Source organism: Betaproteobacteria bacterium (assembly GCA_016720855.1).
Classification (GTDB): Bacteria; Pseudomonadota; Gammaproteobacteria; order Burkholderiales; family Usitatibacteraceae; genus FEB-7.
On sequence record JADKJU010000003.1, the window covers coordinates 112710 to 339447 of the forward strand.

Consider the following 226738-nt stretch of genomic DNA (forward strand, 5'->3'; position numbering starts at 1 on the left):
ATGTCCCACGACTGCGGATGGATCGTCTCCATGCGCGCAAGCTCGAAGGTGACGCCGATCACCCGCGGGCGAACCGCGAGACTCGCGAGCGTGCGGTCGAAGAAGCCCGCGCCGTAGCCCAGCCGGTAGCCTTGCGCATCCCACCCGTTCATCGGCAGCAGCACCGTATCGGGAACCACCTCGCGCGAATCGACCGGATAGGGGATCTTCATCGCGCCTTCCGCGAGCAGCACGCCCGGATGCCATTCGCGGAAGGCGAGCGGCGTTCGCGGCGCCACCACCACCGGCAGCGCCGTGACTGCGCCGCGTTCACGCAGCTTCCTCGCCAGGTAGCGTCCATCGTATTCGGCAAGCACCGGCCAGCAGAGCGCGACTACGCCGCTCGCCAGATCCGCAAACGCGGACTCGAGGTGGGCATCGATGCGTGCACGCCACCCCCCGAGCGTCACGGGGTCGATCGCGGTTCGCACCGCGATGAGCCGCTTGCGTTCGGCCTTTCGCCATGCTCTGAGGTCGTCGGGGCTCATCGTGGGCGTTTTCGCGAGGCCCCATTGTAGCAGCGCCATTCGGCGCCTTTCCGCTACACTCGGCGCCGTCAGCGGTTTCACCGCCGCGCCCGCCCGGGAGTGCCGCCATGCGCAAGGTCCTGCTCATCTTCAGCGAAATGACCGACGGCGACGTCGACTGGCTCTCGAAATCCGGTGAGCGCATCCGCGTCGATGCCGGGGCCACGCTGGTGCCGCTGGGTGCGCGCGTGGACAACATCTGGTTCGTGCTCGATGGCGCCCTGTCAGTGCACACCGCGTCGGGCACCCAGCTCGCCGTGATGGGTTCGGGAGAGATCGTCGGCGAGATGTCGCTCGTGGACCCGGCGCCGACCGCGGTATCCGTGCGCGTGGCGAACGACGCGACGCTGCTCAGGATCTCGGATGACACCGTGCGCGCGAAGCTTGCCGAGGACCCCGCCTTCGCCGCCCGCTTCTACCGCGCGCTTTGCGTCTTTCTCGCCAGCCGCCTTCGCAGCACGACGCGGCGCATGGGCTACGGGACCGACGCCGAGGACGAGAACGCCAAGGACGAACTGACGGACGACCTGCTGGACAACGTCCACCTCGCGGGCGCGCGCTTCGACCGCATGCTCAAGCGCCTCGCGGGCTGAACGCGCGATGGCCGGGCCCGACAGCTCGATATTCCGGAAGGCGGCGCTCGCGCGCCTGGCCTCGCCGGAGCGTCTCGACGCGCGGCCGAGCCTGCCCTCCTATCCCCGGCGGCTGGCGGCGGCGGTCGCCCTGCTGGCCATCGCCGTGATTGCCTTCGCCGCATGGCTGCGATAGCTGCCGAGCCCGCCGGCAAGCCCGCGACCGCCTCCAGGCTCGCGGACACCGCGCTGGCCCGCGTCCCCTCCATCCTCCAGCTGGAGGCGGTGGAATGCGGCGCCGCGGCGCTCGCCATGGTGCTCGCCCATCACGGCCGCCATGTGCCCCTCGAAGTGCTGCGCTCCGAGTGCGGCGTGACACGCGATGGCAGCAAGGCGGGCGGCCTGTTGCGCGCGGCCCGCGGCTACGGCCTGGTGGCGCGCGGCTTCCGCAAGGAACCCTCCGATCTGTCCGCGCTGCCGCTCCCCGCGATCGTCTTCTGGAACTTCAACCATTTCGTCGTCCTCGAGGGATTCCGCGACGGCTGCGCGCACCTGAACGACCCGGCCATGGGAAGGCGGATCGTGGACGCTGCCGAGTTCGACGAGGCGTTCACGGGCGTGATCCTCACCTTCGAACGCGGCCCGGAGTTCGCCCCCGGCGGCCAGGCGCCCTCGGTCCTTCGCTCGCTCTCCCGCCACCTCGCCGGGCTGGGTCCCTCCGTGTCGCTGGCCGTCGTGCTCGGGCTCGTCCTCGTGGCGCCGGGGCTCGCGCTTCCGTGGCTCATGGGGCGCTTCGTCGATGAGGTGCTGACGGCGCGGCTTCCGGGCGTTGCCGAGACGCTCATTGCCGGCCTGCTCGTCGCCGCGGTGGCCCGGGGACTGCTCTCCTGGCTGCAGGCGCAGATTCTCACCGCCGCCTTCACGCGGGCGGCGATGTCCTCGGCACAGCGCTTCTTCTCGCACGCGCTCGCCTTGCCCATGGACTTCTTCGTGCAACGCTCGCCGGGCGAGATCGCCTCGCGCGTGGCGCTGAACGAGCAGGTGGCGGAGACCGTTTCCGCGGACCTCGCGCACCTCGTGCTCGATCTCGTGACGGCCGTCTTCTTCCTCATTCTCATGCTGCGGCTGGAATCCGGGCTCACCGCGATCGTGGTGAGCTGCCTCGCCTTCGAGATCGCGGCGCTGCGCGCCATCAACCGGCGCACCGAAGGCATCTCGCGGCGCCTTTCCCTGCAGGCGGGCAAGCTCTCGGGGATGGCCACGGGCGGGCTCTCCAACATCGAGAGCATCAAGGCTGGCGGCCAGGAGGGCGCCCTCTTCAACAAGTGGCTGGGCCTGCAGGTGCAGTTCGCCAATTCCGCCGTCGAATCCCAGCGCCTCACGCTCGGCCCCATGCAGGTCCCGTCGATCGCCGGCCTCGTCGCGCAATTGGGCGTCCTGGGGCTGGGCGCGGTGCGCATCATGGAGGGCGGGTTCAGCGTGGGCGACCTGGTGGCCTTCCAGGTCCTGCTCGCAGGCTTCGCGGCACCGGTGCATGCCCTGTTCGCGGCGGCGCGCCACGTGCAGACGCTGCGCGGCGACGTGGCGCGCATCGACGACGTGCTCAATCACGCCATCGAGCCCGGCGTGACGATCGCGGAAAACCCGGTGAGCGCGGTGTCCGGGGCGCGCCCGTCCTCGCTCGAATTCCGCGATGTGGTCTTCGGCTACGGCAAGGGGACGGCACCCCTCGTGGATGGCTTCAGCCTGAAGATCGAAAGCGGCCGGCGAGTGGCGCTGGTGGGCGCCTCGGGTTCGGGCAAGTCCACGCTCGCACGCCTGGCCGCGGGGCTGTATCGGCCCTGGCGCGGCGAGATCCTCTTCGACGGCCTGCCGCGCGAATCGTACTTGCGCGACGAACTTGCCCGCGCCGTGTCGTACGTGGACCAGGATGTGGTCCTTTTCGAAGGCACGGTGCGCGAGAATCTCACGATGTGGGACCCGGCGGCGGAAGACGTCGTCATTCGCGCCGCCGCCCGCCACGCCGCCATCGAGGACGAGATCGGCGTTCGGCAGGGCGGGCTGGATGCTCCCCTGCAGGAGGGCGCGCGAAACCTTTCCGGAGGTCAACGCCAGCGGATCGAGATCGCGCGCGCGCTGGCGCGCGGCCCCTCCATCCTCATCCTCGACGAGGCCACCAGCGCCCTCGACCCAGCGACCGAGGCGGTGGTCGAGAACAACCTGCGCCGGCGCGGCACGACCTGCCTGGTGATTGCGCACCGGCTTTCCACCGTGCGCGACGCCGACGAGATCCTCGTCCTCGAAGGCGGGAAGGTCGTCGAACGGGGCACGCACGACGAACTCGCCGCAGTCCCGGACGGGCGCTACGCGTTGCTGGTCGCGAGCGAGTCGAACGAGTCCGGGAAAATGTGATGGCGGATCCCGGGGTCGCGTTCCGATCAACGAACCTGCCCGGAGCGCTCTCGCTCCTGGCTAGCCGGATGGGCGTGCACGGCGAGCCCCCGATGCCCGATATCGGCGACGAAGCGCTCGCCGTGGAGGATGCCGCCGCCGCGATCGGGCTGCGCTCGCGGCGCGTGCTCCTCGACGGGCGCTGGTGGGCCGAGGGCGGCACGCCGATGCTCGCGCGCGTGGCGGAGCGGCGCCGGGTCGTTCGCGACAACGACGCCTCGCAAACGGGCGCCACAGGCTGGGTCGCCTTGATCCCGAAGGCGCTCACCGGCTATCGCATGGTGGCGCTCGACCCCAAGGGCGGCCCGCCCGTCGAATGGCCCCTCGACGAGGAAACATCCAGCCGCCTGGCCCCATTCGCCTTCGCCTTCCATCGCACCTTCGAGCCGCGGCCGCTCGGGACGAAGGACGTCCTTCGCTTTGCCATCGGCCACGCGCGCGCCGACGTGGGCGTGCTCCTGGCGACGGGCCTGCTCGCCGCGCTCGTGGGCCTGCTCACGCCGGTGGCCACGGGCCGCCTCATCGATCGCGCCATTCCCCAGGGCTCGGCTGACATGACCCTCGCGATCGTGGCGGGCCTGGCGGCCGCCGGGCTCGCAGCGATCGCGCTCGAGGTGTTGCGGTCCATCGCCGTGCTGCGCTTCGAGGCCCGCACCTCCGTCGCCATCCAGGCCGCGGTGCTCGATCGCGTCATCGGCGCACCCGCCCGATTCTTCCGCGCCTTCTCGAGCGGCGACCTGGCGCTGCGACTGGGCGCGGTGAATACCGTGCAACGCACGGTGACGGGCGCCTCCATCGGCGCGTTCGTCGCGGGCATCTTCCTCACCGCGAACTTCGCGCTGATGCTCGCCTACAGCCCGTCGCTGTCCGCAGCCGCCCTGGGCGTGATCCTCGTGGCGGCTCTCCTTTCCGCGGTGCTCGGTATCGCCAGGCTGTCAATCGGCCGGCGCATCGAGACTGCGGACGGGAAGCTCTCCGCCATGTCGTTCGAGTACTTTGCGGGCATTGCCAAGCTCCGGGCGGCGGCGGCCGAATCGCGCGCCTATTCGAACTGGCTCGCGCGCTACCGCGACTTCCGCGAACTCAACCGGAGAAGCGCCACGCTTTCCAACCTGGAGTCCGTGCTGCTCTCGATCCTGCAGCCCGCGGCGGCGACGCTCATCCTCTACCTCGCCTGGCGCCTGGCCGAGACCCCGGCCGCGCGCGCGCTGACGGTGGGCCAGTTCGTCGCCTTCCAGTCGGCGATGTTCGGGCTGCTGGCGGGCATGCACGGCATCGTCGCAACGGCCCTCGACCTGGCGGCCCTGGCCCCGGTGTGGGAGCGCGCGAAGCCCATCCTCGCCACGCCCCCCGAGGACGGCGTACGCGGCAAGATTCGCCATGAGCCGCTGGGCGCCATCGATTTCGTGGGCGTGTCGTTCGCCTATCCGGGTGGCCCGGAAGTCCTGGTCGACATCGACCTGTCGATCCGGCCGGGCGAGTTCGTCGCCATCGTGGGCGCCAGCGGATCCGGCAAGTCCACCATGCTGCGCCTGCTGCTGGGCTTCGAGTTCCCCGGCAGCGGCACGGTGCGATTCGACGGCCGCGTGCTGCCCGCGCTGGACCTGAAGAGCCTGCGTGCGCGAATCGGCACGGTGCTTCAGGGCGGGCGGCTGTGGGCCGGCGACATCCTCACCAATATCGTGGGTGCGACGAGCCTCACCGTGGACCACGCCTGGGAGGCGGCGCGCGCCTCCGGGCTCGCAGCCGACATCGAGGCCATGCCGATGGGCATGTACACGCTGGTGGGCGAAGGGATGAGCACGCTGTCCGGCGGGCAACGCCAGCGCGTGATGATCGCGCGGGCCCTCGCGGGACGGCCGCGCATCCTGCTGCTGGATGAGGCCACGAGCGCGCTCGACAACCTTTCGCAGGCGGCGGTTCTGGAAAGCCTGAAGCGGCTGGACGCGACGAGAGTGGTCATCGCGCACCGTCTTTCGACGGTGCGCCATGCCGACCGGATCGTGGTACTGGAGCAGGGCCGGATCGTCCAGCAAGGGACGTTCCGGGAACTGGCCACCGTTCCCGGCCCCTTCGCCGCGATGCTCGCGCGGCAGGTGGCCTGAAACAGGGGCAGCGCTAGTTCTTCTTCGTCGCGCCTTCCGCGGAAGCGATCTGCGTGCCCGAAAGGGGCGGCTCGCGCTTGCCGGTGACGGTGACCTTGTCGAGCTTCACCATCTGCTGCGGCTGCTCGCGCTTGGCGGTGACGGTGATCTTCTCGAGTTTCACGACCTGCTGACCTCCGGACACAGAGTCGAGCTGCTGCTCGGAAAGCTCGCCTTCGGGCTGGGCAACGGGTTTCTGTTCGATGTTCGACATGGTGCCTCCTCGACTGGGTCCGTTTTCTGGCCGGGACGGGTCCCGGAGCGAAAACACGGTATCACAAGATATCGTGGATCACAGCCTACCGAGGGGGGGGAGGCGCCGCTGCGTTCGATTCGGCGGCCCCAGTGCGGAATATTACGCAGTCCGGTCAAGGGGCAGACCCCTGACGCAGGCAGGGATCTTTCCCTTAACCCGCGGCAAGGAGGGTCACGGCCAGGGCATTGGCCGCCACGACGGCCCACCCGACCTGCTTGAGTTTCCGCGGGGACGGCGCCAGGAGGTTTACCACGACAACCCCCGCGAGCGGCAGGCACGCAGCCAAGGCAACCGTGCGCCAGCCCGGCACCCAGAACCAGGTCGCCAGGGCCGCCAGAAGGGCCACCCTTCCCATCCAGCTGGCTGCCGGCACGACCCAGACCATGGTCCCGGAGACCCGCGACTTGATGGCATGGACCGCCAGGGTGGCCGTCACCGTGATCACGAACCACATGACGGGTGGGCCCCAGAGAGGCACGCCGGTCACCCCTCCCGCCGCGGCCACCGGCAGGTGCATGGCGGAAAAGGCGGCGCCCGCAATCACTTCGCCGGGCAGGGTCTTCAGGTTTTTCGACAGGACCACCGGCGCAAGTCCCGCTGCGAAGACCGCGGGTATCAGCGCCAGCCACCGGGCCACGGGAGGGGCGAGCCAGAGCGCAGCAAGACCCGCGGCGGCGCCCAGCGCGCCCAGGACGGCGAGCTGCCGGCGCGCAGGCACGGCCAGTTCCTGCTGCAGGCGCTTTCCGCGGGCGCCCAGGAGGACCACCAACGGCTCGTTCGCGACGAACAGGAGGATGGCCGCAAGGGCGAAGAGCCACGAGGCATAGCCCGGCGAACCGAGCGCCAGCCCGGACAGGAGCGGAAAGGCGAGCTCCGCATAGGCGCCATGCTCACGGGGGATGAGGTGCTTGTTCATTGCACCTTCGACGATACGCATCCGCCGGAATCGCGCAACCGATTGCGTCAATCATGCCTCGACGGGCGACTCGGATATTGCGCCGCACCAGGGGTCATGGTCTTGCGCAGCTGCTCGCGCTGTTCCTTGGTGAGCACCGAGTCGATCCGCTTGCGCGCGTCCAGGCGCGTCTCGAACATCTGCTTGTGGATGGCGGCCATCGCATCGAAGCGCTTGCGCGCTGCCGCCTCGTCGAATTCCGCGGTCTTCGCCGCGTCCTCGGCCTGCCACTTCAACTCGTGCATCGAGCCCATGAGCGCATGGTTCTTGCGCTGCACTTCGCGGCGGATTTCCGTGACCTTGCCGCGCTGCTCGTCGGTGAGGTTGAGCGCTTCCACGCCTGCCATCACGGGGCCGCCCATCATGCCGGCGCCCATGCCCTTCCCGTGCGTCATCCCGGGGCCCATTTCACAGCCGCCGCGCCCACCCGTCATTCCGGGGCCCATGCCCTGGCCGCCCATCCTGCCCGGGCCACCCACCATGCCCTGGCCCATGCCCTGCCCCATTCCCGGGCCACCCGACATGCCGGGACCCCCCATCATTCCGGGTCCCATCTGCGCCGCGGCAATCGTGGACAGGCATGCGGCGGCAACGGCCGCGAGGGCGAATCCGGTTTTCATGTTCGTTTCCTTTCAGTAGCCATTCGGTCAGTGGTTCATGATCGCGCCGCGAAGGGCGGGATTCAACCTGCAGATGTGTCGAAAGGTAACGGGCTCGACCCGGCATCCGGATCAATGATCCCCCGCCGACTTCCCTGTTGGACGAATCGCCTTGCGTGCCGGTTGTCGTCACTCCGGCGGCGCGATCCGGGTAAGCTTTCGATACAACGTCCGTTCGCTGACACCCAGCATTCGAGCCAGTTCCTTTCGTGTTCCCCGGTGCGTGGCGACGCGGGAGCGCAGCAGGTCCGCCTCGATGGCCCGAAGCGTCGCCGTTCCGCCACCCTGCGCACCGTCACCCGACAGCGCGGATGGCATTGACGCTTGCGTGCCGGCGCTGGCGCGCACATGGTCGGGCAGGTGCTCCGCCGAGATGACCTCGCCATCGCACATCACGCTGGCGCGCTCGAGCAGGTTGCGCAACTCGCGCACGTTGCCGGGGTAGTCGTACGACATGAGCCGTGCGAGCGCCGGTTGCGACACCCTCAGGCCACGCAGCCGTGCGACCTGGCTCACGTCGTCATCGAAGGCCTGTTCGGACTCGTCTTTCCCGACCCGCACGCCCGCCTGCGACTGAGGCTGAAGGCCGTGAGCCGGGCTCCGCAGGAAGCGATGGCCTGGTACGTCTGGACGACCCATCGCCCGGGGGCACTCGAGGCGGCGCTGCTTCCCGGCAGTCCGGAGTCGGCGCCGGGCGCAGCCCTGCTGGCCCTGCGGTACTACCCGGATCCGCGTGAATTGCTGTTTTCCCGCTTCGCGCCGGCGGAGCAGGAAGCGCGCCTGTCGCCGCACTTCGACCAGACCGGCACCCCGGCCCTCGAGCGGGCCTCGGAACTCGATCCCAGCCTGTTTCACGTCGGCACCCTCATGATCGTTCCCCAGGGTCCCCACCATGTGGGCCTGCGAATGAGCGCGCAGGACCGGTGGGTCGAGCAGTCGATCGGGAAGGCCGGCAGTAGCGTGAACCGCGACGTTCCCGGGCTCGAGCTGGCCTTGTCCCTGCTCGATCCGCTTGTGTGCGGCCTGAGCTACCTCGGACGAAGGCCGCCCGCCACCGTTCGCCTCTGGCGGCGTCCCGGCGTCCTCTGGCGGATCGAATCGGACGGGCAAGTGAAAAGCACTCACGACCCCGATCTTTCCGAGTGGGAACTCGAACACCACGGCCTGGTGGTGCCTGGCCGCGCCGACTCCGCGGGCAGGGCCCCGCCGTCGCCGCCGCCCGCCGAGCGGCCCCTGTTCGAGCATTCCGCCGAGACCCCGCCACGCTACGCCCCCTGGCCGGTGAATTCGCAATGGTGGCAAGCAGCCGGCTGGCAGTTCGATCCCGTCGGCGTGTTCTGCGGCCGGTGCGCGGCGGAGGAGAACGACGAGCGCATGCCCATCCATCACCACTTCGGCCGGAGGATCGACGATGCCCTCAAGTCCTGACCTGTCCCGACGCAATTTCCTGCTGCGCGGTATCACCGCACCACCTGAACCGCAGGGCCCTTCGTGGGACGACTTCTTCGGCTCCTACGAGATGGCCTGCGCACAAGTCAACGAGGCACGCCCCTTCCTCGCGGAGGAAGCCAAGCGGCTCGGCATCGACACCAAAGGCAAGAGTGACGTGGAAATCCTGAAGGCGGTTTTCGCCACAACCGGGCGGCCGCAAGGCTGACCCTGACCAAGACTGGAGCCCTGCAATGACCACTGCATCCGAGGAACGGTACGGGGTGGGATACCTCGAGGAGCGGCGACTTGAGCCGCGATGGCCCGCGCCGGTGGCGCACCTGGTGAACATCGTCGCGCTGCTCACCGTCTTTTACGCGACCTGGTGGATCTTCCAGGATCTGCGCGGCTACTTCCGGCTGTACACGCCCTACGTGGGCTACATGTACACGCGCTGGCTCCTGATCATCCTGATCTGGATGGCCTACATCTTCCAGTTCTGGCCGATGCGGCGTTCGCAGCTCGAATCCTGGCATCCGCTGGCCAAGGCGGCGATCGCCGTGCCGGTGGCCGTGCTCATCATGATGGTGGTGATCCACGGCTTCTTCCAGGGATTCCTCGGCAAGATGGGCATCGCCTACTTCGACCCGACCCGCACCGCGGGGCTGCCGCGCATGACGCAGTTCTTCGCCGAGGAGTACGCGGCCCTCGCCATCCTGATGTTCGCCGCGCTGGCCTCGTGGCTCGCGCCGGCCTGGGTGATCGGCATGGAGCGCGCCCCCTGGCACCACGAGAAGCAGCCCGTGCAGGGCGTGACCATTCTCATCGTCACGTTCTTCCTGGCCGTGGTCCTCTACTTCGTGACGATGCACCCGCACATGGGCATCCTCTACTACCCGTGGCAGTACTTCACCGCGCTCGCCCCGCCGTACTGGGAGGACTTCGCCGGAACGGTGAGCGGCAATTTCCACATCTCGTGGATCATGTGCGCGACCGTGGTCGTGTGGCTGGTGGAGACGATCTGGGAACGCTACCCCTTCCGCCTCATCCGCAACGCGTGGCTGCGGCGCGTGACGACGTTCTTCGGAATCATCGCGATCGCGTGGGCGTTCCACCTGTTCCTGTATTTCGCACAGGAGCTCTTCCTGGGCGAACCGATCCGCGGAACGCGCAACGACAACGCCCCCGACTGGCGCTGGCTGCACGTGGGCGAGATGATGATCTTCTTCCTGCTGCCGGCCCTGTACCTGAACTTCTACTGCGGCAACTGGCCCACGAAGTTCTCGGTGCCCGTGAACCTGCTCGTCCGCACCGCCATCACGATCGTCGCGGGCCTGGCGCTCATGACGCTCTACTACAACATCAGCCACCTCGTGCTCGGCACGCAACGGGGCATCTCGCAGCCCGAGCAGTTCCCGATGATCCCGACGATCTGGCTGATCAACATCATGCTTGTCCACCACTGGTACATGGACAACTGGCCGGCGTGGCGCAAGGTCGCGCCCGTCACGGTGAATGCGACGTCGCGCGCACCGTATGCCGGCGAACCCCTCGGCTCCGCAGCCGACTGACGAGGAGACACTCATGAACAAGCAATTCAACCTGGGACTGTTCGTCGGACTCGGCACGGGCGTTGCCCTGTACTTCGTCGTGGTCTACCTGCTGCCGATCCTCGGCAAGAGCAAGTGGATCTGGACCTGACCCTGCGCCGCGCCCCCACACGGATCGAAACAAGGAGTACCGAAAATGTCTGACAACAACACCAACCAAGGTCGACGCGACTTCACCAAGGGTGTGGCCGTCGGCACGATGGCCGGCGCGCTGGCCACCATGGGCGTCTATTCGTACTCGCCCCTGCGCAAGCAGCACTTCGCGAAGACCGCCGCGCCGAAGGAGGACATCGGCGAGGTGAAGAGCGTGAAGGTCACCAACATCAGCGAAACGAGCTGGTTCGACAACAAGGTTCTGATGGGCGACATCCGCGGCGCCGGCGGACTGCTGGTGAACCAGTACACCTACAACTGGGCGCCGTTCACCCAGCCCAAGGGCAAGCTCGGCAAGGGAAGCTACGAGGACGGGATGAAGACGCTGCGCCCCCTCATCCCGAAGAAGCTCGACGATGCATGGGCCTACCAGCTCGAGAATGCCGTGAACCCGAACAACTCCGGCGGCTTTTCCGCGCTGATCGAGGTGGAGACCCTCGAAGGCGAGGTGAAGCGCATCCTTCTCGACTCGGGCTGGTCGTTCGACTGGATGGACAAGGCGTTCAAGCGCGAGGGCATCGACAAGATGCTCGCCGACAACAAGATCGACTATTTCGTGATGTCGCACGAGCACTTCGATCACTTCTGGGGCGTGCCGGTGGTCTTCAAGTACGCGCCGACCGTCCGGGCGCTTTACCCGAAGGGTTTCTATCCCGAGGGGCTGGACTACATCAAGGCGGCCGGCCACCGCGGCGAGCTCATCGAGACCAACCCCGGCCTCTACAAGCTCTTCCCGGGCGCGGCGCTCTACAATTTCCAGACCCCGATCATCTGCCGCGTGTTCGGCGAGCAGTCACTGTTCTTCAACGTGAAGGACAAGGGCCTGGTCACGGTGACGGGTTGCTGCCACCAGGGCATCCTGCAGTTCGCTTCCACGGCGCAGCGCGCCGTCAAGACGAAGAAGCTCTACGGCATCTACGGCGGGCTGCACGTCTCCCCGTTCGACGAATGGGACCCGAAATACGACGACCTCGTGGCCGTGTTCAAGAAATGGGGCTTCGAGAAGGTGGGCTGCAACCACTGCACCGGCATCCTCACCGCCAAGAAGCTCATCGAGGCGGGGATCGGCGTCGTGCAGGGCACGGCCCGCAACGGCTCGAAGGACAAGGCCTACCTGGGCAACGGCGACCAGATCGTGTTCGCGATGAACGACGCGCCCATGGTGCCCGGAGTCGTTCCGGTCGGACCGGGAGGCGCGGCGCCGGCGGCGGCGGGAGGCGGCACGAAGTACTAGCGCGCACGTCGAGCCTCGAGCGGGGAAGGCCCGTGGCGCGGGCAACGTGCCTGCGCCACGCTAGAATTCCCGCTTCCATGACCGCTCCCGGCTCCCTGCTGCTCGCGCCCGGTTCGCTCACTCCCGCCTGGGTCGAGCGCGAATACAACAACCGGGAACTCGTTCCGGAGCATCCCCAGTTCTTCACGCGCTGGGAAAAGGACTCGGAATTCGTCCGCGCAACGCTTCCGGCCCGCCTCGACCTTCCCTACGGCCCCGATCCACGCCACCGCATTGGAATTCCCCCGCTTCTCCGGACACTACGCTAAGCCCGCATGAGTACGTTCGAACTCCATCGGGCTGACCTGCCCAAGCGTCGAATGTCGGCGCCGGGAATTGTAGAACACTTCGATGTAGTCGAAGATGTCGGCGCGCGACTTCGCGCGTGGCGTACGTCCTGCGATAGACACGTTCCTTTTTGAGCGAGGCGAAGAAGCTCTCGACCGCGGAGTTGTCCCAACAGTCGCCGCGCTTGCTCATGCTGCAGGTGATGCCCTCGGCCGACAGCAGGCGCTGGAAGTCCTCGCTGGTGTATTGGCTGCCCTGGTCGGAATGGTGCAAAAGCTCCGAAGGTTTGCCGCGTCGCCACAGCGCCATTATCAACGCGTCCAGCACCAGTTGCGCGGTCATGGTGGGTTGCATAGACCAGCCGACCACGCGCCGGCTGAACAGATCCACCACAACGGCCAGGAACAACCAGCCCTCGCCCGTCCAGATGTAGGTGAAATCGGCTGCCCACTTCCGGTTCGGAGCAGCAGCGGCGAAGTCTCGCTCCAACACGTTCGGTGCGATGCTGTGTTCCGGACGCAATCCAATCGTCGGTAGGCATGCGCCGCGGCTTGGGCTGCGCGCTCATGCCAGCCCCTCGCATCAGTCGCGCCACTCGATTCTCGCTGCAGGATTGGCCTGCGACGACCATGTCCTTCCAGACCCGCGGCGAGCCGTAGGTCTGGTGACTCAAACGAAGCTTTCCCGGATCAGCACCAGCAAGCCCGCGTTGGCGATCGAGCGCACGCTCGGCGAGCGTCCAAGCCACTCGTAGAACCCACTCGACGACACCTCGAGCAAGCGGCACATCATCCGGGTCAGCCACACCGGCCGATAGCGGGCTACAAACACATACCTCACGTTGGTTCCTTCGCGAAGTAGCCCAGCGCTTTTTTTAGAATGTCGCGCTCCATTCGAACTTTCGCCAACTCTCGCCGAAGCTGCTCGTTCTCCAGCTGCTGCGCAGCCTTCAACGGCAATGCCCGGTCCTTCTCGTATCGACCTGCCGCGAAGTTGTCCACCCACCCCTTCAGGACCGAACGCTCCACGCCAAGCTCACGCGCAACCGCCGACACCGATCGTCCAGGTTGCTGTGTGAGTTTCACTCCCTCGCGCTTGAACTCGGCCGTAAACTTCCGTCTTTGCTTCGTTGCCATCGAACACCTCCAATTGCCAGTTTGGCATCATCAGATGTGTCCGGGGAAACGGGGGAATTCCACATCGACCTCTTCCCCGCGAAGGGCAGCGACCGCCTGCTCGTTTTCTTCCACGGCGGCTACTGGCGCGGCCTCGACAAGCGCATGTTCTCCTGGCTCGCGCCGGGCTGGGTGGCCGAGGGCGTGAGCGTGGCCCTCGTGAACTACAGGCTGTGCCCCGCCGTGCGCATTGCCGACATCGTCGAAGACGCGATCGCGGCGCTGGACTGGATAGCGGTAAACGCGCCCGTGCACGGGGCGGGTGCCGGACGAATCGCCCTTGCGGGCCATTCAGCGGGAGGACACCTGGTGGCGGCCCTGCTGGCCGCGGCGCGCGACCGCCTTCATTTCGACACCGGGCGAATCGCGGGCGGGGTTCCCATCAGCGGCGTCTTCGATTTCTCGCCGCTGCCGTACTCCTCCGGAAATTCGGATCTTCGGCTCGATGCGGCATCGGCGCGCGCGCTCGATCTCCACGACAGGCAGCCCACGATCGCGGCGCCGCTCGTCGTGGCGGTAGGCGGCGCCGAGAGCGGCGAGTTCATCCGCCAGTCGCGCCTCATCGCCCGGAGTTGGTCCTCGCAGGTGCGCTCGCTCCATGTCCTGCCGGGCCTGCACCACTTCAGCGTGCTGGAGGCCCTGGCCGAGCGCGGCCAGCCGCTGCACGCCGCCACCCTCGCCCTCTTCTGAAAAGGTGCCTCGAGGAGTGCCGCGTATAATCCGGGCCTGCGATTCACAAGGGTTTCGAGCGTGTCCGCCCAGGATCTTTCCAGCCTCCAGATCGACCGTAGCGCGAAGTCATTCGGGCCGAAGCGCCGCCCGCGCTGGGTCAGGTGGGCCATCGGCGCGGCCATCGTCGCCGCCCTTGCCGCGCTCCTTGCCGTCCGATCTGCCACGGCACCCGTTACCGTGGACGTGGCCGCGGTCACCAGCGCATTCCCCTCGCAGGGCTTCACCGTCCTCAATGCCACCGGCCGCGTGGTCGCGTGGCGCAAGGCCGCGGTTTCGACGAAGGCCACCGGCCGCCTCGAATGGCTGGGCGTGCAGGAAGGATCGCGCGTGAAGGCAGGCGAGGTGATTGCGCGGCTGGAAAGCCTCGACGTTGCGGCGGCCCGCGATTCCTCCGTGGCCGGCGTCGCCGCAGCCAGGGCCAATCTCGAGCAAGGCGAGGCGGAGATGCGCGATGCCGAGTCGGCCTATCACCGCGCGCAGGACCTCTTTGCGAAGAAGTTCATCTCCGAAGCCACCCTCGACTCGGCCAAGGCCCGCGCCGAGAAGGCCCGCGCGGCCGTCTCCAGCCTCAAGGCCGCCATCGGCGTCGCGGAGGCCAATGTGCGCTCCGCGAGCGTGTCGGTGGAACAGACCCTCATCCGCGCGCCCTTCGACGGCGTCGTGCTCACCAAGAACGCCAACGTGGGCGACATCATCACGCCCTTCTCGTCGGCCGCCGATTCGAAGGGCGCGGTGGTGAACATGGCCGACATGGACACGCTCGAGGTCGAGGCGGACGTCTCGGAAGCCTCCCTCTCGAAGATCAAGCTGGGCATGCCTGCCGAGATACAGCTCGACGCCTACCCGGATCTGCGCCTGCTGGGCGAGGTCTCGCGCATCGTGCCCACCGTGGACCGCAGCAAGGCAACCCTGCTCGTGAAGGTCGCGTTCAGGGAAAAGGACGCGCGCGCGCTGCCGGACATGAGCGCCAAGGTGGGCTTCCTCGAGCGCGCGCCGGAAGCCAACGAACGCAAGGCCGTGACGGCCGTGCGTCCCGAAGCGGTCGTGAAGCGCGGCGAAAGGCAGGTCGTTTTCGTCCTCGACAAGGACAGCAAGGTCAGGCAGACGCCGGTCACCGTCTCACGGAAGCTGGGCGACCTGCTAGAGATCGCCGGCGCGAAGCCGGGAGACAAGGTCGCCCTCTCGCCCCCGGAGAACCTGAAGGACGGCGCGAGCGTCGCGCTCCTCAAGAAGTGAGTGCCGTTGCGGGCGCGCCCACGCGCCCCATCGTCCAGATCACGCATCTGGCCAAGGGTTACCGGCGCGGCGGCCAGGACGTGCCGGTGCTCTTCGACATCACCCTCTGCATTCCCGAAGGGGACTTCATCGCGCTCATGGGGCCCTCGGGGTCGGGGAAATCGACGCTCCTCAACCTCATTGCCGGCATCGACAAGCCAGACGCGGGTGAACTTCTGGTGGATGGCGAGGACATAACGAAGCTCTCCGAGTCCGAGCTCGCGGATTGGCGCGCTTCCCACGTCGGGTTCATCTTCCAGTTCTACAACCTCATGCCGGTGCTCACCGCGTTCGAGAACGTGGAACTGCCGCTGCTCCTGACTTCCCTGTCCCGAAGGCAGAGGCGAGAGCGTGTCGATACGGCGCTTGCCCTGGTGGGCCTCACCGACCGCAGGGACCACTACCCGAACGAACTCTCGGGCGGCCAGCAGCAGCGCGTCGCGATCGCACGCGCCTTCATCGCCGACCCCGCGATCATCGTGGCCGACGAGCCCACGGGCGACCTCGACCGAAGAAGCGCGGGCGAGATCCTCGCGCTCCTGAGGCGCCTCAATGCCGAGATGGGCAAGACCATCATCATGGTCACCCACGACGGGCACGCCGTCGAGAGCGCGCGGCACGTGGTGCACCTGGAGAAGGGCGAACTGGTGGATGAGAAAAAGGGGTCGGACCCCTTTTCCGCGCCAATGGCGTCCACCAACGGGAAAGGGGTCTGACCCCTTTTTCCATGCATTACCTGAAACTCGTCTTCAAGAACATCTTCCGGCACAAGCTGAGGAGCCTGCTCACGCTCGTGGGGCTGGTGGTGGCGATCCTCGCCTTCGGCCTGCTGCAGACGGTCGTGAACGCGTGGTACGCGGGCTCCGAGATGGCCTCGGCGCAGCGCCTCATCGCGAGGAACGCGGTCTCGCTGGTCTTTCCCCTGCCCGTGTACTACCGCGACCGCATCCGGGCAATCGACGGCGTCACGGGGGTTGCCGTCTCCAACTGGTTCGGCGGCATCTACAAGGACATGTCGCCGACCAACTTCTTCGCCCAGTTCGCCGTCGACCACGAGAACTTCTTCGACCTCTACCCGGAGTTCAGGACCAACCCGGAAGAGCTCCTCGCGTTCAAGAAGGACCGGCGCGGCGTCATGGTCGGGCGCCACCTCGTGAACCAGCACGGCTTCAGGGTAGGCGACGTGATCACCGTGAAGGGCACGATCTACCCGGGCAACTGGGAGTTCGTGGTGCGCGGCGTGTACGAGCCGCGCGACGACACCACGATCACGCGCCAGCTCTATTTCCACTGGGACTACCTCAACGAGCAGATCAAGAAGCTCTACCCCCGCCGCGCCGAGCAGGTGGGCGTGTTCATCATCCAGATCGCCGACGGCTCGCGCGCAGCGGAGATCAGCCAGGTCGTGGACAAGGAGTTCCGCAATTCGCTGGCCGAGACGCTCACCGAGACCGAAAAGGCCTTCCAGCTGAGCTTCATCGCCCAGACCGAGACCATCATCATGGCGATTCGCGTCGTCTCGTTCGTGGTGATCGTGATCATCTTCGCCGTGGTGGCCAACACCATGGCGATGACGGCGCGCGAGCGCCTGGCGGAATACGCGACGCTCAAGGCGCTCGGATTCGGCCCGGCGTTCGTGGCGGCGCTCATCGTCGGCGAGTCGCTCATGATCACCGCGATGGGGGGGGCGCTGGGGATCCTGGCCACCTTTCCCGCGGCGGCGGGATTCAAGGCGGCGATGGGATCGATGTTCCCGGTATTCAGGGTGACGCCCGGGACGGTGACGATGCAGGTCGCCTCCGCGCTCGCCGTCGGCGTGCTCGCCGGGATACTGCCGTCCATCCGGGCGGCGCGCGTGAAGATCGTCGACGGGCTGCGCTACATTGGATAGACCCTCGCCCCAGCCCTATGCCTGCGGGAGAGGCAGCCCATTGCTCCCCTCTGCCTCCGGAAGATGGGTCGAGGGCGAGGGCGCCTGAAGAATGAGGATCCCGCTCTCCTACATCTTCCGCAACCTCTGGACGAGGAAGCTCACCACGGTCCTGACCGCCGGCGGCATGGCGCTCGTCGTCTTCGTCTTTGCCGCCGTGCTGATGCTCGATGCGGGACTCAAGAAGACACTCGTGTCCACGGGCAGCTACGAAAATGCGGTGCTTCTGCGGCCGGCGGCGCAGACGGAGATCCAGAGCGCCGTGTACCGGGACCAGGCTTCGCTCGTGGAGACGCTGCCGGAGGTCGCGCGCGGCGAGGACGGCGCGCCGCTCGTCTCCAAGGAGACGATCGTCCTCATCGCCATCCCCAAGCGCGGCAGCGACAAGCCTGCCAACCTCGTCGTGCGCGGGATGCCGGCGATGGGGATCAGGCTGCGTCCGCAAGTGAAGGTGATCGACGGCCGGATGTTCCGTCCGGGCTCGTCGGAGGTCGTGGTGGGGCGCGCGATCGGCGAGGGCTTCGACGGCACCAGCATCGGGGAGAAGCTGCGCTTCGCGGGGCGCGAGTGGACGGTCGTGGGCACTTTCGACGGGGAAAAGAGCAGCTTCGATTCCGAGATCTGGGGCGACGTGGAGCAGATGATGCAGGCCTTCCGCCGCTCGGCCTATTCCTCGGTCCTCGCACGGCTGGGCGGCGCCGACCAGTTCGAGGCCTTCAAGGCACGAGTCGCTGCCGACCAGCGTCTCATCCTCGAGGTGAAGCAGGAGCCGCTCTTCTACCAGGACCAGTCGCAATCGCTCTCCACCTTCATCAGCTACCTTGGCGTGGCCCTGTCCGTCATCTTTTCGATCGGTGCGATGATCGGGGCCATGATCACGATGTACGCGAGCGTGGCCAGCCGCACGAGCGAAATCGGGACGATGCGCGCACTGGGGTTCCGGCGTTCCAGCATCCTCGCGGCGTTTCTCGCCGAATCGCTGCTGCTCGCGCTCGCCGGGGGAGTGGCCGGCCTCGCGCTCGCGTCCTTTCTCCAGGCCTTCACCATCACGACGATGAACTTCCAGAGCTTCAGCCAGCTCGCCTTCGGCTTCTACCTCACTCCCTCGATCGTTTTCTCGACGATCGCGTTCTCCCTCTTCATGGGACTCGTGGGCGGGTTCCTGCCCAGCGTGCGCGCGGCGCGGCTGGAGATCGTCGATTCGCTGAGGGCAGCCTGACACCATGAGCGATCGCATCCTCGCCACCTATCGCGTCACCGCTTCCGCCAGCGACATCGACGCGCGCGCCACGGCGCTGGCAACCGAGCAGAGCGTGGAAATGCCCGTCGACGCCATTCGCGATCCGCGCGTTCTGGGCGAGGTGGTCGCGACCGTCGAGTCGGTCCGGTCGTGTCTTTCCGCTCCCGGGTCGGCCCAGCCCCCGCTCCCGTCTCGCTCCGGGAAAGGGGCATCGGGTGAGGACAGCTACGAAGTGACGCTCGGCATCGCCGCCGGGACCACCGGCCACGAAGCCTCTCAACTCGTGAACATGCTCTTCGGCAACTGCTCGCTCCAGCCGGAAGTGGAACTCCTCGACGTCGCCTTCCCGAACGGATACGCGCCCGCCTTTCCGGGGCCGGCTTTCGGCATCGCCGGGCTACGCGATCGCCTGCAGGCGCCGTATCGCGCCCTCACTTGCACGGCGCTCAAGCCGCAGGGCTCGACCGTGGAGCATCTCGCCAGCCTCGCCGGCGCCTTCGCGCGCGCCGGGATCGACGTCATCAAGGACGACCACGGCCTGGCCAATCAGTCCTTCTCCCCCTTCGCCGCGCGAGTGCCCGCGGTGCAGCGCGCCATCGACGCCGCCAACCGCGAAACCGGCGGACACACGATCTACGCGCCCACCTTTTCCGGCGGGCCGAAGGCGCTGGCGGAACAGGCGCGCATCGCAGGAGACTGCGGCGTCGGCATGGCGCTCGTGGCCCCGATGCTCGTGGGGCTACCCGCTTTCGTCGAGATGCGCCGCGAGTTCGGGCTGGCGCTCCTCGCGCACCCGGCCCTTGCTGGCGCCTGCCGCATGGCGCCTGCCTTGCTGCTGGGCAAGCTGTTTCGTCTCTTCGGCGCCGATGCGACCATCTTCCCGAACCACGGCGGCCGGTTCAGCTACAGCCGCGATACCTGCCTGGCGATCGCCGCCGCGGCGCGCGACCCCTGGGAGTGCCTCGCGCCGATCCTCCCCGTTCCCGCCGGCGGCATGGGCGTGGCGCGCGTCGGCGAGATGATCGCGGACTACGGACGCGATACGATGCTGCTCATCGGGGGCGGGCTGCTGACCGCGGGCGATGCGCTTGCCGAGCGCAGCCGCGAGTTCGTCGCAACGGTTCGCCAAAGTGCTTCCTCTCCCTCCGGGAGGGGGTTGGGGTGAGGACAATCATGTCTGGCAAGCTCGTCCGCAGGCACGACGGCGCCTTCCACTGGGAAGGCGTGGAGGTGCTGGAGTACAAGCAGGAAGGCTCGGCGCCCTTCCGGGACGTGACGCGCCAGGTTCTGTTCGACGACCCGTCGCTCGCCACGCAGCTTCGCTACTTCGAAGTCGCTCCGGGGGGCTGGACCACGCTCGAGCGCCACGAGCACGTGCACAACGTGATGGTGATCCGCGGCAAGGGTCGCTGCCGGGTGGGCGAGAGCGAATTCGACCTCGGCCGCAACGACCTCGTGAGCGTGCCTCCCATGACCTGGCACCAGTTCCATGCCGCATCCGACGAGCCGCTGGGATTTCTCTGCCTCGTGAACCGGGAACGGGACAGGCCGCAGCTTCCGGGCAACGGGAACGGTTCGGCCTAGTCGAGCTTGATGCCCGCTTCGCGAACGACCGCGCCCCACTTTGCGTTCTCGGTCCTGATGAAGTCCGCGAAATGTTGCGCCGTGCCGCCCAGCGGCGTGCTTCCGTCTTCCTTGAGCTTGTCGACCATCTCCGGACGACCCAGGGCCTTGTTGGCCTCGGCGTTCAGCTTGTCGATGATGGCCCTGGGCGTTCCGGCGGGCGCCACGAGTCCACTCCACGTGGCCGCCTCGAATCCGGCGTAGCCCGATTCAGCGATCGTCGGCACGTCCGGCAGGATCGCCATGCGCTTGGGCGAAGTGACGGCGACCGCCCGTATGCGTCCCCCGGCGACAAGGCCGCCCACCGCAATCGAGTTGCCGAAGTAGCAGTCCACGCTGCCGCCCATCAGGTCGGCCACGGCAGGCCCGGCCCCCTTGTAGGGCACGTGCGCCATCGCGATGCCGGAGCGCCGCTGGAACATCTCGCCGCCAATGTGGCCGATGGTCCCGTTGCCGGGCGAGGCCATGTTGAGCTTGCCGGGATTCGCCCTGGCAGCGTCCACCAATTCCTTCAGCGTCCTGTAGGGCGAGTTGGCGGCGACCACCAGGATGAGCGGCTGAGAGGAGATGAGCGCGATCGGCGCGAAGTCCTTGAGCGGGTCGAAGGGCATCTTCGTGTAGAGGGCCGGGTTCACCGCGAGGTTCGCCGTTTGCCCCATCGCGATCGTGTAGCCGTCCGCTGCCGACTTGGCGGTGGCGTCCAGGCCGATGTTGCCGCCCGCGCCGGGACGGTTGTCGATCACGATGGCCCACTTGGTCGTGCTCGTGATCGCCTGGGCGATGGCGCGCGAGAGCACGTCGGTGCCGCCCGCGGGCGGGAACGGCACGACCAGCTTGATGGACTTCGCCGGATAGTCCTGCGCAAGGGCGAACGACGGCAGGAGCGCGGCCATCAGGGTCGCGCCGGCAAGGCGGAAAAGATCACGTTTGGTCATGCGTATCTCCACGGAGGGATGGGGCGGAAGAAGCGGATACGGCAACGTCCAGCGGCGCAAGGATCTCCTCGTTGTGCTCCCCGGGCTTCGGCAGGGGCAGGCGCAACCCGAGTCTTTCGGTGCCGAACTGGATCGGCAGCGCGGGAATGCGCGTCGGCCTTCCGTCCGGCAGCGCCAGGTCGATCATGCCGCCCGCGTCGAGGTGCGGGTCGTCGAACAGGTCTGAGGGCGTCCGGATGCGCGCGAAGGGCAGGCCCGCCTTCTCGCAAAGCGCCTCGAGTTGCGCGATCGTCCGTCGGGCAAGCAGTTTCGCCACCTGCGGGATCAGCGTCTCGCGTGCCTGCGAGCGCAGGTTGTTGGTGGCGTAGGCGGGATCGGCCAGTTCGGGCTCGCCCAGTGCGGCCGTGAAGATCTCCCATTGGCGCTCGGTGACCACGCCCAGGAAGATACTCGTGCCGTCCGACGAGGTGAAGATGTCGTACACGCCCCACGCGCGCCTGCCGGCCGACATGGGCTCGAGCGCCTTGCCCGTGCTGGCATGCTGCATCATGTGCGTGGACACCAGCCACGCGGCATTCTCGAAGAGGCCGCTCTGGACGTACTGGCCCTTGCCGGTGCGGTCGCGGTCGCGCAGCGCGGCCATGATGGCGATGACGCCGAACAGGCCGCCCATCATGTCGTTCACGGGCGCGCCGGCGCGCAGCGGCCGGCCCACGGGGCCGGTCATGAATGCGAGACCGCTCATCATCTGCACCACCTCGTCGAGTGCGGTGCGGTTCTCGTAGGGGCCCGCGAGGAACCCCTTGAGCGAGCAGTAGATGAGGCGCGGGTTCACGGCGGACAGCGCCTCGTAGCCCAGGCCCTTTGCCTCCAGCGCGCCGGGACGAAAGTTTTCCAGGAAAACATCGGCCGTCCCGGCGAGCTTCCTGGCGGCCGCGATTCCTCCGGGCGAGGACAGGTCGAGGGTCACGCTCTTCTTGTTGCGGTTGAACGAGGCGAAAAAGCCAGCGCCGCTGCTCGTGAGGTAGCGCGTGGGATCACCCTTGCCAGCGGGTTCCACCTTGATCACTTCGGCGCCCAGGTCCGCCAGGACGAGCCCGCAAGTCGGGCCCATGACCATGTGCGACAACTCGACGACGCGGATGCCGTCGAGGGGAAGGTGCGGGGATTCGGACGTCATGCCGACAGTCTAGCGGACGTACTGCAGCGCCAGAGGAATCAGCACCGCCCCCAGGACGCCGTGCAATCCCATCCCCAGGCTCGCGTAGGTTCCCGCCTCGGGGTGGACGCTGAAGGCGCGGGAAGTGCCGATGCCATGCGCGGCCACCCCCAGCGCGAATCCGCGCTGCCACCACGCCCTGGAACCGACGGCATTCAGGACCACGCGCACGAGGATCGCGCCGAGGATGCCGGTCGAGACCGCGAACACGGCCGTGAGCGTCGGGGACACGTTGATCCGCTCCGCCACGCCCATCGCGATCGGCGCGGTGACCGACTTCGCGTAGAAGCCGCCGACGATCGCCGAATCCGCGCCGAGCAGCCTGGCGGTGCCCACGGCGCTCACGATCGAGGTCGCACCGCCGGCGAGCAACGCGGCGAGCAGCGGGAAGATGCGCCCGCGAAGCGCATCAAGCCCCTTGTAGATCGGCACCGCCAGCGCCACGGTCGCCGTGCCCAGGAGGAAATGCACGAATTGCGCGCCCTCGAAGTACTTTGCGTAGGGCATGTCGATCAGCGTGATCACGGCCGCCACGATGGCGATCGCGATGGCGACCGGGTTGGCAAACGGATTGCGGCCAGCGTGCTCGTAGAGCATTACGCCCGCCTGGTACGCCGAGAGCGTGAGCACGAGCGCGAGCAGCGGGCTGCCGGAGAGATAGACCCAGATCTCGTGGATGGCCGGCAGGGCGGGCGTCATTCCGGAGGTTCCTTCGCGATGGCGCGCAGCACCAGTGCCGTTACCGCCAGGGTCGCGATCACGCTCACCACGAGCGCGGCGACGACCGCGGCCGCTTGCGAGCGGATCTGCGGCCAGAACATCACGACGCCCACCGCCGCGGGAACGAACAGCAGCCCGAGGTTCTGGCTGAAGGCAGTAGCCACGAAATCGAGCGATTCCGGCACCTTGCCACGGACCCGCAGCCAGGCGACGAGGAGCACGAGCCCGATCACGGGGCCGGGGATGAGCGGCAGGAGGAACTTCGCGACCAGTTCCCCGAGGCCCTGGAAAAGGAGGATCTGGACGAGGCCGGCGATCATGCGGCGGCTGCGTCAAGTGCGGGCACGGTGGCCACGAACGCGTTCATTTCCCTTCGGCCGCGTCGGCGGGCCGCGCCTCGCAAGCCACGCCTTCGGCCAGCAGCCGCGCGTAGTCTTCGTCGCCAATGCCCGCTTCGGCCAGCAGCGCCCGGTTGTTCTCCCCGAGCCTGGGCGCCGGTGTGCGGATCGACCCCGGCGTCCCGGTCATGCGCGGCACCACGTGGTGCATGGGATAGCTCCCCATGTCGGGATCGGGATAGTCGGCGACGAGCTCGCGCGCGCGGACGTGCGGGTCCTCGACGATCTGCGCGATGTCGTAGATCGGGCCGATGGTGACCTCGGCCGTCTCGAAGAAGGCGACGTTCTCGGCCTGCGTGCGTTGCGCGACGAACGCACCGATGATCGCGTCGAGCTGCGCGGCATTCTTCACGCGGTCCGCGTTCGTGCGGTAGCGCGGGTCGTCCACGAGGTCCTCGCGGCCGATCGAGCGGAAGAGGCGTTCGGCCATCTTTTGCGTGGAGGCCGAGAGCCCCACGAAGAGCGCGTCCTTGCACCGGTAGGCATTGCGCGGCCCGGAGTTGGTGGAGCGGCTCCCCGCGCGCGGCTTCACCTTGCCCGTCAGGCGGTAATTGGCGGCATGCGGCCCCAGCACGGTGAAGAGCGGATCGAGCAGCGGCAGGTCGATCACCTGCCCCCGGCCGCCGTTCACCTCCACCTCGCGCAGCGCGATCATCGCGGCCGATGCCCCGTAGAGGCCGGCGATCGAGTCCGCGAGATACATGGGCGGCAGCACCGGCTCGCGGTCCGCGAAGCCGTTCAGCGCAGCGAATCCCGACATGCCCTCGACGAGCGTGCCGAAGCCGGGGCGCCTGGCATAGGGACCGTCCTGCCCCCAGCCGGAGACGCGCAGGATCACGAGCTTCGGGTTCAGGCGCAGCAGGTCATCCGGCGACAGTCCCATCTTTTCCAGCGTCCCGGGGCGGAAGCTCTCGACGAAGAGCTGCGCCGAGGGCACCAGCTTCAGCAGCAGCTCGCGCGCCTCGGGCTTGCGCAGGTCGAGGGCGAGGCTCTTCTTGTTCCGGGCGTAGAGCTTCCAGTTGGTGTCCACGCCCTGCGTGACCCACGCGCGCAGCGTGTCGCCGGCGGGGGGTTCCACCTTTATCACCTCGGCCCCGAAGTCGGCCAGCACCTGCGTGAGGGTGTTTCCCGCGATGAGGCGCGAGAGGTCGAGCACGCGCACGCCCGCAAGCGTTCCGCGGGCAGAGGGGTCGTAGTCGCGCCGGGGGAGCGTCACCGCCGTGACCCTACTCCCAGCCCGTTCCGGCGCTCTCGGCGACCAGGCCGAGCTTCTTCGCGATGCGAAGGATCGCCTCCGCGCGGGTCACGAACGGCGCGTCGATCATCTTGCCGTCCACGGTCCATGCGCCCACACCCTTCGCCGCCGCCTCCCTTGCCGAGGCCACGACCTTGAGCGAATGCGCGATCTCGGCCTCGGTGGGACGGAACACCTCGTTGATCACCGCGACCTGGCCGGGATGGATGGCGGACTTGCCCACGTAGCCCAGCCTTCGGGCCGTTTCGGCTTCCTGCCTGAGGAACTCCAGGTTCTTCACGTCGGCCATGGCCGAGTCGAGGGCGAACACGCCGGCTTCCGCCGCGGCGAGCTTCACACCGAGCTGGAAATGCAGCACGACGCGCGGATCATAGCGATCGATGCCGTAGGGCTCGAGGAGGTCGCCGAAGCCGAGCTGCAGGCCGGCCACGCGCGGATCGGCGCCGGCGATCTCGGCGGCGAGGCGAAAAGCCTTCGGCGTCTCGATGTTGGCGAGGATGCCGGCGGGCTTCTCCACGCCCTTCGCCTTCTCCACCCGGGCGATGACCTCGGCTGCGAAGCGCACGTCGTCCGCGCTGCCGGTCATGGGCAAGTTCACGAGGTCGAGCCCCGGGCCCGTGATGGCCTCGACGTCCTTGCCGAAGTGCGGCGTGTCGATGCCGTTCACGCGCACGATGATCGTCTTCGGCTTGCCGGCAGGCAGCGAACGCAGGAACTTCGCCACCGCCAGACGCGCCTCGTCCTTGCGGCTCTCGTCGACGGCATCCTCGAGGTCGATGGAGATTGCGTCGGCCTCGCCCGCCATCGCCTTGGCGAAGAGTTCCGGGCGCGAGCCCGGAACGAAAAGCTTGCACCTCATTGCTTCGCTTTCGACGCCTCGTAGCGCGCCTTGTTCTCGGCGTTGGGGGGATAAAGGCCGGGAAGGGACGCGCCATTCTCCACCTGCGCCATGATCCAGCTCTCGAGCCGTTCCTGCTCCGGGGCCGCGGCGACGATGTCCTCGACGAGCGCCTGCGGGATCAGCACGGCCCCGTCGTCATCCACGACCACCACGTCGTCGGGGAACACGGCCACGCCGCCGCAACCGATGGGCTCGCCCCAGTTCACGAACGTGAGGCCGGCGACCGAAGGCGGCGCTGCCCCGCCCTGGCACCACACGGGAAGTCCCGTGCCGCGAACGCCGGCCACGTCGCGCAGGACGCCGTCGGTGACGAGCGCGGCCACGCCCTTCCTCTTCATGCGCGCGCACAGGATGTCGCCGAAAATGCCCGCGTCGGTGACGCCCATCGCGTCGGCCACGGTGATGCAGCCTTCGGGCATGGCCTCGATGGCGGCGCGCGTCGAGATCGGCTTCGACCACGACTCCGGCGTGGCGAGATCCTCTCGCGCCGGCACGAAGCGCAGCGTGAACGCCGGGCCCACGAGGCGCGGCTGCCCGGGGTTGAGCGGGCGGGTGCCGCGCATCCAGACGTTGCGCAGGCCCTTCTTGAGGAGGAGGGTCGTGATGGTCGCGGTGGTGACCTTCGACAGCGTGGAAATGACTTTCGGATCGAGTGCCATCAGCCGAGTTCCTTCAAGCGGCGTTCCTGCCGCGCGATGAGCCGATCGATGTCGGCGATGTCCGCGGCCGAGAGCTTCGGCCCGGGTTTGCGTATGGCCGCCGAGGCGATCGCGCCGCGCTTGAACAGCATGTACTTGCGAACGGCGAGCCCCAGCCCCGTCTGCTGCTCGTAGCGGGCGAGCGGCAGGTACGCGTCGAACAGGTCGTGCGCGCGCTCGACCTTGCCGGCCGCATGGGCCTTCACCACATCGGCCATCATCTCGGGATAGCTGAAGCCGGTCATGGCGCCATCCGCGCCGCGCGAGAGTTCCTCGGGCAGGAAGAGCCCGCCGCCATTGCCGGCGAGGATCGAGATGCGGCGAATCTCGCCCTTGCCGCTCGCGGCGCGCATCGCGGAGAGCTTGGCAAGCCCGGGCCCGGGCCAGTCCTCGTGCTTGAGCATCACCGCCGACGGAATCGACTTGAAGATCCGCAGGAGCACCGGTACGGGAAGCTGCGCGCCGTAGGCAAGGGGGTGATCCTGCACGCAGAATGGCGTGGCCGGCCCGAGGGTCTCGGCCGCCATTTCGTAGTAGGCCACGGCCTGGTCGTCGGTCTTCACGGTGGAGGCCGGCCCCACCATCACGCCCGAGGCGCCCAGGTCCATCACGCTCTTCGCCAACTCGCCCATCGCCGCGAAGCCGGGCGAGGAGACTCCCACGATCACCGGCACCCGGCCGTTCACGCGCGCGAGCACCCGCTTCACGTAGGCGCGGGACTCGTCGGCCGTGAGCTTGGGGGCCTCGCCCATCACGCCGAGGACTGTGAGGCCCGTGGCGCCCTTGTCGAGGTAGAAGTCGGTTACGCGATCGGTGCTCTCAGAATCCAGCGCGCCGTCGTCGCCGAAGGGCGTCACCGTGATGACGTAGACGCCCTTGGCGCTTTCATCGAGTCGGGTCATGGGTCCGGGGCCTTGCAGGTTGAACGGGGAGGACGCTTCAGTCCGCCTTGATGTCGGCGGCCTTCGCCACCTTCTTCCAGCGCTCGATGTCGTTGCGGATGACTTCGGCAAAACCCTCCGGCGTCATCGGGGCCGCCTGCGCGCCTTCGCGCGCGAGGAAATCCCTCATCTCGTCCGTGGCGAGCGCCTTGTTGATCTCCGCGTTCAGCCTCGCGACGACTTCCTTCGGCGTGCCGGCCGGCGCCAGCACTCCCCACCAGAGTTCCACGTTGTAGCCGGAAGCGCCGGCGCCCGCGAGCGGCGGCAGGCCCGGGGCGATCGGCGAGGCCTTGAGCGTCGTGACGCCGATGCCCTTCACCTTGCCGCCCTTCACCTGCGCGAGCATCGACGGGGCACTGGCGATGAGGACGTCGACGTGGCCGGCCATGAGGTCGGTCGTCGCGGGCCCCATGCCCTTGTAGGGGACATGCGTCATCTGGATGCCGGCCGCGTCGTCGAGCAGTTCGGTCGCGAAATGATTGATGCTGCCGGTGCCGGAGGTCGCGTAGTTGAGTTTGCCGGGCTTCGACTTCGCCAGCGCGAAGAACTCATCGGGCGTCTTCACCGGCAGCCCGGGGGAGACCGCGAGGATCATCGGACCCTTGCCCACCATCGCCACGGGCGCAAACGCCTTCAGAGGGTCGAAGGGCAGGTTGGTCGCGATGGCGGATTTCGTGGTGTACGTCGAGGAGATCATCACGATCGTGTGGCCGTCCGGCGGCGCTTTCGCCACGAAGGCCTCACCGATCGACCCGGTGGCGCCGGGCCGGTTCTCGACGACAACGGGCTTGCCGAGCGCCTCGCCCAGCTTCTTGCCGATGGCGCGCGCGAACGTGTCGTTCGAGCCGCCGGGCGGCGAGGTCACGATGAACAGGATCTGCTTCGACGGGAAGCCCGGCGCCGGTCCCTGCGCCTGCGCCGGGAAGGCATGGACGGCGAGCACGGCCAGGGCCGCCGCGCACGATTTCACGATCATGGGATTCTCCTCGATAGTGGGGGCGCCGCCGGGGCGGCGCTCTTCCCGTTTGCGGTTACTGCACGACGACGCCGGCCGCCTTGACGACCTTGCCCCACTCCTCGATGTCGCGCTTGATCTGCGCGCCGAACGCGGCGGCCGACCCGCCCGCAGGGGCGACGCCGTCGCCTTCGAGCGTGTCGCTGGTTTCCTTGAGCTTGAGCGCCTTGGACACCTCGCCATTGATGCGCTCGACAACTTCCTTCGGCATCCCCTTGGGACCGATGAGACCGTGCCAGAGCACCGCCTCGTAGCCGGGCAGGCCGGATTCGGCGATGGTGGGCACGTCCGGCAGCGCGGGCAGGCGCTTGGTCGTGGTGACGCCGATGGCGCGCAGCTTCCCGCCCTTCACGTGCTGCAGGGAAGTCGCCGTGCTGCTGAAGAAGATGTCGGCGGTGCCCGAGATCGTGTCCGTGAGAGCCGGGCCCGTGCCCTTGTAGGGAACGTGCGTCATCTTGATGCCGGCCATGGTCGCGAACAGCGCGCCCGCCAGGTGCGTGATGCTGCCCTGCCCCGCGGAAGCGTAGTTGAGGCCGCCCGGCTTCTTCTTGGCGTATTCGATGAGTTCCTTCACGTTCTTCGCGGGAATGTTCGGGTTGGCCACGAGCAGCATCGGGCCCTGCGAGATCTGGATGACGGGCGTGATGTCGTTGATCGGGTCGAAGGTCATCTTGTAGAGCGAAGGCAGCACGGCGTAGCTCGTCGCGACGAGGCCGAGCGTATAGCCGTCGGGCTTCGCCTTGCTCATCACCTCGATGCCCAGCAGGCTTCCGGCGCCGGGCCGGTTATCGACCAGGACGGGCTGGCCGAGCGCGGTGGACAGGCGCTGCGCCATGAAGCGGCCGATGAAGTCGGAGCCGCCGCCGGGCGCGAAGGGCACGATGATCGTGATGGGCTTGGCGGGCCAGGCCTGGGCCAGCGCGGGAACGGGAATGGCGAGCACGGCGGCCAACGCAAGCGCGCCTCGAACAAAAGCCTTGGCGAACGGGGACATGGTCTTCCTCTTCGGTTGTGGATGACGCGATACCGGCGGCCGGGGCGCGGCTGCGGTCCGCCATTTTGCCGTCCCAAGCCGGGAAAGGCGAGCGAAAGCGTCCATACGGGCGGTGCGGGTGGCAGCCTGCCGTGCGCCTGTATGATCTGCGTCGAACAACCTTGGCACGGTGCCCGCCTCCCGGCTGCCCCGCGACCGCACAGGACGGAGAGGCCATGCCCCACATTCCCGCATCCCGGGCGCTCGCGCGCTTCCGGGTGATCGACCTGACCCAGGTCCGCGCCGGCCCCACGTGCGCGCGCCAGCTGGCCGACTGGGGTGCCGACGTTATCCAGGTGCAGATGCCGGAGCACATGCGCGGCGACGACACCCTCGGCGGGCAGGAGGGCTCCGACTACCAGTACACGCACCGAAACAAGCGCTCGATCACGCTCGACCTCAAGAACCCCGAGGGCATCGCGGCGCTGAAGAAGCTCGCGGCCGCCGCCGACGTCGTCATCGAGAACTTCCGTCCCGACGTGAAGGTGCGCCTGGGCATCGACTACGACTCGCTCGCGAAGGAAAACCCCCGCCTGGTGTACGCCAGCATCTCGGGCTTCGGGCAGACCGGCCCCTACGCCAGCCGCCCGGGCTTCGACCAGATCGCGCAGGGCATGGGCGGGCTCATGTCGGTCACGGGACTGCCCGGCCAGGGACCGGTGCGCGTGGGCATCCCCATCGCGGACCTGTGCGGCGGCATCTTCGCGGCCTACGGAATCACCGTGGCGCTCCTCGAGCGCGAGCAATCCGGCAAGGGCCAGTGGCTGCACACCTCGCTCCTGGAAGCGATGATCTACATGATGGATTTCCAGACCGCGCGCTGGACGGTCGACGGCGAGATCCCGAAGCAGGCCGGCAACTTCCATCCCACGAGCATCCCCACGGGCGTCTACCGCACGAAGGACGGCCACATCAACATTGCCGTCTTCGGCGGCAAGATCTGGGAGCGCTTCGCCGAAGCGATGGGCGCCCCGGAGTGGATCACCGACGATCGCTCGAAGAGCAAGGCCAACCGCTCGATGCATCGCGACTGGCTGAACGCCGAGATCGAGAAGCGCCTCCTCGCGCACACCAGCGATCACTGGATCGAGATGCTCAACCAGGCGGGCGTGGCTTGCGGGCGCATCAACGACCTGAAGGACGTCTTCGACGAGCCGCAGGTCAAGCACCTGGGGATGGTGAAGACCGTCGTCTCGAAGTACCAAGGCGAGAAGCACCTGCTCGGCCAGCCCGTGACCCTCACGCGCACGCCCTCGACGATCGCACGCGCGGCGCCGCGCCGTGGCGAGCATACCGAGGAGGTTCTTGCCGAGGCCGGCTACGATGCCGAATCCATTGCCCGAATGAAAGCCGCCGGAGTCTTCTGATGACCGACACGACCTACGCAAGCCCCACCGAGCGCGTGAAGACCTGGCGCGACGGAGCCGTCCTCCACATCCGCTTCAACAATCCCGCCAAGCACAACGCCCTCTCGGTGGACATGTGGGAGGCGTTGCCGCCTCTCCTGGCCCGGGCCGAGGCGGACGATGCCGTCCGCCTGGTCGTATTCTCGGGCGAGGGGACGAAGTCCTTCGTCTCCGGCGCGGACATCTCCCAGTTCGAGGACATGCGCGCAGCGCGCGAGGCCGTGAAGCGCTACGAGGTGATGGCGGAAGATGCCCTCATGGGCATCCACGATTTCGGCAAGCCCACGATCGCGGCCATCCGCGGGTATTGCATCGGGGGCGGCGTCAACGTCGCCATCAGCTGCGACATCCGCCTCGCGTCCGCCGACTCGGTGTTCGCCATTCCCGCCACGCGGCTGGGGCTGGGTTACCGCTTCTCCGCCCTCAAGAACCTCGTGGACCTCGTGGGCCCCGGCCACGCGAAGGACATCTTCTTCACCGCCCGCCGCCTGCCCGCGCAGGAGGCGCGCGACATCGGGCTCGTGAACCGCGTGGTGCCCGTGGAGGAGCTCGATGCCCTGGTCGCCGAGTACGCGACCATGATCTCGACCGGCGCGCCGCTCACGATGAAGGTCGGCAAGCGCATCATGCGGGAGGTCCTCAAGCCCGATTCCGGGATCGACATGGAACTGTGCCGCCGGCTCATCCTCGACTGCTTCGAGAGCGAGGATTACGCCGAGGGACGCACCGCCTTCATGGAAAAGCGCAAGCCCGTCTTCCGCGGCAAGTGACCGCGAAACCCCAACGACAGGGGAGCAAGCCGATGGCCCCGCATTTCACCCGCTTCGCAATCGCCTGCCTGGCGGTGATCCTGTGCCCCGCCCTTCCGGCCGCCGCAGCCTGGCCCGAGAGGCCCGTGAAGATCCTCATCGGGTATGCGCCCGGTGGCTCGACCGACGTGGTCGCGCGCCTCCTCGCGCCGAAGCTGGGCGAGCGCCTGGGCCAGCCCATCGTGATCGAGAACAAGCCGGGCGGCGCCGGGGATTTCGCGGCCGAGGTCATGCTGCAGGGCAATCCCGACGGCTACATGCTGCTCATGACGACCGTCGCCGTGCACGCGATCAACCCGGGGCTCTACAAGACGCGCAAGTTCCACCCGATCGACGACTTCACGCCCATCGCGATGATCGGCTCCTACCCGATGATCCTCATCGCGTCGACCCAGACCACGTTCAAGACCCCCGCGCAGCTGAAGGAGCTCGCCGCGACGACGCCGACCTTCTACGCCTCCTCCGGCGTCGGCTCGCCCGGCCACCTCGCGGGCGAACTCCTCGTGCGGGCCATCTCCGCGAACATCACGCACGTGCCGTACAAGGGAGGCTCGCCGTCGGTGCTCGCGGTGCTGACCGGCGAGGCGCAGCTTTCCTTCGCCACGCTTCCGGCGGTGGTGCCGCAGATCCGTGGCGGGAAGGTGCGCGCCATCGGCCTCGCCTCGCGCGAGCGCAACCCCGCCGTGCCGGACGTCCCCACCCTCATCGAACTGGGACTCGCGGACTTCGAGGTCGGCACCTGGACCGGCTTCGTGGGGCCGAAGGGCCTGCCGCCCGAAGTCGTGCAGAAGTTGAACGCCGCCGTCGCCGCCGTGCTCGTCGACCCGGTGATCCGCAAGCGGCTCATCGACGAGGGCGCAGAGATCCGCCCGATGAGCCCGGCCGATTTCGGCGCCTACATGCGCGCCGAGAACGTGCGCTGGTCGAAGATAATCAAGGAAGCGGGCGTCGTCCCGCAGTAGGTGCTGCCCCGCGGTCCCCGGGGACGCGGCGAGCGATCGCGGCTGCTCACGGTCAGCGCTCGCCCCACCGTATCCGCCGCTGCCAGTGCGGGGGAACGGATCATGTCTCGCCCTTCAGTCATGGGGGTCATGCGGGTATCGACAGCACGATCTTGCCGAGGTGGCGGCTCGCTTCCATGTGGTCCCGGGCCGCCTCGAGCTGCCCGAACGGAAAGACGCGGTCGATGACGGGCCTCAAGCGCCCGGCGGCGATCGCGGGCATCAGGTCGGCCAGGAAGGCGGGCACGCCCGCGGCTCGCTGCTCCGCGGTGCGCAGCTTGTTCGATACGCCGAAGAGCGTCAGGCGCTTCGCATGCAGCGCCTGGATGTCGATCTCGGCTTTGAGCACCCCGTCGACGTAGCCCACCGTCGCGAGCCGTCCCTCGAATGCCATGGAGCGCACGCACTCGGCGAAGACGGAACCGCCGACCGTGTTCACGACCAGGTCGACACCATGACCGCCGGTGGCCTGAATGACGGCGTCGTGGAAATCGCCCTTGCGGGTGCAGATCCCGAGGTCCAGCCCCAGGGGCTTCAGCCGGTCGAGCTTTCCCTGCGAGCCTGAAGTGCCGATGACCTTCGCGCCGCGTTCCTTCGCCGCTTGCAACGCGGCCACGCCAACGCCGGAGGAGATGCCGGTCACGAGCACCCACTCGCCGGGTGCCAGGCGACCCTGTGCGAAGAGCATGTCGTGCGCCACCAGGAAGGTGAGCGGGATCGACGCGGCCTCTTCCCACGAGAGGATGTCCGGCACGGCCATCGTCTCGCGCTCATCCATCAGCGCGTATTCGGAGAACGCACCGGCGCAGCGCCCCATCACGCGCTGGCCCGCCCGGAAGCGGGTCACGCCGGCGCCGGCCCTCACCACCTCCCCAGCCCCTTCCATGCCGATCGCCTTCACGGCGCCGGTCTTCATGAGGCCGTGCCCGACGATGAACTCGCCGCGGTTGAGGCCGGCCGCGCGCATGCGCACCAGGAGCTGCCGGGGGCCCGGATCGGGCACGGCGGCCTCGCGCAGCTCGATCGTGGCGCGGTCGGCGGAGGACTGCATGAAATAGGACTTCATTGGGCGACCCGGGTATGCCGGCCAAGGGTGCCGGAAGGCCGAATGGTACGGGATCGGGCCCGCTTCGCGCCGGCGGCGGGCGCAGTATCGAGGTGAGTCGGATGAAGCGGGCGCCCGCTCAGGCGACGACCTCGGAGCGCGGCCCTGAAAGCACGGCCAGCACATTGCGCGCTGCAGCGATGCCCATGTTCACGTAGGCATCCTCGCTCACCCCGCCGACATGAGGGGAAAGCACGACGTTCTGGACCGCCTTGAAGTGGTGCTCGCCGACGAGCGGCTCGACGGCAAAAGCATCCAGTCCCGCCGCGCGCAGCTTTCCGCTGGCCAGCGCCTCGAGAAGGGCGACTTCGTCGATGAGCCCTCCACGTCCGGTGTTCACGAGGATTGCGCCGTCACGCATCGTGCCGAGGGACTCACGGTTGATCAGGTGGCGATTGTCCTCGGTGAGCGGGCAGTTGAGCGACACGACGTGCGACCGTGCCAGCAATTCCCCGAGTTCGAGGAGAATCACTCCCGCAGGCGCTGCCTTGGCAAACGGATCGAAGGCCACGACCTGCATGCCGAAGGCCAAGCCCAACTCGGCGACGCGGCGCCCGATTGCGCCGATGCCCACCACGCCGAGCGTCTTGCCCTTCAGTTCCAGGCTCTTGTGCGTAGCCTTGTCCCAGAAACCCGCGCGCATGCGCCCGTCCAGGAATACCGCATTCTTGGCGCACGCGAGGATGAGGGCCCACGAGTGCTCCGCCACGGCGTCGGCATTGGCGCCCGCGGCGGCCTTCACCGCAATGCCCCGCGCTGCCGCCGCCCTGGAATCGATGGTATCGATTCCGGTGCCGTGCTTGGAGATCACGCGAAGGGATTTCGACGCATCGATCACCCGGACGGGTATCTTCCCGTAGCGCACGATGATCGCCACGGGCTGGTGCTCCTGGCACAGGGCAGTAATCGTGTCCTCGTCGGGCGTCTTGCCCGCGTAGATCACCTCGAAGTCGGTCAGGAGCGAAAGTGCCTGCGGCGCAAGATCGGCCGCCGTGACGAGAAGGGCGGGTTTCCGGCTCACAGCGTCTCGCCCTCCTTCAGCACGCCTGCCGCGCGCAGGGATGCATCGAGCCAGCCCGGCTTGAGCGCCCGTCTTGCCTTGATGTCGTCCAGGCGCTTCGTCTCGTCCGCGACTTTCCTTTCGGCCAGGGGCAGGAGCGATGCGGCCTTTTCACGCTCGACCACGACAACGCCATCGGCGTCGCCGATGATCAGGTCACCCGGGTTCACGCAGATGCCTCCCGCGGAAACGGGCCAGTTGATGCGGCCGGGGATGAACTTCGTGGGCCCGTTGGGATTCGCTCCAACCGCAAAGACGGGGAAGCCCAGCTCCCGCAGTTCATCGGTATCGCGAATGGCCCCGTCTATGACAACCCCGCCAAGCCCCAGGACCTTGCAGGCATTGATCATGAGGGCACCCATGAGGGCGCAGCTGGTGTCGCCCTTGCCGTCGATCACCAGCACGTCGCCCGGCTTCGCCATCGCCATGGCGGCGTGAATCATGAGGTTGTCACCGGGGCGCACTTCGATCGTGAATGCCGGTCCCGCGAGCCTCATGCCCGGGACCAGGGGTGCGACACGGTCCATCGTGCCGCGGCGCCCGGCGACATCGGCGAGGATCGCGGCCTGAAACGCGGCGGCGTGCGCCACGGTATCGGGGGAAACGCGCTCGAAATTGCGGCGAACGTCGGCAAGGGGGGCGTTGCTCATGGAGAATCCTTTCGTCATTGTCCTGAAGCGAATATGAAGCCGTGCCGGTTCAGCCGGCGTCGCCTTCCTCGAGCGCAAGTTCCTTGCCGCGGCGCAGCGCCGGCACAACCATGGCGAGGAGAATCAGCGCGGTGACCAGGAGGAATGCGACACTGATGGGGCGGGTGAAGAAGACCGCGAAGCTGCCGTCCGACATGAGGAGTGCGCGACGGAGGTTTTCCTCGAGCATCGGTCCGAGCACGTAGCCGAGGATGAGGGGGGCCGGCTGGCAATCGAGTTTCGCGAAGACGTAGCCCAGCACGCCGACGGCCGCGCACAGGTAGACGTCCATGGCGCTGTTGTTCAGGCTGAAGTTGCCGAGCGCGGCGAACATCAGGATGGCGGGAAACAGCCACCGGTACGGCACCTGTATGAGGCGCGCCCAGAGACCCACCAGGGGCAGGTTGAGCAGGAGGAGCAGGACGTTGCCGACGAACATGCTGGCGACGAGTCCCCAGAAGAGGTCGGGCCGGGACGTCATCACCTGCGGGCCGGGCTGGATGCCCTGCATCGTGAGGGCGCCCAGCATCAGCGCCATGACGGCGCTCGCGGGGATGCCCAGCGTCAGGGTGGGAATGAAGTGCGTCTGCGCCGCGGCATTGTTGGCGGCCTCCGGCGCGGCAACGCCTTCGATGGCGCCCTTGCCGAACCGCGAGGGATCCTTCGCGAGCTTCTTCTCCAGCATGTAGGCCGAGAAGGACGCCACGGAGGCGGTGATGCCCGGCAGCGCGCCGAAGAAGGAGCCCAGGGCCGTTCCGCGCAGGGTCGGCATCGTGGCGGTCTTGATGTCCGCCCAGGTTGGCATGAGGTTCTTCACATCCTTGGTGAAGACCTCCACCTTGTCGGTGCGGGCGAGGTTCTGGACAATTTCCGCGACGGCGAAGAGGCCGACCGCGACCACCGTGAAGCCCACGCCGTCGAGCAGTTCCGCCACGCCGAAGGAGAAGCGAGGCAGACCCGAGGTGACGTCCGTGCCCACGAGGCCGAGCATCAGCCCGATCACCACCATCGCGAGGGACTTCACGAGGTCGCCATGCGCCAGCACCGCGGAGAAGACGAGGCCCATCAGCATCAGCGAGAAATACTCGGCCGCCCCGAACTCGAGCGCCCACATGCCGACCAGCGGCCCGAAAAAGGCGACCAGCACCGTCGAGATGATTCCGGCCACGAAGGAGGAAATCGCCGCGATGGCGAGTGCCGGCCCGGCGCGCCCCTGGCGCGCCATCTGGTAGCCGTCGATGGCCGTCACGGCCGAGGAGACCTCGCCGGGCATGTTGACGAGAATGGCCGTGGTCGAGCCGCCGTATTGCGCGCCGTAGAAGATGCCGGCCAGCATGATGAGGGAACTCACCGGGTCGAGGCCGAAGGTGATCGGCAGCAGCATCGCGATGGTGACCAGCGGGCCGATGCCGGGCAGGACGCCGATGAGCGTGCCGAGGAAGACGCCGACGAAGCAGTAGGTCAGGTTCTTGAGGGTGAGCGCGACACCGAAGCCCAGCGCCAGATTCGAGAGGACGTCCAAGGGCTACTCCCCGAACTCGAAGGCGAAGAGTTCGTATGGCAGTCCCAGGCCCCAGACGAAGATGACCAGTGCCAGAAGGGTCATCGCGACGGCGAGCACCGCCACCTCGCCCCAGCGGAACTCGCGGCCGGCGTACGCACTGGAAACGATGAGCACGACCAGCGACGCTACCAGGCCCACGTGCTCCATGAGCCACCCGAAGGCAACCAGTGACGCGGTGAGCATGACGAGCGGGTACCAGCCCCACTCGCCCTGCACCGGCTCGCCGGAGCGCAGGCCGCGGACCAGCGTAACGATGCCGAAGCCGACGAGAATCCCGCCGAGGACGCGTGGAAAGAACCCCGGCCCCATGTGCTGGACGCTCCCGAAAGGGTACGACAGCGCGATGCCGAACCCGCCTGCGCCGATCGCAATGAACAGCAATCCCGCGAGGAAGTCCTGGTTGTCGAGAAATCTGGTCTTCATGGGGCGTCCGTCCAGTTCGCCGAAAGGTCGCCTACTGCAACTTGATGCCGGCTTCCTTGACCACCGACGCCCACTTGTCGTGGTCGGACTTGATCAGGGCCGCGAATTCGGCCGGACCCACGTCCACCTTCCCGTTGAGGCGTTCCTTCACGTCGGGAGCGTCCAGCACCTTGCCGACTTCGGCGTCCAGCCGGGCGATGATCGGGGCGGGCGTGCCTGCAGGCACGGCGATGCCGAACCAGGTGATGGCCTCGAAACCGGGGTAGCCCGATTCGGCGACCGTCGGCACGTCGGGCCATTGCGGGGCGCGCTTCAGGGACGTGACGGCGATGGCGCGCAACTGGCCTGCGCTGACCTGTGCCGCGGCCGATTCGATCGAGGCGACGTAGAAGGAGGCGCGCCCGCTGATCACGTCCGGCAAGGCTTGCCCGGTGCCCTTGTAGGGGACGTGCGTGTACTTGACGCCGGCAATCTTCTGGAAATACTCCCCGGTGAGGTGCGCGACGGTCGCGTTGCCGGGGGATGCGAACAGGAGCTTGCCCGGGTTCGCCTTTGCCGCTGCGATGAGATCACCCATGGACTTGATGGGCGATTTGGCGCCCACCACGATCGCGAGCGGCACGGCGGCGATCAGCCGCACCGGCGCGAAATTCTTCACCGGGTCGTAGGGCAGCCCCGACATGATTGAAGGTGCGATGGACAGGTTGCTCGTCTGGGCAATCACGAGCGTGTAGCCATCGGGTTTCGCCTTGGACGCCGCGTCCAGGCCCACCGTACCGCCGGCGCCCGCCTTGTTCTCCACGACGACCTTCCAGCCCAGCGTCGTCGACAGCTTGTCGCTCACGATGCGGCCGAGGATGTCGGTGCCGCCACCCGGCGGGAACGGGACGATGAGGCGGATCGGCTTGTCGGGATAGCCAGCCTGGGCCAGCGCTGCAGCGGAAAATCCAGCGGTAAGGATGACGGCGGCAACGGCCGCGGCCCGGGATGCCCAGCGATTCATGGTGACTCCTCCAGTTGCAATGCGGTTGGGTACGGCTTGCCCGGGTTATGTCCCGGGTCGGGTAGCAATCACGGATCATCGGTGAGACAATTCATCACGTCTATTTCATTTTTCGTTAAAAATGATAAGTACAACGAATCAATTGGACTTGCGCGACCTGCGCTATTTCGAGGCCATCGCCGAAGCCGGACACCTCGGAAAAGCCGCATTGAAGCTCCACCGTTCGCAGCCAGCCCTGACGGGCTGCGTGCGGCGCCTCGAGGCCACGCTCGGCACGGCGCTCTTCGAGCGGGTGGGGCGCGGCATCCGGCTCACGGCGGCGGGCGAGGCCCTGGCGCGCCGCGCCCGGAACCTACGCGTGGTCGCCGACGACACCGTGCGCGAGATCGGGGAGGTCGGCGCGGGCGTGGCCGGCCAGGTGCGCATCGGCGTGCTGCCGACGCTCGCGCGGTTCCTCATGCCGTCGCTGTGTCGCGTCTTCCTTCCCGAGGCGCCCGGCGTGACAGTTCGCACCATCATTGCCCAGAACGATGTTCTCGGCATGCATCTGGAGACCGGGGAGGTCGATTTCATTCTCACCATGGCCATCAGCGCGACCGAGGACCTCGTCAACCACACCATTCTCGAAGACGAAGCCGTGGTGATCGCGAGCGCAAGCCATCCGATCCTGGAGAAAAGGAAGGTGCGCCTGCAGGACCTGCTCTCCTACCGCTGGGTGCTGGCCCCACCGTCGGTGCGCACTCGGCAGTGGATCGAGGACGTCTTCCAGCGCCGGGGGCTGCCCGGGCCCGCCGTCCAGATCGAAACCAACCTGATCCTGATGATGCCCTCGCTCATTCACCAGACGGAGCTGCTCACGTTCACCTCACGCCGGCACGTAGGCAGGGACGACGCCGGCTCGCTGCTTCGGGAGGTCCGGCTGGCGGAGACCACGATGCGGCGGCGCTTCGATGTCGTGTATCGCCGCGATGGCTATCTTTCGCCGGCCGCGCGGAAACTGATCGCCCTGCTCCGCGCCCGGGGGCGGACTCACTTCTCCACCGATTGAGGGAATGGAGAAAAGGGGACAGACCCCTTTTCGGGAAAAGGGGTCTGTCCCCTTTTTCGGGTAGGCTTTCCGTCTCCTGCACTCGATCCGCCCGACCGAGCATGTCGAACGATTCCGACCCGAAGAACGCGAAGAAACCTCCCGCCACCGGCCTCGCCAAGGGCCTCACGAACTACGGCGACACCGGGTTCTCGCTGTTCCTGCGCAAGGCCTTCATCAAGGGCGCGGGCTACACCGATGACGCCCTGTCGCGTCCGGTCATCGGCATCGCCAACACCGCGAGCAGCTTCAACCCGTGTCACGGCAACATGGCGCAGCTGGTCGAGGCCGTGAAGCGCGGCGTCATGCTCGCCGGCGGATTGCCGATGGACTTCCCGACCATCTCGATCCACGAGAGCTTCGCGCATCCGACGAGCATGTTCCTGCGCAACCTCATGTCGATGGACACCGAGGAGATGATCCGCGCTCAGCCCATGGATGCGGTCGTTCTGATCGGGGGATGCGACAAGACCGTGCCCGCACAGCTCATGGGCGCGGCTTCGGCCGGCGTGCCCGCCGTGCAGCTCGTCACCGGTTCCATGCTGACCGGCTCGCACGACGGCGAGCGCGTGGGCGCCTGCACCGACTGCCGCCGCTACTGGGCGAAGTACCGCGCCGAGGAAATCGGCGAGGCCGAAATCGGCCGCGTGAACAACCAGCTCGTGGCGAGCGTCGGCACCTGCTCGGTGATGGGCACCGCGAGCACGATGGCGTGCGTGGCCGAGGCGCTGGGGATCGCACTTCCCGGCAGCGCTTCCCCGCCCGCGGTCACCGCCGACCGCATTCGCGTGGCGGAGCGTTCCGGCACCGCGGCCGTGGCGCTCGCGAAGAGCCGCCTCACTCCCGATCGCATCATCACCGCCCAGTCGGTGGAAAACGCGCTGCGCGTGCTGCTCGCCATCGGGGGATCCACCAATGGCATCGTGCATCTCACGGCCATCGCCGGGCGCCTGGGCATTCCCGTCGATCTTGCGCGCCTGGATGCGCTGGGACGCGATACGCCCGTGCTCGTGGACCTGAAGCCCTCCGGCCGGCACTACATGGAGGACTTCCATCACGCGGGCGGCGTGCCGGCGCTGCTGCGGGAATTGAAGCCGCTGCTGCACCTCGACGCCCTCACCGCCACCGGCCGCACGCTGGGCGAGGAGATCGAGGCGTCCGGGCCCGGGTTCAGTCAGCAGGTGATCCGGCCCCTGGCGAATCCGATTTTCGCGCAGGGCGGCATCGCGGTGCTGCGCGGCAACCTCGCGCCCGGCGGGGCGATCATCAAGCAGTCCGCCGCCGATGCGAAGCTCATGCAGCACGAGGGGCGCGCCGTGGTGTTCGAGGACGCCGCGGACATGGCGGACCGCATCGACCGCGACGATCTCGACGTGAAGGCGGACGACGTCCTCGTCCTCAAGAACATCGGCCCGAAGGGCGCGCCCGGCATGCCTGAAGCGGGCTACCTGCCCATCCCCCGGAAACTCGCGCGCGCCGGCGTGAAGGACATGGTGCGCATTTCCGACGGGCGCATGAGCGGCACGGCGGCCGGCACCATCGTGCTGCACGTGACTCCCGAGGCCGCGCTGGGCGGGCCGCTCGCCTGGGTGCAGTCGGGCGATCGCATCCGCCTCGACGTGGCGGGCCGCTCGATCGCGCTCCTCGTCGAGGATGCGGAGCTCGCGCGCCGCCGCGCCGTCCGCCCCGTCACGACTCCCACGGCGGAACGCGGCTACCTCAAGCTATTCCTCGACACGGTCACGCAGGCCGACCAGGGAGTGGACTTCGACTTTCTGCGCGCGCCGAAGAAGTAGTCCGCGCAGCCCGCGTTGCCTACCGTCACAGCCCGCCTTGCCTACCGTCGCATCCCGCCGCCTGGAGCCACGACTCCCCATGTCCCGGCCCCTTCGCTTCCGAGGGATCCAGGGGCAGCCGTCGCTCACGCAATTCGTCGTGCTGTCGCTCGTCCTGCACGCGCTCTTCATCCTGATGTTCGGCAGCCCTGCCGGGGGCGCGCGGGAGGGCCGGGCGATGTGGGGCTCGTTCAACGTGACGATCCGCGGCCCGCTGCTGGATCCCGGCATCGGCCTCAGGATGGACCGCGGCGTGGACGCGCGGCTGCTGCGCCCGCTGCCTGCCGAGCGACCCCGCGAAGCACGCGAAGCAAAGGTGCCTCCCGCCCCGGCGCAACCGCAACCGGATCTCGACGCGGCCCGGGCGCAGGAAAAGCCCGTCCCGCTGCCGGAGCCGGTCGTCACGCCGGCGATCAGGCCGGTAATCGCCGAGCCCATCGCGCAGCCCATCACGCCGATCACGCCTGCGACGGCCGACCTGATGTCCGCCCCGCGCGTCGATCGCATCGCCAAACCGGTGCCGATCGTGCCGACGCCCCAGATGGACTGGACGCCTCCCGCGGCGGCCGATCCGGCCATGGCGCCGGCAGTAACCGCGCCACTCCATATCCCCGCGCCCCTGTCCGAAACATTGGCGCCGGCGAGCGTGCCCCCGATGCTCGCCCCGCCCACGATCGCGCAGCCTGTCGAAGCGCCCGTCATCCCGGCGGCCATGCCGCAGCATTCCGGAACACCCGCTGCGACTCCCGCGCTTTCATCGCCGCCGGAGATTCCGGCACGCGCACCGCGGGCTGTGCCGGTCGCGCCCTCCACGACCGCTCCCGGCGCGGCAACCGAGCGGTCCTCCCCGGAGCGCGCCGTCCCACGCGCCGCGGATTCGCCAGCGCCGGCTGCCCGGTCGCCCGGGGACCCGGCGATCCTCGACAACCGCAAGCGACCGGATTCCAGTGCGCCTGCACCGGGCACGGGACCGCGAATCGATCTCGATGCGGCTCGCGCGACTGCGCGCGCGGTGGCACGCGAAGGAACCGGCAATCGCGCGCTGCTGCCTTTCCCGATGCCGCCGGCCCCGGAACGCAAGACGAAGGAGCAGGCCGCCCTCGAGAAGGTGTGGAAGCCGGACTGCAAGGACGCCTACAAGGACCTGGGGCTGCTCGCGGTCATTCCCCTGCTGGCGAACGAGGTCGGCGAGGGAAATTGCCGCTGGTAGGGCGGGCCCGGGAAATCCGACGCGGCTAACCTGTCGCGCGGCGTCCAGCCAGTCACCTGCGTCCCAATCCGCGAACGCAATCGCGCGCGGTATCCAGGAATCCACGGACGAGCGGCGATTCATTCCCGGTTCGCCAGGCCACCGCCGTGGGCACGATCGGCGGATTCGCCGCAAGCGCCCGGAAGACCACACCCCGCATCCCGATGATGCGCACGGAATCGGGCACCAGCGCCACTCCCAGGCCCGCTGACACGAGTCCGAGCACGGCGTGGGTCTGGGTCGCCTCCTGCGAGATGCGCGGGACGAACCCCGCGTCGCGGCAGAAGTTGATGATCAGGTCATGGAATATCGTCCCCGAAGTCCTCGGGAACATCACGAAGGACTCCCTGGCCAGCTTCGCGCCGGAAATCCTCTTCAGCCTGGAGAGGGGATGCCCCGCCGGAAGCGCGACGACCATGGGCTCTTCCATGATCGTCTCGAAATCAAGAGCGACATCAGTGGCCAATGGGCGCAACAGGCCGACGTCGATATCCTCGTGTCGAAACGCCTCGAATTGTTGCGACATGGTGAGTTCCCGCAGGTCGAGCCTGACCCCCGGAAAGCGCGCGACGAAGTCGCGCACGACGACGGGCAGGAGCGTGTACGCCGTCGCGGCAAGGAATCCCACCGTGATCTTTCCGACTTCGCCCCGATGGGCCGCGCGGGCCGATTCGACCGCCCTCGCGGTGCGCTCCATGATGCCGCGCGCTTCTTCGAGAAATACCACGCCCGCGGGTGTGAGCGACACCTGGCGGCGTGTCCTTTCGAGGAGCCGGACGCCGAGTTCGCGCTCGAGCGCCTGCAGGGCCATCGACAACGGCGGCTGAGTCTGCCGAAGACGCCTCGCCGCACGACCGAAATGCAGTTCCTCGGCGACAACGATGAACTGCCGCAACCGGTGCAGGTTCATTGATATAGGGAACGAATCACAGAACCTCAAATTATATATTGGACGAATTTCGTTGGGCGTCCTAGATTCGAAGAGGAGGGACTGCGCCCCGTTCCTCGCCGAGGGGACGTGCCGCCCGCACCCGCCTGAAACCACCCGTCCCTCGCCAAAGCATGGAAAAACCGATGATCCTCCAGCGACTGGCCGCGCTGGAAGAAGGTCATCGAAGCCGGGAAGATCACCCCTGACTGATACCGCAACGATGGAAAGGAGCCTGCCATGACCCTGTCCTCGACACCGCGAGTGACGGCAATGCGCGTGATTCCCGTGGCCGGCCGCGACGGCATGCTGCTGAACCTGAGCGGCGCGCACGCCCCGTTCTTCACGCGCAATCTCGCGATCCTGTCCGACAGTGCCGGCCGCACAGGTGTCGGCGAGGTGCCCGGCGGCGAGAAGATCCGCCAGACGATCGAGGATGCGGCGCCGCTGGTCGTCGGCCAGTCGATCGGCGAAGGTCGTCGCATCCTGCGCGAGATGCAGCAGCAATTCGCCGACCGCGACGCCGGCGGCCGCGGGCTGCAGACCTTCGACCTGCGCACGACGGTCCATGCGATGACGGCGATCGAGTGCGGCCTGCTCGACCTGCTCGGTCAATACCTGGACGTTCCCCTGGCGGCCCTGCTGGGCGAGGGCCAGCAACGGGCGTCGGTGCAGATGCTGGGCTACCTGTTTTTCATCGGCGACCGCGCGCGCACCGATCTGCCGTACCCCTCGCCGGCCGGCGAAGCGGCCGACGCCGACGACTGGTGCCGGCTGCGCCACGAGCCCGCGTTGACGCCCGAAGCGGTCGTGAAGCTCGCCCGGGCCGCGCACGCGCGCTACGGATTCAACGATTTCAAGCTCAAGGGCGGCGTGCTGCGCGGCGAAGAGGAGGTGGAGGCGATCCATGCGCTGCACGAGTGCTTCCCGCAGGCCCGCATCACGCTCGACCCCAATGCCGGCTGGCTGCTCGGGGACGCGGTTCGACTGCTGCGCGACCTGCGCGGCGTGCTCGCGTATGCGGAAGACCCGTGCGGCGCCGAGGATGGCTACTCCGGCCGGGAGGTGATGGCCGAGTTCCGCCGCGCCACCGACCTGCCGACGGCCACGAACATGATCGCCACCGACTGGCGGCAACTGGTGCATGCGCTCGCCCTGCAATCGGTGGACATCCCGCTGGCGGATCCGCACTTCTGGACGATGGCCGGTTCGGTGCGCGTGGCGCAGACCTGCCGCGACTGGGGCCTGACCTGGGGTTCGCATTCCAACAACCATTTCGACGTGTCACTGGCGATGTTCACCCATGTCGGCGCCGCCGCGCCGGGCAAGGTCACCGCCATCGACACGCACTGGATTTGGCAGGACGGCCAGCGCCTCACCAAGGTGCCGCTGCGGATCGTCGGCGGCCATGTGCAGGTGCCCGCGAAGCCCGGCCTGGGCATCGAACTCGACATGGTCGAGGTCGAGAAGGCGCACCAGCTCTACCGGCAGCACGGTCTCGGCGCCCGCGACGACGCGATGGCGATGCAGTACGTGATACCGGGCTGGAAGTTCGATCCCAAGCGTCCCGCGCTGGTCCGGTGACGCAGACCCCGCTTATCCATCACTCCAGGAAAAGGACAACACCATGAAGATCGGATTCATCGGCCTCGGCATCATGGGCACGCCAATGGCCATGCACCTTGTGAACGCCGGCAACCAGCTCTTCGTCAACACCATTGGTCCGGTTCCGGAAATTCTGGCCGCCACGACGGCCGTGGCCTGCGCGAGCGCACAGGCCGTCACCCGGGAGGCAGAGGTTGTCATCATCATGGTGCCGGACACGCCCGACGTCGAGGCGGTGCTTTTCGGCGAGAACGGCGTTTCGGCAGCCCTGCCCGGCCCGTCGCGCAAGGTCATCATCGACATGAGCTCGATTTCGCCGATGGCCACCAAGGCCTTCGCCAAGCGCATCAACGGGCTCGGTGCCGACTACATCGACGCACCGGTTTCCGGCGGCGAGGTCGGTGCCAAGGCGGCATCGCTCACGATCATGTGCGGCGGCGACGCGGCGGTGTTCGAGCGCATCCGGCCCTTGCTGGAGAAGATGGGCAAGAACATCACGCTGGTCGGCGGCAATGGCGACGGCCAGACCACCAAGGTGGCCAACCAGATCATCGTGGCGCTGAACATCGTGGCCGTTGGAGAGGCGCTGCTCTTCGCCAGCAAGGCCGGCGCCGATCCGGCCAAGGTTCGGCAGGCGCTGATGGGCGGTTTCGCGTCGAGCCGCATCCTGGAGGTGCATGGCGAACGGATGATCAAGCGCACTTTCGCGCCGGGCTTCCGCATCCGGCTTCACCAGAAAGACCTGAACCTGGCGCTGCAGGGAGCCCGCGAGCTGGGCGTATCGCTGCCACAGACGGCCAATGCCGCCCAGCTGATGCAGGCCTGCGCGGCCAATGGCATGGCCGACCTGGATCATTCGGCCCTCGTCCGGGCACTCGAGCTGATGGCCGGCCACACGGTGGCAGGGGCCTGAGAGGCGCCCGTCCCCTGATCGGCAGGCAGACCCCGATGGCCCTTCCCCCGCACACCATACGCATGGACGAGCGCGACAACGTCGCGATCGTGGCCAATGATGGAGGGCTCGATGCCGGCACCGTGCTGCCTTCCGGCCTCGTGCTGGCGGACCGCGTCCCGCAGGGCCACAAGGTCGCGCTCGTCGGCATCGCCACCGATGCGCCGGTGCTGCGCTACGGCGTCGCCATCGGCTACGCGTTGAAGGACATTCCCGCCGGTGGCTGGGTGCACGAGCGCCTGCTGAAGATGCCGGAAGCCCGCGAGCTCGAGGGGTTGCCCATGGCCACGGTCAAGTCCGGGCCGTCGCCTCCCCTGGAGGGTTACACCTTCGAGGGCTACCGGAATGCGGACGGCTCGGTGGGCACGCGCAACATCCTGGCGATCACGCAGACGGTGCAGTGCGTGGCCGGCGTCACGCAGTTCGCGGTGCAACGCATCAAGGAGGAGCTGCTTCCCCGCTTCCCCAACGTCGACGACGTGGTGGGGCTCGAACACGGCTACGGATGCGGCGTTGCCATCGATGCCCCCGACGCGGTCATTCCGATCCGCACGCTGCGAAACATCAGCCTGAACCCCAACTTCGGCGGCGAGGTCATGGTGGTGAGCCTGGGATGCGAGAAGCTGCAGCCCGAGCGGTTGCTGCCGCCGGGAAGCATCGCCATCGCCAACGGGCGCAGCGGGGCGGGCGCGCGGCAGGATGCGCGTGAATCCCTGGACGTCGTGTGCCTGCAGGACGATGGCCATGTCGGCTTCATGTCCATGGTCGAGTCGATCATGCGGCAGGCCGAGGTCCACCTCGGGCGCCTGGACGCCCGCCGTCGCGAGACGGTTCCGGCCAGCGAACTGGTCGTCGGCGTTCAATGCGGTGGCAGCGACGCCTTCTCCGGCGTGACGGCCAACCCGGCCGTCGGCTTCTGCACGGACCTGCTGGTACGCGCCGGCGCGAGCGTGATGTTCTCGGAGGTCACGGAAGTGCGCGACGGCATCGACCAGCTGACGTCACGAGCCGCGACGCCGGAAGTGGCCGAGGCGATGGTCCGCGAAATGGCCTGGTACGACGCCTACCTGGAGCGCGGAAGCGTCGACCGCAGCGCCAACACAACGCCCGGCAACAAGAAGGGCGGGCTGTCGAACATCGTCGAGAAGGCGATGGGGTCGATCGTCAAGTCCGGCTCCTCCCGCATATCCGGCGTGCTTGCGCCCGGCGAAAGGCTGCAGGCCAGGGGCCTGATATTCGCTGCCACGCCGGCGAGCGACTTCATCTGCGGCACGTTGCAACTCGCGGCGGGCATGAACCTGCATGTCTTCACCACCGGGCGCGGCACGCCCTACGGCCTTGCCGCGGTGCCGGTGATCAAGGTCGCCACGCGCACCGATCTCGCGCGGCGGTGGCACGACTTGATGGACGTCAACGCCGGCACCATTGCCGATGGAGAAGCCACGATTGCGGAGGTGGGCTGGGAGTTGTTCCACCTGATGCTGGAGGTGGCCAGCGGACGCAGGAAGACGTGGGCGGAACGGTGGAATCTGCACAACGCCCTGGTTCTGTTCAACCCGGCGCCCGTGACCTGATGGAGGGCTCGCGCCTCACATCTGCTTGAACAGGTGACTGAACGACCGGCTCACCTCCAGCTTCTCCCCCCGCCCCTTCACCTTCACCACCTGGTGCCCGCGGATGTCGCGGCCAACGCTCTCCACCGCGTCGACGCGAATCAGGATGGAGCGGTGGATCTGCCAGAACTCCTCCGGGTCCAGTTCCTCGAGCAGTTCCTTGATGGGCTTTCGAATGAGAGCCTCGAAGCCCTCGGTCTGCACCCGCGTGTACTTGTCCTCGGCGCGGAAGTAGAGGATGTCGGTGGCGGGAATCATGCGCAGGGTCGCACCCACGCTCGCCTGCACCCAGCGCAGGTAGTCGCGCGGCTTGACCGTACCGCCGGCAAGCCGCTGTGACAGTTCGGCCAGCAATTCACCCATCGCGTCCGGTTTCTGCTCCAGCCGCTCGCGCAGGCGTTGGCACGTGATCGCCACGCGCTCCGGGTCCGCGGGCTTCAGCAGGTAGTCGATCGCCCCTTGCTCGAAGGCATTGACCGCGTATTCGTCGTAGGCGGTGACGAAGACCACATGGACCTGGCCGGCCAGCGCCTTCGCCGCCTCGATGCCGTCCATCTCCGGCATGCGGATGTCCAGGAATACGATATCGGGCTCGCGGCTTCGCACCAGGGCTACCGCCTCGCGACCGTTGCCAGCCTCGCCCACGATCGAAAGCTCGGGCCACGCTTCCTTCAGCCGCGCGACGATCTGGTCGCGCATCAGGCGCTCATCGTCGGCAATGACCGCGGTGGGCGTACGTCCGGTGCTCATGCGTGCCTCTCGTCGTTTCAGGGCGGGGCTGCGGGGGCGAGCTCGTAGGGAACCCTGATGGTCGCACAGGTTCCCCCATCGGCCGGAACGCTGATCTCCAGTTCCGCCCGGCCCTGGTACATGGCCTTCAGCCGCTCGCGGATGTTGGCCAGCCCCACGCCGCTCCGGGAATCCGGTGCGAATCCCATGCCGGTATCGCGCACGTGCACCGCGAGGCGGCCATCGACGATTTCCGCGCCGATTTCCAGCCGGCCGCCCTCCGCCTTCGGCTCCAGGCCGTGCTTGATCGCGTTCTCCACCAGGGTCTGCAGCATCATCGACGGGAAGGTCGCCGACTTGAGGCCGTCCGGGACGCTGACCACCGCCTGCAGTCGTTCGTCCATGCGCACCGCCATGATCTCGAGGAACGCGCGGGAAAGATCCACCTGCTGGCCGAGCGTGGGCCGCACGCCGCCGCCGCGCATCTGCGGCATGGCCGAGCGCAGGTAGCGGATCAGGCTCTGCTGCATGCGCGATGCACGAGGCGGATCCGTGAGGATCAGCTGGTCGATGCTCGCCAGCGTGTTGAACAGGAAATGCGGCTCGATCTGGGCCTGCAACGCCTCCAGGTGCGCTTCCGCCGCCGTGCGCTCGAGCTGCTCCTTCTCGGCGCGCTGCAGGGCCTGGTTCGCGGTCAGTTCCGCTCTGTGCTTGCCGCCCGCCACCGCCTTGATGATGAGCGAGGCAATGATGAAGAAGAACGCCTTCTGTGGTTGCTCGAGGATGCCGCCCAGGATCAGCACCAGGACGCAGACGATCGCGAGCGTCTTCCATGGCACCACCGCCAGCCAGTCGAAGAAACTCCACCACAGCACCTTGATGGCATCCGCGATCTCGCGCAGGGTTCCTTTGGTGGTCCGGGGTGGATTCATGGTGGTCTGGGATCGGGGTGCTCGGTCGGTTTACGGCAATGGGGCCAGATTAGGGCGCGGGGCCGCAAGTCGCCAGCGCCACCGGACGGAACGACCTGCAGCGCGGCTGAAACGCAGATGGCGGTGACAGTCCGCGAATGGAAGAAGGCCGCGCAAATTGAAAACCGGCGGCCGATCCGCGCTCAGCGGTCGCCCGTCACCAGCCGGATGCGCCGGCGAATCGCCGCGGCCGCCTCCCTGTCGCCGGCGTCCTGCGCCCGCTTCTCCTGCACGCCAAGCCACGCGAGCAATGGCCGGCGCCAGCCGTTGCGCGATGCGGTGTCCACGGCGAGCGCGATGTCCGCTGGCGCGATCCGCCCCTGACGGAACAGCACGCCCGCGGCAACGAGGCGCGAGAACGGATCCTCGATGGCGGTGAGCGCGCTGCCACCCCCTGCCGCGACCGCGTGGTGCTGGGGCGGCAGCAGCGCGATATCGGCGCCCTGCGCCTTGCCCGCGAGATACGCCGCATAGGCGCGCTCCGCCGGTGGCGCATCGCCGGCCAGCGCCTGGTAGCCGGGACAGTCGTCGAAGTCGAGGCTTGCCGTGCGAGCCGCGCAGCGCACGAGCTCGGCGCGCGCCACGAGGTCGGCGCGGCCCGTGGCGGAAAGCGTCATGCGCGCGCGGGCAAATTCGCCTTCCGCGGCCTTCGAATGCCCCTCGAGGTAGGCGATCTCGAAGTTCTGAAGCGAACCATGGGCGTCCGCCCGCCAGCTGGGCTCCGGGGGGAGACCGGCGCAGGCGGCGACCGTCACGGCCGCCACGGCGAGGACCGTTCTCATGGGAGCTTCACCTCCGTATCGCGGACGAAGGGCCACTTGCGGTTGATCTCGTCGATCAGGCCGGAGACGCGGCGCAGGGTCGATTCCACTTCCTGGCGCAGGCCCGCGAGGTCCTCGGACGCCGTTCGCGTGCTGGCGGTGATTTTCTGCGCATCGACCAGGATCGCGTCGGCCTTGTGCAGGCTCTCGCGCGCTTCGGCCAGCACGGCGGTCAGTTGCGCGGCCGCCTTGCGGGTCTCGTCCATCACCCCGCCCGTGCCGAAAAGGCTCTCATCGGTGCGTTCCAGCGTGCGGTCGAGGCGTTCCGAGACTTTCTCGAGGGATGCGAGCATCGTGTTGGCGCGGTCCAGGGCGGCGATCACCTTCCTCGCGTTCTCGTCGCTGCCCAGGAGGCCGCCGAGCGCTCCCTGCGGCCCCGTCATGCGCCCGGTCAGCGTGCGCACGCTGGCAAGGCTCGCATTGAGATCCGAGTCCTGCGCCGACATGCGCTCCAGGTTTTCGAGTAGCCGCTTCATCGAGGCAATGAGGCCGGGAAGCTCTTCGGTCGCGTCCCCGCGCAGGACCTCGCGGATGGCGCCCTCGGGCAACGGCTGGTCGGCGAGGTTGCCCGTGAAGGCGCGAAGGCGCGCGGTCCCCACGAGGCTGCGCTCGAGCGTGAAGACGCTGGAAGTGCGAAGCCACTGCGTGTCCTTGCGCGGGATGTCGATCTCGATCCGCGCCCTGCCGTCCGGCGCCAGCTCGATCTTCTGCACCCGCCCCACCGGGAAGCCCGAGAAGGTGAGATCCATGCCGACGATCACGCCGGCCCCGTCATCGGCCATCAGCACGAGGCGCTGCGTGCTCTCGAACGTGCCACGGGCGTAGAGGACATAGAGGACGAAGCCCGCAATGATGGCCGCCGCGACGATCAGCACCATCGCCGCCTTCAGCTCGGCGTGGCGGATGTCGGAGGAGGGAGCGAGCGGCTGTTCCAAGGGCTTCAGGCGTAAGTGAGCGCGAGCGAGGCGGCCTCGACCAGCGCGAGACCCACGAAGAGGCGCACCAGGCCGCGCGGCGCGGCTTCCGGCACCGTGCCCGGATCCGGCGATGACCCGAGGCTCGCCGCGACCGGGATCACCGCCACCGCGAGTGCGAAGAACACGACCTTCAGTCCGAGCCCGGCCAGTTCCGCCGAGCCGAACACCTGCCCGATTGCGCGCGAATACGCGGCGTGCCCCCAGGGCGAAAAGCCGTAGAGGCCGACATAGGCCACCACCAGCGCAACCAGGATGCCGATCGCGGTGAGCGCGAGGACCGAGACGGCAACGCCGATCCCGCGAGGAAGCAGCTCGGCTCGCAGCGTGTGCGCGCCTTCGCGAAGCGAATCGAGTTCCCCGCGAACGCGCATCAACGCCACTTCGGTGCCAATGGCCGCGCCCGAGCGCAGCGCCACGAACAGCGCCACGAACACGGGGACGAGCTCCAGCACCAGCACGCGCACGAAGAGGTCGAGCGCGTAGCCCGACAGGCCGAAGTCGCGCGCGGTCGAATTGATGATCCCGATCACCAGGTAGCTCAGGAGCGAGCAGACGACGACGAAGCCCGGCAGGATCTGCCAGGCGGACGAGCAAACTTGGCGCGCCGCGAGAGCACGGGCGGGCGGCGTGTAGGTCGAGGGCGAGAGTGCCGCGACCACCGCCTCGGCGCCGAAGTGAAGCAAGCGCCAGGCACCGACCGCCCCCGAGAGCACGAGTCCGCCGGACCCGGCGATGGCGCGTCGCAATGATGTGGCCTGCATCAGCCGATGATACCTCGCAGGCGCCCACCCGCACCCCCGGGCGGTCCACGAGGGGTCCGATCCGGGAACTCCCCTTTTCCCTGTTGTTGTCCCCGGGGTGGCGCCGTGAGGCCGTCCCTCAATTCGCCTTGATGTTCGCCTCGCGGATGAGCTTGCCGTAGCGCTCGTAGTCGCTGCGGACGAGGTCGGCCAGTTGCTGCGGCGTGGAGGGCGAGACGATCGCGCCCAAGCCGGCCAGGCGTTCCTTCACCTCGGGATCCGCGAGCACCTTGTGGATCTGCGTCGCCAGCGTCTGGACGACGGCGGGAGGGGTTCCCTTCGGCGCGATGAAGGCGTGCCAGACGCTGGCCTCGAACCCCGGGAATCCGGATTCCGCGATGGTCGGCGCGTCGGGGAGCGTGGTGATGCGCTCGGCGCTCAGCGCGGCCAGCACCCGGAGCTTGCCGGACTGCACGAGCGGCAGGACCTCGACCGCGTTCACAGCCACCAGGGGAAGCTGTCCCCCGAGCACGTCGCTGATCGCGGGCTTGCCGCCCTTGTAGGGGATGTGCGTGAGCGAGATGCCGGCGGCGCGCGCAAACATTTCCGTGGCGAGGTGGGGTGTGGAGCCGCTGCCGGGCGAGCCGTAGTTCACGCTTCCGGGTTTCGCCTTCGATACCTCGATGAGCTTCCTGAGCGTCGTGAATTCCGAGGACGAGCTGGCGGCGATCACCACGGGCAGGCGCGCCACGAGCGTGATGGGAACGACGTCCGTGTTGGGATCGAACGGCTGCTGCGTGTAGAGGAACGGGTTCGCCGTGAGGCCGTTTGCCACGAGCATCACCGTGTAGCCATCGGGCGGGCTGTCGATCAGCTGCCGGATGGCGATGTTGCTTGCCGCGCCCGGCTTGTTCTCGACGATGACGGTCTGCCCGAGGTTCGGTCCCAGTTTCTGGGCCACCGTGCGCGCCACGATGTCCATCGCGCCGCCGGGGGCGAAGCCGACGAGGATCTTGACGGGTTTGGAAGGATAGGCCTGGGCCATCGCGGCGGGCGCGGCACCGAAAACCAGGGTTGCGGCCATGAACACTGCCGCGGCGCGGGTCATCGTTCGGATTGTGGAAACCATGTCTTGATCCTCCTTTGGGTTGTCCGTCGTTCCGGGTTCAGGCCGGCAACTTCAGGCGGCTGTAGACCCGCCTCGCGTTGCCTTCGAATATCTTGCGGCGGTCCTCGGCGGTGAGGCCGGGCGCCGCGTCGATGTAGCGCTTCGTGTCGTCGAAGTAGAAGCCGGACTCCGGGTCGACGCCGCGGACCGCGCCCACCATCTCCGAGGCGAAGAGGATGTTCTCGGCGGGGATGACCTTCATGAGCAGGTCGATGCCGGCCTGGTGGTAAACGCAGGTGTCGAAGTACACGTTGTTCAGCAGGTGCTCCTTGAGCAGCGGCAGCTTCATGTCCTGCGCGAGCCCGCGGTAGCGCCCCCAGTGGTAGGGAACGGCCCCCCCGCCGTGGGGAATGACGAACTTGAGCGTCGGGAAGTCCTTGAAGAGGTTCGAGGTGAGGAACTGCATGAAGGCCGTCGTGTCGGCGTTGATGTAGTGCGCGCCGACGGCGTGGAAGCACGGGTTGCAGCTCGCGCTGACATGCACCATGGCGGGCACGTCCAGCTCCACCATCTTCTCGTACAGGGGGTACCACCACCGGTCGGTGAGCGGCGGGTCCTTCCAGTGGCCACCGGACGGATCCGGATTGAGATTGCAGCCCACGAAACCCAGGTCCTTCACGCAGCGCTCGAGCTCGGGAATGCAGCTCGCGGGCGCAACGCCCGGCGACTGCGGCAGCTGGCACACCGGGACGAAATTGCGCGGATACAGACCGCAGACCCGATGGATCAGGTCGTTGCACTGGCGCGACCACTCGAGGCTCGTCTGCGCGGTCCCGATGTGATGGGCCATGGCCATCGCCCGGGGCGAGAAGAAGGTGAGGTCCGTCCCGCGTTCGCGCTGCAGGCGCAGCTGGTTCTTCTCGACGCTTTCGCGCAATTCCTCGTCGCTGATGGCGAGGTCGGTTCGCTTCGGCGGCGCCGAAGAGCCGTCCAGCGCCTTCACCTGGCTATTGCGCCATCCCTCCAGCGCGCTGGGCGCGGTGGTGTAGTGGCCGTGGCAGTCGATGATCATGGAGTTCGCACCTTGGAGGCCGGACGGGACCCACCGCGCTTCGGTCATGTAGGGCAGCTCACCCCGGCAGGGCCATGGGCGCCGGAAGCGCTCTCCCGGCATGTTCGAGCCAATCATTGCACCCTGCCAGAGTCGAGTCCAATATCCATTCCGCGCCCCAGTCATTCGAATTGCCTATAAGCATGGACATCCGCCAGCTGCGCTATTTCGTCGCCGTCGCCGAGGAGCTCAACTTCAGCCAGGCCGCGCGGCGGCTGCACATGAGCCAGCCTCCCCTGAGCCAGCAGATCAAGGCGGTCGAGGACGAACTCGGAACGGTATTGCTCGAGAGGAACCGGCGCAGGGTCCGGCTCACGGAGCCGGGGCGACTCTTCCTCGTCCAGGCCCGCTCCATCCTCGCGCAGCTCGACGGCGCGGGCGACGAAGTCAGGCGCGCGGCCCGGGGCGAGGCCGGCGAGATCCGGGTGGCGTTCACCGGCTCCGTTCCCATGTTCGAGCCGTTCCCGCGCTTCATCCAGGCGTTTCGTGAAAAGTTTCCGGGCGTTCGCGTGGAGATGGGGCACATGTCCTCCGGCGCGCAGCTTCAGGCGATCGCGGACCGCCGCATCGACGTGGGCTTCCTCCGGCCATCGCACCAGTTCGCCCCCGGTCCGGACATCGAGGTGCGAACCATCTGGGAGGACGAGCTGATGGCAGTGCTGCCGTCCGCACACCGTCTGGCCCGCGCGCGCGGCGGCGTGAGGGTCGCGGATCTCGCCGATGAACCGTTCATCCTCTTCCCGCGCGGGATCGGCTGCGGCCTCTACGATCACGTGATGGGGCTGTGCAGCCAGGCAGGGTTCGCCCCGCGCCTGGCGCAGGAGGCCCGCGAAGGCGTGACGATCCTCGCGCTGATCGCGGCGGGCACGGGGATATCGATCCTTCCGGACACCTACCGCAATGCGAACATTCCCGGCGTGGTCCATCGACCGCTCGCCACCAGGGAATCGAAGAGCCGGTTGCTCCTCGCGTGGCGCGCCAGCGACAAGACACCGCTGCTCGGTCGCTTCCTTGCGATGGCCGACGCGTGGCCGGGGTTCGCGTCTGCGTCGCGGACCGCAACCCCCCGCCGGAAGAAGCCAGTCGCGGCCTAGAGGTTGAACAGGACCAGCCGTTCCTCGGTCATGTCGCGGATCGCGTAGCGCGGGCCCTCGCGGCCGATGCCGCTGGACTTGATTCCCCCGTAGGCGAGCTGGTCGGTGCGCCAGGTGGAAGTGCCGTTCACGATGAGCCCGCCGACGCGCAGCGACCGGATGGCGTCGAACGCCACCTGGATCGATTTCGTGAAGATCCCGCAGTGCAGCCCGTACTGGTCCGCGCTGATGCTCTCGAAGAGCGGCCCCAGCTCGCGATAGCGCTGCACGGTGACGACGGGACCGAAGACCTCCTCGCAGACCACGCGCATCGAGCGTTGCACGTCGACGAGGACGGTGGGTTCGTATTGCGCGCCGCGTCGACCGCCGCCGGTGAGGATGCGGGCGCCTTGCGAGACGGCCTCGACCACCCAGCGCTCGACCCTCGTCGCCGCCGCCTCGTCGATCAGGGTGCCGACGTCCGTGGCCGGATCGAGCGGATCGCCGACGCGAAGCGTGTTCACCTCGGCCACGAGGCGCTCGACGAATGCGTCGTACACGCTTTCGTGGACAACCGCGTTCTGCACGGAAATGCAGCTCTGGCCGGCAAGGCGCATGGAGTTGCGCGCGCAAAGCGTCGCTGCCTCCAACACGTCCGCATCCGAGTGCACGATCGTCGTGCCGTTCCCGCCCAGTTCGAGGGCCACGCGCCGAAGCCCGCTGGCCGCCTTGATCTCGGCGCCCACCCGGCTCGACCCGGTGAAGGACACGAAATCCACGCGCGGGTCGCGCACCAGCGCCGGCCCCACCGTGTTGCCGTACAGCAGGTTCACGAACCCGGACGGCGTTCCTGCATCCACGAATATTTCCACGAGCTTCTCCACCGTCCCGGGGGACTGCGGTGGTGCCTTGAGAACGATGGCGTTTCCGGCCGCGATGGCCGGCGCGATCTTGTGGCAGGCGAGATTGAACGGCGCGTTGAACGGCGTGATCCCGGCCACCACGCCGACGGGGAAACGCAGCAGGAAGGCGAACTTGCCCGCTCCCATCGCGGTGCCGTCCAGCGGGACCTGCTCGCCTTCGATCCGGATCGCCTCCTCGGCGGAGAGCAGGATCGTGTCCTGGGACCGCGTAACCTCTGCGCGCGCGTCCTTGATGGCCTTCCCGGTCTCGCGCGTCATGATCTCGGCGATTCCATCCGCACGCTCGACGAGGAGCGCCGCGACCTTGCGCAGCAAGGCTGCGCGCTGGTAGCCGGGCATCGCCGCCACGACGGCCCTGGCGGCGACCGCGGCGGTCAACGCATCGTCCAGATCCTGGAGCGAGGATTCGGGAACCCGCGCGATCCGCTCCTTGCGAAAGGGGTCGATGACATCGACCTCGGTCATGCCGGTGCGCCACTCGCCGCCGATCCTCATGCGCAGGCGCGGCGCGTCTCGTGTCGGCCCCTGCCCGCCTGCCTTAGTCGATTCGGTCATGGATTCCCCCTGGAAGCCGGCGCAAGCGCCTAGGCCAGCCCCCGTTGTGCCGCCTTGCGCAGCGCCTCCAGGATCGCCCCGCGGTCCTCCGGCACCTTGCCGCCGAACGCGTCCTTCAGCTTCGCGTCTCCCGTTCGCTGCTGGCGCTCGATGGTGCCGCGTGTCATGAGCGGCTCGACCCCCATGTCCTCGAGCGTCTTCGCGACCTCGCGCATTTCCGCCGCGCGCCGGATGCCGTGGCTCGCCATGCGCTCGAGGTTGTAGTCCGCGATCCTCGCCCAGTCGAGCGTGGGAAAGGTTTGGGTGAGGGAGGCGATCAGCCGGTCCTCGACGCCGCCCGCCCGCGCGGCAAGGAAGCACTCCTGCGTGAGCGCCTCGAGCCCCTTGATCATGACACTTCGCACCATCTTCATCGCGATTGCCGAGCCGACTTCAGCGCCGGCCTCCTCGACGCTCATCGCGCAGCGACGCAGGAGCGGAAGCACTTCCGCCGCGGCCGGCCCGGATACGAGCATCGGAGTCTTGTGGCGCAGCGGCAGCACCGGCGCCATGACGGCCACGTCCACGAATCGCGCCCGGTCGCCGACGATCCGGGCCGCCTCGCGCTTGCGCTGCGGCGACACGGAGTTGACGTCGAGGTAGAACTGGCCCGGCGAGAGTCCTTCGCACGCCGACGCGGCGGCATCGAGATTCGAGGAAGCGGTCACGGCCGAGATCACGACGTCAGCCTCGCGAAGGGCATCGACGCAGTTCACGGCCTGGCGCACGCCCAGCCGCGCCGCCGCCACCCGCAACGCCGAGCCGCGATTCTCGTCGGGGAAAAGGATGTCCCATGCGGCGATCCGCGTCACGTCTTCGCGTCGCAAACCCTCGGCGAGAGCCTGGCCGGCCTCGCCGAATCCTATGAGCGCAAATGCGGGCAATTTATTTTCGTTCATGCCGACCAATGATACATTCCGGTGAGTCCTGCGAAATCCCGTGCGCCATCCTGAGCTCCGGAAGGCGAACACGGAACCCCCACGAGGAACGCGCCGATGAACGTCTCCGAGCTGATCGTCCGCTACCTGCAGGCCCTGGGCGTGCGTCATGTGTTCGGCTACCCCGGCGACCCTTCCGTCGAGGTGCTCGAGGCGTGCCGGCGCGCGGATCTTGCCTTCGTCCTGGGCCGGCGCGAGGGAACCGCGGGGCTCATGGCCGAAGCGACCGGGATGCTCACCGGCGTGCCGGGCGTGTGCCTTTCAACCCTCGGCCCGGGATCGACCAACCTCGTCAACGCGGTCGCCAACGCCTGGCTCGACCGCGTGCCGATGCTCGCCTTCTCCGGCCAGATCGAGAGCAGGCGCGAGCCGTTCTTCACGCACCAGGTGATCAACCAGGAGCGCCTGTTCGCCCCCGTGTGCAAGTGGGCGACGACGATCCAGCCGCACACCGCTGCCACGATCATGCGCAAGGCCGTGCGCACGGCCATGGCCGAGCGGCCCGGCCCCGTGCACATGACGCTTGCCGCGGACGTGGTCGGGGCGGAGGCGACCGACGCCGAGATCCGGCTGCCGCCCCTCGAAGCACGGGAGTTCCCGCTCGCCTTCGCCGCCGAGGCGGCCGCCGCCGATGTTTCGGCGAGGATACGCATCGCACGTCGCCCGGTGATCCTTGCCGGCATCGCGGCCGTTCGCGGCAATGCCTGCGCGAGCCTGGCGCGCCTGGCCGAGTCGCTAGGCTGCCCCGTCGTGGTCGCGCCGATGGCCAAGGGCGTCCTCGCCGAGGACCATCCGCTCTACGCGGGAACGCTGGACATGGCGTGCCAGGCGTTCATGTGGAAGTTCCTCTCCGGCTGCGACCTCATCATTGCCGCCGGCTTCGATGCCGTGGAGCTCATCAAGCCCTGGAGCCTCGAGGTCCCCACGATTCATGTGGACGCCACGCCGAACACCGACCAGATCTACCCGGCCGAGCTCGAGCTGGTCGGCCCGATCGCGGCAATCCTCGATGCGCTGGCCGCTTCCTGCGGCGGATCGCCGCGATGGACGGATGCCGAGGTCCGCGCGCACCGCGATGCCCTGGTGGCGAAATACTACGAGGGCCGCGTCTCCGGCCGGCTCAATCCCACGGACGTGATCGACGTCGTGCGCCGGGCGTCACCCCGGGAAGCGATCGCCACCGCGGACGTGGGCTCGCACAAGCTGCTCGTGGGACAGGGCTGGGCGACCTACGGGCCGCGCTCCACGCTCATGACGAACGGCCTGTCCTCGATGGGCTTTTCCCTTCCCGCGGCGATCGCGGCGAAGCTCGTCCACCCGAAACGGCCGGTGGTGTGCTTCACGGGCGATGGCGGGCTCGCCATGGTGCAGGGCGAGCTTCGGCTCGCCTCGAGCCTCGCAATCGATCCGCTGGTGATCGTCTTCTGCGACAACAGCCTGAACCGCATCGAACTCAAGCAGGCCCAGCGCAAGTACCCGAGCTGGGGAACGCTGATCGATTCAACCGACATCGAGAAGCTCGCGCAGTCCATGGGCTGCGAGGGAGCGAACGTGGATTCGGCCGCGGCGCTGGAGCGCGTGCTGTCGCAACCGCGGCCTTCCGATCGGCCCCTCGTCCTGGGTGTGCACATCGATCCGGCGCAGTACCTGGCGCAATTCTGAGTCGCCCGCACGGTCGGCGGCTTCCCGGGTCCTTTTCCTGCTCAGGCCGCCTTCTGCACCGGGATCGCCTCGCGCCTGTCCTTGATGGCGTTGTTGGCATCCACGTAAACGAGATCGGGGTGGTACTTCGCGATCTCCGCTTCCGTGTAGGTCGCGTAGGAGGCGATGATCAGCAGGTCGCCGCGCCGCGCCTTGTGCGCCGCTGCGCCATTTACCGAGATGGCTCCGGAGCCGCGCTGCGCCGAAATCGCATAGGTGGAGAAGCGCTCGCCGTTGTTCACGTTGTAGATCTCGATCTGCTGGTACTGCCTGATGTCGGCCGCGTCCAGGAGATCCTGATCGATGGCGCAGGAGCCCTCGTAATGAAGCTCGGACGCCGTGCAGGTGACACGGTGCAGCTTCGACTTGAGCATGGTGCGTTGCATGTTTCCGTCTCCGAAAGTACGACTGGCCTTGAGTCTATCGAGTCTTTTTAGAGGAAGGACTCGAAACTTCGGCACAGCCCCAGGTTTGTCGGCTACGCGCGGATCTCGACGTTGTCGATCAGCCGGGTCTTGCCCAGCCACGCCGCCCCGAGAACCACCAGATCGCGGTCCCGGGGGTCCGGAAATGCCAATCCGGACTGATTCCGCACTGCAACATAATCCACTTTCCATCCGGATTTCGTCAAGTCATTGATTGCGAAAGAGCAAAGTGCATCAAAATCGTGCCGGCCGCTTTCCACGAGATCCTTGATCCGCCGGAGATTGCGGTTGAGGCGCACCGCTTCGGTGCGTTCCTCAGAGGAGAGATAGCTGTTCCTCGAGGACATCGCGAGGCCGTCGGGTTCGCGCTTCGTCTCCACCCCGACGATCGCGACGGGGAAGTTCAACTGCCTCGCCAGGGCCCGGATCACGAACAATTGCTGGTAGTCCTTGCGCCCGAAGACGGCTGTGTGCGGTGCAACAATATTGAACAGTTTCGCCACGACCGTCATCACGCCCTGGAAATGGCCCGGACGGAAGTCGCCGCACAGTTGCTCCGCGGATTTGGGGGGCAAAATCAGTATCTCCTGAGCGTGCGGATAGAGTTCCCTGTCGTCCGGCGCGAACACCACGTGGCATCCGGCCTTCTCGAGCATTTCGCAATCGCGCCCGATCGTGCGCGGATAGCGGTCGAAGTCCCCGCCGGGCTCGAACTGCAGGCGGTTGACGAAGATGGACGCGACAATGCACTGGCCGTGCTTCTTCGCCTCCTCGACCAGCGCGATGTGCCCCGCGTGAAGATTGCCCATCGTCGGCACGAGGACGATCGACGCTTCGCCTTCGACTCGCTTTCTCAACTCGGGCACGGTATGGATCAGTTCCACGCCGCTTCCTCGCTCAATGAATCGCCGCGGTCATCCGTGTTCATCCGTGGACATCCGTGTTCATCCGTGTTCCACGCTTTACGCTCGCATCACGCTCAGAAGCAGTGCTCCGGCCCCGGGAAAGTCTTCGCCTTCACCGCCTTCACGTAGGCCGCGATCGCCGCCTTCACCGAAGGCGCCCCCTCCATGAAGTTCTTCACGAAGCGGGCCTTGCGTCCCGGGTAGATGTCCAGCATGTCGTAGACCACCAGCACCTGCCCCGACACGTCCGGGCCCGCCCCGATGCCGATCGTGGGGACCGTGAGCGAATCGGTGACGCGCTTGGCGACCAGCGCGGGCATGGCCTCCATCAGGACGATCGCGGCCCCCGCGGCTTCCAGCGCCTTCGCATCCGCTATCAGGTGTCCGGCAGTATCGTCGTCGCGGCCCTGCACCCGGTATCCGCCCAGCGTATGCACCGACTGCGGCGTGAGCCCGATGTGCGCGCAGACGGGGATGCCGCGCTCCACGAGGAAACGGGTCGTCTCGACCATCGTGGCGCCGCCCTCCAGCTTCACCATCTGGGCGCCGGCTGCCATCAGGCGCGCAGCATGGCGGAAGGCCTGCTCCTTCGATTCCTGGAAGCTGCCGAAGGGCATGTCCGCGAGAATGAGCGCGTTGGCGCTGCCCCGGGCGACGGCGCGGACGTGGTACTCCGTCTCCTGCATCGTCACCGGAAGCGTCGAATCGTGCCCCTGGATCACCATGCCCAGCGAATCGCCGATGAGGAGGATATCGACGCCGGCGGCGTCGGAGATCGCCGCGAAACTCGCGTCGTAGCAGGTGAGCATGACGAGCTTCTCGCCGCCTCGCGCGCGTTCCTGGAGCTTCGGTATGGTCACTCTCATGGAAATGGGAACCGGCCGAGTGGGACGAGCATTCTGCCACGGTTTCGCTGCAATGCAGCATGGCCTGAAAAAGGGGACAGACCCCCTTTTTCAGGCGCGGTTGAAGAACTCCCGCCCGCCGCGGATCGACTGCACCCTTTCGATCAGCAGGTCCAGGTGCTCCGGCACGTCCACGAAGTTGAGCCGCTCGCTGTTCACGATGAGGAGCGCACTGTCGCCGTAGTTGTAGAAGTAGCGCGTGTAGGTATCCGAGATGGCGCGCAGGTAGTCGTCCGAGATGCCCGCCTCGATCGGGTTGCCGCGGCGCCGCAACCGCTCCAGCAGCGTCTCGACTTTCGCCTGCAGGTAGATGACCAGGTCCGGTGTCGGCGCCTGCGGCTTCACGTGGTCGAAGATGCGCGAATACAGGCCGAACTCGTTGTCATCCAGCGTGAGGCGGGCGAATAGCGGGTCCTTCTGCAGGGCGAAATCCGCCACCGTGGGCTTGCCGAAGAGGTCGGGCTGGCGCAGCCCCTCGAGCTGGCGCAGGCGCTGGAAGAGGAAGAAAAGCTGGGTGGAGAGCGCGTGCCGCCGCATGTCGCGGTAGAAGAGCGGCAGGAAGGGATTCGACTCCGGCTCCTCCAGGATCACGCTCGCGTTCAGCCGCTTGGCGAGCAGCTTCGCGAGGCTGGTCTTGCCGCAGCCGATGGGCCCTTCGACCACGATGAAGCGGTGTTTCATGGCGTGTCCGGCAGCCTTTCGATGGCCTGGTCGGAAATCCCGTCGCGGAAGGCACAGGCCGGGCCGCGTCCCGGAATGATCGCATCGGGCCACACGTCCAGCAACGGCGCCAGCACGAAAGCGCGCTCGTGGGCACGCGGATGCGGGAGCGTGAGGCCGTGCTCGTGCAGCGTAAGGTCGCCATAGAGAACGATGTCGAGGTCGAGCGTGCGCGGGCCGTTGGGCACGTCGCGCACGCGGCCGTGGCGGCGCTCGATGGCGAGGAGGCTTTCGAGCAGCTCGCGGGGCGCGAGCGCCGTCTCCACCAGCGCGCAGGCGTTGATGAACGCCGGTTGGTCCCGATAGCCCACGGGTGCCGTTCGATAGAGGGCGGAGCGCGCGAGCAGCCGCGTGGAGGGCAGCGCCCCCACCTCGTCGAACGCCAGGCGAACGCGCGCCTGCGGGCCGTCGAGGTTGGAACCGAGCGCGATGACGGCGCGCGTCGCGGTCATTCGTCCGCGCCCGGCGCCACTTCCTCGGGAGAGCCGCCGTCGGCGGCACGGCGCTTGCCGCCCCGTCGGCGGCGCTTTTTCTTCGGGCCCTCGTCGGCGTGCAGCATGCGATCACGCTCGTCGCCGGAAGCATCCTGAAACTGCGCCCACCACTCGGCCGTCTCCAGCGGCGCATTGCCCGCCTGGGCGCGCAACTCGAAGAAATCGTAGGCGGCTCGGAATCGCGGGTGCTCCAGCAGCCGGAAGGGGCGCGTGCCGCCGCGCTGGGGAAAGCGCGGCTGCAGCAGCCACAGTTCCTTCATGGTGGCGTCGAACCGGCGCGGGATGGCCAGCGATTCGCGCTGCGCATCCAGCGCGTCGTGCATCGCCGAATGCAGGGAAGGCGTCGAGGGCTGGCCCTTCTCCTCGAGCTCGTGCCAGCGCCGTTCCACCCGTCCCCATAGCAGCGCCGCCAGGAGGAATGCAGGCGAGACGGGCCTGTCGTCGCGAAGCCGGTCGTCGGTCGCCTTGAGCGCGGCCATGGCGAAGGGGCCCGTGGCAGGGTCCTCCAGCGCATCGTCCAGGAGCGGCAGCAACCCATGGTGCAGGTCCAGGTCGCGAAGCCGCTGCACGCAGGCCACCGCGTTTCCGGAGAGCAGCATCTTCAGGATCTCCTCGAAGAGACGCGCCTGCGGCACGTTCTCGAGAAGGTGCTTCAGGGCGGGGATGGCGGCCGCGGTCCTCGCTTCGATCGTGAGGCCGAGCTTGGCGGAAAGGCGCGCGGCGCGCAGCATCCTCACCGGATCCTCGCGGTAGCGCGTGGCCGGGTCGCCGATCATCACCAGCTTCCTGGCGATCAGGTCCTTCACGCCGTTCTGGTAGTCCCAGACCTCCTCCTTCACCGGGTCGTAGAAGAGCGCGTTCACCGTGAAGTCGCGGCGCACGGCATCCTCGGCCTGGGAGCCGAAGACGTTGTCGGAGAGGACGCGCCCATGCACGTCCTGCTTGTCCTTCTCGTCGTCCGACTCGGGGTCCTTGGTGGTGAAGTGCGCGCGATACGTGGAGACCTCCACGGTTTCCGCGCCCCACATGACGTGCACGATCTGGAAGCGCCGCCCGATGATGCGGGAGCGACGGAAGAGGGAACGCACCTCGTCCGGGTGGGCGCTGGTGGCCACGTCGAAGTCCTTGGGCTGCATGCCGAGCAGGACATCGCGCACGGCGCCTCCGACGATGAACGCCGTGTGTCCCGCGCGCTGCAGCTCCTCGCAGGTCTTTCTCGCCCCGCGGCTGATGTGCTCCTTGCGGATGTGGTGCTTGTCGGGGCCGTAGATGACGGGGCCGGACTCGTGCGTGGCCGGCCTGGCGCCGCGGCCGAAGACCCGGGAGATGAATTTCTTGATCATGCGCGCAACCTCAGGATGGGCCAGCCGCGGTCGCGGGCATGGCTTTCGAGCGTGGGATCGGGGTCGACCGCCACCGGCTTCGATACCATCTCGAGGAGCGGCAGGTCGTTGTGCGAATCGCTGTAAAACCAAGTCTCGCCGAAATCCTCGAAGCGCCGGCCCAGCGTCGCCAGCCATTCGTGCAGCCGCGTGATTTTGCCCTCGCGGAAGGAGGGCGTTCCAGTCGGGCGGCCCGTGAGGCGGCCGTCGGGCGTTTCCTCCACCTCGCACGCGATGAGGTGCTCCACGCCGAGCTCCCTGGCGATGGGCTCCGTGATGAAGCGGTTGGTGGCCGTCACGATGGCCTTCAGGGCGTCGCCATGGGAGGCGAGAAGCGCCGGCGTCCCCGCGTGGATGATGGGCCGGATCTTCGCCTCCATGAACCCGCGGTGCCACTCGTCGATCACCTCTCGCGGGCGCCCGGCGATCGGGGCGAGCTGGAAGTCGAGGTAGTTGTGGATGTCGAGCGTGCCCTGCTTGTAGTGATGGTAGAACCAGTCGTTCTTGCGCTCGTACACCTCGCGCTCGAGGATGCCGCGCTCGATGAGGTACTGGGCCCAGCAATAGTCGCTGTCGCCGTCGAGGAGCGTGTTGTCCAGGTCAAAGAGCGCGAGCTTCACGTGAGTTCGGGTTGCAGCGCCGCCTTCAGGAGCGGCACGGTGATGGGGCGCCCGGTCTCGAGGGAGAACCTGTCGAGGGCGTCGAGGGCCTGGATCAGCGAGGGCATGTCGCGCCGCGCGTGGGTGAGGAGGTAGGACGCCACTTCCTCGGAAAGCCCGAATCCCCTCGCCCGGGCGTGCGCCGCGAGCGCGGCACGCTTTTCCTCGTCGGTAAGCGCGAGCACCCGGTAGGTGAGGCCGGTGGCGAGCCGCGTGGCGAGGTCGCGGCGCAGCGCCACGTCCTTGGGGGCGGCGTGGGCGGAGACGGCGATGAGATCGAAGGCGCGCTCGTTGAAGGCGTTGAATAGCGCCACCTGCCGCGATTCGCCCAGCCGCTCGACGTCGTCCAGCACGAGGACGCCGCCCGACTCCGTGCCAAGGTAATCCTCGCCGCGAAGGTACCGGGCGCCCGCGCGTCTTTCCGCGAAGGCCTGCAGCAGGTGGGTCTTGCCGGCACCCGTCTCGCCCCACAGGTAGAACACGCGCTCCGGAATGCCGGCCAGCGCGGTGCGAACGGCCGCCAGCGGCTCGGCATTGCGGCCGGGAACGAAGTTCTCGAAGGTGGGCGCGGGGGCTTGGGTGAAATCGAGGAGCAGCTGCCTCATCGGGACTCCCCTGGGCCGGCGCCGCGACGCAGGGTTGCGTCGCCCGGCTTGGCCCGGGCGCGCCCCGCGGAGGGCCGGCGGAACGCTTTGATTGCGAAGCGGATTCTATCACGCGCCCGGCGCGGACCACGAACGATTTCCCTATGGCAGAATCGAATGGTTACCGGAGAATCCGAATGGCCGTCGCTGCCCCCATCCAGATCCGTTTCGAGCGCTTCGATGGCGCCTTGGGCATTGCGCCCGCCCAGCCCCCGCGCGAGGTCACGCCGGAGGAAAAGCCCGCCCTCATCCGGCGGATCAGGGAGCGCCTGAACGCCCTCGATGCGGTGCTGGTCGCGCACTATTACGTCCACCCGGACCTGCAGGACCTCGCGCAGGAGTCGGGCGGCACCGTTTCGGATTCGCTCGAGATGGCGCGCTTCGGTCATGCGCACCCGGGCAAGACCATCGTGGTCGCCGGAGTGCGTTTCATGGGCGAGACGGCCAAGATCCTCAATCCGGAAAAGCGCGTCCTCATGCCGGATCTCGCGGCCGAATGCTCTCTGGATCTCGCGTGTCCCGCGGACGACTTCACGAAATTCTGCGACGCGAACCCCGACCGTGTCGTGGTGGTCTATGCCAACACCAGCGCCGCGGTGAAGGCGCGGGCCGACTGGATGGTCACCTCCTCCATCGCCGAGAAGATCGTGGCGCACCTGCATGCCCAGGGGAAGAAGGTCCTGTTCGCCCCGGACAAGCACCTGGGCGATTACATCCGGCGGGTGACAGGCGCGGACATGCTGCTGTGGAACGCCTCCTGCGTCGTACACGAGGAATTCAAGGCGCAGCAGCTCGAGGAGCTGAAGCTGAAACATCCGGGCGCCAAGATTCTCGTGCACCCGGAATCGCCGGCCAGCGTGATCGCGATGGCCGATTGCGTGGGCTCGACCACCGGCATCATCCAGGCGGCGCAGCGGCTGGGCGCGAAGGAGTACATCGTGGCCACGGACGGCGGCATCATCCACCAGATGAGGAAGCGCCTGCCGGGCGTCACCTTCATCGAGGCGCCCACCGCCGGCAAGGGCGCCACCTGCCAGAGCTGCGCGCACTGCCCATGGATGGCGATGAACGGCCTGCACAACCTGCTGGACGTGCTCGAGACGGGGAAGAACGAGATCCACGTCGATCCCGCGCTCGGCAAGCGCGCCAGCGTGTCCATCCAGCGCATGCTCGATTTCGCGAAGCTCCACCTTCCCGCCCTGAAGGGCAGCGGCGATGCGTGAGCCAACGGCCCCGGCGAGACGAGAAATTCCGATGCCGCGACTGATGACCGCGCTGCTCGTGGCTGGAGCTCCCTTCCTGCCTCTTGCCGCAGCGGAGCAGGCACCCGAAGTCCCGCTATACGTCGAGGGCAGAATGCTGATCCTGGTGTCGCCCACCTATCCCACCGACGAACTGGCGAAGGGACACGGCGCGACGGTGGACGTCTCCGGGACGATCGGCACCGATGGGCTCCTGAAGAATGTGCGCATCGAGGCGAGCCCGGCGGGAGAAGCATTCGAGGCTGCGGTCATGGACGTGGTGCCGCTCTGGCGGCTGCAGCCGCGCATCGCCTCGCCGGGCTGCGGCGCGGCCGACACCGAGGGCCACGTCACGATCTGGTTCGAGATCGCCGACGGAAAGCCGAAGGTGAGCTACGGAACGCGCCCGCCGGCCGGGGCCGTCGCGCCCGGGATCTTCACCGACCGCAAGCCTGTCCACATGGTCGCCCCGCTCTATCCGAAGAAGCTCGCGGCGGATCCGAAGACACCGAAGGCGATCCTGCAGGTGGCCTATGTGGCCGTCGGCGACGATGGAAGCGTCACCGGCGTGACCGTCGCCCCCATGCTCTATTACCGGGAGTTCGAGCCGCTGCTCTGGGCAGCCATCCGGCAATGGAAATACGCACCGCAGGACCGCCCCTGGTGCGGCGAGGTGCGCCTCCAGATGGGCCTCGACTGAAGAGGGACCCGTCCCCCTGAACGTCGCCCCGCGGAGCCGCGCTCAAGGGTATGTCCCTCAATTCCGGTAGAATTTCGGTCTGAATTCCCTCCGGAAGCGCCGCCGTGACCGCTGCCCCGACCCCCCTGACCTACCGAGATTCCGGCGTCGACATCGACGCGGGCGACGAACTGGTCGAACGCATCAAGCCGTTTGCCAGGCGCACGATGCGCCCGGAAGTCCTGGGCGGACTCGGCGGCTTCGGCGCCCTGGTCGAGGTTTCGAAGAAGTTCAAGAACCCGGTGATGGTCTCCGGCACGGATGGCGTGGGCACCAAGCTCAAGCTCGCCTTCCGCATGAAGAAGCACGACACCATCGGCATCGACCTGGTCGCCATGAGCGTGAACGACATCCTCGTCACCGGCGCCGAACCGATCTTCTTCCTCGACTACTTCGCCTGCGGACAATTGCGCGTGGACGTGGCCGCCAGCGTCGTGAAGGGCATTGCCGACGGCTGCGTGCAGGCCGGGTGCGCACTCATCGGCGGCGAGACGGCCGAGATGCCGGGCCTCTACGACCCGAACGAATACGACCTTGCCGGCTTCGCGGTGGGCCTCGTGGAGAAGGACCGCATCATCGATGGCAGCACCATCGTCCCAGGCGACACCGTCGTGGGCCTCGCCTCCAGCGGCGCGCACTCCAACGGCTATTCGCTGGTGAGGAAGATCCTCGCCGTCACGGGCACGGAGCTGGACGAGCCCTTCGACGGCCGCACCATCGGAGAGGCGCTCCTCGAACCCACGCGCATCTACGTGAAGCCGGTGCTTGCCGTGATCGAGAAGCTGCCGGTCAAGGGCGTGGCGCACATCACCGGCGGCGGGCTCACGGAGAACGTGCCGCGCATGCTTCCCGCGAACACCGCCGCGCGCCTCGACAAATCGCGCTGGCCTCGCCCCGCCGTCTTCGCCTGGCTGCAGGAGCAGGGCAACGTCCCCGAGGCCGAGATGCACCGCACGTTCAACTGCGGCATCGGCATGGTTCTGGTGGTGGCCAAGGAGCACGCAAAGGCCGCCATCGCCACGCTAGGCATCCACGGCGTGCCGGCGTGGGAAGTGGGCAGCATCGTCGCGCGCACCGGCGAGGAGCCGCAGGCCGCAGTCGTTTGAGGCAGAGGATCGGGTCAGGAAAATAGAAATTGTGGGTGCGTTTTTTTTATTTTCGGCCAGGTTGATTTGCGTCGGACATCTCGGCTCGAAGCCATGTCGAGGCGTCACCGGCATCGAAGTAGGTGGCACGTTCATCTGGCCGAAAATAAAAAAAACACACCCACAATTTCTATTTTCCTGACCCGATCCCAGCCACGCCTTCCGCCCCCGCGCCCATGAAATCAGCCGTCATCCTCATCTCCGGCCGCGGCAGCAACATGCAGGCCCTGGTCGAGGCGCAGCCCGGGCTCGACTTTCGCGCGGTGATCTCCAACCGCCCGGCCGCCGCGGGCATCGGGTGGGCTGCGGCGCGGGGAATCGAGACGCGCGTCGTGGACCACAAAGCCTACGCGTCCCGCGAAGCTTTCGATGCCGCGCTGGCGCAGGTGGTTGACGCGTTTGCTCCGGATTACCTGTTTCTCGCGGGCTTCATGCGCATCCTCACCGCCGGGTTCATCAACCGCTATCCGCGCAGCATCCTGAACATCCATCCCTCGCTCCTGCCCCTGTTCCCGGGCCTCGACACCCACCGACGCGCGATCGAGGCCGGGGTGAAGCTGCACGGCGCGACGGTGCACTTCGTCACGCCGGCGCTCGACCACGGGCCGATCCTGGTGCAGGCAGCGGTGCCGGTGCTGGACGCCGATACGCCGGAGGCGCTGGCCGGTCGGGTGCTGGCCCAGGAGCACCGCATCTACCCGCAGGCGGCCCGGTGGCTCGCCCAGGGGCGCGTGGAATTCCGGGATGCGGATGTCGTCCAGGTGCGTGGTTCGGGCGTTAGTACGGATTGGGCCATCGCCCCCCGGGATCCTTCATGAAAGCCGTCGCCGCCCTGCTCGCCAGTTGCCTCGCACTACCCACGCTCGCCATCCCGACACAGATCGAGGCGGAATACCGGATCTCGGCCGGCGGCATGCCTATCGCGCGCGTGGTTGAAACCTATGTACGCAAGGGCGACACCTATCGCATCGAAAGCACGACGCGCGCCGAGGGCGTGCTGAAGCTCTTCCGCGACGAAACCGTCGTCGTGACCAGCGAGGGGCGATTCGGGCCCGCAGGACTGGTGCCGCTGCGCTTCGAGCAGCAGCGCTCCGGGGACCGCAGCCGCGATATCCGTGCCGCCTTCGACTGGGAAAAGTCCGTGCTCCGCTCCGCCTATCGAGGCGAGGAGACGACGCATGCGCTCCCGCCCGGCACCCAGGATCGCCTGTCGATCATGTACCAGTTCATGAACGTGACGCGCAGCGGAACGGAAGTGCACATGCACATGTCCAACGGGCGGAAGGTGGAGTCCTATTCGTATCGCCTGATGGACGAGCCGCGGCTCAGCACGCCGGCGGGCGAATTCGCCACCTTGCACTACGAGCGCGTCACGGAGAGCGCCCGGGAAGCGCGAGCACAGCTCTGGCTTGCCAGCGAGCGCTTCAATCTTGCCGTGCGCGTTGTCTTCGAGGACGCCAACGGCCTCAAGCTCGACCAGACGCTCGTGAACCTCACGACCCGCTAGCCATGGACCTGCTTCGCCCCATCGCCCCCTCCTATCGCGCTGCCGCCCTGGCGATCGTGGCGTCGGTGGCGTTGCACGGCACGGCGATCGTGGGCTATCGCGCGTCGGAGGGGGACGACGTGACCCTGGACGCCCCCGCCTATACCGCAACGCTGGCACCGGGCGACGCCGGCGCCACGGTCGTCCCTGCACCGGCGCCCGGTGGCGGGCATGCACGCAAGGCGCGCGCGCGCCCGAAGAAATCCGAGCCGCGTCCCGGGGAGGCGCTGGCCTTCCTGCCAGCGGCAATTGATACGCCCGACCTGCCAGACCCCATGGGCGAATCGCCGCCCCTGCCCGAGATGCTGGCCCTCGCCCAGCCGCTGGTCCCGATCGCACCGCCGGAGCTGCCCGCCTTCCGACCCGAGGCGTTGCCCGGGGAGGTGACCATCTCGTATGCGCTCACCTCCGCATTCGCCGACGGGCAGGCCGAATACACGTGGAAACGCGACGGCGATCGCTACGAGATCACCGGCACCGCACAAGCCGTGGGCTTCTTTGCCGTGTTCCTGGAGGGGCAGGTTGAACAGTCGACCACCGGCCGCGTGACTCCCGAGGGGCTTCGTCCCGAGCGTTTCACGGAGCGTCTGGGCTCCGGGCCGGAGGAGGGCCTGGCGTTCGACTGGAATGCCAATCAGGTGCAATTCCGGTACGGCGACAACACACGCACGGGCATCCTGACCGACTCGACGGTTGACTGGCTTTCGATGATCTTCCAATTGGCCCAGATGCCACCGAAAGGCGATGCGATGGACATGCGTGTCTTCACCCAGCGCCGCCTCTACCAGTTCCACCTGCAGGTCGTCGGCTTCGAGGAACTGGAACTGCCCCTGGGCCGCGCCAACACGCTGCACTTGCGCCATATCGGGAAGAACCCCGAGGAAACGGTCGATGTCTGGCTGGGCGCGAACCAGTACTATCTTCCCGTGAAGCTTCGCTACCCCGTCGCAAGGAACCGGCTCGTCGTCGAGCAGACCGCCACTTCGGTCAAGGCGCGCTGATGTCCGCCGCCCTTGCGCGCCCGCAACTCGACGCGATCGTGCACGCCCTCGTCGCGGTATTGCCGATGCGAAGTCCCGCCGACGTCGTCCTCAAGCATTATTTCCGCGAACACCGCGCACTGGGCAGCCGCGACCGCGCCCTCGTCGCCGACACCGTGTACTCGGTGCTCCGCCGTCGCCGACTCCTCGAAGCGATGACGCCCAAGGCCTTGCCGCGCGAGCTGGCGCTCGCCTCCCTCGTGAAACTGCAGGGCGTGAGCATCGGCCAGCTCGAACCGCTCCTGAAGGGCGAAGAGCGGGACTGGCTCGTGGCCCTCAAGGCCGTGGACCTCGACACCCTGCCGTTCGAATTGAAGGCGGACCTTCCCGACTGGGTCATCTCGCGTCTTCGCAAGCGTTACTCCGACAGCGAGATCCTCACGCTCGCGCGGAGCCTGCAACATCCGGCACCGCTCGACCTGCGCGTGAACACGCTGAAGGCCCCGCGCGAGGCCGTGCTGGAACGCCTCGAGGCCGACGGCACGCCCGCAATCCCCACGCGCTACTCGCCCCTGGGCGTGCGCCTGAAGGAGAAGGTCGCCCTCAACCGGCACCCGATGTTCCTCGGCGGCGCGGTGGAGGTACAGGACGAAGGCAGCCAGATCCTGGGACTGCTGGTGGAGCCCAAGCGCACCGACATGGTGGTGGACTTCTGCGCAGGCGCCGGCGGCAAGACCCTGCAGCTAGGCGCAGCGATGGCTTCGCACGGGCGCCTCTATGCCTACGACATCTCCGACGCGCGCCTCGCCAATCTCACCCCGCGGCTTCGCCGCTCGGGCCTGTCCAACGTGCATCCGCAGCGCATCACGGGCGAGAACGACACCAAGGTGAAGCGCCTGCGCGGCAAGGTCGACCGCGTCCTCGTGGATGCGCCGTGCACCGGCCTCGGGACGCTTCGCCGCAATCCCGACCTCAAGTCGCGCCAGACGGAAGCCGGGCTCGCGGAGCTGAACGCCAAGCAGTTCGCCATCCTCGAGGCCGCCGCGGGCCTCGTGAGGCCGGGAGGCCGCCTCGTGTACGGAACGTGCAGCCTGCTCGAGGAGGAGAACGAGGCCATCGTCGAGCGGTTCCTCGCCTCGCACGCCGATTTCTCGCTCGTTCCCTGCGCCGAGGTCCTGGCGCGCCAGGGGGTGACGATCCCCGGCTGCGAGCGCTACCTGTGGCTGCTTCCCCATGTCCACGACACGGACGGCTTCTTCGCCGCGGTGATGCAGCGCGCCGCGTGAAGGCGGTCCTCTTTTCCCTGGCCCTGGCCCTCGCGCTTGCCTTCCCGGCCGCCGCGACCGGCCGCGCCTCCGGCCAGGACAAAGCGCCCTGCGCGACGCGGGTCGAGGCGTACTTCACTCCCGGCGACGACGTGGCCCGCGTGATTGCCGAACGCATCGGCAACGCGCGCCAGAGCGTGCAGGTTCTGGCGTACCTCTTCACCAGCCGGCGCATCGCGACGGCGCTGGCGAATGCCGCGAAACGCGGCGTGGAGGTCGACCTCGTCGGTGATGCGAAGCAGCATGAAGCGCGCGGACTGCCCGTGCTGAAGCAGCTCGATCGCGCCGGCGTGCGCATCTGGCTGCACGGCGACCACGCCGCCTTCCACAACAAGGTCGTCCTGATCGACGCGGGCACCCCCGCGAGCGTTATCGTCACCGGAAGCTACAACTTCACGCAGGCCGCGCAGGAGAGGAACGCGGAAAACATCGTGGTCATCACCGGCAGCCCTGCGGCCGCGGCCCGCTACGCGCGCGACTTCTATCGGCATCGGGCCGCTGCCTCGCGGTTACAATGACCGGGTCATGAGCCCGCTCGAATCCACGATTGAAACCCTGGCGGCGCAAGCGGGGTCCGGCAAGGGACTCCTGCAGCTCGCCGTCGTCGCCGTGAGCCTGGGGCTCGGCTGGCTCGTGGGCGGGGCGCTCAGGCGCCGGGTGAACGCGCAGGAATATCGCTGGAAATTCGGCGAGGGCGGCTTCGACCGCGCCGCCTTCCCGCTCGCCGCGCTCGGCTTACTCTGGGGCGCACGATTCTTCGTGCGCAAGCTGATTCCCACCCCCTTCATCGACCTCGCGATCTGGATGCTCGTCGCCTTTGCGGTGATCCGCTTCGCGGTGTACGTATTGCGTCATGTGTTGCCGAAGGGCGCGCTGCTGCGCGGCTCCGAGCGCACGGTCGTCATCGCGATGTGGCTGGGCATCGTCCTGCACGCCACGGGGATCCTGCCTGAGGTCCGGGATGCGCTCGACGCCGTCTCGTTCACGCTGGGCAAGCAGCGGATCTCCCTGTTGCTCGTCCTGCAAGGCGCCGTGTCGGTGGCCGTCACGCTGGCCATCGCGATGTGGCTGGCGAAACTCGTGGAAGGCCGGGTGCTCGCCAACGAGCACCTGGAGATGTCCACGCGGGTGGTCATCTCGAAACTCGTGCAGGCGCTCGCGCTCTTCTCCGCAATCCTCGTCGCGCTACCCCTGGTCGGCATCGACATCACGGCTCTTTCGGTCTTCGGCGGAGCGCTGGGCGTGGGGCTGGGACTGGGCCTGCAGAAGATCGCCAGCAACTACGTGAGCGGCTACATCATCCTGCTCGACCGCTCCGTGCGCATCGGCGACCTGGTCACCGTGGACAACCGGCATGGCGTGGTGAAGTCCATCGAGTCCCGCTGCACGGTGATCCGCAGCCTCGACGGCACCGAGTCGATCATCCCCAACGACACGATGGTCACGCAAAGCGTGACCAACCATTCCTACACCGACCGCAACGTGCTGGTGAAGGTGCCGTTGACGGTGGGCTATGACTCGGACGTGGACCGCGTCTTCGCGATCCTGCACGAAATCGCAAAGGCGCAGCCGCGCGTGCTGGCGGACCCGGCGCCCGGCGCTTCGATCACCGCCCTGGGCGACAATGGCATCGAATTCGTGCTCGGCGTCTGGATCGCCGACCCGGACCAGGGGCTGGCGTCGGTTCGCAGCGACATCCTGAAGGCGGCTCTGGAGAAGTTCCGGGCCGAGGGAATCGAAATACCCTTCCCGCACCGCGATGTGAGGGTCATCGGCACGCCGGCACTCCCGTCGCCCCAATAGAAACAACGGGTTGCAGGCGGCTTGCGAAATTCGCGGTCGCGCATCCCCCCGTATGGGCTAAAATCGCGCCCGACGCAAATCCCGAAAGCCCGCCGCGAGCGGGCCCCCTGAAAGGCGCGACCCCATGTTTCAAGGCCTCCTGAACCTCCCGTGGTGGGGCGACGTACTCGCTCTTCTCGTCCTCACCCAGATCACGATCGCGGGGGTGACGCTGTACCTGCACCGTTGCCAGGCGCACCGGTCGCTCGACCTGCACCCGGTCGTGTGCCATTTCTTCCGGTTCTGGATGTGGCTCACCACCGGCATGGTTACCAAGGAGTGGACGGCGATCCATCGCAAGCACCACGCCAAGTGCGAGACCGCCGAGGACCCGCACAGCCCGCAGGTCTATGGCCTCAATCGCGTCCTCTTTGCCGGCGTCTTCCTTTATGTGGCCGAATCGCGGCATCCGGAGACCATGAGCCGCTACGGCCACGGGACGCCCGACGACTGGATCGAGCGAAATGTCTATACCCCTTACCAGAAATACGGAATCCTGCTCATGGCGGCAACCGACATCGCCCTGTTCGGCGTAGTGCCGGGCCTGCTGATATTCGGCGTCCAGATGGCGTGGATCCCGTTCTGGGCCGCCGGCGTCATCAACGGCATCGGGCACTTCTGGGGCTACCGCAAATTCCAGACGGAAGACGCGAGCACCAACATCGTTCCCGTGGCCGCGTGGATCGGAGGCGAGGAGCTTCACAACAACCACCACGCCTTCCCGACGTCGGCCAAGTTTTCCGTGCAGTGGTACGAGTTCGACCTCGGCTGGCTATACATCCAGACTCTCTCGGCGCTGGGGCTCGCCAAGGCGAAAAAGATCCCGCCCAAGGTAAAGCTCCATCCGGCCAGGTCGGAAGTCGATGCGCAGACGCTGCAGGCGATCGCAATCAACCGCTACGAGGTGCTCGCCAAGTACGCGAAGTCGATGAAGCTCGCCTGGGAGGACGAGGTCGCGAAGCTGCGCGAAAAGCAGCTCTTCGCCGACAACGCCACCGCGAAGCGCCTGCGGCTGTGGGTCACGCGCGGCACCGCGCAGTCCCTGGCCGAGCGCGAGGCCGTCGCGCGCGCGCTCGCCTCCAGCCCCAGGCTCGCCACGCTGTACGCGATGCGCGAGGAACTGGCCAAGACCTGGGAGCGCTCCACGCTTTCCACCGAGCAGCTCGTGCAGCAGCTGCGCGACTGGTGCGACCGCGCCGAGGCGAGCGGCATCGAGACACTGGCGGAATTCTCGCAACGCCTGCGGCGCTACGCCGCGGCCTGACACGACATCGCCATCCTGCCCGACGCGGCGCCGGGCGCCGCACTTGTCTTCGGGGCCAGCGGCTACATCGGAAGCCATCTCGTTCCTGCGCTCGTCGCGCGCGGCGGGCGGGTGCGCGCCGTCTCGCGAAACCTGAAGGTCCTCGAGTCCCGCGGATGGAAAGGCGTCGAACTGCTCGCGGCCGATGCCCTGAAGCCGGAGACGCTCCCCGCTGTCCTCGCGGGCATCGACGTTGCGTACTACCTCGTGCACTCGATGTCGGCGGGCCGTGCCTTCGGCCGCCTGGATCTCGAGGCCGCCGATCATTTCGCGAGGGCGTGCGCGGCGGCCGGCGTGAAACGCATCGTCTATCTCGGCGGACTCGTTCCCGAGGGGGCAGACTCCGAGCACCTTCTTTCCCGGCGTGATACCGGCGAGCGGCTGCGCGCCCATCCCGTGCCCGTCACGGAAATCCGCGCGGGCATCATCGTCGGCCCGGGTTCCGCCGCCTTCGAGGTGATGCGCGACCTGGTCCTGCACCTGCCGGTGATGATCACGCCGCGCTGGGTGCGCGCAAAATCGCCGCCGATCGCCCTGGGTAACCTTCTGCACTACCTGCTGGAGGCGCCCCGTGTCCCGGCGATGGCGGGCGGGACGTACGATGCCGCCGGACCCGAAACGCTCACCTATGAGGCGATGATGCGCGCCATCTGCCGTATCGTCGGCCGGCGCGAGCCGTGGATCCTGCCCGTGCCCGTGCTCACTCCCGAGCTTTCCGCGTACTGGCTGAAATTCGTGACGGCGGTGCCCGCCAACATCGCGCGCGCGCTCATCGGCGGCCTCAAGCATGACTTCACGGCGAACGACGCCGCGATCCGGTCGATGATTCCGCAGCGGCTGCTCGGTTTCGAGGAATCCGTGCGGGCCGCCCTCGAGGCCGAGGCACGACACGCCGTGGCGGCGAGGTGGACCGAAGGCGCGTTCATGTTCCGCGACTACCGTCCCGACTATGCCTACTACGCGAAGCACGCCGGCGGCGAGGCGCGAACGGCGGCGAGTGCGCGTTCCCTCTGGCGCGTGGTCTCGGCCATCGGCGGCGACAATCGCTACTACGCCTATAACTTCCTCTGGACGCTACGCGAGATCGCGGACTGGCTGGTCGGCGGCGTCGCCATGAACCGCGGGCGCCGCGACCCCGACAACGTGCGCGTGGGTGACGTCATCGACTCCTGGCGCGTGATCGGCGTCGAGCCGGACCGGCGCCTCACGCTGGCCTTCGGCATGAAGGGGCCGGGCGCGGGCGTGCTGGAGTTCGAGATCGAGGAGATCGCCTCGGGAGAACGGCGCATCGCGGTCACCGCCTACTGGCACCCCGCGGGCGTCTGGGGTCTCGCGTACTGGTACGCGATGTTCCCGGCGCACCTCGTGCTCTTCGACGCCCTGGTCAGGGAAATCGCGCGACGGGCCACGGTGCCAGGCACGGGTGCCTGACACCACAATGAAAAACCCCGCCGAGGCGGGGTTTCGTCGAAGGCACCGCGGGAATCGAAGGCTACTTGAGCTTCGTTTCCTTGTACGTCACGTGCTTGCGGGCCTTGGGGTCGTATTTCATGATTTCCAGCTTTTCCGGCTTGGTTTTCTTGTTCTTCGTGGTCGTGTAGAAGTGGCCGGTGCCGGCGCTGGACTCGAGCTTGATCTTTTCACGCATGGTGGGCTCCTCAGATCACTTCGCCGCGCGCGCGCAGCTCGGCCAGCACCACGTCGATGCCCTTCTTGTCGATGGTGCGAAGGCCGGCGTTCGTGAGCCGCAGCTTGATGTAGCGGTTCTCGCTCTCGACCCAGAGCTTCCGGTACTGCAGGTTGGGCAGGTAGCGGCGCTTGGTCTTGTTGTTGGCATGGGACACGTGGTTGCCCACGATGGGCCCCTTGCCGGTGATTTGGCAGACTCGAGACATGCGATTTCTCCGATCCATCGCCCAGGCGAAAAGCCGAGGCGGAAAGCCGAAGATTATAGCCTAGGGTGGCCCGCCTCTTCAACCTGATTCCATTGGGTTTTCTCAGAGCAGCCCCCGCTCGGCAAACGACAGGCATGCCCCCGGCGCGACGATGAAGTGATCCAGGACCTTCACGTCAACGAGGGCCAGGGACTCCGCCAAGGATCGTGTAAGTGCTTGATCCTGAATGGAAGGTTCAGCGACGCCCGATGGGTGATTGTGGGCCAGGATCACTCCCGCCGCATTGTGGGCGAGCGCTTGCTTTACGACCTCCCGAGGGTACACGCTGGTCTGGGTGAGGGTTCCCCGGAAGAGCTCTTCGGCAGCGATGACCCGGTTCTGGGCATCGAGGAAAACCGCCCAGAAAACCTCATGGCCGAGGTGCTGCATGCGAAGGCGAAGGTAGCCGCGCACCGCCATTGGGGAAGCCAGGCTGTCGCGGGCCTGCATTTCCTCGAGCAGCGATCGTCGGGCGAGTTCGAGAGCCGCTGCAAAAAGCGCCGCCCGGGCCGGCCCCACGCCGGCAACGGCGGCCACCTCCGGCACCGGGGCGGCAAGCAGCCGCGACAGGCGCCCGAAGCGAGCGAGCAGCTCGCGTGCGATCTCGACCACGGGCCGTCCCGCCACCCCCGTGCGCAGCATGAGGGCGACGAGTTCGGCGTCGGACAGGCAAGCCGCGCCGTGGGCGGCGAGGCGTTCGCGGGGGCGCCCGGCGGCGGGCCATGGGGCAGAGGTCATGGGTCGTGACTCTCTCTAGTAGAATGATCCGATGGAAAAAAAGGGAAGGCGCCGCGTTCTGCTGGGGGTCACGGGGGGCATTGCCGCCTACAAGGTGGCGGAACTCGCGCGGGCGCTCATCCGGAATAACGTGGATGTGCAGGTCGCGATGACAGAGGCGGGCACGAAATTCGTCACGCCCGCGACTTTTCAGGCACTCACCGGCAAGCCCGTCATCACGGACCTCTGGGACACGAGCTTTCCCAATGCCATGGCTCACATCGAGCTTACGCGCGGCGCGGACGCGATCCTGATCGCGCCGGCCAGCGCCGATTTTCTCGCAAAGCTCGCGAACGGGCTCGCCGACGACCTTCTTTCCACCGCCTGCCTGGCGCGCAACTGCCCGCTGCTGGTGGCGCCCGCGATGAATCGCGAAATGTGGGACAACCCGGCCACGCAACGAAATGTGAACCTGCTGCGCGCTGACGGGGTGACGATCCTGGGTCCCGTCGCCGGCGACCAGGCATGCGGGGAGACGGGGATGGGGCGACTCCTCGAGCCCGAGGAGCTGCTGCAATCTCTCCTTGCCTTCCTGAGTCCCAGGCGCCTCGCGGGCCGCAAGGTGCTCGTCACCGCGGGCCCCACCTTCGAGGCCATCGACACCGTGCGCGGCATCACCAACCAGAGCTCGGGCAAGATGGGCTACGCCCTTGCGGAGGCAGCCGCGGCCTTTGGTGCGGATGTGACACTGGTGTCGGGCCCGACCTCGCTCGCTCCGCCATCCCACGCGCACTTCGTGTACGTGACAAGCGCCGCCGAAATGCTCAATGCCGTGAACGCGCACGCCGCGTCCGCCGACCTCTTCTTCAGCGTGGCGGCGGTTGCCGACTACACGCCCGAGGCGCCAGCCACGCGCAAGATCAAGAAATCGGGCGACGCACTGGAGATCAAGCTGAAGCCCACCGTGGACATCCTTGCGCAAGTGGCGAAGATGCGCGGCGGGCCGTTCTGCGTGGGCTTTGCGGCGGAAAGCGAAGACCTCGCGCAATACGCGCAGGCGAAACGCAAGCGCAAGGGCATCCCGATGATCGTCGCGAACCTCGTGCAGCACGCCGTCGGCCGCGAGGAGAACGAGGTGACGATCTATGACGACGCGGGGGCGCACCCCCTGGCGCGGGCGCCGAAGTCGCGCATCGCGCATGCCATCCTCGAGCACGCGCTGGTTCTCTTCGATGCCAGACGTGGCGGGGCGAGCCTCACGCCGATCAAGCAGGTTTCCTGATTCCCAGGTGAATGGGCATCATCGCCACAAGGCGAGGAGAAACCTTTTGACACGGATGAACACGGATAAGTGCGGATGAACACGGATCCACACGGGATATTAGCCAGGCTCAGCGATCAACCTCGATAGTTCGATTCCAAAGCATTATCCGTGTTCATCCGCACTTATCCGTGTTCATCCGTGTCCCAAGACCTTTCCTCAATCGTAGCCACGTTCTCCCAAAGCCCGCGATGAAACAACTCGACGTGAAGATCCTCGATGAGCGCATGCGCTCCCAGTTGCCTGCCTACGCAACGGGTGGCTCCGCGGGACTCGACCTGCGCGCCTGCCTCGACGAGCCGCTCACGCTGCGCCCCGGCGACTCGGCCCTTGTCCCCACCGGCCTTGCCATTCACGTCGGTGACCCCGGCTACGCCGCCTTGATCATTCCGCGCTCGGGCCTGGGCCACAAGCACGGCATCGTGCTCGGCAACCTCGTGGGTCTCATCGATTCCGACTACCAGGGACAGGTGTTCGTGTCGTGCTGGAATCGGGGCAGGGAAACCTTCGTGGTGAACCCGCTGGAGCGGATCGCCCAGCTCGTCGTGATCCCCGTGCTCCAGGTGCAACTCAACGTGGTGGAGTCGTTCGGCGAAAGCGCCCGCGGCGAGGGCGGCTTTGGCTCCACGGGCAAGCATTGAGCCGGGGCATGCACGGCATCGTCCTCTTCGCCCATGGCGCCCGAGACCCCGAGTGGGCCCGGCCCTTCGAGGCCATCCGCGACCGGGTGCGCGCCCGGCGTCCCGAATTCCCCGTCGAGCTCGCCTACCTCGATTTGATGACCCCGAAGCTCGAGGAGGCCGTCAACAGCCTCGCGGCGAAAGGGGTCGCGGCCATCACGATCTTCCCGCTCTTCATGGCGCCGGGCGGGCACATCAGGAACGACCTGCCGCGGATCGTGGAGGACCTGCGCAAGCGTCACCCCGGCGTGCCCATCGCCATCCAGACGGCGGTCGGCGAGGTTCCGGAGATCCTCGAGGCAATCGCAGGTTGGGTTCTCGCCGGCGTTGACTGACCAGCGGGGCAGCGCTCGTTCCTACTTGCGGGAGCAGATCGAGTAACCGTCGTTCCATCCCATGCGGTACTGGGCATCGGCCGGGAAGCGAATCTCATCCTTGCGGCCGTACGCCGATTTCCGTGCCGATTCGCACCCGTCGACGTAGCCGTCGCGCACGGCGGGCGGGTAGCCGGTGAGGTTGTAGGCCGGTGGGGGCGCCTTCGCGCGCCGATCGCGTGCCTGTTCGGGCGTTTCCCCGCCGGGCGGTGCGGGCTGCAGCACCCCGCAGGAAGCCAGCAGGAAGGCGAAAATCAGGAATGCCGGTCGGCGCATCGGAAGCCTTGTGCGTTATGCTGCATGCGCCGATTTCGTTGGGAGATTCTTCTTGGACGCCATTCTAACCGCACCCGGGTCCCGCTCCACCGCGTGGCGCGTCCTTCTCGCCGCGCTCCTGGCCTGCGCCGCGTTCGCTCGCGCAGAGGCTCCGCTGCCGGTCACCCACATCAAGGTGGCCGGCCACGCGCTTCGCGTCGAAGTCGTGTCCACGCCTGGGCAGATGGCGAAGGGGCTCATGTTCCGCGAAAAGCTCGGCCGGAACGACGGCATGCTTTTCACCTATGCCGATCCGGGCTACCACGCGATGTGGATGAAGAATACGCTCATCGCGCTTTCAGTCGCCTTCGTCGATGACGAAGGGCGCATTCTCAACATCGAGGACATGGAGCCGCAAACGCTCGACTCCCATGCCGCGGCCGGGCCTGCGCGCTACTCGATCGAGACGAACAAGGGCTGGTTTGCGGAACACAGGATCAAGGCGGGCGACAAGGTCACGGGGCTGCCGAAGCCGTCGAAGTGACTTGGGAGATTGATTCGCCGCCGCCGTTCACCCAGCCGACGTCGCACGCCAGCACCTGCCTCGACCCCATTGCCCACGAAAGGAAACGCATGAAACACATCGCTCTCGCCACCGCCATCCTGGCCGCCACCTCCGCCGGCATTTCCACCGCCCAGCAGGGCCCGAAGCCGGAAGACGAGATCCGCTACCGCCAGTCCGTGATGAACGTGATCGGACGTGCGATAGGCCCGATGGGTGCAATGGCGCAAGGCAAGGCTCCGTTCAATGCAGCCACCGTCCAGAAAAACGCAGCCCTCATCGATTCGCTCATGGGATTGCCCTGGAGCTCCTTCGGCCCAGGCACGAACAAGGGCGCGCCCACCAAGGCCGAGGCGAAGATTTGGGCCGACGCCGCCAAGTTCAAGCAGGGCGCCGAGGCGGCGCAGAAGGCCGTCACGAACCTGGCCGCCGCTTCGAAGGGCGGGAATGAGGCGCAATTCAAGACCGCGTTCGGCGAGGTCGGCAAGGCCTGCAAGGCCTGCCACGATGACTTCCGGACGAAGGAATTCCACAACTGATCAGGCAACGGCAACCAGAGCCCACACGGCCGCCGCGCTCGCAATCGCAAGCGCGACGGCCACCAGCGCCCCTCCCCCGCGGGAAATTTCCGCTTCTCTCCCCGGCTCCAGGCGCTTGCGGCCCGTGAGCATCGCCCCCACCAGGCCCTGCCGCTTTGCCACCGTGTAGTACACGACGGCCGCGAGGTGCATCGCGACCAGCACGGCAATCACGATGAAGTTCGCCTCGTGGATCGCGTTCAGGCGGTCTGAAACCGCCCGGCTCACGTGCCGCGCCAGGGGACCTTCGAAACCGTAGTCCTCCTGCACGAGGAAGAGTCCCGTCGCCGCCTGCACGGCGAGCGCCGCGAGCATCGCCACCACCGACCACCCCCCCAGCGGGTTGTGCCCCGCGGATTCGCTCGCCGTTCTCCCGGCAACCAGGCCCTTCGCGTAGCCGATCACCGCACGCGGCCCGCGCAGGAAGCTCGCAAATCGCGCGTGCGTGCCCCCAGCGAACCCCCAGGCGAGTCGAAACAACAGCAGCGCAAGAATGGCGAGCCCGGAACGCTTGTGCCACTCCAGCGTATCGGGACCGAGCACGGAATCGAACTTGCCCGTCACGACACTCGCGACCACGAGCAGCAGCAGAGTCCAGTGGAAGAGCCGCGTGGGGACATCCCATACTCGGACGGATACGCCGGCGCGATCGCTCATGGTTCTTCCAGGATCGAAAGGGATGCCATCAGCGAGGCCGGCGTCGCGATTGCGCGCCTGCACCGCGGCGTCCCGGTGACTCGCTCAGCCGCCGAATACGGCCGTGCGGAACAGTCCGCCGGAAGCGGACATGAAGAACAGCATCGGCATCGACAGCACGACGTTCAGGCGCGAGGCGAGGAACGCGACGCGCCTCGCGCGCGCCTTCTCGTCGTCGGAAGCCGGGGCGATGCCGAGGATCTTCTTCTGATTGGGCCAGATGATCGCCCATACGTTGACGAACATGATGGTGCCGAGCCACGCGCCGACGCCGATCGGGATGTAGGCGCGCTCGGTGAAGAGGAACGCCTCGTCCACCTTGTTGCCCAGCACGTACATTCCCGCGAGCCAGGTGACGACAGCGGTCCAGCGGAAGAACAGCAGCGCCCGCGGCGCGACGTGCTTCGAGATGCCCGCTGCGGTGCCATCGGCCTGCGCATCCTTCATCGCCGCCGCCTGCACGAAATTGAAGTAGTACAGCAGCCCCACCCACATCACGCCTGCCATGATGTGAAGCCACCGGCCCAGCCCGTAATGGACAAAATCCACGATCAGCCTCCCATCAGGGTGCGCACGAGGTAGTAGAGAACGCCAGTCAGGGCCAGTCCGCACAGGACGGTGCCCCACAGGGAATCGAGAGGGTTCTTCATCGGGGCTCTTCGCTTCCGCCAGTACGTGGGAAGGGATGCATTCTAGCACATCGAGGCCTGCCCCGATTCCCCGGCAGCGGGAAAAACCCATAAATAATAACAGGTTAGATGATTGTCAGGCCGCCAGTCCCCCGGGCGGGAGGGCAAGGACCGCATCGGCCTGCGTAAGATCGGTGAGGGCCCTGGCGGCATGCACACAGGCGGCAGCCAGGTTCGCCGGCGGCAGGGAATCAGGCGGTCCATGCAACGCGTCCGGCACGTCGAAGCGACGCAGGAACAGCGCAAGCAGCACCGAAGAAGCGGCTTCACCGCGTCAGCCGAATTCGCGGGCCACCAGTCCGCGCCTCGCGTGCGCAATGGTGCAACGCGTCAGCCCCGATCGGGGGCGGCCGTACAATGCCCAGGTGAACGACTTCCCCTCCGCCGCGCCTTACGCCGGCCTTACGCCGGACGTCGTGCTCAATGCCGTCGAGAGCGCTGGCTTCCTGGCAGATGGCCGCCAGTTCGCCCTCAACAGCTACGAGAACCGCGTGTACCAGGTGGGCCTCGAGGAGGATCAGGGGGGGCCCCTGGGTGAGGCGCGGTTTCTCGTCGCCAAGTTCTACCGACCGGGGCGATGGACCGACGGGCAGATCGTCGAGGAGCACCGCTTCGCCCGCGAACTGGCCGACCGCGAGATCCCCGTGGTCGCCGCCCTCGAGATCGGCGGCACGACCCTGCACCACCACGGCGGGTTTCGCTTTTCGCTGTATCCGCGCCGCGGCGGCCGCGCCCCGGAACTCGAGGATCCCTACACGCTCGAATGGCTGGGGCGATTCATCGGACGTATCCACGGCGTGGGCGCGACGAAGCCCTTCGAGCATCGCCCGACGCTCGACGTGCAGGAGTTCGGCGTGGCTTCCCGCGACTGGCTGCTCGCGCACGACTTTGTGCCGCCGGACCTGCGCGAAGCATGGGCGGGCGCGGCAGCGCTCGCGATAGAAGGGGCGCAGTGCGCTTTCGACCGCGTCACGAGCGCGGCACGCCTGCGCCTGCACGGCGACTGCCATGCGGGCAACGTGCTGTGGACGCCAGGCGGCCCGCACTTCGTCGATTTCGACGATGCGCGCATGGGACCCGCGGTGCAGGACCTGTGGATGCTGCTCTCCGGCGATCGCGCCTCGATGTCGATCCAGCTGAGCCACGTTCTGCGCGGCTACGAGGACTTCGCGGATTTCGACGACCGCGAGCTCGGCCTCGTGGAAGCGCTGCGCACGCTGCGGCTGCTGCACTACTCCGCGTGGCTCGCACGCCGCTGGGACGATCCCGCCTTTCCCATGGCCTTCCCCTGGTTCAACACACAGCGCTACTGGCAGGACCGGGTCCTCGAGCTCAAGGAGCAGGTCGCCGCGATGCAGGAGCCGGCGCTGGTGCCCGCGAGGTAAGCGACGAGTTGCGAACGCCAGGGGCGGCCAGAAGGATTTGGCGAATAAATAAATTGGCTGGGTTTGTTTTTTGGTTTTGGCCAGATGAAGGTGCCATTGACGTCGCTTCCATGGCCTATGTCGATGAAGTTTCGGACTGCGATGTCGGAAGCAAATTGACCTGGCCAAAACCAAAAAAAAATCCAGCCAATTTATTTATTCGCCAAATCCTTCATGTTTTCCCCTTCGCTTCGCTCGCTCTCGCTATGCCGTCACCGCGCGCGCCTGCGCGACTGGCCCTCGGCCTGCGCGCCGAGCCAGCGCCGGAAGGTGTTCGCCGCCGGATGGGCGATGAGCGCCTCGGGAGTGACAAGGTAGTAGGCGAACCGGGTCGGCACGGCACGTTCGATGGGGACGACGAGGCGCCCCTCCTCGATGTCGGAATCGACGAGCGGGCGCAGCGCGAGCGCCACGCCCACCCCGTCGATGGCCGCTTCGTGCACCAGGGAGGCATTCGAGAAGCGCGGGCCGCGCGAGGCATCGACGCCCTTGGCACCGGTGATCGCGAGCCATTCCTCCCAGCCGGGCCGCTCCTCGTCGCCCGGAGAGGAATCGTCGTGGATCAGCGTGTGAAGCCTGAGGTCTGCCGGCTTGCGCAGCGGCGGTCCGCGCCCGAGCAGCTTCGGGCTGCATACCGGCACGTAGTACGGGCGGAAGAGCAGATCCACAACCGCGCCGGGATACTCGCCCATGCCGTAGCGCACAGCGACCTGCGCCTCGGCGTCCTCGCGGCCGGGGTCGGTGCGCGAATCGCGCTCCGGATTGTCGATGGCCCGCAGTGTGCCGATGATGCGCAGGTCGAATTGGGGATAGGAGGAGGTGAAGGAGCGAAGCCGCGGCATCAGCCAGCGGGCGACGAAGTTGGGCGGGGCGGCGACCGCAATCCGCCCCCGCTCCTCGGCGCGGCGCGCGTGCGCGAGGCCGGCGGCGAAACAGTCGAATCCCTCCCTCACCCTGGGCAGCATGGCCTGGGCGGCCGGCGTGAGTTCGATGGCTCGCGTCAGCCGCCGGAACAGCTCCACCCCCAGGTAGTCCTCGAGGGTCTTCACCTGCTGGGAAATGGCCGCCGGCGTGACGAAAAGCTCCTCGGCCGCGCGCTTGAAGCTGAGGTGCCGGGCGGCTGCCTCGAAGGCGCGCAGGGCGTTCAGGGGAGGAAGTCGATCGCTCATAAGGCCATAGATTAGCTTCTCTATCGCAAAGCGCAAGAACATATCGTTTGTTGCATTGCATCGACACCCCTATATTCACTCCCGTAAGCCGCCGGAACTGCCCATCAGGCACCAGCGGCCCGGAACCCAAATGGAGTCAGCAATGCAAAACTACGAAGCCATCCAGAAGTACATCCAACAAGCCCGGATCGAACGCAGCGTATACCTGGCCGAGCTCGTGTCCGACATGATCGTCACGACCTGGAACGGCATCAAGCAAGGTGCCGCGGCCCTGCTCAGCATCGCCCGCGCCAAGACCCGCAACAACGTTTTCACGTTCGACTCCTGATTCGCCGCCCGGCCGGCCTCCCGCCGTCGCGGGGTACCATGCGGGTTTGGACACCCGAGCACGCATGGCCCCTCCCGTTCTCCCCGCGCTGTCGCTCCTCGAAACCCGCGTCGTCGGCGTCCTCGTCGAGAAGCAGCACACCGTCCCGGATACCTACCCGCTCACGCTGAACGCGCTTGTCGCGGGCTGCAACCAGAAGACGAGCCGCCACCCCATTCTCGAGGCAACGGAGTCCGAGGTACAGGCGGTGCTCGACCACCTCAAGTCGCTCTCGCTCGTCGTCGAATCGAGCGGCGGGCGCGTGATGCGCCATGCGCACAACGCCGGCCGCGTCCTTGGCCTGCCTGCGCAGTCCGTTGCGCTGCTCGCAACCCTCATGCTTCGCGGGCCGCAGACCTCGGGCGAGCTTCGCATCAACAGCGAGCGGCTCCACAAGTTCACCGACATCTCCTCGGTCGATGCGTTCCTCGATGAACTCGCCTCGCGGGCCGAAGGCCCGCTCGTGCGCGAACTCGCTCGCCAGCCGGGAACGCGCGAGACGCGGTGGATGCACCTGCTTTCAGGCGAGCCCGATGACGACACGGCGCAAGCCGCACCATCACCATCGGGCGCGGAGTCGGTGACGGTGAGCGAGATCGCGGCCCTGAAGGCGAACGTGGACCGGCTCGAAGGCGAGGTGGCCGAGCTTCGGGAAACGCTCGCCCGCGTGTGCCGGGAACTCGGATTGTGAACGGCGCCGCCGCCTGGCGGTAGGGAGAAAACCGATGCTCGTCAACTGCGTCGCCTACGAGGAAGGCCGGAAGCTCGCCGACATACACGTCGATGACATCAGCGAGTACGTGAGCCGGCCGGAGTGCTTCGTGTGGGTCGCCCTCAAGGATCCCTCGCCCGAGGAACTGCACGAGATGCAGGAGGAATTCAGCCTGCACCCCCTGGCAGTCGAGGACGCGCGCAAGGGGCACCAGCGTCCCAAGCTCGAGGAGTACGGCGACTCGCTCTTCGCCGTGCTGCACAACCTCGAGATGCGCGACGGCGAACTGCACCTGTCCGAGATCGATCTCTTCGTGGGCGAGAACTTCCTCCTCTCGGTGCGGCAGGGAACGGAACAGGGATTCTCCGCGGTTCGCGCGCGCACGGAGCGCGAGCCCGAACTGCTTCGCCACGGCGCGGGTTTCGTCTTCTACGCGCTCATCGACGCGGTGGTCGACCGCTACTTCCCCGTCGTGGACGCGCTGGAAGTGGAACTGGAGGCGCTCGAGGACCGCATCTTCGCGGGAAGCTCGCCGCGAGCCAACCTCGAGGCGCTCTACGGGCTCAAGCAGAAGCTCATGACTCTGAAGCACGCCGTCGATCCCCTGACCGAGGCGGTGGGCAAGCTGCACGGCGGGCGCGTGCCGCACGTGTGCCAGGGAACCCAGGATTATTTCCGCGACGTCTACGACCACCTGCTGCGGCTGGGCCAGGTCATCGACAGCCTGCGCGACATGGTGACCACCGCGATGTCGGTGAACCTCGCGATGATCTCGCTCTCCGAGAACGAGGTCACCAAGCGGCTAGCCGCCTATGCCGCGCTCGTCGCCGTGCCGACGATGGTCGCGGGGATCTACGGCATGAACTTCGAGCACATGCCGGAACTCAAGTGGGCGTTCGGCTATCCGGTCGCCATCACGGCCATGGTCGCGATCGACGTGTACCTCTTTTATCGATTCCGCAAGGCGCGCTGGCTCTGAGGAGAATGCATTGAGCAAACCCAACCTGTTGCTTGTTCCCGGCCTGCTCTGCGACCGCCGACTCTGGCAGGTGCAGATCGATGGCCTCAAGCATGCCGCCGAATGCACAGTGGCCGACATCTCGCAATCCGATTCCATCGCCGGCATGGCCTCGGCGGCCCTCGCGAAGCTGCCGCCGGGCCCGTTCGCGGTGGCCGGCCTTTCGATGGGGGGATACGTCGCCCTCGAGGTGATGAGGCAGGCGGCGTCCCGGGTGATCGGGCTGGCGCTTCTCGACACCAACGCGCGGCCCGACTCGGAGCAGGCGAGCGATGATCGCCGGCGCATGATGAAGATGGCCGAGACGGACTTCGACCGCGTCGTGAACGCGTTATTGCCGAAACTCCTGCTGCCCGCGAACATGCGCAACGCCGCCCTCGTGGCGACGGTGAAGGCGATGGCCGCGGCCACGGGCAAGGCGGCCTATTGCCGGCAGCAGGAAGCCATCATCGGACGCATCGACAGCCGGCCTCACCTGGCCCGGATCAACTGCCCCACTCTCATCCTTTGCGGCAAGGAGGACACCCTCACGCCCGTGGCGTTGCACCAGGAAATGGCCCATGCGATACCCGGTTCGCGCCTCGTGGTCGCCGGGCAGTGCGGTCACCTTTCCCCGCTGGAGCAACCCCAGCTGGTGACGATGAACCTCGTGCACTGGCTCTCGGGCCTTAAGGCCTGATCAGCCCTCGACCTCGCGCCAGCCGGGGATGAGCGGAAAGTAGAGGCCAAGCTTCGGTTGTCCGCCGAGGACGCGTGCATACCGGCGCAACGGGTCCGCATACCGGTCACGCTCGCTGTCGAGGAACGCCTCGGGGTTCGCGCCCTGGTGCCGGCCCGTCTTGTAGTCCACGATCCAGCGATCGCCCTCCGGCCCGGTGAACACGCGGTCCATCACCACGAGGCGAATGCGGCCGTCTTCGATGACATGCATGCGCACCTCGTTGGCGGCCTGCGGGTGCCGGGCAAGGATCCAGCGCCCCCGCTCGTCCGTGATCGCGGACTCGAGGGCGGTCACGACGAGTCCCGCGGCCTCGTCGCGGCCGGAGTCCGGCACGCCTCGCCTCTCGAGCTCTTCCCGCACCCGGCCGCGGATCGCACGCACCCGCGAGGCGGTCCATGAATCGAGACCGTCTTCGGCGATGCGCTGCAGCCAGCGGTGCGCCACCGTCCCCACCTGCCGCGTCGTTTCGCCCACCCAGCTGAACTCGATCCGCGATGGCGGTTCGTGGACCTCGGGCGCAAGCACGACCGCCGGCTCTGCAACCCGCACGTCAAGGGCCGCCGGAAGGATCCAACGCACATCCTCGAACGCCGGCGCAGGCGCCGCCACCAAGATGGTGGCTGGCCGGGGCAATGCCATTTGTGCAGCCTCGAAGTGGGGACGCGCCACCGACCAGGCCTTTCCGAGCAGGGAGCGCTCCGGGGGCGTGCGCACCTTCGGATCGTCCCCGTTCGTCGAGTCGAGCCCCACGCGCGCCAGCAGGTGCAGGCGATGCTCCGCCCGCGTCGCCGCCACGTAGAACAGGCGCTCCACCTCATGCGCCTCTTCGCGCGCATCGAGCCCCTTCAGGTAATCGTAGGCCGCGTCCGCGTCCTGCCCGGCCTCCTTGACGGGCGCCATGAGGAGCGCGCCGTCGGTTCGCGCCTTCCAGCGAAAGAGCGGCGTGTCGCCCGCGCGCGGGGTTCGGTCCAGTCCCGGGACGATCACGGTGGAGAACTGCAGTCCCTTCGCCTTGTGGATCGTCATCACCTGCAGCTCTTCGCCCGCGCCGAGGTCGGGGGCGCCGTACAGGTCGTCGAGATGCTCCTCGAGCCGAGCGGGGTCGGGCAGCTCCCCGGCCTCGGCGATGACGTCCAGGCGATCGAAGAAGGTCTCGGCGTCCTCGAGGTCGGTGGCGCCGGCGAGGCACGCGGGACCCCCGAGCGCCAGCCATGCACTCTCGACGCGTTCGCGCAAGGTGCCGCGCAGGCGTTCCTGCTGCGCTTCGGCGAGGATCGCGCTCGCCCGGGCCAGTCGCTCGCGCCCGTCGGAAGAGAGCCGGGAAAGCCGTGCCGCATCACCCAGGAGCTCCGGCACGGTGCGCTCGTCGCCGCGTACCAGCGCGAGCAGGTCGCCCAGCTCGAGGCCGCACCATGGCGCGCGAAGCACCGCGAGCCAGGCGACGCGATCCGCCGCGTGGGATAGCGCGCGCGTGAGGGCGACGAGATCCTGGATCGCCTGGCGCTCGCCGAGCTGCTCGATGTCCACGGCGCGAAACCGAAACCGCGCCTCACGCAGGGCGGGCACGATGCGATCCAGATGCGTGCGGTTGCGGACCAGGATTGCCACCTTGCCGCCGGGCCGCTCCGCCCGGGCCGCCTGCACGAGTTCGACCACCCTTCGGGCTTCATCGTCGCGCGCGCGGTCCTTGTCTTCGTCGACGAACGGATGCCACGTCGCCGCTTCGCCCGCGAGCGGATCGTGGAACGCCGTCGATTCCGCCAGGCTTACCGCGCCTTCGGACTCGTCGTCTCGATCCGGGAGGATGTCGCGGAAGGCGGAGTTGACCCAGTCCACGATGCCCTGCTGCGAGCGGAAATTCGTGGCGAGTCGAAGGCGCTCGAACCGCACGTTGGGCAGCCCTTCGTGCCACGCGCGCAGGAAAAGGCCCACGTCCGCCTCGCGGAAGCGGTAGATGGACTGCATCGGGTCGCCCACCGCGAAGACTGTCCGGCCATCGTCGGGCACCCAACCGGCGGTGAGGGCGGACAGCAGGCTCCACTGGCTGCGCGACGTGTCCTGGAACTCGTCCACGAGCACATGGGAAAGGTGCTCGTCGAGGGCAAGCAGGAGGTCGGTGGGCGCGGATTCGTCGCCGAGGGCCTGCACCGCGCCGGCAGCGATCTGCGCATGGTCCACCTCGCCGCGCTCGGCGAACACGACGAGCAGTTGCGCGGCCGCGACCGGGAGGACGGCGACGACAGCCGACAGGGCTTCCCACTGCCGGTCGTCGAAGGTCGCGGGGGGCAGGTGCGCGAGGTCGGCCAGCGCCTGCCTGAGTCCGGCGACTTCCTTCACGTCCTCGGCGAGCGCCGCGAAGTCCTTCTTCGCGCCTTCCCGGCCGCCATCATTCTTCGCCGGGAAGCCGAGCGCCTTGGTGACCGCCTTCCGCCAGTCGCCGTCCGTCTTGACGAAGAGCGTGCCTATGGCCTGCCAGGCCCGGCGACCGGCTTCATCGGCCGTGGGCAATGCCACGAGTCCGGCGCAGTCGAGCATGACGGACTTCGCTCCCGCCTTCTCCAGCTCCGCGACCGCTTCCGAAAGCAACGCGCACAGGCGCGGCACGGTGGCTGCCGGGAAGAGCGCCCGCGCAAGTTCCATGAGCCGTGCCCGCTCCGCCCGGAATGCAGCCTCGATCGCCTGGCGCTCGAGGCGCCCCCGCCAATCGCGTCCGAGCCACTGGTCCCGGCGCGCCAGCATGCCCGCGAGGAGGTCGACCGCCATTGCCTGGTCGCCGTCGAGATGCGCGAGCAGATGCGCGATGGCGTCCGAGCTCGGATGGCTTCGGTCCAGGAGCGCCAGCGTGCGCACCGCCGCTTCATGGAAAAGGTCGCGAGCGTCGTCCACGAGGCCCGGCTGCCAGCCGAGCCGGGCGAGCACCGGCATCTGCCGCGTGAGCGAGGCGTTGAACGAATCGATCGTCTGGATGCGCAGCCGCGCCGTGTTCTCGAGAAGGCGCCAGCCGCGCTCCTCGTCCCGCGCGAGCGCCTGCTCCGCAAGCGATCGGGTTCGGCGGACGTTGTCGGGCGCATCGTCGGCGAGCCCTCGTCGGGCGTCATGCAGCGCCTCCAGGACACGGCGCTTCATCTCCCCGGCCGCCTTGCGCGTGAACGTGATGGCGAGAATCTCCTCGGGGCGCCGCACGGTGGCGAGCAGCCGCAGGTAACGCTGGATGAGCAGACCGGTCTTTCCCGCGCCGGCGGGCGCCTGCACGATGAACGAGCGCGTCGGATCGAGCGCGCTTTCGCGCTCGGCGGCGTCGGCCGCGCGTCTTTCGCTCATTCGTCGTTCCCCGCGTCTTCGGACGCCTCGTCCGCCGCCAGCGCTCCAAGCCGTTCGCGCACGCGGCACAGCGCGGAAAGGTCGCAGTGCTTGCAAGTTGCGAATGGGCGTTTCGGGTCCACGCTCGCCTTCCCCTCCGCGAACTCCCGGGCGAGCCGCGCCGTCGAGAGCCGCCATCCTTCGATGAGCTCGCTCCACGAGGCCGCGAACTTGCCGGCGGTCCGGTGCTTGTCCACGGTCCCGACGTCGGGAAGCAGGCCGTCCTCGCGCGCGAGGCCCGCGAATCCGACCTTGCCCGCCTTGAGGCAGGCGAACGCGACGGCAGTCACCTCGTCGCCGACCGCCAGCGCATAGAGAGGAAGTTGCGGATCATCCGGCCGGTCCCCGAGCCACCCGCGCACGCGCGGAGAGCCGGTCTTGTAATCGATGACCGCGAGGCCTGCGTTTTCCAGACGGTCCAGGCGGTCGATCCTCCCGCGAAAGACGAGGCCGCCCGCTTCGATCGCGAGCTCCTCCTCCCGGTGCACGACGCAAAAGGGTGCGCGCGACCGGTCGATGTCGAGCCAGGCCAGCGCCACGCGCGCCAGCCGTTCCCGCTCGAGCGCGGCGAATCGCCCCTCCAGGCGCCCGGGACGCTCGGATCGCAGCCAGGCCACCGCGATGCGCGCGGCATCCGCGGCAAGGGCCTCGAGTCGCACCGGGTCCATCGCGGCGAGCGCAGCGTGGCTGCCGATTTCGCGCCAGAGGCGCGCCATCACTCGGTGCAGCAGTTGTCCACGCTCGGCAGCGCCGAGACCCGGTTCCGTCTTTTCGAGCCCTTCGGCGCGCAGCCGATGGCGCGCGAATGCGCGAAAGGGACAGGCCGCCTGATCGGCGAGGATCGCCGTCCCGCCGCGGGCGGCATTCGTTTCCAGCGGCGGCGCGACGCGGTCTTCGCGCCCTGCCCATGCCGCCTGATTTCGTCCCGCCGCGAAAAGCGCGTCGCGCAAGCCCTCGCAGGAAGGGATGCCGAGGGCCGCCGGATCCGCCGCTTCGTATCCGGCGATGAGGGCGCTTGCCCCGAGTGTCCGCTCGTCATCCATGAGGCCGTGCGAAAACACCACTTCATCGGCCGCCTGCGCCCACGATTCCGTGATGCGAAGGTCGAGGGCGAGCGAGGCTTCCGCGCTGGCCTGCGGCACGGCGGCCTTGCGCTGGAGCGACACCGGCAGGAAGGGGTTGGGCCGCGGCGACTGAGGCCATGAGTCGTCGGTGAGCCCCGCGACCCACAATGCGTCGAAATCGAGGCCCACCGATTCGAGCAGCCCCAGCACTTGCACGGGGGCGTCGCCGGATTCGGGCTGGAAAACGGTATCAAGACAGAACTGGCGCAGGTGACGCCGTGCGGCCTCCGAGGTGAGAGTCCCGGCGACGACACCGAGCGAGCCCAGTCGCGCCAACGCCTCGTGCCACTTGACGAGCGCCTGGTGTTCCGCGGAATCGAGGGTCCGCTCGCCGGGGAAGCCGGCGGCGAAAAGGCGCGCCGCAAAATGCGCGGCCCATGCCGGGGCAGACGCGGATCGACCCGGCGGGACGATCGAAGCAACGGCCTCCAGCCTCGCCTCGAGCGCGGGGCAGGCGGGCACGTGCCACCGCCCGCCTTCCGCGGTCGAGGCCGAAACCAGCGCGCGCAGCGACGCGAGATCCACCCGGGGCGGCGAGATCCTGCGAAGCGCCGCGTCGAGCCGGGCGCGTGAGGCAAGCTCCGAGCCCGACTCGCCGAGGAATGGCGAGCGAACGATGCGGCTCGCGCGCTCGAAGGCGACGGGCTCGTCGGCCAGCCCGAGCAGTGCCAGCGCGCAATCCACGAGCGGGTAGTCCGCGAGCGCCTTGCCCATCGAGAGGTTGTAGAGCGGCGCCCCCCGCGGCCTGCCGCCAGGCGCGAACACACGCGCAAATACCCGCGCCACCCAATCGCGCCGCTGTGCAAGATCCGGGACCACCACGCCGATTCGCGGCATGCGCTTTCCTGCGGCCGCCTCGAGCCGCGAGCGCGCCCAGCATGCGGCCAGCTCGATTTCGCGCCGCGGCGACTCGGCTGGAATCACGCGAGGCGCCGCATCATGCCGCGGCGATTCCGAGGTGGCTACCGCAATACCCGCTGCGCGGCAGGCGTCGATGACGAATCGCTGCGCGGGCGTGACGATGTGGAACGCGTAGGCGACGAGCATCTTCGGCCTGCGCACCGCCGTACGCGCCAGGAGCGCCGGCACGATCGAGGCCAGGCGCGCAGCATCGATCCCTCCCAGCTGGCGGGATTCCTCGCGCCACGAGCGGGCCCAGCCGGCGAAGGCCTGCGCATCCTCCGCGCCTTCCCAGGTGCCGATCGCGCCCTCTATTCCCCAGTCGTGCGCCAGGGACCACGCGCCCTGCGCCTCGCGCGCGAGTGCGGCGGGACCGACGAGAAGGTTGCGCGAAGCGTCGCGTGAAATGGCGGCTTCCCACCCGAGACGCTCGTGATCCGCGGTGAAGAGCGGGGGCACGGCCGCTCCCTCGTCGTCGAATCGCGCGTCCTCGTGCAGGCGCTCCAGCCAGGCGCCCCACGGAAGGATGTCCGCCGCAGGCCAGCTCGTGCGCCCGGACGCGGCGTGGATATCGCCGACGGCGCTCGCGAGGCACTGGGCCAGCCGGTTGTTCGGGGTGACGGCGGTCAACGCGCCGTGCGGCTCATGCGCGAGTCGCGCGGCGAGATCGCGGAATTCGATCGTTTCGGAGACGGCAGCCGTCATGCCGCCATCATAGTCGTGGCCGGGCTCACCACGTGAGCCCGTGCGGCGTCTAGCCGAACTTGGCGAGGAGCTCCGCGGCGTGCTCGAGACGCTTGTCGACCACCGCCCTGCCGGCCGTGCCCGCGGGGACGTCGCCACCCGACTGGATGGCGCAGGAGAGCACGTGGTAGAAGGCCTTGTCGAGGGCGCGGCGGCTGGCGGAGAGCTGCTGCGTGATCGCCTCGCAGTCGGACCCCTTCTCGATCATGGCCTGGATGCCGCGCAACTGCCCCTCGACGCGGCGCAGCCGGTGGATGAGTTCCTTCTTGTGCGTTTCGTCCCGGATCGTGGGCATGGATTCCTCCTGGATTCGCGGAAAATATACACTACTGGGTATGGCATGGCAAGCGCATCACGGCGCGGCAGACGCTTGACATACTATACCCCATACAGTATATTTCGGACACCCCTTCCCTGGAGCATTCCCGTGAACGCCGAAAGACTCGTCCGCATATTCGCCGGCACCTTCATCCTGCTCTCCCTCGGACTCGGCGTGCCCGGCAGCCCGGCCTTCGTGAGCCAGAACTTCCTGTGGCTCACCGCCTTCGTGGGTGCCAACCTGCTGCAGAGCGGCTTCTCCTGCTTCTGCCCGCTGGAGATCATCCTGAAGAAGCTCGGCGTGAAAAGCGCCGCGCAGGGCGCCTAGGAGACTTCCTTGTCCGCCGCCGGTTTCGTCCACGTCGCTTGCCCTAAGTGCCTCGCGCAGAATCGCGTCGACGCGGCGCGCGTGAACGAAGGCCCGAAATGCGGCAAGTGCGATACGCCGCTCCTCGATGATTGCGTCGTGGAGCTCGATGACGCCTCCTTCGACGCCTTCGTCTCGCGCACCGACGTGCCCGTGCTGGTGGACTTCTGGGCTCCCTGGTGCGGGCCGTGCCGGCAGATGGCTCCGGAATTCGAGCAGGCGGCCAGGCGGCTGGCCGGTCGTGCGCGGCTGGCGAAGGTGAATACTGATCTCTCGCAATCGCTTGCCGGTCGCTTCGGCATACGCTCGATTCCGACCCTGCTCCTCATGAAGGAAGGGCAGGAGGCGGGTCGCCTTACGGGCGCGCGCCCGGCCACGGAGCTTGCGCGCTGGGTCACCTCCACCTGAGCCGGACGACATGACGAATCCCGCCTTTCTCGCTTCCCTGGCCGCCGCCGGCCTCCTCGCCGCGGCATGCGGCTCCTCCGAGTCGCCCGCCGCCGCGTCAATGGCTCCCGCCGCACCTCTTCGCACGGAGACCGTGGAGTTGCGCGAGGTCGACCTCAGTACCTCCGCGGAGGCGGTGATCGAGGCGGTGCGCCAGTCCACCGTATCGGCGCAGGTCTCCGGCCGGATCGTCGATATCCGCTTCGACGTGGGCGACCGCGTGCAGAAGGGCGACGTGATCCTGCGCATCGACGAGCGCGCCGCGAGCCAGGCGGTGGCCGCGAGCCAGGCCCAGTTGCGCGAGGCGGAGGCATCCCTGGTGAACGCGCGCGCGCAGTACGAGCGCACGAAGCAGCTCCTGGCGCAGAAGTTCGTGAGCCAGGCCGCGCTCGACAAGGCCGAGGCCGACTTCAAGGCGTCCGAAGCGCGCATGAAGGCGATGCTCGCCGGCGCCGGCGCGGCGGCGACCGAGAAGAGCTTCACCACCATCGTCGCCCCCTACAGCGGCGTCGTCTCGGCGCGCCTTGTACAACTGGGAGAGATGGCCTCCCCCGGCAAGCCCCTGCTCACCGGCTTCGACCCGTCAAGCCTTCGCGTCGTGGCCACCGTCGCCTCTTCGCAGGTGGCTGCGATCCAGGCAGGCGCCAAGGCACGCATCGAAGTGCCATCGCTCGACCGATGGGTGGAGGTGAAATCCGTTACCGTCGTGCCTTCGGCGGATCCGCGCACGCACACGACGCAGGTCCGTCTCGATCTGCCCCCGGACGTCAAGGGCCTGCTCCCGGGCGTGTTCGCACGCGCGCACTTCATCACCGGCAGCGCCCCGCGCCTCATGTTGCCGCGCTCCGCGGTCCTGCGGCGCAGCGAGGTGACGGCGGTCTACGTGGTGGACGAAAAGGGCGTGCCGCGGCTTCGCCAGGTGCGCATCGGCTCGGTGGCCGACGAGAAGTCCGTCGAGGTCCTCGCCGGGCTCAGGGCGGGCGAAAAGGTGGCCGTCGAGCCGGTAAAGGCCGGCATGGCCACCGGCGCCGTCTCCTGAAAGGCTGAAGCCGAATGGAAGGCATGGGAATCTCCGGACGCATCGCGCGCTATTTCCAGGACTCGCAGCTCACTCCCCTGATCGCGTTGGTCGCGTTCCTGCTGGGCCTGTTCGCCGTGGCGGTCACGCCGCGCGAGGAGGAGCCCCAGATCAACGTCACGATGGCCAACGTGTTCATCCCGTTCCCCGGCGCCTCGGTGAAAGACGTGGAATCGCTCGTCTCCACGCCGGCCGAGCAGGTGCTCTCCCAGATTGAGGGCATCGATCACGTCTACTCGGTCTCGCGCCCCGGTATGGCGATTCTCACCGTGCAGTTCAAGGTCGGCGTGCCGCGCATCGACGCCATCGTGCGGTTGCGCGACACGATGTCGGCCAACCGCGACTGGGCGCCCCCGGAGCTGGGCATCCTCGAGCCCGTCATCAAGCCCAGGGGCATCGACGACGTGCCCGTGGTCTCGCTCACCCTCTGGAGCGACGACGGGGCCAAGGGCGCCTTCGAGCTGGAGCGCGTGGCGCACGCGATCGAGGTTGAACTCAAGCGCGTGGCCGGGACGCGCGAGGTGCAGACGCTGGGCGGGCCGGGGCGAGTGGTGCGCGTCCTGCTGGATGCCGACCGCCTTTCCTCCCACGGCGTAACGGCGCTCGACGTGAAAAACGCCCTGCAGTTGTCGAATGTGACGCTGCCGACCGGCAAGCTGGTGCGCGACAACCAGGAGATCGTCGTCGAGACCGGCAACTATCTCGAGTCGGCGGCAGACGTGCGCGCGCTCGTGGTCGGCGTGCAGGATCGCATCCCGGTATACCTCACCGACGTGGCCGACGTCGCGGACGGCCCGGACCAGCCCTCGCGATACGTCTGGATCGGCGCCGGGCCCGCGGCGTCCGCGAAGGGCATCGCCTCGCCCGGCGAGCACCCCGCGGTCACGCTGCAGCTGACGAAGAAGCCGGGCGAGAACGCCGTCGACGTGGCGAGCCGCGTGATGCAGCGCGTGGAGGAACTCAAGGGCACGCTGATCCCGGCGGACATGCACGCGACCGTGACGCGCAACTACGGCGCCACGGCCGACGACAAGGCGAAGAGCCTCATCAAGAAGCTCATCTTCGCGACCCTTTCCGTGGTGGTGCTCGTCTACGCCACTCTCGGCCGGCGCGAAGCTCTCATCGTGGGCATCGCGGTGGTGCTCACGCTCGCCTCGACGCTCTTCGCGTCGTGGGCCTGGGGCTTCACGCTGAACCGCGTCTCGCTCTTTGCCCTCATATTTTCCATCGGCATCCTCGTGGACGACGCAATCGTGGTGGTGGAGAACATCCACCGCCATCGCGGCATGGAAAGCGGGCCGCTGCACGGCATCATTCCCGGGGCGGTCGACGAGGTCGGCGGCCCGACCATCCTCGCCACTCTCACCGTGATCGCCGCGCTCCTGCCGATGGCCTTCGTCACGGGCCTCATGGGGCCCTACATGAGCCCCATCCCGATCAACGCGAGCATGGGGATGCTGCTGTCGCTGGCGATCGCCTTCACCGTGACGCCTTGGCTCGCGCTGAAGCTCCTGGGCGCGCACGGCCAGCCGCACGCCTCTGCCCTCGATGCAAGGCTCGAGCGCTTCTTCACTTCGCTCCTCGGGCCTTTCGTGGCTGCGCCCGAGTCGGCGCGCAATCGCCGCCGGCTCGGCATCGGCATCGCCGTCGCCATCGCGGTCTCGGTGAGCCTCCCCGTCGTGAAGCTCGTGGTGCTGAAGATGCTGCCCTCCGACAACAAGTCGGAGTTCCAGGTGGTGGTGGACATGCCCGCGGGCACGCCGGTGGAAGTGACCGCCGGTGCGCTGCGCGACCTCGGCGCCCATCTGGCCACCGTGCCCGAGGTGACCGACTACCAGGCCTATGCCGGCCTCGCCTCCCCCATCAACTTCAACGGCCTGGTGCGCCAGTACTACCTGCGCACGCTCTCCGAGCAGGGCGACCTGCAGGTGAACCTTCTCGACAAGTCGCAGCGGCACCGCAAGAGCCACGAGATCGCCTCTGCGTTGCGCCCCGCCCTCGAGGCGATCGGCGGGCGCTGGGGCGCGAAGGTGAAGGTGGTCGAGGTGCCGCCCGGCCCCCCGGTGCTGTCGCCCATCGTGGCCGAGGTGTACGGGCCTGACGAGTCCGGCCGCATTCGCGTGGCGAAGAAAGTGCGCGAGGCCCTGGCCGCCACGCCGGATATCGTCGGCATCGACGATTCCGTCGAGGATGTCGCGCCGCGCATCGTCCTGAAGGTCGACCAGGGGCGCGCCGCGCTGGCGGGCGTGTCGCGGCGCGACGTGGTCGAGACGATGCGCGCGGGCCTGTCGGGGATGGACGCCACGCCCCTGCACGACGGACACTCCAAGTACGAGGTGCCCGTTCGCCTCACGCTGCCGCCCGAGCAGCAGGGCGAACTCTCCGAGTTCCTCAAGCTCACGATGCGCGCGGCCGACGGCTCGCTGGTGCCGATGTCGGAACTGGTGCGCGTCGTGCACAACGACCGCGAGCGCCCGACGTACCACAAGGACCTGCTACCCGTGGTCAATGTGGTCGCCGATGAGGCAGGCAAGACCAACAGTCCGCTCTACGGCATGTTCGCCGCGCGCGGCAAGGTGGCGGGCCTGCCGCTCGAGGAGGGCGGCACCCTGGGCGAGTACTTCATTCGCCAGCCCTCCGACCCCTACCGGCAGTATTCGGTGAAGTGGGACGGCGAGTGGCAGGTGACCTACGAGACCTTCCGCGACATGGGCCTCGCCTACGCCGTCGGGCTCGTGCTCATCTACCTGCTCGTGGTCGCGCAGTTCCGCTCGTACCTCGTGCCGCTCGTGATCATGGCGCCCATTCCGCTCACGGTGATCGGCGTGATGCCGGGCCATGCGCTGCTCGGGGCCAATTTCACCGCCACCTCGATGATCGGCATGATCGCGCTGGCGGGCATCATCGTGAGGAACTCGATCCTGCTCGTGGACTTCGTGAACCTTCGGGTGGCCGAGGGCGCCTCCTTCCGCGACGCGGTCATGCAGTCCGCGGCCGCGCGGGCGAAACCCATCGCACTCACCGCGCTGGCCGCGATGCTGGGCGCCGGCTTCATCCTCGACGACCCGATCTTCAACGGGCTCGCGATCTCGCTCATCTTCGGCATCCTCGTCTCGACCGTGCTCACGCTGGTGCTGATTCCGGTGATCTACTACGCCGCCTTCCGCAAGCGATTCGAGGCGGGCTGACGAAACGCCGATCCGCGGCCCGGCATTGCAGACGGCGCTAGAATCGGACTTCCAGCGTAACCGGAGCCGGCCATCGACGATCCCCTTCTGCTTGCGCGCGCGCAGTTCGGACTGAACATCGCGTTTCACATCCTGTTTCCCTCGCTCACGATCGCGCTTGCCTGGTTCCTGCTGGGATTTCGCATCGCGTATCACCGCACCGGCGACGCGGGCTGGCTCAGGACCTACAAGCTCTGGACCAAGATCTTCGCCCTCACGTTCGCGATGGGGGTAGTGACGGGCATCGTGATGTCCTTCCAGTTCGGCACCAACTGGCCGGGCTACATGAATACGGTTGGCGCCATCGCCGGGCCACTGCTCGCCTACGAGGTGCTCACCGCGTTCTTCCTCGAAGCCACCTTCCTCGGCGTGATGCTCTTCGGGATGAATCGCGTGCCCCCCTGGGCGCACATCGCGGCCACGGCGCTCGTGGCAGCGGGCACCTCGCTCTCAGCGTTCTGGATCCTCGCGCTCAACTCCTGGATGCAGACGCCGACGGGCCACGTCCTCGACGGCCACCAGTGGATCGCCGGGGACTGGATGACCGTGATCTTCAATCCTTCCTTCCCCTATCGCCTCACGCACATGCTGATCGCCTCGGGGCTCACGGCAGCCTTCGTCGTTGCGGGCCTGTCTGCCTGGCGCCTCCTCAAGGCGCCGGCCGACGAATACGCATGGCGCACGATGCGCGTGGGTGTGCTCATCGCCGCCGTTCTCGCGCCGACTCAGGCCGTCGTCGGCGATTTCCACGGACTGAACACCCTCGAGCACCAGCCGGCAAAGATCGCCGCGATGGAGGCTATCTGGCACACGGAGAAAGGCGTGCCTCTGGTGCTCTTCGCGATCCCCAACGAGTCGACGAAGTCCAACGACTACGCGATCGAACTTCCTTACGGCGCGAGCCTCATCCTCAAGCACGACGCCAGAGCCGAACTGAAGGGGCTCGATGCGTTCGGGGCCGACGTCCCGCCGGTGGCGCCCGTGTTCTTCGCCTTCCGCCTCATGGTGGGCATCGGGGTAATGATGATCGCGGCCTCCTGGTTCACCGCGTGGATGACGAGGCGCGGCAGCGCAGTGCCGCGCTGGATCCTGTGGACGCTCGCGGCATTCACCTTCTCGGGCTGGGCGGCCACGCTGGCGGGGTGGATGGTCACGGAGATCGGGCGCCAGCCCTGGCTCGTGCATGGCGTGCTTCGCACGAGCGAGGCTGTCGGGGAGATCTCCGGCGCGCAGCTCGGCGCGAGCCTCACGGGCTACGCCCTCACGTACGCGGCCATGTTCATCGCGTACATGGTCGTGCTGACCCATCTGGCGGGCCAGGGCGCCGAGGCAGTGGAGACCAGGGCAAGGGCGGGGGCCACTTCCGCCGGTACGGCCGCGGACTGAGGAGGACGCCATGGACCTTCCCGTGATCTTCATGGTGCTGATGGGCGTTGCGATTCTCGCCTACGTGGTGCTCGACGGCTTCGACCTCGGCGTGGGAATGCTCATGCCGGCCGCGAACGCGCAGCAGCAGTCGGTGATGGTGTCCTCCATCGGCCCGTTCTGGGAGCCGAACCAAACCTGGCTCGTTCTGGGAATCGGGCTGTTGCTCGCGGCCTTTCCGCGGGCACATGGCGTCGTGCTGGGCGCGCTTTATCTTCCGGTGGTGGTGATGCTCATCGGCCTGATGTTTCGCGGCGTGGCCTTCGAGTTCCGCCTGAAGGCGCTCGGCTGGCACCGGGAACTGTGGAACTGGCTCTTCTGGGCGGGCTCCTTCCTCGCATCCTTCGCGCAGGGCTTCATGCTAGGGCGCTACATCACGGGCTTCGAGCCCGGCTTCGGCTTCCTGCTCTTCGCGATGATCGTGGGCGCGAGCCTCTGCGGTGGCTATGTGCTGCTCGGCGCGGCCTGGCTCGTGCTGAAGACAGAGGGCGACCTGCAGCGAAAGGCGTGCGCGTGGACGCGCTGGGGGCTGCTATGGGTGGCACTTGGCGTCGGGCTCGTGAGCCTCGCTACGCCGATGGTGAGCGAGACCGTTCGCGCCAAGTGGTTCGATTTCCCGCGCACGCTGGCGCTCATGGCGCTGCCGGCCGCGTGCCTCTGGGCGGGATTCATCGTGTGGCTTTCCGCAGGGCGCATCTCGCGCCGCGAGGGCGGGCGCGACTGGCAGCCGTTCGCCGGCGCCGTGGCGATCTTCGTGATCGCCTTCCTCGGCCTCGCCTACAGCCTGTTTCCGTACGTTGTGATCGACAAGCTGACGATCTGGGATGCGGCGGCTCACCCCTCGGCGCTCAAGGTGGTGCTTGCGGGCGCGCTCGTCGTGCTGCCCTTCATCGCCGGTTACACCGTAATCTCGTACCGGGTATTCCGCGGCAAGGCGAAGGGGGGGCTTTACGACTAGGGTGGCGTTGCCTGCCGGCGTTGAGCGGCAGCTTGCTGTCCGCTCGAACGACGTTCCCGCTTTCTGCCGGCGTCGCCCCCTCCCCTATTTCTCCAGCAATCCCTTCTTGTCCTTCACCGACTTCCACTCGTCCGCATCCGCCGGCGCTTCCTTGCGCTCGACGATCGGCTTCCAGACCTTGCAGAGTTCGGCGTTGATGGCGATGAACCCCTTCTGGTCGGCCGGCACGTCGTCCTCGGCGAAAATGGCCTCAACCGGGCATTCGGCCACGCACAGCGTGCAGTCGATGCATTCGTCGGGGTCGATGACCAGGAAATTCGGGCCTTCGCGAAAGCAGTCCACGGGGCACACGTCGACACAGTCGGTGTACTTGCACTTGATGCAGGACTCGGTGACCACGTACGTCATGAATCTGGACCTTTCGGGGGTGGACGGACGGGCCGCCAGAAAGCCGGGAATTTTACCAGAATTGCGCTTCCTTCCTCGAATCCGGCAACGGTACCCGCCCCGGGCTGCTTTGCCTCCCGCCCGCGGTTAGGCTACGATTTGACTCCATCCGAAGCGCCCGGCCGCCCCTGAAGGCGGCCATGCCCGGCGCGCCATCCCCGCCCAATTGAAGAGGTAACCGTGAGCGAAAACATCATCCAGGTGACGGACGATTCCTTTGACGAGGAAGTCCTCAAGAGCCCGACGCCGGTCCTGGTCGATTACTGGGCCGAGTGGTGCGGCCCCTGCAAGATGATCGCCCCGGCGCTGGAGCAGGTCGCCCAGGAATACGCCGGTCGCCTCACGGTGGCCAAGCTCAACATCGACGAGAACCAGGCCACGCCGCCGAAGTTCGGCATTCGCGGCATTCCCACGCTCATGCTGTTCAAGAACGGCAACGTCGAGGCGACCAAGGTGGGCGCGCTTTCGAAGACCCAGCTGAACGCCTTCATTGACAGCAACATCTGAAACCGGCTACCCTCAAGTCGTCCTGGCTGTTGATATTTTAGGTTGCCGGCCCGTTCCTCGACCTCGCCGCAGCCTCCCCATCCCGCAGCACCCTCCGCAGCCAGGTAACTCCCCCGCCATTGCCGGTCCGCGCCTTCCGCGCGAGCCCGTTAAACACATCCAGCCCACGCCCCCCGCATGTACCTTTCCGACCTGAAGCTCAAGCACGTCTCCGAACTCCTCGAGATGGCCACGGAGATCGAGGGCGCCAACCGCCTTCGCAAGCAGGAACTCATCTTCGCCCTCCTCAAGTTCCAGGCGAAGAAGGGCGATGCCATCTTCGGCGACGGCACGCTCGAAGTCCTGCAGGATGGATTCGGGTTCCTGCGCTCGCCCGACACGAGCTACCTCGCGGGCCCGGACGACATCTACGTCTCGCCCTCGCAGATCCGGCGCTTCAACCTGCACACGGGCGATTCCATCGAGGGCGAGATCCGGACGCCCAAGGACGGGGAGCGCTACTTCGCCCTGGTGAAGGTGGACAAGGTGAACGGCGAGCCGCCGGAAAACGCCAAGTCCAAGATCCTCTTCGAGAACCTCACGCCGCTGCACCCGGACAAGCCGCTCAAGCTCGAGCGCGAGATCAAGGCGGAGGAGAACCTCACCGGGCGCGTGATCGACATCATGGCGCCCATCGGCAAGGGCCAGCGCGGCCTCATCATCTCGCCGCCCAAGGCCGGCAAGACCGTGCTCATGCAGCACATGGCGCATGCGCTCACCACCAACCACCCCGACATCGTCCTCATCGTGCTGCTCATCGACGAGCGCCCGGAGGAAGTGACGGAAATGACGCGCTCGGTGCGGGGCGAAGTCGTCGCCTCCACCTTCGACGAGCCCGCCACGCGCCACGTGCAGGTCGCCGAAATGGTGATCGAGAAGGCCAAGCGCCTGATCGAGCACAAGAAGGACGTGGTGATTCTGCTCGACTCGATCACCCGCCTCGCGCGCGCCTACAACACCGTCGTCCCCGCCTCGGGCAAGGTACTCACGGGCGGCGTGGATTCCAACGCCCTGCAGCGCCCGAAGCGCTTCTTCGGCGCCGCCCGGAACGTCGAGGAAGGCGGCTCGCTCACGATCATCGCCACGGCCCTCATCGACACCGGCTCGCGCATGGACGACGTGATCTACGAGGAGTTCAAGGGCACCGGCAACATGGAAATCCACCTCGACCGGCGCATGGCCGAGAAGCGCGTCTATCCGGCGATCAACGTCAACCGCTCCGGGCACGCGGCGCGAGGAGCTCCTCATCGCGCCGGAAATCCTCCCCAAGGTCTGGATCCTGCGCAAGCTTCTGTTCGGGATGGACGAACTCGAGGCGACCGAATTCCTCATCGACAAGCTGCGGGCAACGAAGAGCAACGACGAATTCTTCAACAGCATGAAAAAAGGCTGAGCGCAGCGAGGCCCGGACTGCGGGAACGTCGTTGGACCGGACGGGATGGCTTCGTTCCGCCAGGTCGAACGCCCCGGTCCGCCGGTCAACGCCTGCAGGCAGGAATTCCGCGCTCGGCATCCTTGGACGGCAAATTTCTGCGCTGCATCATGAAGGCGGCTCGATTTCGGCGCATTTCCCGCCGTTTCCGGGCTGCAAACCCCTGATTGGCATAGGATTTGCCTAAATAGCCCGTTTCGGCCATAATGCTCGTTTCCCGGCAGCCGGTTCGGTAACCACCACCCGGCGCCCAGAGAGCGAGAAAGGCGCGAGAGACCATGAAAGAAGGCATCCACCCCAACTACCGCGAGGTAGTGTTCCTCGACACCAGCTGCGATTTCGGCTTTGTCACGCGCTCCACCGTCTCGACCAGCGAGACGATCAAGTGGAAGGATGGCAAGGAGTACCCGGTCTACAAGATCGAAATCTCTGCCGAGTCCCATCCGTTCTACACCGGCAAGCAGAAAATCATGGACACGGCCGGCCGCGTCGACAAGTTCAAGAAGCGCTACGCCCGCAAGTCGGCCACGCCTTCCTGACCCTCTGCGTCATTTCGCGCGAGCCAGGCACCAAGTAAGCGCCCGCTCGTCGATTCAGGAAAGGCAGCCGCGGCTGCCTTTTTTGTTGCCCCGGCTACAATAGCCCATGCCCCGTTGCCACCCCGTGGAGCGCGCGTGAACCGCGCTGCCGATCCTCTCGCCGATACCGGCGGGCGTCGCATCGCCTACGACGGCACGAGCACGCCGGTAAAGGCCGCGCTCTTCGTGCTGGTCTGCCTGGGGTGGCTCCTGCCCGGCCTCGTGGGTCATGACCCATGGAAGACCGACGAGGCGCTTGCCCTGGGCGCGGTGGCCGAGATGCTGCGCTCCGGCGACTGGGCGGTGCCTATGCTGGCCGGGGAGCCCTACCTGGATCGAGCTCCGCTCTTCTTCTGGACGGCTGCCGCATCGGCCTGGACCTTCAGCGGCTGGCTTGCGCTTCACGATGCCGCGCGGCTGGCGGCGGGGTTCTTCATGGCGATCACGATGGCCGGGGTGCACGTGGCCGCCGTCACCCTGCACGGCCCGCGCGCGGGCCGCATCGCGGTCCTGCTCCTCATCGGCTGCGTGGGGCTGCTCATCCGCGCCCACGAGATGAGCACGGACCTTGCGGGTCTCGCCGGCGTGTCGGTGGGCGTGGCGGGGCTGGCGATGGCCGTCCGGCGACCGGCTATCGGGGGCCCGCTCCTCGGCGTCGGCATGGGAATCGCGTTCCTCGGTGACGGGCTGATACCGGCCCTGCTCGTCGGCGTGCTCGCCCTGGCGCTCCCTGCGACGGGGCCAGAGTGGCGGACGCGCGCCTATTCGGTTGCAGTCGCGGTGGGCCTGGCGATCGCCATCCCCCTGGCCGGCGCATGGCCCCTGTTCCTCGCGCAGCGTGACCCGGCGCTTTCCGCGCAATGGCTGGGCGTTGCGCTCGCCACGCGCTGGTCGGAAGGTGCCTCGGGCGGAATGCTCACGGACCTGGTTTATTTCGCGAAGATCCTCCCGTGGTACGGATGGCCGGCGCTTCCCCTTGCGGCCTGGACGGTCTGGCGGGCGCGCAGGACGCTCGCCACACGCTCGGACCTGCACTTGCCCCTGGCGGGAACCCTTTTGTTCTTCCTCCTGCTTTCTCTCCTCGCCGACGCGCGGGAACTCAACGCAATGCCTTTGCTCGTGCCTCTCGTGCTCCTGGGTGTTGCGGAACTCGATTCGCTGCCGCGCGGCATCGCAAGCGCCCTGGACTGGTTCGGCGTCACGACCTTCGCGCTCCTGGCCCTGATCCTGTGGGCGGGATTCGTCGCGGCCATGACCGGCAGTCCGGCCCCGATCGCAGCCTGGTTGCAGCGCGAAATTCCCGGCTATGCCTACCCGTTCCGCTTCATCCCCTTCGCGCTGGCGGTCCTGCTCACGTGCATCTGGGTGGTGGTCGTCGCCCGGTCGCTGCGCACGACGCGCCGCGCCGTGGTGAACTGGAGCGCGGGAATCACGATGGTGTGGATGCTCACGATGATGCTGGGGCTGCCGCTCATCGATCAGGCACGGAGCTACCGCGGCGTGGCCACGAGGCTCGCGGCCGAAATCGGCCGGTCCCGGTGCACTATCGGCGCCGGTGTGGGAGACGCGCAGCGTGCCCTCCTCGACTACTTCATCGGCCTGCGCCTCGTGCATCCGGGTGGTCCCGATGCCGCCCGCTGCGATACGCTGCTTGCGCAGGTTTCGCCTGGCCACCCGTCCGCCGTGGACCGGGCCCGCTGGAAGGAGGCCTGGCGCGGTTCCCGTCCCGGGGACAAGAGCGAGGCGCTCGTTCTCTACCGGCGCGTGCGCTGAGGCCCGCTCATCGCTCCGGGTAGAGGACGCCCGCGCGGATCAGCGCCTTCTCCATCTCGACGGCCACGAACACGACGCACGACAAGGCAAGGCAGATCGCCAGTTCGTCCGCCGAAAGCGGCTTGGTGTGGAAGATACCGTTGAGCCACGGCACGTAGATCACCGCGAGCTGCAGCAGCACGGTGAAGACGATCGTCCCGGCAAGGGGCAGGTTCGAGCCGAGCCCCAGGGCAAACAGGGATTCGCGTTCGGAGCGCAAGGCCAGGGCCAGGCCGAGCTGCGAAAGCGAGAGCACGGTGAACACCATGGTCTGCCAATGTCCGTGGCCGGTGGTGAAGGCCCAGGCCTGGACGGCGATGCAGACGCCGCCCAGCAGCAATCCGACCCAGGCAATGTGCTGCCACATGCCGCGAGCGAACACGCTTTCGTTCGGCGGGCGCGGCGGGCGCCGCATGAGCCCGGGCTCGCCCGGCTCCATCGCAAGCGCCAGGCCCGGCAGCCCGTCGGTCACGAGATTCACCCAGAGGATATGGATCGGCAGCAAGGGGATCGGCAGGCCCAGGAATGGCGCCAGGAAGATCGTCCAGATCTCGCCCATGTTCCCGGTCAGCGCGTACTTGATGAACTTGCGGACGTTGTCGTAGATGCGCCGCCCTTCGCGCACGGCAGCGACGATGGTCGCGAAGTTGTCGTCCAGGAGAACGAGGTGCGAGGCCTCGCGCGCCACGTCGGTTCCCGACCGGCCCATCGAGACGCCGACATCCGCGCGGTTGAGCGCAGGCGCATCGTTCACGCCGTCCCCGGTCATCGCGACGATCTCGCCCCTGGCCTGCAACGCCTCGACGATGCGGATCTTCTGCTCCGGATTCACGCGCGCGTAGACCGCCGTCCGCCCTGCCGCATCGCGCAGCTCGTCCTGCGAGAGCCCGGAGAGCTCCACGCCGTCCATCACGGTCTCGCCCACGCCCAGGATGCCCAGCCGGGTGGCAATGGCCCGCGCGGTGACGGGGTGATCGCCGGTGATCATGACCGGCACAATGCCGGCAGACACGCACTCGGCGACCGCGGCGGCAGCCTCCTCGCGCGGCGGGTCGATGAGCCCCACGAGCCCGAGCAGCATCAGGTCGGTCTCGATCGCATCCGCGTCGTCACCACCGGGAAGGCCATGCCATCGGCGCGACGCCAGCGCGAGTACTCGCAGGCCGTCGGCCGCCATCCGGCCGGCCTGCGCCAGCACGGACGGTGCATCGATCGCCGCCTCCCCATCCGACGTCGCGATTCGCGAGCAACGGTCGACCACGGATTCGGGGGCTCCCTTCGTGAAGGCGACGTGGCCTTCCCCGACGCGGTGCACGGTGGTCATGCGCTTGCGATCGGAGTCGAAAGGCAGCTCCATGACGCGAGGCCACGCAGCCGCGAGTTGCGCCTTGACGTACCCCGCGTCGCGTGCGGCCGCGTACAGGGCGGTTTCGGTGGGATCTCCCTGCAGCTCCCCTTCGGCACCTTCCCCGGCATCGTTGCAAAGCGCGATCGCGCGCGCGAGTTGCGCCCACGGCTCGCCCTCGGGGACCTGACCGTCCGGACCCGCGTGCGCAACGCCGGACCAGAGCCTCGCCACGCACATCCGGTTCTGCGTGAGGGTTCCGGTCTTGTCCGTGCAGATGTAGGTCACGGAACCCAGCGCCTCGACCGCGGGCAGACGGCGCACCAGGGCGTTTCGCCGCGCCATCTTGCCTGCGCCCATCGCCAGCGCCACGGTGATGACCGCCGGCAACGCCTCGGGAATGGCCGCCACCGCCAGGCTCACCGCCGTGAGAAACATGAGTGCCATCGGCTCGCCGCGAAACAGCCCCGCCACGAAGACGATGGCGCAGATCCCCAGCGCGGCGATCGCAAGTCGCTTGCCGAAGTGCGCAAGCCGGCGCTGCAAGGGAGTCTGCCCTTCGCCCGCCGACTGGATGAGCGCGGCAATGCGGCCCAGCTCGGTCGCCATGCCGGTGGCCGCAACGATGCCGCGTCCACGCCCATACGTGACCACCGTGCCCTTGTAGGCCATGTTCGTGCGGTCGCCCAGGGCGGCGGCGGCCGACTCCACCGGCAGCACCTGCTTTTCCACCGGAAGGGACTCGCCCGTGAGCGCGGCCTCCTGCACCTTCAGGCGCGCCGACTCGACCAGGCGCAAGTCGGCGGGAACGATATTGCCCGCTTCCAGAAGCACGACGTCGCCGGGCACCAGCTCGCGCGCCGCAACATCCACCATCTCTCCATTGCGCAGGACGCGAGCGTGGGGCGCACCCAGCCTGCGCAGCGCCGCCATCGTCTGCTCCGCGCGGTATTCCTGGACAAAGCCGATCACCGCGTTGAGCACCACGATGACCACGATGGCGATGGAATCCTGCGGCTCGCCCACCACACCGGCCACGGCCGCCGCCGCGAGCAGCACGACGATCATGAAGTCGGTGAACTGCCCGGCGAACATCCGCCAAGGGGAGCGGCGCTCGCCCTGCGCGAGCTCGTTGGCGCCGTGCTGATCGAGCCGCTTTCCGACCTCGCCGCGCGAAAGTCCGGTCGCCGGCACCGTGGCGAGTCGGGTTGCGACTTCCGCAACGTCCAGGCGATGCCAGTCGGACGACGGGACGGCGGCAGGGCGATCACCGCTGGAGTCCATGGACCATCGTCTCCGGTGAAACGATGCCCCAGCTTGGCACCCCCGGGGGAGCGCGCCGTGACCTAGGTCAACTGCGGGGCGCCCACGACCCTAGGCCAGGCGTTTGTCGAGCAACTCGATCCAGTGCGACACCGGCTTCGAGGCGCCGGTCTCGATGTGCAGCAGGCACCCGATGTTCGAGGTGCATATCGCCGCCGGCTTCCCCGACTCGAGGGCCTTTACCTTGTTGGCGAGGAGCTGCCCGGAGAGCTCGTGCTGGAGTATCGAGTACGTGCCGGCCGAGCCGCAGCAGACGTGCGCATCGGGCACCGGGGTGAGCGTGAAGCCGGCCTCGCGCAGGATCGATTCCACGATGCCCTTCTGCTTGAGCCCGTGCTGCAGGCTGCAGGGGGCGTGGTAGGCGACGGGTTCGGCCACGGACGCCTTTCCCGCAAGGAGCCTCACAAGCGCTTCCCGCTCGGCGGCAACCACCTGCCCCACGTCCCTTGCGAGTTCGGTCACGCGCGCCGCCTTCTTCGCATAGGCCGGATCGTTCGCGAGCAGGTGGCCATAGTCCTGCACCATGGTGCCGCAACCGCTCGCGGTGACGACGATCGCTTCCGCCCCGGCTTCGAGGTGCGGCCACCACGCGTCCACTTGCCGGCGCATCCGGTCGAGCGCGGCATCCTGCGCGTTGAGGTGGAACTCGATCGCCCCGCAGCAACCCGCCTGCGGGACGCGGACGAGCGATATGCCCAGCCTGTCGAGCACCCGCGCCGTTGCGGCATTGATGTCGGGCGCAAGCGCGGGCTGCACGCAGCCGTCGAGAACGATCATCGTCCGCGAATGGCGCGCGGCCGGCCAGGCGCCCGCCTCGCGCTTCGGCGGCACTTGTTTCGCGAGCGCCAGCGGAAGCAATGGCCGGACGACGCGGCCCAGGGCCACGCCAAGGGAAAAGAGCGGCCCGGAAAGGAACGCGAAGCGGAGCAGGCGCCGGAACGCGCGGTCGGCGAGTCCGCGCGGCACCTTCTTCCCGATCACCTCGCGCCCGATGTCCACGAGCCGGCCGTACTGCACGCCCGAGGGGCACGTGGTCTCGCAGGCGCGACAGGTAAGGCAGCGGTCGAGATGCACCTGCGTGCGCATGGTGACCGGCGCGCCCTCGAAGGCCTGCTTCATGAGGTAGATGCGCCCGCGCGGACTGTCGAGCTCGTCGCCAAGCAGGTTGTAGGTGGGACACGTGGCGAGACAGAAGCCGCAGTGCACGCACTTGCGCAGGATCGCGTCGGCTTCGATGCCCTCGGGCGTGTCCTTGATCCAGTCGGCGAGGTTGGTTTGCATCGCGGTCGGTCAGAAGTTGTCCATGCGGCCGGGATTGAGAATGCCGGCGGGATCGAAAGCCTCCTTGAGGCGCCGGTGGATCTTGGCAATGGCGGGCGCCAGCGGATGGAAAACGCCGGCGCCGCGGTCGCCGCCCCGGAAGAGCGTCGCGTGCCCCTTCGCCGTCGCGGCCGCCTCGCGTGCCCGGGCCGGGTCGAGCGCGCCGCTCACCCAGCGCTCGCCACCGCCCCACTCGATGAGTTGCGGGTGGGCGAGCGCCATGGGCGCCGCGGTCTGCGCGACCGACAGGCGCCACAGGGGCCGATCGGCTGCGAAGAACGGCAGGCGCTGCTCGCGCAGGCCCTCCCACCAGGCCGAGCCCTCGGCGACCTCCGCTCCCCCCAGCTTAGCTCTCGCGGCGGACACCGCGCTTGCCGCGCCGGAGAGACGAAGGCGCAGCACGCCCGCCTCCCACGCCGTCGCGGACAGCGGCAGCGGCTGGCCGGCCCAGCGGTTCACCGTCTCGAGCATCTGCGCCTCGTCCATCTCGAAGGCGAGAGTGACTTCCGCCGGTGGCCTCGGCAGCACCTTGAAGGAAAGCTCCGTGAGGATTCCCAGCGTGCCGAGCGCGCCGGCCATGAGCCGGGAGACATCGTACCCCGCGACGTTCTTGATGACTCGCCCGCCGAACGAGAGATCCTCACCCTTCCCGTTCACGATGCGCGCGCCGAGAACGAAGTCGCGCACGGCGCCCGTGTACGGCCGGCGCGGTCCCGAGAAATTGCAGGCGACGGTGCCACCGATGGTCGCGGCCTCCCCGAAGCGAGGCGGCTCGAACGGAAGCATCTGCCCCTCGGCCGCGAGCGTCGGATCGACATCCGCGAGACGCGTCCCCGCTTTCACGGTAAGCACCAGCTCCCTCGGCTCGTAGGCGATGATTCCCGCGTAGCCCGCCACGTCCGCCGGATCGCCCTCGATCCGCGCGCCGTAGAAGTCCTTCGTGCCGCCGCCGCGAATGCGAAGCGGCGCCTTGCGCGCGGCGTGATCCTTGACCCGGTCGGCGAGGTCTCGAATGAAGTTGTCGGTCATGGGCAGGTCAGGATCAGTCCCTGTTGTTCAGAATCGGGGGATGTCGGGGCGCGGAAGGCGGCCGCCGCTCACGTGCAGGCCGCCCCATTCGGCGCAGCGCTTGAGTGTGGGGACCGCCTTGCCGGGGTTGAGGATGCCCGCGGGGTCGAAGGCGCGCTTCACGTCGTGGAAGGCGGCAATCTCCCCGTCGCGGAACTGGAGGCACATCTGCTTGAGTTTCTCGATGCCGACCCCGTGCTCGCCGGTGATGGTTCCTCCGTGGTCGATGCACAGCTCCAGGATCTTTCCACCCAGCTCCTCGCTGCGCTCGAGCTCTCCCGCCTTCGCGGAGTCGTAGAAGATGCACGGGTGCATGTTGCCGTCGCCCGCGTGAAAGACGTTGCCGATCACCAGCCCGTACTCGCGCCCCAGCGCGTAGATGCTCTCGAGCACCTCGGGCAGCGCGCGCCGCGGGATCGTGCCGTCCATCGTGTAGTAGTCCGGCATCACCGTCGCGAGCGCGGCGAAAGCCCCCTTGCGCGACTTCCACAGGTTCGCCCGCTCCTCGCTGCTCTTCGCCACCCGCACCTGCGTGGCGTGGCAGGACGCGAGAATTACCTGCACCGCCGCCAGCATCTCCGCCGTCTCCTCGGCGCCGCCGTCCACCTCCACGAGCAGCAGCGCCTCGGCCTTGGGAAGGCCGAGCGACATGTAGCGCTCGCAGGCATCGATCACGACGCGGTCCATCATCTCGATCGCCGCGGGAATCACGCCCGCCCCGATGATGGCGCCCACGGCCTCCGCGCCGGCCTTCACGGTATCGAACGCGGCCAGCATCGTCTCCGTGGCTTCGGGCTGCGGCAGCAGGCGAAGCGTGGCTTGCGTGACGATGCCGAGATTGCCTTCGCTGCCGTTCAGGAGCGCGAGAAAATCGTAGCCGGGCGCGTCCAGCGATTCACCGCCCACCTCGAGCAGCTCGCCTTCGCCGTCGATGACGCGAAGGCCCGTCACGTTGTGGACCGTGAGCCCGTACTTGAGGCAATGCACGCCGCCGGCATTCTCGGCCACGTTTCCGCCGATTGAGGAAACGACCTGGCTCGAGGGGTCGGGCGCGAAGTAGAGACCGGCGGGAGCCGCCGCCTCCGTCACCTGCGCGTTGGGCACGCCAGGCTCCACCGTGGCGAGGCGCGCGGCGGCATCGATCGCCACGATCCGGCGCATGCGCGTGAGGACGAGCATCACGCCATCCGCACGGGGCGTCGCGCCGCCGGAAATGCCCGTTCCGGCGCCGCGCGTCACCACCGGCACCCCGAGGCGCCCCAGCGCGCGGACGATCTCGCGCACCTGCCCCTCGGAATCGGGAAGCACGGCGGCCATCGGCATCTCGCGCTTCTGGATGTAGGCATCCATCTCGAAGGCGGCAAGCCGCTCTCGCTCCGCGATCACGCTGACAGGCGGGCGCACGGCCGCGAGCGCCGCAAGAGCGTCGGCACGGGCGTCGGTGCGGACGGAGGCGCTCATCAGAAGCGCGGCAGGTCGGGAAACGGAAGCTGGCCGCGGCTCACGCGCATCGCGCCGTAATCGGCGCAGCGGTTCAGCGTCGGCACGCCCTTGCCCGGGTTGAGGAGCCCCAGGGGGTCGAACGCGCCCTTTACCGCGTGGAACTGCGCCAGTTCCGTCGGCTTGAACTGGATGCACATCTGCCTGATCTTCTCGACGCCGACACCATGCTCGCCGGTGATGGTGCCGCCCACCTCGATGCTGAGCTCGAGGATGTCACCCGCGAACTCCTCCGTCTTCTCGAATTCGCCCGGCACGTTGGCGTCGTAAAGGATCAGCGGATGGAGGTTGCCGTCGCCGGCATGAAAGACGTTGGCGCAGCGAAGGCCGTAGTGCTTCGAAAGCTCCCCGATGCGCCGCAGGACCCGCCCCACGGCCCCGCGCGGGATGGAGCCGTCGATGCAGTAGTAGTCCGGCGAGATGCGGCCAACGGCGGGAAACGCGGCCTTGCGGCCGGACCAGAACTTCAGCCGCTCCTCCTCGCTCCTCGACACGGCGAAGCGCGTGCAGCCCGCCCGGCGCATCACCTCGGTGATCTTGCCGATCTCCTCGGCGACTTCCTCGGGCGTGCCGTCCGATTCGCACAGCAGGATCGCCTCGGCATCCAGGTCGTAGCCGGCGTGCACGTAATCCTCGACGGCGGCAGTGGCCAGCTTGTCCATCATCTCGAGGCCGGCCGGCACGATGCCCGCGCCGATCACCGCCGCCACCGCCTCGCCGGCCGCCTCGACATTGGCGAAGGATGCCATGACGACCTGCGCCACCTGCGGCTTCGGCAGCAGCTTGACCGTGACCTCGGTGAGCAGCGCGAGGAGCCCTTCCGAGCCGGTCATCACTGCCAGCAGGTCGTACCCCGCGGCGTCGAGGGCATCGGACCCCAGCTCGATCGCCTCGCCCTCGATGGTGAGCGCGCGCACTTTCTGGATGTTGTGCACGGTCAGGCCGTACTTCAGGCAGTGCACGCCGCCCGAGTTCTCCGCCACGTTGCCGCCGATGGAGCAGGCGATCTGACTGGAGGGATCCGGTGCGTAGTACAGGCCGAGCGGGGCCGCCGCTTCCGTGATCTGCGCATTCCTCACGCCGGGCTGGACGTGCGCCACGCGCGCAAGCGCGTCGATGCCGAGGATCCGGTTGAACTTGCCCATCGACAGGAGGATCCCGTCGGCCAGCGGCAGCGCGCCGCCGGAAAGCCCTGTCCCCGAGCCGCGCGCCACGACAGGGGTGCCTGTCTCGCGGGCGATCCTCAACACCTCGGCGGCCTCGCCCACGGTGCCCGGAAGCACCGCTACGAGCGGCGTCTGGCGGTAGGCCGAGAGTCCGTCGCATTCGTAGGGAAGCAGATCCTCGCGTGCCGTAAGCACTGCGTGGGTCGGGAGACGGGCGGACAGCGCGGCCGAAACCGCGTTACGGCGCTCCGCAAGCTCGGCAGGAGGTGGGGTCGGCGTCATGTCTGAAGGAGGGGTCCGCATACGATAGCATGGGGCATGGATCCCCTCTTTTTCCACGTCATCGCCGCCATTCTGGTCATCGTCGGGCTGGCCGGGACCGTCATGCCCATCCTGCCCGGCATCGCGTTCGTTTTCGGCGGCCTGCTGCTGTCCGCCTGGGCCGACGGCTTCCAGCGCGTCGGCACCGTGACCCTCGCGATCCTGGGGATCCTCACTGCCCTCGCGGTTCTCGCAGACTTCGCGGCATCAGCGTTTGGCGCGAAGAAGATGGGCGCCAGTCCCCGGGCCGTGATGGGGGCGACGGTCGGAGCCGTCGTGGGGATTTTCTTCGGACTGCCCGGGTTGGTGCTGGGGCCGTTCGTCGGGGCGGTGGTCGGAGAGCTTTCAGCCAACCGGCAGTTGCTGCACGCCGGCAGGGCCGGGCTGGGCACCTGGCTCGGACTGCTGCTGGGCTCCATCGCCAAGCTCACCCTCGCCTTCCTGATGGTGGGGGTCTTCGCGACCTCGTGGCTGCTTGCGGGCTAGGCCCGAAACCTCAGGACATCACCGCGAGTTGCTCGTTCGCCGCCTCGAGCCGGGCCACGAGGGTATCGAGGAAGCGTTCGTCGAAAAGCCGGCGGCACGAAAGCGAGGAGGCACGCAGATCCTCCGCTCGAATCTTCACGACGATGCAGTCGGAGGTCGCCGTCACGGTCGCCGAGCGGTGCGGCGCGTCCTTGTGCGCCAGGTAGGACATTTCGCCAAAGCAGTCGCCCGCCGTCAGCACGCTCAGGGTGCGCTTGCCGCGCGTCACGCGGACATAGCCTCCGGCCAGGATGAAGAACGAATCGCCGTGGTCGCCCTCCTTGATGAGGACGGTGTTGGGCGGGAACTTGCGCCACTTGGAAATGCGCAGCACCTCCCACAGCTCGTTCTCCGGGAATTCCTTGAAGAACGGGAGGTTGCGGCAGAGGCTGAAGCGCTCGGTATCGGACTGGTCGCGCTCGCCCGCCTGGTGCAGCTTCTTCCACACCTCCGCCAGGGCCTGCCCGAACTCTTCCCACGTCGGGTAGCGGTTGACGGGATCCTTGGCCATGGCCTTCATGACTATCGCGTCGAGTTCCATCGGGAGCCCCTGGCGATGGACGCTGGGTGCGTCAGGCTCGGTGTTCACGATCTGGTAGATGACGCTCATCGTGTTGGCGCCCGAGAACGGCAGGCGCCCCGCGAGCAGGTAGTACATCACCACGCCGAGCGCGTAGATGTCGGTCACGGCGGACGCCTGCGCGGCACCCGTGATCAGCTCCGGCGCCATGTAGGCGGGCGAGCCCACGTTCGTGATGACCGTGCGGTCCGAGACGGTGTTGATCGACGCGCCGAAGTCGGCGATCTTGATGTCCGTGCCGTCGACGTGCAGGATGTTGCCCGGCTTGAGGTCGCGGTGCGTGAGGCCCAGCCGCTGCGCGAAGGCGAGCGCGCGCACGCACTTGAAGATGATCTCCGCGACCTCTGCGGCCTCGAGCAGGGAGGTCGGCTCGCAGAACTTCTCTAGCGTGCCGCCCTCGACGAATTCCATCACGATGTAGCAGAACTCGTCTTCCACGACCGCGTCGTAGATGTGGACGATGTGCGGGTGGTTGAGCTTGCCGGCGAGCGCGGCCTCGTTGAGGAACATTTTCTTGTAGAACGCGCCGTCCTCGGTGTTCTTAAGCGCCTCGGGAAAGGCCACCTTGATGGCAACCTGCTTGTTGCCGAACGGATCCGTGGCGAGGTAGACCTTGCCGGACGCGCCCTTGCCCAGTTCGCGGACTACCTGATACTTCCCGATGGAATCCATGACCCCGATTATAGGGAAAAAGAGGGCGGGGGCCCTTGCCGGCCGGGATCGCGATCAAAAAATGGCTGCGGAACGGGGCAGGATCGCGTCCGGGGAACCGGCCCCGGCCCCTGTTCCGGGACGCGAGGCGCCCTAGAAGAGTCCCACGATCCTGCCGTCGTCGCCCACGTCGATCGAGCACGCCGACGGCACTTTGGGCAGGCCGGGCATCGTCATGATGTCGCCACAGACCATCACGACGAACTCGGCGCCCGCGGCCAGGCGCACCTCGCGAACATTCACGACGTGCCCCGACGGTGCGCCGCGCAGCTGCGGATCCGTCGAGAAGGAATACTGCGTCTTCGCCACGCACACCGGGTACTGCCCATAGCCAGACTCCTGCAAACGCTTGATCTGCGCGCGCACCTTGGAGTCTGCCGTGATGTCGGCGGCCCCGTAGATCTTCGTGGCGATCGCCTTCATCTTGTCCCAGAGCGGCATGGCTGCCTCGTACACGTACTTGAAGTCGTTGGGCTGCTCGCAAATCCTCACGACCTCGCGCGCGACGTCCACCGCGCCCTTGCCGCCTTCGGCCCAATGGCGCGCCAGCACCACCTTGGCCCCATGGTGGGCAAGCTTGTCCATGAGGAGCTTGACTTCCGCGTCCGTGTCCTCGGTGCGATGGTTGATCGCCACCACGCACGGCAAGCCGAAGTTGTTGCGGATGTTGTTCACGTGCCGCTCGATGTTGGTGATGCCCTTCTCGAGCGCGGCGAGGTTGGGCTTGCCCAGCTCCTTCACGTCGATCCCGCCGTGGTACTTGAGCGCGCGGATCGTGGCCACCAGCACCACCGCCGAGGGCCTCAGGCCCGCCTTGCGACACTTGATGTCGATGAACTTCTCGGCGCCCAGGTCCGCGCCGAATCCCGCTTCCGTCACCACGTAGTCGCCGAGCTTGAGTGCCGTCTGCGTGGCGAGCACCGAATTGCAGCCGTGCGCGATGTTGGCGAACGGCCCGCCGTGGATGAACGCGGGCGAATGCTCGAGCGTCTGCACGAGGTTGGGGGCGAGCGCGTTCTTCAGGAGCGCGGCCATGGCGCCGTGGGTCTTCAGCTCCCGGGCAAGGATCGGCTTCAGGTCCCGGGTGTAGCCGCACACGATGTTGCCCAGGCGCTCCTTCAGGTCCTTTACCGAGGTGGACAGGCAGAAGATCGCCATCACCTCGGAGGCGACCACGATGTCGAAGCCATCCTCCCGCGGGAATCCGTTGGCGGGGCCGCCCAAAGCGATGGTGATCTGGCGCAGGGCCCGGTCGTTCATGTCCATCACGCGCTTCCACGCGATGCGGCGCACGTCGAAGCCCAGCTCGTTGCCGTGGTTGATGTGGTTGTCGATCATCGCGGCCAGCAGGTTGTTCGCCAGCGCGATGGCATTGAAGTCGCCGGTGAAGTGCAGGTTGATGTCCTCCATCGGGACCACCTGGGCATAGCCGCCGCCTGCCGCGCCCCCCTTCATGCCGAACACGGGGCCCAGCGAGGGTTCGCGCAGGCAAATGACCGCCTTCTTGCCGATGTGGTTGAGCGCGTCCCCCAGGCCCACCGTGGTGGTGGTCTTTCCCTCACCCGCCGGGGTGGGGCTGATGGCCGTGACGAGGATCAGCTTGCCGTCGGGCTTTCCCTTGAGCGTCTCGATGTAGTCGAGCGAGATCTTGGCCTTGGTGCGGCCGAAGGGCTCGATCGCCTCCTCGGGGATGCCGAGCTTGGCGGCGATCTCGCCGATGGGCTTCATCTTCGCTTTCTGGGCGATCTCGATATCGGACAGCATGGGTTTCTCCTCGTTGGATGGACGGGGAAAGGTCTTGGGGACGGTTCTGCGGATCCGTCCCCAAGACCTTTCCCCGTTGGTTGCCCGGAGTATAGGAACGCCGCAAAATGCGGAGCCTTGACTCGGGTCAAGGCTTGACCACCGTCAAGGGAGTCCAGGGGCCATGCATCCGCACGAAACGCTGATCCGGGAGTTCTACGCCGCCTTCGCCCGCCGCGACGCCGAGGCCATGGCGCGCTGCTACCACGACGAGGTGTTCTTCTCCGACCCCGCCTTCCCGAAGCTGCAGGGCGAGGAGGCGCGCGACATGTGGCGGATGCTGGTCTCCCGCGCCGCCGACCTCGAGATCGTGCTGGAGGAATCGTCCGGCGATGCCGAGGGCGGGCGGGCACGCTGGACCGCGCGCTACACCTTCACGAAGACCGGGCGAAGGGTCGTGAATCACGTCGAGGCCCTATTCGCCTTCCGCGACGGGAGGATCGTCCGCCACTACGACCGGTTCTCCTTCTGGCAATGGTCCTCGCAGGCGCTGGGGCCGCTCGGCCGGGTCCTGGGCTGGTCTGCCCCCCTGAAATGGATGGTGCGCAGGCAGGCCACGCAACAGCTCGAGCGATTTCGCGAAAAGCGGGGGGCGGCGTCGATTTCGGGGCATCGCCCCTGATCCTTGGCCCCTTCAGGCCGGGCGGCGCAGGATGGTCACGTTGCCCGCCACCGAGATCGCCACGCCGGCGAGCGCAAGCACCTCCCACCGGTAGCCCTCGAAAATCGAAGAGACGACGAGCGCCACGATCGGCACCATCACGCCGACATAGCCGGCGCGCGCAGCGCCCACGCTTCCCAGCAGGTGCAGGAAACCGGAGAACGCGAGGATCGAGCCGAAGACGGCGAGGTAGGCGAGCGAGAGCACGTACGCGGGCGTCCACAGGAAGTCGAACGTCCGCCCGAGCGCCAGGGCCATCGCGAACGTTGCAGCCGACCCGTAGAGCATGCCCCAGGCCATGGTCTGCCAGATGGGCAGTCCCGCCGACTGGTTGCGATGCGCGGCCATGCTGCCGAGCGCGGAGATGACCACCGACGCCGCGGCGAACAGGATCCCGAGCCTCACGTCGCCTCCTTCCCCCAGCTTCGCGAATTCCGGCCAGAACACGAGCACGATGCCGGCGAGGCCGAGCGCCCCGCCCAGGGCCACGCGCCGCGACATCGGATTGCCGAAGAGCGCGCGCATGAGCAGGAGGTTCAGCAGAGGGCTCGCGGAATAGCCCACGGCGACGATCCCCGAGACGATGTGCTCTTCCGCGTAATACACGAAAACGTAGCTCACGCTGAACATGAGCACGCCCTGAAGCGCGATCCACGCGTGCTGGCGCGGGGAGAAACGCAGCGGCAGCCGGCGCGCCGCGCAGTAGCCGAAGAGCAGCAACGAGGCAAGCAGGAAGCGGTAGGCGACGCTCGCCTCGGCGGCCACGACTCCGAGCTGGTAGGTGATCGCGAGCCAGGTCGAGCCCCAGATCGCCACGCAGGCGGCGAATAGCCGGAAATTGCTCATCGCGGAAAGGCGATCACCTCGCCAGCCCGACCTGGTCGAGGACAAAGGAGTAAGTGAAGGCAATGTCCTTGAGCGCATCGTAACGGCCCGACGCCCCGCCGTGGCCGGCCTCGAGGATGGTCTTCAGCAGCAACACCTGCGAATCCGTCTTCAGCTCCCGCAGCTTCGCCACGTACTTGGCCGCCTCCCAATAGGGAACCTGGCTGTCGTTGAGGGAGGCCTCCACCAGCATCGCCGGATAGGCCTTGCGCTCGAGGTTGTCGTAAGGCGAGTACTTGCGGATGACCTGGTAGTCCGCCTCCTTGTTCGGGTTTCCCCACTCGATGTATTCCTGGGTCGTGAGCGGCAGGGTCGCGTCCTGCATCGTGTTGAGCACGTCCACGAACGGCACCTCGCTCACCACCGCCTTGAAGAGATCCGGCCGCAGGTTGGCCACGGCCCCCATCAGCAGTCCGCCGGCGCTCCCGCCCTGGATCACCAGTTGCTCCGGCGACGTCCAGCCCCCGGCAACCAGGTGCTCCGCCGCCGCGATGAAGTCGGTGAAGGTGTTCATCTTCTTCGCAAGCTTCCCGTCGTCGTACCAGAGCCTTCCCCGGTCCCCGCCGCCCCGGACGTGCGCGATGGCGAAGACCATGCCGCGATCGAGCAGCGAGAGCCGCGAGGAGCGGAAGTTCACGTCCATGGGGTGGCCATAGGACCCGTAGCCGTAGAGCAGCAGCGGCTGCGGTCCCGCCCTGCGCAGCGACTTCCGGTACACGAGCGACACGGGAACCTTCGTGCCGTCGCGGGCCGTCGCCATGAGCATCTCGCTCGCATAGTCGCCGGGCTCGTAGCCGCCCAGCACCGGCTGTTGCTTGAGGAGCTTCCTCTCGCGCAGCGTCACGTCGTAGTCGAACGTGGTGCGCGGCGTGACATAGCTCGTGTAGACGAAGCGGAAGGTCCCCGTGTCGAACTGCGCGTTCGTGCCGGCCCCCGTCGCATAGACGGTCTCGGGCATGCCGATGTAGTGGTGTTCGCCGCTCGCGAAATCGGTGAGGCGCAGCTTCAGGACCCCGTCATCGCGCTCCTTCGCAACCCAGAAATCCCTGAAGAGATCGACGTCCTCCAGCATCACCTGCCTGCGGTGCGGCAGGACCTGCTTCCAGTTCCTCTGCGCCGGATCCGCCAGCGGCGCGCGCACGAGGCGAAAATTCTTCCCCTTGTCGTTGGTCCGGATCCAGAACTCCGTGCCGTGATGATCCACGTAGTACTCGTGGCCGACCCTGCGCTTCGCGACGACGCGAAGCGGCGCCTCGGGCTGGATCGCCGGCAGCACGCGAACTTCCGACGTGTCCTTCGAGGAGGACGTCGCCACGATCCACTGCTCGCTTCGGGTGGCGCCCACGTTCAGGTTGAAAAGTTCGTCCTTCTCCTGCCATACGAGCGTGTCCTTCGCGCCGCCGAGCCTGTGGCGAAAGAGCCGGTCCGGGCGCTTGGCCGCGTTCTGCTGCACGTAGAGGAGCGTGGCGCTGTCCCCGGCCCAGGTCAGGTCGTCCACCCGTTCGAGCCGATCGGGGAGGAGGGCGCCCGTGCGCAGGTCCTTCACGAAGACCGTGTACTCGCGGTAGCCGGTGAAGTCGGCGCCATACGCGAGGTAGCGGCCGTCCGGGCTCACCTCCCAGAAATCGACGCCGGTGTACGCCTTGCCCTTCGCGAGCCCGTTCACGTCGAGCATCACTTCCTCGGGCGACTCCATCGAGCCCTTGCGTCGGCAGTAGAGGGGGTACTGAAGGCCCTCGACCTCGCGCGTGTAGTACCACCACCCGTGGCGCAGGTACGGGACGCTCTCGTCGGTTTCCTTGATGCGCGCGAGCATCTCCTTGTAGAGCGTGTCGCGAAATCCCTCCAGGGGCTTCATCACGGACACGGTGTAGGCGTTCTCGACCTCGCGCGTGTAGTACCACCACCCGTGGCGCAGGTACGGGACGCTCTCGTCGGTTTCCTTGATGCGCGCGAGCATCTCCTTGTAGAGCGTGTCGCGAAATCCCTCCAGGGGCTTCATCACGGACACGGTGTAGGCGTTCTCGGCCTCGAGGTGGCCGATGACCTCGGGATTCGCCTTCTCGCGCAGCCAGAAGTAATTGTCCACGCGCAAGTCGCCGAACTTCGTCATGGCCACGGGGATCTTCTTCGCGACGGGGGGCGGCGGGAGTTCTGCGGCGGGAACGGCTGGGGAGAGGACCATGGCGAGGAGGAATGCAGTGGCTTTCATGGCGATCCGAGGAACGCAAGCCTCGGGGGCAGGGGAGCGCGGATTATAGCGGGGCGGCCCCGGGGCCGATCCCCGCCGCGGCGGTGGTAACCTTGCGGCGTCTCCCGGATCGATTCCATGCTCGCCGTCAGCCCCCCTCCTTCCCTCGTGCCCAAGACCGACCTCTACGCGCAGCTCCTTGAGCAGGCAAAGTCCCTCCTCCAGGGCGAGCGGGACGCGACCGCCAACGCGGCCAATCTCGCCGCCCTCCTCTTCCACGCGCTGCCGGATCTCAACTGGGCCGGGTTCTACTGGATGAAGGACGGCGGGCTCGTGCTCGGCCCCTTCCAGGGCAAGCCCGCCTGCGTGCGCATCGCACTGGGCAAGGGGGTGTGCGGAACGGCCGCCGCCTCGCGACGAACTCTCGTCGTCCCCGACGTCCACGCGTTCCCCGGCCACATCGCCTGCGACAGCGCGTCGCGAAGCGAGGTGGTGGTGCCGGTGGTGAGCGCCGGCCGTGTGGCGGGCGTGCTGGATCTCGACAGCCCGATTCTTTCGCGCTTCGATGAAGTCGATGCGAGGGGCCTGGAGGCCGTCGTCACCGCCTTCTCCGGGGCCACCGACCTGTAACCCTGGTGCCAGGCACGCGTGCCTGGCACGCGAACCGGGCACCGATCCTCCTGTGACGCTGCGCTCGCTCCTTGTCGACTTCAACTCCTACTTCGCCTCCGTGGAGCAGCAGGTGGAACCGCGTCTGCGCGGGCGGCCGGTGGGGGTGGTCCCGATGATGGCGGACACCACCGTCTGCATCGCCGCGAGCGTGGAGGCCAAGACCTTCGGCGTGAAGACCGGCACGAAGGTGCGGGATGCGAAGAAGCTGTGCCCCGGCATCGAATTCGTGCTGGCGCGCCACGAGGTGTACATCGACTTTCATCACCGCGCCGTGGCCACGGTGGATACCGTCGTCCCCGTGCGCGAGGTGCTGTCCATCGACGAAATGGACTGCGAGCTCACCGGCCGCTGGTGCGAGCCCGCACGCGCGCTGGACCTGGCGCACAAGGTGAAGGAGGCCCTGCACGAGCGCGTGGGCGTTTGCCTGCGCACCTCCATCGGCATCGGCCCCAACACTTTCATCGCGAAGACGGCCTCCGACATGATGAAGCCCGACGGGCTGGTGCTGATCGAGAAGCGCGAGCTTCCGCAAAGGCTCTTCGCCCTTCAGCTGCGCGACCTCTCCGGCATCGGCAGCCAGATGGAGAAGCGCCTCATCGGCCACGGCATCCGCAACGTCGAGGAACTCTGCGGCCGTACGCGCGAGGAACTGCGCGCGGTCTGGGGCGGCGTCGGCGGCGACGTGATGCACGATCGCCTGCGGGGAGAGGTCGCCGCGGCCCGCGATGGCGCCACGCGATCGATCTCCCATTCGAGCGTCCTGGCGCCGGACAAGCGCAATGCCGTCGATGCCCACGCGATCCTCGACCGTCTCGTGCAGAAGGCAGCGGTGCGGCTGCGCAAGTCGGGGCACTACGCCTCGAGGCTTTCCATCGGGATCAAGTACCTCGACGGCTCCCGTTGGGACGCGGACATGCGACTCGTGGACACGCAGGACACCGTCACTTTCCTGCATACCCTGGAAAGACTGTGGACCGGACGGCCGAACGGCAGGCGCACCATCCTGCAGGTCGGCATGGCCTTTTCCGATCTGGTGACGCAGGCCGGGCACACCGGCTCGCTCTTCGCCTCCGAATCGAAATCGAAGAGCCTGTACGAGACCCTGGACAGGCTGAACGCACGGTTCGGCAGGCAGGCGGTGTACTTCGCCTCTGCACACAAGGCGCGCGACCGGGGCGGGATGCACATCGCGTTCAACCACATACCGGATCCGGAGACGGAAAAATGAAGGGCAGCGTGGTCATCATCACGGGCGCCTCGAAGGGAATCGGCGCGGAGCTGGCAAGGCAGATGGCGGGGCGGGGCGCGATGCTCGTCCTGGTCGCACGCGACCGGGAGGCACTGGTAAAGGTGGCATCCGAGTGCGTGGCGCTGGGTGCGATGGCCGAGGTGATCGTCGCCGATGTCGCGATCGAGGACGATTGCCGCAGGATGGTGGAGCGCGCGGTCGCGGTCTTCGGGCGTATCGACACGCTGGTGAACAACGCCGGGGCGACGATGTGGGCGCGCTTCGACGAGATCGACGACATGTCGATCCTCGCCCGCATCATGCAGGTGAACTACATGGGCGCCGTGTACTGCACGCACCACGCCCTGCCGCACCTGAAGGCGTCACGGGGACGCCTGGTCGGGATCTCCAGTCTCGCCGGGCGCACGGGCGTGCCCACCCGTTCGGGTTACGCGGCCAGCAAGCACGCCATGACGGGCTTCTTCGACACGCTGCGCATCGAGCTTGCCGGCTCCGGCGTGAGCGTCACGATGATCTATCCCGGCTTCGTCTCCACCGGCATTCGCGAAAACGCCTCGGGACCCGATGGCAAGCCCATCCGGGTGAGCCCGGTAAAGGAAGGCGAAGTCATGGGTGTGGAGGAGTGCGCGCGGATCACCCTCGAGGCGATCAAGGCAAGGAAGCGGGAAGTCGTCATGACGGCCCGCGGAAAGCTCGGGCTCTTTCTCAAGCTCCTGGCGCCGGGACTCGTCGATCGCATCGCCAGGCGCGCCATCGAGACGGGACGCTGAGCCGCAGCTTTCCGAACGGGTCCCGGGCAGCGGCCGGCCTGAACGAGGTGGTTGCGCAGGTTACAATGAGTCGCATTCGCCAGCTTTCCCGGCCGATCTGCTTCCCCGCCTGCCCATGGACTTTTCCGTCTGGATCACCTACCTCGCCGCCACGCTCATCCTGTCCGTATCGCCCGGGCCGGGGGTGTTCTCGAGCCTGGCTGCGGGGCTCAACCACGGCTTTCGGCGCGGGATGTGGAATGCGGTGGGCATGCAGGTGGCCAACTTCGCCCTGATGGGCTTCGTGTCGGTGGGCCTCGGGGCGATCCTCCTCGCTTCGGAATCGCTCTTCACCGTCGTGAAGTGGGGCGGCGTCGCCTACCTGGTGTGGCTGGGCATCGCCACGTGGCGCTCGGCACCCCACCGCTTCGATGCGCGGGCCGACGCCCCGCAGGGCAAGGATTCCCGCGAGGTCTTCCTGAAGGGCTTCCTGGTGAACATCAGCAACCCCAAGGGGATCATCTTCTACGCTGCCGTGCTGCCGCAATTCATCGACGTGGCGCGCCCGCAACTCCAGCAGTACGCGATCCTCGGGCTCACGACCCTCGTCGTGGACCTCGTGGTGATGGCAGGCTACATCGGGCTCGCGGCACGCGTGCTCGCCGTGATGAAGGACCCTTCGCACCTGCGCTGGGTGAACCGCATCCTCGGCGGCGCGTTCGTGGCGGCCGGCCTCGCACTGGCCGCCTTCCGCCGGTCCCACGCTGCCGCCTGATTCATCCGCACCCCCCAACAACGAGAGGAGCATCGAACATGACCATCAAAGTCGGCGACCGCCTGCCCGGTGGCACGGTCCAGGAATTCATCGAAGTCGAGGGCAATGGCTGCTCCCTCGGCCCCAACACGTTCAAGGTCGAGGACCTGGTGAAGGGCAGGAAGATCGCGATCTTCGGCCTGCCGGGCGCCTTCACCCCCACCTGCTCGGCCAAGCACGTGCCCAGCTACCTCAACAATTTCGATGCCCTCAAGGCCAGGGGCGTGGACGAGATCTGGTGCTTCGCGGTGAACGACCCGTTCGTCATGGGCGCCTGGTCGCGTGACCAGAAGGCTGGCGGCAAGATCCGTTTCCTGGCCGACGGCAGCGCCGCCTACACCAGGCAGCTCGGCCTCGAGCTCGACCTCAACGCGCGCGGCATGGGCATGCGCTGCCAGCGCTTCTCGATGCTGGTGGACGATGGCGTCGTGAAGTCGCTGAATGTCGAGGCGCCCGGCAAGTTCGAGGTCTCCGACGGCGACACGATGCTGAAGCAGGCCGGCTGATCCTGCCGGCGCGAACCACGGGGGCCGCAAGGCCCCCTTTCTATTGGTACGACAACAGGGAACACGAGCATGGACATCCAGTCGTTTTACGAATCGGCGAAACCCGCGCTGCTTGCAATAGGTTTCAAGGTCGTTGGCGCTACCGTCATCTACATCGCCGGGCGGTTGCTCATCGGCATCGCCGGCGGCCTGATCCAGAAGGCGCTGGAGCGCCAGAAGGTGGAGCCCACGGTCATCCGCTATATCGGCAACACGATTGCGGTGGCACTCAATGTCCTGCTGGTGATCGGCATCCTCGGTTACTTCGGTGTGGAGACCACCTCGTTCGCGGCATTGATCGCCGCGCTGGGCATCGCGATCGGCGCCGCCTGGTCGGGACTGCTCGCCAACTTCGCGGCGGGCGCCTTCATCCTGGTGCTGCGGCCTTTCAAGGTGGGCGACTACGTCCTGGCCGGCGACGTGGAGGGCACGGTGCGCGCCGTGGGCCTCTTCACAACGGCGATCGACACGCCCGACAACGTCCAGACCTTCGTCGGGAACGCGAAGGTCATGGGCGGCACGATCAATAATTTCTCCAACAATCCGCACCGCCGGGTGGAGCTCACCGCACAGCTCAACCACTCGGTCGATCCCCATGATGCGATCCGGCGCCGGAAGGAGGCGCTCCCCCGCATCGCGAACGTGGTCGCCGACCCCCCGCCCAGCGTCGAGATCCTCGCCTTCAACGAGCGCGGCCCGGTGCTCGCGGTGCGCCCGTTCGTCCACACCGACCACTACTGGCAGGTCTTTTTCGACACCAACAAGGCGATCCGCGACACGTTCGGCGCGGCGGGCTACCCTGTGCCCGAGGCGCACCTGACCGTACGGCAGAAGGCCGCCTGAGGCGAATTGGTCGGGGAAGAGAGGAAAAGGGGTCGGCCCCTTCCCCCCTTTTACCCTCGCCCCCCCGCGACCAGGATCACGAAGAGCACCACGAGGATCCCCAGGACGAGGAAGGCGATCTTCCACCACGACTTCGGGCTCTCCCCGGAGACTTCCCCGGTCTGACCGTTGATGAGGAAGCGGTAGGCCTTGTCTCGGTAGCGGTAGGCGGAGATCCAGACCGGCAGCAGCACGTGCTTGAACTTGACGTCGCTGTAGCGCGTGGACACCGAGTGGATTCGCTGCTGGTCGCCCCCGATGTCACCGCAGATGAGGCTACGCACCGCCTCGTCGATGGACACTTTCGCGATCGGGAAGCCGTCCCTGAGGGTCACCTGGTAGGCCTCGGCCTGGAAGCCGCTCACGAACTCCGGCTGGTAGGGCACCAGCCCCTTCAGGTTGAAGCGCATGACCGAGCCGGTGATGCCGGCCGGAAGCGTATTGGACGCCATCACGAGCACGTCGTCGTGGAAGCGCTCCACGTGCCCCGAGGCCGGCGTCCATCGCGTGTGTTTCACGCGGCGGCTCTCCGTGACCGTCTCGCCGGAGGAGTTCCGGCTGGTGAAGGTATCCGTCGTGTAGTAGTCGTCTCCCCGCTCGCCAACGTAGTCGCTGGCCGTGTTGCAGTCGTAGGTCCAGTAGGGAAGGTACATGCCGGCCAGGCCCGCGTCGCTCTGCGCGTATTTCTTCAGGTCGCCCGGGGATAGCCAGAGGCTCCTCACCCAGCGGCGAAAACTGTCGGCCGCGCGCGCCCTGTTCACCTGGAAAGGCACGATCGCCTTGGGCTTGATGCGCCGGCTGGCGTAACTCTTCGAGACGATGGCGGCGCCGCAGAAGGTGCAGGTTCCCGCGAACAGGCTCCCGCCCATCGACTGCTCCGCGCCGCACTTGTCGCACTTCACCTGCTCGACTTCCTGCACCTCCATCTTGCCCTCGAGCGCCCTGAGGTAGGTCTCGAAGTCGAGCTCCTCGATACGCGCGTCGTTCTCCGCGATCTCGTTCGCGGTGCCGCAGAACTCGCACTTGAGTTCCCGCGTCCCAGGCGAGAACGAGAGCTTTGCCCCGCACCCGGTGCAGGGAAACGTCTTGACGAACGCGTTCTCGGGGCGGGTCGGTTGGAGTTCCGACTGTTCCATCGACTACGCGGACGGCGGCACGGGCGGGGGAACGCTGGCGAAAAGCGCGGCGAGCTCGGGCACCTCGCCCGCCTTGGTCCACTGCGCCATGCCCGCCTTCCACACGAGGGACGCGCGCGTGAGCTGGCCGCCGGCCGCCTGTTGCTGGAGGGCCGTCAGCTCGAAGGGGCCGGCCTGCTGGCCACCGACCGCGACGTGGAACGCGACCGCGCCTGGAATCGGCGGCGGAACCGCTAAACCGGCGGCGGCGGTGCCTGCGCCCATGGCCCCTCCCATCGCATTCACCATCTGCGCACCCATCGCGATGCCCGCGCCGAGGCCCACGCCCGCGCCAGCCGCACCGCCGGGATTGTTGGCCGCATCGCGGATCGCGGAGGCCGTCTCGTACTGCGTGTAGGCCTGCAGGTTGCCGATGGCGGCCATGGCGCCGCGCTTGTCGATGGCCTTCTCGACCTCCTCCGGCAGGCCGATGTCCTGCACCTGGACTTCCACCAGCTCGAATCCCAATTGCTCGAACTCGGGAGAAAGGCGGTCGCGAAGGCGAGTGCCCAGCTCCGTGACCTTGGCCTCGAGCTCCACGATGGGAATACCCAGCTCCGGCATCACCTCCTTGATGCGAAGCCCGATCTTGCCGCGCAGGTTCTCCTGGATCTCGTCGGTGGTGAAGCGGTTGTCGGTGCCGACCAGGTCCTTCACGAAGGTGCCGGCATCCTTCACGCGGATCGCGTAGATGCCGAAGGCGGTCGCGCGAACGACGCCGAAATCCTTGTCGCGCATCGTCGCCGGGCCCGGCGTGCCCCACTTGAGGTTGGTGAACTTGCGCGTGGAGCAGAAGTACACCTCCGCCTTGAAGGGGCTGTTGAAGCCGAACTTCCAGCCCTTGAGGGTGGCGAGGATCGGCAGGTTCTGCGTGGTCAGCTCGTGCGTGCCGGGCGTGAACACGTCGGCGAGCTTTCCCTCGTTGATGAAGACGGCCACCTGGCCCTCGCGAACCACGAGCTTCGCGCCGTACTTGATCTCGTTCTGGTAGCGCTCGAAGCGGTAAGCGAGCGTGTTGTTCGAATCGTCGAGCCATTCGACGATATCGACCAGTTCGCCCATCAACTTGTCCCACAGTGCCATGGTGTCCCCCTTCAGGAAGCCCCGTCGCTCCCGCGCACGCGGGGACGAGGATGAAATTCGAGAGTGTAAAGTACCCTTGATCCCCCCTCAATTCAATCCTGCCTCCCCCATGACCGTCGCCATCTCCCAGCTGAACATCTATCCCGTCAAGTCCCTCAAGGGCATCGCTGTCGATTCCGCGGCAGTCACCGACCGCGGCCTGGCGCACGACCGGCGCTTCATGGTGGTCGATCCTGCGGGCGGGTTCCTCACGCAACGCGACTATCCGCGCATGGCCACGGTGTGGACCGAGATCGCCGGCGACGAGCTTCGCCTTGCCGCACCGGACGCAGCCGAGGTGGCGATCCCGCTCGAGCCCGTGGAGGGCGAATCGATGCGCGTGGAAGTCTGGGACAGCGCCTGCCTTGCCATCGCGCCTTCTCCCGAAGCTGACCGCTGGCTCACCGATTGCCTCGGCAGGCCCTGCCGCCTGGTGTACATGCCGGATTCCACGCACCGCCTCTCGAACCCTCGCCACGCCGGCAACGACAAGCAAGTCGGGTTCGCGGACGGTTACGCGTTCCTCATCGTCACCGAGGCTTCGCTTGCGGACCTCAACGCACGCCTGGCGCACCCCGTGCCGCTGGATCGCTTTCGCGCCAACATCGTCGTGCGGGGCGCGCTGCCATTCGCCGAGGATGGCTGGGGAGGGTTCGCGGCGGGAACGGCCGTGCTCCGGATGGCCAAGCCCTGCGGGCGCTGCCGCGTCACGACCACCGACCAGTCCACCGGAGAGGTGACGGGTCCGGAGCCGCTGGCCACGCTGGCGGGCTACCGGAACAGTCCCGACTACGGCGCGCGTTTCGGCATGAACGCCGTGACGGTGCGTACCGGTGCGGTCCGCCTGGGAGATGCGGTGGTGCCGTCCTAGCCGCGATTGCCGAAGAGTGCGTGGATAGCGAGGAAGATCCAGCCGGCAATGAACGAGGCGCCCCCGAGAGGCGCGAGCGGACCCGCCGAGACGGCCGTGAACGCAAGCCAGTAGAGGGACCCGCAGAAAAGCGCCACGCCCAGCAGGAACGCTGCGCCCGACAAGGCCAGCCACCGCGACTGTCCGAAACCCGCCAGGACGCCGATCAGCACGATCCCGACACCGTGCACCAGCTGGTAGAGCACCGCCGTCTGCAGGAGTCGTGCAGCGTCCGGATGCGGGGCGCGACCCGCGGCATGGGAGGCGATCGCGCCGAGGGCCACGCCCGCGGCAAGGACCAAGGCCCCCGCCGCGATGGGGAAGCGAGCCGCGCCGTGCACCGGAACCGTCAGACGGACTCGGCCGGCGGGACGGCCCGGTGCGGCTTGAGCAGGAACGCGGCCAGCGCGGGCAGCAGAAAGATCGCGCCCAGCATGTTCAGAAAGAACATGAACGCGAGGAGGATGCCCATGTCGGCCTGGAACTTGAGCGCCGACATGGCCCAGGTGCCCACGCCGAGAGTCATGGTCACCGCCGTGAACACCATCGCCGTGCCGCGTTCCTTCAGGGCCTCGAAGAACGCGTTCGCGAGCGACTTGCCCTCCTCGAGATGCACCTCGATGCGGTCGTAGAGATAAATGCCGTAGTCCACGCCCACGCCCACGCCGAGGGCGATCACCGGCAGCGTCGAGACCTTGAGCCCGATGCCCAGCAGCGGCATGAGCGCCTCGCACAGCACGGAAACGAGCGCCAGCGGGATGAGGATGCAAAGCGTGGCGCGGAGGCTGCGGAACGTGATCATGCACATCGCCATCAGGGCGCCGAAGATCGCGAAGTTCATTTCCCAGCGCGCCTGGTCGACCGCCTCGTTGGTGGCTGCCATGACGCCCACGTTGCCGGTGGCGAGCTTGAACTCGAGGTTGTCGGTATTCGCCTTCGCCGCGAAGGCCTTGACGTTGGACACGAGCGAGGCGATCGTGTCGCCCTGCTGGTCGGTGGTGAAGATGAGCACCTGCATGGCGCTGCAATCCGGGTTGAGCAGGCCCGTGGCCGTGTCGATCGGCGTCACGCCCTGCGCCAGCACCTGCGGGTCGCGCGGCAGCTGGCGCCACTTGAGGTTGCCCTCGTTGAAGCCGGCGGTGACGTTCTTCGCGAGACCCGGAAGCGAGATCACCGACTGGGTGCCCGGCGCGTTCTGCATGTACCAGTCGAATTTCTCGATGACGCTCATGATGTCGTAGTTGGTGCACGCGCCCTGCACGTTCTTCGTCTGCGCCACGACGCCGAGCGTGTTCGTGCCCATGGCGAACTTGTCGACGATCGTCGCATTGTCCCTGTTGTAGCGCGACTCCGGCCGCAACTCGGGCACGCCGATACCGTAGTCGCCCACTTTCAGCCTGTGCGCACCGACGACACCGATGGCTAGAATCACCACCGAGACGCCGATGATCACCCCGGCCTTGCGCCTCTGCACGCAACCCGAGGCGACGCGCCAGACGCGCTCCACGCGGCTTTCCTGGAAAGCATCCCTGCTGGCCGCCGCCTTCGACATGGACAGATACGACAGCAGGATGGGCAGCAGCATCTTGTTCGTGACGATCATCCAGGCCACGCCCAGCGAGGCCGTGATGCCGAGCTCGCGCACGATGTCGATGGGGATGAGCATGATCACCGCGAAACCCAGCACGTTGGTGAGCAGCGCGAAAGTGCCGGGAATGAAGAGCCTCGCGAAGGATCGCCTGGCGGCCGTGAGGCTGTCGGTGCCCGCGGCCACCTCGTGTTCCCACGCCTTCACCATCTGCACCGCGTGGGAAACGCCGATGGAGAAGATGAGGAAGGGCACGAGGATCGAGAGGGGATCGATGCCGTAGCCCAGGATCGGGAGCGTGCCCAGGAGCCAGAGCACCGGCATCATCGCGACCGCGAGCGCCACCCCGGTGAGCTTCAGGTCCTTCACGAAGAAGAACATGAGGCCTGCGGTGATCACGAAGGCGATGCCGAAGAAGGTGAGCACTCCGCGCGCGCCGTCGCGGATGTCGCCCACCGCCTTGGCGAAGCCGATGATGTGCACCGACTGCGTGGGCCCCTCGTACTTGGCGCGCAGGGACTCGAGCTTCGAGGCGACCTCGAAGTAGTTCAGGCGCTTGCCCGTCTGCGGGTCTATCTCGAGGAGTCCCGCGGTGACCAGGGCCCCGGAGAAGTCGGTGGCCACCGTGCGGCCGATCTCGCTGGATTTCTGCACGTTGGAGCGCACCTGCTTCAGGTCCTCGAAGGTGCCCTGGAAGGTGGCCGGAATCACGTTGCCGCCCGAGAAGCCCTCCTCGATCACCTCGATGAAGCGCGTGTTGGGCGTGAAGAGCGACTTGACGGAAGGCCTGTCCACGCCGTTCAGCAGGAACACGTCGTCCGTGAGGCCCTTGAGCTTCGCCATGTACTCCTTGTTGAAGATGTCGCCGTCCTTCTGGACGATGGCCACCGCGATGCGGTTCGCGCTGCCGAATACCTTCTCGTAATCGCGGTAGACCTTCATGTATGGATGATCGAGCGGCACCATCTTGCTGAATCCCGCGTCCACCACGAGACGCGAGGCGGAGGCGAGGAAGATCGCCGTGAGGATGCCGAAGAAAACGAGGAGCGCGCGTCGATGGCCGAAGACGAAACCGGAGACCGCCTGGATCACTGTGTCGAGGTTCATGGCCTGCCCCTATCGCTTTCCGAGCGGCAGCGCCGCTTCGCGCACGCCCGTCTCGCCGATCAGGATCACCGAATTGGCCGACCCGAGCACCGCCTTGGAGAAGGCCTTGATGCTGCCCGTGGCGAGTGGCACGAATGACTGGCCGTTATCGCGCGAGACGAGCGCCGTCCCGCCGGCCCCGGCAATCACGAGAGCGCCGTCCGGAAGCTTCGATCCTCCCATGAGGGTGGCGACGGAGGCATTGTCGACCGCGTTCCAGTTCTTCCCGGCGTCGGTCGAGCGGAAGATTCGCCCGCGCAGGCCGAAGGCGACCACCGCTCCGTCATCGGCCACGATCCCGCCGAAGAGCGAGCCCTTGTAGGGAGACGGCACGGCGCTCCAGGTCTTGCCCGCGTCAGGCGATAGGAGGATGGCTCCTGCTTCTCCGAGGATGATGAGGTGCCCGTCCGGGAGCTTCACGAAGGCATTGAGGTGTTTGTCGTCCTCGATCACCTTGCGCGGATTCCAGCTCTTGCCGCCATCGACCGTCTCGAGGAACGAGCCATAGGCGCCGATGGCGTAGCCGGTGTTCCCGTCGAGGAAGGCCACGTCGAGGAGCGGCCGCTGTTCGGCGGGCGCGGCGAATTGCTGCACCCAGGTCTCGCCCCCGTCGGTGGTCGCGAGGATCACGGAATCGTGGCCGACCGCCCAGCCGTGCTGCGCGTCGGTGAACTCGACCGCCGTCAGCAGCGGCGCAGCCGGGGACTTCGCGCGCCGCCAGGTCTTGCCGTTGTCATCCGAGAGCACGATGTAGCCGCGGTCGCCGACGGCGATCACGCGGGTGCCCCGATGCGTGGCGTCGATCAGGAGCAGGCGCTCCATCGTGACCTTCGGCATCGGCCCGGAGTCGGGCAGGATGTCCGCCGCCCGGGAGTGAACCGTCCCGAACGCGAGTCCCGCCGCGACGAGCGCTCCCGCAACCATGGTCTTCTTCATGTCCCTCGCTCCAATGAAAAGGGGGCAGTCCCGGCGCAGTCGGCGCCCGAAACTGCCCCCGGCCGGCCGGTGGCCGGGTCGGACGCTAGCGTGTGCCGAGGGCGCGCAGGCTGTTCGGGCTGTAGTCGGCCCCGGTGCGCTTGATCGCCTTGTAGATCACCGCTTCCTCGTTCCTCAGGCCCATGGCGATGTAGCGGCCGGACTGGAGGTCGTTGTGCACCTCGATCGTGCCGAAGAACATCGGAACGTTGTACCAGGCCTCGTTGTGCTGCTCGGAGAAGCGCCACAGTTCCCCCCGGCCGTCGTACTTGTCGGTGGCGAGCACCGCCCAGCTGTCCTCGTCGAGGAAGAACACGCGCTTGGCGTAGATGTGGCTCGTGCCCGGCTTGAGCGTGGCTTCCACCACCCACACGCGATGCAGCTCGTAGCGCGCGAGATCCTGGTTCAGGTGCCCCGGCTTCAATACGTCGGAGTACTTGAGGTTCGGCGCGGACATGCGGTTGGAGTTGTACGGCATGTACATCTCCTTCTTGCCGACCAGCCTCCAGTTGTAGCGGTCCGTGGCGCCGTTGTACATGCCGAAGTCGTCGTTCGTGCGAAGGCCGTCGGCCGCCGTGCCGGGGTTGTCGTAGGCGACGTTGGGCGCGAGGCGCACGCGGCGCTGGCCCGGGTTGTAGGTCCATGCCGAGCGCGGCTCCTTCGCCTGGTCCACCGTCTCGTGCACCAGCAGGATCTGGCCCGCCAGGCGCGCCGGGGCCGTGGTGCTCTGCAGGTAGTACAGGATCTTGTTGGGCTCGCGCTGAGCGGCGGGCTTCGAGCAGTTGCCGTACTGGAAATCGTATTCGTACTCGAACTTGACGAGCGCGTAGTCCCCGGTGCGGGTGACCGCGGCCTGCGCCCAGTTCTGCGCGAAGGTGTCCCCGCGATAGCGCAGTTCGGAATTCCAGATTGCCTCGTTGCCATCCTTGGGAATCGGGAACGGGACGCCGCCGGTGCAGTTGACCACTCCATTGCCGCCCGGAGCGAGCTGGGCCTTGGCCGCGCATTCCTTCGTCTCGTTGTAGTGGCAGGTCGGGAACGCGCCGCTGCGCCTCGTCGGGTACACGACCATCTTGTAGTCCGGGTACTTCTTAAGCATCGCCACCTGACCGGGCGTGAGCTGGTCCTTGTACTTGTCCGCGGACTTGCCGTCGATGGTGAAGAGCGGCTTGTCGTTCGGGTAGGGATCCGGGTAATGCCCGCCGAGCTTGTAGCCCGCGACCGGCTTGGTGATGCCGCCATCCCAGGCCGGGATCGTGCCGGCCGCGTTGCCGGCCTTCTCCGCGCCCATCGGCGTAAGCGTCGTGCCGAGCTTGGCAAGGTCGGCCGCGCCCAGTTCCGCGGCGGCCGGAAGGGCGAAGGCAGCACCCACGGCGAGGAGCGCGGCGGCCTTCTTCGAGATTACGTACATGGTTGTGTCTCCTCAATTCAATATTGTGATTTTCGGCGGCATGCGAGGCAGGCGCGGTGTGCGCGCCCGCCCGCTGCCATCAGAACGAGTAGCTGACGCTCAGCGAATAGAAGTCGCGGTCCTTGAGCGGGTTGGCGGCCGAGCAGAAGCTGGGACTCTGGCCCGGCGTCACGGTGGAATCCGTGCCGCAATAGGTGCGCCCGCCGAAGTACGACGTGTACTGGAGATCCACCAGCCACTGGCGCTGGTAATCCCAGGATGCGCCGATCGAGGCCGACTTCACGCCCTCGTTGAAGGTCGGGCCGACACCACTCACGTCCTGCGCCCAGGCGAGCCGCGGCGAGATGTTCCCGCCCAGCAACGCATTGTTGTATTCGAGACGGCCGATCAGGCGATAGCCCCATGAGGTCTTCGTGAGGAACCCGGTTTCCTGGACCGAGTAGGCCGAGCCCGCGGCGGCGCCCTGCGCCGTCGCCGGCAGGTACACCGCCGGGCCGTTGAACTTGACGTCCGTCGGCATGCCGTTGAACCACGTGACGCCGACCTCGCCCAGGAGAATGAGCTGGTCAGCCCCCGCGACGCTGGGCTGGCTCTTCGTCGCGGTCATCTGGAACTGGTTCATCTTCAGCCGCTGGTAGCCCTGGATGTACGTGCCATCCGGGACGAGCGCGGCGGCCGAAGCGCCGGCAGGCAGGCCGGGGATCTGCGTGTAACCGGTGATGAGGTTGGGCGCGCCCAGCGCCGCCAGCAGCAGTTCCGGCGTGGCGTACTGGACCGGCACGTTGGAGCGGTACGAGTACTCGCCCTGCAGCGCGATTCCGGCCGGCCCCGCCGTATTGAAGCTGATGCCCGTGAGGTGGATGTCTTCCGGATACTCCGCAAAGTAGGTGGCGGTACCCGTATGGCAGAGGGAGGTCAGTCCCGGCGTCGCGCAGAACGTGGAAACGAGCGGGCCGCCGGTGAGAACCGAGGTCGGCTTCCCCTTGATGCCCGAGAACATCGGGATCCGGCTGTGATAATTCAGGTAGAAGAGGCCGAACTCCGTGTTATTGAGTTCCGGAGTCAGCAGGCGAAACGCGACGCCATATTGCCCGTTGTCGCTGGGATCGTGGTCGGCGGAACGCGGGGCCCAGACGGCGGCCGCGGGATCATAGGGGCCGTAGAGCGCACTGGCGATACCGCTCAGCGCCGCCCCGGCCCCTGGAATCGGCGGAACCGGGTTGGACGGCGGGAAATTCATGTCACGGCGCCGCCCGAACCCGACAAACACCTGGGTTGCGTCGTCGGACGCGAAATCGTTGTTGGAGAAGTAGGTTCTCTTCGGATCCAGGCGGATCTTGTCGTGGTTGGTGAGGTAGAAGCCTTCCATGCTCAGGTTCTTGGTGAGTTCCTGGTTGCCCCAGATGCCCTGGGTCGGGAGGAACGCTTCCTTCAACTCCGAGCCCGGGACGCGCAGCTTCGAGATATCCACGGGGTTGATGACGTTGATGCCGTTGGGGATCAGCGTGCTCTCGCCCCAGCTGATCACCTGGCGGCCGGCGCGCAGGCGCAGGTTCTTGTCGAACGGCTCGAAGGAGGCGCTGATGAATCCGTCTAGGCCCACGAAATTCTTTCCGACGCGATCGATCGCGGTGGGCCCCAGGTTGTCCTTGTTCATGTTCGTCCAGTCGTAGAACGCCGTGCCGCGCCCGAAGAAACCCCATCGGCCGTATTTCAGCTCGAGGTCGGACGTGGCCTTGATGATGTTGGCGAACGGGCTGTTCCTCTTGTAGTTCAGGTCGCCGTCATCCTCGTTCACGGAGCGCGAAGTGCCCCCGTTCATGATGCCGATGAGGTTGGGATCCCGGTCGCTGGCGCGCACGGAAATGCCGTAGGAAACGGTGGTGTCGAAGCTGCCCTTCACGCCGAAATCCGTATCGAACTGGAAGGCGAGCGCGGGCCCCGCCCCGGCGAGCAGGACTGCCAACACGAGGGGCTTCAGCATGGGACGGAAGGCGGGTGTCATGGGGCGTTTCTCCTGAGGGTGTCGTGATTCGTGCGGCTTCTTGGGAATCGAGGGCGCGTGGAGCTATTGTCGTGAATCGGAGGTGAAAAGACAATGCGGCGATGCTGCGTTTTCTCCTCGGAAACATGAGGTTACGCGAGAGGCCTTGCGGCCCCTCGCGTCGATTGCGTCATTCGCTGATGGTGGAAGTCCGGTAGCCCGGGTCGCCGGTGATGGCCGACTCCGTGAACGGCAGCGTGATCCACTGCTTGGCGGCGAAGCGCGCCGTCTGGTCCGCGAAGTTCGGGGAAGCGGGATTGGTCGACTGCGAGTAGCTGAGGAACGCCTGTGCATTGACGCCGCCGTCCGTGAACTGCACGGTCTGGATGTAGCTCGTTCCGAAGTTCACGATATAGCCCAGACCCGGAACCAGCGTCGAATCGATCTTGTTGTAGATCCCCAGGTTGTCCCCCGCGTTGCCGTGCAGGGGGATGATCACCTGGCCACCGGTCAACGCCGCCTGGATGGAAAACTGGATCGTGCCCAGCGCGGCATCGACCTTCAGGCCCGCGTCGGTGATCTTCTTTCCCGCGGCCGCAAGGGCGTTGACCAGCGCGGTCGCCACCGTTGCGTCGTTGATGTTGAGTCCGCTCGGCGTCGCCAGGGGTGCCAGGTAATTGAAGGGAACGGCATACACGTTCGGAATCCCGGCAGCCACCGCGAAGAATTCCCTGAACAGGTGCCCCCCCTTGCTCGCCAGTTCGTACTTGCGGTCCCAGGCCGCCAGGACGTCGCACAGCGACGTGACCGACGTGGCAGCCGCAGTTCCGCAAAGCGTCAGCATGTCCGGCAGGAAGAGATCGGCGGAATAGCTGCGATTGGAAAGCGCCATCTGCTGCAGGTTCGCCAGCGTGAACTTGTTGCCGGAAACGCCGTCGGCTCCGGCAAGCCTGGCCTGAGCCTGCGCCACACCAAGGCGGGTGCGCATGCCCTGCTGCTGCGGCACGATGCCGACCACCGCCGGCACATAGAAGTTGTACAGCTGCGCGGCCGGGTTGGTCTGCCAATAATTGTCGTTCGAGTTCTGCACGAAGTCGCTGCGGTACACCCGGGGCATGCGCGGGCCGGGAAGCAGGCCGGCGCTCGGGGTGGAGGCATCCACGACCCAGTCGCAGCTCGAACGCGAACCGTCGAGAACCGGAACGCCCAGGGAGGCGAAGACCCCGCCCATGGTCAGGTCGGGCGTGCACACGGACTGCTGGAAGCGGTCCACGTTCGGCGCGGTGCTGATGTCGCCAAAGAAGGCGTTGCCATCCTTGTCGGCCGAGATCGTGTTCACCCACGGGATACCGAGGTTGCGATCGAGCGCGGATTCGATGTCCTTCGTGCCCGTGGCACGGTTGATGTCGAACCACTGGTCGCCCATGCGCCAGTTGTCCAGGTTGGCATCGCGAAGCGCGTAGGCCTTCGTCGTGGACCAGACCAGGGGCGCGCCGAGGTTCACCAGGGGACCATGGACCGACGAATAGATGGTTCTCGAGACCGGGGCCAGGGTGCCGTCGGCCTGCTTCACCTGCACCGTGACGACCTTGGCCGTGAGGTCACGGGTCTGCCCGTCAAGCACGTACTTGAGCGGATTTGCGGGATCGAGTTTCAGCTCATAAAGCGAGAAATGGTTGGCCTTGTCGACCGTGTGGCTCCAGGCGACGTCCTTGTTGAAGCCGATGTTGATGAACGGAAACCCCGACAGCGATCCGCCCATCACATCCATCTGGTTCGGAACGGTGACGTGGAACTGGAAGAAGCGAAGCGTTCCGGCCCAGGGGAAGTGCGGATTGCCCAGGAGGAGGCCGCGGCCATTGTCGGTTGCATCCGTGCCGAGCGCGAGCGCATTGCTGCCCAGGCGCGCGGTACGCTCCTGGTAATCGCGCCAGAATTCATCATCCCAGACACCGTCCCAGGCCTTGTCCAGGCCGGCCTTGGGCGGCGCCGTATTCGTCATCGCGGCGATGAAGTTGCCGCTCGACGCCTGAAGCGCGTACCGGCGCACGAGACGCATCATGTCGACCTCGTCGACCGAGCGCACCCAGGCGGCGTCCTTGCAGGCGGCGGGCAGGTTGGCAATGCCCGTATCGCGCAGGTACCGGTTGTACCCGGCCGCCCATCCCTTGAATGCGGCTTGCACCTCGGGCTTCATCTTGGCCAGACCTGCCGTGAGCACGGCGGAGTCGCCATTGAAGTAGGTGTAGAAGATATCGTTGAACAGGTTGTTGATGCTGTAGGGGGTCGACCCCGTGGCGCCAAAGTACTTCGACCGCTCGCCGCGCACGGTGACGAACTCGTCGGCCATCATGCAGAAATTGTCCTGCGCGAAGGCATAACCCACGCCATAGCCGACGCTGCCGAAATCGTTGGCCTTGATGTGCGCGATACCGTACGAAGTTCGCCGAACTTCGGAGGTGTACTTCGTTTGTGCGGCGGCATCGATGGCGCCGAGGGCAGCGGTGACGGCGAGCGCTGCCGTGGCCGCCTTGAGGGCGAAGCGAAACATGGGTGTCTCCTCCAGAAAAATGGCGCCGGTTGGTCCCGGCGGCGGTTCGTGATTCTGCAGCTGTTTTGGCTAGTGTAACGCTTCAAAGAGCCCTGCGGCACCCATTCCGGTGCCGATGCACATGGTCACCATTCCGTACCGTCCTTTCGTGCGCCGCAGGCCATGCAGCATCGTGGCGGCGCGGATGGCGCCGGTAGCGCCAAGCGGGTGTCCGAGCGCGATGGCTCCACCCTGAGGGTTTACCCTAGTCGGGTCGAGCCCGAGGTCCTTCACGACCGCCAAGGCCTGGGCTGCGAAAGCCTCGTTGAGCTCGATCCATCCCAGATCGGCCTGGCTCACGCCGGCGAGCTTCAGCACCTTCGGGATTGCCTTGATGGGGCCGATGCCCATGATCTCCGGCGGCACCCCCGCCACCGAGAAGCCCACGAATCGCGCCATGGGCTGCACGCCGTATTTCTTCATGGCCTTCTCGCTCATGAGGATGACGGCGCCGGCGCCGTCGGACATCTGAGAGCTGTTGCCGGCCGTGACCGAGCCACGCGCGGCAAAGGCGGGCCGCAGCTTGGCCAGGCTTTCCAGCGAGGAGTCGGGGCGCGGGCCCTCGTCGGTGTCGGCGACCTTCTTGCGGTGGACCACCTGGCCCGTCGCGAGGTCCGGTGAGGCGGAGTCGATCTCGTAAGGCAGGATCTCGTCCCTGAAATTCCCTGCAGCGATCGCCGCGGCGGCCTTCCGGTGGCTCGCAACCGCGAAGGCATCCTGCTCCTCGCGCGTGACCTTCCACTGCTTCGCCACGTTCTCCGCGGTGATGCCCATGCCGTAGGCGATGGCGACGTTCTCGTCCCTGGCGAAGACGGCGCTGTTGAGCGCGACCTTGTTGCCCATCATCGGCACCATGGACATCGACTCCGTCCCGGCGGCGATAACGACATCGTCGTCGCCGGTACGAATCCGGTCCGCGGCCAGCGCGATGGCCTGCACGCCGGAGGAGCAGAAGCGGTTGATCGTCATGGCCGGCACGCTGTCGGGCAGGCCCGCGAGCAGCACGCCGATGCGGGCCACGTTCATGCCCTGCTCGCCCTCGGGCATGGCGCAGCCGACGATCACGTCGGCGATGTCGTGCGGGTCGAGGCCCGGCACTTTCGCGATCACGCCCCGGAGCACGTGGGCGAGCATGTCGTCGGGGCGAACGGCCCGGAACATCCCTCGCGGGGCCTTGCCGACGGCGGTGCGAACGGCGGCGACGATATAGGCATCCTGGATCTGGCGGGTCATGTCTTCACTCCTGTCGGGTTCCGGTTGCGGTTGATCTTACGACGCGCGCCCACGCACCGCGGGCGCCGATTTCAGGTTGATGCGGCTGCGAATCGCCTTGAACGTGGTCGAAACGCATGTCCAGAGCAGCAGCAGGCCGACCAGCGGGAAGAGCAGCACGAAGAGTCCCAGCCATTCGCCGCTTTGCACCATCTCGGGAATGGCCAGGATTGCGATGGGAAAGGAAATGGCGTTCCAGAAGAAGGCGAACACCCAAAGGAATCCCAGTCCCGACTGTCCAGCCGTTGAGATTTCGGGTGATTTCGCGCCCGGGGACGCTAGGGCGCCGGGGCGGGTGCGAACAGGCTCGCGGGTATCGTTGCCCCATCCGGCCGGTGCGGATCCGCGAATGACGAAGAACATCGCAACGAGGGCGCCGACGCCCACGCCGCCAAACGCCAGCGAGAATGGCGCGAGAAAGAGCAGTTCCTTCCAGCGGATTTCGCGGTCGACCACCGCCTCGGCGGGGTTGTCCGGATTCACCCAGACCGTGATGGGAATGCCGGCAGATCTCGCGTCCTCGAGCCGGCCCGCGATCTGCTCGTGCCAGTCGTCGATATTGTCGCTGCCTCCCAGCGTGGAAATGCCCAGCCGCGTGCCGGTATAGTCCTTCCCCTCGAACCGGTACCGGTAGGCCGCCTCGGCGCGATAGGTACCGTCCCCGGACTCGAGTTTCGCGTTGTCCACCGTCGCGCGCACCTTCACCCAGTCGCGCGCCGAGCGGGCCGCGGACAGCGTCTCCACGATGCTGTGCGTCGCCCAGACCCCGACGCCCCCGAAGGGCAGTCCGAAGACCAGGCAAACGAAGATGCCGCCGACTTTTCCCATCGCGCCGCCCTGCTCAGTTCCTCAGGGGCTTCCCGGTCTTCAGCATGTGCTCGATGCGCGCCTGCGTCTTTTCCATCTTCGCGAGCTCCACGAAGTGGTGACGCTCGAGGTCCAGCAGCCACTTCTCGTCGACCAGGCTGCCGGGCTCGACTTCGCCCCCGCAGATCACCGTGGCGACGCGCGAGCCGATTTCGTAGTCGTGGTCGGAGATGAACCCGCCCTCCTTCATGTTCACGAGCATCATCTTGAGCGTGGCGATGCCCGTCGAGCCCGCCACCGCAATGCGCGTGGGCGCGAGCGGAGGGCGGTGGCCGGATTCCGCCATGGCGCGCGCCTGCTGCTTGGCCACGTACAGCAGCTCCGCCGGGTGCAGCACCACGACGTCGGAGGGCTTGAGATAGCCCAGTTCGCGCGCGTTCCCGGCGCTCTTCGATACATCCGCCATCGCCACCTGCCGGAAGAGCCGTCCCAGCTCGGGGAACGCATCTCCTCCCTTGGCCCACGCGTTGGCGCGCTGCGCGAGCTCCTTGAGCCCCGCGCCGGCGGGCAGGAGTCCCACGCCCACTTCCACGAGGCCGATGTAGCTCTCCAGCGCCGCCACGACGCGCTGCGAGTGCATCACGAATTCGCAGCCGCCGCCGAGCGCCATGCCCTCCACCGCCGCGACCGTGGGCACGAGGCTGTACTTGAGGCGCTGCGAGGTCTGCTGGAAGAGCGCGACCATTCTCTCGAACTCGTCGAACTTCCCGGCCTTGAGGGATTCGAGCGCTGCCTTGAGGTTCGCGCCGACGGCGAAGGGCGCCTCGTGCCAGATGACGAGTGCGTCGTAATTCTTCTCCGCCTCGTCGAGGGCGCGGTTGAGGCCCACGAGAACCTCGGCGCCCAGCGAGTGCATCTTGCTCTTGATGGAGACGATGGCGATGCCGTCGCCCTGGTGCCACATCCGAACGCCTTCATCCTCGAATACGGTCGTGCCCTTGTCGGCGGGCTTTTCGCCCAGCACGAGTTCGGGAAACAGCTGCCGCGCGTACACGGGCAGGTTCGAGCGCGCGTGCATCGTGCCGTCGGCGGCGGAGTACGAGCCCTGCGGGCCGTGCACGCCCTGGCGGCCATCGGTCACCCAGCCGGGCAAGGGCGCCTTTGCCATGGTTCTGCCGGCGGCGATGTCCTCGGCGATCCATCCCGCCACCTGCTGCCAGCCCGCGGCCTGCCACAGCTCGAAGGGCCCGAGCTTCCAGCCGAACCCCCAGCGGATGGCGAAGTCCACGTCGCGCGCGCAGTGCGCGATCTCGCCCAGGTGCACTGCGCAGTAATGGAAGAGGTCGCGGAAGATGGCCCAGAGAAACTGCGCCTGCGGATGTTGCGAGGCGCGAAGCTTCGCGAGTTGCTGCGCCGGCGACTTCTCCTTGAGGATGGCCTGCACTTCCTCCGCGATGGCGCCGGCGGACGGACGGTAGTCCTGCTTCGCGACGTCGAGGACGTGGATCTCCTTGCCCTTCTTCACGAAGATGCCGGCCTTGGTCTTCTGGCCCAGCGCCCCTTTCGCGATGAGCGCCGACAGCCACTCCGGTGCCTTGTAGTACGGGTGCCAAGGGTCGGCGGCGAGCGTTTCGTGCATCGTCTTCACCACGTGCGCCAGGGTGTCCAGGCCCACGACGTCGGCTGTGCGGAACGTGGCGCTCCTGGCGCGGCCGATGGCAGGCCCCGTGAGGGCGTCCACCTCGTCGAAGCCGAGCTTGAAGGCAAGCGTGTGGTGCATCGTCGCCAGCATCGAGAAGACACCGACCCGGTTGGCGACGAAGTTGGGCGTGTCCTTCGCGCGGACCACGCCCTTGCCGAGCGCGGTGGTGAGGAACACCTCCAGCGCATCCACGATGGCGGGGTCCGTCGCGGCGGTGGGGATGATCTCCACCAGGCGCATGTAGCGCGGCGGGTTGAAAAAGTGGATGCCGCAGAAGCGCGGGCGCAGCGCCTCGGGAAGGACCTTGGAGAGTTCCGTGATCGACAGCCCCGAGGTGTTGGAGGCGAAGATGGCGTGCGGGGCGAGATGCGGCGCCACCTTGTCGAAGAGCGCCTTCTTCCAGTCCATTCGCTCGCTGATGGCCTCGATGACGAGGTCGCAGTCGGCGAGAAGCGCCAGGTGCTCGTCGTAGTTGGCGGGCGTGATGTGCTCGATGATGCCCTTGGTCGCGAGCGGGCTGGGTTCCAGTTTCGCGAGGCCGTCGAGCGCCTTCTTCACGTTGGCATTCCTGTCGCGACCCTCCGCGGCGAGTTCGAACAGGACCGGCTGCACGCCGGCATTCGCGAGGTGGGCGGCGATCTGCGCGCCCATGACGCCGGCGCCGAGGACGGCAGCCTTGCGGACGATGAATTTCGACACGGGTTTCTCCTGGAGCATGCCCGGGGAGCGGGCTGGGTTATCGAAAGACGGTCAGGCCTTCTCCATGCCGCCCGGAATCGGGCGGGGATGGCGCTGGGAATCGATGGCGACGTAGGTGAGCTGGGCTTCGGTGACCTTCACGGCGTCGCTGCGGCCGAGGCGCCCGCGCTGGGCGAAGACCTCCACGTCCACCGTGATGGACGTGCGGCCCACCTTCACGACGCGCGCGTAGAAGCTCACCAGGTCGCCGACGAAGACCGGTTCCTTGAACAGGAACGAATTCACCGCCAGCGTCACGACGGGCCCCGCGGCGCGTTCGTAGGCCGGAACGCTCCCCGCCAGGTCGACCTGCGCCATGACCCACCCCCCGAATATCGTGCCATGGGCGTTCGTATCCGCCGGCATGGGGATGATGCGAAGGACGGGCTGTTCGCCCTGCGGGAGTTCGGCGTGCATGGGGGTTTCAAACGAGCGTTTGATTCTACTCCCTGGAAGGGGGCCGGCAGAAAAAAGGGGACAGACCCCTTTACCGGAAACGGAAAAGGGGTCTGTCCCCTTTTTTCTGCCGGCACCTTTATCAGCCTGCGTGGCCGCGGTAGATGTCCGCGTAGCGATCGCGGTAGCGATCGAGGATCAGGTTGCGCTTGGGCTTGAGGGTCGGCGTGAGCAGGCCGTTGTCCACCGTCCACTTGTCGGTGAGCAGGGCCACGCGCCGGACCTGCGCGTAACCGGGGAAATCGCGGACCTGCTTCGCGACGCGCGACAGGACCAGTTTCTCGGCGCGCTCCCGACCTTCGCCGTTGGGGTCGGCTCCGAGGCTGGTCGCTTCCGCCAGCCTTGACCATTCGTCCATGTTGAGTGCCACCAGCGCCCCGAGGAACGGCTTGCCTTCCCCCACGACGAGGACCTGCTCGAGCAGGGGATCGAGCTGGATCGCGAGCTCCATGTCCACCGGCGGCACCTTCTCGCCGTTGGCCAGGACGATGATCTCCTTGATGCGTCCCGTGATGTAGAGAAGCCCGTTCTCGAGCTTCGCCTGGTCGCCGGTGTCGAGCCAGCCTTCCGCATTCTTCACGCTCGCGGTGGCGTCGGGGTTGTTCCAGTAGCCCAGCATCACGCTCGGGCCCCGCACCAGCAACGCGTCGTTCGCGCCAAACGCGATCTCGATTCCCGACAAGGGCGCGCCCACGGAGGCCGGGTCGTTGTTCTCCAGCCGGTTCACCGACACCACGGGTGAGGCTTCGGTGAGCCCGTAGCCCTGGCAGATCGGAAGGCCCAGTCCGATGAAGGTCCGGGCAATCTGCGGATTCAATGCCGCACCCCCGCTCACTGCGATGCGCAGCCTGCCGCCCAGACGCGCGAGGAGCTTCGAGGCGACCAGCGCCCTGAGAACGGGCCAGAGGACGAACGAGGGCTTCCACGGTCCCCGCCCCTGTCGCCACTCGAAGAGACTCCAGCCGGTGCGCCCGGCGAAATCGAAGAGATGCCGCTTCAACCCGGAGGCGGCCTGGAGCTGGCCCTGGATGGTCGCGTGCAGGCGCTCGTAGATGCGCGGGACCGAGACGATGACCGTGGGGCGCACGCTCCTGAAGTCCTCGGCGAGCTGGGGGATCGACCGGGCGAAGGCCACCTCGGAGCCGGCGAGCATCGTGAGGTAGCAGCCGACGGTGCGCTCGAACATGTGGGAGAGCGGAAGGAAGGACAGGAAGACATCGTCCGTGTACACGTCGATCCCGCCCAGGCCCGACAGGGCGTTCTGAAGCATGTTCTGGTGCGAGAGCATCACGCCCTTGGGGCGCCCCGTGGTCCCGGACGTATAGACGATGGTGGCGAGCGCGTTGCCATCGACGGCAACCGGCGGCTCGGCCGCCGCGTCGGCGGGAAGCCAATCGGCCAGCGCCCTGACGCTCCGGTCGCCGGATTGCGCGACGGACTTGATGGTGATGATTCGCGTGACCTCCGGCATCCGGGCGCGAACCTCCGCCAGTCGCTTGAGATGCTCCTCGCCCTCGACGACCAGCAGCTTCACGCCGGCATCGTTGAGGCAATAGGCGATGTTGTCGGGGCGGTCGTTCACGTAGACGGGCACCGTGACGAGACCCCCTGCGAAGGCGCCCTGATCGAACCACACCCACTCCTTGCAGTTGCTCAGCATGATAGCCACGCGCTCGCCCGGCCCGAGGCCCTCGGCAGCAAGACCCGCGCAGACGCGCCGGGCCATGCGGGCCGTCTCCGCCCAGGAATACCTCGTCCAGTCCTGGGTGGACATGTCGAATTCCCGGTAGGCCACGGCCTCGGGCGACAACGCCACGCGTCTCGCGAAGGCGGTCGCGATCGAGTCGGCCTCGCCGACCGTGACGTACTGCTTTTCGCGTTCCGCGAGGCTCACGCCGCCGCCCTTTCCCGTAGCCACGACACGGTGTCGCGCCACACATTATCGCGGCTTTCCGGCAGGAAGTAGCCGAAGTGGCCGATGCGCTGGCGTCCCGCCTCGCCGGGCGTCACGTGCCGTCGCTCGACGCGGGCATTGCGGTAGAACCCGTGCAGCTTGTCGATGGCCGGCTTCGTGATGATGTCGTCGTCCTCGAAGGAAAATCCCAGCACGGCCGCGCGCACCGCGTCGAACCGCCGGCGCATGACCTCCCCTTCGGAAAGCAGGTATTCCGGATGCGTGCCCCAGCGGCGCCACTGCCAGGCCACGCCCGCCGGCAGGTCGCCCACCATGTGCATGCGCTTGCCGGGGAAATAGCCGAAGAGCGGCGTGAGGAGCGGAATCGCCACGAACCAGAAGAGGCGCACCTGAAGGGGCATGCGATCGTTGTGCCGGTACCAGCCCGATCCTGCCGTCACCGTGACGAAGGCCTTCAACCGTGCTCCTTCGGGTACGGCGCCAAAGAGCTGCGCGCCGAGGCTGTGCCCCAGTGCCAGCGCAGGAAGGCTCGGGTTCATCGCGCGCGCCTCGCGCAACATCGCGTCGAGATCCGCATCCGCCCAGGTCGTCACGCTGGCCTCGAAGCCGCGCAGACTCCCTTCGCGCGACGCCCCCATGCCCCGGTAATCGAAGGTGAGGACATGAATGCCGTTCTCGGCGAGGAAGCGAGCCAGCGGTTCGTAGAAATCCTGCCGCACGCCCATGGCGCCCGCCAGGAGCAGCGTGGCCCAGGCCTTTCCTTCAGCCGGGAAGCGCGTGACCGCCAGGTCGAAGCCGTCGGCGGCCTTCGCCGTGTCGCGCAGTTCCATGACGGTTCCGGACTTCCGCCCGCATCACCGTCAGGTCGTGTCCCAGCCCGTATCCGGCACGAACCGGTCCCCATGCTTCGTCCGCAGTTGCGCCATCGTCTTGAGCCAGGACTCCTTGCCCCGTTCCTTGATTGCGGAGATCGGCCCCCCGCGATGCGGCGCAAAGCCCGTCCCGAAGATCACCCCGGCGTCACACAGGTCCGCATCCGTCACGATCTTCTCGCGCAGGCACGCGACCGCCTCGTTGAGCGCCGGCAGGACGAGCCGGTCCGCGATGGGCCGCAAGTCCACCGATCCGCTCCCGGTCGCCTTCTGCGGCTTGCCTTTCACCCAGGTGTAGAAGCCCTTGCCGGACTTCTTGCCAAGATTCTTCGCCTCGATGTTTGCCTGCAGGCGCTTCGGGATCGGCGTGCCCGGCTTCGCGAGTTCCTGTCCCACGGCCCAGCAGATGTCGAGACCGACCATGTCCGCGAGTTCGATGGGACCCATGGGCATGCCGAAATCCTTCGCGGCCGCGTCGATGGTCTCGCCGGGCACGCCTTCGTCCAGCATGAGCATCGCTTCCATGAGATAGGGCGACAGCACCCGGTTCACGAGGAAGCCGGGCGCGCTCTTGCACGGCAGCGGCAGCTTGTCGATCTGCTTGGCGAAGGCCTGGCCCGCCTGCATCACTTCGGGCGAGGTCTGGGGCCCCTCGACGATCTCCACCAGCATCATCATGGCGACCGGATTGAAGAAGTGCAGGCCCACGAGGCGCTCGGGGCACTTGAGGACGCCCGAGAGTTCCTGCAGCGGGATGCTCGATGTATTCGAGGCGAGAATGGCGCCTTCCTTCATGCGCGGTTCGAGCGCGGCGAAGAGCTTCCTCTTGATCTCCGCGTTCTCGACGATCGCCTCGATGATGAGGTCCGCCTTCGGAACGCCATCGCCCTTCACGTCCGGGATGAGGCGGTCGAACGCGGCCTGGACGAGGTTCGGCTGCTTGAGGCGCTTCTTGTAGAGCGCGTGGGCGCGTTGGATGGCCGGCGCGATTCGCTCGGGCGCGAGGTCCTGCAGCGTGACCGTCATTCCCTTGAGTGCGCACCAGGCGGCGATGTCCCCACCCATGGCGCCGGCGCCGATGACGTGCAGATGGCGGATCGGCGGCAGGTCGGATTTCCCCAGGTTCTTCATCCGGTCCTGCAGCTTGAAAAGGCGGATGAGGTTTCGCGTCGTGGCGTGCGCGAAGAGGCTCGCCATGGACGCCGGGTGCTCGATGGGAATGTTGCGCACATCCCCACCGAAGCTCTTCCACAGGTCGATGATCGCGTAAGGCGCCGGATAGTGGTCCTGCCGCACCTTTTCCGCAACCTTCTTCCGGGACATCGAGGCCACCAGCGAGCGCACGACCGGCCAGTCGGTGATCGCGGCCGAAAACGAAGGCTTGTGCGGGGGCGGCGGCTTCGCGAGAAACAGGCGCACGGCGTTCTCGAAGTGGCGCTTCGGCGTGGCGTCGTCCACCAGCCCGAGCTTCTTCGCGCGGCGGCCATCCACTCCGCGGCCGGTGAGCATGAGGTCGAGCGCGGTGGCCGCGCCGATGAGCGGCGGCATGCGCTTGGCTCCCCCCCACCCGGGCACGATGCCGATCAGCACTTCGGGCAGCGCCATGCGCGTCTTCGGGCCGTCGTCGGCGATCCGGTAGCGGCAGGCTAGCGCGAGTTCGGTTCCGCCGCCCATGCAGAAGCCGTGGATCATCGCGAGCGTCGGGAAGGGCAGCGCCGCGATCTTGTCGAAGACGACGTTGCCGAGCGTGGTGAAAGCCATGGCCTGCTCGGCGCTCGAGATCGTCGTGAACTCGTCGATGTCCGCGCCGGCGGCGAACCCGTTCTCCTTGGCCGAAAGGATGGCCAGTCCCCTGGGAGGCATGGCGACGAGGTTGTCCGCGATCCGGCCCAGTTCCTCCAGGACTTCCGTGGAGAAGGTGTTGGTGGCGGTGCCGGCGCGGTCGAACCACAGCCACGCCAGGTTCTGCGCGTCCGTCTCGAGCTTCCAGTGCTTCAGGTCCATGATCTTTCTTTCTATTAAAGGGGACAGACCCCCTTTTCCGGAAAAGGGGTCTGTCCCACTTTTTCTACGGTCGTTCGAGGAGCATGGCGCCGCCCTGGCCACCACCGATGCATAGGGACGCCACGGCACGCCGTCCGCCGGTTCTTTCGAGCACCTTCAGGGCGTGCAGCACCACGCGAGCGCCCGAGGCGCCGATCGGGTGCCCGAGCGCGATGGCGCCGCCATCGACATTCAGCTTGCCGCGGTCGAGCCTGCCGAAAGCGCGGTCGAGCCCGAAATGCTGCTTGCAGTATTCGTCGCTCTCCCAGGCGCCCAGGCAGCCCAGCACCTGCGCGGCGAAAGCTTCGTTCACTTCCACGCAATCGATGTCGTCCCAGCCGAGCCGGTTTTTCTGCAGCATCGGCGTGATGGCGTGCACGGGCCCGAGCCCCATCTCCGCAGGATCGAGCGCGCCCCAGTTCGCATCGACCACGCGGCCCAGGCTCGTGAGCCCGTACTCGTCCACGACCTCCTCCGCCGCGAGGATGAGCATCGCCGCGCCATCGGTGATCTGCGAGCTGTTGCCGGGGGTTACGCTGCCGTACGTGCGGTCGAAGACGGGCTTGAGCTTCGCGAGCTTCTCGACGGCGGAATCGCGCCGCAGCCCGTCGTCCGTCGCGTATATCGTGCCGTCCGGCCCATAGATGGGCTCGATCTCGGCGAGGTGCCCGTTGTCCTGGGCGTAGGCGAGCCGGCGGTGCGACTCCACGGCGAACTCGTCCATCATCTGGCGCGTGATGCCGAAGCGCTTCGCGACGATTTCCGCCGTCGAGCCCATGGAGAGGTTCACCACCGGGTCCGTGAGGCCGCGAAGGATGGCGATCACCGGGGCCAGGTTGGCCAGCCGGAACTTCGCCGCCGTGGCCGCCTTCCGCCCGAAGGACTTCGCGCCATACCAGTCGGCCAGCCAGTTCACCATCGCCGGGCCGAAGAGGAGCGGCGCATGGCTCATGGCGTCCGTGCCGCCCGCGAGCACCAGGCTCGAGCGTCCGGCCTGGATGTTCATGCAGGCGCTGTCGATCGCCTGCATCCCAGAGGCGCAATTGCGCATCACCGTCCAGGCCGGCACCTTGTCCCCGCAACCGAGCCGTAGCGACACCACGCGGCCGATGTTGGCCTCGTCCGCCGACGGCATGGCCGCCCCCACGATCACCTCGTCGAACGCGGTGGCATCGAAGGGCTGGCGGGCGATGAGGGGGCGGCCTGCGGCGACCGCCAGGTCGGAGCCGGTGAAGGGACCGAGCCCCTTCTTCGCCTTGAGGAACGGGGTGCGGGTCCCGTCGACTACATGGACACGGCGCGCGGCCATGGGGCTTTCTCCTGGGTCGGTTGCCGGGACAGGTCGGTCGGGAAGTCGTCCACCATGATCACCTCGCGCTTCAACCGGTCGCTGCGCACGAGGTGCTCGAACTCCGCCAGCGTGATGATGCCGTTCTTCACCGCGGCGTCGCGCCGCTCGTTGGCCGTGCGCTGCGGGAGCTTGCCTTCCTTCTGCGCGGCGCGGATCTTCGCCTCGATGGGATCGGCCTTGATGACCGCTTCCATGGCGAATTCCAGCCGCCCGAGGATGTCGTCTTCCTTCCTCGGCAGGTAGATGCCGCCCGTGAGGCGATCGCGCGCCGCGCCCGGCTCGATGAGGATTCTCGCCACGCGGGAGACCCACTTGTCGTGCGGTGCGGTGAGCGTGAGCCCCTTCGGGAAAGCGAGGCGGCGAAGCACCCACGCGATCGGCCGGTTCGGGAAGTTCGCGAGCACGCCGTCCATGGCCACCTGGAGCTTGAACGAGCTGTCGTACATGGCCCAGGTGAGCAGCGGCAGGTCCTCCTTGGGGCAGCCGTCGTCATGGAAGCGCTTCACGGTGGCCGACATCATGTAGAGGTGGGAAAGGATGTCGCCCAGCCGCGCCGAGAGCATCTCCTTCCTCTTGAGGCTGCCGCCGATCACGAACATGGACATGTCCGCGAGCAGCGCGAAAGCGGACGAGAAGCGCGTGAGGATCTGCAGGTAGCGCCGCGTCTCGGGCGCGCCGGGCACCGGGATGCCCTTGCCGCCCGTCAGGCCGAGCCACAGCGCACGGGCCGCGTTCGAAACGGTGAACGACACATGCCCCCAGAACGCGTGGTCGAAGGCCGGGAGGTCGTTGGCCCCCGCGGCGCGCATTTCCTTCAGCACCCACGGATGACAGCGGATGGCCCCCTGCCCGAAGATGATGAGGGAACGCGTGAGGATGTTGGCGCCCTCCACCGTGATGGCGATCGGTACCGTCTGGTAGGCGCGGCCGAGGTAGTTGCCGGGGCCCATGCAGATGCCCTTGCCGCCGTGCACGTCCATCGCGTCGTTGATGACCGAGCGCATGCGTTCGGTCATGTGGAACTTGCAGATGGCGGATACGACGCTGGGCTTCTCGCCCATGTCGAGAGCGGTCATGGTCATGCGGCGCATGCCGTCCATGAGGTAGGTCGTGCCGCCGATTCGCGCGAGCGGCTCCTCGATGCCTTCGAACCGACCGATCGGCGTCTTGAACTGCGAGCGGATGCGCGCGTACGCGCCCGTGGCGCGCGTGCTGATCTTTCCGGCGGCCATCGACATGGACGGCAGCGAGATCGAGCGTCCCGCGGCCAGGCACTCCATGAGCATCTTCCAGCCGGTCCCGACCTGGGCCTTGCCGCCGATCACCCAGTCGAGCGGGATGAAGACGTCCTTGCCCGTCGTGGGCCCGTTCATGAACGCGCACCCCAGAGGATTGTGGCGGCGCCCCGTGTCCACGCCGTTGTGCGAGGTGGGGATCAATGCAAGCGTGATGCCGATGTCCTCCTTGCCTCCCAGGAGCTTTTCCGGGTCGTAGAGCTTGAAGGCCAGACCCAGCAGCGTCGCCACCGGCGCGAGCGTGATGTAGCGCTTCTCCCAGGTGAGGCGGATGCCCAGGGTTTCCTTGCCCTCGTGCATTGCCTTGCACACGATGCCGAAGTCCGGGATCGAGGCGGCGTCGGATCCGGCCTCCGGGCTCGTGAGCGCGAAGCAGGGTATCTCCTGCCCCTTCGCGAGCCGCGGCAGGTAGTAGTTCTTCTGCTGCTCGGTGCCGTAGTGGATCAGCAGTTCGGCCGGCCCGAGGGAATTGGGCACCATCACCGTCACCGCCGCGGCGCCGCTGCGCGTCGAGATCTTGGTGACGATTTCCGAGTGCGCGAATGCGGAGAAGCCGAGCCCGCCGAAGGACTTCGGAACGATGATTCCGAAGAATCCCTTGTCGGCAATGAACTTCCACGTTTCCGGCGTGAGGTCCATGCGCTCGTGGTTGATATCCCACTCGTCGAGCATGGCGCAGAGTTCCTCGACGGGACCGTCCATGAACGCCTGTTCCTCGGCGGTCAGCTTCGCGACCGGGTAGGCGAGCATCTTCTTCCAGTCGGGCTTGCCGGAGAACAGGTCGGCGTCCCACCAGACGCTGCCGGCGTTCAGCGCCTCCTCCTCCGTCTGCGACATCTGCGGCAGCACGCTCTTGAACAGCCCGAGGAGCGGGCTCGTCACGACCGACCGGCGTATCGGCTTCGCCACCGAAAGGATCGCGAACAGGGCGACCGCGATCCACGCGGCCCAGACCAGGACGACGGGGGCAGCCGTGAGCCAGGCAAGGCAAGCGGCACCGGCGACCAGCGCCACCGACCACACGAGGGCATTGGCCTCGTGATAGGCGAGCGCCCAGATGATGGCGATCACCGCCAGGACCGACAGGATGATGGGCAACATGGTCATTCTCCTTCCCGAAAAAACCCTCCCGCGAAGCGGTCGGGCGTGGTTTGCCTTCGCCCCGGACCGGGGTCGACTCTAGTCGCCCGAGGCCAGCTCGAGCTTCTTCGCATCTCCAAGCGGCGCCTTGAGGCCGGCCGCCAGGAACGGCGCCAGGCGCTGCAGCAGCAATTCGTCGTTGTCTTCCTCGTGCGTGAGCACCTGCATCATGAGCTTGAGGGAATCGGTGCCCGCCAGCGTGTAGGAAAGGGCGCCCATGACGAAGTGCAGGCGCCAGGTGAGTTCCTGGCGCGTGAGGTGCGGCAGCGCCTTCAGGAACGCATCCTTGAAGCGCGCGATCATCTCGGCGTACTGCGCCGAAAGGAAATTGCGGATGAAGGGGGCGGGGTCGGCATACGCGCGGCCCAGCACGCGCAGGAAGTTCTTGCCTCCGCGTTTCTCGTCGCGAGCAAGCCTGAGGGCGGGGATGAGCATCGCCGAAAGGATCTTTTCGCACGTCAGCGGCCGGTTGCCGGCCTCGCGACCATAGCGCTCGAGGAGGTCGATGCGCTCCTGGTTCATCGGGTCCAGCCGGCGGGTGAGCACGGCCTGGAAGAGCTCTTCCTTGGTGCCGAAGTGGTAGTTCACCGCCGCGAGGTTCACGCCGGCCGCCGTGGTGAGCTGCCTCAGGCTCGTCGCCTCGAAGCCGTGCTCCGTGAAAAGCGATTCCGCCGCGTCCAGGATGCGGGATTTGGTGTCCTGCGACAGGGCATCCATCGCAGGCGTTCGGCGGGCGGGGCGGGGCGAAGGCATCGGGTAAGGCTCCCGGTAACGGGGAATGCGCATCCGGACCGTGTCAAACGCACGATTCAAACGCTCGTTTGAAACCATCCTAGGGCCGCGGTCGAACCCTTGTCAAATGCCGCCACGCCCCGCCATCGGCTACACTCCCGCCGCACCATGAACCGACCCTTCGCCCTTGCCACCGCGCTAGCCGCTGTCATCGTCGCCTTTCCCGTTGGCGCGATCCTCATCCGACCCGACCGGGACGACGAGGAATACCGGGAACTGGCCACCCGCTACCCATCAGCGCTTGCCCTGTCCGCCTCGGGAGGCGCCGGTGTGCTCATCGCGCCGCGCTGGGTCCTCACGACCGCGCGCCAGGCGAAGGCGCTGGACGGAAAGAATCCCTCGCTGCGAATCGGCAGTCGCGACCACGCGATCCAGGAGATCTTCGTTCACCCCGACTGGAAACCCGGAGCCGAGGCCGACGTCGCGCTCCTCTACCTGCGCGAATCGGTCCAGGACATCGAGCCCACGCCGATCTACCGGGACAGCGACGAGGACGGACGGACGGCCCGCATCGTGGGATTCGGGGAGACCGGCCGCATCGGCACGAAGCCTGCCGCCCCCGCCGACCGCCGTGCCCGCGCGGCCGTCAACACCGTCGATCGCGTGGCGCCCCGCACGCTGGGCCTTCGCATCAAGCCGCCGGAAGACGCGTCCGACCTGCAGGGTGCGGCCGCGCCGGGGGATGGCGGTGCGCCTGCCTTTTTCGAGATCGACGGGCGCATCCTCGTGGGCGGCCTTTACTGCGCGACCGAGGACACGAACGGCGACGGCATCTTCGGCAACATCGGCGACAGTGAACGCTATACACGCGTATCCGCGTTCGCCGAATGGATCCAGGTCACGGCAGGCAAGGCGGCGGCCGACGAGGCCGCGGCGGCCGTCGGCGACACCGAACGCCGCTAGTCGGTCAGGCGCGCGAGAGCGCCTGGTCTAGGTCCCAGAGGATATCGTCGAGCGTTTCCAGGCCGATCGACAGGCGCACCATGTCCGGCGGGACGCCCGCCTTCACCTGGTCGGCTTCGGAGAGCTGGCGGTGCGTGGTCGAGGCGGGGTGGATCACGAGCGACTTCGCGTCCCCGATGTTGGCAAGGTGGCTCACGAACTGCAGCCCCTCGATGAATTTCACGCCCGCCGCGAACCCTCCGCGGATCCCGAAGGAGAGCAGCGCTCCGGCGCCCTTGGGCATGTAGCGACTGGTGAGCGCGTGGTACCTGTTGTCGGGAAGGCCGGGATAGTTCACCCACGCGACTTTCGGGTGCCCTTGCAGGAAGTTCGCGACCCCCATCGTGTTGGCGCAGTGCCGGTCCATGCGAACCGGGAGCGTCTCCAGCCCCTGCAGCAGCAGCCAGGCGTTGAAGGGTGCGATGGCGGGGCCGAAGACACGCAGGATCTCCATGCGCGCCTTCATCGTGTAGCCGAAGTCGCCGAAGGTCTCGTAGAAGCGCACGCCGTGGTAGCCGGCCGAGGGTTCCGTCATCGACGGGAACCGTCCGTTATCCCAGGGGAACTTCCCGCTCTCCACCACCACGCCGCCCATCGTCGTGCCGTGTCCGCCGATGAACTTGGTGGCCGAGTGCACGACGATATCCGCCCCGTGCTTCAGGGGCTGGCAGAGGTAGGGCGAGGCCGCGGTATTGTCCACGACGAACGGCACCCCGGCCTCGCGCGCAATGGCGCCCACCGCGGCGATGTCCACCATGTTGATGGCGGGGTTCCCCAGCGTCTCGGAGAAGATGGCCTTCGTGTTCGGACGGATCGCGCGGCGGAAGTTCTCCGGGTCGTCGGGATCGACCAGGGTCGCCTCGATGCCGAGCTTCGGGAAATTGACCACGAACATCGTGTACGTGCCGCCGTAGAGTTTCGAGGACGACACGATGTGGTCGCCCGCCTGGCAGATGTTGAGAAGCGCCACGATCCCGGCGGCCTGGCCCGAGGCGGTGGCCACCGCTGCGCGCCCGTCCTCCAGGGCCGCCATGCGCTCCTCGAACATCGCGGTCGTGGGGTTCGACAGGCGCGTATAGACGTTGCCGAACGTCTGCAGGTTGAACAGGCTCGCCGCGTGGTCGGCGCTGTCGAAGACGAAGGACGTCGTCTGGTAGATGGGCGCCGCGCGCGCCCCCGTCTGCGCGTCGGGGATCTGGCCCGCGTGCAGCGCGAGCGTCTCGAAGCCGAACTCGCGATCCGCCATCGGCTACTTCGGCGCGTCCGAGGACTTCTTCGTCCTGTCGAGCACCGTCATCGCGGTCGAGACAAAGGTGGAAATGTCGGTGAGGTTCGCAGGCACGATCAGCGTGTTGCCGGTCTTCGCGAGGCCCGCGAAGGCCTCGACGTACTTCTCCGCGACCTTGAGGTTCGCGGCCAGCATACCGCCCTCGGCATTGATGGCGACCGCCACCTGGCGCACCGCGTTCGCCGTCGCTTCCGCCACGGTCGTGAGCGCGAGTGCCTCGCCCTGCGCCTTGTTGATGGCGGCCGTCCTGTCGCCCTCGGACTGCAGCACCTTCGCCTGCTTGGCGCCGTCGGCGATGTTGATCTCCTGCTGGCGCTGGCCTTCGCTCTTGGCGATAAGGGCGCGCTTCTCGCGCTCGGCCGTGATCTGCGCCTGCATCGAGCGCAGGATCGCTTCCGGCGGCGTGAGGGTCTTTACCTCGTAGCGCAGCACCTTGATCCCCCAGGTGCGCCCCGCCTCGTCCAGCACGGAGACGACCATGTGGTTGATCTCGCTGCGGCTCTCGAAGGTCTTGTCGAGCTCCATCTTGCCCACTTCGCTGCGCAGCGCCGTCTGCGCGAGCTGCGAGATCGCGAGCACGTAGTCCGAGGAGCCATAGGAGGCGAGCTTCGGGTCCGAGACCTGGTAGTAGATGATTCCGTCCACCGCGAGCTGCGTGTTGTCCTTGGTGATGCAGACCTGCTCGGGAATGTCCAGCGGCACCTCCTTGAGCGAGTGCCGGTAGGCCACGCGGTCGATGAAAGGCACGATCACATTGAGGCCGGGAGGCAGCACCGCGTGAAACTTGCCCAGGCGCTCGATCACCCAGGCCTGCTGCTGGGGCACGACACGGATGCCCTCGACGATGAGCACCACGATCATCGCGACCAGGAAGGTGGCGACGGTGATGCCGACGCTTTGCGTGAGGAATGCGGCGGCGATCGCGACGATGGCGGCGACGAGTACCTTCCAGAACATGGTGGTCTCCCAGGTTTTCGGTTCGTTCACTTCGGAGGCGGTGCGGTGCCCACGAGGAGCGTGCTGCCGTCCTGCCCGTTGATGATGAGCGTTTCGCCCGGTTCGACGTTCGCTTCCGATGCGACCCGTGCGTCCCACGTCGTGCCACGGTACTTCACCCGGGCCGTCCTCGAACCCGCATCGACCCACGACTCCAGGACCACCGGCTGGCCGAAGTCGAGAAAGTTGTCGTTCACGCTACCCGGCCGGTGCGCGCGGTGCCAGCGGTTCACGAGCCACGTACCCACCAGCGCCACTGCGCACGCGCCGATCGCCTGCGTGAGGAAGGCCCCGCCCGCCCAGGCGACCGCGGCACCCGCGAAGGCGCCCACGCCGATCACCAGCAGGTGGAAGGTCCCGGTCAGGAGCTCGATTGTCACCAGCGCGAAGGCGGCGATGATCCAGACGAGATAGGGTTCCATGGCTTCCTCGGTCAAAGGGTCGGCAAGCGAAGGCCCATTCTACGGTTGGCGGGTGAACGCGGCGCGCAGATTCAGGCAGGGCGCTTCGCGGAAATCACCTTCGTGTTGACGCCCGCCCAGCCCAGCCCGCCGAAAAGCCGTCCGTGCTCGATCTTGAGGCAGCGATCCTCCACGACCTCCAGGCCGGCGGCCTCGGCGCTCCGGCGGGCCGCTTCGCTCTTCACGCCGAGCTGCATCCAGAGCACCTTCGCGCCGATCGCAGCCGCCTCGACGGCCAGCGCGGGGATCTCCTCGCTTCGGCGAAAGCAGTCCACGATGTCGATCTTCTCCGGGATGTCGCGAAGCGACGGGTAGCATTTCTCGCCCAGGACGCTGTCATACAGCGGGTTCACGGGGATGACGCGGTATCCGTGTTCCTGCATATACTTCGCGGCGAAATAGCTGGGCCGGTACCAGTTGGCCGAGAGCCCGACCACCGCGATGGTGCGGTTGTCGCGCAGGATGCGGCGCAGTTTGGCGATGTCGTCCATGGAAGGGCGTGCAGTCTTGATTCCAGGCAATTCTACTCGCCTGCGAATCGAATCCCGGCTCCTCGCCGCAGTCGGCCGCTGCCCTGACCGACTGAAGGGCAACGTGCTGCTCAGGAAGTCTCGGGCGCCGTTGCGGTCGCCAGCGAAGCCTCCGCGCCCCACCGCGACCACCAATCGCGCGCTTCCTCCTCGCGCCAGGGCCGCTGCCGCGCGACCTCCGCCAGCACGGCCGCCACTTCCGCGATGGAGCCCGGCCTTTCCTCTCGATCCTTGGCGAGGCATCGCGCCACGAGGGCCACGAGGACGGCCGGAGCATCCTGCACCCCGAATTCCGCGATCGAGGGCGCCGGGAGGTTCAGCACCTGGTACACGAGATCGTGATCGCTCTTCGTGTCGAACACGCGACGGCCCGTGAGGATGAAGAAGGCGACAGCGCCCAGCGCGTAGATGTCGGCCCGCGCATCGGCGTCGGCCGGGTTGCGAAGGCGCTCCGGCGCCATGTAGAGCGGCGTGCCCAGCACGCGCGCGAACTGCGTGATGTCGCGCGTATGCGCGTTCTGGAGTTCCTTCACCAGGCCGAAGTCGAGCACCTTCACCACGTCGACTTCACCGCCGTGGCGGCAGAGCATGAGGTTGTGGGGCTTCACGTCACGGTGAACCAGCCCGCGTTCGTGGGCCTCCTTGAGCGACCCGCAGACCTGCCGCAGGGCGTGCACGGTGCGTGACACCGGAAGGCGTCCTTCCTTCTGCACCAGGTCCTCGAGCGACAGGCCTTCGAGGTACTCCATGGCGTAGTAGAAGGTGCCGTCGCGCGTGCGGCCGTAGTCGTAGATCTCGATCGTGTTGGGATGCGACAGCCGGCTGCAAAGCTGCACTTCGCGCTCGAAGCGGGTGACCATCTCGTCGGTGGCGAGCGCCGTCTTGAGCACCTTCACCGCCACCGGGCGCTTCAGGAAGGAGTGACGCGCAAGATAGACATGACTGATGCCGCCCTCCCCGATCTCGCGCTCAAGCGTGTACGGGCCTACCCTTCGCGCCTCGCGCAACTTCAGGCGCACGGCCCACACCGAGGACGAGATCGCGGCGAGCAGCGCCGCGACGAAGAATCCGAGCAGCGTCCCGAACGCGATCTCGAGATATTTGAGGGGCGCGTAGGCCTCGGCCGCCTCGATCTCGACCGCGATGGCCATTTCCTTCTCCGGCAGCCATCGCCAGGCACCGATGACCTCCGCCCCGCGGTAGTCGCGGTAGGGCTCGATGACGGACCCCTCGTAGGGTCCGCCTGCGGCCGGCGCACCGATCGCTGCCTCCGCCAGGCGCGTAAGCGGCCATTCGGTCGATGGCATCGAGGGGCGGAATCCCGCCACGATATCTCCCCCGGGATCGCGCACGGGAATGCGCAGGATCCCCGACTCGTCGGCAGCGACCCTCCCGGCAAGGCGCAGGTCGCCCAGATAGCGGCTCTGCGTGAGCATCATCCCGTGGCCATCGAACGCGTACGCCTCGCGCGAGGACTGCGCCGACGTCAGGACGAGGAGCGAGCCGAAGCGCGCATCCGCCAGCCGCCCGAAGCCGAGCGCGGCAATCACCTCGCCTCCATCTCCACGGATCGGCGTCTCCACCCAGACGAGCGGCTTGTCGAACGGCATCTTGCCCGCCGTGCCCACGCGATCCAGTTCCAGGAAGGGCCGCACGAACACCGTTCGTCCCGCGAAGACAGGCGCCAGACGCCTGGCGAAATCCCCCTTCCCCACCGTGAGCCCGCAGTATTGCTCGTGCAGCGACGCGATGATCGCGCCATCCCGGCCGATGAGGTTCACGGCCACCACTTCCTCGAGGGCGACGAAGGGAGCGATCTGGGCCAGGAGCTTGCGGCGGGCGGGGGATCGGCACACGGCCGCGGCTTCCATGCCGCTTTGGGCGAGTCGCACCAGGGCCCCCGCCTCGCGTTGCACCGGCTCGTCGGCGGCCCAGCGCTCGGCGGCGCGCTTCTTCTCCTCGATCCACAGCGCGAGCGTCCCGGATTCGGCCTCGAGGAGGGCGGTCAGGCCCGCGGAGCGAACGTCGCGAAGCGAATCGCGCACCCGCCCGTAGGACCACCAGCCCATCGCCACGAGCGCCACGGAGACGATGAGCATGATGGCGACCAGGTTCCAGAACCGCTCGCGCGCCTCGTCGCCCGGCATGGCGCCGGGCGGGCGCAGGAGCACCGGCATGTTCTCCGGGATCTTGCGCAGGCCGGGGACGGGTTCGTGGGAGGACATCCGCGCATCATAACGGGGACGGGTATCGGGAACGTTCTCCGGAGCCGTGCCTCGAAGGAGGACTGTCCGGGCGGGAGAGCGCGGGCTTCAAAAAAAGAAGCAGGGCCGGAAATCCCGGCCCCGCCCTTGCTGCCTTACCCGACAGGCACGATCACGCGATCGTGCCGCGCGACGCCCTTACCACCTGTAGGTATAGGTCGCCCCGGCGAAGAACACGTTCTGGTTTTCCTTGGCGTAGACCGTCGTGTTGTCGGAATAGCGGAACGCATTGCCGTTCCACTGCCAGGTCCACTCGTTGAACTTCGACTGCTCGTAGCCGAGGAGGACGCGGACCATCGACTTCTTGTCCAGGTCGTAGTCGCCCATCAGCTTGAAGCGAAGCAGCTTGTACGACACATCAGGCACCCCACCCGTGGCGGCCAGGAAGGTGACGTTGGCGGCGGAAGCCGAATTGTCGAGTTCCTGCGGATACTCCACCTTGTCGTTCGTGTAGACCAGGTCCGCGGTAAGCCGCAGGCGATCCGAAGCCTTGCCCTTCAGGCCGAAACCCAGCGATGTGTTCGTATCCTTCGCCTTCATGATGTAGCCGGTCGAGTGGGCGACGTTGTAGCTTGAATCACCCCAGGAGGCATATCCCGTCAGGTTCCAGTCGTCCGACACGCGATAATTGCCGTCGAGGCTGTACGTGCTCATGCCCGTCTTGCTCGCACCCTTCTCGGTCGGCCCTGTGTACTTGTCCTGCCCTTCCTCGGCCAGGAACTGCACCGAGAGCTGGTCGGACGGCATCCAGTTCACCATCCCCTTGATCTTGTCGCGCTTACGATCCTCGAAGAGGGTCGGGAAGATGCCCGTGCGGTTATAGATGCAGTTGCTGATGGCAGGCGCCGCCGGCGGGACGCAAGCCGGATCGTCGTTGGCTTCGATGGTGCCGCGGCCCTGCGCGAGGGAGAGGGGTTTCTCCCAGGGAGAATCGCCTTCCCGCTTGCTGTACACGTAGGAAATGAAGCCGTTGAGCGACTCGGACATGCTCTTGCGCAGTTCGAGCCGGTAGCCCTGTTCCTTCAGGTCCTGCTTCAACCCCGAGAGACCCGCGACGCTGGACGTCTGCGTGAATTCGCCGTGGTCCACCTTGTCCCAGTCGAGTCCCAGCGTTGCGCGGTAGTCGCCCGGGAAGAGGTAGCTGCCTTCCAGCTTGAGGTTGTCCTTGCTCTTCGTGGAGGGGCTGTTCGTGAACGTGGTCGTGGCCGGGGCGCCCTCGATGTTGTAGTTCGCGACCGGCGTATTGTCTTCCCTCTTCTCGTAGCGGTAGTTGGCGAGCAACGACACCTTGGGCATCGGCCTCGAGGTGATGCCAACCTGCGCCACGGTCGTGTTCATCTCCCCGCCGAGATTGCTCACGCCGGGAGGCGTCTGGGAGAAACCCGCCGCCCCGAAGTCCTCGTTCTGCGTCGCGTGCGTGTAGGCGTACTTGAAGTTCGCGACCGTCGAGGTCGAGAACCGGTAGTTACCCAGCAGGTAGAGCTGGTTCGCCTGAGTGTCGGGGTTCAGGGCCATCGGCAGGCCCATGGTCGCGCGCAGGCCCGAATCGATGGACACCGGCGCGCCGAGCGGGTTGATGATCGTGCTCGGGACGGTATTCGTCAGGTTCGAGTTGCGGTTGATGTAGTAGTTGCCGTAATAGCCGGCGGTCAGCAGCAGGCCGCCCTTGGCGTAGGTCAGCTTGGCTTCGGCCTGGTTGATCGTCGAATCGATCGGCTCGGGCAGCAACAGCAGGGCCCATTGCGTGGTGCTGGTGGCGCAGCTGCCCGCGGTTACCCAAGTGGCGCTGCAAGCAAAGCCCCTGCCCCACGGGCGGGCGCCTTCCTTTTGCTCGCTCTTGATACTGGCCTCGAACTGCACGTCTCCGCCGAACCACTTCGAGCCGGCGAGGGTGATGCCCTTGCGGTGCTGGTCGAGGTTCACTTCCGCGCCCGTGCCGGGCGTCGCCAGGAGGACAGGGTTGGGCGTTGTCGTTCCCGCTCCTGTCATGCCCGTGTTGATGGTGTACGGCGAGTACCGGATGATCTCGTTGTAGTCCGCGACGATCTTCCAGTCGCCAAGCTTGCGCGTGGTGAAGTTCAGTTCGCGCGTGTCAAGAAAGAGGTTGCGGCCGTCGAACGACGTCCACAGCCCCGCGGCCGAGTCGCGATTGACCCAGGAAAAGTCGAGCAGGCCGTAACCGCTGTGCTCGCGAAGGTCGTTGTACAGGCCGAAGCGGGCGCGGTCAGCGCTGTCGCCGCTCACGTAGAGGCCACCGAGGCTCACCGAGCCTTGCGGAGCCGCGGCCTCCTGGGCATTTGCCTGACCGAAGGCAGACAGTACCGCGAGGGCGATAAGTGTCTGGGTGAATCCAAGACGCTGGGTAGACGTTTTCATGGTATTCGCCCTTTCAGCGGAACATGAACTGCGGCGTGGGATTGGTCGGGCTCGGGTTGTTGCCGCCATGGACCTGTGTGTGGCAGTTCGCGCAGCCGCGACCTTGCGTGTAGTTGACGCCATCCTTGCCGCCGGAAGTGGCGCTGCGGTTGTTGGCAGGTTGGCCGGGAACCCCCTGGCCGGTCACCTGGATGACGGCGCCGCCATGCGGCGTATGGCAGGAGTGGCACAGCATCGGCTGGCGCATCTTGAGCAGGCTGTCGACGACGGAGCCGTGCGGGCTGTGGCAGTTGCCGCAGTCTTCCTGGACCGGCTCGTGGTTATGCACGAAGGGCCCGCGCTTCTCGGCATGGCACTGGTAGCAGGTCTCGACCGTGGAATCCTTCTTCATGAGCTTCGGGCCGACCGAGCCGTGCGGGTTATGGCAATCGGAGCAGACCACCTTGCCTTCCTGCATGGGGTGGCGGGAGGGCCGGTTGTATTCCGCGCGCTGCGTCTTGTGGCAGGTGAAGCAGGCCTCGGGCTGGGTGAGCTTCGAGAGCATCCTGTCCTTGGCGGCGTGCACCGAGTGGCAGCTCGCGCAGGTCACGTCCCGGGTCTGGTGCGTGCTGCCATCCCAGTGGGAACGTTTGTTGTCGCTCTTGTGGCAGGCGACGCATGTCGCGACGCTGTCGGCGGCGGCCATGGTCTTCTTGCCGGGGTTCTTCATGGCGGACTTGCCACGGGTCTTGACGTGTTCCGCGGCGTCGCCGTGGCACGTCGAGCACTCGCCGGCATTGGCCGCGCCGCGCACATTGCCCTTCTGGCCGTGGATCGATTTCGCGTAGGAGGCGACCTCTTCCTCGTGACACTTCACGCAAGTGTCCGGACCGGGTCCGGCAGCCAATGCGTTGCCGATACCAAACAGGCCGATAACCAGCCCGCCGATACTGAACGCAACTAACTGTTTGATTTTAGAAGAGATTGTCACGTAAACCCCCTATTTTTTTCGTGAACTACAAGGCTTGCAGAAATCTGTTTCGTTCGGCTAATCCGTCGGGCACCGCATCTACTTACGCAACCGCCCTCCCGGTTACGGGAGTATTCGGGCAAGGTTACGCATTGACCTTTCGTCCGACTTGATTCTGATCAATCGGAAGAGACAATCCCGGCCAATCCGTCGCCAGCCACATGGCCAGCCGCCCGATCGCCTCGATACCGCGCTCGCGAGCCCAATCGATGACCGCCTGGGTGGTGACGTCGGGACGTTGTCGCCGCGGATCGCCCGGAGCTTGCCATGGATTTCAATCAGCTGGTCGAGGAATCGCGTCACGCGTGAGGCCGACCGCCACGTCGATTTCCAAGGCCCTGCGATCTGCCTCATCGATCACGTTGAGCATGCGGAAGATCCTGCCGCCGGTGAGCGCGTCTTGCATGAAGTCGAGCGCCCACATGACATTGATCCCGTTGGTCACGATCAAGGGCTGCCGCTCCCGTGTGGGAAGGCGCCTTTTGGTCAGCCGCCCGCGACAGCCGGGCCGCTTCGCAAGCGCGCGACACCGGAAGCTCCACTTCCTTGTTCATGATCCGGACTGCCCGGATGGCTCTGCGGAGTGCGAGCTTTCCTCTGCGAAGCGAAGGAAAGCGGTGGTGGGCCCGGCTGGATTCGAACCAGCGACCAAGGGATTATGGGACTGCCCCGATGGCCCTGCGGAGTGAGAGCTTTCCTCTGCGAAGCGAAGGGAAAGCGGTGGTGGGCCCGGCTGGATTCGAACCAGCGACCAAGGGATTATGGGACTGCCCCGATGGCCCTGCGGAGTGCGAGCTTTCCTCTGCGAAGCGAAGGAAAGCGGTGGTGGGCCCGGCTGGATTCGAACCAGCGACCAAGGGATTATGGGACTGCCCCGATGGCCCTGCGGAGTGCGAGCTTTCCTCTGCGAAGCGAAGGAAAGCGGTGGTGGGCCCGGCTGGATTCGAACCAGCGACCAAGGGATTATGAGTCCCCTGCTCTAACCGTCTGAGCTACAGGCCCGGGGTGACCATCTCTGGAACCCGCCTTGACGTGAAACAGGGATACCCCCCGGTGGGGTCCCTGGGCAGCGGTGTTCCGCGGGTGATTCTACCCTCGGGCAGGCGGCGCTCTCTCCCCGATGCGCGCCAGGTTGCGCGCGAGCGCGGCGGATTCGACTCGCATTGAGTCAACTTGACCTAGATCAAACGAGTGTCTCATGCATGAGTCGAAAGTCAAGCGCAATGCACCGCGCGGCAGTCCCGCCATTCCACGTGTGCCCGGTTCCCCGATGCTCCACGCAGCCAGGATCCACGATTGCAATCCGTCCCGGAGGACACATGAAGAAGATCACCCGAGCAAATGTCTTGGCTGCACTTTCGGCGGTGGCCGTCTGTTTCGCCGCTTCCGGCGAGGCGCAGGCTATCGATGCGGGCGGTGCCCAGGCACTTGCGCGGAAGAGCAACTGCTTCAAGTGCCATGCGCTCGACAAGAAGAAGGAGGCCGTTTCCTGGAAGGAAGTGGCCGCCAAGTACAAGGGCAAGCCCGAAGCCGAGGCGAAGCTGATCAAGCACATCACGACGGGGCCGAAGGTCAAGTTCGACGATGGCTCGGAAGAAGATCATCCGATCGTGAAGACCAAGGACCAGGGCGACATCAAGAACCTCATCGCCTGGATCCTGTCGATGTAGCCGCGGCACGCTGGGTTCCGGCGCCCGCATCCAGGCGCCGCGCCCCGTCTGAATCGCGCGCAATCCCCACAAATCTTCGGACGGGCCCATGAACGATCCCACGCCAATGCCATCCCGCTTGTCCCGGTTGCGCGACTTCTTCCTCCGGCCGTCGACCCTGTCGCTGACGGCAGTCGTCGCCATCGGCATGTTCTCGGGCCTGATCTTCTGGGGCGGATTCAACACCGGCATGGAGGCGACGAACACCCTGGAGTTCTGCACCGCCTGCCACGAGATGCGCGATACGGTGTATCAGGAATACAAGGAGACGGTTCACTACAAGAACCGCTCCGGCGTGCGCGCCATCTGCTCCGACTGCCACGTGCCCAAGGGCTGGGTGCACAAGTTCGTGCGCAAGATCCAGGCAAGCCAGGAGCTCTACGGCAAGTTCATCTCGGGGTCGATCGAAACGCCGGAGAAATTCGAGGCCGAGCGGATGGGGCTGGCGCAGCATGTCTGGGGTTCGATGAAGGCGAGCGATTCGCGCGAATGCCGCAACTGCCATTCCTGGGATGCCATGAATCCGAAGAAGCAGTCTCCCCGGGGACACAAGAAAATGGAGAAGGGGCTCAAGGAGGGGAAGACGTGCATCGATTGCCACAAGGGCATTGCCCACCTGCTGCCCAAGGAATACAAGGAAGAAGAGGAAGAGTGAAATTCATCCGGAGATGGTCTTGATCAAGGGGAGGGCGTGATGGCGACAGCGATCTGGACGGTACTCGCCGTCGGAGCACTGGGAGGAATTTTCGCGACCTGCGTGGTCGTCGTGGTCGCGGGCGTGCGCATGCTCGAGAACGCACTCGCAAAGCGCCGGCAGAATCCGGCGACATGAGAATCCCTTGCAGGTCCGATACCGGGAAACCAGTGAGGCCAACGTGAAATCAGCCGTGGAGCGGGGCCGGCCGGGGGCGCTGATTGCCTTGGCGCTGACGACGGGGATGCTGGCCGTTTCCCCGGACAGCGCCGCCCTCGACGTGATAGCGGCACAGAATCTCTCCCGACAGAGCGGCTGCCTGGAATGCCACAGCGTTTACCAGAAGAAGATCGGGCCGGCCTGGAAGGAGGTCGCCGCCAGGTACCACGGCGAGGCCGGCGCTTCACAGAGGCTGTACGCGCACGTCACGACGGGACGCAAGGCCAGGTTCGACGACGGTCACGAGGAGAGCCATCCGGTCGTCAAGACGAGCGACACGAAGCGGATCCAGAACCTCGTGGACTGGATACTCGCGCTGCCCGTCGCCGCCCCGGTCGACGCCAAGGCCGCTGAGACGCTCGCCCGCCAGAGTCGCTGCCTCAAGTGCCATGCGGTCGACAAGGCCAGGGAGGGCCCCGCGTGGAAAAGCGTCGCCGCCAAGTACCTCGGCAGCGTCGGCGCCGAGGACAAGCTCTACAAGCACGTCACGACGGGCCGCAAGGCGAGGTTCGCCGATGGCCACGAAGAAGACCATCCGGTCGTGAAGACACCGGACCCGGACCGCATCAACAACCTGGTCAACTGGATCCTGTCGCTCAGGTAGTTTCAAGAAGCGCAGGAAAGAAAAAAGCCCGCCGAAGCGGGCTTTTTCAACGGCGAGAGCGACTCAGCCGTCGCCTTCGAGGAAGCTGCGCAGCTTTTCCGAGCGCGACGGATGGCGAAGCTTTCTCAACGCCTTCGCCTCGATCTGGCGGATGCGCTCGCGCGTCACGTCGAACTGCTTGCCGACCTCTTCCAGCGTGTGGTCGGTATTCATCTCGATGCCGAAGCGCATGCGCAGTACCTTGGCCTCGCGAGGCGTGAGGGAATCGAGCACATCCTTGGTTGCGTCCCGCAAGCTGGCATAGAGCGCGGAGTCGGAAGGCGCGAGCCCGGCCTGGTCCTCGATGAAGTCGCCCAGGTGGGAGTCGTCGTCGTCGCCGATCGGCGTCTCCATGGAGATGGGTTCCTTGGAGATCTTGAGGATCTTGCGGATCTTCTCCTCGGGCATCTCCATCTTCACCGCCAGCGTGGCCGGGTCGGGCTCGTTGCCCGTCTCCTGGAGGATCTGGCGCGAGATGCGGTTCATCTTGTTGATCGTCTCGATCATGTGCACCGGGATGCGGATGGTGCGCGCCTGGTCGGCGATCGAGCGCGTGATGGCCTGCCGGATCCACCACGTGGCATAGGTCGAGAACTTGTAGCCGCGCCGGTATTCGAACTTGTCCACCGCCTTCATGAGGCCGATGTTGCCCTCCTGGATCAGGTCCAGGAACTGCAGGCCGCGGTTGGTGTACTTCTTGGCGATCGAGATCACCAGGCGCAGGTTGGCTTCGATCATCTCGCGCTTGGCGCGGCGGGCCTTGGCCTCGCCCGTGGACATCTGGCGGGCGATCTCCTTCAGGTCCTTGATCGGGATGCCGACTTCCTTCTGCAGGCTGATGAGCGATTCCTGCTGCTCGACGATGGCGGGCTTGAAACGCTCCAGCGCCTTGGAGAACGCCCGGCCGGCGACGATTTCCTCCGCCACCCACTTGGTGTTGGTCTCGTTGCCCGGGAAGACCTTGATGAAGTGCTGCCGCGGCATGCTGGCGTTGCGGGTGCAAAGATCCATGATCTCGCGCTCGTGGCCGCGCACGCGCTCGACCAGGTGGCGAAGCCCGCTGCACAGGTGCTCGACCTGCTTGGCGGTGAACCGGACCATGAGGAGCTCCGCGGAGATGGATTCCTGCAGGTCCTTGTAGGCGCGCGAGCGATATCCCTTCTCCGCGAGGATCTTGCGCATCTTCTTGAACAGGCGCCGGATCTTGTTGAAGTGCACCAGGGAGTCGTTCTTGAGCTGCTCGAGGTCGGCGCTCGCCATGTCGGCGTCTTCCTCGCCTTCGTCCTCCTCGATCTCCTCGAGCTCCTCTTCCTCGCTCATCTCCTCGCCGACGATGTCCGCGCCGTCGGCGTCCACCAGCCCGTCAACCAGCTCGTCGATGCGCATCTCGTCCTTCTCGACCATCTCCGCGAGGCGAAGGATCTCCTCGATCGTGGTCGGGCAGGACGAGATGGCCTGGATCATGTGCTTCAGGCCGTCCTCGATGCGCTTGGCGATCTCGATCTCGCCTTCGCGCGTGAGCAGTTCCACGGAGCCCATCTCGCGCATGTACATGCGAACGGGGTCCGTGGTCCGGCCGAATTCCGAATCAACGGTGAGGGAAAGGGCTTCCTCGGCTTCCTCGACCACATCCTCGTCCGCGACGGGGTTCGTCGCCGCCTCGGTGAGGAGCAGCGTCTCCACATCCGGGGCATGGTCGTACACGAGGATGCCCATGTCGGCGAGCATCGTGACCACGCCTTCGATCTGCTCGGCGTCGGTCATCTCGTCGGGCAGGTGGTCGTTGATCTCGGCGTACGTGAGGTAGCCGCGCTCCTTGCCCAGGACGATGAGGTTCTTCAGGCGCTTCTTCTGCGCCTCGACCTCCGCGAGCTTCACCTCGGCCCGCTGCTCCTTGCCGGCGGTCCTCAGCAGGTCTTTCGCCTTCGACGACTTGCCTTTTGCCGGAATCGTGGTCTTGGGCGCGATTGCCACTTTCGGCGGCACCGCGCCCTTCGGCGGGACTGCGGTCCCCGGCGCGGCTGAGGCCTTCGCCGGAACCGCGACCTTTGCCGGGACCGCAACCTTCGCCGGAACGGCGGCGTTCGGCAGGGCCTTGGCCTTCGAGAAAGCAGCGGCTTTCGCCGGCCCCTTCGCCTTCGACACCATGGCGGCCTTCGCCGGCCCCTTCGCCTTCGACACCATGGCGGCCTTCGCCGGCCCCTTCGCCTTCGATACCATGGCGGCCTTCGTCGGCGCCTTCGCCTTCGACAAAACGACAGCCTTCGCAGGCACTTTGGCCTTCGAGGCAACGGTGGCCTTCGCCGGGACTTTGGCCTTCGCCGCCGGGACTTTGGTCTTGTGCTGGTCTTTGCTGGAGGACTTCACGCGCATCTCCGGAAGGGGCAAGTCGTTGGAGAAAACCGCCTATTTTATCACTGTTTAGGTGGCATTTCGAGGGCAGAGTTCACCCCTTTTGCAGCAGCCTGCCGGTCCTTGAGCCCGGACAGCTCGACCTTTTCCGCCTCCGAAAGCCCGCCGGCCATGGACCGGGCCTCGAGCTCGGACTTGCGGCGCTCGGAGCGCTGCAGCCCCAGCTTGTCCTGCAAGCCGGCCAATTCGGCCGCCAGGTCCAGGTCCGCCTCCGGAACCTCGTCCAGGATGCTGGCATCCCGGATGGCTGCGTGAAGCGCCGGTCCGTGCTCGGAATTCTCGAAGTGGGCCATGGCCTGCCCCAGGGTGAGGCCCGCGTCACCCTCCCGGGCAAAGGCGAGAACTGCGTGCAAGGCACGGCCCTCCGCGGTGCTTTCGGCCACCAGATCCGGATCGACCGATCGGGCCAGGTCGGGCTTGCGCAGCACCCGCTGCAGGATCTGCGCCTCGAGGGAGTGCGCCCGGCGCACCACCCGGGCCGGCGGTGCATGTCGAATCCGACCCGACTCCCGGGGGGGTAGGTATCCCGGAATTTCGCCCGGATCCAGGCCCGCCATCTCGGCCATCCGCTTGCGGATCATCGCGCCCAGCGCCGGCGCCTCGATCTGAGAAACCAGGGGCCTGGCCTGGGCAAGGAACCGGGCCCGGCCCTCCTCGGTGCCCATGTCCACTTTCGACGCGATTTCGGAAAGGAGGAATTGCGACAGCGGCTTCGCGCCGGCCAGCGCCTCGAGGAAGGCCTCCTTGCCCACGCGCCGCACGAAGGTATCGGGGTCGTCCTCGGATGGCAGGAAGAGGAAGGCCACGGACTTGCCGTCCGCCAGCACCGGAAGCGACACCTCGAGCGCCTTCCACGCTGCCTTGCGTCCCGCGTTGTCCCCGTCGAAGCAGAACACGACGCTGTCGGCGGTCCTCAGGAGCTTGGCCAGATGCATCGGCGTGGTCGCGGTTCCCAGCGTGGCCACCGCGTTCTCCACCCCGTGCTGGGCGAGCGCCACGACATCCATGTAGCCCTCGACGACGATGACGAGGTCGTTGTCGCGGATCGCGCGCCGCGCCTGCCAGAGCCCGTAGAGCTCGCGGCCCTTCTCGAAAAGCGGCGTCTCGGGAGAGTTCAGGTACTTGGGCTCGCCTTCGCCGATGATCCTGCCGCCGAAGCCGATCACGCTGCCGCGGGAATCGAGGATCGGAAACATGACGCGCCCCCGGAAGCGATCGTAGCGCCGGCTTTTCTTCGCCGGCTCGCCGTCCTGGCCCTCGCCGCCCTCCGAGTCGATGACGAGGCCCGTGTCCTTCATCTCTACCGCCTCGTAATCCGCGAACACGCCCTTGAGCGACTGCCAGGCGTCCGGCGCGTAGCCCAATCCGAACCGGGCCGCGATCTCGCCGGTCAAACCGCGGCGCTTGAGGTACTCGACCGCTTCGGAGGATTTCCGGAGCTCGGCGCGGTAGTAATTGAGCGCCTCCATCATCCGGTCGGCGAGTCCCTTGGCCTGCGCGGCCGCGGGCCGGCCCGGGAGGCCGCCGCGAACCTCGGGAACCTCCATGCCGACCTGCTGCGCGAGTTCCCGAATGGCATCCGGATAAGGCAGACCCGAGTACTCCATCACGAAGCCGATGGCGTTCCCGTGCGCGCCGCAGCCGAAGCAGTGGTAGAACTGCTTCGAGGGGCTCACGTTGAAGGACGGCGTCTTCTCGTCGTGGAACGGGCAGCAGGCCTTGTAGTTGGCACCGGCCTTCTTCAGCCGCACGTGACGGTCGATCACATCCACGATATCGACGCGGCCGAGGAGCGACTGGATGAAATCCTGCGGGATCATGCGGGTAGGGTCGGTCCCGGTCCCTGTACGAATCGATTTCCCGCGGGCGGGCGGGAACACCGGCCTTGCGGCGGTTCAGCCTGCCAGCTTCGCCTTCACCAGCGCCGACACGCGGCCCATGTCCGCGCGGCCGGCCATCCGGGGCTTCACGATCGCCATCACCTTGCCCATGTCCGAGGGCGCCGTGGCCCCGGCGGCGGCCACCGCCGCGGCGATGATCGCGTCGATCTCGATGTCGGGCAACTGCTGGGGAAGGTACGCCTGCAGGATGGCCATCTCCCGCTTCTCGACATCGGCCAGGTCCTGGCGCCCCGCCTGCTCATACTGGGTGATGGAGTCCTTGCGCTGCTTGAGCATCCTCTCGATGACCGCAACGACGTCCGCGTCACCGAGCGTGATCCGCTCGTCCACCTCGCGCTGCTTCATGGCCGCGGTGAGCAGGCGCAGCGTGCCGAGGCGTTCGGCCTCGCGCGCCTTCATGGCCGTCTTCACGTCGTCGATGATCCTGTCGCGCAGCAGCATGGGTGCCTTTGCCGGAAACGACCGCGGCGAGCGGGGCGCTCGGGCCCGGCTCGCCGCGAAGAAATGACTGGGGCCGGTCAGTACAGCTTCGGCGGGAGCATCTGCGAGCGCATGCGCTTGTAGCGGCGCTTCACGGCGGCCGCGTGCTTGCGCTTGCGTTCGGCCGTGGGCTTCTCGTAGAACTCGCGAGCGCGCAGTTCGGTGAGGAGGCCCGTCTTCTCGATCGCGCGCTTGAAGCGGCGCAAAGCGACGTCGAAAGGCTCGTTTTCCTTGAGGCGAATGGTCGGCATGTCTGGGTTCCGGGTGGGACAGCGCTGAAAACCCTGCATAATATCAAAGTTTTGCATCCCTGAAAAGGCGCTTCTGGCGCCGCTCCGACGTGCTGACCCTCGGCATCGAAACCTCCTGCGACGAGACCGGTATCGCGCTCTATGACAGCGAGCGCGGCGTGCTGGGCGACGCCCTGCATTCCCAGGTCGATCTGCACGCCCTGTACGGCGGCGTGGTGCCTGAACTCGCCTCCCGCGACCATATCCGTCGGGTGGTGCCGCTGGCCCGCGAGGCGCTGGCGCAGGCCGGGTGCACCCTGGGGGACGTGGACCTCATCGCCTATACCGAGGGGCCGGGGCTCGCCGGCGCCCTCCTGGTGGGCGCCTCGGTGGCTGCGGGATTGGGCATCGCGCTCGGCAAGCCCGTGGTCGGCATCCATCATCTCGAGGGTCACCTCCTGTCGCCGCTCCTCGCCGATCCCGGGCCGGCGTTTCCCTTCGTCGCGCTGCTCGTCTCCGGCGGGCATACGCAACTCATGGCCGTGGAAGGCGTGGGCCGCTACGAGTTGCTGGGCGAAACGGTGGACGACGCGGCCGGCGAGGCCTTCGACAAGACCGCGAGCCTGCTGGGATTGGCGTATCCCGGGGGCCCGGCGCTTGCGAAACTGGCGCTCGAAGGCGATGCAAGGCGTTTTGCGTTCCCGCGCCCGATGATCGCAAGCGACGGGCTCGATTTCAGCTTCAGCGGCTTGAAGACAGCCGCCCTGCTCTGCGTGCGCAAGCATCCGCTCGACGACCGGACACGGGCCGACATTGCCGCCTCGTTCCAGGCCGCGGTCGTCGATGTGCTGGTCGCCAAGTGCCTTCGCGCCCTCGAGGCGACCGGCATGGGGCGCCTGGTCGTTGCCGGAGGAGTCGGCGCCAACACCGCGCTACGCGAAAGGCTCGTTCGCGAAACGGCCCGCACGGGCGCCACGGCGTTCTTCCCGCCCCCGCAACTGTGCACCGACAACGGCGCCATGATCGCGTTCGCCGCCTCGCTGCGCCATCGGAACTCTCCCGAGGGTTCGGCGAGTTTCCCGGTCCGGCCCCGGTGGGACCTGGCCGACATCACCAGGCCCTAGTCCGTTCCCCGGCGATAGGCGCGCTCGGCGAGCGCCAGTTCCTCTTCGGCCACCTTGAGTTCATCCTCGAGCTTCTTCTGGCGCTCGTAGAACGCATCGAGCGGTACCCGGGTCGGGCAATTGAGCGACGGAACGCCACTGGGGTCGTTGGCGGCGAAACAATTGGGATTGGGCGGATTCTCGCCCGCCTTGAGCGGCGGGTAGCGATGCTGGACGGTCTGGAGCTCCTCGGGCAAGGGCTCACTGCCTCCGGCCAGCGCCTTTCTCGCGGCATCCACGCGCGCCTGCGCCGCGCGCAGTTTCCTGTCCAGATCCTCCCGGGCAAGGCGGCGGGTTTCGCCGATGCCGCCGGCAGTTCCGGCGCGCGGCGGGTTTTCGCCTGGCTTGGCCCCGGGAACGATATTGGAGGCGGTATCGGGCTCGAGCCGCGTCACCGTGCCGTCGTAGTTCTTCGGCTCCTTGTCCGAGTACGTGACCCTGCCCTGCCGGTCCACCAGCTTGTAGAGGACCTGTGCCCAGGCGGGTGTGGCCAGCATCACGGCCAGCGCCAGCAGCAGCGCGCCGCGCAACGCGGAGCGCTCAATCAATGGCAGCCTGCCGGGCGGCTTTGCGGGCGCTCTCATACACGGCTTCCGCATTCTTCACCGCGTCGTCTAGCGACTTGATGCGCGCGTGATAGGCATCGGTCCGCTCCGGGCGCGCGCCGCCGCCTTTCTTGCCGAGCCACTTCAGCTCGTCCTCCAGCGGTTCCTCCCCCTCCTTGCGCGCCTTCTTCGCCGTCTCGAGGTTCTCGAGGGCGCGAGCGAGTTCCGCATCGGACTTCACCCGCTTCAACTGCGGATCGCTGAGGGGCAGCAGCACGGGAGGCGAGGATGCCCCCACGGTCGTGAGGGTGGCACGATTGGCATTGAGATCGACCTCGATCCGCGTCACCGTCCCTTCGAAATCCTTGAGCGGCGCCTTGTCGGCGTAGGTGATCTTGCCCTTCTTGTCGATGAGCTTCCAGACGACCTGCTTGTCCATGTCGGCCAAGGCGGACGTGGCCGCGAGGAGCGAGGGCAGGAGGATCGCAAGCAGGCGGGCGGGCTTCGTCATCGATATTCTCCTAGGCGGCTGCCGCGCGCGGCTCGCCGCAGACGGCGCAACGGGGATCACGGGAAAGGCGCACTTCGTGCCAGCGCGTGGCGCGCGCATCGAACAGCAGGAGCCGGCCCGCAAGCGTTTCGCCCACGCCCGCCAGGAGCTTGATCGACTCCATCGCCTGCATCGTGCCGATCACGCCGACCAGGGGCGCGAACACGCCCATCGTGGCGCAGCGCTCTTCCTCTCCCGACGTGGCCGCGGGAAAGAGGCAGTGATAGCAGGCCGAATCGGCCTGCCGGTTGTCGAAGACGGCGACCTGCCCGTCGAAACGGATTCCGGCACCCGAGACCAGCGGCACCCGCGCCCGGACGCACGCTTCGTTGATGGCGTGGCGCGTGGCGAAATTGTCGGAGCAATCGAGAACCACGTCGGACTCGCGCGCCAGGGCAAGCAGGCGATCGGGCGCGAGGCGTTCGGGCAGGGCCACCAAGGCGATGTCCGGATTGATCGTCGCAAGCGTGCCCGTCGCGGACACCGCCTTGTTCATGCCAACGGCATCGACGCGATGCACGATCTGGCGCTGCAGGTTGGTGAGGTCCACCACGTCACCGTCCGCCACGGTGATCCGCCCCACCCCGCTCGAGGCGAGGTACAGGAGCGCGCCGGAACCCAGACCCCCGGCGCCGACGACCAGCGCCCGCGAGGCGAGCAGGCGTTCCTGGGATTCTTCGCCGAACCCGTCGAGCAGGAGGTGGCGGCTGTAGCGCAACCGCTGGCGGTCGTCCACGGCGCGCCCTCCGGTGTCCGGGCCTACTTCACGGCCGCGGCGGTGATCGGCAGGCCCTTGAGGTACTTGAGCGCGGCGGCGAGCTGGAGGTCTTCCTTCTTTGCGGCGTCCACGGCGGGTTTCGCACCGGTTCCCGCTTTCGCCCCCGGCTCGGGCTTGGCATCGGGCACCGGTTTCGCGGCGGCCGGCTTCGCGGCAGCAGGCTGTTCCGCGGACTTCGCGGAATCCGCCTTTTCCTTCTCGCCGTCTCCCGTCAGGTGATGCTGCAGGTCGGCTTCGCGCATGAAGACGCGGGAGTCCGTTGCGGCATCCTCGACCACGATGTCGGGCGCGATGCCCTTGGCCTGGATGGACCTGCCATTGGGCGTGTAATAGCGTGCCGTGGTGAGTTTCACGGCCTGGTTGTTGGGCAGCGGCAGGATCGTCTGCACTGAGCCCTTGCCGAAGGTCTGGGTGCCGACGAGGGTGGCACGATGGTGGTCCTGAAGCGCGCCAGCGACGATTTCGGAAGCGGACGCCGAGGCGCCGTTCACGAGCACGACGAGCGGCACGGTCTTGACGGCGGGCGGGAGCTTCGAGAGGTAGTCCTCACGGAACGCCCCGCGCACGTAGTTCTCCCGGCTGGCGGTGAGACGCATCTTGGCATCCTCGGTGCGCCCGTCGGTATAGACCACCAGCGCGTTCTTCGGCAGGAACGCAGCGGATACGGCGACCGCCGAGTTGAGCAGCCCGCCCGGATTCATGCGCAGGTCGATCACGATCCCCTTCATGTCGCCGTTCGACTGCTTGTAGAGGTCGTTCAGGGCCGTCACGAGGTTCTCGCCGGTGTGCTCCTGGAACTGCGTGATGCGCACCATGCCGTAGCCCGGCTCGATCATCCGCGCCTTCACGCTCTTCACGCGGATCACGTCCCGCTTGAGCTTGATGTCGAAAGGAGCGGGCTCGCTCTTGCGCATGATGGAGAGCGTGACCTCGGTGTTGGGCTTGCCGCGCATCTTCTTCACGGCGTCGTTCAGGCTCATTCCCTTGAGACTCACGCCGTCGATCTTGACGATGAGGTCGCCCGCCTGCACGCCCGCGCGATGCGCAGGCGTGTCCTCGATGGGGGCGACGACCTTCACGAAGCCGTCCTCGCTGCCCACCTCGATGCCGAGGCCGCCGAATTCGCCCTGGGTACCGACCTGCAGATCCTTGTAGGCATCCTGGTCGAGGAAGGCGGAGTGCGGGTCGAGCCCCGTCAGCATCCCGTTGATCGCTTCCTTGAGCAGTTTCTTGTCCTCGACGGGCTCGACATAGTCGTTCTTGATGCGCCCGAAGACTTCGGAGAAAAGCCTGAGGTCGTCCACGGGCAACTGCGCCGAGGACGCCTGGCGATCGGCGACCGCGGAGAAATGCAGGCTGGCGGCGATGCCGAGTGCGGCGCCGAGAACCACCAATCCGACCTGCTTGAGTCTGCTGCTCATGTTCGCTACCTCAGCCGATGATCAGGACAATGCCGCAGCCGGGTTTCACGCGGCACCCCTCCGGGATGCCCTAACGCGCCACCCAGCGCAGAGGATCGAACGGTTTCCCGTCGTGCCTCAACTCGAAGTATAAACCCGATTCCTCGCCTCCCCCCGAGGCGCCGACCTGCGCCACGGGGTCGCCGCTCCTCACGCCATCGCCGACCTGGCGAAGCAGCCCCTCGTTGTAGCCGTAAAGGCTCATGTAGCCCGCGCCGTGGTCGAGAATCAGGAGGTTTCCGAAGCCTCGCAGCCAATCCGCGTAAACCACGCGTCCATCGGCCACGGCATGAACGATCTCACCCACCGCGGCCCGGATGAAGAGCCCGCGCCACGTGACGCCACCCTCTTCCCGTGGACTGCCATAGCGGCTCATGAGTTCCCCCTGCACCGGAAGTTTCAGCCGTCCCTTGAGGGTCGGGAACGCCCGGGACGAGAGCGAAGCGTCGGCCACCTGGTCAACGGGCGTGCCGCGCCGGCGCTCCGCGGCGGGCTTTCCGGCTTCGCGATCCTTCCCTGCCTTGGCTTCGCGCGCCTTCTTCGCTTCGTTCGCCGCGAGTGCGTGCGCGATCTCCTGCACCAGCCGTGTCAGCCGCTCCTCGTCGCGCTTGAGCCGGCCGATTTCGCGTTTGCCTTTCTCGACCTGCCCCGCGACCCGTCTCAAGGTTGCCGCTCGCGCCGAACGCTCCTTTTCCAGCCGCTGCGATTCGCGAGCCTGCGCCGCCTGGTTTTCCCCGATGGCCTCGCGTTTCTCCAGCGCCTGGACTTCGAGCGCAGCCACTTCCTCGGCGCCTCGCTTGAGGGAGGCCAGCGACTGCGCACGCGCTTGCTGCACGTAGCCGAAGTAGACCAGGTGGCGCGTGAGGGTCGCGAGGTCGCGCCCTTCGAGAATGAGCCGCAGGCGGTCCTGCCCCCCGTGCTCGTACTGCAGGCGCAGCAGCCTTTCGGCGAGCGCCTGCTGGCCGGCGATCTCGCTGCGGACGCGTGCGCTTCGCTCGCCGAGCTCGGCCAGCTGCGACGTCAGCGCCTGGTTGGCGTTCGTGAGGTCGAAAAGCGCCCGGTTGGCCTCGCTCACGGCCCTTTCCGAGGTCTTGAGCGCGTCGGCCGCCTCGCCGCGCGATTCCTCGGCCTGGGAGATCTCCTTTTCCAGCTTCTCGATGCGCCCGCGAAGCTGCTGTAGATCCTCTTCGGAGGCCGCCGCCGGCGCTGCCTTCTGTCGGGACGCGGTCCCTGCGAACGCGAAGCCGGCCGCGAACGCGAGCGTGGTGACGAAGGCGGCCGCGAGACGCCGCGTTCGCATTCCCTACCGGGCCTTGCCCTGGCTTGCGACCGCGGCCGCCGCCTTCGCGACCGCCTGCGCATCGCCGAGGTAATAGTGGCGGATGGGCTTGAGGGAATCGTCCAGCTCGTAGACCAGCGGCACGGCCGTGGGAATGTTGAGCCCGACGATTTCGGCATCCGAAACGCCGTCGAGGAACTTCACCAGGGCGCGAAGGCTGTTGCCGTGCGCGGCGACCAGGACGCGCTCGCCTGCCACCACTCGCGGCGCGATGCGCTCGTGCCAGCAAGGAAGCATGCGCTCGACGGTGTCCTTGAGGCATTCGGTGCGCGGCACCTTCGCGCCCAGGCCCGCATAGCGGCGGTCGCGCGCCGCATCGCGTTCATCGCCGTCGGGAAGCCCGGGCGGAGGCGTGTCGTAGCTGCGGCGCCACGCCAGCACCTGCTCGTCGCCGAACTTGCCGGCAGTCTCGGCCTTGTTGAGCCCTTGCAGGGCCCCGTAATGGCGCTCGTTCAACCGCCAGTCCTTCTCCACCGGAAGCCAGAGGCGGTCCATCTCCTCGAGCGCCAGGTTGAGCGTGCGGATGGCACGCTTGAGCACGGAGGTCACTGTGACGTCGAAGTCGTAACCCTCCGCGCAAAGGAGGCGCCCGGCGGCGCGGGCCTCTTCCACGCCCTGCGGGGAGAGGTCCACGTCGGTCCAGCCGGTGAAACGGTTTTCCTTGTTCCAGATGCTTTCGCCGTGGCGGATGAGGACGAGCTTTTTCATGGGTATCGGGTCGTGTGGGAACGCATCCCTATGGTAGCAAACGCTCGCCCGCGTTCCGCGCCCTCCGTTACACTCCCGATTCCCCATTCGTGCAGTTGCCGTGCCCTTTCCCTCCCTTCCGCCCGATGCCCGCCGCGAGTTCGTCGCCGGCGCGCGGGATATCGCGCCAGCGCTGCTGGGTACGATGCCCTTCGGCTTCGTTGCCGGCGTCGCGGCGGTCGGCGCGGGAATGACTCCGATCGAGGGCGTCGCCCTCTCGTTCACGGTGTTTTCCGGTATTGCGCAACTTGTCGTGGCGCAGCTCGTGGCCGCGCAGTCGCCCGTGATCGTCACGCTCGCGGCTGTCGCCGTCGTGAGCCTGCGGCACCTCATGTACAGCGCCGCGCTCTCGCCGCACCTGAGCCACCTTCCGGCCGGCTGGCGCCTCCTGCTTGCCTACCTCATGACCGACCAGAGCTTCGCGCTGGGAGTGAAGCGGCTCGGAGAGAGCGGGAGCCGCGCGCACCGGCACTACTACATGCTCGGCGTAGCCCTGACGCTCTACATCGTGTGGCAGGCCTGCGTCGCGGCCGGCGCGCTTGCCGGGGCCCAGGTGCCTGCGACCTGGTCCCTCGATTTCGTGGTGACCCTCACTTTTCTCGGGCTGCTCGTCCCGGCGCTCAGGACCCGGGCCGACATCGCCGCGGCCACGGTGGCGGGAGCAGTCGCCCTCCTGGCCGCGGGGCTTCCCTACAAGCTCGCTCTCGTCGCCGCTTCCCTGGCCGGCGTCGCGGCAGGCGTGGCGTTCGAGAGGGCGCGGCGTCGATGAGCACCTGGGTCGTCATCATCGGGGCGGGCCTCGTGACGCTGCTCCTGCGAACATCGTTCATCGTCTTCGCCGATCCGAAGAAGTTCCCGCACGAATTCCGGGTCGCCCTGGCATTCGTGCCAGCGGCCGTACTCGCGGCGATCGTGATGCCGGGGCTTGCCATGCCCCAGGGCGTGTTCGACCTCTCCCTGGACAACCCGAGGTGGCTGGCCGGAATCGCGGCCTTCGCGGTGGCAGCCCGGTTCCAGGGCACCCTGGCTCCCATCGCGGCGGGCATGGCGCTGCTGTGGGCGTTGCAGGCCTTCGCGCGCTAAGCGTTTCGCCCGAGGGGGCGTCCGGCTGCTAAAATCACCCCTTTTCGCGAAAGGCCCGCCTTCCCCCATGGGCGAATACCTGCTGAACAACCTTGCGCTCGTCGCCCTGTTCCTCACGAGCGGCGCGCTTCTCATCTGGCCCGAGGTATCCCGCTTCGCGGGCGGCGCCAACTCCGTCGGCACGCTGGAGGCGACCCGTCTCATGAACCAGCCGGGCGCGCTCGTGCTCGACGTGCGTGAAACCGCGGAGTTCGCCTCCGGCCACCTGCCACGGGCGCGTCACATTCCGCTCGGCGAGCTCGGCGCCCGCGTGGGCGAGCTCGCCAAGTTCAAGGAAAAGCCCGTGATCGTCACGTGCCGCAGCGGCTCGCGGTCAGGCTCCGCCTGCCGGACGCTCAGGAATGCGGGATTCACGCAGGTCTTCAACCTCAAGGGGGGGGTCCCGGCCTGGGAGCAGGCGAGCCTTCCGGTGGAACGCTAGGACCATGGCGAAGATCCTCATGTACTCGACCGGCGTATGCCCGTATTGCGTCATGGCCGAGAAGCTGCTGCGCGCGAAGGGCGCAGCGGACATCGAGAAGGTCCGTGTCGATCTCGATCCCGCGCAGCGGGAGGAAATGATGCAGCGAACCGGCCGTCGCACCGTGCCCCAGATCTACATCGGAGAGCGCCATGTCGGCGGCTATGACGATCTCGCTGCGCTGGACCGCGCGGGCGGACTCGACTCCCTGCTCGCCGCCTGACGGCCGCGGGCCAACCCAACACCCAACCGAAGGAAGCACCATGAGCGACGCCGAGAACCAACCCGTCTTTTCGATCGAGAAGCTGTACGTGAAGGACATCTCGCTCGAGATCCCCAACGCCCCCCAGGTGTTCCTCGAGCGCGAGACGCCGCAGGTGGACATCCAGCTTCACCACGAGTCCAAGCCGGTCGACGAGGGCGTCTTCCAGACGGTGCTCACCGTGACGGTCACCGCCAAGGCGAAGGACAAGACCCTCTTCCTCGCCGAGGTGGGCCAGGCCGGCATCTTCGTGATCCGCAACATCCCGGAAGCCGACATGGAGCCGGTGCTCGGCATCGCATGCCCGAACATCCTCTACCCGTACGTGCGCGAGGTGATCTCCGACGTGGTCACGCGCGCGGGCTTCCCGCCCGTGGTGCTCTCGCCGGTCAACTTCGAGGCGCTCTTCCAGGCGCAGAAGGAAGCGCAGGCGGGGCAGCAGGCGGCCAGCCCGATCATCCAGACGGCGCACTGAACGCTCGATGCGTCTCGCGGCAGCATTCCTCGCGGGCTTTCTGGCGTTTCCCGCGCTGGCCGTGGAGTTCCGGTCCATCGGCGATCGCGCTGCCGTGCTCTACGACGCGCCCTCGCAGAAGGCGGACCGGATCTTCGTCGCGAGCCGCGGCCATCCCTTCGAAGTGCTGGTGAAGCTCGACCAGTGGACGAAGGTGCGCGACTCGGGCGGCGAGGTGGCGTGGGTCGAGAACAAGTTCATGGGCGATCGCCGCAACGTGCTCGTCAACGTGCCGGTCGCCGACGTGCGCGCCGCCCCCAACGCCAATTCACCGATCATCTTCGAGGCCCACAAGCAGGTCCTGCTCGAGCTGCTGGAACCCCCGGCCGACGGCTGGGTGAAGGTGCGCCACCGCGACGGGCAGCAGGGATACGCGCGAGTCGCGCACCTCTGGGGACTCTAGGCCGCCGATGAGGATCGCGATCCTCGGGGCGGGCGCTTGGGGATCGGCGCTGGCAGTATCGCTTTGCGCGGCGCATGAAACGAGGCTGTGGGCGCGGCGGCCAGAAGCCCGTGCGGAACTCTTGCGACGACGTGCCAGCCCCTACCTTCCAGACGTTGCCTTTCCCGAGGCGATTCGCGTCGAGCGGGATCTCGCGGCGGCCGTTTCGTCCTGCGATCTCGCGATCGTCGCCACGGCGACCACGGGACTGCGCGATACCGCGGCGGCGATCGCCGGCATTCGTGCCGAGCCCGACCTCCTGTGGGCCTGCAAAGGGTTCGAGTCCGGATCGGGACTGCTGCCGCATCAGGTGCTCGCGCAGGTCATGCCCGGCGCGCTGCGCGTAGGCGCACTTTCGGGGCCGAGCTTTGCGCTCGAAGTGGCGCGGGGACAACCGGCCGCGCTCACGATCGCTTCCGCGGACGGGGACTTCTCGGCCGGGACCGCGGCGGCGCTCAACAGCGCCCGTCTCAGGATCTACTCGAGCACCGACCTGGTCGGCGTCGAACTGGGCGGCGCGCTCAAGAACGTGATCGCCATCGCCGCCGGCATTTCCGACGGACTCGGGCTGGGCCGCAATGCGCGCGCGGCGCTCATCACGCGCGGGCTCGCGGAAATCGTGCGCCTGGGCGTCGCGATGGGGGGCATGCCGGACACCTTCATGGGCCTCACCGGGCTCGGGGACCTCGTGCTCACCTGCACCGGCGACCTCTCGCGCAACCGCGACGTGGGCCTTCGGCTGGCGCGCGGGCAGGGGCTGGACGCGATCCTGACGGAGCTGGGGCATGTGGCCGAAGGGGTTCAGTCCGCGCAGGCCGCGCTGCGCCTCTCGCAGTCGCATGGTGTGGAAATGCCGATCGCCGCCGCGGTGTGCGCCGTGCTTTTCGAGGGCGAAGCCCCAGCCAGCGCGGTCGAACGCCTGCTGTCGCGCGATCCGAAGGCGGAGTGAGGATTGGCCGCATGCCGCCCGGGGAAGTTCCTTCGCCGCGCCGTGACGCTTGGCCTCGCGATCGCGCTGCCCTGTCTTGCGCAGTCGATATCGCCGATGGTGGTTCCCGACGTCGCGGCCCGGATCGCCGAAGCCCGTGAAACGGGATACTGGCTGGTGCAGGAGGGCGACCAGCTGTACCGGATCTGCCGCCATTTCGCTGCGGACAGAGCCGGCACGCGCCGACTCGCGCGGGAAATCGAGTTGCTCAATCCGAATGCCTTTCCGCTCGGCGAAGCGTCGCCGCTGACAGTCGGTGCGCGGATCCGGCTGCCCGATGGGCTCGTCGCGAACGGCGATGCCCCGGTTGAAGGAGCCCGGCCGCGCCATGCTGCCGGCCCATCGAGCGCTTCCACGCCATTGGTTTCGTCACCCGCGGCACCGGCCAACGGGGTTGCGCCGCTTCCCGCCGAGGCTCGGGCGCAAGTACCGGCTCGCGCCACCTTGCCCCCCTATGTGGATCGCCTGATCGACGGTGCCAGTCCGGACCCCGATGAACTCGGGGCTGCGACACCGAGGCGAGGAGACGAATCCCCGGGCCTCAGGAACTGGGCGATCGAGGCACGCGGCGAGCACCGCGAAGTGAATGCAGCGGGAAGGAGCAATGCGGGTGCCATCGGCCTGCGATATGAGCATGAAACCGAGCTGCATGGAGACTTCACGCTCGTGGGCCAGGCATCCTACTTCGACACATCCGTCACGACGGGCCTCACCGGCAAGAGTTCGCAATCCGATTTCACCCTGTTTCACGATAATTTCGCACTCACCACGGACTACTTCGCCTCGAGCGCCCTCGGAGTGATCCGTCCCGTCCTCCCGACATGGCTGTCGACGTCCTACCGCATCACGCTTGCACCCTCGCTCCTGCAGGGCGTGACGACCAACGTCACCGGCGCTGCGAGCGACTACCGGGTCGCGGTCGGACAGCTGGGCCGGTATTCCGGGTTCGGCATCCAGCACTTCGAACGGACCTCGGGCAGCCTCGCGAGCGCGAGCGCCCTGCAGCGCCTGGATGCCGACTGGATGGCGGGCGCAGCGGCGATCGCCATACGCGACAGCGCGACGATCCCGGACCACACCTCCGCCTCGCTCGCCCTGGTGCGTGATCTGGGACCTGGCGGCGCCTACGTCAAGGCACAGCTTGCAGCATCGGACAACGGCCAGGGAGCGGGATGGGTGGACGCCAACCTGAAGTCGGGGCGGCTCACCCAGCGATTCGGCGCATTCCACGTCGATCCGGATTTTCTGTACGGCGAGTCCACCACCGCACGCGACTCGCAAGGCGCGTATTGGCGCGGCGACTATCGCCTGGCAGGCGACTATTTTGGCGGCGGCGTGGAGTTCGTCGAGAACAACCTCCGGCGCGACCCGGCCAAGGGTGGCACTGAAAACATCGGCGGGTTCGGAAACGTGACGCTGCGCCTGGATCGTACGACGCAACTCAGCGCAGGATTGGCCCTGCGGGACGAGCGTCCGCGCGTCGCGGGGATCATCGAGCGCCTGGTCATGCAGGGCAACGCGTCGATCACGAACAACAACGTCGCGGGCCAGACCCGGCTGGACTGGAATTCGACGAGGACCCGCCCGGAGGGTTTTCCGCTCGAGCGATCCGGCGCGGTCAACTGGAACCAGGATTGGCCGCGCGTCGGCCCCCTGTCCCTGAATACCCTCGTGGGCTATTCCGATGACCAGCAGCAGGACCGGCGCGTTCGCCGCAAGACGGCGAGCCTTGCCGCCCGCGGCGACATCGCCAACGGATTGCGGGTGGATGCCACGATCACCTACGTCGACTCCGACGATACGCTCGGCAGCGACCGGAACTACAACACGGCGGTGGGACTCGAGTGGCTTCCGACCTCGGATCTGTCCCTGCACCTGACGTGGTACCGCAACCGCATCCAGCCCGGGGCGGACAATCCGCTTTCTCCCTTCCTGCTCGAGAATTCCGTCATGCTCACCGTTCGCTACGAGGGATCCGCGGGGGTGCCGTATCCCCGCGCCGGCGAAACGGGGCGTTCTGCCTCCGGGACGATCGTGGGCAGCGTCTTCTTCGACGAGAACAACGACGGGACGCGGCAGGCGACCGAACGCGGAGCCCCCAATGTCATTGTGATTCTCGACGACAGGCACACGGCGAACACCGACGCCGATGGCCGTTTCTCCTTCCCGCTCGTTCCCGCGGGGCGCCATCGCATACGCACCGTGATCGAGCGCATTCCCCTTCCCTGGGGCCTCGAGGATGAAGCGCCGCGCGAGGTGGCCGTCGACGTCCGGACCGACACGAGGATCGAGATCGGGCTGAGCCGGATCAGCCCCTAGACGCTACTTCGCGAGAACGGCATCGACGGACTCGCGCCCTCCCTCCCATTCGATCACGCCCTTCAGCCTGAGCGGGAGCACGGGTTTCGCGGGCTTGCCGTCCGCATCGTCCTGGGGCCAGATCGGCAATCCCCGCGTTTCGCCCGGAAGTATCGGCAGCGGGGCCACCGTGAAGTCGAAGGCCTTGCCGGCCGCGTCGGTGCCGGAAATGAAACCCTCCGGCCGGCCGTGCGCGTTGCCCTCATTGCGGAAATACGCAATCGGCGTGAGCCGCCCGCCGGCATCCGCCACCTCGAATCGCACGAAGGTAATCCGGGGCTTGGCCTCCCCGACGCGCACGTAGACGATGACGCCCAAGCGGCCCTGGATCGGCATCTTGATGTCTCCCAGTGGCGCGACGACGGCCGCGTCCGCGGCCGGTTCGATGATGACTGCGAAGCGGCAAAGTCCGTCGCGCGCGTCGGCCGGCACGTCCACTTCGAATCGGTAGCGCCGCTTGCCCTTGGCCGCGACGCGCAGCGTGTAGCGCTCAAGCTTCACCCACGGGCGGCAGCTGTCCGGGGCCAGTGTGTCGGTACGGAAGTCGACGCCGCCATCCGGCCTGAGCGTCCAATCCGCGGTGCGCAGCCGGAAGTCCGCCGTCTGCTGGTCGTCGTTGCCGATCTCGAGAACCTCGGCTACCTTCTCGCCGGCCTTCGCCTTGAGTTCGAAGCGCGCGGGCTGCACGAATGCCGCGAACTGGGCGAACGCGGGCTGCGTCAGCGCGAGCACAGCCACGAATGCGGCAAGGAGGCTACGGAGCAAGTTCGATCTCGAAATAGGGCTCGAAGCGCAAGCCGCGGTCGACATAGCGGGCATCAAGGTAGACCTTCAGGTCGAGGACGTCGGCGATCATCGGCTGCGCGATGACGCCATCGTAAACGAGCGAGCGCGTGCCCGGAAGGGCGCTTCCGGCCATCAGCGGGCCGCGGGCGCGCCACTCGATCCGCATTCCCGTGGCGCCCCGCAGGCCGGGAACCGAAACCGGGACCACGAGATAGATGCGCCCCGTCCTGCTCACGAACCGCGACGTGTTCAGCCGCACTTCGAGGCCGGCCACCTCCGCGACCATCGCGTTGAGTCGTTCGGGGTTGTCGAGATCGCCCTGCTCGAACTGCCAGCGCGGCTTCACTTCGACCCGGGCCTTCGGCGAAGCGGAGTCGTCCAGGCGAACGGGAGCACCCAGCGCGGTTCCCGCCAGCAGCATGAACAACACGAGGGCCATTCGCCTCATGGCATCTGCAGCGAGTACGTGAGCTGCCCCGAGTAAGTGCCCGGGGGATAGATCGTCGCGTTGGCGAACTGGAACAGGAGGCAGACGCGGATCTCGCTCGACGTCGAAACGGACAGCAATGGCTGGGAAGTCGAGCCCGTGAAGGCGCCGGAGGCGAGTTCCGTCCCCCGCTCGTGATCCAGCTGAAGTCGGTGAACGGAATCATGTTTGCACCCGACGCCACACCGCCCGACGAGTTCACCGTGAGCGACGCTGTTCGGGGTGCGGCCGCCGTCGAGCGCGCCCGGGCCCAGAGCATCACATTGTTGGCCGGGCATGCCACTCCGAAGTTGGGGGCCTGCGCGCTCCCGGCCGCCGCGTTCGTGGTTCCGGAAACGGGTGCGCCCGTGCCGGCCGAGGCTGCGACCACGTTGAAGGAAACCTGGCTGATCCTGTTTCCCGTGGCCCCGACGCGGAGCGCGATCTGGGGCGCCGCGTCGCCGATCACGACAGTGATGGCAGTGGCGGGAAGCACCGCCAAAGTGAGGGCGGCCGCGCTCGTCGCGACAACCAGACGCATTCGGCTCATGGCATGGCCGCGGTGTAGGTCACTCGCCCGCCGCGGGCGGCAGACCCTCCATACGACCCCGCACTGGGAAGGATCTGGTTGAGGTAGGCGAAGCTCCACACCGCGGCTCGCTTGGTGACCAGCGAGGAGCTCAGCGCCGGTTGAGAGGTCGTGCCCCCGGCGTTGGTGAGCAGCGGCGCGGGCAGTTGCGGATCGCTGGTCGTCGTGGCGATCTGGTCGTAGCTGATGCGACCGTCGGCGGCCCTGCCTGTGCCGATGCCCAGGCCACCACTCGAGTTCGTGGCGGTGATCGTCACCTGACCATTGTTGCCCGCAACCTCGACGTTGAGGGCGGATCCCCCGCCCGTGTCTCCTCCGGTCGCGGCAATCGCGGTGCTGTCGCCCACATTTGCGACCGGCACGGCGAACGTGAGCGTGTTGATGGTGGCACCTGCCGTCCCGACGCGGAAACGCAGGAAGGCCGGGTAAACGATGCGGAAATTGAGGCGCGCATCGACAGCGTATGGCGCCGTGGTATCCGTGGCCGGCTGTTCCGCGAGCGCGCCGCCTGCGATGGCAAGAGCGCCGCTCGAGAGAAGGAGAATCGGGAACCGGTCCATCCGCCTATTCTCACATGCAAAGGGGCGCGAAAATCGCGCCCCTTGTCGCTGCGGTTCGCGTTTCAGGCTTACGGCATCGTGGCGGTGTACGTGGCGACGCCCGTGTACGAGCCGGCCGACGGCGTCGTGGCGTTGAGGTAGGAGTACGTCCACGTGGCTGCGCGGTTGGTCACCTTGCCGGCACCGGCGGCGCCGCCACCGAGTGCGGCGTTCACGTTCGGGATCGCCGCGTTCGCGAGGACCGGGGCGGGAAGGTTGGCCGCGTCGCTCGACGTGGTCGTGATCTGGTTGTAGTTGATGTAGCCGTCGGTCGCGGTGCCGGTACCCAGGCCCAGCGCGCTCGCCACGGCGGTCGAGATCACCACCTGACCGTTGTTGCCGCGCACCACGACGTTCACCCCGGGGCCTCCAGCAGCCGGCGCAGTGCCGCCGGTAGGTGCCACGGCGGTTGCGTTGCCCACGTTCGCAGCGGGCACCGCAAAGGTCATCGTGTTCGTCGAACCCACGTTGCCTACCTGGAAGTACAGGAACGCGGGGATCGTGATCGCGAAGTTGACCGGGGCGGCCACGGTCCGGGGGCCGACGGCGGCCGTGTTTGTGCCGGAAGCCGCGTATGCGGTACCAACCATCGCGCTGCTCGCCACCACCGCCGCCGCTACCAGGGTCCTGAGGTTCAGATTCGCTTTCATTTCATTGCTCCGTTCGTCGTAGGTTGATCCACCGGATTGGAGGGCTTCTTTCTCGCTTCACCGGGTCTTGTCTAGCCGGCGATGCCCTCTTCCATGGGACCCATTGGACGCTTCCGAGAGCCGGAACTCTGTGCAAAGCCTCACACAACCTCATGTTTTGCATGGGGTTTATCGAGGTTTTGCATTTCAGCCGTAATGAAACGCCGCCGGACGGGGCCGATGTTGTGAACCGCTTCGCTATTCCTACGTCCCCGCGGAATATCCCAGCTGGCGCCAGGACTCGAAGACGGCAACGGCGACGGCGTTGGACAGATTGAGGCTTCGGTTTCCCTCCACCATCGGAATCCGGACGCGGCAATCGGCGGAAAAGGAGGCCAGGACATCGGCGGACAGCCCGCTCGTCTCCGGTCCGAAGACAAGAACGTCGTCCTGCTGGAACGAGAGGTTATCCATACGCTTGCCTCCCCGGGTCGTGAACGCGAGCAGCCGCCTCGGACCCAGCGCTGCAAGGCACGCGCCCCAGTCGGGGTGCACCGTGACGTTCGCCATCTCGCGGTAGTCGAGCCCCGCGCGCTTCAACTGCCGGTCGTCCATCGAAAAGCCCAGGGGCTTCACGAGGTGCAGCGGCGTGCCGGTGTTTGCGCACAGCCGGATCACGTTGCCGGCGTTCGGGGGGATTTCGGGATGAACGAGAACGACATCGACCATGGCCTTACCTCCCGATCGGCGGCTCGGGCGTGCGCGCCACGACCCATCCGGAGAAACGAACCGCACCGGCCGCCTTGAGGACACCCGCCAGCGCGGACAAGGTGGTGCCGGTCGTCATCACATCGTCCACGACCGCGACCGTCATCCCGTCCAGCCGGCGCCGAACGGCGAAGGCTCCGTGCAAGTTGCGCCTCCTGGCCGTCCTGTCCAGTCCCGACTGTGGCGCCGTGTGACGGATCTTTGCGAGCACCCGCGACTCCACGGGAATGCCGAGATTTGCCCCGACCCGGCGGGCCAGCAGCAGCGCCGGATTGAATCCGCGCTCCCGCAACCGCGCCGACGACGCAGGCGAAGCCAGGATCAGGTCCGGCCTCGGGGCCTTTTCCACGGCCCTTGCCAAAGCATCGCCCAGGTAAGCACCCGTCGCCAGGTCGGACGAGAACTTGAACCGGCGAACGAGGCGGTCGATCGGGAATCGATAGTCGAAGGCGGTCACCACGTCGTCGAAGGCGGGCGGGTTCCGGAGGCACTCTCCGCACCACCCGTCATGGAGCAGGGGAATTGCGCAGCGCAGACAGATTCCTTCCGATCTCGCTAGCAAGCGCTCACAATTATTGCATACCAAAGCCCGCCCGGCAGGCTCGAGGCAGAGCACGCAATCCGACGGCCACAGCGGTCCGAGCAGGCCTTGGGTGCCTGTTATTTGGGCGGCTGTGCGGAACCCGTCGATGAGCCGTTTGACAGACCGGATATTCTCTATAATCATCAGCAACTTACCAACCACGGCCGACCTCCCTTGGACCAGATCGTGCAACTCGCCCCCCCGACGAACCCCCGGACCCGTTCCCTGCGTGACGAAGCGCGGGCCCTCCTCGACCTTCCCTTCAACGATCTGCTCTACAAAGCGCAGACAGTGCACCGGGAAAATTTCGATCCCAACCGCATCCAGCGCTCCACGCTCCTGTCCATCAAGACCGGCGGCTGCCCCGAGGACTGCGGCTATTGCCCGCAATCGGCCCGGTACGCGACGGGCGTGGAGAGCGAGGCGATGCTTGCGCTGCAGGAAGTCGTGAGCACCGCGAGGGCAGCGAAAGCGAACGGGGCCACCCGCTTCTGCATGGGCGCGGCGTGGCGCGGACCGAAGGCCCGCGATCTCGAGCCGGTGCTCGACATGGTGCGCGAGGTGAAGAAGCTCGGCCTCGAAACCTGCTGCACCCTCGGCATGCTGAAAGAGGGGCAGGCGGAGCAGCTTCGCGAGGCGGGCCTCGACTACTACAACCACAACCTCGACACCGCGCCCGAATTCTACGGGGAGGTGATCACGACGCGCGATTACCAGGACCGGCTGGATACGCTGGATCGCGTGCGCAACGCGGGCATGCATGTGTGCTGCGGCGGCATCGTCGGCATGGGCGAATCGCGCGATTCGCGCGCCGGCCTCCTCGCGCAACTGGCCAGCCTGGACCCGCCGCCCGAATCGGTGCCGATCAACCAGCTCGTGCAGGTGGAAGGCACGCCGCTCGCGGGAACCGAAGCGCTGCCGTGGACTGAATTCGTCCGCACTGTCGCCGCGGCGCGCATCCTCATGCCGAAGAGTTTCGTCAGGCTCTCGGCCGGCCGCACGCAGATGCACGAGGCGGTGCAGGCACTCTGTTTTCTCGCCGGGGCCAACTCGATCTTCTACGGCGAGAAGCTCCTCACGACCGGGAATCCGGACGTCGCGCGGGACGACGCGCTTTTCGATGCGCTCGGCCTCATGGCCGGTTGAGGCGGGAGTGAACGCCGCGGGACTCCCTGCCCTCGAGCAGGCGCTGGATGATCTCGGCCACGACGGGCTCCTGCGCGTCCGGCGCGTGCTCGATTCGCCGCAGGGTCCGATCGTGACCGAAGGCGGAAGGAAGCTCGCCAACTTCGCCTCCAACGATTATCTCGGCCTCGCCAACCATCCGCGCATTCGCGAGGCGGCGCATCGGTCGATCGACGCGTTCGGGTTTGGCGCTGGCGCCTCACCCATCGTCATCGGACACTCGCGTCTTCACGAGGAGGCCGAGGCGGCCTTCGCACGCTTCACCCGCCTGCCGCGCGCCCTCCTCTTCCCCAGCGGTTACGCCGCCAACCTCGGCATCCTCACCGCGCTCGCGGATCGCACCTCCGCGATCTTCGCCGACCGGCTGAACCACGCGTGCCTCAATGACGGAGCCCTCCTTTCGCGCGCCGCCTTGCATCGCTATCCGCATGGCGACCTCGAGACGCTCGGGGCGATGCTCGCGCAATCGAAGGCCGCGATCCGCGTGATCGCGACGGATACCGTTTTCAGCATGGATGGCGACATCGCGCCGCTTCCCGCCCTGCTTTCGCTGGCCGAGCGCCACGATGCCTGGCTTGTCCTCGACGACGCGCATGGCATCGGCGTGCTGGGGGGCGGACGCGGCGCGCTCGCGCACTTCGGACTGGCCTCGCCGCGCATCGTTTACATGGCCACTCTCGGCAAGGCCCTGGGCGGCTACGGGGCCTTCGTGTCGGGCGAGGAGACCGTTGTCGAATGGCTGATTCAGCGGGCACGGACCTACCTGTTCTCGACGGCGCTGCCGCCCGCCGCCGCCGCCGTTGCGACGACGGCCCTGGCCGTCATCGGGGACGATCCGGGAATCGTGACGGCGCTGGCCGACCGCATCGACGACTTCCGCCGCGCGTGCGATGCCCAGGGCATCGCCACGAATTCATCGACCGCAATCCAGCCGGTCATCGTCGGCCGCTCAGTGCGCGCGGTCGAGCTCTCCGCAAACCTGCGCGAGCTCGGCCAGCTCGTCCCCGCGATCCGGCCGCCGACGGTGCCGGAAGGCACGGCGCGGCTTCGCGTATCGCTCTCGGCGGCACACACGCGGGAGCAGGTCGTTGCACTGGCCGCGGCGCTGGGCAAGGTGCTCGCGCATGGCGCTGCACGTTGAACGCCTCGGCAGCGGGCCCGACCTCGTCATGCTGCACGGGTGGGGGCTGCATGGCGGCGTGTGGGACGCGCTGGCTTCGAGTCTCGCCGGATCGTTTCGCCTTCACCTCGTGGATCTGCCGGGCCACGGTCATTCGCGGGGCGTCCCCTTGGCCGGCCTCGACGCCGTCGTCGATGCCGTGGCGGATTCGACACCCGAGGCAGCGATCGTCTGCGGCTGGTCCCTGGGCGGGCTGGTGGCCCTGCGGCTCGCCACACGCCATCCTTCGCGCGCAAGGACCCTGGCCCTCGTGAGCACCACGCCCTGCTTCGCGCAGCGCGAAGGCTGGCCGCATGCCATGGCCCGCGAGACGCTGGAAGCCTTCGCGGAAGGCCTGCGCGCCGAACCCGCGAGGACCATCCGGAGTTTCGTGAACCTCAGTGCCCTCGGCGGCCCGCACGCGCGCGAGCGCATGCGGGAACTCGCCGCGCTGCTACTCGAACGCGGCGCGCCATCCGTCGAAACGCTGGCCGCGGGACTGGGCGTCCTTCGCGACACCGACCTTCGCGAGGAGGTCGGCGCCATCGACCGGCCCGCCCTGGTGATCCACGGCGGCCGCGATGCGCTCGCGCCGGTGGGCGCGGGGCGCTGGCTCGCCGGCGCGATTCCCCATGCCCGCTTCGTGGAAATCGCGGATGCCGCGCACCTGCCCTTTGCCAGCCATGCCGGCACGGTGGCGAAAGCGCTGGAGACCCTGCATGGATGAGGCGATGCTCCCGGTGAAGCGGGACGTGCGCCGGGCTTTCGAGCGGGCTGCGCGAACCTACGACGAGGCCGCGGTGCTGCAACGCGAGGTGTGCGCGCGCCTGCTCGAGCACCTGGACCCCATCCGCCTCGCCCCTCGCCGCGCAGTCGATCTCGGCTGCGGCACGGGCCATGCGTTCGACGCGCTGGCGAAGCGCTTCCCGGCCGCCGCGCTGGTCGGCCTCGATATCGCGCCTTCCATGCTCGCCCGCGCGCGGAACCGGTCCCCGTGGTGGCAGCGCATGCTCGGTTCGCAACACGCTGCGCTGGTGTGCGCGGATGCGGAGAGCCTGCCGCTTGCCAACGCGTCCGTCGATCTTGTCTTCTCCAACCTCGCGCTGCAATGGTGCGAGCCCTCTCGCGTTTTCGCGGAAGCCGCGCGCTGCCTGTCGGCCGGGGGGCTGATGATCTTCTCGACGTTCGGGCCGGACACCCTCAGGGAACTGCGTTCAGCCTTTGCCGAGGCCGACGGCGCGCCGCACGTGAACCGCTTCATCGACATGCACGACCTGGGTGATGCGCTCGTGCACGCCGGTTTCGCCGATCCGGTGATGGAAATGGAGACCATCACCCTCGAGTACGACGCCGCCCTCGCGGTCGCTCGAGACCTGAAGGCGATCGGCGCGGTGAACTCCCTGCCCTCGCGCTCCCGCGGGTTGCCGGGGCGCGAGCGCTGGCGCCGCATGACCGAAGCCTACGAGCGCTTCCGCCGCGACGGGTTGCTGCCGGCGACCTGGGAGGTGATCTACGGCCACGCGTGGAAGGTCCCGCCCAGGCACCTGGCGGACGGCCGGCAGGTGATCGACTTCGCGACGAAGGCGCGGCGATGACCCGCGGCATTTTCGTGACGGGTACGGACACCGGCGTCGGGAAGACGCTGGCGGCGTGCGCCCTCGTGCACGCCTTGCGATCGCGCGGCCTGCGCGTTGCGCCGATGAAGCCCGTGGCGGCCGGCGCGGTGTTGCGCAACGGCGTGTGGGCCAACGAAGACACGCTCGCGCTCGCCGACGCGGCCGGGACCGATGCGCCCACGCTTGATGCGATCACGCCGATCCTGCTTCGCGAGCCCATCGCGCCGCACATCGCCGCCGCCCGCGAGGGCCGGACCATCGACCTCGCCCTGCTGGTGGAGGCCCACCGCCGCCTCGCAGCGCAAGCCGATTTCACCGTGGTGGAAGGGGTGGGCGGATTTCTCGTCCCCCTGGGACCTTCGCTCGACACCCGGAACCTCGCGAGCGGTCTGGGCCTTCCCGTCGTCCTCGTCGTGGGCCTGCGGCTGGGTTGCCTCAACCATGCCCTGCTCACCGCCGGATCGATCGAGCGCACGAGGCTTCCGTTCGCCGGCTGGATCGCCAACGCGATCGACCCGGACATGAAGGGGGCGGACGAGAACATCGTTGCCCTGGCGGAAAGGCTGCCGGCACCCCTGATCGGCCGCCTCCCCTTCTTGCCGGGCGCCGACGCGCGCGAACTCGCCGCACGCCTCGACGTGTCGACCCTGCTGCAATAGGAAAGGGGAGAGTTCCTCTTCAGTCGAACGCGGCGCCTCTGAGCGCCACGCCGTGCGCGCCGTGCCGTTTCGCCTCGGCCAGGTCGGCCCGCGTGAGGCCGCCGATCGCGTAAGCGGGAAGCGGGCAGTCGTGGACGAGCGCGGCGAAGCCCGCCCAGCCCAGCGTGGTCGCTCCGGGATGCGATGCCGTGTCCTTGACCGGGCCGACCACCGCGTAGTCGAGACCCAGCTTGGCGGCGTGCGCGAGTTCCAGGGCATCGTGGCATGACGCGCCCACGACGCGCCCAGCGGGCCGCTGCAGGGCCGCCATCAAGGCGCTCGAGGTGAGGTGCATGCCATCGGCCTGCGGCCAGGCGCCGCAATCGCTGTTCACCACGACGATCGCGCCGAAGGGCGTGCCTCGCGTGAGCGCCCGTGAGAGAAGAAACTGCACGCGCTGCGGCTCCAGCTCCTTCTCGCGGACTTGCACGAGGAGCCTTTCGCCGATCACCTGTGCGGACAGCTTGAGCGACCAGGCGTCGAAGCCGGTCTCGGCGGCATTGGACACCACCATCACCGCAGGCAACGCCAGCGCGCAGAGCACCGGCGCATTGGCGGGCAGCATCGGGGTCACTTCGGGCGCCTCCACCCGCTGCCAGGCGATCGCCTGGTCCTCGAGCGGCTGCGGCTCGCCCACCCACGCGGTCACCCGGAAAAAATGCAGCCGCACGGTCGCATGCGTGTAGGCATACACGCGCGTGATCCACGGCGTGGCCTCGCGCACGTCGATGCCCAGTTCCTCCTTCAACTCGCGGTCCAGCGCCGCGCGCGGATCCTCGCCCGGCTCGATCTTGCCGCCGGGAAATTCCCAGTAACCGGGATAGGGCTTGCCCTCGGGGCGGCAGGCGAGGAGGAAGGTGCCGTCGGGCCGTTCGATAACGGCGGCGGCAACCTCCGTGATCTTCGTCACTTGCGTCCGCGCGCGCCGGCGCCGCGACCCACGTAGTCCCGCGCGAACTGCCAGGCCACGCGACCGCTGCGCGATCCGCGTTCCAGCGCCCACAGGAGCGCGGCGGGCTTCATTCCCGCACCAGACTTCCCGCCGAGTGCCCCGACCCAGTGCTCGGCGATGTCGAGGTACTGGTCCTGGTCGAACGGGTAGAAGGAGAGCCACAGCCCGAAGCGCTCAGAGAGCGAGATCTTCTCCTCGGTGGTCTCGCCCGGGTGGATCTCCCCCCCGAGGTGCTTCGCCTCGAGGTTCTCCCCCATGAACTCGGGCATGAGGTGGCGCCGGTTCGAGGTCGCGTAGATGAGCAGGTTTTCGGCCGACCCGGCGATCGTTCCGTCGAGCGCCACCTTGAGCGATTTGTAGCCGGGATCGGAGGCCTCGAAGGAGAGGTCGTCGCAGAACACGATGAAGCGCTCGCGCCGGTCGGCCACCTGGTCCACGATGTCGGGAAGGTCCACCAGGTCCGCCTTGTCCACTTCGATCAGGCGCAGTCCCTTCCTCGCGAATTCGTTGAGCGCCGCCTTCACCAGCGAACTCTTGCCCGTGCCGCGGGCCCCGGTGAGGAGCACGTTGTTGGCCGGCCGCCCGCCGACGAACTGGGCGGTGTTCTCGCGAACGCGCTTTTTCTGTTCGTCGATGTCCTTGAGGTCCGCGAAGGCAATGGCGTGCGGGTGGCGAACCGGGTCCAGGAAGCCCCGGCCGTTTCGCTTGCGCCAGCGGAACGCCGTGCCGGCGGACCAGTCGATCGGCTGCGCGCCCGCGGGAAGCAGCGCCTCGAGGCGATCGAGCAACGTGCCGGCGCGGTCGAGGAAGCGGTCGAGGGAGTCGGTCATTTGAGGCGGAAGACGAGGAGCCAGTAGTACTGCGTTTCCTCCAGGTGCGCTTGCGCGGCGAAGGGGCGCACGGCGTCCGCGAGTTCGGAGGCGGTCGGGAAATTCTTCAATACCTCGTGCGTCTCGCCGGAAAGGAGCGGCCGCACCTGGTAGGTGTTACCCTCCGCGTCGCGGCGGGAAACGGGCGTGGAGCTGCCTTCGACATAGCGGTTGTCGAGCATGGCCACGAGGGCGCCCGAAGGAAGCGCCTTCGCCATGCTCGCGAGCCAGCGGGCCAGGTCGGACTTGCGCACGTGCGACCACCAGAACCCCGCGAAGGCCGCATCGCAACCCTCGCAGGCATCGCCCGGCGCAAAGGCGTCGGCCTTCACGAAGCGCACGCTTGCGCGGGGAACGGGCTTCTCGCGCGCGATCTCGAGAACGGGTTCGTTGATGTCGCAGGCGGTCACGTGGACGGCCTTTCTCGCGATGAACTGCGTCCAGTAGCCGGTTCCGCAGGCGATCTCGAGGACGCGGCGCCCTTCGAAAAGCTTCGGCAGCCGCTCCCGCAGCCAGGCGAGTTCGTCCTGGCGCTCGGACTTGTCGTAGATGCGCTCGTATTCCCGCGCCCGCTTCGCGTAGTAGGTCTCGAGCTGCGGGGTTACGGTGCCGGTCATCGGATTCTCCACCGGAAGGCTAGCTGCGGTAGTCCGCATTGATCTTCACGTAGTCGTACGAAAAATCGCACGTCCACACCGTGGCGCTCTCGACTCCCCGCCCGAGCCCGACGCGGACGGTGATCTCGGCCGGCGCCATCACCGCCTTGCCCTGCTCTTCGGTGTACTCCTGCGCCCGCCCGCCCTTCTCCGCGACCAGCACGTCACCCAGGTGCAGCGTCACCTTCGAGGGATCGAGATCCGCGATGCCGCCGTTGCCCACGGCGCACAGGATGCGGCCCAGATTGGGGTCGGAGGCGAAGAAGGCTGTCTTCACCAGCGGCGAATGCGCGATCGACTTCCCGATCCGGACGCATTCCGCACGCGTGGCGCCGCCTTCGACGACGATGGTCATGAACTTGGTGGCGCCCTCGCCGTCCCGCACGATGGCCTGCGAGAGGATCTGCGCCACGTCGAGCACGCATTCGGCCAGGCGCGTGAACTCCGCGGTGCCCTCCCCGGTGATCCTGGGGTTTCCCGCCTTGCCGGTCGCCACGAGCACGAAGGAATCGTTGGTCGAGGTGTCGCCATCGACGGTGACAACGTTGAACGACCGGTCGGCCACGAAACGCACCATGTCCCGGAGCGTGTCGTGCTGCACGGCCGCATCCGTCGCGATGAAGCCCAGCATCGTCGCCATGTCGGGCTGGATCATGCCCGCGCCCTTGGCGATGCCGGTGACCGTGATCGTGAAGCCGTCGATCACGACCTGCCGAGACACTGCCTTGGGCACCGTGTCGGTGGTCATGATGGCGGCGGCGGCGTCCGCCCACCCGTCGGAGCGCAAGTCCGCGACGGCCGCGGGAAGGCCGGCGACGAGGCGATCGACCGGGAGGTGCTCCATGATCACGCCGGTGGAGAACGGCAGCACGGATTTCATTTCCACGCCCAGCGCCTTGGCAACGGCGGCACAGGTCGCGCGCGCGTTCGCGAGCCCGGCGGCGCCGGTTCCCGCATTGGCGACGCCCGTGTTCACGACGAGCGCGCGGATGCCCCGTCCGTCGGAGAGGTGCTCCCGGCAGACCGTCACCGGGGCGGCGCAATAGCGGTTCTGCGTGAAGACGCCCGCCACGCGGCTGCCCTCGGCGATTCCGACCACGAGGAGATCCCGGCGGTCCTTCTTGCGAATGCCGGCTTCGGCCACGCCCAGGTGCAGGCCGGCGATGGAGAGGAGGTCTTCCGCGCGGGGCGGAGCGAGATTGACGGCCATAGGCCGGGAATTATCGCGCGAAAGCGCGGCGGATGCTCAGGCGAGCTTGCCGTGGCAGTTCTTGAACTTCCTGCCCGACCCGCAGGGGCACGGGTCGTTGCGCCCGACCTTCTGGCCGGCGCGGACGTACGGCTGGGCCGGCTCCTCGGCGGGGGCCGCAGCCTCGGCGCCCTCCTCGGGGGCCCGGGCAAGCGCCTCGTCGTAGTCGGCGTGGTGGTACTGCACGTTCTTCACGGCCTGCGCGGCCTCCTCGGCCCGGCGCTCGGCTTCCTCCACCTCCGCCTGCGACCGGATCTGCACGGCCATCAGGTGCTGCGTCACCTGTCGCTTGATCGAATCGAGCATCGCGCCGAAGAGCTCGAAGGCCTCGCGCTTGTACTCCTGCTTGGGCTGCTTCTGCGCATAGCCGCGCAGGTGGATGCCCTGGCGCAGGTAGTCCAGCGCGGCCAGGTGCTCGCGCCAGTGCGTGTCGATCGCCTGCAGCATCACCGAGCGCTCGTACTGGTGCAGCACTTCCTTCTCGATCGGTGCGAACTTGGCGTCGTAGTCGGTGGCGGCCTCATCGATGACCTTGTGCGCGATTCTGTCGGGATCGAGGGACTCGTCCTTCTCGACCCACTGCGCCACGGGCACGACCATGAAGAAGTCGGACTCCAGGCGGCGCTCGAGGGCGGGCAGGTCCCATTGCTCCTCGACGCTGTCCGGCGGGACGCATTCGCGCACGACGGAAGCGAGCACGTCGGAACGGATGGCCGAGATCGTCGGCGAGATGTCGGAAGTCTCGAGGAGCTCGTTTCGCTGCGTGTAGATCACCTTGCGCTGGTCGCTCGCGACGTCGTCATATTCCAGCAACTGCTTGCGGATGTCGAAGTTGCGGGCCTCGACCTTGCGCTGGGCGTTCTCGATGGAGCGCGTGACCATCTTCGCCTCGATGGCCTCGCCCTCGGGAATCTTGAGTGAACGCATCACCGACTGCAGGCGCTCGCCGGCGAAGATCTTGAGCAGCGAATCCTCGAACGACAGGAAGAAGCGCGACGAGCCCGGGTCGCCCTGGCGCGCGGCGCGGCCGCGCAGCTGGTTGTCGATCCGGCGCGACTCGTGGCGCTCGGAGCCGATGATGTGCAGGCCCCCGGCGGCGACCACCTCGTTGTGCAGCTTCTGCCAGTTCTCGCGGACCTCGGCGATGCGCCGTTCCTTCTCCGCAGGGTCGAGCGATTCGTCGGCCTTCAGCTTCTGGATCTCGGGATCCGGGTTGCCGCCGAGCACGATGTCGGTGCCCCGGCCTGCCATGTTGGTGGCGATGGTGACCATCTTCGGCCGCCCGGCCTGGGTCACGATCTCCGCTTCGCGCGCGTGCTGCTTGGCGTTGAGCACCTGGTGCGGCAGCCCCTCCTTCTCCAGCAGGGAGGAGATGAGCTCGGAATTCTCGATCGACGTCGTGCCCAGGAGCACGGGCTGGCTGCGCTCGTAGCAGTCCTTCACCTCGTTGATGATGGCCTGGTACTTCTCCTTCGCCGTGATGAAGACCTGGTCGTTCGAGTCCTTGCGGACCATCGGGCGGTGCGTGGGGATCAGCACCGTCTCGAGGCTGTAGATATGCGAGAACTCGAAGGCCTCGGTGTCGGCCGTGCCGGTCATCCCGGAGAGCTTCTTGTAGAGGCGGAAGTAGTTCTGAAAGGTAATCGACGCCAGCGTCTGGTTTTCTTTCTGGATAGGCACACCTTCCTTGGCTTCCACCGCCTGGTGCAGCCCGTCTGACCAGCGCCGTCCCGACATCATGCGGCCGGTGAACTCGTCCACGATCACCACTTCGTCGCTCTGCACCACGTAGTGCTGGTCGCGATGATAGAGGGCGTGCGCGCGCACGCCCGCATAGAGGTGGTGCATCAGCATGATGTTGGACGGGTCGTAGAGGCTGGCTCCCTCGGGAAGCATCCCCGCCTGCACCATCAGCTCCTCGGCATGCTCGTGGCCCTGCTCGGAGAGGGTCACGCTGTGCTGCTTCAGGTCCACCCAGTAGTCGCCCTCGGCCTTCTCGTCCGCCTGCGTCGTGAGCGACGGAACCAGCGCGTTGATGCGCCGGTACAGGTCCGTGGAATCCTCGGCCTGGCCGGAGATGATGAGCGGTGTCCTCGCCTCGTCGATGAGGATCGAGTCCACCTCGTCCACGATGGCGTAGTTCAGGCCGCGCTGGAACCGCTCGCCGACCTGCGTGGCCATGTTGTCGCGCAGGTAGTCGAAGCCGAACTCGTTGTTCGTGCCGTAGGTGATGTCGGACCGGTAGGCGGCCTGCTTCTCCGCATGCTCCATCGAGGGCACGACCACGCCCACGGTGAGGCCCAGGAAGCGGTGGATGCGCCCCATCCATTCCGCATCGCGCCGGGCGAGGTAGTCGTTCACGGTGACCACGTGGACGCCGTTGCCGGTGAGGGCGTTCAGGTACGACGGCAGCGTGGCGACAAGCGTCTTGCCCTCGCCGGTGCGCATTTCCGCGATCTTGCCCTCGTGGAGCGCCAGGCCCCCCACGAGCTGCATGTCGAAGTGGCGCATGCCCAGGACGCGCTTCGAGGTTTCGCGCACAACCGCGAAGGCCTCGGACAGGACGTCATCGAGGGGCGTACCCGCGGCGATTCTTGCCCGCAGCTCCGGTGTCTTCGCGGCCAGCGCCTCGTCGGAGAGCTTCTCGATGGCGGGCTCGAGGGCGTTGATGGATTCGACCTTCTTCCGGTACTGCTTCAGGAGGCGGTCGTTGCGGCTGCCGAAGATGGCCTTGAGGACGTTTGCGAACACGGGGCGGGAGCGAAGGAGGGGGACGGATGCGAAACCGGCCCCAACGGGGCCGGACGAGGATGAAATTATAAGGGGAAATGAGGTCGGGCTGCCGGATTGCAACCCCGGCGAGCCCGGCTACTTGCGGAAGGCCACGGGCAGCGTGCCCTCTTTCTTGTCGAGCGCGAGGAACTTGTTGGGGTTGAGCGGGACGCCCTTTTCCCGCACCTCGAAATGCAGGTGTGGCCCGGTGGTGCGCCCGGTGGTGCCCACCTGCGCGATGAGCTGGCCCTTCATCACCACGTCGCCCACCTTGACCGAGGCCTTGAGCAGGTGCGCGTAGCGCGAGGTGAGGCCGTTGTCGTGGTCGATGTCGACGATGTTGCCGTACTCGGGGTGGAACTCGACGGCGGAGACGACGCCGCCGGCCGCGGCCATCACCTGCGTGCCGAGCGAGGCGATGATGTCCACGCCCGTATGGAAACTGGAACGGCCCGATATCGGGTCGATGCGGTAGCCGTAGTTGGACGAGTAGAAGCCCTGGCGGACGGGCAGCGTCGTGGGAATGGTCTTGCGGGCCAGGCGATCGTCCATGAATACGGAATCGAGGACGCCCAACTTGTCGCTGCGGTCGTCGAGGATGCGCGAGATTTCATCGAGCTTTTGCCTGAATTCGGGCAGCGTGAGATCGCGAGAGTAGGAGGCAGAAGGGGCCGGGCCACCCTGGCCGGGCTTCTCGTCGAAGCGGAATTCGCTCGGCTTGATGCCGGCCGCCTTGCCGAGGCGCTCGCCGAAGGCATCCAGCCGCAGGATGCGCGCCTGCAGCTCGCCCACCTTCACCGCGAGGGAATTGATGGTGTTGCGCATTTCCGACTCGCTGCGCTTGAGGTCCTCCTCGTGGAGCGCCGCCAGCAGCGAGCGCACGTAGGGGTTGCGCAGGTCGGTCGAAAACTTCATCGTGACGACGTAGGTCGCCATCGCAAGGAAGAAGCCCGACATCAGGATTCCCAGGGCGACCAGGATCACCTGGGTCTGGGACAGCGTCATGTTGCGGCTTCTCGCCAGACTGTCCGAAACCAGAATAATGTTCATCCGTCACTCCCAAGTCGCCACCGATGGCCATCGAACCGCTCGCCCGACTGCTCCGCGAAAGCCCCGACCTGGCCCCGGTCCGTGACCGGCTGGAACAGGTCAATCGCCTTCAGGGACTCTATCGGTCCGTTGCACCCGAGGGGCTCGCTTCCACGAGCCGGGTGTGCGCCGTTGACGGAACGACTGTTGTGGTTCGCGCAGACAACGCGCCGGTCGCCGCCGCCCTGAGGGCCTTGGCGCCGCGACTGCTGGCCGGGCTGCTGGATGCCTCCCGTCGGGAAGCAGGCTTGCCGGACAAAAACTCTTTTAAAAACAAGCAGGATCAAGAGCTTACCGCATTACGCGTCGAAGTTCAAGTCGAGGCGCCGCTGCCACCCCGAAAAATCCGCCCACGCGAGCCCTTTCCCGTGGACAGGCTGGAGGAAGTGGCGCGGGGGCTCGCGGATTCGCCGCTCAAGGAGGCCCTGGGCCGCATCGTCCGCGGTCAGAGGAAGAGCAGCACCCGCTCGAAGAGGTAGAAGAGAGCGAACGCGACCACCAGCAGGGTGACTACCTGGATGGTTTTGCCGGCGATGCGCAGGTACTTGCGGTCGCGGGTCGCGAGATAGGCCCCGCCGAGCGCCAGCAGGAACAGCAGCGCGAGAAGGACGACGGCCCGGATGACGAACAATTACGTCGGCTGCAGCAGGATGTTGGCGAAGGCGGCCGGCAGGTCGGCGGGCTCGGCGAAGCTGATCTCCTCCCACGCGCTGGCGTCCTCGATCAGGGCCCGCACCAGCTGGTTGTTGAGCGCGTGTCCCGACTTGTGGCCATGGAAGGCGCCGATGACGGGGTGGCCGAGCAGGTAGAGGTCGCCCACGGCGTCGAGCGCCTTGTGTTTCACGAACTCGTCGTCGAACCGCAGTCCCTCGGCGTTGAGCACCCGGAAATCGTCAACCACGATGGCATTGTCCAGCGAGCCCCCGCGCCCCAGGCCGGCGGAGCGCATGGCCTCCACGTCCTGGGTAAACCCGAAGGTGCGGGCGCGGGCGACGTCCTTCACGAACGAGACCTCGCCGAAGTCGATGTCCACGGTCGTCTCCGACTGCTCGAACACGGGGTGGCGGAACTCGATGGTGAAGCCCACCTTGAAGCCGGGGAACGGGGAAAGGCTCACCCGCTTGTCACCCTGCTCGATCGCGAGGGTCTTCAGGACACGCACGTACTTCTTGGGGGCCGCCTGCTCCTCGATGCCGGCCTTCTGCAGGAGGTACACGAAAGTGGCGGCGCTGCCGTCCATGATCGGCACTTCCTCGGCCGAGACGTCCACGTACGCGTTGTCGATCCCCAGCCCGAAGAACGCGCTCATCAGGTGCTCGACGGTCGAAACGCGCGCGCCATCCTTCTCCAGGACGGTCGCCATGCGCGTGTCCACCACGTTGTGAGCGCGGGCCGGGATGGCGGGGTTGCCCGGAAGGTCCGAGCGGCAGAACACGATGCCCGTGTCCACGGCGGCAGGGCGCAGGACAAGCGCGACCTTGCGGCCGGTGTGGACACCGACGCCGGATGCCTTGACGGAGCTTTTGAGGGTTCGCTGCCGGATCATCGCTGGGCTCCCACTCCGGTTGTGGCGGAGGAAGCTTTTCAAATAAAAGCGAATTCTATCATACTCTTAGGTGATTTCCCATCGCGAAGGCGGGGAGTGATGCACATTCCCGGAATTCGTGGAAACGGGCGTTTGAACGCGGAGGACGCGAAGGACAACCTGACATGGACGACAAGGGCTCGCCGGGCCTCGAAATTGAACGGGCAGGCATCGGGTTTCCTCCGCGCCCTCCGCTAGCGGCACTCGGGAACCCCGGCCGAAAAGACCTGCCGCTCGATCGACTTGCTGACCGGGACCCCGTTGTACACGTAGGCCAGTGTCCCGGTCGTCCCGGACGTGAATCGCAGGGTCATTGTTCCAACCTGAGAGGCTGTGATTGAAGACCAGGAAGGACTGTTGAATGCCGGTCCTCCTGTGCTGTAGAGGCTCCCCGAGAACGAGCCGTCCGGCTGCGCACCCAACGATGAGGCGACCAACCACAAGTCGCGGCCCGTCGTGTCATACGTGAACAGAGTCGCAAAGATGACGTTGCCCTGATGGGTCAGGTTGATTCCCCAGCCGGACTCCCGTGAGTTCCACCACAAGTCCTGGTAATTCGCGCTCTGCTCCCTTGAGGTGGTCACGGCCACGCATTTCGGCATGGGGAAGGCAAAGAACTGCTTCTGGATGATCTTGGTCACGGGGATGCCGTCCACGGAGTAGGAAAGCGAACCGGTGCCTGCCGTGGGGAATCTCAGCGTCATGGTCCCGACCTGCGAGAGTCCGATCGAGGTCCAAGGAGTCCGGTCGAATGCGGGGCCCGTCGTCCGATAGAGCGGCCCCGAATAGGAGCCGTCGAGCTGCCGGGACAGTTCCGATGCAACGAGCCACATGTTGCGGCCGTCGGAGGCGTAATCAAACAGGGTGGCAAAGAGAATCGTGCCCTGGTGATTGACATTGATTCCCCATCCGGATTCGGAGGGATTCCACCACAGCGCGGTGAAATTGATCCCGGGGCCGACGCATGTGGAGGGGGCGCCGGATTCGAGCGCGCCGATATCGGGAGGTGCGGCGCGATTCCGGCATTCGATGTCATCGAACGGGGCGCCCGTCGTCCTGCCCGCCTTGATCGCCTGGCTGCCGCCGCGCAGATGAAAATCGCCGGTCGCCGCGTCCACGAACATCGGATCGGAGGCGATGTTTCCATTCGCGCCGGCGAACTGCGGCGACATCGTGAGCGACGAGAACACGCGGTCGGCACCGACTCCGGAGAAGTCCCGGTCGTGTCCCCACAGGATCGAGTTGGTCACGGTCACGTCCGAAATCGAGTTGCCGGAGGAATTCAGTATGTCCGGCGTGGCGTCGATCCCGACCGGACGGTTGTTGGCGATCGTGTTGTTGGTGATCCCCACCCCGGCCACGTCGTTGCCGCTACTTCCCTCGCGCCCCCCCGTCAGCACGATTCCGGAACTGTTCCCCACGACCAGGTTGTTCACGACGCTCGCGTTCCGGATGCTGTTGCCATGGGAGCCAAAGATGCCGCCCAGGAGCCAGACGCCGATGTTGGTGTTGTTGCGAATGGTGTTGTTGGCGATCCGGATGCCGTCGATGCGGTTCTGCGTCGCCCCGTCAGTACCGCCGACCACGAGAAGCCCGAAACCCCCTTCCCCTCGGCTGTCGGTGATCTGGTTGTCGATGATCTCGGTGTTCAGGATGCTGTTGCCGGTTGCATTGGACACCCCGCCATAGATGAGGATGTGCTTGGCATTGCCCCGGAAGACATTGCGCGCGACCAGCGTGCCCTCGATCGAGTTGCCCCTCAGCGCCTCGCGGCCGACCGTGCCGATATTGTTGATGTTGACGGCCTGGTTGCAGTCTTCGAACGTATTCCCGTAGATCTGGGTGCCCACGATGCGGTTGTTCGAACCGCTATCGGCGACGATCTCGACGGGAAAGGTGGTGTCCGAGAACGTGTTGTCGCGAATCACCATGTTCTGGATCACGCTGCCAGTCCCGCCGACGTGGATATGGACCGCATCGCCTCCTGATTCCCCCGGGGTCGTGCGAAAGTGCGCGAAGCTGTTTCCCGAAATATCGACATTCACGACCTTGGCGCCGTTGTACGAATTGGCCGTTCCAATGGTTACGGGGATCGCCGAAGTGGCCTCCAGGCCGTCACCGGAGAATTCGTTTCCCTCGATGCTGAGATTGCTGACATCGGGAGGGGTGTTCGCATCGGCGCCCGCATAGACCCACAAGCCGAATGCGCGCACGTGGACGACCCGGAGCCGCTTCAACGAGAAGTCCGAGGCGTGGACTGCGAACAGGATCGGGGTTGCGGCCGTCGCATCGAGCGTGATGGCGGGGCGACCATTGGAATCCGCCAGCCCGAGAATGGATATGCCGCGCTGATCGATCACGAACTGGCTCGAGACGGCAATCGTCTGGCCCGCGAGCGCGGGAGAGAACGTGATCGTGTGCGGACCCGGCGAGGCGTGCGCCGCCCCGATCGCATTCCTGAGCGTCATTCCGGCGGCGGTGACGGAGTCTGCACTCGACGTCACGACGAAGGTTCCCGCCCCGCATGCGGTCGGCGCCAGCGCCACGAAGACCAGGCAAGCGCGCACGAATTCGCTCATATGAACTCCCTGTCATTGCGGGTCAGGGTGAGATGCCGACAGGTGCAAACGGCCTGGCCTTGCCGTTTGCATGACAGCCTACTCCTTCGCGTCCTGGGTGTTCCCGCCACTCCTGCCACTCCATGCGTCGCCAGGAACGAAAAAGGCCCGCTTTCGCGGGCCCGGAAGGGAAGGCGGGCACGGCCGCCGGGAGACGGCGGCGGCCGTGGGTGCCTCATGTTCCCGCCTTCGCGGGATCGACGTTCCGGAACGGGAGCTGGACCCCCGCGCCTGACCGTCAATCCGCCTGCTTGCGCAGGAAAGCGGGGATGTCGAGCGTTTCCATGCCGGAATGGCGCAGCGCATCGACCGTCTGGTCACGGCGACGCCGGAACGCCGCGGGTTGCTCGAGCTCTTCGTAGTTGACCGCCATCGGTTCGTCGTTGGTGCCGGTGCGCTGCACCATGGAGAGCGTCGGCTGGCGCTGCGCGGCGGCGCCGCCCAGCCCCGTGGCCACGATGGTCACGCGCAGGTGGTCGCCGATCGCATCGTCGATCACGCTGCCGTAGATGATGGTCGCGTCCTCGGCGGTGAACGAGCGGATCGTGTTCATCACCTCGTGCACTTCCCTCAACTTGAGGGTCGTCGAGGCGGTGATGTTCACGAGCACGCCGCGGGCGCCGGCAAGGTGGATGTCCTCGAGCAGGGGCGAGTGCACCGCCTGCTCGGCGGCCATCTGCGCGCGCTCGGGGCCGGCGGCCATCGCCGATCCCATCATCGCCACGCCGTTCTCGCTCATCACGGTGCGCACGTCGGCGAAGTCCACGTTCACCAGGCCGGGGCAGTTGATCACCTCGGCGATGCCCGCAACGGCGCCGTTCAGCACGTCGTTGGAAGCGCGGAAGGCATCCTGGTAGGTGACATCCTCTCCCAGCACCTGCATCAGGCGCTCGTTGGGGATGATGATGAGGGAATCGACATGCTGCTTGAGCGCGTCGATGCCCGCCGCCGCCACCTTCTGGCGCTTGCCCTCGAAATCGAAGGGCTTCGTGACCACCGCCACCGTGAGGATGCCCATCTCGCGCGCGATGGAAGCAACCACGGGCGCCGCCCCCGTGCCGGTGCCGCCGCCCATACCCGCGGTGATGAAGAGCATGTCGGCGCCGCCCACCAGTTCCTCGATGCGGCTCCTGTCCTCCTCGGCCGATTGCCGTCCCACCTCGGGATTGGCGCCCGCGCCCAGGCCCTTCGTGACACCCGTGCCCAGCTGCAGCGTCGTGCGCGCGAGGTTTCGCTTGAGGGCCTGCGCGTCGGTGTTCATGGTGATGAACTCCACGCCCTGGACCCCGTTGTTGATCATGTGGTCCACCGCGTTTCCGCCGCAGCCACCGATTCCCACCACCTTGATCACCGCTTCGGGCGATTGGGCTTCCAGCAACTCGATCATCTGTCGTCTCCTTTGTTTTGACTGCAATTACCCAGCCTGCCGCCTGCCGCCTGCCTGCTGACCCTAGAAATTCCCCTTGAACCAGTTCCTCATCTTCTCGAACACGTCCTTGAAGCCCGTGCCCGCGATCCTTGCGTGCTGATCCCGCTTCACCTGGTCGAGTCCGGCCAGGAGCAGTCCCATCCCCGTCGAATGGCGCGGGCTCCTCACCACCTCGGCCAGTGCGCCGGAGTAGTTCGGCAGCCCCATGCGCACCGGCATGTGGAACACCTCCTCGCCCAGCTCCACCATTCCCTTCATGAGGGAGGTGCCGCCGGTGATGACGATCCCGGACGAAAGAAGCTCCTCCAGGCCGCAGGAGCGAAGCTCGCGCTGGACGAGGGAATAGAGCTCCTCGACGCGCGGCTCGATCACTTCCGCCAGCGTCTGGCGCGATATCTCGCGCGATTCCCGGTCGCCCACGCCCGGCACCTCGATCATGTCGTTCACGCTCGCGAGCTGGCGCAGCGCCACGCCGTGGCGGATCTTGAGTTCCTCCGCGTCCTTGGTCGGCGTGCGAAGCGCCATCGCGATGTCGTTGGTGATCTGGTCGCCCGCGATGGGGATCACGCTCGTGTGCTTGATGGCCCCCTCGGTGAACACGGCGAGGTCCGTGGTGCCGCCGCCGATGTCCAGGAGGCACACGCCGAGATCGCGCTCGTCGTCGAGAAGCACCGCGTCGGCCGAGGCCAGGGGCTGCAGCATGAGGTCGCGCACCTCGAGCCCGCACCGGCGCACGCACTTCATGATGTTCTGCGCGGCGGACACGGCGCCCGTCACGATGTGCACCTTCACCTCCAGGCGCATGCCGGACATCCCCAGCGGCTGGCGCACGCCGCCCTGCCCGTCGATGATGAATTCCTGCTCGAGGATGTGAAGGACCTGCTGCTCCATCGGGATGTTCACCGCCCTGGCCGTCTCGATCACGCGGTCGATGTCGTAGCGCGACACCTCCTTGTCCTTGATCGCGACCATGCCGTGGGAGTTGAAGCTCTTGATGTGGCTACCCGCGATCCCCGTGATCACCTCGCGGATCTTCACGTCGGCCATGAGTTCGGCTTCCTCGAGCGAGCGCTGGATGGCGGTCACGGTGGATTCGATGTTGACCACCGTCCCCTTCTTGAGCCCGCGCGACGGATGGCTGCCCATGCCGATGAGGTTGAGCGTGCCCTCGGGCGTCACCTCCGCCACCAGGGTCACGATCTTCGAGGTGCCGATGTCGAGTGCCACCAGCACGTTGCGGCCCTCGCGATTGCGATTCACGATCATGGCTTCGCCTTCTTCCTCATGTGCGCCGGCCCTTCGGCGCCGACTTCCGGTCGTCCGCCGCGACCCCGCGCAGCGCGAATCCGTTCGGGTAGCGCAGGTCGGCATGCGTTGCCCACTGCGCGCCAGCCACAACCCGCGGCCACACGGCCGCGAAGCGCGCGAGGCGTGCGGCGATGTCACCGCGGCCCAACTCGAAGGTGAAGCCCGAATCGAGCCTCGCCTGCCACGCCCGGCGTTCCGACAGCCTGATCTCGGCCACGCGGCTTCCCAGCGGCGCCGCCGCGGCCTCGAAGCGCCTCCAGGCGTCCGCCATTTCCGGCGCCGCGCCCTCCGGCCCGGAGAAGCGCGGCAGGTCGCCCGCGTATGGCGCCGCGAACACCTCGCCGCGCACGCTCACGAGGCGTGTCTCGTCCCAGCGGGCAAGCGGCGCATGCGCCTCGATCGCCACTTCGATCGTTCCCGGGAACACGCGCCGAACCACGCCATCGCGCACCCAGGGCAGGCGCTTCACGGCGTCGCGGACGGCGGGCAGCGCCACCTCTCCGGCCTCGCGGCCGCGCAGCCCGGACGCCAGGCGGTCGAGGTCCGCGGGAGGCACGCGGGCGGTATCGCCGGAAAAATGAACCGCCGAGATCGGCCGGCGGGCGAGCATGTCGTAGCCGTACCAGCCCGCCCCGGCCAGCAGGGCGACGGCGGCAAGGCCGCTCCCGGCGCGCACGGCGATGGCCCATGCGGGTTTCAAGATCGCGTCTCCAGGGATGCGGCCTCGAGAATGCGCAGGCACAGGTCCGGATAGGCAATCCCCACCGCCTTCGCCGCTATCGGCACCAGGCTGTGGCCGGTCATCCCGGGGGACGTGTTCATTTCGAGGAAGGACCACGTTGCGTCGGGGCGCAGCATGACGTCCGCGCGCCCCCAGCCGCGGCAGCCCAGCACGCGAAAGCTCGCAAGCGCGGCGCGACGGATCTCGTCCTCGAGAGCGGCGGGCAGGCCGGCCGGGCAGTGGTATTTCGTGGTGTCGGTGAAGTACTTGTTCTGGTAGTCGTAGTTGCCCTGCGGCGCCTCGATGCGCACGAGCGGAAGCGCTACGTCGCCCACGATGCTCGCGGTGAGTTCCTGGCCCTCGATGAATTCCTCGGCGAGCACGAGCGGGTCGAACTTCGCGGCAAGCGCCACGGCCGGCTCCAGCCCGGCTGCCGTCGTCACCTTCGTGAGCCCGAGTGTCGAGCCCTCGTGCGCCGGCTTCACGACGACCGGCAGGCCCAGCTCCTGCACGAGGCGGACCCGGTCGGTGGACGCGGTCACGATCTCGTAGCGCGGCGTGGGAATGCCGGCGGCCAGCCACACGAGCTTGGTGCGCCACTTGTCCATCGCGAGCGCGGAGGCCATCACCCCGCTGCCGGTGTAGGGAATGCCCATCACCTCGAGCGCACCCTGCACCGTGCCGTCCTCGCCGAAGCGGCCGTGCAGCGCGATGAACGCGCGCGCGTAGCCCTCGCGTTTCAGGTCGAAGAGCTCACGTTCCTTCGGGTCGAAGGCGTGCGCGTCGACGCCCTTCTCGCGCAGCGCCGCGAGCACGGCCGTGCCGGAGATGAGCGAGATCTCCCGCTCCGCCGACGGGCCGCCCATCAGGACCGCCACCTTGCCCAGAGAGCGCGCCTCAGCCATTCGCCCCTCCCGCCCGGCCCACTATGTGAACCTCGCGCACCAGCTCGATGCCCGTGGCTGCCTTCACCGTCACCTGCACGTGGTCGATGACCGCCTCGATGTCCGCCGCGCTCGCCGTTCCGAGGTTCACGATGAAGTTGGCGTGCTTCGTCGATACCTGCGCCCCGCCGATGGTGTGGCCCTTGAGCCCGCACGCCTCGATCAGGCGCGCAGCGTGGTCCGCGGGCGGGTTGCGGAAGACGCTGCCCGCGTTGGGCTGGCTCAGGGGCTGGGACGCCACACGCCGCTCCAGGAGCGACTTCATGCGCGCCATCGCCGCGTCGCGCTCGCCGGGCTCGAAGGCGAACGTGGCGGCGACGAACCATTCCTCCCCCGCCGTCTTCTTCGCGACATGCCGGTAGCCGGTCTCGAATTCGCGGGGATCGCGAAGCCGAAGCGTCCCCGCCCGGTCCACCGTCGTCACGTCCACGACATGATTCCACGTCTCGCCGCCATGGCAGCCCGCATTCATCGCAAGGGCGCCGCCGATCGTGCCCGGAATGCCCGCGAGCCACTCAGCCCCGGCGCAGTCATGACGCGCCACGAAGCGGGCAAGGTGCGGTGCGGGAACGCCGCCGCCCGCGACGAAGGTCCGCCGCGTGCCGATCTCCCCCGCGGCACGGATACCGCCGAGCGCATGGTGGGTGAAGACCACGGCGCCGTCGAAGCCACCGTCGCGAACCAGCAAGTTGCTGCCCAGCCCCACGAACATGATCGCCTCGCGGGCCGGGCGGCCGACCAGGAACGACTGCAGGTCGGCCACGTCCGCCGGCTGGTAGAAGACCTTCGCGCGACCGCCCGCGCGCCAGCTCACGTGCCGCTCCATCGGCTCGTTCTCGCGCAGCAGACCGCGAAGCGGCAGCGGCTCCCCTTCCAGCGCCCCGAGCCCGGTGACCGCCAGGCCGACGGGATTCATGCCGCGCGTGTTCATGGCGCCCCGCCTTGCCGGACCAGCCGCGGCATTGAGGCGCTTGCGATCTCCGGTGCGAGGCCGGCGATCGATCCTGCGCCCATCGTCACGACCACATCGCCGTCGCGCACGGCCGAGAGCACCGCGTCCCGCATCTGCGCCGCGCCATCCACGAATACCGGCTCGACCTTTCCCGCCACTCGCATCGCCCGTGCGAGCGCGCGGCCGTCGGCGGCGACGATCGGCGCCTCGCCCGCCGGATAGACGTCGGCGAGGACCAGCGCATCGACGGTCGAGAGCACCTTCACGAAATCCTCGAACAGGTCCCGCGTGCGCGTGTAGCGATGCGGCTGGAAGGCGAGCAGCAGGCGCCGTCCCGGGAAGGCGCCGCGCGCCGCGGCAATCGTGGCGGCCATCTCGGCCGGATGGTGGCCATAGTCGTCCACGAGGGCGAAGCGGACACCGGACGGCAGCGCGATCTCGCCGTAGCGCTGGAAGCGACGGCCGACGCCCGTGAATCCGGCGAGCGCCCTGGCGATCGCGGCATCGGGAGCGCCCACCTCGCGGGCGACGGCGATCGCGGCAAGCGCGTTCAGGACGTTGTGCTCGCCCGGCAGGTTGAGTTCGATCTCCAGGGGCTTCGCCCCGGCGCCTGCCGCGCGGAAGCGCATGCGGCCCGCGTCCCAGCGCACGTTCTCGGCGCGCAGGTCCGCATCGGAATGGATGCCGTAGGTGAGCATCGGCCGGGACACATCCTTCATGATGGCGCGCGCGTGCTCGTCGTCCTTGCACACCACCGCAAGCCCGTAGAAGGGCAGGTGGCCGAGGAACTCGACGAACGCTCCCTTCAGGCGCTCGAAGTCCTGGCCGTAGGTTTCCATGTGGTCGGCATCGATGTTGGTGACCACGGAGATCACCGGCTGCAGGTAGAGGAAGGAGGCGTCGGATTCGTCGGCCTCCGCGACCAGGAACTCGCCCTTGCCGAGCCGTGCGTTGGTCCCGATGGAATTGAGGCGGCCGCCGATCACGCAGGTCGGGTCGAGCCCGGCCTCGCCCAGCGCCGCGGCCACGAGCGAGGTGGTGGTGGTCTTGCCGTGCGTGCCGGCCACGGCGATCCCCTGCTTGAAGCGCATCAGCTCGGCCAGCATCATCGCGCGCGGCACCACGGGCACGTGCGCCTCGCGCGCCGCGATGACCTCGGGGTTGTCCGCCTTGACGGCAGAGGAGACGACGACCGCGTCGGCTCCCGCGATGTGGCGCGCCTCGTGGCCGATGTCCACGCGGATGCCCAGCGCGCGCAGCCGCTTCACGACCGCGCCCTCGGCGATGTCGGTGCCGCTCACCGTGTAGCCCAGACTCGCGAACACCTCGGCGATGCCGGACATGCCCGAGCCCCCGATGCCGACGAAGTGGATGTGCTTCACCTTGTGCTTCACGGCGCCACCCCGGCCATTCGCTCGCACAGGTCCGCGCAGCGCCGCGTCGCGTCGGGCTTGCCGAGCGAACGTGCGGCGGCGGCCATGGCGCAGAGCTTGTCGCGGCCGAGTCCCGCGAGAACCGAGGCGAGGCTCGCCGGCGACGTCTCGAGCTGCGCCAGCCGTATCGCAGCGCCGCGCGACTCGAGGAACCGCGCGTTGCCCGTCTGCTCGTCGGCCACGAACCACGGCAGCGGAAAGAGGATCGCTGCAACGCCCGCCACGCCGATCTCGGCCACCGTGATGGCACCCGAGCGCGCGATCAGCAGGTCGCACCAGGAATAGCGGGCAGCCATGTCGTCGATGAACGCGACCACTTCCGCCTTCACGCCCGCTTCGCGGTAGCGCTTCCCGAGATCGGCGAAGTTGCGCTCTCCGGCCTGGTGGATCACTTCGGGCCGCGCTGCTTCGGGCATCACGGCCAGTGCCGCGACGATGAGCTCGTTGAGCGTCTGCGCGCCCAGGCTGCCGCCCACGACCAGCAGGCGCAGCGGCCCTGTCCGCCCGGCGTATCGCGACTCCGGCGCCGGCACTCGCGCGATCTCCTCGCGAACCGGCGTTCCCAGCCACTCGACGTTGCGCGGCTTCGGGATGCGGTCGCCAACCGCATGCCCGGTTCGCGCCTCGAAAGCGCCTTCCATGCCCGCGACGACACGGTCGGCCACAAGCGCCAGGGCACGGTTGGTGAGCCCCGCCGTCGCCCCCGGCTCGTGCACCACAAGGGGCCTGCCCCAGAGCGCGGCCATCACGCCGCCCGGGAAGGCGACGTAGCCGCCCATCGAAAGCACGACGTCGGGCCGGACGCGGAAGAGGATGACGCTCGACTGCCAGAAGGCGATGAGGAGCTTCACGGGAAGCAGGAGCCACGCGAGCCCGCCCTTGCCGCGCACGCCCGTCATGCTCACGGTCTCCATGGGATACCCGGCCTGCGCGACGAGCTTGCCCTCCATGCCCGAGGCGGTACCCATCCACACAACCTTCCAGCCGCGCGAGACGAGCTCCCTGGCGATCGCCAGGCCGGGCATGATGTGCCCACCCGTGCCGGCCGCCATGATCAGGAGGGTCCGGCTCACAGGGAGCCTCCCCGCATCAGGTACCTGTTCTCGAAATCGATGCGCAGGAGGATGGCGACGGCCACGCAGTTCATCACGATGCCCGTGCCGCCGAAGGAGAGAAACGGCAGCGTGAGCCCCTTGGTCGGCAGCAGGCCCATGTTCACGCCCATGTTGATGAAGGCCTGCGCCGACAGCCATACGCCGATCCCCTGCGCGACGAGCGCCGCGTAGTAGCGCTCGAGGCTTGCGGCCTGGCGCCCCACCGCGAAGGCGCGCACCACGAGAAAGAGGAAGAGCGTGAGCACCGCCGCCACGCCCGCGAAGCCGAGTTCCTCGGCGATGACGGCCAGCAGGAAGTCGGTGTGCGCCTCCGGCAGGTAGAAGAGCTTCTCGACCGAGGCGCCCAGCCCCACGCCCAGCCATTCGCCGCGCCCGAAGGCGATGAGCGAGTGCGAGAGCTGGTAACCCTTGCCGTAGGCGTCCGCCCACGGGTCCATGAAGCCGAGGATGCGCTGCAGCCGGTACGGCGAGGTGACGATCAGCACCACGAATGCCACCGCGAGCCCGATGGCGAGCGCCACGAAGATGCGCCAGTTGAGCCCGCCCAGGAAAAGGATCGCCATCGCGATCGTGGTCACGACGACCAGCGCGCCGAAATCCGGCTCGCGCAGCAGCAGCCCGGCAACGAAGAACATCACCGAGAACATGGGCAGGAACCCCTTCTTCAGGTCGTCCATGAACGCGGCCTTGCGCACGGTGTAGTCCGCGGCATAGAGCACGACGAGGAGCTTCATGATCTCGGACGGCTGGAAGGTGGCGGGGCCGACCGCTATCCAGCGCCGCGCCCCGTTCACCTCGCGCCCGATCCCGGGGATGAGCACGGCGACCAGGAACGCGACCCCCCCCATGAAGAGCCACGGCGCCGCCAGCTGCCAGTGGCGCACCGGCACCTTGAACGCGAGCCCGCCGGCGAGGAGGCCGGCCAGGAGGTAGGCCCCGTGCCGCGCCAGGAAATAGTGCGACCGGAACCCCGTGAAACGTTCCGCCTCCGCCATCGCGATCGACGCGGAATAGACCATCACCAGCCCGAACGACGCGAGCAGCACCGCGCTCCAGACGAGGATCTGGTCGATGGCGGTGTCGCGGCGGCCGGGGTTGTAGAGCATCAGCCCTCCGCGCGCTCCGCGAGGGCGCGCGCGGCGGCTGCGAAGACCTCGCCGCGCTGCCTGTAGTTGGCGAACATGTCGAAGCTCGCGCACGCGGGCGACAGGAGCACCGCATCGCCCGGTGTTGCAGCCAGGAAGGCCGCCTCCACCGCGGCCTCCATCGTCGCGGCGCGCAGGCACGGCACGCCCGTGGCGGCGAGCGCCGCCTCGACGGCCGGCGCGTCGCGGCCGATCAACACCACCGCCCGTGCCTTCGCCTTCACCGCCGGGGCGAGAGGGGCGAAATCCTGACCCTTGCCGTCACCGCCGGCGATGAGCACCGCCGTCTCCCGCATTCCCTCGAGCGCGGCCACCGTGGCGCCCACGTTCGTTCCCTTGGAGTCGTCATAGAAGACAACGCCCCGCGCCGTCGCAACGCGCTCGGAACGGTGCGGAAGGCCGCGGAATTCGCCGATGGCGCGAGTGAGCGCCTCGCCCTCCAGCCCCGCGCTCCGGCACAGCGCGTGCGCGGCCAGGGCATTGGCGGCGTTGTGCAGCCCGGCCACCGGCATCCCGTCCATCGCCACGAGGGGCTCGCGGCCCTCGACCAGCCAACCGTCGGCGATGCCCCACTGCCTGTCGTGCAGCGGCGCACCCAGGCCGAAGGTGACGCTGCTCCCGTCCTCGAGCCCCAGGCTCCACGGGTCGTCGCGGTTGAGCACGCGCGTCCCGCAGTGGCGGAAGATGCGCGACTTCGCGTCGGCGTAGCCCTGCATCGAGTCGTAGCGATCGAGGTGGTCCTGCGTGAGGTTGAGCATCGCGCCGCACGCGAGCGCCAGGCTCGAGGTCGTCTCGAGCTGGTAGCTCGAGAGCTCGATCACGTAGAACTCGGGGTGGCCCTGCACTTGCGCTTCCCGCAGCGCATCGAGCACCGGCAGGCCGATGTTGCCGGCCACCACCGTGCGCCGCCCCGCGGCGCGCGCCATCGCGCCCGCGAGCGCCGTCACGGTGCTCTTGCCGTTGGTGCCGGTGATCCCGATCACGCGTGCTCCGGGGGCCGAGCGCGCCACTTCGCGCCCGAAGATCTCGACATCGCCGACGATCTCGATGCCGCGGGCAGCGGCCTCCCGGAGGACCGGCTCGCGAAGCGCAACGCCCGGACTCGCAGCGACCGCGTCCACGCCTGCCAGGCTCGCGGATCCGAGTGGGCCGAGGTCGATGCGGATGCCGGGGACCGCCTCGCGGACCGCTCCCAGGCACGGAGGCGCTTGCCGCGTGTCGGCACCGCGCAGCCGCGCGCCCTCCTGAGCGAGCCAACGAACGCACGAAAGCCCCGTGTCACCGAGCCCCAGAACGAGAACGGTCTTGCCTGCCCAGTCGTCATGTCCCATCCCCCTCTCGCCTACCGCAGCTTCAACGTCGCCAGTCCGAACAGGACCAGCATCATCGTGATGATCCAGAAGCGAACCACCACCTGGTTTTGGTGACCGCCCGCTCGCGTCGCTCGCTTGACTTCCGTGTGACGCAAGTCAGCGGTCCCCGAAACCTCGGTTTGGTTCGCTCGCATCGCAATCACCTCAACTTCAAAGTGGAGAGCCCGAAGAGCACGAGCATCATCGTGATGATCCAGAAGCGAACCACCACCTGGTTTTCCTTCCAGCCCTTCAATTCGTAGTGGTGGTGCAGCGGCGCCATGCGGAAGACGCGCCTGCCCGTCAGCTTGAAGGAGGCCACCTGGATCATCACGGAGAGCGTCTCCACCACGAACACGCCGCCCATGATGAAAAGGACGATCTCCTGCCTGACCACGATCGCCACCATGCCCAGCGCGGCGCCCAGGGCAAGCGCGCCCACATCGCCCATGAAGACTTCGGCCGGGTAGGCGTTGAACCACAGGAACGCGAGCCCGGCGCCCGCGATCGCCGCGCAGAAGACGGCGAGCTCGCCCGCGCCCGAGATGAACGGGAATCCGAGGTACCTGGAGAACACGGCATGCCCGGTCACGTAGGCGAAGACCGCGAGTGCCGCGGCGATCATCACCGTGGGCATGATCGCGAGCCCGTCCAGCCCGTCGGTGAGGTTCACGGCGTTCGAGGTCCCCACGACCACGAAGAATCCCAGGATCAGGAAGCCGATCGCCCCCAGCGGGATGGCAACCGTCTTGAAGAAGGGCACGATGAGGACCGTCTGCTGCGGCAGCTTCGCGCTGTACGCCAGGACCGCCACGGCGGTGAAGGCGATCAGGGACTGCCAGAAGAATTTCGAGCGCGCGGACAGGCCCTTGGGATTGCGGTGCACCACCTTGCGCCAGTCATCCACCCAGCCGATGGCGCCGAAGCCGAGCGTGGTGACGAGGCAGATCCACACATAGCGGTTCTGGAGGTCCGCCCACAGGAGCGTCGTGACCGCCACCGCCACCAGGATGAGCGCCCCGCCCATGGTGGGCGTCCCCGTCTTCACGAGATGCGTCTGCGGCCCGTCGTCGCGCACCGACTGCCCGATCCGGTAGGCGGTGAGCCGCCGGATCATGGCCGGTCCGATGAGGAACGAGATGGCGAGCGCGGTCAGGGCTGCCAGCACCGTGCGCAGCGTGATGTAGGTGAAGACGTTGAAGGCGCGGATCTCGCCCGAAAGCCATTGCGCCAGTTCAAGGAGCATGGCCGTCCTCCTTGGCGAGCCGCTGCGCGACCCGCTCCATGTGCATGAACCGCGATCCCTTCACGAGGATCGTGACGCCCGGCCTGGCCAGCGCGCGCGCTTCCGTGGCCAGCGCCTCCAGGGCCTGGAAGTGCGTGGCGCCCTCGCCGAACGCCTTGACCGCGTGCGCGCTCAGCGGACCCAGGGCAAGCAGGCGCTCGATGCCCTCGCCCTTGGCGAACGCGCCGATCTCCGCGTGCATCGCGGCCGCGCTTTCGCCCAGCTCGCCCATGTCGCCCATCACGAGGACGCGCCGGCCGGGCGCCCCGGCGAGCACGCGGACGGCGGCCTTCATCGAATCGGGGTTGGCGTTGTACGTGTCGTCCACGAGCACCGCCCCGCCCGCGCCGCGCTTGCGTTCGAGCCGGCCTTTCGCGCCGCTGAATGAGGCGAGCCCCGCCTGGACCGCGTGCGGGGGAATCTCGAGTGCGAAGGCCGCGGCGCACGCCGCGATGGCGTTGCGCATGTTGTGCTCGCCCGGGACCTGCAGCGTCACGGCGAAGGCATCGAGCGGCGTGACGAAGCGGACCTGGCCCTCGTCGAGGTGCCCGCGGACGGCGGCGGATCCGGCAGTCCCGAAGGTGATCACCCGGTGCCCGGCCGCAAGTCCCTTCCAGTAGCGGGAATAGGGATCGTCCTCGTTCACGAGTGCGATGCCTCCGGCACGCAGGCCCGCGTAGACCTCTCCCTTCGCCTGCGCGATGGCCCCGATCGTGCCGAGTATCCCGATGTGCGCGCGGTGGGCGTTGTTCACGAGCGCGACGCCGGGGGCGGCCAGGCGCGAGAGATAGTCGATCTCGCCCAGGTGGTTCATGCCCATCTCGAACACGCCGTAGCGATGGTGGTCGCGAAGCCTGAGGAGCATCAGCGGCAGGCCGATGTCGTTGTTGAGGTTGCCTTCGGTGGCGAGCACGTCCGCGCGTCCGCCGCAGTGCGCCGCGAGGATCGAGGCGAGCATTTCCTTTACCGTGGTCTTGCCGTTGCTCCCCGTGAGGGCGACGACCGGCAGGAAGAAGCGGGCGCGCCACGCAGCAGCGAGCTTCCCGAGCGCCGCCTTCGTATCCTTCACGACGATCTGCGGGATTTCCTGCTCGTTGCCCACCCGGCGCGACACGAGGGCGGCGGACGCGCCGCGGCCGATCGCCTTGGGAACGTAGTCGTGCCCGTCGAAGCGCTCGCCGGCCAGGGCGACGAACAGGTCCCCGGCGGCGATCGTGCGGCTGTCCGTCGAGACACCCGAGAACGCGACGCCCGCGCTCGCGCAATCGCCTCCCACGGCGCGCGCGGCTTCCTCGAGGTCCATCATCGGGGCAGGCACGTGGGCGAGGCCGGTCATCGGGGCCATGCCTCGAGTGCGGCAGACGCCACCTCGGCGTCGCTGAAGGGGTGGCGCACGCCGGCGATCTCCTGCCAGGTCTCGTGGCCCTTGCCCGCCACGAGCACCACGTCACCCCGCGTCGCCTGGTGGATCGCGGTGAAAATCGCCACCTGGCGGTCCACGACGGACTCGACGCTTCCGCTCAGCACACCCGCCAGGACCTGATGAATGATCGCCTGCGCGTCTTCCCCGCGCGGGTTGTCGCTGGTGACGATCACGTGGTCGGAAAGCCGCGCGGCCGCCTCGCCCATGATCGGGCGCTTGCCGGCATCGCGATCGCCGCCGCATCCGAAGACGCACAACAGGCGTTGCCCCGCGGCAACGACCGGGCGCACGGCGTCCAGAGCCTTCTCCAGCGCGTCCGGCGTATGCGCATAGTCGATGACCACGAGCGGCAGCCCGCCGCCGCCGAGACGCTCGAGGCGGCCGGGCACGGGCTTCAGCTTTTCGACGGCTGCCAGTGCGCCGGCAAGCTCGACGCCACTTGCGAGCAGCGTGGCGATCACGGCGAGGAGGTTCGACACGTTGAAGGCGCCGAGTACGGGGACCGCGACCTCGCCCGCGCCCCATTCGCCCTCGACGCGGAAACGCAGCCCGGCCTCGGACTGCGACACGCCGCAGGCGCGAAGACGCCCGTCTCCGAGTCCGTAGCCGATCACGTCGACAGGCGATTCCCGGAGCCGGTCCGCGAATCGCCTTCCCCAGGCATCGTCGACGTTGATCACGGCGCGGCCTACCCCGCGCGCGTTGAACAACCGGTACTTGGCCTCTGCATAGGCCTCCATCGTTCCGTGGTAGTCGAGGTGGTCACGCGTGAGGTTCGTGAACACCGCGACGTCGAAGCGGATACCGCCGGCGCGTCCCTGGTCGAGGCCATGGCTCGAGACTTCCATCGCCGCGACCTTGGCGCCGCGGCGCAGGTAATCGGCCAGCTCGCGCTGCAGAACAACCGGGTCCGGCGTCGTGTTCTTCGCCTCCATGCGCTCGCCCACGAGACCGTTGCCCAGCGTGCCGAGGGCCGCGGCGCGGCGACCGAGCGCATCGAAGGCCTGCGCGACCCACTGGGCGACGGAAGTCTTTCCGTTGGTGCCCGTGACGCCCACCATCCAGAGCAGTCCGGAAGCGTCGCCGTACGCCAGGCCCGCAATCTCGCTCGCCTTGCCGCGCAAGTCCTCGATGGCGAGGTTGGGCACCTCCCAGCGCCGATCCCACTCGAAGCCGCGGCGCTCCCAGATCACGGCCGCGGCGCCCCGGGCGATGGCATCGGCGATGAAGGCACGGCCGTCGCGGCTGCTGCCCGGATAGGCGACGAACACGGAACCCCGCTTCACCTGCCGCGAATCCGTGGTGAGATCGACGAGCGGCACGCCCAGTCGGGCGAGGCGCTCGCCCAGGGACGGGGCCGAGACGTCCGCGGAATGCGCCACGGCGTTCATCCTTCGCTCCCGGCGGCAGGTGCGCGCGCCTCTGTGGCTGCCGGGCTCGCGGGCGCCTGCACGTTGAGCGTCTGCGGCGCATCCGGCGGGACCGACATCATCCGGAGCGCCGCCCCCATCACCGAAGCGAACACGGGCGCGCTCACGTCGCCGCCGTAGTACTTTCCGCCCGAAGGCTCATCGAGCATCACCGCCACGATGAAGCGGGGGCTCGACACCGGGCCGAAGCCCACGAACGAGGACACATACTTGTGCTCCGCGTAGCCGCCGGCCTGCGCCTTGTGCGCGGTGCCGGTCTTGCCCGCCACGCGGTAGCCGGGCACCGCCGCGCGCGGCGCGGTGCCTCCCGGGCCCACGGCCATTTCCATCATGGTGCCCAGCTCGTGCGCGGTCTGGCGCGAGACGAGCGGCTTGCCGATCGGGAGGTTGTCGCGCTTGACGAGCGAGATCGGCAGCAGGTGCCCTTCGCCGGTGAATATCGTGTAGGCACGCGCAATCTGCAGCAGCGACACCGAGATGCCGTGGCCGTAGGCCATCGTGGCCTGCTCGATCGGCCTCCATTTCGCAGCGGGTCGCAGCAGCCCCTTCGCCTCGCCCGGGAATCCCGTCTGCGGCACCGCGCCGAATCCGAGGTCGTGGTAGAAGGCGCCCAGGTCCTCGGCCGCCATCTGCAGCTGGATCTTGGCGGTGCCGACGTTGGATGACTTCTGGATCACCTGCTGCACGGTTAGCGCGCCGTGAGGATGCGAGTCGCTGATCGTCCAGCCGCCGATCACCATCGACCCCGGCGCCGTCTGGATGACGGTGTCGGGCTTCACGATGCCGGCCTCGAGCGCCGCGGCGATCGTGAACGGCTTCATCGTCGAGCCCGGCTCGAAGATGTCCGTCACGGAACGGTTGCGCGTCTGGCGGCCGGTCACGTTGGCGCGGTTGTTGGGGTTGTAGTCGGGCTGGTTCACGAGCGCCAGCACCTCGCCCGTGCAGGCATCGAGCATCACGAGCGCCCCGCCCTTGGCGCGGTTGGCCTCGACCGCGGCCTTGAGCTCGCGATGCGCGAGGAACTGCAGCCGCTGGTCGATCGAGAGCAGGATCTCGCGCCCGTCGCGCGGCACCTTCAGGCTCTCCACATCCTCGACGATGCGGCCCTTCCTGTCCTTGATCACCTTGCGGCTGCCCGGCACGCCCGCGAGCCAGGACTGCTGCGCGAGCTCGATGCCCTCCTGTCCGCTGTCGTCGATGCCGGTGAATCCCACCACGTGCGCCATCACCTCGCCCGCCGGGTAGTAGCGACGGTATTCGCGCTGCTGGAAGACCCCGGGGATGTTGAGCGCCATCACCTTGACGGCCTGTTCGGGCGAGAGCTGGCGCTTGAGCCAGACGAACTGGCGATCCTTGTTGGCAACTTTCTGGCGGATCTCGCCCGGATCGACCGCGAGCGCCTTCGCCAGCGCGCGCAGTTTCGCCTCGTCCACGTCGAAGTCCTCGGGGCTCGTCCAGATCGACTCCACGGGGGTGGAGATGGCGAGCGGCTGGCCGTTGCGGTCCTTCACGGGGCCTCGCGAGGCGGGCATCTCGACGACGCGGCCGTAGCGCGCCTCTCCCTTCTGCTTCAGGAAGTCGTGATTCATCCCCTGCAGGTAGAAGGCTCGCGCCCCGAGCACCGTGAATCCGCAGGCGACCAGCGCCAGCACGACGCGCGAGCGCCAGCCTTCCAGGCGAAGGCGCAGCTCCGGCGTGCGCTTCTCGAATCTCATGGCTTCGCGGCCTGCGCGGGCTCGCCCAGCGTGATGACGCGGGTCGCGCCCGGCTCCGGCAGGCGCATCCCCAGCGATTTCGAGGCGATCGCCTCGACCCGCTTGTTGGTGGCCCACGTGCTCTGCTCGAGCTGCAACTGCGTGAATTCCTCGTCCAGCCTTTTCGCCGCCGCCTGCCCGGCCTCGAGATCGACGAAAAGCTTCCTCGCCTTGTGCTGGGCCGTGATCACGCCGAGCGCGCAGACCATGGCGATGGCAAGGAGGAGGAGGTTCACGCGCGCCATGGCGGGGCTTCAGGCCCGGGTGCGCTCGGCTACGCGCAGCGTGGCGCTGCGCGCCCGGGCATTGGCGGCGAGCTCGGCATCCGAGGGGCGGATGGCACGGCCGATGAGCCGAAGGCGCGGCTCGGGAAGATCCTTCGCGCGTACGGGCAGCCCGCGCGGCAGCTTGTCCGCGCGCGCGCCTTCGCGCATGAAGGTCTTCACGATCCGGTCCTCGAGCGAATGAAAGCTGATGACCGCCAGCCGCCCGTCGGGCTCGAGGAGATCGACCGCCAGGGGCAGCGTCATTTCGAGCTCCGCAAGCTCTTGATTGAGGTGAATCCGAAGAGCCTGAAAGGTCCGGGTCGCCGGATGCTTGCCCGGCTCGCGCGTCCGAACCGCGCCACCCACGACCTCGGCAAGCTGCCCTGTGGTCCCGAATGGCTCGCGGTTCCTTGCCGCAACAATCGCTCCTGCAACCTGTTTAGCAAACCGTTCTTCCCCATAGGTGCCGATGACCTCCCTGATTTCCTGTTCTGTCGCCCGATTGAGCCAATCGGCCGCCGTTTCCCCCCGGGTGGGGTCCATGCGCATGTCGAGCGGACCGTCCTTCGCGAAACTGAAGCCGCGGCGGGCCTCGTCGAGCTGCGGAGACGAAACACCGAGGTCGAGCAGCACCCCTGCCACGCTGTCCACGCCCCGCGCGGCCAGCTCGCGGGTCATTGTCGAAAACCGGCCATGGATCAGCTCAAGACGTCGATCCGCGAGCGCGTGAGCCGCAAGCGCCTCGGGGTCCTGATCAAAAGCGAGAAGTCTTCCGCGAACACCGAGCCGGGCGAGGATGGCCGCGCTGTGCCCGCCGCGGCCAAAGGTGCCATCGACGTAGATCCCGTCGGGACGGACTCGGAGGGCAGCGACGGCTTCTTCGAGAAAGACCGGGACATGGGCTACCTCACTCACGGGTGGAAAAGACGGGGGCGCCTGGTGCCGGGGGACCGCTTTCGGCTGTGAGCGGTCGGGGTCCCGGGGGCACCGGCCGCGTCACAGCGAAAAGTTCTCCATCCCGGGGGGCAGGACCGGTGTGCCTCCGGCGGTCAGCCGGTCGAGCTGCTGCTGCCAGCGCTCGAGGTCCCAGATCTCGTAGTAGCTCCCCTGCCCGATGAACATCACGCGCTTGTCGATGCCCGCGAATGCCCGGAGCTCGGGGGAAATGAGGAGGCGGCCTGCGCCGTCGAGCGCCAGTTCTTCGGCGAAACCGACGAGCAGGCGCTTCCACGGGTTGAATGCGGCGTCGAGGCTGGGAAAGGACATCACCCTCGTCCGCACCGGCTCCCATGCGGGGGCCGGGTACAGCAGCAGGCACTTGTCCGGATGCGCCGTGAGGACGACCGGCACGGTGCCGCCCTGGGTCAGGGGATCGCGCACGCGCGTCGGCACCGCCAGGCGGCCCTTCGCATCGAGATTGATCTGTGATGCTCCCTGAAACACGGTGCTCCCCCTTTGCGGGTGATCCCGGTCATCCGGCAGCTCCGGATTCCTAGGATTTCCCAATTTTTCCCACTTCCGCACACTGTATTGAGTCGATTGGGGGGAGTCAAGGGGAGATTTAAGGATTTTTTGTTGTGCGACAGGGACTTAGGAGCGCTTTTTCATCCGGATTTTGCATTTTTGATAGTCAATGTTTTCAATGACATAGAATATCAAGTGAAAGTTGTTTGATAAGATTGAGGGATCCCGGGGGCGTCTATCCCATCGAGCGACCCGAACCCGGATCCGGAAAGGAGCCGCCATGCTGCATCGCACCATCGGCCGTCGCTGCGCCGCCGCAATCGCGACCCTTGCAATCGCCTGGCCGGCCCTGGCCGAAAGGATTTCGTCTCCCGATCCCGCGCACGCGCTTGCAGGCGCCGCTCTCGTGGATGCCTTGCGTGCCGGGGGCTACACGCTCTACTTCCGCCACACCGCGACGGACTTCTCCCGGCGCGACCGGCGCATGACGACGCTTGGCGAGTGCGCCGATCAGCGCAACCTCTCGGAAGCAGGGCGCGCGCAGGCGCGAGAGATCGGCGAGGCGATCCGCGCCCTCGGCCTTCCCGTCGGCGAGGTGATCGCAAGTCCCTACTGCCGCACGATGGAGACGGGCAGGCTCATGTTCGGGCGCGCCGAGCCTTCGACAGTGGTGCGCGGTCACGAAGGCATGTCGAACGCGAACGCGGATTACACGAGGCTCGCCGTGTTGCTCGCCTCGCCCCCGAAGCCGGGGACGCTGCGCATGATCACGAGCCACGGCAATCCGTTCCGGGCGATCGCGGGTCCGCCGCATCTCGATGAAGGCGAGGCGGCCGTGCTGAAACCCGGGGGATCGGACTTCGTGGTGGTGGCGCGCATCAAGCGCGGGGATTGGGTGTCCCTTGCCGCGGCGGTTCGCTGAGCGCAGGCGTGGCGCGGCCAGCCCCGAATTCGCTCATTTCGCAGCCATGACGTGCGCGGTCCTGCATGGGGGGGGGGGGGGGGGGGGGGGGGGGGGGGGGGGGGGGGGGGGGGGGGGGGGGGGGGGGGGGGGGGGGGGGCCGGGGGCGCGCTGCGGGCTCCGCCGGGCGCGACCTGAAAGGTCACCGAGGCAAACGCAACGCCATCGACCATCGCCTGAGCCCGATGAAAGCGGCACCCGAAGCAATCCTTCGGCAGCAGGTTCCAGTTGAACAGGAGGGAAAAGCCGGTGTTCGAGCGTCCGCACACCCCGGCCGTGTCGAGTCACTCAGTGCCGGAAATGGCGATCCCCAACACCAGGAGCGCTGATCGCAATCGCATCTCGCCTCCCTTCAAGCGAGCATCGTCTGCCCCAGGTCAAGACGATGCGTTGCCTTCATTCCAGTCCCGGACAAATCGCGCCTTGCGCGCGCCGCCATTCGAGTCCCTTCGCCGCCGCGAAAGTCACCGATGCCAGCGTCGGGCGCAGGACGCTTTCGGCGAAAACCAACTGCAATCGTCCCGCACCGTCGGCGCCTGCACGCTCGATCGCCATCGTCGCCCCGTCGACGCGGCCCGCGATCGCGACGGCCGGCTTGCCGTCGATCTCGATCTCGCCTTCCAGGAACTGGAACGCCTGGCGAATGCGCAGGGCCGCCCGGCGCTTGCCCTGCGCACCGCACCACAGCCCTTCGAC

General features: G+C 67.4%; 216 protein-coding genes, 1 tRNA gene and 2 pseudogenes (2 of these 219 only partly in view). 88 read left to right on the forward strand and 131 right to left on the reverse strand.

Going from position 1 to position 226738, the window contains the following annotated elements:
- On the reverse strand, positions 1-566 hold the 5' portion of the coding sequence (locus IPP91_14140) for a 5-formyltetrahydrofolate cyclo-ligase (GenBank protein ID MBL0143204.1). Its footprint begins 91 nt before the window's first position; the window shows 566 of its 657 coding nt (coding positions 1-566); the start codon lies at positions 564-566; its stop codon lies off the left edge, out of view.
- A gap of 68 nt (positions 567-634) precedes the next feature.
- Between IPP91_14140 and IPP91_14145 the strand changes: the two genes are divergently transcribed.
- The 4 genes from IPP91_14145 to IPP91_14160 are packed head-to-tail and all read left to right on the forward strand — an operon-like array spanning position 635 to position 5694.
- Positions 635-1159 (forward strand): cyclic nucleotide-binding domain-containing protein, encoded by a 525-nt coding sequence (locus IPP91_14145; protein ID MBL0143205.1) that lies wholly within the window; start codon positions 635-637, stop codon positions 1157-1159.
- Between the two features lie 7 nt (positions 1160-1166).
- Entirely contained in the window at positions 1167-1334 is a 168-nt protein-coding gene (locus IPP91_14150) for a hypothetical protein (GenBank protein MBL0143206.1), read from the forward strand.
- The gene (locus tag IPP91_14155; GenBank protein MBL0143207.1) at positions 1322-3550 is read left to right on the forward strand and encodes an NHLP family bacteriocin export ABC transporter peptidase/permease/ATPase subunit; all 2229 of its coding nucleotides are present in this window, start codon (positions 1322-1324) and stop codon (positions 3548-3550) included. Before IPP91_14150 ends, IPP91_14155 begins: the two co-directional genes overlap by 13 nt.
- A complete protein-coding gene (locus IPP91_14160; GenBank protein MBL0143208.1) occupies positions 3550-5694 on the forward strand; it encodes an ATP-binding cassette domain-containing protein in 2145 nt (714 codons plus the stop codon). The genes IPP91_14155 and IPP91_14160 overlap by 1 nt, the downstream gene beginning before the upstream one ends.
- Before the next feature lie 13 nt (positions 5695-5707).
- Here the strand turns inward: IPP91_14160 and IPP91_14165 are convergent, their stop codons facing one another.
- The 4 genes from IPP91_14165 to IPP91_14180 all read right to left on the reverse strand — a co-directional run bounded on the left by IPP91_14165 (position 5708) and on the right by IPP91_14180 (position 8164).
- Complete coding sequence (locus IPP91_14165) at positions 5708-5947, reverse strand: hypothetical protein (GenBank protein MBL0143209.1); 240 nt, start codon at positions 5945-5947, stop codon at positions 5708-5710.
- A 193-nt stretch (positions 5948-6140) separates the two neighbouring features.
- Positions 6141-6905, reverse strand: a complete 765-nt coding sequence (locus IPP91_14170; protein ID MBL0143210.1) for a YwiC-like family protein — start codon at positions 6903-6905, stop codon at positions 6141-6143.
- 47 nt (positions 6906-6952) lie between these two features.
- The gene (locus IPP91_14175; protein ID MBL0143211.1) at positions 6953-7564 is read right to left on the reverse strand and encodes a Spy/CpxP family protein refolding chaperone; all 612 of its coding nucleotides are present in this window, start codon (positions 7562-7564) and stop codon (positions 6953-6955) included.
- A gap of 168 nt (positions 7565-7732) precedes the next feature.
- Positions 7733-8164 (reverse strand): hypothetical protein, encoded by a 432-nt coding sequence (locus IPP91_14180; protein ID MBL0143212.1) that lies wholly within the window; start codon positions 8162-8164, stop codon positions 7733-7735.
- 27 nt (positions 8165-8191) lie between these two features.
- Here IPP91_14180 and IPP91_14185 point away from each other — a divergent pair, with 27 nt between their 5' ends.
- The 5 genes from IPP91_14185 (at position 8192) to IPP91_14205 (ending at position 12336) form a co-directional block, all read left to right on the forward strand.
- On the forward strand, positions 8192-9031 hold the full coding sequence (locus IPP91_14185; protein ID MBL0143213.1) for a hypothetical protein: 840 nt from the start codon (positions 8192-8194) through the stop codon (positions 9029-9031).
- On the forward strand, positions 9015-9260 hold the full coding sequence (locus tag IPP91_14190; protein ID MBL0143214.1) for a hypothetical protein: 246 nt from the start codon (positions 9015-9017) through the stop codon (positions 9258-9260). The genes IPP91_14185 and IPP91_14190 overlap by 17 nt, the downstream gene beginning before the upstream one ends.
- Before the next feature lie 25 nt (positions 9261-9285).
- Positions 9286-10602: a hypothetical protein gene (locus IPP91_14195; protein MBL0143215.1), complete on the forward strand. Its 1317-nt coding sequence runs from the start codon at positions 9286-9288 to the stop codon at positions 10600-10602.
- 175 nt (positions 10603-10777) lie between these two features.
- Positions 10778-12028 carry an MBL fold metallo-hydrolase gene (locus IPP91_14200; protein MBL0143216.1) on the forward strand — a complete coding sequence of 417 codons (1251 nt, stop codon included), beginning with the start codon at positions 10778-10780 and terminating at the stop codon, positions 12026-12028.
- Between the two features lie 77 nt (positions 12029-12105).
- Positions 12106-12336: a hypothetical protein gene (locus IPP91_14205; GenBank protein ID MBL0143217.1), complete on the forward strand. Its 231-nt coding sequence runs from the start codon at positions 12106-12108 to the stop codon at positions 12334-12336.
- Here the strand turns inward: IPP91_14205 and IPP91_14210 are convergent.
- Positions 12328-13491, reverse strand: a pseudogene (locus IPP91_14210) (IS3 family transposase). The gene IPP91_14205 and the pseudogene IPP91_14210 sit on opposite strands and share 9 nt — an antisense overlap.
- A gap of 36 nt (positions 13492-13527) precedes the next feature.
- On the opposite strand from IPP91_14210, the gene IPP91_14215 reads away from it, so the two are divergent.
- From IPP91_14215 to IPP91_14245, 7 genes are all read left to right on the forward strand, one after another.
- Positions 13528-14220 (forward strand): alpha/beta hydrolase, encoded by a 693-nt coding sequence (locus tag IPP91_14215; GenBank protein MBL0143218.1) that lies wholly within the window; start codon positions 13528-13530, stop codon positions 14218-14220.
- A 60-nt stretch (positions 14221-14280) separates the two neighbouring features.
- Positions 14281-15498 carry an efflux RND transporter periplasmic adaptor subunit gene (locus tag IPP91_14220; GenBank protein MBL0143219.1) on the forward strand — a complete coding sequence of 406 codons (1218 nt, stop codon included), beginning with the start codon at positions 14281-14283 and terminating at the stop codon, positions 15496-15498.
- Entirely contained in the window at positions 15495-16253 is a 759-nt protein-coding gene (locus IPP91_14225) for an ABC transporter ATP-binding protein (protein MBL0143220.1), read from the forward strand. Before IPP91_14220 ends, IPP91_14225 begins: the two co-directional genes overlap by 4 nt.
- 11 nt (positions 16254-16264) lie before the next feature.
- Positions 16265-17428, forward strand: coding sequence for an ABC transporter permease (locus IPP91_14230; protein MBL0143221.1), 1164 nt, complete (start codon positions 16265-16267; stop codon positions 17426-17428).
- Between the two features lie 91 nt (positions 17429-17519).
- The gene (locus IPP91_14235; protein MBL0143222.1) at positions 17520-18686 is read left to right on the forward strand and encodes an ABC transporter permease; all 1167 of its coding nucleotides are present in this window, start codon (positions 17520-17522) and stop codon (positions 18684-18686) included.
- Between the two features lie 4 nt (positions 18687-18690).
- A complete protein-coding gene (locus tag IPP91_14240) occupies positions 18691-19872 on the forward strand; it encodes a ribulose 1,5-bisphosphate carboxylase (protein MBL0143223.1) in 1182 nt (393 codons plus the stop codon).
- An 8-nt stretch (positions 19873-19880) separates the two neighbouring features.
- Positions 19881-20291, forward strand: a complete 411-nt coding sequence (locus IPP91_14245; GenBank protein MBL0143224.1) for a cupin domain-containing protein — start codon at positions 19881-19883, stop codon at positions 20289-20291.
- Here IPP91_14245 and IPP91_14250 read toward each other — a convergent pair.
- The 10 genes from IPP91_14250 to IPP91_14295 are packed head-to-tail and all read right to left on the reverse strand — an operon-like array spanning position 20288 to position 29406.
- Positions 20288-21265 carry a tripartite tricarboxylate transporter substrate binding protein gene (locus tag IPP91_14250; GenBank protein ID MBL0143225.1) on the reverse strand — a complete coding sequence of 326 codons (978 nt, stop codon included), beginning with the start codon at positions 21263-21265 and terminating at the stop codon, positions 20288-20290. The two genes, IPP91_14245 and IPP91_14250, sit on opposite strands and share 4 nt — an antisense overlap.
- Positions 21252-22445, reverse strand: coding sequence for a CoA transferase (locus IPP91_14255; protein ID MBL0143226.1), 1194 nt, complete (start codon positions 22443-22445; stop codon positions 21252-21254). Before IPP91_14255 ends, IPP91_14250 begins: the two co-directional genes overlap by 14 nt.
- 9 nt (positions 22446-22454) lie before the next feature.
- Complete coding sequence (locus IPP91_14260; GenBank protein MBL0143227.1) at positions 22455-23183, reverse strand: LrgB family protein; 729 nt, start codon at positions 23181-23183, stop codon at positions 22455-22457.
- Positions 23180-23524 (reverse strand): CidA/LrgA family protein, encoded by a 345-nt coding sequence (locus IPP91_14265; protein ID MBL0143228.1) that lies wholly within the window; start codon positions 23522-23524, stop codon positions 23180-23182. The genes IPP91_14260 and IPP91_14265 overlap by 4 nt, the downstream gene beginning before the upstream one ends.
- Positions 23525-23567: 43 nt before the next feature.
- Positions 23568-24818, reverse strand: coding sequence for a CoA transferase (locus IPP91_14270; protein ID MBL0143229.1), 1251 nt, complete (start codon positions 24816-24818; stop codon positions 23568-23570).
- A 10-nt stretch (positions 24819-24828) separates the two neighbouring features.
- Positions 24829-25716, reverse strand: coding sequence for a CoA ester lyase (locus IPP91_14275; GenBank protein MBL0143230.1), 888 nt, complete (start codon positions 25714-25716; stop codon positions 24829-24831).
- Positions 25713-26417 carry a ribonuclease activity regulator RraA gene (locus IPP91_14280; protein MBL0143231.1) on the reverse strand — a complete coding sequence of 235 codons (705 nt, stop codon included), beginning with the start codon at positions 26415-26417 and terminating at the stop codon, positions 25713-25715. Before IPP91_14280 ends, IPP91_14275 begins: the two co-directional genes overlap by 4 nt.
- Complete coding sequence (locus IPP91_14285; protein MBL0143232.1) at positions 26417-27358, reverse strand: dihydrodipicolinate synthase family protein; 942 nt, start codon at positions 27356-27358, stop codon at positions 26417-26419. Before IPP91_14285 ends, IPP91_14280 begins: the two co-directional genes overlap by 1 nt.
- Positions 27359-27395: 37 nt before the next feature.
- The gene (locus IPP91_14290; GenBank protein ID MBL0143233.1) at positions 27396-28373 is read right to left on the reverse strand and encodes a tripartite tricarboxylate transporter substrate binding protein; all 978 of its coding nucleotides are present in this window, start codon (positions 28371-28373) and stop codon (positions 27396-27398) included.
- A 55-nt stretch (positions 28374-28428) separates the two neighbouring features.
- Positions 28429-29406, reverse strand: a complete 978-nt coding sequence (locus IPP91_14295) for a tripartite tricarboxylate transporter substrate binding protein (protein MBL0143234.1) — start codon at positions 29404-29406, stop codon at positions 28429-28431.
- Positions 29407-29621: 215 nt separating this feature from the next.
- Between IPP91_14295 and IPP91_14300 the strand changes: the two genes are divergently transcribed.
- From IPP91_14300 to IPP91_14310, 3 genes are read left to right on the forward strand one after another with little or no spacing between them, the layout of a single operon-like run.
- Positions 29622-30812: a CoA transferase gene (locus tag IPP91_14300; protein ID MBL0143235.1), complete on the forward strand. Its 1191-nt coding sequence runs from the start codon at positions 29622-29624 to the stop codon at positions 30810-30812.
- Positions 30812-31621 carry an enoyl-CoA hydratase/isomerase family protein gene (locus tag IPP91_14305; protein MBL0143236.1) on the forward strand — a complete coding sequence of 270 codons (810 nt, stop codon included), beginning with the start codon at positions 30812-30814 and terminating at the stop codon, positions 31619-31621. The genes IPP91_14300 and IPP91_14305 overlap by 1 nt, the downstream gene beginning before the upstream one ends.
- Positions 31622-31653: 32 nt before the next feature.
- Positions 31654-32622, forward strand: coding sequence for a tripartite tricarboxylate transporter substrate binding protein (locus tag IPP91_14310; GenBank protein MBL0143237.1), 969 nt, complete (start codon positions 31654-31656; stop codon positions 32620-32622).
- Positions 32623-32749: 127 nt separating this feature from the next.
- Here the strand turns inward: IPP91_14310 and IPP91_14315 are convergent, their stop codons facing one another.
- From IPP91_14315 to IPP91_14340, 6 genes are all read right to left on the reverse strand, one after another.
- On the reverse strand, positions 32750-33727 hold the full coding sequence (locus tag IPP91_14315) for a zinc-binding dehydrogenase (protein ID MBL0143238.1): 978 nt from the start codon (positions 33725-33727) through the stop codon (positions 32750-32752).
- Positions 33728-33845: 118 nt separating this feature from the next.
- On the reverse strand, positions 33846-34787 hold the full coding sequence (locus IPP91_14320) for a hydroxyacid dehydrogenase (protein ID MBL0143239.1): 942 nt from the start codon (positions 34785-34787) through the stop codon (positions 33846-33848).
- Positions 34784-35476: an RraA family protein gene (locus IPP91_14325; protein MBL0143240.1), complete on the reverse strand. Its 693-nt coding sequence runs from the start codon at positions 35474-35476 to the stop codon at positions 34784-34786. The genes IPP91_14320 and IPP91_14325 overlap by 4 nt, the downstream gene beginning before the upstream one ends.
- A gap of 49 nt (positions 35477-35525) precedes the next feature.
- Entirely contained in the window at positions 35526-37037 is a 1512-nt protein-coding gene (locus IPP91_14330) for a tripartite tricarboxylate transporter permease (GenBank protein MBL0143241.1), read from the reverse strand.
- Between the two features lie 3 nt (positions 37038-37040).
- Entirely contained in the window at positions 37041-37502 is a 462-nt protein-coding gene (locus IPP91_14335) for a tripartite tricarboxylate transporter TctB family protein (protein ID MBL0143242.1), read from the reverse strand.
- A 31-nt stretch (positions 37503-37533) separates the two neighbouring features.
- On the reverse strand, positions 37534-38505 hold the full coding sequence (locus IPP91_14340) for a tripartite tricarboxylate transporter substrate binding protein (protein MBL0143243.1): 972 nt from the start codon (positions 38503-38505) through the stop codon (positions 37534-37536).
- Positions 38506-38647: 142 nt separating this feature from the next.
- Here IPP91_14340 and IPP91_14345 point away from each other — a divergent pair, with 142 nt between their 5' ends.
- The 3 genes from IPP91_14345 to IPP91_14355 all read left to right on the forward strand — a co-directional run bounded on the left by IPP91_14345 (position 38648) and on the right by IPP91_14355 (position 42637).
- Entirely contained in the window at positions 38648-39553 is a 906-nt protein-coding gene (locus IPP91_14345; protein MBL0143244.1) for a LysR family transcriptional regulator, read from the forward strand.
- Positions 39554-39654: 101 nt separating this feature from the next.
- A complete protein-coding gene (locus IPP91_14350; GenBank protein ID MBL0143245.1) occupies positions 39655-41388 on the forward strand; it encodes a dihydroxy-acid dehydratase in 1734 nt (577 codons plus the stop codon).
- 79 nt (positions 41389-41467) lie between these two features.
- Positions 41468-42637 (forward strand): hypothetical protein, encoded by a 1170-nt coding sequence (locus IPP91_14355; GenBank protein MBL0143246.1) that lies wholly within the window; start codon positions 41468-41470, stop codon positions 42635-42637.
- 52 nt (positions 42638-42689) lie between these two features.
- On the opposite strand, the gene IPP91_14360 is transcribed toward IPP91_14355, so the two are convergent.
- The gene (locus IPP91_14360) at positions 42690-43586 is read right to left on the reverse strand and encodes a LysR family transcriptional regulator (protein MBL0143247.1); all 897 of its coding nucleotides are present in this window, start codon (positions 43584-43586) and stop codon (positions 42690-42692) included.
- Between the two features lie 258 nt (positions 43587-43844).
- On the opposite strand from IPP91_14360, the gene gudD reads away from it, so the two are divergent.
- The 3 genes from gudD to garD are packed head-to-tail and all read left to right on the forward strand — an operon-like array spanning position 43845 to position 47735.
- Positions 43845-45188 carry a glucarate dehydratase gene (gene gudD / locus IPP91_14365; GenBank protein MBL0143248.1) on the forward strand — a complete coding sequence of 448 codons (1344 nt, stop codon included), beginning with the start codon at positions 43845-43847 and terminating at the stop codon, positions 45186-45188.
- A 43-nt stretch (positions 45189-45231) separates the two neighbouring features.
- Positions 45232-46122, forward strand: a complete 891-nt coding sequence (gene glxR, locus IPP91_14370) for a 2-hydroxy-3-oxopropionate reductase (protein ID MBL0143249.1) — start codon at positions 45232-45234, stop codon at positions 46120-46122.
- Positions 46123-46157: 35 nt separating this feature from the next.
- The gene (gene garD / locus IPP91_14375; protein MBL0143250.1) at positions 46158-47735 is read left to right on the forward strand and encodes a galactarate dehydratase; all 1578 of its coding nucleotides are present in this window, start codon (positions 46158-46160) and stop codon (positions 47733-47735) included.
- 15 nt (positions 47736-47750) lie between these two features.
- Here the strand turns inward: garD and IPP91_14380 are convergent, their stop codons facing one another.
- From IPP91_14380 to IPP91_14410, 7 genes are all read right to left on the reverse strand, one after another.
- A complete protein-coding gene (locus IPP91_14380; protein MBL0143251.1) occupies positions 47751-48524 on the reverse strand; it encodes a response regulator transcription factor in 774 nt (257 codons plus the stop codon).
- A gap of 17 nt (positions 48525-48541) precedes the next feature.
- The gene (locus tag IPP91_14385) at positions 48542-49435 is read right to left on the reverse strand and encodes a histidine kinase (protein MBL0143252.1); all 894 of its coding nucleotides are present in this window, start codon (positions 49433-49435) and stop codon (positions 48542-48544) included.
- A 182-nt stretch (positions 49436-49617) separates the two neighbouring features.
- Complete coding sequence (locus IPP91_14390; protein ID MBL0143253.1) at positions 49618-50256, reverse strand: hypothetical protein; 639 nt, start codon at positions 50254-50256, stop codon at positions 49618-49620.
- Entirely contained in the window at positions 50253-51173 is a 921-nt protein-coding gene (locus tag IPP91_14395; protein MBL0143254.1) for an MCE family protein, read from the reverse strand. The genes IPP91_14390 and IPP91_14395 overlap by 4 nt, the downstream gene beginning before the upstream one ends.
- A 62-nt stretch (positions 51174-51235) precedes the next feature.
- Positions 51236-52018 (reverse strand): ABC transporter permease, encoded by a 783-nt coding sequence (locus IPP91_14400; protein ID MBL0143255.1) that lies wholly within the window; start codon positions 52016-52018, stop codon positions 51236-51238.
- A gap of 133 nt (positions 52019-52151) precedes the next feature.
- The gene (locus tag IPP91_14405; GenBank protein ID MBL0143256.1) at positions 52152-53120 is read right to left on the reverse strand and encodes a tripartite tricarboxylate transporter substrate binding protein; all 969 of its coding nucleotides are present in this window, start codon (positions 53118-53120) and stop codon (positions 52152-52154) included.
- 58 nt (positions 53121-53178) lie between these two features.
- Positions 53179-54192, reverse strand: coding sequence for an amidohydrolase (locus IPP91_14410; GenBank protein MBL0143257.1), 1014 nt, complete (start codon positions 54190-54192; stop codon positions 53179-53181).
- Positions 54193-54374: 182 nt separating this feature from the next.
- Between IPP91_14410 and IPP91_14415 the strand changes: the two genes are divergently transcribed.
- On the forward strand, positions 54375-55325 hold the full coding sequence (locus tag IPP91_14415) for a LysR family transcriptional regulator (protein ID MBL0143258.1): 951 nt from the start codon (positions 54375-54377) through the stop codon (positions 55323-55325).
- Here IPP91_14415 and IPP91_14420 read toward each other — a convergent pair.
- Complete coding sequence (locus IPP91_14420; GenBank protein ID MBL0143259.1) at positions 55322-56722, reverse strand: aldehyde dehydrogenase family protein; 1401 nt, start codon at positions 56720-56722, stop codon at positions 55322-55324. The genes IPP91_14415 and IPP91_14420 overlap by 4 nt on opposite strands.
- Before the next feature lie 89 nt (positions 56723-56811).
- Complete coding sequence (locus tag IPP91_14425; GenBank protein ID MBL0143260.1) at positions 56812-57705, reverse strand: NAD(P)-dependent oxidoreductase; 894 nt, start codon at positions 57703-57705, stop codon at positions 56812-56814.
- Between the two features lie 111 nt (positions 57706-57816).
- Between IPP91_14425 and IPP91_14430 the strand changes: the two genes are divergently transcribed.
- Positions 57817-59421, forward strand: a complete 1605-nt coding sequence (locus IPP91_14430) for a thiamine pyrophosphate-binding protein (GenBank protein MBL0143261.1) — start codon at positions 57817-57819, stop codon at positions 59419-59421.
- Between the two features lie 41 nt (positions 59422-59462).
- Here IPP91_14430 and IPP91_14435 read toward each other — a convergent pair whose 3' ends face one another.
- From IPP91_14435 to hda, 8 genes are all read right to left on the reverse strand, one after another.
- On the reverse strand, positions 59463-59846 hold the full coding sequence (locus IPP91_14435) for an aspartate 1-decarboxylase (protein ID MBL0143262.1): 384 nt from the start codon (positions 59844-59846) through the stop codon (positions 59463-59465).
- A 92-nt stretch (positions 59847-59938) separates the two neighbouring features.
- Positions 59939-60769 (reverse strand): pantoate--beta-alanine ligase, encoded by an 831-nt coding sequence (locus IPP91_14440; protein ID MBL0143263.1) that lies wholly within the window; start codon positions 60767-60769, stop codon positions 59939-59941.
- A gap of 95 nt (positions 60770-60864) precedes the next feature.
- Entirely contained in the window at positions 60865-61656 is a 792-nt protein-coding gene (gene panB / locus IPP91_14445) for a 3-methyl-2-oxobutanoate hydroxymethyltransferase (GenBank protein MBL0143264.1), read from the reverse strand.
- Positions 61657-61746: 90 nt separating this feature from the next.
- Positions 61747-62376, reverse strand: coding sequence for a deoxynucleoside kinase (locus tag IPP91_14450; protein MBL0143265.1), 630 nt, complete (start codon positions 62374-62376; stop codon positions 61747-61749).
- The gene (gene folK / locus IPP91_14455; protein ID MBL0143266.1) at positions 62373-62867 is read right to left on the reverse strand and encodes a 2-amino-4-hydroxy-6-hydroxymethyldihydropteridine diphosphokinase; all 495 of its coding nucleotides are present in this window, start codon (positions 62865-62867) and stop codon (positions 62373-62375) included. The genes IPP91_14450 and folK overlap by 4 nt, the downstream gene beginning before the upstream one ends.
- Positions 62864-64252, reverse strand: a complete 1389-nt coding sequence (gene pcnB / locus IPP91_14460; protein ID MBL0143267.1) for a polynucleotide adenylyltransferase PcnB — start codon at positions 64250-64252, stop codon at positions 62864-62866. The genes folK and pcnB overlap by 4 nt, the downstream gene beginning before the upstream one ends.
- On the reverse strand, positions 64249-64911 hold the full coding sequence (locus tag IPP91_14465; protein MBL0143268.1) for an HAD family hydrolase: 663 nt from the start codon (positions 64909-64911) through the stop codon (positions 64249-64251). Before IPP91_14465 ends, pcnB begins: the two co-directional genes overlap by 4 nt.
- On the reverse strand, positions 64908-65555 hold the full coding sequence (hda, locus tag IPP91_14470) for a DnaA regulatory inactivator Hda (protein MBL0143269.1): 648 nt from the start codon (positions 65553-65555) through the stop codon (positions 64908-64910). The genes IPP91_14465 and hda overlap by 4 nt, the downstream gene beginning before the upstream one ends.
- 176 nt (positions 65556-65731) lie before the next feature.
- Between hda and nadA the strand changes: the two genes are divergently transcribed.
- From nadA to IPP91_14525, 11 genes are all read left to right on the forward strand, one after another.
- Positions 65732-66817, forward strand: a complete 1086-nt coding sequence (gene nadA, locus IPP91_14475; GenBank protein MBL0143270.1) for a quinolinate synthase NadA — start codon at positions 65732-65734, stop codon at positions 66815-66817.
- Between the two features lie 31 nt (positions 66818-66848).
- Positions 66849-67535 carry a TonB family protein gene (locus IPP91_14480; GenBank protein ID MBL0143271.1) on the forward strand — a complete coding sequence of 229 codons (687 nt, stop codon included), beginning with the start codon at positions 66849-66851 and terminating at the stop codon, positions 67533-67535.
- A 104-nt stretch (positions 67536-67639) separates the two neighbouring features.
- A complete protein-coding gene (purM, locus tag IPP91_14485; GenBank protein ID MBL0143272.1) occupies positions 67640-68680 on the forward strand; it encodes a phosphoribosylformylglycinamidine cyclo-ligase in 1041 nt (346 codons plus the stop codon).
- 215 nt (positions 68681-68895) lie between these two features.
- Complete coding sequence (locus tag IPP91_14490; protein ID MBL0143273.1) at positions 68896-69537, forward strand: phosphoribosylglycinamide formyltransferase; 642 nt, start codon at positions 68896-68898, stop codon at positions 69535-69537.
- A complete protein-coding gene (locus tag IPP91_14495; GenBank protein MBL0143274.1) occupies positions 69534-70226 on the forward strand; it encodes a DUF3108 domain-containing protein in 693 nt (230 codons plus the stop codon). Before IPP91_14490 ends, IPP91_14495 begins: the two co-directional genes overlap by 4 nt.
- Before the next feature lie 2 nt (positions 70227-70228).
- Positions 70229-71266, forward strand: a complete 1038-nt coding sequence (locus IPP91_14500) for a DUF3108 domain-containing protein (protein MBL0143275.1) — start codon at positions 70229-70231, stop codon at positions 71264-71266.
- Complete coding sequence (locus tag IPP91_14505; protein ID MBL0143276.1) at positions 71266-72531, forward strand: RsmB/NOP family class I SAM-dependent RNA methyltransferase; 1266 nt, start codon at positions 71266-71268, stop codon at positions 72529-72531. Before IPP91_14500 ends, IPP91_14505 begins: the two co-directional genes overlap by 1 nt.
- Entirely contained in the window at positions 72528-73088 is a 561-nt protein-coding gene (locus tag IPP91_14510; GenBank protein ID MBL0143277.1) for a phospholipase D family protein, read from the forward strand. The genes IPP91_14505 and IPP91_14510 overlap by 4 nt, the downstream gene beginning before the upstream one ends.
- Before the next feature lie 7 nt (positions 73089-73095).
- A complete protein-coding gene (locus IPP91_14515) occupies positions 73096-74373 on the forward strand; it encodes a mechanosensitive ion channel (protein MBL0143278.1) in 1278 nt (425 codons plus the stop codon).
- A gap of 124 nt (positions 74374-74497) precedes the next feature.
- The gene (locus tag IPP91_14520) at positions 74498-75676 is read left to right on the forward strand and encodes a fatty acid desaturase (GenBank protein ID MBL0143279.1); all 1179 of its coding nucleotides are present in this window, start codon (positions 74498-74500) and stop codon (positions 75674-75676) included.
- Between the two features lie 12 nt (positions 75677-75688).
- Entirely contained in the window at positions 75689-77146 is a 1458-nt protein-coding gene (locus tag IPP91_14525; GenBank protein MBL0143280.1) for a DUF2867 domain-containing protein, read from the forward strand.
- A gap of 61 nt (positions 77147-77207) precedes the next feature.
- Here the strand turns inward: IPP91_14525 and rpmG are convergent, their stop codons facing one another.
- From rpmG to radC, 3 genes are all read right to left on the reverse strand, one after another.
- A complete protein-coding gene (gene rpmG, locus IPP91_14530) occupies positions 77208-77363 on the reverse strand; it encodes a 50S ribosomal protein L33 (GenBank protein ID MBL0143281.1) in 156 nt (51 codons plus the stop codon).
- 10 nt (positions 77364-77373) lie between these two features.
- The gene (gene rpmB / locus IPP91_14535; protein MBL0143282.1) at positions 77374-77610 is read right to left on the reverse strand and encodes a 50S ribosomal protein L28; all 237 of its coding nucleotides are present in this window, start codon (positions 77608-77610) and stop codon (positions 77374-77376) included.
- A gap of 102 nt (positions 77611-77712) precedes the next feature.
- Positions 77713-78387, reverse strand: coding sequence for a DNA repair protein RadC (gene radC / locus IPP91_14540; GenBank protein ID MBL0143283.1), 675 nt, complete (start codon positions 78385-78387; stop codon positions 77713-77715).
- A 31-nt stretch (positions 78388-78418) separates the two neighbouring features.
- On the opposite strand from radC, the gene coaBC reads away from it, so the two are divergent.
- The 3 genes from coaBC (at position 78419) to IPP91_14555 (ending at position 80702) form a co-directional block, all read left to right on the forward strand.
- Positions 78419-79648 carry a bifunctional phosphopantothenoylcysteine decarboxylase/phosphopantothenate--cysteine ligase CoaBC gene (coaBC, locus tag IPP91_14545; GenBank protein MBL0143284.1) on the forward strand — a complete coding sequence of 410 codons (1230 nt, stop codon included), beginning with the start codon at positions 78419-78421 and terminating at the stop codon, positions 79646-79648.
- A 230-nt stretch (positions 79649-79878) separates the two neighbouring features.
- Entirely contained in the window at positions 79879-80328 is a 450-nt protein-coding gene (gene dut, locus IPP91_14550) for a dUTP diphosphatase (protein MBL0143285.1), read from the forward strand.
- 8 nt (positions 80329-80336) lie between these two features.
- Entirely contained in the window at positions 80337-80702 is a 366-nt protein-coding gene (locus IPP91_14555; GenBank protein MBL0143286.1) for a CbiX/SirB N-terminal domain-containing protein, read from the forward strand.
- A 21-nt stretch (positions 80703-80723) separates the two neighbouring features.
- Here the strand turns inward: IPP91_14555 and IPP91_14560 are convergent, their stop codons facing one another.
- Positions 80724-81017: a hypothetical protein gene (locus IPP91_14560; GenBank protein MBL0143287.1), complete on the reverse strand. Its 294-nt coding sequence runs from the start codon at positions 81015-81017 to the stop codon at positions 80724-80726.
- Between the two features lie 61 nt (positions 81018-81078).
- On the opposite strand from IPP91_14560, the gene IPP91_14565 reads away from it, so the two are divergent.
- Together IPP91_14565 and IPP91_14570 are read left to right on the forward strand one after the other, a co-directional pair.
- On the forward strand, positions 81079-81540 hold the full coding sequence (locus IPP91_14565; GenBank protein ID MBL0143288.1) for a DUF192 domain-containing protein: 462 nt from the start codon (positions 81079-81081) through the stop codon (positions 81538-81540).
- Positions 81541-81629: 89 nt separating this feature from the next.
- On the forward strand, positions 81630-82097 hold the full coding sequence (locus IPP91_14570) for a cytochrome c (GenBank protein ID MBL0143289.1): 468 nt from the start codon (positions 81630-81632) through the stop codon (positions 82095-82097).
- Here IPP91_14570 and IPP91_14575 read toward each other — a convergent pair whose 3' ends face one another.
- On the reverse strand, positions 82098-82793 hold the full coding sequence (locus IPP91_14575; protein MBL0143290.1) for a cytochrome b/b6 domain-containing protein: 696 nt from the start codon (positions 82791-82793) through the stop codon (positions 82098-82100). It lies immediately after the preceding gene.
- Positions 82794-82877: 84 nt separating this feature from the next.
- Positions 82878-83339, reverse strand: coding sequence for a urate hydroxylase PuuD (locus IPP91_14580; GenBank protein MBL0143291.1), 462 nt, complete (start codon positions 83337-83339; stop codon positions 82878-82880).
- Positions 83340-83838: 499 nt separating this feature from the next.
- On the opposite strand from IPP91_14580, the gene IPP91_14585 reads away from it, so the two are divergent.
- Complete coding sequence (locus IPP91_14585) at positions 83839-84906, forward strand: serine/threonine protein kinase (protein MBL0143292.1); 1068 nt, start codon at positions 83839-83841, stop codon at positions 84904-84906.
- Positions 84907-85157: 251 nt separating this feature from the next.
- Here IPP91_14585 and gcvA read toward each other — a convergent pair whose 3' ends face one another.
- The gene (gene gcvA, locus IPP91_14590; GenBank protein ID MBL0143293.1) at positions 85158-86114 is read right to left on the reverse strand and encodes a transcriptional regulator GcvA; all 957 of its coding nucleotides are present in this window, start codon (positions 86112-86114) and stop codon (positions 85158-85160) included.
- Positions 86115-86256: 142 nt separating this feature from the next.
- Between gcvA and IPP91_14595 the strand changes: the two genes are divergently transcribed.
- From IPP91_14595 to IPP91_14610, 4 genes are all read left to right on the forward strand, one after another.
- Complete coding sequence (locus tag IPP91_14595) at positions 86257-86442, forward strand: hypothetical protein (protein MBL0143294.1); 186 nt, start codon at positions 86257-86259, stop codon at positions 86440-86442.
- 64 nt (positions 86443-86506) lie between these two features.
- The gene (locus IPP91_14600; GenBank protein ID MBL0143295.1) at positions 86507-87172 is read left to right on the forward strand and encodes a YceH family protein; all 666 of its coding nucleotides are present in this window, start codon (positions 86507-86509) and stop codon (positions 87170-87172) included.
- A 34-nt stretch (positions 87173-87206) separates the two neighbouring features.
- On the forward strand, positions 87207-88172 hold the full coding sequence (gene corA / locus IPP91_14605; GenBank protein ID MBL0143296.1) for a magnesium/cobalt transporter CorA: 966 nt from the start codon (positions 87207-87209) through the stop codon (positions 88170-88172).
- Between the two features lie 10 nt (positions 88173-88182).
- Positions 88183-88890: an alpha/beta hydrolase gene (locus tag IPP91_14610; GenBank protein MBL0143297.1), complete on the forward strand. Its 708-nt coding sequence runs from the start codon at positions 88183-88185 to the stop codon at positions 88888-88890.
- On the opposite strand, the gene IPP91_14615 is transcribed toward IPP91_14610, so the two are convergent.
- From IPP91_14615 to IPP91_14625, 3 genes are read right to left on the reverse strand one after another with little or no spacing between them, the layout of a single operon-like run.
- Positions 88891-92253, reverse strand: a complete 3363-nt coding sequence (locus IPP91_14615) for a UvrD-helicase domain-containing protein (protein ID MBL0143298.1) — start codon at positions 92251-92253, stop codon at positions 88891-88893. It lies immediately after the preceding gene.
- On the reverse strand, positions 92250-95021 hold the full coding sequence (locus tag IPP91_14620; GenBank protein MBL0143299.1) for a PD-(D/E)XK nuclease family protein: 2772 nt from the start codon (positions 95019-95021) through the stop codon (positions 92250-92252). Before IPP91_14620 ends, IPP91_14615 begins: the two co-directional genes overlap by 4 nt.
- A gap of 49 nt (positions 95022-95070) precedes the next feature.
- Complete coding sequence (locus tag IPP91_14625) at positions 95071-95355, reverse strand: metal-sensing transcriptional repressor (protein MBL0143300.1); 285 nt, start codon at positions 95353-95355, stop codon at positions 95071-95073.
- A 132-nt stretch (positions 95356-95487) separates the two neighbouring features.
- On the opposite strand from IPP91_14625, the gene IPP91_14630 reads away from it, so the two are divergent.
- The 6 genes from IPP91_14630 to IPP91_14655 all read left to right on the forward strand — a co-directional run bounded on the left by IPP91_14630 (position 95488) and on the right by IPP91_14655 (position 102880).
- Positions 95488-95706, forward strand: a complete 219-nt coding sequence (locus tag IPP91_14630) for a DUF2892 domain-containing protein (protein ID MBL0143301.1) — start codon at positions 95488-95490, stop codon at positions 95704-95706.
- Between the two features lie 9 nt (positions 95707-95715).
- Positions 95716-96153 carry a thioredoxin TrxC gene (gene trxC / locus IPP91_14635; GenBank protein ID MBL0143302.1) on the forward strand — a complete coding sequence of 146 codons (438 nt, stop codon included), beginning with the start codon at positions 95716-95718 and terminating at the stop codon, positions 96151-96153.
- Positions 96154-96163: 10 nt separating this feature from the next.
- Positions 96164-97231, forward strand: a complete 1068-nt coding sequence (locus IPP91_14640) for an efflux RND transporter periplasmic adaptor subunit (GenBank protein ID MBL0143303.1) — start codon at positions 96164-96166, stop codon at positions 97229-97231.
- Between the two features lie 23 nt (positions 97232-97254).
- Positions 97255-100458, forward strand: a complete 3204-nt coding sequence (locus IPP91_14645) for an efflux RND transporter permease subunit (GenBank protein MBL0143304.1) — start codon at positions 97255-97257, stop codon at positions 100456-100458.
- A gap of 72 nt (positions 100459-100530) precedes the next feature.
- Positions 100531-101883 (forward strand): cytochrome ubiquinol oxidase subunit I, encoded by a 1353-nt coding sequence (locus tag IPP91_14650; GenBank protein ID MBL0143305.1) that lies wholly within the window; start codon positions 100531-100533, stop codon positions 101881-101883.
- A gap of 10 nt (positions 101884-101893) precedes the next feature.
- Positions 101894-102880 (forward strand): cytochrome d ubiquinol oxidase subunit II, encoded by a 987-nt coding sequence (locus tag IPP91_14655; protein ID MBL0143306.1) that lies wholly within the window; start codon positions 101894-101896, stop codon positions 102878-102880.
- Positions 102881-102964: 84 nt separating this feature from the next.
- Here the strand turns inward: IPP91_14655 and IPP91_14660 are convergent, their stop codons facing one another.
- Positions 102965-103288 (reverse strand): ferredoxin family protein, encoded by a 324-nt coding sequence (locus IPP91_14660; GenBank protein ID MBL0143307.1) that lies wholly within the window; start codon positions 103286-103288, stop codon positions 102965-102967.
- Positions 103289-103507: 219 nt separating this feature from the next.
- Here IPP91_14660 and trxA point away from each other — a divergent pair, with 219 nt between their 5' ends.
- The 4 genes and pseudogenes from trxA to IPP91_14680 all read left to right on the forward strand — a co-directional run bounded on the left by trxA (position 103508) and on the right by IPP91_14680 (position 107656).
- Entirely contained in the window at positions 103508-103834 is a 327-nt protein-coding gene (trxA, locus tag IPP91_14665) for a thioredoxin TrxA (GenBank protein ID MBL0143308.1), read from the forward strand.
- 177 nt (positions 103835-104011) lie between these two features.
- Positions 104012-105266, forward strand: a pseudogene (rho, locus tag IPP91_14670) (transcription termination factor Rho).
- A gap of 317 nt (positions 105267-105583) precedes the next feature.
- Positions 105584-105844: a type B 50S ribosomal protein L31 gene (locus IPP91_14675; GenBank protein MBL0143309.1), complete on the forward strand. Its 261-nt coding sequence runs from the start codon at positions 105584-105586 to the stop codon at positions 105842-105844.
- A gap of 135 nt (positions 105845-105979) precedes the next feature.
- Positions 105980-107656 (forward strand): glycosyltransferase family 39 protein, encoded by a 1677-nt coding sequence (locus tag IPP91_14680; GenBank protein ID MBL0143310.1) that lies wholly within the window; start codon positions 105980-105982, stop codon positions 107654-107656.
- 7 nt (positions 107657-107663) lie between these two features.
- On the opposite strand, the gene IPP91_14685 is transcribed toward IPP91_14680, so the two are convergent.
- The 5 genes from IPP91_14685 to IPP91_14705 form a co-directional block, all read right to left on the reverse strand.
- On the reverse strand, positions 107664-110324 hold the full coding sequence (locus IPP91_14685; GenBank protein ID MBL0143311.1) for a cation-translocating P-type ATPase: 2661 nt from the start codon (positions 110322-110324) through the stop codon (positions 107664-107666).
- 90 nt (positions 110325-110414) lie between these two features.
- Positions 110415-111644 carry a glycolate oxidase subunit GlcF gene (gene glcF, locus IPP91_14690; GenBank protein MBL0143312.1) on the reverse strand — a complete coding sequence of 410 codons (1230 nt, stop codon included), beginning with the start codon at positions 111642-111644 and terminating at the stop codon, positions 110415-110417.
- A 9-nt stretch (positions 111645-111653) separates the two neighbouring features.
- On the reverse strand, positions 111654-112712 hold the full coding sequence (glcE, locus tag IPP91_14695) for a glycolate oxidase subunit GlcE (protein ID MBL0143313.1): 1059 nt from the start codon (positions 112710-112712) through the stop codon (positions 111654-111656).
- A 27-nt stretch (positions 112713-112739) separates the two neighbouring features.
- Complete coding sequence (locus IPP91_14700) at positions 112740-114212, reverse strand: FAD-binding protein (GenBank protein ID MBL0143314.1); 1473 nt, start codon at positions 114210-114212, stop codon at positions 112740-112742.
- Positions 114212-115720: an FAD-binding protein gene (locus tag IPP91_14705; protein MBL0143315.1), complete on the reverse strand. Its 1509-nt coding sequence runs from the start codon at positions 115718-115720 to the stop codon at positions 114212-114214. Before IPP91_14705 ends, IPP91_14700 begins: the two co-directional genes overlap by 1 nt.
- Positions 115721-115735: 15 nt before the next feature.
- Here IPP91_14705 and IPP91_14710 point away from each other — a divergent pair, with 15 nt between their 5' ends.
- Positions 115736-116224 carry a DUF456 family protein gene (locus tag IPP91_14710; protein MBL0143316.1) on the forward strand — a complete coding sequence of 163 codons (489 nt, stop codon included), beginning with the start codon at positions 115736-115738 and terminating at the stop codon, positions 116222-116224.
- Between the two features lie 10 nt (positions 116225-116234).
- On the opposite strand, the gene IPP91_14715 is transcribed toward IPP91_14710, so the two are convergent.
- Entirely contained in the window at positions 116235-117515 is a 1281-nt protein-coding gene (locus IPP91_14715; GenBank protein ID MBL0143317.1) for a protein kinase, read from the reverse strand.
- Positions 117516-117647: 132 nt separating this feature from the next.
- A complete protein-coding gene (locus IPP91_14720; GenBank protein MBL0143318.1) occupies positions 117648-119315 on the reverse strand; it encodes a formate--tetrahydrofolate ligase in 1668 nt (555 codons plus the stop codon).
- Between the two features lie 166 nt (positions 119316-119481).
- On the opposite strand from IPP91_14720, the gene IPP91_14725 reads away from it, so the two are divergent.
- A complete protein-coding gene (locus IPP91_14725; protein ID MBL0143319.1) occupies positions 119482-119979 on the forward strand; it encodes a nuclear transport factor 2 family protein in 498 nt (165 codons plus the stop codon).
- Positions 119980-119991: 12 nt separating this feature from the next.
- Here IPP91_14725 and IPP91_14730 read toward each other — a convergent pair whose 3' ends face one another.
- On the reverse strand, positions 119992-120864 hold the full coding sequence (locus IPP91_14730; protein ID MBL0143320.1) for an EamA family transporter: 873 nt from the start codon (positions 120862-120864) through the stop codon (positions 119992-119994).
- 13 nt (positions 120865-120877) lie between these two features.
- The gene (locus IPP91_14735) at positions 120878-123115 is read right to left on the reverse strand and encodes a S9 family peptidase (protein MBL0143321.1); all 2238 of its coding nucleotides are present in this window, start codon (positions 123113-123115) and stop codon (positions 120878-120880) included.
- Between the two features lie 117 nt (positions 123116-123232).
- Here IPP91_14735 and IPP91_14740 point away from each other — a divergent pair, with 117 nt between their 5' ends.
- From IPP91_14740 to IPP91_14765, 6 genes are all read left to right on the forward strand, one after another.
- Entirely contained in the window at positions 123233-123724 is a 492-nt protein-coding gene (locus tag IPP91_14740; GenBank protein ID MBL0143322.1) for a GAF domain-containing protein, read from the forward strand.
- Positions 123725-123776: 52 nt separating this feature from the next.
- Positions 123777-124994 (forward strand): DNA-directed DNA polymerase, encoded by a 1218-nt coding sequence (locus IPP91_14745; protein MBL0143323.1) that lies wholly within the window; start codon positions 123777-123779, stop codon positions 124992-124994.
- Positions 124991-125785: an SDR family oxidoreductase gene (locus tag IPP91_14750; GenBank protein ID MBL0143324.1), complete on the forward strand. Its 795-nt coding sequence runs from the start codon at positions 124991-124993 to the stop codon at positions 125783-125785. The genes IPP91_14745 and IPP91_14750 overlap by 4 nt, the downstream gene beginning before the upstream one ends.
- Positions 125786-125900: 115 nt before the next feature.
- Positions 125901-126539 carry a LysE family transporter gene (locus IPP91_14755; protein ID MBL0143325.1) on the forward strand — a complete coding sequence of 213 codons (639 nt, stop codon included), beginning with the start codon at positions 125901-125903 and terminating at the stop codon, positions 126537-126539.
- Between the two features lie 38 nt (positions 126540-126577).
- The gene (locus tag IPP91_14760; protein ID MBL0143326.1) at positions 126578-127084 is read left to right on the forward strand and encodes a peroxiredoxin; all 507 of its coding nucleotides are present in this window, start codon (positions 126578-126580) and stop codon (positions 127082-127084) included.
- Between the two features lie 69 nt (positions 127085-127153).
- The gene (locus IPP91_14765; GenBank protein MBL0143327.1) at positions 127154-127966 is read left to right on the forward strand and encodes a mechanosensitive ion channel family protein; all 813 of its coding nucleotides are present in this window, start codon (positions 127154-127156) and stop codon (positions 127964-127966) included.
- A 50-nt stretch (positions 127967-128016) separates the two neighbouring features.
- On the opposite strand, the gene IPP91_14770 is transcribed toward IPP91_14765, so the two are convergent.
- Together IPP91_14770 and IPP91_14775 are read right to left on the reverse strand one after the other, a co-directional pair.
- Positions 128017-129141, reverse strand: coding sequence for a hypothetical protein (locus IPP91_14770; protein ID MBL0143328.1), 1125 nt, complete (start codon positions 129139-129141; stop codon positions 128017-128019).
- A 3-nt stretch (positions 129142-129144) separates the two neighbouring features.
- Positions 129145-130263 carry an SPFH domain-containing protein gene (locus IPP91_14775; protein ID MBL0143329.1) on the reverse strand — a complete coding sequence of 373 codons (1119 nt, stop codon included), beginning with the start codon at positions 130261-130263 and terminating at the stop codon, positions 129145-129147.
- A 109-nt stretch (positions 130264-130372) separates the two neighbouring features.
- Here IPP91_14775 and IPP91_14780 point away from each other — a divergent pair, with 109 nt between their 5' ends.
- Positions 130373-131173, forward strand: coding sequence for an MOSC N-terminal beta barrel domain-containing protein (locus tag IPP91_14780; GenBank protein ID MBL0143330.1), 801 nt, complete (start codon positions 130373-130375; stop codon positions 131171-131173).
- Here IPP91_14780 and IPP91_14785 read toward each other — a convergent pair.
- The 16 genes from IPP91_14785 to IPP91_14860 all read right to left on the reverse strand — a co-directional run bounded on the left by IPP91_14785 (position 131170) and on the right by IPP91_14860 (position 155214).
- Entirely contained in the window at positions 131170-131514 is a 345-nt protein-coding gene (locus IPP91_14785; protein ID MBL0143331.1) for a DUF423 domain-containing protein, read from the reverse strand. The genes IPP91_14780 and IPP91_14785 overlap by 4 nt on opposite strands.
- A gap of 47 nt (positions 131515-131561) precedes the next feature.
- Positions 131562-133907, reverse strand: a complete 2346-nt coding sequence (locus tag IPP91_14790; GenBank protein ID MBL0143332.1) for an MMPL family transporter — start codon at positions 133905-133907, stop codon at positions 131562-131564.
- A 9-nt stretch (positions 133908-133916) separates the two neighbouring features.
- Entirely contained in the window at positions 133917-134882 is a 966-nt protein-coding gene (locus IPP91_14795; protein MBL0143333.1) for a hypothetical protein, read from the reverse strand.
- Between the two features lie 85 nt (positions 134883-134967).
- The gene (locus IPP91_14800; GenBank protein ID MBL0143334.1) at positions 134968-136332 is read right to left on the reverse strand and encodes a DUF1329 domain-containing protein; all 1365 of its coding nucleotides are present in this window, start codon (positions 136330-136332) and stop codon (positions 134968-134970) included.
- Between the two features lie 79 nt (positions 136333-136411).
- The gene (locus tag IPP91_14805) at positions 136412-138337 is read right to left on the reverse strand and encodes a DUF1302 domain-containing protein (GenBank protein MBL0143335.1); all 1926 of its coding nucleotides are present in this window, start codon (positions 138335-138337) and stop codon (positions 136412-136414) included.
- Between the two features lie 169 nt (positions 138338-138506).
- Positions 138507-140867: an acylase gene (locus IPP91_14810; protein ID MBL0143336.1), complete on the reverse strand. Its 2361-nt coding sequence runs from the start codon at positions 140865-140867 to the stop codon at positions 138507-138509.
- 69 nt (positions 140868-140936) lie between these two features.
- Positions 140937-142139: an acetyl-CoA C-acyltransferase gene (locus IPP91_14815; protein ID MBL0143337.1), complete on the reverse strand. Its 1203-nt coding sequence runs from the start codon at positions 142137-142139 to the stop codon at positions 140937-140939.
- A 36-nt stretch (positions 142140-142175) separates the two neighbouring features.
- A complete protein-coding gene (locus IPP91_14820; protein ID MBL0143338.1) occupies positions 142176-143006 on the reverse strand; it encodes a DUF3592 domain-containing protein in 831 nt (276 codons plus the stop codon).
- Positions 143007-143019: 13 nt separating this feature from the next.
- Complete coding sequence (locus IPP91_14825) at positions 143020-145404, reverse strand: 3-hydroxyacyl-CoA dehydrogenase/enoyl-CoA hydratase family protein (GenBank protein ID MBL0143339.1); 2385 nt, start codon at positions 145402-145404, stop codon at positions 143020-143022.
- A gap of 33 nt (positions 145405-145437) precedes the next feature.
- A complete protein-coding gene (locus tag IPP91_14830; GenBank protein MBL0143340.1) occupies positions 145438-145842 on the reverse strand; it encodes an acyl-CoA thioesterase in 405 nt (134 codons plus the stop codon).
- Positions 145843-145963: 121 nt separating this feature from the next.
- On the reverse strand, positions 145964-147775 hold the full coding sequence (locus tag IPP91_14835; protein MBL0143341.1) for a long-chain fatty acid--CoA ligase: 1812 nt from the start codon (positions 147773-147775) through the stop codon (positions 145964-145966).
- Complete coding sequence (locus tag IPP91_14840; GenBank protein MBL0143342.1) at positions 147772-148626, reverse strand: alpha/beta fold hydrolase; 855 nt, start codon at positions 148624-148626, stop codon at positions 147772-147774. Before IPP91_14840 ends, IPP91_14835 begins: the two co-directional genes overlap by 4 nt.
- 30 nt (positions 148627-148656) lie before the next feature.
- Entirely contained in the window at positions 148657-150672 is a 2016-nt protein-coding gene (locus IPP91_14845; GenBank protein ID MBL0143343.1) for an enoyl-CoA hydratase/isomerase family protein, read from the reverse strand.
- A gap of 64 nt (positions 150673-150736) precedes the next feature.
- The gene (locus tag IPP91_14850) at positions 150737-152020 is read right to left on the reverse strand and encodes an acetyl-CoA C-acetyltransferase (protein MBL0143344.1); all 1284 of its coding nucleotides are present in this window, start codon (positions 152018-152020) and stop codon (positions 150737-150739) included.
- On the reverse strand, positions 151996-154458 hold the full coding sequence (locus tag IPP91_14855; GenBank protein MBL0143345.1) for an acyl-CoA dehydrogenase: 2463 nt from the start codon (positions 154456-154458) through the stop codon (positions 151996-151998). Before IPP91_14855 ends, IPP91_14850 begins: the two co-directional genes overlap by 25 nt.
- Before the next feature lie 78 nt (positions 154459-154536).
- Entirely contained in the window at positions 154537-155214 is a 678-nt protein-coding gene (locus IPP91_14860) for a TetR family transcriptional regulator (GenBank protein ID MBL0143346.1), read from the reverse strand.
- Between the two features lie 183 nt (positions 155215-155397).
- Here IPP91_14860 and IPP91_14865 point away from each other — a divergent pair, with 183 nt between their 5' ends.
- Complete coding sequence (locus tag IPP91_14865; protein ID MBL0143347.1) at positions 155398-156192, forward strand: trypsin-like serine protease; 795 nt, start codon at positions 155398-155400, stop codon at positions 156190-156192.
- A 4-nt stretch (positions 156193-156196) separates the two neighbouring features.
- Here IPP91_14865 and IPP91_14870 read toward each other — a convergent pair whose 3' ends face one another.
- From IPP91_14870 to IPP91_14910, 9 genes are all read right to left on the reverse strand, one after another.
- Positions 156197-157477: an O-acetylhomoserine aminocarboxypropyltransferase/cysteine synthase gene (locus tag IPP91_14870; protein MBL0143348.1), complete on the reverse strand. Its 1281-nt coding sequence runs from the start codon at positions 157475-157477 to the stop codon at positions 156197-156199.
- A gap of 3 nt (positions 157478-157480) precedes the next feature.
- Positions 157481-158476: an SPFH/Band 7/PHB domain protein gene (locus tag IPP91_14875; GenBank protein ID MBL0143349.1), complete on the reverse strand. Its 996-nt coding sequence runs from the start codon at positions 158474-158476 to the stop codon at positions 157481-157483.
- Between the two features lie 26 nt (positions 158477-158502).
- On the reverse strand, positions 158503-158937 hold the full coding sequence (locus IPP91_14880) for an NfeD family protein (GenBank protein ID MBL0143350.1): 435 nt from the start codon (positions 158935-158937) through the stop codon (positions 158503-158505).
- 71 nt (positions 158938-159008) lie between these two features.
- Positions 159009-159467, reverse strand: a complete 459-nt coding sequence (locus IPP91_14885; protein MBL0143351.1) for a CoA-binding protein — start codon at positions 159465-159467, stop codon at positions 159009-159011.
- Between the two features lie 110 nt (positions 159468-159577).
- Positions 159578-161731, reverse strand: a complete 2154-nt coding sequence (locus tag IPP91_14890; GenBank protein ID MBL0143352.1) for a serine/threonine protein kinase — start codon at positions 161729-161731, stop codon at positions 159578-159580.
- A gap of 177 nt (positions 161732-161908) precedes the next feature.
- On the reverse strand, positions 161909-164146 hold the full coding sequence (locus IPP91_14895) for an MtrB/PioB family decaheme-associated outer membrane protein (protein MBL0143353.1): 2238 nt from the start codon (positions 164144-164146) through the stop codon (positions 161909-161911).
- A 13-nt stretch (positions 164147-164159) separates the two neighbouring features.
- On the reverse strand, positions 164160-165110 hold the full coding sequence (locus IPP91_14900) for a DmsE family decaheme c-type cytochrome (GenBank protein MBL0143354.1): 951 nt from the start codon (positions 165108-165110) through the stop codon (positions 164160-164162).
- A 319-nt stretch (positions 165111-165429) separates the two neighbouring features.
- Positions 165430-165606, reverse strand: coding sequence for a hypothetical protein (locus IPP91_14905; GenBank protein ID MBL0143355.1), 177 nt, complete (start codon positions 165604-165606; stop codon positions 165430-165432).
- Positions 165607-166080: 474 nt separating this feature from the next.
- A tRNA-Ile gene (locus tag IPP91_14910) sits at positions 166081-166157 on the reverse strand.
- Positions 166158-166474: 317 nt separating this feature from the next.
- On the opposite strand from IPP91_14910, the gene IPP91_14915 reads away from it, so the two are divergent.
- From IPP91_14915 to IPP91_14930, 4 genes are all read left to right on the forward strand, one after another.
- Positions 166475-166825 (forward strand): c-type cytochrome, encoded by a 351-nt coding sequence (locus tag IPP91_14915; GenBank protein MBL0143356.1) that lies wholly within the window; start codon positions 166475-166477, stop codon positions 166823-166825.
- A gap of 88 nt (positions 166826-166913) precedes the next feature.
- Positions 166914-167519, forward strand: a complete 606-nt coding sequence (locus tag IPP91_14920; protein MBL0143357.1) for a NapC/NirT family cytochrome c — start codon at positions 166914-166916, stop codon at positions 167517-167519.
- 39 nt (positions 167520-167558) lie between these two features.
- Positions 167559-167696: a hypothetical protein gene (locus IPP91_14925; protein ID MBL0143358.1), complete on the forward strand. Its 138-nt coding sequence runs from the start codon at positions 167559-167561 to the stop codon at positions 167694-167696.
- A 367-nt stretch (positions 167697-168063) separates the two neighbouring features.
- Positions 168064-168381 (forward strand): class I cytochrome c, encoded by a 318-nt coding sequence (locus tag IPP91_14930; protein ID MBL0143359.1) that lies wholly within the window; start codon positions 168064-168066, stop codon positions 168379-168381.
- A 63-nt stretch (positions 168382-168444) separates the two neighbouring features.
- Here IPP91_14930 and rpoD read toward each other — a convergent pair whose 3' ends face one another.
- The 4 genes from rpoD to IPP91_14950 form a co-directional block, all read right to left on the reverse strand.
- Complete coding sequence (gene rpoD / locus IPP91_14935; protein MBL0143360.1) at positions 168445-170793, reverse strand: RNA polymerase sigma factor RpoD; 2349 nt, start codon at positions 170791-170793, stop codon at positions 168445-168447.
- Positions 170794-170834: 41 nt separating this feature from the next.
- Complete coding sequence (locus IPP91_14940) at positions 170835-172652, reverse strand: DNA primase (GenBank protein MBL0143361.1); 1818 nt, start codon at positions 172650-172652, stop codon at positions 170835-170837.
- 75 nt (positions 172653-172727) lie between these two features.
- Positions 172728-173174 (reverse strand): GatB/YqeY domain-containing protein, encoded by a 447-nt coding sequence (locus IPP91_14945; protein MBL0143362.1) that lies wholly within the window; start codon positions 173172-173174, stop codon positions 172728-172730.
- Positions 173175-173251: 77 nt separating this feature from the next.
- The gene (locus IPP91_14950; GenBank protein MBL0143363.1) at positions 173252-173464 is read right to left on the reverse strand and encodes a 30S ribosomal protein S21; all 213 of its coding nucleotides are present in this window, start codon (positions 173462-173464) and stop codon (positions 173252-173254) included.
- Positions 173465-173553: 89 nt separating this feature from the next.
- Between IPP91_14950 and tsaD the strand changes: the two genes are divergently transcribed.
- Entirely contained in the window at positions 173554-174567 is a 1014-nt protein-coding gene (tsaD, locus tag IPP91_14955) for a tRNA (adenosine(37)-N6)-threonylcarbamoyltransferase complex transferase subunit TsaD (GenBank protein MBL0143364.1), read from the forward strand.
- On the opposite strand, the gene IPP91_14960 is transcribed toward tsaD, so the two are convergent.
- The 6 genes from IPP91_14960 to gpmA form a co-directional block, all read right to left on the reverse strand.
- Positions 174564-175154 (reverse strand): DUF4124 domain-containing protein, encoded by a 591-nt coding sequence (locus IPP91_14960; GenBank protein MBL0143365.1) that lies wholly within the window; start codon positions 175152-175154, stop codon positions 174564-174566. The genes tsaD and IPP91_14960 overlap by 4 nt on opposite strands.
- Entirely contained in the window at positions 175147-175662 is a 516-nt protein-coding gene (locus IPP91_14965) for a hypothetical protein (GenBank protein ID MBL0143366.1), read from the reverse strand. The genes IPP91_14960 and IPP91_14965 overlap by 8 nt, the downstream gene beginning before the upstream one ends.
- 10 nt (positions 175663-175672) lie before the next feature.
- Positions 175673-176437 (reverse strand): HesA/MoeB/ThiF family protein, encoded by a 765-nt coding sequence (locus tag IPP91_14970; GenBank protein ID MBL0143367.1) that lies wholly within the window; start codon positions 176435-176437, stop codon positions 175673-175675.
- 23 nt (positions 176438-176460) lie between these two features.
- Positions 176461-177900 (reverse strand): S41 family peptidase, encoded by a 1440-nt coding sequence (locus IPP91_14975; protein MBL0143368.1) that lies wholly within the window; start codon positions 177898-177900, stop codon positions 176461-176463.
- A 70-nt stretch (positions 177901-177970) separates the two neighbouring features.
- Positions 177971-179239: a peptidoglycan DD-metalloendopeptidase family protein gene (locus IPP91_14980; GenBank protein MBL0143369.1), complete on the reverse strand. Its 1269-nt coding sequence runs from the start codon at positions 179237-179239 to the stop codon at positions 177971-177973.
- Positions 179240-179242: 3 nt separating this feature from the next.
- Entirely contained in the window at positions 179243-179986 is a 744-nt protein-coding gene (gene gpmA, locus IPP91_14985; protein MBL0143370.1) for a 2,3-diphosphoglycerate-dependent phosphoglycerate mutase, read from the reverse strand.
- Positions 179987-180086: 100 nt separating this feature from the next.
- Here gpmA and IPP91_14990 point away from each other — a divergent pair, with 100 nt between their 5' ends.
- From IPP91_14990 to IPP91_15025, 8 genes are all read left to right on the forward strand, one after another.
- Complete coding sequence (locus IPP91_14990; GenBank protein MBL0143371.1) at positions 180087-180794, forward strand: AzlC family ABC transporter permease; 708 nt, start codon at positions 180087-180089, stop codon at positions 180792-180794.
- Entirely contained in the window at positions 180791-181108 is a 318-nt protein-coding gene (locus IPP91_14995) for an AzlD domain-containing protein (protein ID MBL0143372.1), read from the forward strand. Before IPP91_14990 ends, IPP91_14995 begins: the two co-directional genes overlap by 4 nt.
- Before the next feature lie 67 nt (positions 181109-181175).
- Positions 181176-181589, forward strand: coding sequence for a rhodanese-like domain-containing protein (locus tag IPP91_15000; protein ID MBL0143373.1), 414 nt, complete (start codon positions 181176-181178; stop codon positions 181587-181589).
- 4 nt (positions 181590-181593) lie between these two features.
- Positions 181594-181851, forward strand: a complete 258-nt coding sequence (gene grxC, locus IPP91_15005; protein MBL0143374.1) for a glutaredoxin 3 — start codon at positions 181594-181596, stop codon at positions 181849-181851.
- Between the two features lie 40 nt (positions 181852-181891).
- Positions 181892-182365, forward strand: a complete 474-nt coding sequence (gene secB, locus IPP91_15010; GenBank protein ID MBL0143375.1) for a protein-export chaperone SecB — start codon at positions 181892-181894, stop codon at positions 182363-182365.
- A 7-nt stretch (positions 182366-182372) separates the two neighbouring features.
- Complete coding sequence (locus IPP91_15015; GenBank protein MBL0143376.1) at positions 182373-182807, forward strand: SH3 domain-containing protein; 435 nt, start codon at positions 182373-182375, stop codon at positions 182805-182807.
- Between the two features lie 7 nt (positions 182808-182814).
- Complete coding sequence (locus IPP91_15020; GenBank protein MBL0143377.1) at positions 182815-183795, forward strand: NAD(P)-dependent glycerol-3-phosphate dehydrogenase; 981 nt, start codon at positions 182815-182817, stop codon at positions 183793-183795.
- 42 nt (positions 183796-183837) lie between these two features.
- On the forward strand, positions 183838-186153 hold the full coding sequence (locus IPP91_15025) for a hypothetical protein (protein ID MBL0143378.1): 2316 nt from the start codon (positions 183838-183840) through the stop codon (positions 186151-186153).
- Positions 186154-186156: 3 nt separating this feature from the next.
- On the opposite strand, the gene IPP91_15030 is transcribed toward IPP91_15025, so the two are convergent.
- From IPP91_15030 to IPP91_15060, 7 genes are all read right to left on the reverse strand, one after another.
- Positions 186157-186957 carry a hypothetical protein gene (locus tag IPP91_15030; GenBank protein ID MBL0143379.1) on the reverse strand — a complete coding sequence of 267 codons (801 nt, stop codon included), beginning with the start codon at positions 186955-186957 and terminating at the stop codon, positions 186157-186159.
- Positions 186947-187426 carry a hypothetical protein gene (locus tag IPP91_15035; GenBank protein ID MBL0143380.1) on the reverse strand — a complete coding sequence of 160 codons (480 nt, stop codon included), beginning with the start codon at positions 187424-187426 and terminating at the stop codon, positions 186947-186949. The genes IPP91_15030 and IPP91_15035 overlap by 11 nt, the downstream gene beginning before the upstream one ends.
- A complete protein-coding gene (locus tag IPP91_15040) occupies positions 187423-187743 on the reverse strand; it encodes a hypothetical protein (GenBank protein MBL0143381.1) in 321 nt (106 codons plus the stop codon). The genes IPP91_15035 and IPP91_15040 overlap by 4 nt, the downstream gene beginning before the upstream one ends.
- Positions 187744-187990: 247 nt before the next feature.
- On the reverse strand, positions 187991-188593 hold the full coding sequence (locus IPP91_15045) for a hypothetical protein (protein MBL0143382.1): 603 nt from the start codon (positions 188591-188593) through the stop codon (positions 187991-187993).
- Between the two features lie 68 nt (positions 188594-188661).
- On the reverse strand, positions 188662-189282 hold the full coding sequence (locus IPP91_15050) for a hypothetical protein (GenBank protein MBL0143383.1): 621 nt from the start codon (positions 189280-189282) through the stop codon (positions 188662-188664).
- Positions 189283-189525: 243 nt separating this feature from the next.
- Positions 189526-189990 (reverse strand): tRNA (cytidine(34)-2'-O)-methyltransferase, encoded by a 465-nt coding sequence (locus IPP91_15055; protein ID MBL0143384.1) that lies wholly within the window; start codon positions 189988-189990, stop codon positions 189526-189528.
- A gap of 4 nt (positions 189991-189994) precedes the next feature.
- Positions 189995-190486 (reverse strand): ComF family protein, encoded by a 492-nt coding sequence (locus IPP91_15060; GenBank protein ID MBL0143385.1) that lies wholly within the window; start codon positions 190484-190486, stop codon positions 189995-189997.
- Positions 190487-190786: 300 nt separating this feature from the next.
- Between IPP91_15060 and bioB the strand changes: the two genes are divergently transcribed.
- The 5 genes from bioB to bioD are packed head-to-tail and all read left to right on the forward strand — an operon-like array spanning position 190787 to position 195231.
- Positions 190787-191758 (forward strand): biotin synthase BioB, encoded by a 972-nt coding sequence (gene bioB / locus IPP91_15065; GenBank protein MBL0143386.1) that lies wholly within the window; start codon positions 190787-190789, stop codon positions 191756-191758.
- Entirely contained in the window at positions 191733-192938 is a 1206-nt protein-coding gene (gene bioF / locus IPP91_15070) for an 8-amino-7-oxononanoate synthase (GenBank protein MBL0143387.1), read from the forward strand. The genes bioB and bioF overlap by 26 nt, the downstream gene beginning before the upstream one ends.
- Positions 192922-193683 (forward strand): pimeloyl-ACP methyl ester esterase BioH, encoded by a 762-nt coding sequence (bioH, locus tag IPP91_15075; GenBank protein ID MBL0143388.1) that lies wholly within the window; start codon positions 192922-192924, stop codon positions 193681-193683. The genes bioF and bioH overlap by 17 nt, the downstream gene beginning before the upstream one ends.
- Positions 193676-194551: a malonyl-ACP O-methyltransferase BioC gene (gene bioC / locus IPP91_15080; GenBank protein ID MBL0143389.1), complete on the forward strand. Its 876-nt coding sequence runs from the start codon at positions 193676-193678 to the stop codon at positions 194549-194551. The genes bioH and bioC overlap by 8 nt, the downstream gene beginning before the upstream one ends.
- A complete protein-coding gene (gene bioD, locus IPP91_15085; protein MBL0143390.1) occupies positions 194548-195231 on the forward strand; it encodes a dethiobiotin synthase in 684 nt (227 codons plus the stop codon). Before bioC ends, bioD begins: the two co-directional genes overlap by 4 nt.
- A 19-nt stretch (positions 195232-195250) precedes the next feature.
- Here bioD and IPP91_15090 read toward each other — a convergent pair whose 3' ends face one another.
- From IPP91_15090 to IPP91_15115, 6 genes are all read right to left on the reverse strand, one after another.
- Positions 195251-196180, reverse strand: a complete 930-nt coding sequence (locus IPP91_15090) for a Nudix family hydrolase (protein MBL0143391.1) — start codon at positions 196178-196180, stop codon at positions 195251-195253.
- The gene (locus IPP91_15095) at positions 196177-197052 is read right to left on the reverse strand and encodes an ATP-binding protein (GenBank protein MBL0143392.1); all 876 of its coding nucleotides are present in this window, start codon (positions 197050-197052) and stop codon (positions 196177-196179) included. The genes IPP91_15090 and IPP91_15095 overlap by 4 nt, the downstream gene beginning before the upstream one ends.
- Positions 197049-197708, reverse strand: coding sequence for a class I SAM-dependent methyltransferase (locus IPP91_15100; GenBank protein ID MBL0143393.1), 660 nt, complete (start codon positions 197706-197708; stop codon positions 197049-197051). The genes IPP91_15095 and IPP91_15100 overlap by 4 nt, the downstream gene beginning before the upstream one ends.
- A 19-nt stretch (positions 197709-197727) precedes the next feature.
- A complete protein-coding gene (gene argJ, locus IPP91_15105) occupies positions 197728-198957 on the reverse strand; it encodes a bifunctional glutamate N-acetyltransferase/amino-acid acetyltransferase ArgJ (GenBank protein MBL0143394.1) in 1230 nt (409 codons plus the stop codon).
- Positions 198958-198993: 36 nt separating this feature from the next.
- The gene (secA, locus tag IPP91_15110) at positions 198994-201747 is read right to left on the reverse strand and encodes a preprotein translocase subunit SecA (protein MBL0143395.1); all 2754 of its coding nucleotides are present in this window, start codon (positions 201745-201747) and stop codon (positions 198994-198996) included.
- A gap of 117 nt (positions 201748-201864) precedes the next feature.
- Complete coding sequence (locus IPP91_15115) at positions 201865-202818, reverse strand: peptidoglycan DD-metalloendopeptidase family protein (protein ID MBL0143396.1); 954 nt, start codon at positions 202816-202818, stop codon at positions 201865-201867.
- 23 nt (positions 202819-202841) lie between these two features.
- Between IPP91_15115 and IPP91_15120 the strand changes: the two genes are divergently transcribed.
- Positions 202842-203336, forward strand: coding sequence for a DUF721 domain-containing protein (locus tag IPP91_15120; GenBank protein MBL0143397.1), 495 nt, complete (start codon positions 202842-202844; stop codon positions 203334-203336).
- Here IPP91_15120 and IPP91_15125 read toward each other — a convergent pair.
- The 20 genes from IPP91_15125 to mraZ all read right to left on the reverse strand — a co-directional run bounded on the left by IPP91_15125 (position 203303) and on the right by mraZ (position 225060).
- Entirely contained in the window at positions 203303-203488 is a 186-nt protein-coding gene (locus IPP91_15125; protein ID MBL0143398.1) for a hypothetical protein, read from the reverse strand. The genes IPP91_15120 and IPP91_15125 overlap by 34 nt on opposite strands.
- Positions 203489-204403 (reverse strand): UDP-3-O-acyl-N-acetylglucosamine deacetylase, encoded by a 915-nt coding sequence (locus IPP91_15130; protein ID MBL0143399.1) that lies wholly within the window; start codon positions 204401-204403, stop codon positions 203489-203491.
- A gap of 233 nt (positions 204404-204636) precedes the next feature.
- Positions 204637-207021 (reverse strand): hypothetical protein, encoded by a 2385-nt coding sequence (locus tag IPP91_15135; GenBank protein ID MBL0143400.1) that lies wholly within the window; start codon positions 207019-207021, stop codon positions 204637-204639.
- 277 nt (positions 207022-207298) lie between these two features.
- On the reverse strand, positions 207299-208447 hold the full coding sequence (ftsZ, locus tag IPP91_15140) for a cell division protein FtsZ (GenBank protein MBL0143401.1): 1149 nt from the start codon (positions 208445-208447) through the stop codon (positions 207299-207301).
- Between the two features lie 63 nt (positions 208448-208510).
- The gene (ftsA, locus tag IPP91_15145) at positions 208511-209749 is read right to left on the reverse strand and encodes a cell division protein FtsA (protein MBL0143402.1); all 1239 of its coding nucleotides are present in this window, start codon (positions 209747-209749) and stop codon (positions 208511-208513) included.
- A 22-nt stretch (positions 209750-209771) separates the two neighbouring features.
- The gene (locus tag IPP91_15150; protein MBL0143403.1) at positions 209772-210497 is read right to left on the reverse strand and encodes a cell division protein FtsQ/DivIB; all 726 of its coding nucleotides are present in this window, start codon (positions 210495-210497) and stop codon (positions 209772-209774) included.
- Positions 210494-211423, reverse strand: a complete 930-nt coding sequence (locus IPP91_15155; protein ID MBL0143404.1) for a D-alanine--D-alanine ligase — start codon at positions 211421-211423, stop codon at positions 210494-210496. The genes IPP91_15150 and IPP91_15155 overlap by 4 nt, the downstream gene beginning before the upstream one ends.
- Positions 211416-212378: a UDP-N-acetylmuramate dehydrogenase gene (murB, locus tag IPP91_15160; protein MBL0143405.1), complete on the reverse strand. Its 963-nt coding sequence runs from the start codon at positions 212376-212378 to the stop codon at positions 211416-211418. The genes IPP91_15155 and murB overlap by 8 nt, the downstream gene beginning before the upstream one ends.
- An 11-nt stretch (positions 212379-212389) precedes the next feature.
- Positions 212390-213808 carry a UDP-N-acetylmuramate--L-alanine ligase gene (locus IPP91_15165; GenBank protein ID MBL0143406.1) on the reverse strand — a complete coding sequence of 473 codons (1419 nt, stop codon included), beginning with the start codon at positions 213806-213808 and terminating at the stop codon, positions 212390-212392.
- A complete protein-coding gene (murG, locus tag IPP91_15170; GenBank protein ID MBL0143407.1) occupies positions 213805-214899 on the reverse strand; it encodes an undecaprenyldiphospho-muramoylpentapeptide beta-N-acetylglucosaminyltransferase in 1095 nt (364 codons plus the stop codon). The genes IPP91_15165 and murG overlap by 4 nt, the downstream gene beginning before the upstream one ends.
- Before the next feature lie 17 nt (positions 214900-214916).
- Positions 214917-216068: a putative lipid II flippase FtsW gene (ftsW, locus tag IPP91_15175; GenBank protein ID MBL0143408.1), complete on the reverse strand. Its 1152-nt coding sequence runs from the start codon at positions 216066-216068 to the stop codon at positions 214917-214919.
- A complete protein-coding gene (murD, locus tag IPP91_15180) occupies positions 216068-217438 on the reverse strand; it encodes a UDP-N-acetylmuramoyl-L-alanine--D-glutamate ligase (protein MBL0143409.1) in 1371 nt (456 codons plus the stop codon). Before murD ends, ftsW begins: the two co-directional genes overlap by 1 nt.
- Positions 217439-217449: 11 nt before the next feature.
- Positions 217450-217614, reverse strand: a complete 165-nt coding sequence (locus IPP91_15185; protein ID MBL0143410.1) for a hypothetical protein — start codon at positions 217612-217614, stop codon at positions 217450-217452.
- Between the two features lie 5 nt (positions 217615-217619).
- Complete coding sequence (locus IPP91_15190) at positions 217620-218705, reverse strand: phospho-N-acetylmuramoyl-pentapeptide-transferase (protein ID MBL0143411.1); 1086 nt, start codon at positions 218703-218705, stop codon at positions 217620-217622.
- Entirely contained in the window at positions 218695-220050 is a 1356-nt protein-coding gene (locus IPP91_15195) for a UDP-N-acetylmuramoyl-tripeptide--D-alanyl-D-alanine ligase (protein ID MBL0143412.1), read from the reverse strand. Before IPP91_15195 ends, IPP91_15190 begins: the two co-directional genes overlap by 11 nt.
- 26 nt (positions 220051-220076) lie before the next feature.
- Complete coding sequence (locus tag IPP91_15200) at positions 220077-221558, reverse strand: UDP-N-acetylmuramoyl-L-alanyl-D-glutamate--2,6-diaminopimelate ligase (GenBank protein ID MBL0143413.1); 1482 nt, start codon at positions 221556-221558, stop codon at positions 220077-220079.
- Positions 221555-223312, reverse strand: coding sequence for a penicillin-binding protein 2 (locus IPP91_15205; GenBank protein ID MBL0143414.1), 1758 nt, complete (start codon positions 223310-223312; stop codon positions 221555-221557). The genes IPP91_15200 and IPP91_15205 overlap by 4 nt, the downstream gene beginning before the upstream one ends.
- Complete coding sequence (gene ftsL, locus IPP91_15210; protein ID MBL0143415.1) at positions 223309-223596, reverse strand: cell division protein FtsL; 288 nt, start codon at positions 223594-223596, stop codon at positions 223309-223311. The genes IPP91_15205 and ftsL overlap by 4 nt, the downstream gene beginning before the upstream one ends.
- A gap of 9 nt (positions 223597-223605) precedes the next feature.
- Positions 223606-224532 (reverse strand): 16S rRNA (cytosine(1402)-N(4))-methyltransferase RsmH, encoded by a 927-nt coding sequence (gene rsmH / locus IPP91_15215; GenBank protein MBL0143416.1) that lies wholly within the window; start codon positions 224530-224532, stop codon positions 223606-223608.
- 81 nt (positions 224533-224613) lie between these two features.
- Positions 224614-225060, reverse strand: coding sequence for a division/cell wall cluster transcriptional repressor MraZ (gene mraZ / locus IPP91_15220; protein MBL0143417.1), 447 nt, complete (start codon positions 225058-225060; stop codon positions 224614-224616).
- Between the two features lie 301 nt (positions 225061-225361).
- On the opposite strand from mraZ, the gene IPP91_15225 reads away from it, so the two are divergent.
- On the forward strand, positions 225362-226003 hold the full coding sequence (locus IPP91_15225) for a histidine phosphatase family protein (GenBank protein ID MBL0143418.1): 642 nt from the start codon (positions 225362-225364) through the stop codon (positions 226001-226003).
- Between the two features lie 435 nt (positions 226004-226438).
- Here IPP91_15225 and IPP91_15230 read toward each other — a convergent pair whose 3' ends face one another.
- Positions 226439-226738 carry the 3' portion of a methyltransferase domain-containing protein gene (locus IPP91_15230; GenBank protein ID MBL0143419.1) on the reverse strand. It continues 564 nt past the right edge of the window, so the window shows 300 of its 864 coding nt (coding positions 565-864); the start codon falls outside the window, past its right edge — the gene reads right to left on this strand; the stop codon is at positions 226439-226441.

What these genes read in the sequence shown, in the direction of transcription:
- IPP91_15055 (MBL0143384.1), bottom strand. Translation starts at nt 189,990, where the DNA reads ATGGTCGATGTCGTTCTCGTTCATCCCGAAATCCCCCCGAACGCCGGC.
- IPP91_14615 (MBL0143298.1), bottom strand. Translation starts at nt 92,253, where the DNA reads ATGAGCGAAAGACGCGCGGCCGACGCCGCCGAGCGCGAAAGCGCGCTC.
- IPP91_14845 (MBL0143343.1), bottom strand. Translation starts at nt 150,672, where the DNA reads ATGGACCTGAAGCACTGGAAGCTCGAGACGGACGCGCAGAACCTGGCG.
- IPP91_14855 (MBL0143345.1), bottom strand. Translation starts at nt 154,458, where the DNA reads ATGTTGCCCATCATCCTGTCGGTCCTGGCGGTGATCGCCATCATCTGG.
- rpmB (MBL0143282.1), bottom strand. Translation starts at nt 77,610, where the DNA reads ATGTCTCGAGTCTGCCAAATCACCGGCAAGGGGCCCATCGTGGGCAAC.
- IPP91_14430 (MBL0143261.1), top strand. Translation starts at nt 57,817, where the DNA reads ATGAACGTCTCCGAGCTGATCGTCCGCTACCTGCAGGCCCTGGGCGTG.
- bioH (MBL0143388.1), top strand. Translation starts at nt 192,922, where the DNA reads ATGGCGCTGCACGTTGAACGCCTCGGCAGCGGGCCCGACCTCGTCATG.
- IPP91_15040 (MBL0143381.1), bottom strand. Translation starts at nt 187,743, where the DNA reads ATGCCCGGCCAACAATGTGATGCTCTGGGCCCGGGCGCGCTCGACGGC.
- IPP91_14325 (MBL0143240.1), bottom strand. Translation starts at nt 35,476, where the DNA reads ATGAGCAACGCCCCCCTTGCCGACGTTCGCCGCAATTTCGAGCGCGTT.
- murB (MBL0143405.1), bottom strand. Translation starts at nt 212,378, where the DNA reads ATGAATCCCGTCGGCCTGGCGGTCACCGGGCTCGGGGCGCTGGAAGGG.
- IPP91_14805 (MBL0143335.1), bottom strand. Translation starts at nt 138,337, where the DNA reads ATGACACCCGCCTTCCGTCCCATGCTGAAGCCCCTCGTGTTGGCAGTC.
- IPP91_14750 (MBL0143324.1), top strand. Translation starts at nt 124,991, where the DNA reads ATGAAGGGCAGCGTGGTCATCATCACGGGCGCCTCGAAGGGAATCGGC.
- IPP91_15015 (MBL0143376.1), top strand. Translation starts at nt 182,373, where the DNA reads ATGCGTCTCGCGGCAGCATTCCTCGCGGGCTTTCTGGCGTTTCCCGCG.
- IPP91_14390 (MBL0143253.1), bottom strand. Translation starts at nt 50,256, where the DNA reads ATGAGAACGGTCCTCGCCGTGGCGGCCGTGACGGTCGCCGCCTGCGCC.
- grxC (MBL0143374.1), top strand. Translation starts at nt 181,594, where the DNA reads ATGGCGAAGATCCTCATGTACTCGACCGGCGTATGCCCGTATTGCGTC.
- ftsZ (MBL0143401.1), bottom strand. Translation starts at nt 208,447, where the DNA reads ATGATCGAGTTGCTGGAAGCCCAATCGCCCGAAGCGGTGATCAAGGTG.
- IPP91_14245 (MBL0143224.1), top strand. Translation starts at nt 19,881, where the DNA reads ATGTCTGGCAAGCTCGTCCGCAGGCACGACGGCGCCTTCCACTGGGAA.
- IPP91_14735 (MBL0143321.1), bottom strand. Translation starts at nt 123,115, where the DNA reads ATGAAAGCCACTGCATTCCTCCTCGCCATGGTCCTCTCCCCAGCCGTT.
- IPP91_15050 (MBL0143383.1), bottom strand. Translation starts at nt 189,282, where the DNA reads ATGAAAGCGAATCTGAACCTCAGGACCCTGGTAGCGGCGGCGGTGGTG.
- IPP91_14480 (MBL0143271.1), top strand. Translation starts at nt 66,849, where the DNA reads ATGCCGCGACTGATGACCGCGCTGCTCGTGGCTGGAGCTCCCTTCCTG.
- IPP91_14255 (MBL0143226.1), bottom strand. Translation starts at nt 22,445, where the DNA reads ATGACGTCCGAATCCCCGCACCTTCCCCTCGACGGCATCCGCGTCGTC.
- IPP91_14580 (MBL0143291.1), bottom strand. Translation starts at nt 83,339, where the DNA reads ATGGCAGGCGTGATGTGGGTGGGGCTGCTGTACTACTTCAATTTCGTG.
- IPP91_14675 (MBL0143309.1), top strand. Translation starts at nt 105,584, where the DNA reads ATGAAAGAAGGCATCCACCCCAACTACCGCGAGGTAGTGTTCCTCGAC.
- IPP91_15100 (MBL0143393.1), bottom strand. Translation starts at nt 197,708, where the DNA reads ATGACCGGCACCGTAACCCCGCAGCTCGAGACCTACTACGCGAAGCGG.
- IPP91_14775 (MBL0143329.1), bottom strand. Translation starts at nt 130,263, where the DNA reads ATGGCACTGTGGGACAAGTTGATGGGCGAACTGGTCGATATCGTCGAA.
- IPP91_14875 (MBL0143349.1), bottom strand. Translation starts at nt 158,476, where the DNA reads ATGTTCTGGAAGGTACTCGTCGCCGCCATCGTCGCGATCGCCGCCGCA.
- bioF (MBL0143387.1), top strand. Translation starts at nt 191,733, where the DNA reads ATGCGCTCGGCCTCATGGCCGGTTGAGGCGGGAGTGAACGCCGCGGGA.
- IPP91_14560 (MBL0143287.1), bottom strand. Translation starts at nt 81,017, where the DNA reads ATGCGCCGACCGGCATTCCTGATTTTCGCCTTCCTGCTGGCTTCCTGC.
- IPP91_14980 (MBL0143369.1), bottom strand. Translation starts at nt 179,239, where the DNA reads ATGCGAACGCGGCGTCTCGCGGCCGCCTTCGTCACCACGCTCGCGTTC.
- IPP91_14360 (MBL0143247.1), bottom strand. Translation starts at nt 43,586, where the DNA reads ATGAACCTGCACCGGTTGCGGCAGTTCATCGTTGTCGCCGAGGAACTG.
- IPP91_14385 (MBL0143252.1), bottom strand. Translation starts at nt 49,435, where the DNA reads ATGAATCCACCCCGGACCACCAAAGGAACCCTGCGCGAGATCGCGGAT.
- IPP91_14880 (MBL0143350.1), bottom strand. Translation starts at nt 158,937, where the DNA reads ATGGAACCCTATCTCGTCTGGATCATCGCCGCCTTCGCGCTGGTGACA.
- IPP91_14575 (MBL0143290.1), bottom strand. Translation starts at nt 82,793, where the DNA reads ATGAGCGATCGCGCCGGCGTATCCGTCCGAGTATGGGATGTCCCCACG.
- IPP91_14310 (MBL0143237.1), top strand. Translation starts at nt 31,654, where the DNA reads ATGGCCCCGCATTTCACCCGCTTCGCAATCGCCTGCCTGGCGGTGATC.
- garD (MBL0143250.1), top strand. Translation starts at nt 46,158, where the DNA reads ATGGCCCTTCCCCCGCACACCATACGCATGGACGAGCGCGACAACGTC.
- IPP91_14885 (MBL0143351.1), bottom strand. Translation starts at nt 159,467, where the DNA reads ATGGACGACATCGCCAAACTGCGCCGCATCCTGCGCGACAACCGCACC.
- gcvA (MBL0143293.1), bottom strand. Translation starts at nt 86,114, where the DNA reads ATGAGCGATCGACTTCCTCCCCTGAACGCCCTGCGCGCCTTCGAGGCA.
- IPP91_14945 (MBL0143362.1), bottom strand. Translation starts at nt 173,174, where the DNA reads ATGCTGCTGCGCGACAGGATCATCGACGACGTGAAGACGGCCATGAAG.
- secB (MBL0143375.1), top strand. Translation starts at nt 181,892, where the DNA reads ATGAGCGACGCCGAGAACCAACCCGTCTTTTCGATCGAGAAGCTGTAC.
- rpoD (MBL0143360.1), bottom strand. Translation starts at nt 170,793, where the DNA reads ATGCGCGTGAAGTCCTCCAGCAAAGACCAGCACAAGACCAAAGTCCCG.
- IPP91_14165 (MBL0143209.1), bottom strand. Translation starts at nt 5,947, where the DNA reads ATGTCGAACATCGAACAGAAACCCGTTGCCCAGCCCGAAGGCGAGCTT.
- IPP91_14570 (MBL0143289.1), top strand. Translation starts at nt 81,630, where the DNA reads ATGAAACACATCGCTCTCGCCACCGCCATCCTGGCCGCCACCTCCGCC.
- IPP91_14645 (MBL0143304.1), top strand. Translation starts at nt 97,255, where the DNA reads ATGGGAATCTCCGGACGCATCGCGCGCTATTTCCAGGACTCGCAGCTC.
- rpmG (MBL0143281.1), bottom strand. Translation starts at nt 77,363, where the DNA reads ATGCGTGAAAAGATCAAGCTCGAGTCCAGCGCCGGCACCGGCCACTTC.
- IPP91_14625 (MBL0143300.1), bottom strand. Translation starts at nt 95,355, where the DNA reads ATGCCCACGATCCGGGACGAAACGCACAAGAAGGAACTCATCCACCGG.
- IPP91_15115 (MBL0143396.1), bottom strand. Translation starts at nt 202,818, where the DNA reads ATGAACATTATTCTGGTTTCGGACAGTCTGGCGAGAAGCCGCAACATG.
- IPP91_14300 (MBL0143235.1), top strand. Translation starts at nt 29,622, where the DNA reads ATGCCCCACATTCCCGCATCCCGGGCGCTCGCGCGCTTCCGGGTGATC.
- IPP91_14840 (MBL0143342.1), bottom strand. Translation starts at nt 148,626, where the DNA reads ATGGAACTGCGCGACACGGCGAAGGCCGCCGACGGCTTCGACCTGGCG.
- IPP91_14235 (MBL0143222.1), top strand. Translation starts at nt 17,520, where the DNA reads ATGAGGATCCCGCTCTCCTACATCTTCCGCAACCTCTGGACGAGGAAG.
- IPP91_14305 (MBL0143236.1), top strand. Translation starts at nt 30,812, where the DNA reads ATGACCGACACGACCTACGCAAGCCCCACCGAGCGCGTGAAGACCTGG.
- IPP91_14920 (MBL0143357.1), top strand. Translation starts at nt 166,914, where the DNA reads ATGAACGATCCCACGCCAATGCCATCCCGCTTGTCCCGGTTGCGCGAC.
- bioC (MBL0143389.1), top strand. Translation starts at nt 193,676, where the DNA reads ATGGATGAGGCGATGCTCCCGGTGAAGCGGGACGTGCGCCGGGCTTTC.
- IPP91_15185 (MBL0143410.1), bottom strand. Translation starts at nt 217,614, where the DNA reads ATGCGAGCGAACCAAACCGAGGTTTCGGGGACCGCTGACTTGCGTCAC.
- IPP91_15035 (MBL0143380.1), bottom strand. Translation starts at nt 187,426, where the DNA reads ATGAGGCGAATGGCCCTCGTGTTGTTCATGCTGCTGGCGGGAACCGCG.
- IPP91_14620 (MBL0143299.1), bottom strand. Translation starts at nt 95,021, where the DNA reads ATGACGGCTGCCGTCTCCGAAACGATCGAATTCCGCGATCTCGCCGCG.
- IPP91_14515 (MBL0143278.1), top strand. Translation starts at nt 73,096, where the DNA reads ATGAGCCCGCTCGAATCCACGATTGAAACCCTGGCGGCGCAAGCGGGG.
- IPP91_14710 (MBL0143316.1), top strand. Translation starts at nt 115,736, where the DNA reads ATGGATCCCCTCTTTTTCCACGTCATCGCCGCCATTCTGGTCATCGTC.
- IPP91_14175 (MBL0143211.1), bottom strand. Translation starts at nt 7,564, where the DNA reads ATGAAAACCGGATTCGCCCTCGCGGCCGTTGCCGCCGCATGCCTGTCC.
- IPP91_14205 (MBL0143217.1), top strand. Translation starts at nt 12,106, where the DNA reads ATGACCGCTCCCGGCTCCCTGCTGCTCGCGCCCGGTTCGCTCACTCCC.
- IPP91_14965 (MBL0143366.1), bottom strand. Translation starts at nt 175,662, where the DNA reads ATGACGAAGCCCGCCCGCCTGCTTGCGATCCTCCTGCCCTCGCTCCTC.
- IPP91_14395 (MBL0143254.1), bottom strand. Translation starts at nt 51,173, where the DNA reads ATGGTGCTGATCGTCGCGGCGGCCATCATTGCGGGCTTCGTCCTCTAT.
- IPP91_14660 (MBL0143307.1), bottom strand. Translation starts at nt 103,288, where the DNA reads ATGACGTACGTGGTCACCGAGTCCTGCATCAAGTGCAAGTACACCGAC.
- IPP91_14730 (MBL0143320.1), bottom strand. Translation starts at nt 120,864, where the DNA reads ATGAGCAATTTCCGGCTATTCGCCGCCTGCGTGGCGATCTGGGGCTCG.
- ftsW (MBL0143408.1), bottom strand. Translation starts at nt 216,068, where the DNA reads ATGCTCTACAACCCCGGCCGCCGCGACACCGCCATCGACCAGATCCTC.
- IPP91_14190 (MBL0143214.1), top strand. Translation starts at nt 9,015, where the DNA reads ATGCCCTCAAGTCCTGACCTGTCCCGACGCAATTTCCTGCTGCGCGGT.
- IPP91_14240 (MBL0143223.1), top strand. Translation starts at nt 18,691, where the DNA reads ATGAGCGATCGCATCCTCGCCACCTATCGCGTCACCGCTTCCGCCAGC.
- IPP91_14950 (MBL0143363.1), bottom strand. Translation starts at nt 173,464, where the DNA reads ATGCCGACCATTCGCCTCAAGGAAAACGAGCCTTTCGACGTCGCTTTG.
- IPP91_14740 (MBL0143322.1), top strand. Translation starts at nt 123,233, where the DNA reads ATGCTCGCCGTCAGCCCCCCTCCTTCCCTCGTGCCCAAGACCGACCTC.
- IPP91_14315 (MBL0143238.1), bottom strand. Translation starts at nt 33,727, where the DNA reads ATGAAGTCCTATTTCATGCAGTCCTCCGCCGACCGCGCCACGATCGAG.
- IPP91_14705 (MBL0143315.1), bottom strand. Translation starts at nt 115,720, where the DNA reads ATGCGGACCCCTCCTTCAGACATGACGCCGACCCCACCTCCTGCCGAG.
- IPP91_15200 (MBL0143413.1), bottom strand. Translation starts at nt 221,558, where the DNA reads ATGAACGCCGTGGCGCATTCCGCGGACGTCTCGGCCCCGTCCCTGGGC.
- IPP91_14415 (MBL0143258.1), top strand. Translation starts at nt 54,375, where the DNA reads ATGGACATCCGCCAGCTGCGCTATTTCGTCGCCGTCGCCGAGGAGCTC.
- IPP91_15135 (MBL0143400.1), bottom strand. Translation starts at nt 207,021, where the DNA reads ATGAGCGAATTCGTGCGCGCTTGCCTGGTCTTCGTGGCGCTGGCGCCG.
- IPP91_15225 (MBL0143418.1), top strand. Translation starts at nt 225,362, where the DNA reads ATGCTGCATCGCACCATCGGCCGTCGCTGCGCCGCCGCAATCGCGACC.
- IPP91_14655 (MBL0143306.1), top strand. Translation starts at nt 101,894, where the DNA reads ATGGACCTTCCCGTGATCTTCATGGTGCTGATGGGCGTTGCGATTCTC.
- IPP91_14450 (MBL0143265.1), bottom strand. Translation starts at nt 62,376, where the DNA reads ATGAAACACCGCTTCATCGTGGTCGAAGGGCCCATCGGCTGCGGCAAG.
- IPP91_14340 (MBL0143243.1), bottom strand. Translation starts at nt 38,505, where the DNA reads ATGAATCGCTGGGCATCCCGGGCCGCGGCCGTTGCCGCCGTCATCCTT.
- IPP91_14355 (MBL0143246.1), top strand. Translation starts at nt 41,468, where the DNA reads ATGTCCCGGCCCCTTCGCTTCCGAGGGATCCAGGGGCAGCCGTCGCTC.
- pcnB (MBL0143267.1), bottom strand. Translation starts at nt 64,252, where the DNA reads ATGATCAAGAAATTCATCTCCCGGGTCTTCGGCCGCGGCGCCAGGCCG.
- IPP91_14155 (MBL0143207.1), top strand. Translation starts at nt 1,322, where the DNA reads ATGGCTGCGATAGCTGCCGAGCCCGCCGGCAAGCCCGCGACCGCCTCC.
- IPP91_14490 (MBL0143273.1), top strand. Translation starts at nt 68,896, where the DNA reads ATGAAATCAGCCGTCATCCTCATCTCCGGCCGCGGCAGCAACATGCAG.
- coaBC (MBL0143284.1), top strand. Translation starts at nt 78,419, where the DNA reads ATGGAAAAAAAGGGAAGGCGCCGCGTTCTGCTGGGGGTCACGGGGGGC.
- IPP91_14755 (MBL0143325.1), top strand. Translation starts at nt 125,901, where the DNA reads ATGGACTTTTCCGTCTGGATCACCTACCTCGCCGCCACGCTCATCCTG.
- IPP91_15205 (MBL0143414.1), bottom strand. Translation starts at nt 223,312, where the DNA reads ATGAGATTCGAGAAGCGCACGCCGGAGCTGCGCCTTCGCCTGGAAGGC.
- ftsL (MBL0143415.1), bottom strand. Translation starts at nt 223,596, where the DNA reads ATGGCGCGCGTGAACCTCCTCCTCCTTGCCATCGCCATGGTCTGCGCG.
- glcE (MBL0143313.1), bottom strand. Translation starts at nt 112,712, where the DNA reads ATGACCGACAACTTCATTCGAGACCTCGCCGACCGGGTCAAGGATCAC.
- IPP91_14500 (MBL0143275.1), top strand. Translation starts at nt 70,229, where the DNA reads ATGGACCTGCTTCGCCCCATCGCCCCCTCCTATCGCGCTGCCGCCCTG.
- IPP91_14640 (MBL0143303.1), top strand. Translation starts at nt 96,164, where the DNA reads ATGACGAATCCCGCCTTTCTCGCTTCCCTGGCCGCCGCCGGCCTCCTC.
- IPP91_14795 (MBL0143333.1), bottom strand. Translation starts at nt 134,882, where the DNA reads ATGAAGAAGACCATGGTTGCGGGAGCGCTCGTCGCGGCGGGACTCGCG.
- IPP91_14380 (MBL0143251.1), bottom strand. Translation starts at nt 48,524, where the DNA reads ATGAGCACCGGACGTACGCCCACCGCGGTCATTGCCGACGATGAGCGC.
- IPP91_14815 (MBL0143337.1), bottom strand. Translation starts at nt 142,139, where the DNA reads ATGACCCGCCAGATCCAGGATGCCTATATCGTCGCCGCCGTTCGCACC.
- IPP91_14295 (MBL0143234.1), bottom strand. Translation starts at nt 29,406, where the DNA reads ATGTCCCCGTTCGCCAAGGCTTTTGTTCGAGGCGCGCTTGCGTTGGCC.
- IPP91_14865 (MBL0143347.1), top strand. Translation starts at nt 155,398, where the DNA reads ATGAACCGACCCTTCGCCCTTGCCACCGCGCTAGCCGCTGTCATCGTC.
- IPP91_14335 (MBL0143242.1), bottom strand. Translation starts at nt 37,502, where the DNA reads ATGAAGACCAGATTTCTCGACAACCAGGACTTCCTCGCGGGATTGCTG.
- IPP91_14150 (MBL0143206.1), top strand. Translation starts at nt 1,167, where the DNA reads ATGGCCGGGCCCGACAGCTCGATATTCCGGAAGGCGGCGCTCGCGCGC.
- IPP91_14265 (MBL0143228.1), bottom strand. Translation starts at nt 23,524, where the DNA reads ATGATCGCCGGCCTCGTCCAGATCCTCCTTTTCCAGGGCCTCGGGGAA.
- IPP91_14715 (MBL0143317.1), bottom strand. Translation starts at nt 117,515, where the DNA reads ATGGATTCCATCGGGAAGTATCAGGTAGTCCGCGAACTGGGCAAGGGC.
- murG (MBL0143407.1), bottom strand. Translation starts at nt 214,899, where the DNA reads ATGGCGGCCGGCACGGGTGGGCACATCATGCCCGGCCTGGCGATCGCC.
- IPP91_14145 (MBL0143205.1), top strand. Translation starts at nt 635, where the DNA reads ATGCGCAAGGTCCTGCTCATCTTCAGCGAAATGACCGACGGCGACGTC.
- IPP91_14850 (MBL0143344.1), bottom strand. Translation starts at nt 152,020, where the DNA reads ATGGCCGCGCGCCGTGTCCATGTAGTCGACGGGACCCGCACCCCGTTC.
- IPP91_14995 (MBL0143372.1), top strand. Translation starts at nt 180,791, where the DNA reads ATGAGCACCTGGGTCGTCATCATCGGGGCGGGCCTCGTGACGCTGCTC.
- IPP91_14350 (MBL0143245.1), top strand. Translation starts at nt 39,655, where the DNA reads ATGTCGAACGATTCCGACCCGAAGAACGCGAAGAAACCTCCCGCCACC.
- IPP91_14700 (MBL0143314.1), bottom strand. Translation starts at nt 114,212, where the DNA reads ATGAGCGCCTCCGTCCGCACCGACGCCCGTGCCGACGCTCTTGCGGCG.
- IPP91_15095 (MBL0143392.1), bottom strand. Translation starts at nt 197,052, where the DNA reads ATGACCGACTCCCTCGACCGCTTCCTCGACCGCGCCGGCACGTTGCTC.
- IPP91_15190 (MBL0143411.1), bottom strand. Translation starts at nt 218,705, where the DNA reads ATGCTCCTTGAACTGGCGCAATGGCTTTCGGGCGAGATCCGCGCCTTC.
- IPP91_14170 (MBL0143210.1), bottom strand. Translation starts at nt 6,905, where the DNA reads ATGAACAAGCACCTCATCCCCCGTGAGCATGGCGCCTATGCGGAGCTC.
- IPP91_14765 (MBL0143327.1), top strand. Translation starts at nt 127,154, where the DNA reads ATGGACATCCAGTCGTTTTACGAATCGGCGAAACCCGCGCTGCTTGCA.
- IPP91_14435 (MBL0143262.1), bottom strand. Translation starts at nt 59,846, where the DNA reads ATGCAACGCACCATGCTCAAGTCGAAGCTGCACCGTGTCACCTGCACG.
- radC (MBL0143283.1), bottom strand. Translation starts at nt 78,387, where the DNA reads ATGACCTCTGCCCCATGGCCCGCCGCCGGGCGCCCCCGCGAACGCCTC.
- IPP91_14230 (MBL0143221.1), top strand. Translation starts at nt 16,265, where the DNA reads ATGCATTACCTGAAACTCGTCTTCAAGAACATCTTCCGGCACAAGCTG.
- IPP91_14770 (MBL0143328.1), bottom strand. Translation starts at nt 129,141, where the DNA reads ATGGAACAGTCGGAACTCCAACCGACCCGCCCCGAGAACGCGTTCGTC.
- IPP91_14555 (MBL0143286.1), top strand. Translation starts at nt 80,337, where the DNA reads ATGCACGGCATCGTCCTCTTCGCCCATGGCGCCCGAGACCCCGAGTGG.
- IPP91_14895 (MBL0143353.1), bottom strand. Translation starts at nt 164,146, where the DNA reads ATGAAAACGTCTACCCAGCGTCTTGGATTCACCCAGACACTTATCGCC.
- panB (MBL0143264.1), bottom strand. Translation starts at nt 61,656, where the DNA reads ATGAGAGTGACCATACCGAAGCTCCAGGAACGCGCGCGAGGCGGCGAG.
- IPP91_14790 (MBL0143332.1), bottom strand. Translation starts at nt 133,907, where the DNA reads ATGAACCTCGACACAGTGATCCAGGCGGTCTCCGGTTTCGTCTTCGGC.
- IPP91_14585 (MBL0143292.1), top strand. Translation starts at nt 83,839, where the DNA reads ATGGTGCAACGCGTCAGCCCCGATCGGGGGCGGCCGTACAATGCCCAG.
- IPP91_14290 (MBL0143233.1), bottom strand. Translation starts at nt 28,373, where the DNA reads ATGATCGTGAAATCGTGCGCGGCGGCCCTGGCCGTGCTCGCCGTCCAT.
- glcF (MBL0143312.1), bottom strand. Translation starts at nt 111,644, where the DNA reads ATGCAAACCAACCTCGCCGACTGGATCAAGGACACGCCCGAGGGCATC.
- IPP91_14725 (MBL0143319.1), top strand. Translation starts at nt 119,482, where the DNA reads ATGCATCCGCACGAAACGCTGATCCGGGAGTTCTACGCCGCCTTCGCC.
- IPP91_14870 (MBL0143348.1), bottom strand. Translation starts at nt 157,477, where the DNA reads ATGGCGGATCGCGAGTTCGGCTTCGAGACGCTCGCGCTGCACGCGGGC.
- hda (MBL0143269.1), bottom strand. Translation starts at nt 65,555, where the DNA reads ATGAGGCAGCTGCTCCTCGATTTCACCCAAGCCCCCGCGCCCACCTTC.
- argJ (MBL0143394.1), bottom strand. Translation starts at nt 198,957, where the DNA reads ATGGCCGTCAATCTCGCTCCGCCCCGCGCGGAAGACCTCCTCTCCATC.
- IPP91_14280 (MBL0143231.1), bottom strand. Translation starts at nt 26,417, where the DNA reads ATGGCACTCGATCCGAAAGTCATTTCCACGCTGTCGAAGGTCACCACC.
- IPP91_14160 (MBL0143208.1), top strand. Translation starts at nt 3,550, where the DNA reads ATGGCGGATCCCGGGGTCGCGTTCCGATCAACGAACCTGCCCGGAGCG.
- folK (MBL0143266.1), bottom strand. Translation starts at nt 62,867, where the DNA reads ATGACCGCGACGCGCGCCGTCATCGCGCTCGGTTCCAACCTCGACGGC.
- IPP91_14250 (MBL0143225.1), bottom strand. Translation starts at nt 21,265, where the DNA reads ATGACCAAACGTGATCTTTTCCGCCTTGCCGGCGCGACCCTGATGGCC.
- corA (MBL0143296.1), top strand. Translation starts at nt 87,207, where the DNA reads ATGCTCGTCAACTGCGTCGCCTACGAGGAAGGCCGGAAGCTCGCCGAC.
- IPP91_14915 (MBL0143356.1), top strand. Translation starts at nt 166,475, where the DNA reads ATGAAGAAGATCACCCGAGCAAATGTCTTGGCTGCACTTTCGGCGGTG.
- dut (MBL0143285.1), top strand. Translation starts at nt 79,879, where the DNA reads ATGAAACAACTCGACGTGAAGATCCTCGATGAGCGCATGCGCTCCCAG.
- IPP91_14860 (MBL0143346.1), bottom strand. Translation starts at nt 155,214, where the DNA reads ATGGATGCCCTGTCGCAGGACACCAAATCCCGCATCCTGGACGCGGCG.
- IPP91_14495 (MBL0143274.1), top strand. Translation starts at nt 69,534, where the DNA reads ATGAAAGCCGTCGCCGCCCTGCTCGCCAGTTGCCTCGCACTACCCACG.
- IPP91_14800 (MBL0143334.1), bottom strand. Translation starts at nt 136,332, where the DNA reads ATGTACGTAATCTCGAAGAAGGCCGCCGCGCTCCTCGCCGTGGGTGCT.
- gudD (MBL0143248.1), top strand. Translation starts at nt 43,845, where the DNA reads ATGACCCTGTCCTCGACACCGCGAGTGACGGCAATGCGCGTGATTCCC.
- IPP91_14410 (MBL0143257.1), bottom strand. Translation starts at nt 54,192, where the DNA reads ATGATCATCGACTGCCACGGCCACTACACCACCGCGCCCAGCGCGCTG.
- IPP91_15045 (MBL0143382.1), bottom strand. Translation starts at nt 188,593, where the DNA reads ATGGACCGGTTCCCGATTCTCCTTCTCTCGAGCGGCGCTCTTGCCATC.
- IPP91_14830 (MBL0143340.1), bottom strand. Translation starts at nt 145,842, where the DNA reads ATGCACGCCGAACTCCCGCAGGGCGAACAGCCCGTCCTTCGCATCATC.
- glxR (MBL0143249.1), top strand. Translation starts at nt 45,232, where the DNA reads ATGAAGATCGGATTCATCGGCCTCGGCATCATGGGCACGCCAATGGCC.
- IPP91_14285 (MBL0143232.1), bottom strand. Translation starts at nt 27,358, where the DNA reads ATGACCCGACTCGATGAAAGCGCCAAGGGCGTCTACGTCATCACGGTG.
- IPP91_14420 (MBL0143259.1), bottom strand. Translation starts at nt 56,722, where the DNA reads ATGAGGATCGGCGGCGAGTGGCGCACCGGCATGACCGAGGTCGATGTC.
- IPP91_14275 (MBL0143230.1), bottom strand. Translation starts at nt 25,716, where the DNA reads ATGAGGTGCAAGCTTTTCGTTCCGGGCTCGCGCCCGGAACTCTTCGCC.
- nadA (MBL0143270.1), top strand. Translation starts at nt 65,732, where the DNA reads ATGGCCGTCGCTGCCCCCATCCAGATCCGTTTCGAGCGCTTCGATGGC.
- IPP91_14600 (MBL0143295.1), top strand. Translation starts at nt 86,507, where the DNA reads ATGGCCCCTCCCGTTCTCCCCGCGCTGTCGCTCCTCGAAACCCGCGTC.
- IPP91_14890 (MBL0143352.1), bottom strand. Translation starts at nt 161,731, where the DNA reads ATGTCCTCCCACGAACCCGTCCCCGGCCTGCGCAAGATCCCGGAGAAC.
- IPP91_14405 (MBL0143256.1), bottom strand. Translation starts at nt 53,120, where the DNA reads ATGACCCGCGCCGCGGCAGTGTTCATGGCCGCAACCCTGGTTTTCGGT.
- IPP91_14925 (MBL0143358.1), top strand. Translation starts at nt 167,559, where the DNA reads ATGGCGACAGCGATCTGGACGGTACTCGCCGTCGGAGCACTGGGAGGA.
- IPP91_14195 (MBL0143215.1), top strand. Translation starts at nt 9,286, where the DNA reads ATGACCACTGCATCCGAGGAACGGTACGGGGTGGGATACCTCGAGGAG.
- IPP91_14975 (MBL0143368.1), bottom strand. Translation starts at nt 177,900, where the DNA reads ATGAGCAGCAGACTCAAGCAGGTCGGATTGGTGGTTCTCGGCGCCGCA.
- IPP91_15020 (MBL0143377.1), top strand. Translation starts at nt 182,815, where the DNA reads ATGAGGATCGCGATCCTCGGGGCGGGCGCTTGGGGATCGGCGCTGGCA.
- IPP91_14780 (MBL0143330.1), top strand. Translation starts at nt 130,373, where the DNA reads ATGACCGTCGCCATCTCCCAGCTGAACATCTATCCCGTCAAGTCCCTC.
- IPP91_15000 (MBL0143373.1), top strand. Translation starts at nt 181,176, where the DNA reads ATGGGCGAATACCTGCTGAACAACCTTGCGCTCGTCGCCCTGTTCCTC.
- IPP91_15130 (MBL0143399.1), bottom strand. Translation starts at nt 204,403, where the DNA reads ATGATCCGGCAGCGAACCCTCAAAAGCTCCGTCAAGGCATCCGGCGTC.
- IPP91_14505 (MBL0143276.1), top strand. Translation starts at nt 71,266, where the DNA reads ATGTCCGCCGCCCTTGCGCGCCCGCAACTCGACGCGATCGTGCACGCC.
- IPP91_15155 (MBL0143404.1), bottom strand. Translation starts at nt 211,423, where the DNA reads ATGGCTGAGGCGCGCTCTCTGGGCAAGGTGGCGGTCCTGATGGGCGGC.
- IPP91_15120 (MBL0143397.1), top strand. Translation starts at nt 202,842, where the DNA reads ATGGCCATCGAACCGCTCGCCCGACTGCTCCGCGAAAGCCCCGACCTG.
- IPP91_14825 (MBL0143339.1), bottom strand. Translation starts at nt 145,404, where the DNA reads ATGCTCCAGGAGAAACCCGTGTCGAAATTCATCGTCCGCAAGGCTGCC.
- IPP91_14520 (MBL0143279.1), top strand. Translation starts at nt 74,498, where the DNA reads ATGTTTCAAGGCCTCCTGAACCTCCCGTGGTGGGGCGACGTACTCGCT.
- IPP91_14595 (MBL0143294.1), top strand. Translation starts at nt 86,257, where the DNA reads ATGCAAAACTACGAAGCCATCCAGAAGTACATCCAACAAGCCCGGATC.
- IPP91_15195 (MBL0143412.1), bottom strand. Translation starts at nt 220,050, where the DNA reads ATGATGGACCTCGAGGAAGCCGCGCGCGCCGTGGGAGGCGATTGCGCG.
- IPP91_14200 (MBL0143216.1), top strand. Translation starts at nt 10,778, where the DNA reads ATGTCTGACAACAACACCAACCAAGGTCGACGCGACTTCACCAAGGGT.
- bioD (MBL0143390.1), top strand. Translation starts at nt 194,548, where the DNA reads ATGACCCGCGGCATTTTCGTGACGGGTACGGACACCGGCGTCGGGAAG.
- gpmA (MBL0143370.1), bottom strand. Translation starts at nt 179,986, where the DNA reads ATGAAAAAGCTCGTCCTCATCCGCCACGGCGAAAGCATCTGGAACAAG.
- IPP91_14260 (MBL0143227.1), bottom strand. Translation starts at nt 23,183, where the DNA reads ATGACGCCCGCCCTGCCGGCCATCCACGAGATCTGGGTCTATCTCTCC.
- IPP91_14940 (MBL0143361.1), bottom strand. Translation starts at nt 172,652, where the DNA reads ATGATCCCGCAGGATTTCATCCAGTCGCTCCTCGGCCGCGTCGATATC.
- IPP91_14810 (MBL0143336.1), bottom strand. Translation starts at nt 140,867, where the DNA reads ATGTTTCGCTTCGCCCTCAAGGCGGCCACGGCAGCGCTCGCCGTCACC.
- IPP91_14760 (MBL0143326.1), top strand. Translation starts at nt 126,578, where the DNA reads ATGACCATCAAAGTCGGCGACCGCCTGCCCGGTGGCACGGTCCAGGAA.
- IPP91_14685 (MBL0143311.1), bottom strand. Translation starts at nt 110,324, where the DNA reads ATGGACTCCAGCGGTGATCGCCCTGCCGCCGTCCCGTCGTCCGACTGG.
- IPP91_14820 (MBL0143338.1), bottom strand. Translation starts at nt 143,006, where the DNA reads ATGGGAAAAGTCGGCGGCATCTTCGTTTGCCTGGTCTTCGGACTGCCC.
- murD (MBL0143409.1), bottom strand. Translation starts at nt 217,438, where the DNA reads ATGGGACATGACGACTGGGCAGGCAAGACCGTTCTCGTTCTGGGGCTC.